Source organism: Microbacterium sp. USHLN272, assembly GCF_037149655.1.
Classification (GTDB): Bacteria; Actinomycetota; Actinomycetes; order Actinomycetales; family Microbacteriaceae; genus Microbacterium; species Microbacterium galbinum.
In genome coordinates this window covers 1,811,804-2,035,037 of record NZ_JBBCRA010000001.1, presented here as the reverse complement: position 1 = coordinate 2,035,037, position 223,234 = coordinate 1,811,804, and the positions used below count along the sequence as shown (strand labels likewise).

Sequence of the window (223,234 nt, the reverse complement as noted above, 5' to 3'; positions counted from 1 at the left end):
CCTTACTGATAGGCGCTTCGACGCGATTGTGATTCGCGTTGGCGGCAATACATGTAACGGCGAATACGGAGGTCTATCACCGGGGGTCGGGATGGCCGCGACGCTTGCTGTCGGACTAACAGATTGCATGCTCCCTTTCCTTGGGGACAGCGAAGAGCCGTGCGGATGATTTCGGACTTCATCATCGGGGGAGTTCTCGTCGCCGTCGGGATCATCGCGATCCTCGTGCGGCGCTCTTTCGCGCGGCTCATCTACCGCGGCATCCGTCTCTTCTACGGAGAACCCTGGGCCGATGACATGCTTCGCGGACGACCGCCCGTGCGCATCGCGGTGGTGGGCGCGTTCATGATTGTGTGCGGTGGCGTGCTGTTGGTGACGGCGTTCGTGGGTTGATCTGAGGGCGCCGCATGAGACGTGATCTCGCGGGGGACGCTTCGACAGGCTCAGCGACCCAGTTCTTGTCAGCGACGCGGGTCCGCCCCTTCGTCTCGCTTCGCTCGCTCAGGAACCGGCGGCTCGGTCCCTGAGTGAGGAGCGAAGCGACGAGACGAAGGGTCTCAGCCGACCTGGGCGCGCAGGTCCCAGACCTCTTCGATCGGGGCGAAGCCCTCGGCGCCGTCGGGTCCGCGGAACAGTTCGACGAAGCGGCCGATGTCCTTCTGCCACTCCGCGTTCGCCGGGTCCTCGTCGAGCGCGGCGACGGCGGCATCCCAGTCGTCGCACTCGACCAGGTGGAACAGCCGCTGGCCCGAACGCCAGATCGTCCAGTCGTGGATGCCGACGCGCGCGAACGTCGCGGCGAGGGCGTCCGGGATCCGGGCGTGGTGCGTGCGGTAGTCGTCGATCGCGCCGTCGCGGATCTCGGAGTGCAGGGCGATGCGCATGGGCATCCTTTCGTCGGTCGTGCGGGTCAGTCGCGCGGGCGGAAGGAGATCGCGACGGGGGTCGCGGCATCCGCTGCTTCCACCACGATGGCATCTCCGTCGCGCGACGCCGAGACCGGCTCGTCGCCGATGCGCGCGCTCGTCTCGTCGAGCAGGCCGTCGGGATCGGGCAGGCGGATGCTTCCGCGCTGATCGGTCACGGCATGCACGGCGCCGTCGGTGCGGGTCCAGCGCACCCACGGCTCGTCGGATGGCTGCAGGCGCGGCTCGGGCCGGGCACCGAAGACGGCATGCCCGAACCGCTGGTTCCACTCGCCCAGCCCCTCGAGCGTCTGCCGCTGCGCGTCGGGGATGCGACCGGATGCCTCGAGTCCGATGTTCAGCAGCAGGTTGCCGCCGCGCGACACGACGTCGACGAGCAGGCGCACGGCCTCGTCGGCGGTGAGAAGGTGCTCGGGACCCTCGTTGCGGTTGTGCCCGAACGAGAGGCCGATGCCGCGGCAGTTCTCCCACGCCTCGCCGACCTCGACCGCGGTGCCGTGCACGTACTCGCTGGTGCGGAAGTCCCAGTGCGACTCGCCCCACCGGTCGTTGACGACGCCCTCAGGAACCGCGTCATAGAACTCCTGGAACGCATGCGCGAGGCTCTTGGGCCCGGGTTCGATCCCGGCCTGCGGCCAGCGGATGTCGCCCCAGAGGATGTCGGGGCGGTAGCGGTCGATGAGGTCGATGACGTGATCGTGCGCGTACTCGGCGTAGGCGAGGTCGTCGGGGGCCGGGGCGTCGTCGCGGTCGATGGGCGGCAGATCGGAGAAGTGCCAGTCGAGACCGCCGGAGTAGTAGACACCGAAACGCAGGCCGCGGGCGCGCGTGGCGTCGGCGAACTCGGCGATCAGGTCACGGCGGGGTCCCCGGGCGACGGTGTTGCGTCCATCGGTGGCCGGCGCGTCCCACAGGGTGACGCCGTCGTGGTGCTTGGTGGTCGGGATGAAGTACCCGGCGCCGGTCGCGGCGACGACCGCGAGCACCTCGTCGGCGTCGAACTCCTCGGCCTTCCACTGATCGAGGAAGTCGTCGTACGGGGCTCCACCGTGCACCTCCTGCTGGTGCCGGTGTGCGGGCGATCCCTCGATGCGGATCGTGTTCGCGTACCACTCGGCGTAGGGGTTATGGGCGTACCACTCCTCGCGCGGTACGGCTCCGAGCTCACCCGTCGGCTCGGCCCAGGCGGGTACCGAGTACGGCCCCCAGTGCACGAAGATCCCCAGCGCCGAACCGCGGAACCACTCCGGCAGCGGGCGCTCGAACGCGCGGTACTCCGCGGGGCGAACAGGATCGGTCTTGAACATGGCCATCATCGGCACCTTTCGTCACACCCTTGTGAACTGCTTCGACTATCACCTATCCTATAGGAAATCTGGAACTCAACGAGGAGCTTCAATGACACTGGCAGACTTCCGACGCCCGACCACCCGCATCCCCGGCGGTGAATGGTTCAGCGGCGCGGGCTTCGGCATCTTCGTGCACTGGGACCAGGCATCCCAGCAGGGCATCGAGATCTCCTGGCCGCTCGTCGGCCGCTCGATCATCCCGGGTGTGGATGCCGTGGACGACGCAGTGACCGTCGCCGGATACCAGGCCACCGCGCCCACGTTCGACCCGCAGAACTGGGATGCCGCCGACCTCGCGCGCCGCGCGAAGGCGGCCGGCGCCACCTACATCGTCTTCACCGCGCGCCACCATGCCGGATACAACATGTTCTTCACGGAGCAGTCGGACTTCGGGGTCGAGCACGGCCCGTTCGGTCGCGACATCACCCGCGAGTTCGTCGACGCCGTGCGCGCCGAGGGCCTCAAGGTCGGCATCTACTACAGCCTCCCGGACTGGAACCACCCCGACTACCCGGCGTTCCGCGACGAAGACCTGCCCTACAAGCTCGAGCACTGGCCCGCCGCCGGCATGCCCGAGTTCGCCGACACCCCGGATGCCACCGATCGTCACCGTCGCTCCAGCCCCGAGGAGTGGTCGCGCTACCTCGAGTACGTGCGGGCGCAGCTGACCGAGCTGCTCACGAACTACGGCACGATCGACCTGCTCTGGTTCGACGGCGACTGGGAGCGCTCGGCGGCGGAGTGGACCGCTCCGGGTCTGCGTCGCCTGATCAAGGAACTGCAGCCCGACGTCGTGATCAACGACCGCCTGCCCGGGCAGGGCGACTACCGCACGCCCGAGCAGGGGTTCCCGCTCACGGTGCCCACCGGACCGTGGGAGCTGTGCCTCACGATCGGCGACCACTGGGCCTGGCGCACGCACCCCGACAACGAGAAGTCGGCGCGGTCGCTGCTGGTGACCCTCATCGACGTGGTCGAGCGCGGTGGCAACCTGCTGCTCAACGTCGGCCCCGGCCCCGACGGCACCCTGCCCGAGGTCGAGAACGAGCGCCTGCAGGAGTTCGCCGACTGGATGCACGCGCACGCCGAATCCGTGATCGGTGTGGAGCCCACGCAGGGCATCGACTTCCACGGTCCGACGACCGCCCGCGAAGGGCGCCTATATCTGCACCTGACCGCGATCCCGGTCGACGAGATCATCGTGCGCGGTCTGCCGGTGCGGCGCATCACGCGGGTGCACCGGCTCGCCGATGGCCTCGAGCTGCAGCACGACGCCAGCTTCGAGGTGCACGAGGCATCCACCGCCGGCGACGACTCCGGCGAGCTGCGCATCGTCGCGCCGGCATCCCCCAGCGGTGCCCTCATCGACGTCATCGCCATCGACTTCTCCACCGAGTGATCCCCGAGTGATCCGAGCAGTACCGCAGTAACCCGAGCAACACCCCCTCAACAACACACGCATCAGTTGCAGCATCCAATGAAGGAGGCAGTCAGTATGAATGCAGTCTCGAACCGGCGCGCGAAGCGCCTCATCCTCACCGGCGTCGCCGGCCTCAGCGCCCTCGCTCTCGCGGGGTGCGCGAGCGGCGGCGGGGGAGGCGGCGGCGAGGCGGGCGGCCCGCTCGTGCTCTACACCTGGGCCGCGAGCGAGGGCGACCAGGCCCAGTGGGCCGACTTCATCTCCGGGGCGCAGGCCGAGGATCCCGACCTCGACATCTCGGTCGAGGGACCGAGCTTCTCCGACTACTGGACCAAGGTGAAGACCCGCCTCTCGGGTGCCAACCCGCCCTGCCTGCTCACGACCCAGGCCGCCCGTGCACAGGAGCTCGGCGACCTGCTCATGCCCCTCGACGACCTGATCGAGAAGAGCGGCTTCGACATCGAGAACATCGACGAGTCGATGCTCAGCGGCATGACGGTCGACGGCACGATCCGTGCGATCCCCTACGACGCCGAGCCCATCGTGCTCTTCTACAACGTCGAGGCGTTCCAGGCCGCCGGCCTCGAGCTGCCGGGGGCGACCTACACGCGCGACCAGTTCGTGTCGGATGCCAAGGCCCTCACCGACGGCGACAAGAAGGGCCTCGCGCTCGCGCCCGGCATCTTCATCCCGAACGCGTGGTCGCTGGCCGACGGCGTGCCCGCGGTCACCGAGGACGGCGAGCTCGACCTCACCAACCCCGAGTTCGTCGAGCAGATCCAGAGCTTCTTCGACCTCGTCGCGGTCGAGGGCGTCGCGAAGGCCCCCGAGGCCGCCGACGGCTCGGAGGTCTCGCAGCAGGCCTTCACCAGCGGCGAGGTGCCGATGCTCATCGAGGGTCCGTGGATGTACGGCAGCTTCGCGGATGCCGCGGACTTCACCCTCGGCGTCTCGATCGTTCCGTCGACCAGCGGTGAGGCCGCGGCGATGACCGCCGGCTCCGGCTTCGGCATCGCGGCGAACTGCGACCGCCCCGACGAGGCGTTCGCGGCCATCGAGGCGCTCACCTCGCTGTCGGTGCAGGAGAAGCAGGCCGAGGCCCGCGGCATCGTTCCCGCCCGCATCGAGGCGCTCCCGGCCTGGGCCGAGGGCAAGACCGAGGGCTCGTCGGAGGTCGTCGAGGCTCTGCTCTCGAACGCGACCCCGCAGCGCACCACCCCGACCTGGAACCAGGTCGAGACCCTGATGACGCAGTACGGCGTGCAGGGCTACCGGGCTGAGCTGACGGCGGAGGAGATCATGGACACGATCACGAACTCGGTCGCGGGCTGAGCGGATGGCGATCATGAGCGACCGGAGCGAGGCCACGGCCTCCTCCGCGATGCCCGGCGTGGCGGGGGTGCCCATCGGCGCCCCCGCCCCGCCGGGGCCGCGGCTGCCGCGTCGGCGTGGGAACGGGTGGGTGGCGGTCGCGTTCCTCGCCCCCGGGATGATCGGGTTCGTCCTTTTCATCCTCACCCCGCTGTTCGGGTCGGCCTTCATCAGCCTCTTCGACTGGAAGCTGTTCGGAAACCCGGATTTCATCGGCCTCGAGAACTACGTCAAGCTGTTCCGCGACCCGACCTTCTACACGGTGCTCGGCAACACGGTCATCTTCGCCGTGGTCTACACGGCGCTGAACCTGTTCGTCGCTCTCACGATCTCGCTCTGGCTCAACACCCGCATGAAGGCCGCGGGCGCGTGGCGGGTGATCTTCTTCCTCCCGGTCATCACCCCGATGGTCGCGAACGCCCTCGTCTGGCGCCTGCTGCTCTCGCAGGACGGTCTCGTGAACTCGATGCTCGCCACCGTCGGCATCGACGGACCCAACTGGCTCTCCGACTCGGCCTGGGCACTGCCCTCGGTGATCGCGATGTCGGTGTGGCAGTCGTTCGGCTACAACGTCATCGTGCTGTCGGCGGGACTCAGCGCCATCCCGAAAGAGCTGCTCGAGGCATCCCGCATCGACGGCACCAGCGCCTGGCAGCGACTGCGGTACATCATCCTCCCGCTGCTCTCGCCCTCGCTCTTCTTCTGCTCGACCATGACGATGATCGGCGCCTTCCAGGTGTTCGTCCAACCGCTCTTCCTCACGCAGGGCGGCCCGGGCGAGAGCACCAACACGTTCGTGCTGTACCTCTACCGCAACGGCTTCGTCTTCGACCGGCTCGGCTACGCCTCCGCCCTCGCGTGGATCCTCTTCGTCGTGGTGATGCTCATCACGGCCCTGCAGTTCGTCGGCCAGCGCAAGTGGGTGAACTATGAGTGATCGTGACCTCTCGGCGACCGCGCTGCTGATCCTGCCGCGCCGTCGGCACCAGCGCCGATCGACCCTCAAGGAGTGGCTGAACACCGCCGCGATCGCGCTCGTCGCGCTGATCTTCGCGTTCCCCTTCATCTGGATGTTCCTCACGGCCCTCAAGCCCGAGAACGAGGTCTTCACGGCGACGCCGCAGATCTTCGGGTCCGAGATCCGCTGGGCGAACTTCGTCGAGGCGTGGACGGTCGTGCCCTTCGGGCGCTTCATCCTCAACGGGCTCATCGTCGCGATCGCCGGTGCCGCGCTCTCGGTCGTCGTCGCCGTGCTCTCGGCCTATGCCTTCTCGCGGCTGCGCTTCAAATTCCGCGACAAGCTCTTCCTGCTGTTCGTGCTCACGCTTGTGCTGCCGCAGGAGGTGCTCGTCGTGCCGCTGTTCATCATGATCAACAGCTGGGGCTGGAACGACACCTACGGCGCGCTCATCATCCCGTTCGCCTTCACCGCGTTCGGCACGTTCCTCATGCGCCAGTTCTTCCTCACGATCCCGATCGAGTACGAGGAGGCCGCGCTCATCGACGGCGCCTCGCGCCTGCGCACGCTCTGGTCGGTGCTGCTGCCGCAGCTGGTCGCACCGCTGAGCGTGCTCGCGGTCTTCTCGTTCATCGGCTACTGGAACTCGTACCTGTGGCCGCTGATCATCATCAACACACAGGACATGGCGACCGTGCCGCTCGGGCTGGGGATGTTCACCGGCCAGTTCGGCACGCAATGGTCGCTACTCATGGCGGCGTCGACGCTCGCCGTCATCCCCTCGTTGATCCTCGTGCTGCTGCTGCAACGGCAGCTCATCAAGGGGGTCACCCTGGGCGGACTCGGAGGACGATGATGAACGCATCGCAGAACACCGGCTCGAGCATCCTCGACGCCACCACCACCACGGCCGTCGCAGATGTGACGGCGGGCAGCCGGATCGTGCACGTCGAGGCGCAGCTCGTCGACCTGCCGGTCGAGACCGTGCGCACCGACGCCATGCAGACCTTCGTCAAGCAGGAGACGATCTTCGTGCGGATCCGCACGGCCGACGGCACCGAGGGCGTGGGCTACAGCTACACGATCGGCACGGGCGGCGGGGCGGTGCTGAGCCTGCTGCGCGAGACGCTGCTGCCCGCACTGATCGGGCTGGAGGCCGAGAGGCCCGAGGCGGTGTGGCTCGCGCTGTTCGGCATCACCCGCGCCACCACCGTCGGGCCGATCACCGCGCTGGCGCTCGCCGCGGTCGACACGGCGGTGTGGGATGCGAAGACCCGCCGCGCCGGCCTGCCGCTGTGGGTCGCCGGCGGGGGAGCCTCGCCGTCGATCCCGATGTACGACACCGAGGGCGGATGGCTGCACCTCTCCGTCGACGAGCTCGTCGCGCACGCGGTCGCCTCGAAAGAGCGCGGCATGGGCGGGGTGAAGATCAAGGTCGGCAAGCCCCGCGGTCACCAGGACCTCGAGCGTCTGAGGGCCGTGCGCGACGCCGTCGGCGACGACCTCGACATCATGGTCGACGCCAACCAGTCGTTCACGGTGTCGGAGGCGGTGCGCCGTGCGCGCCTGTTCGAGCAGGTCGACGTGTTCTGGTTCGAGGAGCCGCTGCCCGCGGAAGACATCGAGGGCCATCGCCAGCTCGCCCGGTCGACCTCGGTGCCGGTCGCGGTCGGCGAGAGCATGTACTCGATCGGCCACTTCCGCGAGCACCTGCAGCGCGGGGGCGCCTCGATCGTGCAGCCCGATGTCGCGCGGGTCGGCGGCATCACGCCCTGGCTCAAGATCGCGCACCTGGCGGAATCGTTCAACGCCCCCGTCGCCCCGCACTTCCTCATGGAGCTGCACGTGTCGCTCGTGTGCGCAATCCCGAACGCCCTCTACCTCGAGCACATCCCGCAGCTGCGCGCCGTCACCACCGACGAGCTGCGCATCGAGGGCGGTCGCGGCTGGGCGCCGACCACGGCGGGCCTCGGCATCGCGTGGGACGACGAGGCGCTCGGGCGGTTGATCGTCTCGTGACCCGTCCCGTTCCCGTGCGCATCGGTCGCGGCGGACTCTCGGCCCCGCCGATCGGGTACGGCGCGGCCGCGCTCGGCAACCTCTACAGCGCGCTCGCCGACGATGCCTGGCCCGAGGTGGTGCCCGCGGCGTGGGCCGGCGGCATCCGCTACTTCGACGTCGCCCCGCACTACGGTCTCGGTCTGGCCGAACGGCGGTTGGGCGAGAGCCTGCGGGCGCTGCCGCGCGAGGAGTTCATCGTCTCGACCAAGGTCGGACGGCTGCTCGTGCCGCAGGATGCCGCGGGCCGCACCGACATCGACAACCTGTTCGCCGTGCCCGCCGATCATCGGCGCGTGCGCGACTACTCGCGCGACGGGGTGCTGCGCTCGATCGACGACTCGCTCACGCGCCTCGTCCTCGACCGGATCGACCTGGTGCTGGTGCACGACCCCGACGACTTCGAGGCCGAGGCGCTCGACGGCGCCTTCCCCGCGCTCAGCGAGCTGCGCGACCAGGGCGTGATCCGCTCGTTCGGGGCGGGCATGAACCAGAGCGCTATGCTCGCCCGGTTCGTGCGCGAGACGGATGCCGACGTGATGATGGTCGCCGGGCGTTGGACGCTGCTCGACCAGTCCGCCGGCGACGACCTGCTGCCCCTCGCCGCCGAGCGCGATGTCTCGGTGCTCGCCGCGGCCGTCTTCAACTCCGGCATCCTCGCGACCGATACCCCCGGGCAGGGGAGCCTGTTCGATTACGGTCCCGCCGACCGCGCGGTCGTCGAGCGCGCGCAGGAGATCGCGCGCATCGCGCATCGGCACGGCCGCACGCTGCCCGAGCTGGCGGTGCAGTTCCCGCTGCGGCATCCGGCCGTCGCGGCCGTCGTGCTGGGCGGGGCCAGCGCCGCCCAACTCGCGCAGAACAGCGCGCTCGCCGACCGACCGGTGCCGGAGGAAGTCTGGCGCGAACTGCAGGAGCAGGGCCTGCTGGGAACGGATGCCTCCGCGCGGCAGCCGCGGGCGCGAGAAGGGCAACCCGTACGATGAGACTCATGTTCAGCGACGACGAAGCCCGTGGACCACGGGCTCTGCCCGCCCGCCGTGCCCTCGTCGACGACGTCTACGACGCCGTGCTCGGGCTGCTCATGGACCGGGTGATCGAACCCGGTGCCCGCGTGAACATCGACGCGGTCGCCCGCGACCTCGACGTCTCGCCGACCCCGGTGCGCGAGGCACTCACCCGCCTCGAGTCCGAGGGGCTCGTGATCAAGCGCGCGCTCAAGGGCTACGTCGCCACCCCGCTGCTCGATGCCGACGGCCTGCGCGACCTCTACGACATGCGCGAACTCCTCGAGCCCGAAGCGGCACGCCGCGCGACGACGCACATCGACGCCGAGACCGAGGCCGAGCTCGCCGCCTCGGTGGCGCAGATGCGCACGGCATCCGCCCCCGACGACGACGAGCACTTCGAGAACTACCGCCGCTTCATCGACGAGGACCTGCACTTCCACCACCTCATCGCCGAGCACGCGCAGAGCCCGCTGCTCTCGGAGGCGATCGTGCGGCTGCGCTCGCACATGCACCTCTACCGGCTCAACTTCCGCCACGACTTCGAAGACGACACGGTCAGCGAGCACGAGAAGATCCTCTCCGCGCTGCGCGATCGCGATGCGGATGCCGCGGCAGCCGCCATGCTCACCCACATCACCAACTCCTACGCCCGCCTCGGACCGGTGCTCGCGGCGCGCTCGGAGTAGCTCCGGGGCGGGACGCTTCGACAGGCTCAGCGACCCGGTCGTGGTGGGTCCCTGAGGTCGCGACCGTGGGTCCCTGAGCCTGTCGAAGGGCCCCGCCTCAGGGCCGCGGCCTAACGGTTCCCTAACGCCAGGTAGAATAGAACCAGACACCCGCCCGCCTGCGCCGTTTTCCCCCGGCCGACGAGCCCTGAGGAGCCGCGTATATGCTGACGCTCCTCGCCGTGTTCCTCCTCGGGTCTCTCCTGATGCCCGTTCTGGTGCGCTGGCTGGGGTCTCAGGCATTCGCGATCGCCGCTCTCATTCCCGCGGCGGCATTCGTCCATGCGCTGGTGATGACGCCGCAGGTGATCGACGGCGACTCCCCGTTCGTCTCGGTGTCGTGGATCCCGCAGCTCGGGCTGAACCTGTCGATGAACATGGACGTGCTCGGCTGGGTGCTCACGCTCATCGTCACGGGTGTCGGTTCGCTCGTTCTCCTCTACTGCCGCTGGTACTTCCACGACGACTCGGCCGGGATCGGCCAGTTCGCCGGCGTTCTGCTGGGCTTCGCCGGCGCGATGTACGGCCTCGTGCTCACCGACGACCTGGTCATGCTCGTCATGTTCTGGGAGGTGACGAGCATCCTCTCGTACCTCCTCATCGGTCACTACCGCCGTCGCGCGGCCAGCCGTCGTGCCGCGCTGCAGGCGCTGCTGGTCACCACGCTCGGCGGACTCGTGATGTTCGTCGGCGTCGTGCTGCTGGTGGTGGATGCCGGAACGTCGAGCATCCGCGAGATCCTCGCCGAGGTGCCGACCGGTCCGATGATCGATGCCGCGATCGTCATGCTCCTGATCGGCGCGATCAGCAAGTCGGCGATCTTCCCGTTCCACTTCTGGCTGCCCGGTGCGATGGCCGCTCCCACTCCGGTGAGCGCCTACCTGCACGCCGCCGCGATGGTGAAGGCGGGTATCTACCTCATCGCGCGCTTCGCGCCGATCTTCGCGCTGAGCCCCACCTGGCGTCCGATCGTGATCAGCCTCGGCATCCTGACGATGCTGATCGGCGGGTTCCAGGCGCTGCGCGAGACCGACCTCAAGCGCATCCTCGCCTTCGGCACCGTCAGCCAGCTCGGTTTCTTCGCCGTGGTCGTCGGCTACGGCACGCAGGCCGCGGCGCTGGCGGGGCTCGCGCTGGTCATCGGCCACGCGCTGTTCAAGTCGGCGCTCTTCCTCATCGTGGGTGTGATCGACCGCCAGCTCTCGACGCGTGACATCAACGAGCTCTCGGGCGTGGGCCGGCAGGCCCCGGTCATGACGACGGCGGCGTTCATCTCGATCGCCTCCATGGCCGGCGTCGCCCCGACCCTCGGTTTCGTGGCGAAGGAGTCGACGCTCACCGCCCTGCTCGATGATGCGATCGGCGGATCCGCGTGGGGACTCGTCGCCCTGATCGGCGTGATCCTCGGATCCATGCTCACTGCGGCATATGGCGTGCGCTTCCTCTGGGGAGCCTTCTGGACCAAGCGCGACGCGCAGGGCGATCGGATGCCGGACACCCCCTGGCCCGACCCGCCCGTCGGCTTCCTGTCGGCGCCGATCATCCTCGCGGGTGTCACGCTCGCCGCCGGCATCGGCGCTCCCGCGCTCGACGTCGCGCTGCAGGGGTACGCGGTCACGGCGACCCCCGGCCTCGACGCCGAGGGGCTGGCCGTCGAAGGCCCGGGGCACCTCGCCCTCTGGCACGGCTTCGAGCCGGCGCTCGGCATCTCGATCCTGTCGATCGTGCTGGGCTTCGGGATCTTCCTGCTCTCCCGCCGCACGGGCTGGGACCGCAAGGCCCGCCTGCTGCCGTTCACCGCGGCCGATGTCTACTACTTCGTCATGCGCGGTGTCGACCGGCTGTCGGTGCTCAGCACGACCCTCACCCAGCGCGGTTCGCTGCCCGTGTACGTCGGCACGATCTTCGTGGTGTTCGTCGCCGCCGAGGTCACGGCGCTCGTCGCGACCGACATCGACCGCTTCCAGTTGTCGGCCTGGCACACGCCGGTGCAGATCGTCGTGGCGCCGATCATGGCGGCCGCCGGTCTCTTCGCGGTGCGGGCGCAGAAGCGCTACACCGGAGTCGTGCTCGTGTCGGTCACGGGCCTCGGCATGGTGGTGCTGTTCGCGACCAGCGGCGCCCCCGACCTCGCGCTCACGCAGATCCTCGTCGAGACCGTCACGATGGTCACCTTCGCCCTCGTGCTGCGCCGCCTGCCCTCGAAGATGGGCGAGCACAACGCCTCGGTCGGGCGCATCCCACGGGCGCTGCTCGCGGTGGGCGTCGGTCTCACGATGGCGCTCGTCGCCGTGGTCGCCACGCAGTCGCGCATCCACGAGCCCATCTCCACCTCGTTCGCGCAGCTCGCCTACGAGATCGGCCACGGCAAGAACGTCGTCAACGTCGCCCTGGTCGACCTGCGTGGATGGGACACGATGGGTGAGCTGTCGGTGCTCGTGCTCGCCGCGACCGGTGTGGCCTCGCTCGTCTTCGTCACCCATCGCGCCGACATGCTCGCCGCCACCCTCAAGCTGCCGCGGTCGAAGCGCCGCCGCACGCAGAGCCGCCCGCTGGTCGAGACGACCGAGGGCATCCGTTTCCAGACCACCGAGAACGAGAGCAGCCCCCGTGCCTGGCTCGTCGGCGGAACGAAGATGAAGCCCGAGAACCGGTCGATCCTGCTCGAGGTGATCGTCCGGGTGCTGTTCCACACCATCATCGTGGTGTCGATCTTCCTGCTCTTCTCCGGTCACAACCTCCCCGGCGGCGGTTTCGCCGGCGGTCTCGTCGCGGGCATGGCGCTCGTCATGCGCTACATCGCGGGTGGCCGCTGGGAGCTCGGTGCAGCCGCACCCACCGACGCGGGACGCCTGCTCGGCGCGGGCCTCATCCTCGCGGTCGGCAGCGCGCTGATCCCCCTGTTCTTCGGTCAGGCGCCGCTCACCAGCACGTTCTGGGAGTGGGAGATCCCCGGCTTCGGCCACATGGAGTTCGTCACCTCGACGATCTTCGACGTGGGCGTCTACCTCGTCGTCATCGGCCTCGTGCTCGACGTGCTGCGCAGCCTCGGGGCCGAGGTCGACCGTCAGACCCAGGCGCTGCGCGATGCGCCGATGGTCTCGCGTGAGAGGCGGGGTGCCCACTGATGGACGTCTCGCTCACCCTCATCGTGATCATGGCCGTGCTCTTCGCCTGCGGCGTGTACGCGATGCTCGAGCGCAGCCTGACCCGCGTGCTCATCGGATTCCTGCTGCTCGGCAACGCGACGAACCTGCTGCTGATGATCGTCATGGGCGTGCCCGGACGCGCGCCGTTCTACGGTGTCGACGGCGAGATCAGCGATCCGCTCCCGCAGGCGCTCACCCTCACCGCCATCGTCATCACGTTCGCGGTGTCGGCGTTCCTGCTCGCGCTCATCTACCGCTCCTGGCAGCTGGGCCAGGCCGACACGGTCGAGGACGACGAGGCCGACATCGCGCTGCGCGAGCGCACCGACGCCGACGAAGATCTCATGGACGACGAGTCCGAGTCCGACGACGACGAGGCCACCACCGACTTCGTCGGCGTGCAGACCGCGCCGATCACGGTGCTCCACATGCGCGACCACTCGTCGATCCAAGACGACGCGCCCGTCGATCGTGCCTACGGCTCGTACGGGACGAATGCCTCCGCGGGCGTCCTCGATGCCGAATCGGCGCCTCCCGACGACGACGAAGAGGAGACCGAGTCCGTCGACGAAGCGGATGCCGAGGGATCCTCCTTCCGGACGGATGCCGACACCCACGCCGCCGATGCCGACGAAACGGATGCCGCGGACGCGGCCCGAGACACGGCTTTCGATCCGGCATCCGACGACAACGCCCCCGAGCACACCGATGAGGAGGATCGCCGATGAGCGTTCTGGTCCCCCTCCTCGTCGGGCTCCCGCTGCTGGGCGCCGCGATCACGCTCGTCTTCGGTCGCAACGCGCGCCTGCAGGTGTTCGTCACCGTCGTCACGCTCGCCGCCGTCTCGGTGATCGCCGCCGTGCTGCTGGTCGCCGTCGACGCCGGTGACACCCCGATCGCGGTGTCGGTGGGCGGATGGCCGGTGCCGTTCGGCATCGTGCTCTACGTCGATCGGCTCGCCGCCCTCCTCGTGCTGATCTCGAGCATCGTGCTGCTCGCCGTGCTCCTCTTCTCGATCGGCCAGGGTGCCGCCGACGGCACCGACGAGACCCCGATCTCGATCTTCAACCCCTCGTACCTGATCCTCGCGGCGGGCATCTTCAACGCCTTCATCGCGGGCGACCTGTTCAATCTGTACGTCGGGTTCGAGATCCTGCTCGTGGCCTCGTACGTGCTGATCACGCTGGGCAGCACCGAGTCGCGCATCCGCACCGGCGCCGTGTACATCGTCGTGTCGCTGGTGTCGTCGATCCTGTTCCTCGCGTCGATCGCGATGATCTACGGAGCCGTCGGCACGGTCAACATGGCGCAGATCGCCGAGCGCATGGCCGAGCTGCCGCAGGAGACGCAGCTCGTGCTGCACCTCATGCTCGTCGTGGCGTTCGGCATCAAGGCCGCCATCTTCCCGGTGTCGTTCTGGCTGCCCGACTCCTACCCGACCGCGCCCGCCCCGGTCACCGCCGTCTTCGCCGGATTGCTGACCAAGGTCGGCGTCTACGCGCTCATCCGCACCGAGACGCAGCTGTTCGCCTCGAACAGCATCGACACGCTGCTGTTGATCATCGCCCTGGCGACCATGGTCGTCGGCGTGCTCGGCGCCGTCGCGCAAGCCGAGCTCAAACGAATCCTGTCGTTCACGCTCGTCAGCCATGTCGGGTACATGATCTTCGGTCTCGCGATCGCGACGCCCGCGGCCATCGGCGCCACGGTGTATTACATCGTGCACCACATCGTCGTGCAGACGACCCTGTTCCTCGCCGTGGGGCTGATCGAACGAAGAGCCGGCAGCACCTCGATCCTGCGGGTCAAGGGGCTGCTGAAGATCGCGCCGGTCATCGCGGTGCTCTACTTCATCCCCGCGATCAACCTCGGCGGGTTGCCACCCTTCTCCGGGTTCATCGGAAAGTTCGCGCTCTTCGAGGCCGCGGCATCCGTCGGCACCCCCCTCATGATCGTGCTGATCATGGGCGGCATCCTCACCTCGCTCCTCACCCTGTACGCGCTCATGCGCGCCTGGAACCTCGCGTTCTGGCGTGAGGAGGAGGACTCGACCGAGACCGAGGGACGCATCTCGTACCTCGGCAACGCGCCCGCCGCCGATGAGCAGCAGGAGCGTCGCCGCATCCCCAAGATCATGACGCTCGCGACCGCCGGCATGGTCGGGGTCACCGTCGCGCTCACCGTCTTCGCGGGCCCGCTCTACGAGCTCTGCGACCGCATCGGCGAGACGCTGCTGCAGCCCGTCAACCTCGTGCAGCTCGAAGAGGAGGTGGGCGGATGAGTCCCGAGGGCAAGCGCCACTTCTGGCGCGACCTGCGCGCCCAGCTGCCGTTCCTCGCCTGGCTGGTCGTGCTGTGGATGCTGCTGTGGGGGCAGTTCACGCTGCTGGCGTTCGTCTCCGGACTCGTCGTCGCGGTGTTCGTGACCCGGGTGTTCCGCCTGCCGACGGTCGAGCTGTCGGGGCGGGTCAACGTCTTCTACGCCGCGCTGTTCGTGGTGCAGTTCCTCTGGGCGCTGCTGCGCGGTGCCGTCACCGTCGCCATCCAGGTCTTCGACTTCCGCAAGCAGCCGGGCACCGCCATCATCGCGGTGCCGCTGCGCTACGCCGACGACCTCGTCATGACGCACGTCGCTGTCGTGTCATCGCTCGTGCCGGGCTCGCTCGTGGTGGAGGCCGACCGTGATCGCCGCGTTCTCTACATGCACGTGATCGGCGTGGATGGGATGGACGACGTCGAGAAGCAGCGCCGCATCGTGCTGCGCTGGGAGCGGCGGGTGGTGCGTGCGCTCGGCGATCCCGCGCAGTATCGTGCGCTCAAGGCCGATGAGCGGGCACGCGTGACCGCCGCCGGATCTTCGACGAAGGGCGGTGCCCGGTGAACATCCTGCTGCTCGTGATCATGGTGGTGTTCGGCATCGCCGCGATCCTCACCGTCATCCGCATCTTCCGCGGGCCCACGATCCTCGACCGCGCGGTCGCCTCCGACGTGCTGCTCACCGAGGTCATGTGCGTGCTCGGTGCCGAGATGGCGATCAACGGCCATACGCGCAGCATCCCGGTGCTGCTCATCATCGCGGCGATCGGCGTCTTCGGATCGATCTCGGTCGCCCGCTTCGTCGCACGAAGGGACAACACGACGCCATGAACATGTTCGGTCTCGTCATCCCCGACGCCGTGATCGACGTCACGGTGCTCGTGCTCATCCTGCTCGGCGCGCTGCTCTGCCTCTCGGCCGCGGTCGGACTGCTGCACTTCCGCGATGTGCCGTCACGACTGCACGCCGCCACCAAGCCGCAGGTGCTCGGACTCGTGTTCATCTGCCTCGCGGTCGCCCTCGCGCAGCGCAGCGTCGGCGGCATCCTGCTGGGGCTGCTGCTGGTCGCCCCGATCGTGCTCATGCAGTTCGCGACCGCCCCGCTCTCGGCGCACATGGTCGGACGCCAGGCGTACCGCAACGGCTCCGCCGATCAGCGCCACCTCGTCGTCGACGAGCTCGCCGACGCCAAGCAGACCCCGCCCGCCGCGGGGTAGTGCGCGGGCGCGTCGGTTCACAACTCCGGATAATCAGGCACTATCCACCTGAATCTGTTGTCCTGAGCGCCATCCCATCAGTTTCTCCGGAGTCATGAACAAGCTGGGAGGGCGCCACTACTCCTCCACGGCGCGCCAGTGTGCCGGACTTGTTCCGATGGCCGCGATACGTGAGTAGCGCAGGCCCCCCGCCGCACACACTGCTGTGGTGCGAAACAGCAAGAAAGCCGTCAGAGATCGAGTCGTAGAGGTGTATGCGCCCTGCGTGTTCACGCGATCGGATCTGCTCGCTCGCGGGCTGAGCGGGCGCTCGATCACGCGGGCCGTCGAGGCGGGAGCGCTGCTACGGCTGCGACGAGATCGCTATGCGTATCCGGACATCGCGGCCGAGGTCGCAGAGGCCGTGCGCATCGGTGGACGACTGTCCTGCCTGTCGCTTCTCGTGGCGATCGGAATCTTCGTGCATCGGGCCTCGGGCCTGCACGTGCAACTCGCACCCGACGCGTCGCGCGTGCGACCGCCTGGCTCAGCACGCACTCGGCTGCATTGGAGCGCACCGTCGTCCGTGCCGGCGCCCCTGCATGCGGCGGCATTCGAGGATGTCGTCCGACATGCGATCAGATGCCAGACGCCTCGTGGTGCACTGGCGACGCTCGACAGCCTGCTCCACCACAGGCTTCTGACTCGGAGACAACTCGCCACAATCTTCGACGGGTTGCCGCAGCGCTACGCCCGCCTTCTTTCCCTCGTCGATGCGACCGCAGAGTCGGGGCCGGAGACCTTCATGCGCCTCATCCTGAAGGCGATGGGCGCGGAGTACGAGACGCAGGTGCGCATAGAAGGAGTCGGGCGCGTGGACTTCGTCATCGAGGGGTGGTTGATCATCGAGTGCGACAGCAGGGAGTTTCACGAAGGATGGCTCGCGCAGGTCGAGGATCGGAGACGTGACCTGGCTGCTGCCGCACGCGGCTACGTCACGATTCGACCGCTTGCAACGGACGTCATGGAGCGACCGGACATCGTGCGAGGTGCCGTGATCGACGTGATGGCTGCTCTTGGCATGCGTGGCGGACGCGGCCGGCGTTCATAATTCCGGATACTCAGGGGCTCAGCACACACTTGCGCTCGTAAAGGGGGCGAGAGCGCGCAGAATTCCGGAGTTGTCGACGTCCGAGACCGGTGGCCGGTGAGTGGGAGGAGTGCGCTCGTCCGAGCGTTCGCTCTGGACGCTCTGTTCATAACTCCGGAGAAAGCGCCGTCGATGTGGCTACCGCGAGCCTGTGGCCGGTGCGTGCGACCTTTCTCCGGAGTTATGCGCGCTGCGCGACGCCCCTCACAACTCGGCGGCGAAGCCCTCGATCAGGCGGGCGGCGGGCTCGGAGTCGCTGATCAGCGTGCCGTGCCCGTGGTCGGGGATCACCTCGAGCCGGGCGCCGGGAATCGCATCGAGGATCGCACGGCACCAGCTCATCGGCGCGAGCGGGTCGTCTTCACCGCGCAGCACGAGCACCGGCACCGTGATGCGCACGAACGCCTTCTCGGGCTGGTGAGCGATCGTGGCCCTGATCTTGCGGATCAGGTGCGGCCCGCCGCGCAGGTACTCGCGGGCGCCGCGCCAGATCACCAGCGGTCGCTCGCCCATCAGGTCGCGCATCAGGTACGAGCCCTGCGCGGCGAGGTTGCGCTTGGTCTTGTCGACGGTGGGCCCGGCGAGTACGACGCCCGAGACGAGGAGCGGATGCCGTGCCGCGAGCTCCGCCGCGATCTGGCTGCCCATCGAGTGCCCGATCACCACGACGGGTCCCTCGCCCGTGTGCCGGAGGTATGCCGCGACGAGGTCGGCGTGGCGCTCCATCGTGAGGGTGCGGGTGGGTTCGGGGGCCTCGCCGAACCCCGGCAGGTCGAGCGCGATGAGCCGACCCGGGAGCCGCTGCGCGATGTCGAGGTAGACGCTGCGCCCCATGCCGATGCCGTGCAGCAGAAGGAACGTCGGCTCGCCCTCGCCGAAGGTCTCGGCGATCAGGGTCGACCCGGCGTGCTCGAACTCGAGGAGCGTGACGGGGGTCCCGGCGGGGGCGAGATAGCTGGTGGGCACCGTTCCACGTTAGTAGAGACGGCCTCCCGCCCCGCGCCGGGGACTCAGCGCCCCCGCACCGGGGACTCAGCCGATGAGGCTGGGCTGCAGGTCGCGCAGCGTGCGCCGATGCGTCATGCGTGTCACGCCGATCATCGCGAACAGCAGCGCACCGACCAACCAGATGCCGAGCACGATCAGGTCGCCGCCCGCTCGGGCGAGATCACCCCCGTACATCAGCTGCCGCATCGCATCGACGACGTAGCCGAGCGGCAGCACGTGGTGCAGGGCCGCGAGCGGGGCGGGCAGCGTCTGCCAGGGGAACGTACCGCCGGCGGTGACGAGTTGCAGCACCATGAGCACGAGCCCGAGGAACTGCCCCACCGAGCCCAACCACACGTTGAGCGCGAGGATGATCGCCGCGAACGTCGCCGAGGCGAACACCAGCACCCCGAGGGTTCCGAGCGGATGGTTGAACGTGAACCCGAGGGTGAGCGCGAGGATGCCCATGAGCCCCACCATCTGCACCGCACCGAGCGCCGCGGGCGTCAGCCACCCGGCGAGCGTGATGCGGATCGGAGAGTGCAGCGCGGTGATCGCGCGCCGCGAGATCGGCTTCACGATGAGGAACAGCGCGTAGATGCCGATCCAGGCCGAGAGGGCGGCGAAGAACGGGGCGAGCCCGGCGCCGTAGTCCTCGGCAGAGGCGACCTTGTCGCTCGACACCTTCACCGGGTCGGCGATCGTGTCGGCCTGCAGGCTGCGCAGCTCGGGGGTGGATGCCGGGATCTGGTCGACACCGGATGCCAAGCCGTCGCGCAGTTCGGCCGCTCCGCTGGCGAGGGTGCTCAGTCCGTCGCGCAGCTGCGCCGCGCCGTCGTTCGCGGATGCCGCGCCCTCCGCGACCGTGCCCGCACCGGTGGCGAGGCTCGAGGCGCCGGTCGAGAGCGTCGCCGCTCCGGACGCGACCTGTGCCGCGCCATCCGCGAGCTGATCGATCTTGCCGACATCCGCCTGCACGGTCGCGTTGCCGTCCTGCAGCCGGGTCGCGAGCGGGTCGAGCTTCGCGAGCACCTGGTCGATCTCCTCGGGCGTGAGGCCCTGATCGGTGAGGATCGTCGTGATGTCGGTGCGCGCCTGCGGCAGGGCATCCGTCGCCTGCTGCACGACCGAGCCCGCCCGGTCGGCGATGTCGGCGAGCTGGCGGTTGCCGTCGCTCACCTGTGCGGCGCCGTCGGCGAGGGACTGCGCCCCGGTCGCCAGGGTCTGGGCGCCGGAGGCGAGCTGCGCCGTGCCGTCGGCCAGCTGGGCCGTGCCGTCGGCGAGGGTCGCGCTGCCCGTGGCGGCGGTGTTCGCGCCGTCGGTCAGCTGCGTGGCGCCGTCGGTCGCGGTCACGAGGCTGTCGCGGATGTCGCTGAGCCCGGTGAGCAGCCGCTCGGCCGCCTCGCTGCCGACCATCTCGGCCACCGAGCTGCGGATCTTCTCGACCGCCTGCGTGCCCATCGACGATGCGAGGTAGTTGTTCGCGTCGTTGGTCTCGAGGTCGATGCGGGCCTGGTGCGGGTCGTCGCCCGCGGCCGAGGTCAGCGCCGTCGAGAAGTCGGAGGGGATGGTCACGGTGAAGTCGACGGTGCCGTGGCGCAGGGCATCCGCCGCTTCGTCGGCCGTCATCCGCTGCCAGTCGAAGGCGTTGCCGTCGATGAGGTTGTCGGCGACGTCCTCGCCGTAGTTGACGGTGTCGCCGACGGCGGCGTCGGATGCCGTGGACGGTGCGCCTGCATCGTCGACGACGAGTGCCACCGGCACCTCGGGGAACTTGGCGTACGGGTCCTGGTTCGCCCAGAGGTAGAGGCCGCCGTAGAGGATCGGCACGCACACGAGCGCGATGAGCGCGATGATACCCATCTTGCTCGCCGTCAGCCGCCGCAGCTCGGCGGCGATCATCGCGGGAACCTTCATGAGGCGGCTCCGTTCGTGTCGTCTTCGTCTTCGTCGTCGGGGTCGGGGTCGGGATCTGTGGTGCGGCCCTTCGTCTCGTCGCTGCGCTCCTCGCTCAGGGACCGGGTTTCTTCGGGTTCGGGTTCCTGAGCGCCCGTCGTCTCGTCGCTGCGCTCCTCGCTCAGGGGCCGGGCTTCTTCGGGTTCGGGTTCGGCATCCGCTTCCGCTTCGGCATCCGCTTCCGGCTCGAGCACGAGTGGCTCGACCGGGCCGGAGGCGTTGACCGCGCCGAGCTCCTGCATCCGCTCCAGCGCCACGGCGGCCGAACCGCCGAGGATCACGAGCATCGCGAACCCGCGCTCGGCGAACTCGGCGGCGATGCGCCACCAGCCGTCGGGCGAGCCGCCGTGCCGGTCGGGCGACACGAGCACGACGGCATCCGTCCCGTCGCGCAGCACCGCGAGCTCGCACAGGATGCGCACGCGCGCCGAGGGGTCGATGTTGCCGATCGGCACCGAGGCGAGCTCGGCGTACCCGAGCTGCGACAGCCAGCGCTTGGCGTGCAGCGGCGTCGCGCCGAGCCCGGCGAACATCAGTTCCTCGCCGACGACGCCCGCGAGCGAGATGTCGGGGTGCGGGTCGCTGACGTCGGGGGCGTCGACGAGGGCGACCCGGCGGCGCAGCTCCTTGGCGCTCTCGGAGTCGTCGATCGTGACGCGACCGGTCTCGGGGCGCATGCGTCCGCTCGCGATCAGGCCGAGGACGGTCGGGCGCTGCTCGGTCTCGGCGAGGGCGTACCGCACCTCGCCGGTGTGGAACTCGAGAGTCGTGGGCGGGAGGGCTTGACCGTTCTTGCCCTTGCTCACATCGTGCAGGGTGATCCTCATGCGGGGGCCTCCGTCGGGCCGGTGACGATGTCGGGGTGGGCGGCGAGCAGCTCATCGGCTTCGCGCCACGAGAGCCCGGCGATGCTGAGTACCGCGCGCACGGCGAGGTTCGCGGCACCCGTGCTCGCGGCATCCGTGCGGGAGATGACCGTGCGCGCGATCTCCTCGATGAGGCGGGCGAGGGTGGGGGCGGCGAGGTCGCTGCGGAAGCTGCCGTCGTCCTGACCGCGGCGCACCAGGGCGGCGACCGTGCGGCGCAGCGGGGCGAGCGCGTCGGCCGTGTGCTGCACGTGCGCCTCGTCGAGCGCGAGGGCGGCCGCGACCTGCACGTGCGCGGCCTCGTGCCAGAGGCGTGCCGTGAGGCGGGCGAGAGCGAGGCGGGCGTCGGCGTCGGTCACGGATTCGGCGATGGCGTTGAAGCGCTGGGCGCCGGTCGAGATGAGTTCGCGGATGAGGGCTTCGCGGTCGTCGAAGTGGCCGTAGAGGGTGCGGCGCGAGAGGCCGGCGCTGCGGGCGATCACGTCGACCGAGGCGTAGGGGTCGACGGAGAGCGCGGAACGGGCGGCCTCGAGGATGCCGGCGCGGTTCTCGACGGCGTCGCGGCGGGGTGCGCGGGTGGTCATGGATTCGAGTGTACTTAATGTGCACAGTTGTGTGCAAGATAACTCGACGGACTCACAGCATCCGCTCGGAGTCACACACCCCGCGCGATGGCACGAAGAAGGGGCGGATGCCGCAGCATCCGCCCCTGATCGAAACCCGTGAGGGTCAGTCGGTGCCGGAGTCGAAGGCCGCGCCCTCGGAAGCCGTGTCGACCGCGTCGGCGAGGTTCTCGTCGACCTCTTCGACCGCACCCGTGATCTCGCCCGACTCGCCCGCGGTCACGCGACCGACGAGTTCGCCCGTGGCGCCGCCGACGAGGCCGAGGCCCGCGTACTGCTCGAGGCGCGCACGCGAGTCGGCGATGTCGAGGTTGCGCATGGTGAGCTGGCCGATGCGGTCGACCGGGCCGAAGGCCGCATCGCCGACGCGCTCCATCGACAGCTTCTCGGGGCCGTACGACAGGTTCGGCGAGACGGTGTCGAGGATGGTCCAGTCGTCACCGCGGCGCAGACGGATCGTCACCGATCCGGAGATCGTGAGGCCGACCCAGCGCTGGATCGACTCGCGCAGCATGAGCGACTGCGGCTCGAGCCAGCGACCCTCGTACATGAGGCGACCGAGGCGGCGGCCCTGCTCGTGGTACGTCGCGAGGGTGTCTTCGTTCAGGATGCCGTTGACCAGGCGCTCGTAGGCGATGAACAGCAGGGCCATTCCGGGGGCCTCGTAGATGCCGCGCGACTTCGCCTCGATGATGCGGTTCTCGATCTGGTCGCTCATGCCGAGGCCGTGGCGTCCGCCGATCGTGTTCGCCTCGCGCACGAGCGCGACCGGGTCGGAGAACTCGACGCCGTTGAGGGCGACCGGGCGGCCGGCCTCGAACGTCACGGTGACGTCTTCGCTGTCGATCGCGACCGACGGGTCCCAGAACTTCACGCCCATGATCGGGTCGACGGTCTCGAGCGAGACGTTCAGGTGCTCGAGGGTCTTGGCCTCGTGCGTCGCGCCCCAGATGTTGGCGTCGGTCGAGTAGGCCTTCTCGGCCGAGTCGCGGTACGGGAAGTCGCGGGCGACGAGCCAGTCGCTCATCTCCTTGCGCCCGCCGAGCTCGGTCACGAAGTCGGCGTCGAGCCACGGCTTGTAGACGCGCAGACGCGGGTTGGCGAGCAGGCCGTAGCGGTAGAACCGCTCGATGTCGTTGCCCTTGTAGGTGGAGCCGTCGCCCCAGATGTCGACGCCGTCCTCCTTCATGGCGCGCACCAGCATCGTGCCGGTCACCGCGCGCCCGAGGGGAGTGGTGTTGAAGTAGGTCTTGCCGCCCGAGCGGATGTGGAACGCACCGCACGAGAGCGCCACGAAGCCCTCTTCGACCAGCGCGGTCTTGGCGTCGACCAGGCGCGAGGCCTCGGCGCCGTACTCGAGCGCACGGCCCGGGATCGAGTCGATGTCGTCTTCGTCGTACTGGCCGAGGTCGCCGGTGTACGTGTAGGGCACGGCGCCCTTCTCGCGCATCCACGCGACGGCGACGGAGGTGTCGAGTCCTCCGGAGAAGGCGATGCCGACGCGCTCGCCGACGGGCAGGGACTGGAGGACCTTGGACATACCCTCCAGTCTACGGCGGGCGGCGTGTCGCTCCCGAATGCGTGACGGCATCCGGGTGCGGTCCATTCCGGTCTGCTGCCGCCGCCCGGCTGCGGCTCCGGCTGCCGGCTCCGGCGCACGCAGCGGAGGAGATCGCACGCAACGGAGGAGCGAATCCTGGATTCCGTCCTGCGGAGCGAGAGATCTCCTCCGTAGGGGAGAGAGGTCTTCTCCGCACGGGAGAGGCGGATGCCGTCGGCGCGCTGTCGTGCCAGAGTGGGCCACGGAGGTGCTCATGGGCGCAGCAGTGCTGTGGGGCGTGGTCGCGGCGGCGCCGCTGTTCATCGGTGCCGTGCTCGCGATGCTGCGGAAATGGCCGCCGCGCTGGCTGGGCATCGTGCTCGGCTTCGGTGCGGGCGCGCTCATGGCGTCGATCGCCTTCGAGCTCTGGGAGGAGGGCCTCGATCGCGGGGGTCCGTTCCCCCTGGTCATCGGCGTCGCCCTCGGCGCGATCAGTTACTACGTCGCCGCACGCATCCTCGACGCGCGCGCCGCGAAGAAGAAGGGTGACGCGGGCGGCGGACAACTCGCCGTCGGTGCACTGCTCGACGGCATCCCCGAGCAGCTCGTGCTCGGCATCGGCCTCGCGTCCGGCGAACCGGTGAGCATCGCGCTCGTCGTCGCCATCCTCGTCTCCAACCTGCCCGAATCGATCGGCTCGGCCGCCGACCTGCTCGACGGCGGCATGAAGCGCTCGCGCGTGCTGCTGCTGTGGGCCGGCGTCGCCGTGATCTGCGCCGCCGCGACCGTCGCGGGCTTCGGCCTCGCGAGTGTCACCGGCGACGCGTTCCGCACCGCGGCCAGCGGTTTCGCGGCCGGGGCGCTGCTCGTGATGCTCGTCGATTCGATGGTGCCCGAGGCCCAGTCCAAGGCCAAGGAGTCGACCGGTCTCGCGACCGTTCTGGGCTTCGCGCTCGCCGCGGGTCTCGCGCTCGCGAGCTGAGCGCCTCGGCGGGCGCGAGGGGTCACGACACGCCGCGCCGCAGCATCCGGTCGCGGCGTGTCGTGACCCCTCACCGGGGGTGGGACGCTTCGACAGGCTCAGCGACCCAGTGAGGGGGCAGCCGCCCCCCGGGCCTCAGAATCCGGGGTACTCCTGGATCTTCTTCTCGAACTCGTCGCGGTCGTCGTCACTGAGCACGGCGCTCGCGATCACGAACAGCTGCAGTCCCTCGACCGGCTCGCCGGTGCGCGCGTTCTGCGCCTCGCGCTCGGTTCTGAATCCGCCGTCCGCGTCGTTCGACAGGTCGTAGATCGTCGCATAGAAGCGCAGCGGATCGGGGTAGTTCTCGGTGTACGACTCCCACGTGTGCTGGGTGCGCGGGTCGTCGCTGCCGTAGAGCTTCTCGATCATCGTCGGGTCGATGCCCGATCCGGTCGGGTCGTTGAAGGCGTACAGACCGTACATCCCGTGCTCCTGCACGACCTGATCGATCACGGCCATGACCTCCTGTTTGCGCGCGTAGTCCTGGATCGGTTCGTTGGTCGCCCAGCCCGCCGAACCGTACTCGTAGAGCATTGACTCCCCGCCGTAGCCGTTGCGCTCGGGCCGCAGGTCTTCGTCGGCGAACTGCGTCCAGGTGTAGCCGAACTCGTCGCTGAGGCGCTGGCGCACGTCGGCGAAGAGGCTGTCGGCCTCGGCGCGCACCTCCTCGAGCGACTGCTGGTTCAGCACGTCCTGGTTGTCGGTGCCCTTGATGCCGGGGTAGGCCTCGGCGTGCTTCTGCTCGTCGGACTTCGATCCGTCGTAGTTGCCGCTGGCCGACGATTGCAGGGCGCTGAGCCCGCCGACGGTGGCGACGTTGAACAGCACCGCGATGATGAGGGCGATCGCGCCGAGCATCCGCCCCCGTTTCGTGGCGATCGCCGCGATGATGACCGCGACGAGCACGAGCTGCAGGGCGAGCATCGTGACGCCGTAGAGCAGGTCGGTGCCGCCGGCGAGCATCGTACCCAGCAGCACGATGGCGAACAGGATGCTGGCGAGCAGGGCGATCCATCCGATTGCGTTCGCCGACCGGCGCTCGTCGTCGCCGTCGGCCACCGACACGAACGTCGGGAACGCCGGTGCCTCCTGCGGTCCGGCGCCGCGGCGCGCACCCCGGTAGCCGCCGGGCGGCGGAACGGGTGGCGCACCTTCGGCGCCCGCAAGGTAGCGGGCGCGCTGGCTCTCGTGATCCATCACCATGGCCTGTCCGTTCCCGAGCCGGGCTCGTCGCCGCCCTGCTGCTGGTCGCGCTCCTGCGTGCCCTGGTCGAGCTTGTCCTTGAGGTCGTCGAGCTTCTGCTCGTCGGGCTGCTGCGGCTGCTGCTGTTCCTCTTCGCCCTCCTGCGGGTCAGGCTGCTGCTCCTGCTCCTGCTGCTGCTTCTCCTTCAGCCGCTCCTCGGAGTCGTCGAGGCTCTCGCCCATATCGCGATCCGGATCGGACGACTGGTTCTCGGCCTCTTCGCTGTTGCACTCCTCGGGCGTCTCGACGACGATCGTCAGCGCCTCGGCGTACAGCTGGGCCGCACCGGCGCCGTCGCCGCCCTCGCGGGCCGCATCGCCCATCCGCTCGATCACGAGCGAGAGGTTGACGCGCACGGCGCAGACCTCCAGGCCCGTCGCCAGGTCGAGGGCCTCTTCGAGCTTCGTGCGTGCCTCGGGCAGTTCGTCGGCGCCCGCGAGCGCGGTGCCGACGTTGAAGGGGGCCTTGTACGGCTCGAACCAGTTGAGGAACTCCTGGCCCTCGGCCGCCGCCTCGGAGCCCGCGTAGTCGTCGACGACGTAGGCGCTGATCGCCTGGTGCGCGAACGCGTACATGCTGAGGATCTTGCCCACGAAGAACAGCGACACCAGCACGAGGGGCAGCGAACCGATCGCGATCCATCGACGGATGCTGCGGCGCCGACGGTTCGAGGCGAGCAGTTGCGCGGCCGCGGCCTGCGGGTCACTCATCGGGCTCCCCCTTTCTGCGGGAAGGGCGCTTCGACAGGCTCAGCGACCCAGTTTCCGGGCCGGCGGAGTCGATCTTCGGGGTGCGGAGGCCGCGCAAGCGGGCGATCAGCATGGCCGCGCGCGCCAGTTCGATCCCGAGCAGCACGATGAGCACGAGCGCCGCGATCCAGTACAGCTCGGTCACGTTGCCGACCTCGCCCGATTCGGCGTAGTTCGTGGTGGTCGTCGGTGCCTCGGGCAGCTGCGGCTCGGTGTCGGCCGTGCGGTGCTCGTACTCGACGCCGAGTTCGGCGGCCAGCGCCTGCAGGTTCTGCTCGTCGACGACCGACAGCGCATCGGAGCCCTGGTACTGGATGTACCCGGCATCCGTTCCGTCGACGCCGCCGCTGGTGATGCGCATAGGCCCGCCCTCGGCGGTGCCGTACCCGAACACCGCGCCGGCGTCGGTGTAGGGCGCGCTCGCGGCGAACGACTCGGGGTCCGACGACACGGTCTGCTCGCCGTCGCCGAAGTAGAACACCATGCGCGAGCGGTCGGGCGACGACTCGGCCGCCGACGCGAGCGTCTGCTCGAGCAGGGTCGCGGCGATGCCGATCGAGCTTCCGCGCGACTGGCTCGTGACCTCGGGGCGCAGCACGTCGAGAGACCCGACCAGTGCCGTGGTGTCGGTGGTCAACGGCATCCGCAGTTCGGCGGCGGCGTCGAAGGTGAGCAGCGCGAAGCGCGCGCCCGGGTACTCGGCGATGATCGTGCGCACGTCGGCGCGCACGCCGTCGAGGCGCGGCTCTCCGTCGGCCCAGTCCTCGGCGACGATGCTCGCGGTCGTGTCGACCACCAGCACGATGTCGGTGTCGGTCGCCAGGGTCTGCGTGGCGCCGCCGGGGATGCCGGGGCGCAGCAGCATCACGAAGCAGGCGAGCACCGCGGCCAACCGCAGCGCCCAGAGCAGACGGTGGTTGCGCGTCTGGGCGGTCGAGCGCCCCGCGTCCTTCGGCGCACGCACGAGCACCCACACCACGAGCGCGGCGATCGGGGTGAACAGCAGCAGGAGCAGGAAGACGTTGATGGCGGGTTGGAAGATCACAGTCGCACCCTCCACAGCAGCACCACGAACGACAGCAGCGCGATCGAGACGACCACGATCCACAGATCGGGGGCGTCGGTCCACACCACCTGCGCCTCGCCGCGGAGCTCGGTCGCATCCTGCTCGCGCACCTGCTCGACGATGTCACCGACCGTGGTCGTGTCGCGCAGTCCGTAGGCCTGACCGCCCGTCGCTTCGGCCGCCGCGGCGAGTTCGGCGCTCACATCCGCGTCCTTGCCCTCGACGGGGTTCAGCGCGAACACGCGCACGCCGTTCGACGCGGCGTAGTTCGCGGCCTCTTCGAGCGTCACGATCGACGCGCCGTTGATCTCGTTGTCGGTCGCGAAGATCACCGAGCGCGAACGCTCGTCGTCGGGGTGGTCGAAGCCCATCGCGCAGGCGGCGAGCCCGTCGCCGATCAGCGAGGCGCCGTTGCCGTTGAGCGTGCCGACCCAGTGCTCGGGGATCTGATCGACGTAGTCGAAGCTCTCGCGCATGCTCTCGAGGTGCGTGCGGATGAAGTCGTAGTCGTCGGTGAGCGGGAAGATCTGCACCGGCGAGCTGTTGAAGATCGTCAGCCCGATGCGCTCGCCCTCGAAGCCGTCGAGCAGCTCTTCGAACACCGTCAGCACCTCGACGTCGACCTCCGACATCGATCCCGAGACGTCGAGGCAGAGCATGATGTCGCGGCTCGTGTTGACGGGCTGGATCGTCTGGGAGGACATCGGCCGGGCGGCCACGACACCGGCCGTGATGACCGTGAGCGCGCCCAGGAGCAGGATGCCGCTCAGGGCGATGATCCGTCGGGAGAGCGCTTCGCGGAACGCGGGCAGCGCGCGCAGACGCTCCGCGCGGGCGATGCGTGCGCGGTCGGTTCCCGTGGACTGCCCGCGGCTGCGCAGTCCGAGCGCGAGACCGATGCCGAGGGCGGCGATCACGACCGCGGCCGCGACGATGATGAGCCAGCCGTTCGCTAGTGCCATGAGCGCACCACCGTCCGCGCCGCCTCGGCGCCGGCGAGAGGATCGATCGGCGGGCCCTGGCGGAAGATGCTCGGATAGTAGTGCCGGCGCATCGCGTCGATCAGGGCGGGGTGCACTCCACGGGAGACGAGGTCGTCGAGGGCGAGCACCGGGGCCTCGAGGCCGCTGTACTCGTTGACGAAGGTGCGCACCACGCGGCTCAGCTCGAGGTTGGCGTTGCGGGGCGAGAGTCGCTTCTCGCGGTAGTCGGTCTCGATCTGCTGCACGCGGTCGAGGTACTCCACGCGCAACTGGCTGAGCACGTCGCCGGTGAGCAGCTGCGGCTGCTCGATGCCGAGACGGTCGGCGGGGCGGCGCTGCTTCGTGAGGGCGATCACGAGCCACGCGCCCACGATCAGCAGGGCGAGGATGCCGAACGCGAGCAGCACCCAGCCCCAGCCGTACTGCGCCGGCGGGTAGAGCTCATCAGACCCGGGCATTCGACCTCCCGCCGGATCGGCTGAGCGCCCCGTGGAGCAGGCGCAGCAGCTGGGGGACGGCCGACTCCTGACCCTCGAGCACGGCGTGGCCGATCTCGAGGCGCTTCAGGGTCTCGGCGAGGTGCGCCTCCTCGGCCTTCGCCTGCGCGGTGAGCTGGCGCACGATCGCCGCATCGCCCTGCACGAAGTCCGGCACGTCCCAGCTGCTGTCGACGTCGCTGCGGATGCGCCCGGTCGCGTGATCGAGCACCGGATCCGCGTCGCGGAGGGTGAGCCACAGCACGTCGTGCTGCACGCGCAGCCGGCGCAGCATCCGCTCGGTCTCGCTCGTGATGGGCGCCTCGTCGGTGATGACGGCGACGATCATGCGCCGCGACACCGTGCGGGTGACGTACGAGAGCAGGCCGTCGCGGTCGTTGGGAACCGTGCTCTCGTCGGTCGCCCGGCTGATCGTGCGCAGTGCGTGCTCGAGCGCGCCCTCGCTGCGACCGGGGGGCAGGCGACGCGCGCGCGAGGCATCGCCGTACACCGTGGTGAAGTCGTCGCCGTGGCGCAGGGTCAGGATGCCGAGAGCACCGGCGGCCATGATCGCGAGGTCCTTCTTGGGCCGTTCGTCGGCCGCGAGGGCCGTCATCGAGCGCCCGGTGTCGACGACGAACAGCACCGTCTGCATGCGCATCGCCCGCGATCGCTTGACCAGGGGCGTGCCCAGGCGGGCGGTCGCGCGCCAGTCGATGTCGCGCACCTGGTCGCCGTACTCGTACTTGCGCAGGTCTTCGAAGTCCAGGCTCCGCCCGCGCAGCAGCGACGCGTGCGCACCGTCGAGCGCGTGCATCGACTTGCGCGACGAGTGCAGGAAGAGCTTGCTCTTCACCTGCGTGATCAGACTGGGCATGGGCTTCTGTTCCGGTGCGGGGCGACGGTTCCTGGCTCGGCGACCGGGGTCAGGGAGTGGGGACGGCGGCGAAGATCTGGTCGATGATCTCCTCGCTGCGGATGCCCTCGGCGTCGGCCTCGAACGTCAGCAGCACGCGGTGGCGCAGCACGAGGTGGCGCAGCTCGCGGATGTCTTCGGGCAGCACGTGCGAGCGGCCCTTGAGCAGGGCGAGGGCGCGCGACGCCTGCAGGAAAGCGATGCTCGCACGGGGGCTCGCGCCGTACTTGATGAACCGGGCGCGGTCGTCGCCGATGTACGGTGCGGGGTTACGCGTGACGTACGCGATCGACACGATGTAGTTGCGGATCGCGGGGTCGACGTAGATGCGGCTCGCGACGTCCTGCAGCATGTGGACGTCGTCGAGCGAGATCGCGCTCGAGACGTGCCGGTCGGGATCGAGCACGCCGGAGTCGATGCGGCCGAGGATCTCGAACTCCTCGGCGGGGCTCGGGTACTCGACGATCTCCTTGAGCAGGAAGCGGTCCATCTGCGCCTCGGGCAGCTCGTAGGTGCCCTCCTGCTCGATCGGGTTCTGCGTCGCGATCACGAGGAAGGGCTTCGGCAGGTGGTGCACCTCGCCGCCGATCGTGGTCTGGTGCTCCTGCATCGCCTCGAGCATGGCGCTCTGGGTCTTGGCGCTCGATCGGTTGATCTCGTCGAGCAGCACGAAGTTGGCGTGCACGGGGCCGAGCACGGTGCGGAACGAGCCGGTCGCCGCATCGTAGATCTGGTTGCCCGTGATGTCGCTCGGCAGCAGGTCGGGCGTGCACTGGATGCGCTTGAACTGCGCCTTGACCGTGTCGGCGAGGGTGCTCGCGGCGGTCGTCTTGGCGAGGCCGGGCACGCTCTCGAGCAGGATGTGGCCGCCGGCGATGAGTGAGATGAGCAGGCTCATGCGCAGGCGCTCCTGGCCCACCATCTTCGCGGAGTAGGCGTCCGAGACGACCTTCAGCACGTCGCTCGCCCGCGAGATCTCCGCGTCGGACGGGGCCGTCCTGGGGGCGGCATCCGCTCTCGGAGCCGGGGCGGATGCCGGGGCCTGTGCAGCTGCGGCGGGAGCGGATGCCGGGAACGTCGGGGGCGTCGCCGTGGCGGGAGGCGGCGGAGGCGTCGGCGCGTCACGCAGTTCGCTGCGCAGTGCCGGCGCCGGTGCGGGAGGCGCGGGCGGGGGCGGAGGGGCCGAATTCGTCGACGGGTCCGGCGCGTAGGGCTCGTTCATCTGCAGTCTCCTCGATCACGCGGGGAAACATCGCGTCCTTCCCCCGCACCAGGGTAACCGCATCCACCGACGCGCCGGCTCGGAGCCGATGGGGAGGAGTCCCCATCGGCCGAGCGACCGTCGGATCAGGGAACGCGGATGCCGCGGCGACGACCCACCCAGACCACACCGGCGCCGACGGCGACGATGCCGATCGCGATCCCGATGATGTAGACGACGACCGAGCCCCATCCGCCGGGACCGTGCGGGTCGAGGAACGGATAGGGGTACCACCACGGGTTCGCGGTGATCGGGCCCGTGATGAAGTTCGCGCGCACCATCGTGTAGACGGTCCACACCAGCGGGAAGATCACGGCGACGAGGGCCGCGCTCCACGGCAGTGCGCGCCGACGGGGCGCGAAGAGCACATCGAGGAGCATGACGAGCGGCACGATCACGTGCAGCGTCTCGTTGGTCCACACCTCCGAGACGCCGTCGAGGTTGATGTACCGGAGGAGCAGGTTGTACACCACGCCCGTGACGATCATGTAGGTGCTGGTGCAGACGAGCAGCGTGGCCAACCAGCGGGGTTCGGGGGTGTCGTCGCGTCGCGTGCGGATCATCCAGATCGCGGCGATCGTCAGGGAGACCACTGCGCCGATGTTCGACAGGACGGTGAAGAAGCTGAAGAAGTTCGCCACGACGGTCGGCACGTGCGAACCCCACTCGGTGGTCGACGAATGCGCGTTCGTGATCGACACCGTGATCTGCCGCACGAGCGCCGCCGCGCCGAGAAGGGCTACGGCGATCCGCAGGTAGGGCCACCAAGTCGTCATCATGCCTCCGCCGCCAATGTATCGGGAGAAGCCCGATGACATCAGTGTGGACTCGGCGCCCGCACGGGCGCCACGGTCGGCTCGGGCCCGTACCGTCGCGGAGCGGCCTGATTCAGTCGAACGGCGCGACCTAGTGACGCTTTCGCGCGCCGCGGAGGCGCCCGATCCCGACGACGATGAGCGAGATGACGACGATCGCGGCCGCGATGGCGGCGACGTACAGGCCCACCGAGGCCCAGCTCGAGGTGTTCGGGTTGAGGAACGGGTACGGGTACCAGTAGGGCGTGGCGGTGAACGGGTCGGTGATGAACGGCCCGCGAACCAGTGTGTAGCCGCCCCACGCGAGCGGGAAGACCACGGCGAGGAGCGCGGTGCCCCAACCGAGTGAGCGGCGGCGCGGTGCGAAGAGAACGTCGAGCAGCATCACGATCGGGAGCACGACGTGCAGCGTCTCGCTCGTCCACGCCTCGGTCGCGCTGTGCGAGGGGATGTTGCGCAGCAGCAGGTTGTAGACGATGCCGGTCGTGATCATGTAGGTGCTCGCGTAGGCGAGCAGCACGGCGAGCCAGCGGGGTTCCGTGTCGTCGCTGCGGCGGGTGCGCAGCATCCACCCGGCGGCGATCAGCAGGACGATGGCCGCGATGAGACCGGAGAGCGTGGTGAAGAAACTGAAGAAGTTCGTGACTGCGGTGGGGATGTCGCGTCCCCATTCGGTCGTCGCCGCCTGGGCGGTCGCGATCTCGCGTGTGAGCTGCCGCGCGAGTGCCGCGAGCGCGAGCAGGGCGGCGACGATCCGCACGTAGGGCCACACAGTTTTCATCGTTCCTCCGACGTTCCGTGCTCGACACTCTGGCGGTCGAACCGTCGGACACCGTAGCCGTGAAACGGGCGAACTTCGGCATCTCAGGGCGGTTTCCCACTCTGCCGGCGGGCTTGTCGGAATATCGCTAAGTGGGGCGCCGGATTCGGGCGAATTCGCTATGGCGATCGGTATATCGATACGCCTGAGTCAGCCCCGCCGCCCCCACCTCAACCGCGTCACGAGCACACCCAGCAGGCAGAGCGCGCCGCCGAGGAACATCAGCGGGGTCGGCACCTCGCCGAGGATCGCCCACGACATCAGGATCGCGACCGCGGGCACGACGTAGGTCGTGGCGGAGGTCTGCCCCGCGGTGCTGCGCTGCAGCACGTAGGCCCAGGTCGTGAAGGCGATCGCCGTGGGGAAGATGCCGAGGTAGACGACCCAGAGGGTCGAGCCGAGGGGAGCGCTCTGCAGCGCGCCGATCAGGCTGCCCGTCCACGGCAGCAGTGCGACGGTGCCCGCCATCGCGCCGAGCCAGGTGAGCGTGGTCGCATCGGACCCGGCGCTCAGCAGATGCTTCTGCAGCAGCGTGCACCCCGCGTACATGACCGCGGCGAGCAGCGCGAGCAGCAGCCCCGTGAGATCGGGGCCCTCTCCGTCGGCCGCCTGCGAGTTCATGCCGATCAGCACGACGCCGAGGAACGCGATCGGCGCGCCGATGATCAGCGGCTTCGGGAACCCCTCGCGCAGGAAGAGCCCGCTGAACACCACGACCATCAGCGGTGCGAGGTTCACCACCATCGCCGCCGTGCCCGCGTCAAGCGTGCGCTCGGCGGCGTTGAGCGCCAGGTTGTAGACGCAGAACCACCCGACGCCCCACACCGCGACCAGCCACCAGTGCCGCCGCGCGGGCAGACGGATGCCGTGGCGCACCGCGATGACCGCGAGGACGAGACTGCCGACCGCCATGCGCAGCAGTGCGAGCGCACCCGGGTCGAAGTGCGGACCCGCACCGCGGATGCCGATGAACGCCGACGCCCAGAGCACGACCGTCACGAGGGCGGCGATCAGCACGAGCGGTCCCTGCCGGGGCTTCGTGCCCGGCAGGTCGCCGGTGAGGGGAACGGTCTTCGACATCCTCCGATGGTGTCAGGGGCCTCCGACATCCGCGATGCGCGGGAGCGACAGCATCCGCACGTTTCCCGCCAGGACCTCGCCGAAGGCGATGTCGGCCCCTTCGATAGGATGGGGGAGCCCGACAAGGGCCAGCTCATCAGCCGGTGCAAACCCGGCGAAAGCAAGGGGGACACCCATGCCAGGAATCGTTATCGTCGGCGTGCAGTGGGGCGACGAAGGAAAGGGCAAGGCCACCGATCTGCTCGGTGACCGCACCGACTGGGTCGTGAAGTTCAACGGCGGCAACAACGCCGGGCACACCGTCGTGGTGGGCAACGAGAAGTACGCCCTGCACCTGCTGCCCTCCGGCATCCTCTCCCCCGGCGTCACGCCGGTCATCGGCAACGGCGTCGTCGTCGACCTCGAGGTGCTCTTCCACGAGCTCGAGGCGCTCGGCGCCCGCGGCATCGACGTGTCGCGTCTGAAGGTGAGCGCCAACGCGCACATCATCACCCAGTACCACCGCACGCTCGACAAGGTCACCGAGCGCTTCCTCGGCAAGCGCATGATCGGCACCACCGGCCGCGGCATCGGACCGGCCTACGCCGACAAGATCAACCGCGTCGGCATCCGCGTGCAAGACCTGTTCGACGAGAACATCCTGCGCCAGAAGGTCGAGGGTGCGCTCGATCAGAAGAACCACCTGCTGGTGAAGATCTTCAACCGCCGCGCCATCACGGTCGACGAGATCGTCGAAGACCTGCTCTCGTACGCCGAGCGGCTGCGCCCGCTGGTCGCTGACACCGGCTACCTGCTGGCCGAGGCGCTCGACCGCGGCGAGGTCGTCGTGTTCGAGGGCGGCCAGGCCACCATGCTCGACGTCGACCACGGCACCTACCCGTTCGTGACGTCGTCGTCGGCGACCGCGGGTGGCGCGGCCACCGGTTCGGGCGTCGGTCCCGGAGCACTCGACCGCATCGTCGGCATCGTCAAGGCGTACACGACCCGCGTCGGATCGGGTCCGTTCCCGACCGAGCTCTTCGACGAGCAGGGCGAATGGCTGCGCTCGCGCGGCTTCGAGTTCGGCACCACCACCGGCCGTCCGCGCCGCGTCGGCTGGTACGACGCCCCGATCACCCGCTACGCCACGCGCGTCAACGGCATCACCGACCTCGTGCTCACCAAGCTCGACATCCTCACCGGACTCGAGCAGATCCCCGTGTGCGTCGCCTACGACGTCGACGGGGAGCGCTTCGACGAGGTGCCGGTCAACCAGACCGACTTCCACCACGCGACGCCGATCCTCGAGTACTTCCCCGGCTGGAGCGAAGACATCTCGGTCGCCCGCACCTTCGACGACCTGCCCAAGAACGCGCAGGACTACGTGCTCGCGCTCGAGAAGATGAGCAACACGCGCATCTCGGTGATCGGCGTGGGCCCGGAGCGCGACCAGGTGGTCGTGCGCCACGACCTCGTCGACTGACCCCGTGACCCGTTTCTGGCTCGGGGGCTACGGCCCCGAGATGGACGGCTCCGCCGAGGGGATCGGATTCCTCGCCGGAGACGACGGCCGCGAAGCCACGACGCTGGGCTACCGCGACCTCGCGGCGACGGCATCCTCACCGTCGTGGCTGGCGCAGCATCCGTCGCTCGACGTCGTCTACGCGGCGCTCGAGCACGAGGGCGCGGTGCAGGCCTTCGTGCGCTCGGGCGAGGGATCGCTCGCGCCGCTCGGCGGCCCGGTGCCGACAGGAGAGGCCGTGTGCCACCTGGCCGTCTCGCGCGACGGGGCCACGCTGATCGCCAGTTGCTACGGCGACGGTCGGGTCGTGCGATTCGGCCTCGCGACCGACGGGCGCATCGTGCCGGCGAAGGCGGATGCCGCGGCGGCGCTGCGCGCGGCACTGTTCGGCGAGGACGAAGACCCCGACGCGGTGCGCGAGGAACCGGGCGTGGGTGCGGCGGCATCCGATCCCTACGGTCTGCCCGACCGCGCCTCGCACGCACACTCGGCGGCGTTCCTGCCCGATGGGCGCATCGTCACGACCGACCTCGGCTTCGACCTCGTGCGCTTCTGGCGGCTGTCGGGAACCGGGCTGCGCCTCGACCACGAGGTGATCCTGCCGCTCGGCGTCGGTCCGCGTCACATGGTGGTGCACCCGAGCGGGCATCTGCACATCGTCACGGAGTACTCGTGCGAGGTGTTCACCCTCGCCGAGGCCCCGAGCGGGGCGTGGGCCGTCGTGTCGTCGACCCTGTCGAGTCCCATCGCCGAGGTCGGCGTCGACTTCCCCGCCGAGCTCGCCCGCACCCGCGACGGCGCCTTCCTGTACACGGCTCTGCGCGGCAGCAACACGATCGCGGCGCTGCGCGTGCTCGGCGGAGGTGAGCGCCTCGAATCCATCGCGCTCGCCGACTCCGGCGTCGACTGGCCGCGCCATCACCTGGTGTTCGAGGGCAAGCTCGTGGTCGCCGGGCAGCGGTCCGACTCGATCAGCCTGATCGACCTCGACGAACGCACGGGCGCGCCCCTCGGCATCCGCCACCAGGCTCCCGCCGCGACGCCGACGCACATCCTGCCGGTGCGCTGACCCGGGCGCCGGGGCTTCGGTCCGGCTCGGCGTGTGAACCCAACTCAGGAAGAACGCTCGGATTTCGCCGGATTCGGCTTGTTTCGGGCGGTTCTGGTTCGGTCCTTCCTGAGTTGGGTACGCCCTCGGCCGGAGAAGCGGTGCACAACTCCGGAGAATCGGTCCCGATCTGGCGGGTTTCGCACCCCCAGCGCCGGCGCGGCCCGGTTTCTCGGGAGTTGTGAACCCCACGCGGCGCATACCGTACCCGGCGCGTCGGGGAACAACCACCCCGTGACACGACGTTGCTGTTCAGCGAGACTGTTGCGCGGAGAGGTGCGAAGCGATGACTGCAGACAAGACGAACGAGTACGACCTGATCGTGCTGGGCGGAGGACCGGTCGGCGAGAACGTCGCGGACCGCGCGGTGCAGGGAGGTCTCACGGCGATCATCGTCGAGAGCGAGCTGGTCGGCGGGGAATGCTCGTACTGGGCGTGCATGCCGTCGAAGGCGCTGCTGCGCTCGGCCCAGGCGCTGCGCGCGGCCAAGCACGTCGCCGGCGCGAAAGAGGCGGTGACCGGTGCTCTCGACGTGCGTGCGGTCTTCGCGCGTCGCGACTCCTTCACGAGCAACTGGTCGGACGACGGCCAGGTGAAGTGGCTGGAGTCGGCGCACATCGATCTGGCCCGCGGGCACGGGCGCCTGACGGGCGAGCGCGAGGTCACGGTGACCGATGCCGACGGTGGCACGCGCGTACTCCACGCCCGCCACGCGGTCGCGATCAGCACGGGTTCGGATGCCGTCGTGCCGCCGATCCTCGGCCTGCGCGAGGCTTCTCCGTGGACGAGCCGCGAGGCCACGAGCGCCGAGGAGCTTCCGGATTCGCTGGCCGTCATCGGCGGCGGTGTGGTCGCGGTCGAGATGGCGACGGCCTACGCCGCGCTCGGATCGACGGTCACCCTCATCGCACGCAGCGACCTGCTGGGCGGCATGGAGCCGTTCGCGGGCGAGCGCGTCGCGGCGGGGCTGCGCGAGCTCGGCGTCGACGTGCGACTGAACACGGGCACGTCGGCCGTGCGCCGCGATGACGCCGGTGTCACGATCACCCTCGACGACGGCAGCGAGATCACCGCGAGCGAGGTGCTCGTGGCGACGGGGCGTTCGCCGCGCAGCGGCGACATCGGCCTCGAGACGGCGGGCCTCGAGCCCGGCACGTGGATCGAGGTCGACGACACCCTGCGGGTGCCCGGTTCGGACTGGCTGTACGCGGTGGGCGACGTCAACGGCCGGGTGCTGCTCACGCACCAGGGCAAGTACCAGGCGCGCGCGGCGGGCGACGTGATCGCCGCCCGGGCGAAGGACGAGCCGGTGGATGCCGACGACTGGGGTCGCCACGCCGCCACCGCCGACCACGCCGCGGTTCCGCAGGTGACCTTCTCGATCCCCGAGGTGGGATCGGTCGGACTCACCGAGAAGGCCGCGCGCGAGGCGGGCCACGAGGTGAAGGTCGTCGACTACGACCTGGGCTGGGTGGCCGGGGCGAGCCTCTACGAGGACGGGTTCGAGGGGCAGGCCCGGCTCGTCGTCGACACCGAGCGCGACGTCGTGCTCGGTGCGACGTTCGTCGGCCCGGAGGTCGCCGAACTGGTGCAGGCCGCGACGATCGCGGTCGTCGGCGAGGTGCCGATCAAGCGCCTGTGGCACGCCGTGCCCTCGTATCCGACGGTGAGCGAGGTCTGGCTGCGCCTGCTCGAGGGCTACGGGCGGGCCTCGGCGTGAGCCGCCGGGCCGGGGCGTCGACGGAGGCGCTGCGGCATCCGATCCGAATCGGCCGACGCTCCGAACAGGGAGTGACGGCGGATGCTTCGCTGCGCGCTTTATTTCTCACATTGACGGCCGCGCGCACAACCCCCGCCGCAATGTCGGCGACCTCTTATACGCTCTAACCCACATCCCAGGAGGCAGAACCATGAAGGCTGTACTCGCAGGAACCGTGATCGCCGAGGCCGACGAAGCCGACCTCTTCCGCATCGAGGGCAACTGGTACTTCCCGCCGGCGTCGATCACGCCGGGCGCGCTCGTCGAGAGCCCGACGCCGTACACGTGCCCCTGGAAGGGTGCGGCGCAGTACTTCTCCGTCGAGGTCGACGGAGAGCTGCACAAAGACCTCGCATGGTCGTACCCGACGCCGTACCCGACCGCTTTCGAGCGCGTCGGCGGCGACTTCTCGGGCTACGTCGCGTTCGACCCGAGCGTCGAGGTCTCGGCCTGACCGGCGACGGCATCCGCTCGTCGTCGTAGAACCCGCCGCACACATGCCCGCCATCGTCGCGCCCTGCATCGATCCCCCGACGGGAGACCACCCATGATCGAATTCCGCAACGTCACCAAGCAGTTCCCCGACGGCACCGTGGCCGTGAACGACTTCAGCCTGGTGCTGCCGTCGCGCAAGACGACGGTGTTCGTGGGCTCGTCGGGCTGCGGCAAGACGACGCTGCTGCGCATGATCAACCGCATGGTCGAGCCGACCTCGGGCGACGTCGAGATCGACGGCGAGAGCGTGCTCGGCGGCGACCCGGTGCAGCTGCGCCGTCGCATCGGCTACGTCATGCAGAACTCGGGACTGATGCCGCACTTCACGGTGATCGACAACGTCTCGACCGTGCTGCGTCTGAACGGCGTGAAGAAGTCCGACGCGTACGCGCGCTCCCGTGAGCTGCTCGACACGGTCGGTCTCGACCAGAAGCTCGCCGAGCGCTACCCCAGCCAGCTCTCGGGCGGTCAGCAGCAGCGCGTGGGTGTGGCCCGCGGTCTCGCCGCCGACCCGAACATCCTGCTCATGGACGAACCGTTCGGCGCCGTCGACCCGATCGTGCGCGCCGATCTGCAGCAGGAGACCCTGCGGCTGCAGCACGAGCTCGACAAGACGGTCGTGTTCGTCACGCACGACATCGACGAGGCGTTCCTGCTCGGCGACCAGGTCGTCATCCTCGACAAGGGCGCGCGGGTCGTGCAGGTGGGCTCGCCGAGCGAGATCATCGAGAACCCGGCCGACGACTTCGTCGCCTCGTTCATCGGCGCGGACCGCGGGCGCCGCGCGCTGCACCTCAAGCAGACGCCGCAGGGCACCGTGGTCGTCGACTCCGAGGGACGCACCCAGGGGGCGCTCGTCGCCGAGACCGAGCACGTCGACGGTCCGCTGGCGGGGCCGGATGCCGCTGCCCTCGGCGCCGTGCAGGGTGGCCAGCCGTGAACTGGGTCGTCAACAACTTCGGGCTGATCCTCGAGCTCACCGCGGTGCACCTGCGGCAGAGCATCGTGCCGATCGTGCTCGGGTTCGTCCTCTCGCTGCCCCTCGGCTGGGTGGCCTGGCGGTACCGACTCGTACGCGGCCCGATCATCGTTCTGACGGGTCTGCTGTACACGATCCCCTCGCTCGCGCTGCTGATCCTGCTGCCCGCCACGCTCGGCTACTCGGCGATCAGCGAGACGAACCTCGTGATCGCCCTGACGATCTATGCGATCGCGATCCTCGTGCGCGCCGTGTCTGACGGCCTCGACTCGGTCGACGACGACGTGCGGCAGGCGGCGACGGCCACCGGGTTCGCGCCCTTCCGCCGTTTCTGGGCGGTCGAGTTCCCGCTCGCCGGCCCCGTGATCCTCGCCGGACTCCGGGTGACCGCGGTCAGCACGATCTCGCTCGCCACCGTCGGCATCCTGATCGGCGTCACGAACCTCGGCTACCTCTTCACGAACGGCCTCGAACGGCGCATCATCGCCGAGGTCTTCGCCGGGGTGATCGCGGTCGTCGTCATCGCACTCGTGATCGACCTGATCCTGCTGCTGGTCGGCCGCGCGCTCATGCCGTGGACCCGGGCGGCCTCGAAGGCCACCGCGAGCCGCGCGATCGCCGTGGGGGCTCCCGCATGAACCTCTTCGTCGAAGCCTTCGCCTGGATCTTCGCCCCCGCCCAGTGGACCGGCACCTACGCGCTGCCCAAACTCCTGGGCGAGCACCTCGCCCTCACCGCGATCTCGGTACTGATCGCCGCGGCGATCGCGATCCCGATCGGGTGGCTGATCGGGCACACGGGCCGCGGCCGCGAGGTGGCGGTCGCCGTCTCGGGTGCCGCCCGCGCCATCCCCTCGTTCGGACTCATGGTGCTGCTGGTGCTCCTGCTCGGAGTGCTCCGCATCCCCGAGGCCGCGATCATCACCTTCGTGCTCCTCGCGATCCCCTCGCTGCTCGCCGGTGCGTACACCGGCCTCGAAGCGATCGATCGGCGCACGCTCGACGCCGCCAAGGCGATGGGTATGACCGGCTGGCAGGTGTTCTGGAAGGTCGAAGTGCCTCTCGGTCTGCCGCTGCTGGTCGGCGGCATCCGCTCGGCGCTCCTGCAGGTCATCGCGACCGTCACGATCGCCGCCTATGTGAACCTCGGCGGTCTCGGTTGGCCGATCATCCAGGGCATCCCGCTGCGCCGGTTCGACCAGGTGCTCGCGGGCGCGATCATCGTCGCGGTGCTCGCCCTGATCGTCGATCTGCTTCTCGCCACCGCCCAGCGCGCCGCCGTTCCCGCCGGGCTCCGTGGCGGCGGGCCGCGCGCCGACGGCAAGCGATCGAGTCGGAACGCGGCTTCCCGCTCCGGCTCGGCCACGGCATCCGCCACCGCCTCCGAACCGGCACCCGCCACCGCCTGAGCATCCGCCCGGCGTCATCCACCTGAATCCACAGCACTCGAAGTCCCAGCAGTTTCCAGAGAAGAGGAAATCCATGTTCACAGCACGAGGCAAGCGCTCCGTCCTCGCCGTCGGCCTTGTCGCCGCGGCCGCGCTCACCCTGTCGGCCTGCGGCGGAAGCAACCCGCTCGACGAGCCGTCCGACAGCGCCGGTTCTGGCAGTGGCGACACGATCGTCGTCGGCTCGCAGGCGTACTACTCGAACGAGATCATCGCCGAGATCTACGCCCAGGCCCTCTCGAACGCCGGTTTCGACGTCGAGACGCAGCTCAACATCGGTCAGCGCGACGCGTACATGCCCGAGGTCGAGTCCGGCGCGATCAACGTCTTCCCCGAGTACACGGGCAGCCTGCTCGAGTACCTGTCGATGGACGGGGTCGACGTCACCAGCCCCGACGACGTCTACGCCGCCCTGCAGGACGCCCTGCCCGACAGCCTGACGGCTCTCGACTTCGCCGAGGCATCCGACCAGGACACGTACACGGTGCTCAAGAGCTTCGCCGACGAGTACGGCATCACCTCGATCGCCGACCTGTCGAAGGCTCCGTCGCCCGTCACCATCGGTGCGGCTCCCGAGTTCGAGCAGCGCCCGTACAGCCCGTCCGCGGCCAAGGAGGTCTACGGCGTCGACCTGCAGTTCTCGGCCACCGGCCCGAGCACGCTCGAGTCGCTGCTCGCCGGCGAGATTCAGGTCGCCGACATCTACACCGCCGACCCGGCCTTCGAGACCGAAGACATCGTGGCCCTCGAGGACCCCGAGAACCTGATCATCTCGTCGAACGTCGTGCCGATCGTGTCGAGCGACATCGCCGACGAGGTCTCCGACGTGCTCAACGAGGTCAGCGCCAAGCTCACCGCCGAGGAGCTCGTGTCGCTGAACGTGCTCAGCACGGTCGACCAGCAGTCGTCGAAGGACATCGCCAAGAAGTGGCTCGAGGACCAGGGTCTGATCTGACCTCCTGACCGCATCACGAGAAGTGCCCGGGCCCGATGGGTCCGGGCACTTCTGCGTGTGCCCGGCGCGCGTGGTGGGTTTCGACGCGACTCCGAGAGGGGGATGCGCGAGGGGCGTGCGAGAGACGGGCTCCGACGGAGGATCCGCTCCCGCTACACCCGGGCGTCCTGCCTCGGCACCCAGACCTGCTTGATGATGATGAGGATGGATGCCGCCACCGGCACCGCCACGAGAGCCCCGAGCAGACCGAGCAGCGTGCCCCCCGCGAGGGCGCCGATCACCACGAGCGAGCCGGGGATCGCGATCGCCTTGTTCATGACGCGCGGAGTGATGACGTACGCCTCGATCTGCATGTAGACGAGGTAGATCGCCGCGAAGATCAGCGCACCGAGCGGGTCGGTGAAGAGCGCGAGGCCCGTGCCGATGATCCAGAACATCACCGATCCGACGAGGGGGATCAGCGTGATGCAGAACGCGACGGTCGCCATGAGCGGCGGGAACGGCAGTCCGAGGAACGTGTAGAGCAGCAGCGCGAGGATCGCATTGAAGAACGCGAGCACGACCATGCCCATCACGTACCCACCCACCGAATCGGTGATCTGGTCGGTGATGTCGCCGGCGCGGTCGCGGTCGCGGGCGGGGATCAGGCGCAGCATGCTCTGCTTCATGCCGGGCAGAGTCGCGACGAAGTAAAGGGTGAGCACGAGCACCACGATCACACCCGAGATCCCGGAGGCGATGGATGCCCCGACCTGCAGTGCGCCGCCGCCGATGCTGGCGATGTTGCCGGGGTCGGTGAGGAACTTCTGCACGTCGGCTACGAGGCCTTGGAACTGGTCGCCGAACTGGTCGTCGAGTGTGGCGTAGAGATCGCTGCGCTGGAAGTCGGCGATCATCCCGGGGACCGATCGCACGAAGCTCGCGATCTGCTCGATCACGATCGGCAGCACCACCCAGAGGATCAGCGCCACGACGACGATCAGCGACAGGATCACGATCACGACCGAGATCGCCCGGGAGAGCCCGCGGCGCTCGAGGAAGCGCACCGACGGGTCGAGCCCGAGGGCGGCGAAGAGGGCGAGAGCGATGTAGATGAGCACGGTCGACAGGCTCGTGACCGCGAGCCCGAGCACGAGGGCGCCGAGACCGCCGAGAGTCACCAGGAAGCCGAAGACGAAGGGGCGGTCGATGCGGGTCCAGAACGAGCGGCTCGGCGTCATCGGCTCGATCACGACGGCCCGCTGCGGGTGCGACGTCGTCGAGTCCGGCGCCGATGCCGCAGACGGAGCCGACGCCGACGCCGCAGACGGAGCGGCCGCAGAGTCCGCGGCCGGCGAGTGCTCGTCCGCCGACGCGGCGTCGTCGGAGGGCCCGGATGCCGGCGGCTTCTCGTTGCTCATGTGCTCACGATAGCGGTGCCCGGCATCCGATCACCGGCGTTCGCTCGCGCTCTAGAGTGGAGGCATGACCGCGCCACAGGATCCGAAGGCCGAACTGCTGCGCCTGCGTGCCAGCATCGACAACATCGACGCCGCGCTGATCTTCATGCTCGCCGAGCGCTTCCGGGCGACTCAGCAGGTCGGTCACCTCAAGGCCGAGTACGACATGCCCGCCTCCGACCCCGGCCGCGAGGAGCAGCAGGTCGCCCGCCTGCGCGCGCTCGCCGAGGAGGCGCACCTCGACCCCGAGTTCGCCGAGAAGTGGTTCAACTTCGTGGTGGCCGAGGTCATCCGTCACCACACCGCGGCGGCCGAGTCACGCTGACCGAGCCAGCCGGCCCGACCGCCCGCCAGGCCGTCGCCCAGGCCGTCGCCCAACCCGTCGGTCAGACCGTGATCGTCCGACCCGTCTCGAGGCCCTCCACCGCGAGGGTGTAGGCGCGACCGATCTCGTCGTCGCCGACCGGGCGGTGACCGGCGAACAGCCGGTGATAGCCGGGGGAGTTCTCGAGCACGTCGGGCGAGACCGCGTTGATGCGGATGCCGCGGGGCGCCTCGGCGGCCGCCGTGATCACGAACGACTCGAGCGCGCCGTTGGCCATCGCGGCCGCGGCGCCGGTGGCGATCGGGTCGCGCGACAGCACGCCGCTGGTGAGCGTGACCGATCCGCCGTCGCGCAGGTGCGTGATCGCCTGACGCACGACCTCGATCTGCGGGAGCGTCTTGCCGAGGAACGCCGCCGTGTAGTCGTCGCGGTCGAGTTCGGTGAGGTGCTTGAACGGCACGGAGCCCGCCGCCACGACCACGGCGTCGATGTCGGTCACCTCGACGAACAGGGCGGCGATCGACGCGGCATCCGCCAGATCGACGCGCACCTCGCCGGTGCGCGACGCGCGGATCACCTCGTGCCCGCGGGATTCGAGCGTGTCCGAGACGACGCGGCCGATGCTTCCGGATGCTCCGATGACGACGATCTTCATGACCCCAGTCTTTCACCGCAGACGGACGAAGGGCCCGGCGTTCCCCGTCCGCCGGACCCTTCCGAGGCCATCACGGAGCCGAGCCGCGGTGATCTCTGAGCAGTCGGTGCCGGTCGTCGCCCTCCCGCACTCCCCAGTGCACGGATGAACCCCCCTCGACCGCGTCCTCCCGACTCCGGTGCTCGGAGCCTCCCGCGTTCGACACCTTCCGAAGAACAGGAGCGCCTCGCGCCCCTCGTGATACATCGCGTCGAGAAAAACTCGAAAAACCTCAGAACCCTGCGCCGTGGCACTGGAACGGCGCCCGATGCCCGGTCTCCTGCGCGGCGACGGCGAGGGCGGGCGCGGGGTCCATGCCGTCGGCGAGGTGCCCGTGCACCGCGGCGAGCAACTCGCACGCGACGTCGTCGGGCACGGTGACGGGGGCGGCGATCACGCAGCGGGTGCCGGCGTGCAGCCACACCCGTGTCATGCCGAGCGCCTCCTCGCCCCAGCGCACCGCCGAACGGCCCAGCTCGCACGCCGAGAGGATGACCGTCTCGGGCGCCGTGGGGATCAGGTCGACGTCGTAACCGAACAGCGTGCCGTCGGCGAGCTCGAAGCCCGAGAACAGGGGGTTGTCGGCGGAGTGCCGCCCGTGCGCGGCGATGTGCAGCAGATCGGATGCCCCGGCCAGCTCGGTCACGGCCGACACCGTCGCCTCGCCGCCGAGGAGCGTGGGGGTCGCGGCATCCGTCGTCGCCCAGGCCGCGCGTGCCCGCTGCACCTCTTCCCCGGCGCGGGGCACGCGCGGACCGGTGGCGAAGCCGATGCGTTCCGGGCGACGACCCGTCGCGCGGCGGGTGCGCACCTCGGCCCAGCGCGACGCCGAGGTCGCGACCGTGAAGGGCACGCCGTGCATGCCGGGCAGCATCGCCCACGGCACACCGGCGAGCACACCGGGCAGGGTGATGACGACGCGCTGCGCATCCGCCGGGTTCACCGCGGCGCGCACGGGGGTGAGGAGCTCGTCGTCGAGGGTCTGCAGGCGCACGGCCAGCGAGCGCTCGATCAGCGCGGACAGGGGGCCGCCCCGGGTGAGGGCGGCGACGTCGAGGTCGGCACGGAGCCCGTCCATCGCGGCGCGCACGCGCGGCCACGACAGTTCGACGACCGATGCTCCGGATGCCGTCGTCGCCACGCACAGCAGTTCATCGCCCGTGTAGAGGTACGCGAGCAGCGCCGTGCCGGGGTCGAGGTGCGCGCGGGCGCCGGCGAGATCGAGGCGCCCGCGGGTCTCCCCGGCGCCGGTCGCCGCCCACTGCCGCTCGCGCACCCGGTCGCGCAGCACGCGCACGCGGGCGTCGGTCGTCCAGTCGGCACCGGCGAGGTCGGCGCGCAGCATCCGCAGCTCGGCGAGATCGGATGCCTGTGCGTCGTCGACCGGCGGACGCACCGGCGCGACCTGGTGGCTGAGGTGGCGGGCGCGCTCCGCCCACTCGAACAGCACGGCGGGGTCGCGCGTCCTCGCCGCCGCCCGGAGCCCCGCGAACATCAGATCCGTGCCGTGCATCGCGACGGACGCCTGCAGGTCGAGCGCGCCGAACGACTGCTGCCACGAGGTGAGAAGGTCGAGTCCCTCGGTCGCCGCGCGCAGAGCCGCCGTGTGGCGACCGCTCGCCGCCGCCCGGGCGGCGCGCACCTCGTGCGCCCTCAGCCGCAGCGGGGTGGGGGCGCTCGCATCGACGCGCGGCATCCGTCCGCTGCCGTCGCGGCGCGCGTCGAGGCGCAGGGCGGTCGCCTCGGTGCGGAAGCCGCCGTGCGCGAGAGCGGATGCCGTGCGCTCGATGTCGTCGTCGATGCGCGCACTGCGGCCCGAGGGGCGGGTGCGCAGCCGCGACTCGAGGCGCACGGCGTCGGCGCGCGCCGCCCAGCCCGCACTACCGAGGGCGGCGAAGCGGCGGGCCGCGGTGCGTGCCATGCGCTCGGCCGCCACCGGATCGTGCCGCATCAGGGAACGCGACAGGTGGAACTCCGCCTCGCCCCGGGCCTGCGGCATCCGCTGCGCCCCGAACTGTCCGGCCACCCGGGCGAGCAGGGTCTCGGCCTCGGTCGTCAGCCCGGCATCGCGCAGCACCTCGGCGCGGTCGAGGTCGCTGATCGCCGTCGCGAGGTCGCTGGTCGCCGCGAACACCGGACGCGATGCGGTCATGAGCGACAGCGCGGTCACGAGGTCGCCACCGAGCAGCGCCGCGTAGCCGAGGTTGTGGCGGGCCTCGGCGAGGGGCTCCTCGTCGCCGTTCGCCTCGTAGACCGCGACGGCCCGGTGCAGGTCATCGGTCGATGCCGCGAGTTCGTGCCGCTGCATCCGCACCATCGAACGGTTCATGAGGCAGTTCGCGAGCTCGGTGCTCTCGTCGCCGGTCGCCCCGAGTGCGTCGATCGCGCGGCTGAGCATGACCTCGGCCTCGGCGAGGGTGCCGCCGTGCATGAGCAGCGTGCCGAGCTGCCCGCTCAGCAGCGCGACGGTCGCGTCGCTGAGCCCCGCGCGATCGAGCGCCTCGCGGCACAGCTGCTCGGCCTCGGACGGATGCCCGGTCTGCGCCTGCACGTACGCCCGGGTGCCGTCGATCCGTGCCCGCAGGTCGGCGTCGTCGGTGCGGGCCGCGGCGTCGTCGAGGGCGCGACGGGCCGCCGCGAACCGTCGGGCGTTGGCCGCTTCGACCCCGCGCCGGTGCAGTTCGCTCGCGGACAGGGGCATCCCCCCAGAATGCCGGGTCGCGGCACCCGGGGGGAAGTCCTGTCGCCGGCTGGCTGGGACCCGTCGACAGTCTCAGGGCCCCAGCCGATGCTCCAGGGGGCGGCCTAGTCGACCGGCGAGGGGAGGTCGGCGACCACCGAGGTCACGGCGGCGTCGACGGCATCCGCGTCGACATCCGCCACCGAGACCTCGCCCAGGAGCGCGGCGATCCGGCCCGCGACGTACGGTGCCGCGAACGACGTGCCGCTCCACACCGCGAAGCCGCCGCGGTAGTCGTCGGGATCGATCGTCTCGCGCCGCAGCCCGTCGATGTCGGCCCGCGTCATCGCCTGCTGACCGCCCACGAACGCCGGCGACGTGCTGACGACCGCGGCCCCCGGGGCGTACAGCCGCACCCACGGTCCGACGTTCGAGAACAGCGCCACCGACCGGGCCGAGGGGTTGAGCGCCCCGACCGAGACGAGCGGCGCCCAGCGATCGCGGGCGATGCCGTTGTCGGCCCCCGGCCACGCCCACAGCGACGCGGGGAACGATGGGCGGTCGATCGCATCGTTGCCGGCCGAGCACACCACCACGCAGCCGAGCTCCCGCGCCTTGGCGAGCAGCGCGTAGAGGGTGCGGCTGTAGAGACCGTCCTCCGGGGTCTCGTGGTAGTACCCGAGCGACAGGTTGAGCACGTCGATCGGATGCCCGGTCTTCGGGTCCTCGCGATACCTCCGCAGCAGCTCGATCACCTGCGCGAGCGTCGTCAGCAGGTCGCTCTCGTCGACCACTCCGAGCGCCCCGGCGACGCGCACCGAGAGGATGTCGGCATCCGGAGCGGTCTGGCGCACGATGCCCGCGATGAACGTGCCGTGCCCGGCGACCGCGTCGATCTCACCGTCGAGCTGCCCGTACAGGTCGGGGTAGCGCTCGGGATCCGCGTCGTCGGTCAGGCCGATCGGCACCCCGTCGAGTTCGACGTGCCGGGTGACGATGTCATCGGGCAGCCAGTCGTGCACCCCGCAGCCGGTGTCGAGCACCGCCACCACGGGGCGCCGGCCCGTCGTCGGGTCGGGTCCGCGCCGGGGCGCAGGGCCCAGCCAGCTCACCGGCTGCCGCGCGCCGCGACCCGGCTCGAGGTAGTCGTCGCTGCCTCCCGCGCCGGCCCCGCGCACGGGATTCGTGCGGCTGAACGGGTTGGTACGGCTGAAGGGATTCGTGCGGCTGAACGGATTGAGGCCGACCGGATCGATCGACAGCACGTGCTCGAGGCTCGTGCGCGGCATGGTCGAGCGCGACATGCGGCGGGCGCGCTGCAGCACGCGCCAGGCATCCGGAGCGACCGGGGATTCGCCGCCGGTCGGCTCTTCTGGGGTGGTCAGGCGCGCGCGGAGGAAGCCGGGAACGCCGGGCAGCAGCTCGCCGGCGTTCTCACGATCGGATGCCTCGATCTCGAGCGTCCATCCGAAGGAGTCGGCCGCATCGCGCAACGTGCGCAGCTCGCGGTCGTACTCCTCCCCGTTCTCGAGGTCCTGCGTGATCAGCAGGCGCGTGGGCAGGTACGCGGTGGGGAACGCGCGGATGCCGTCGACCGGCTCCACGCTCGGATCCAGCGCCGTGCCGCGCCTGATCGATCCCTCCGCCCGGTCCTGCCAACTCCACCCTCTCGGCTGCTCCATGCGTCATCCCTTCCTGCGCGGGTCCTTCCCCGCGTTCCATCCCCGGTGCCCGTCGGGTCGGCGGGCACCGCCACAGCTCACAGCGGTTACAGCGATCTACAGCGGTACAGCGATTACGGCGATACAGCGGCCGCGGCGTCACGGCGGTCAGAGTTCGAAGCGCGGCGTCGCGAGAGTGCGCGCCTCACCGCCGACCGTGGTGGTCAGGCGCACCGTGGTCATGCCCGCGGGGACCTCGTCGAACACGAACCGTCCGGTCTCGGCGGGTGCGGTCGTGCGGATCGTCTCGTCCGCCGAGCCCTCCTCGCCCTGCGCGAGCACGATCTCGGCGGCCGCCGTGTCGACCCAGCCGTCGACGCGGCGCAGGCCGCCCGCGCTCGCCGTGACGTGCAGCAGGATGCTCGTCGTGCCGTCGCTGAACTGCAACGTCAGGGCATCCGTGTCTCCGCGCACCGCGCCGAGCTGATCCTCGATGAGCGTCAGCAGCGCGTACTCCTGGCTCAGCCCGTCCGCGGCGACGGCCGCGATCATCCGATCGACGAGGGTGTCGGGCACGGGGTCGGCATCGCGCCACATCGCCCGCAGCCCGGCGAACAGGGCGTCGTCGTGGGTGCTCATGCGATCCCCTCCGCCCGCGGGGCGGTGTCGAGAAGCGAGCGCAGTTTCGCCAGACACCGCTGCCGGGTCGGGCCGATGCTCCCCACCGGCATCGCGAGATCCTGGGCGAGGCGGGCGTAGTCCGGGCGGTCCTCGAACGCGACCACCCGCAGCAGGCGCTGGCACCGTTCGGCCAGTCGACGCACGGCGTTCCAGAGTTGCCGCCGCTCATCCGCGATCGCCGCCCGCTCCTCGGCCGAGTCCTGCACCGGCAGAAGGGCGTCGAGGTCGTCGGCATCCGCCGTGTCGACGCGTCCGTGGGCCTTGCCCACGCGCCAGGCCTCGCGGCGGGCGGTCGTCGTGAGCCAGGCCGAGACAGCCTGCGCATCGGAGATCGCCGCGTGACCGCGCACCAAACGCATCCATGTGGTCTGCACCACGTCTTCGGCGAGCGTGCGCTCGAGTCCATACGCCCGGACGACATGCCACAGCACGGGCGTCATCAAGCGGACGAGCCCGTCCATCGCGCGACCGTCGCCCTCGCGCCATGCGTCGAACAGGTTCGCCGCATGCTGCCAGCGAGGGGGACCGTCGTCCGACGCAGGATCGAGCGCGGTGCCGGGAGCACCGTCGATCATGAAAGACATTGTGAGCACACCTACCAGGAGCACGGCAAGAGGTTTCTGATACATGACGTGATTGGTCGGAGTCCAGGAATCCGGAGAGCGGATGCCGTCATGCCGGGCCGATACGGTGGACGGGTGACCCTTCTCGCCGTCATCCTGTTCCTCAACGCCGCCTTCAACGCGATCGCGTGGCCGCAGTTCCTCCGCCGGGTCGCGAAGGACCCCCGTGCCAAGGACGCGAACGGCAAGGCAACGAAGTTCCTGATCGTGCACATCGTGCTGATCTCGATCGCGCTGACCCTCGCCCTGCTCTCACTGCTCGCCGGCATCGCCGCGCTCACGGGCGCGCTGTAAGTCGGGCGCCGAAGAATTCGGGCATCCGTTCGTCGAGACCCATCGATCGCGCCGAGACCCATCGTCCGCGACGTCGATAGGGGTGGGTCTCGACGGTTCCGGTGAATTTCGAGGCGCCGGCGGATGCCGAGGGCTCAGGCCTCGTAGCGGCGGGCGTGCTCGGCCCACCGCGCCTCGACCGGCAGGGCGCGCAGTGCGCGGTTGCCGATCGCCAGCGCGACCGCGACCGCGCAGAGCGCCGCGCACACCAGGATCGTGTTCTGGCGGCCGATCCAGGCGAGCCCGAATCCGGCGATCAGCGGTCCGAGCGGCATCGCCCCCATGCCCAGCACCCCGGCGGCGCTGTTCGCGCGCCCGAGCAGGCGGCTCGGGGTCGCGACCATGAAGTAGCCCATCATCCCGGCGTTGAGGGCGGGCACGAGCAGCACCGCCGCGCCGAGCACGGCGATGATCGCCCACGGTTCGACCATCCATGACAGCGCGACGGTGGCGACCGCGACCACCGAGAGGGCGGTGATGGTCAGGATGCCGGCGCCGATGCGAGGAACCAGCAGCGGGGCGATCACGGCTCCGACCAGCATCACGGCCCCGACGCCGGCGCTCAGGGCGCCGATCAGCAGTTCGGAGTGCCCGGCCTGCTGCAGCGCGTAGATGGTCGTGGTGATCGCGGCGTTGAAACCGAGGTTCACGATCGTGGTGATGGCGAGAACTCCGCCGAGATCCGGGCGGGAGAACAACCAGCGGAACGCCTCGCCCATTTCACGGACTCCGCTGCGAAAACCCGGACCGCCCGCGGCATCCGCGGCGTGTCCGAGTGCGACGTGCCGAGCATCCGTCCGTTCGTCTCCGTTTTCGCGCGTCGTGCGCGAGCCGCCCCGCAGGAGCATCCACGCGGTGCCCGCGGCGATCAGATGGCAGAGCGTCATGACGAGGCCGACCAGCCACCCTCCGACGCCGAGCAGCACACCGCCGAGCGGTCCGCCCGCGAGCTGCAGCGCGGCATCCCGCCCCTGGTTGGCGGCCTGCGCGCGACCCATGGCGTCGTCGGGGACGATCGCTTTCAGCGCGCTCTCGCCGGCCACGTCGAAGAGTCCGCTGCGTGCCGCGAGCAGCAGGTTGATCGCGCACAGTGCGGTGAAGGTGAGCGCCTCGCTCGCCGCGAGCAGGGTGAACGCCGTGGCGAGCGCGATACCGAGCAGTGAGCCGACGAGCATCAGCACGACGCGGCGGTGGCGATCGGCGAGCACCCCGCCGACCAGGGTCGTGAGCAGGCGGGCGACGAGTCCGGCCCCGGCGATGATGCCGGCCTGTGCGGGGTCGTCGGTGACGATGAGGGCGAGAAGCGGGATCGCGAAGCCCGACAGTGCGGCGGCGAGACCCTTGCTCGTGTCGCTCACCAGCCACGTGAGATAGCGGGTGTTCCGCCATAGGCGGTGCGGGGCGGTCATGGTGGTCATGGCTCGATGGTAGATCCGCAAGAACAATTGCGCAACTACTATTGCGCAAATTCGGGTGCGGATAGACTCGGCGCATGGCTGACGACGAGACCGCGGCGGATGCCGAGTGGATGACCTCGGCGATGCTCAAGGCGTTCGCGAACCCGCTGCGCCGCCGCATCCTGCGCCTGTTCTCGCGCCATGAGCACCTGCGCGCCGCCGACATCGCCGCCGAGCTCGAGGTGCCGGCCAACAGCGTCAGCTTCCACCTGCGGGCATTGGCGGATGCCGGGCTCATCGTCGAAGCGCCCGAGCACGCACGCGACCGCCGCGACCGCGTGTGGACGAGTCGCAAGGGGGCGCTCAACGTCGGCGGCCCCGAGAACCCCGTCGTCGACGAGGCTCTCGGAACCGCCGTGATCTCGGCCATCGCCGAAGAGCATCAGGACCTGTTCCGCCGCGTGATCGCTTGGACGCCCGAGTACGTCGCCGGGCGCACGGCCGAGGTGCACGCGACCTTCTCGCAGCGCACGATCCGTCTCACCGAGGCCGAGTTCGAGACGGCGATGCTCCGTGTGAACGACGTGCTCGACGAGGCGCAGAAGGCGCACGACGACGCCGACCCCGCCGGCCGCCACTGGCAGATCGACGTGATCGGCGCCGACGACACGATCTGACCGAAGTTGTGCGGGGTGGGACCCTTCGACAGGCTCAGGGACCCAGTGCGTGTGCGGGGCTACTGGGTTGCTGAGCCTGTCGAAGCATCCCCCATGCGGGAGGCCCGGCGCTACGGCTTCGCGCGGCGGAAGGCGAGGAACGAGATCGCCGTGAGCACCGCGACCGCGACCAGGCCCCAGAGCGCGAGACCCAGGGCGCCGAGGTCGAGGATGCCGGTCCACACCTGCTCCCACAGCTCGAGGCGCGTGGCGAGGAAGGCCAGGCCGATCAGCACGAGCGACAGCCCCACGCTCACGATCGTGAGCACCGTCGGTCCCCAGCTCTTGTAGATCGTCGCGCCGGTGAAGCCGAGCACGAAGAGGAACAGCGCCAGCGTGAAGTACACGGTGAACGCGCCGAGCGGTCCCGCCTCCCACAGCCAGGGCAGGTAGAACACGTAGCCGTTGACGCCGTAGCCGTTGGTCAGGGTCTCGATCGCCCCGCCGAGCAGGAAGATGATGCCGAGGAACGCGCTGCCGAGGATCGCGGTGATGATCGTGCCCGTGAAGAACTCCCGACGCGTGACGCTCATCGCCTGCGAGAACGGGAACGTGAGGGTCATTGCCGAGAGGCCGATCGCGAAGAAGTACCAGAGCGGCGCCTGCCCGCCCCCGCCGTACTTGGGGGTGTCGACCGGGATCATCGCGTAGATGAGCACCGAGATCACGACGGCGGATCCGAGGATGATCAGCGGCACCCAGACGAAGGTCTGCCGGTTGATGAGCTGCAGGCGGACGACGTTGAGCGTGCGTCGCATCAGAGTGCCCCTTCCTTCACGGCCGAGGGGTTCTCGGCCTTCTGGGTGAGTCGGACGATCAACTGCTGGAGAGAGACGGGCGCGAGGTCGAGCCCGAGTCCGGAGACCTCGGCGCGCTCGGCGGGAGAGAGTGCGCCGAGCACGGTGACGGATGCCACGCGCCCGAGCGACTCGCGGTGGAGGACTTCCCGGTCGCCGACCCAGGAGTCGACGGCGGTGGCGTCGCCGACGACGGTCACGGCACGGTCGCGCACGGCATCCGTGTCGTCGTTGAGGAGGATGCGCCCCTGGTCGATCACGATGACCTTCTCGATGAGGTTCGACACCTCGTCGATCAGGTGCGACGACAGGATGATGGTGCGCGGGTGTTCGGCGTAGTCCTCGATGAGGCGGTCGTAGAAGATCTGCCGGGCGACGGCGTCGAGCCCCAGGTAGGGCTCGTCGAAGAACGTCAGCTCGGCGCGCGAGGCGAGCCCGATGATGACTCCGACCGCCGAGAGCTGGCCGCGCGAGAGCTTTTTGATCGTCTGCTTCATGGGCAGCTGGAACTCGGCGATGAGTTCGTCGGCGAGGGCCTGGTCCCAGTTCGGGAAGAACAGGCGGGCGGCCGTGAAGGCGTGCCGCGGGTACGCGTCGTCGGGGTACTTCTGGCTCTCGCGCACGAAGCAGATGCGACTGAGCACGCGGGAGTTCTCGTACGGGTGCTCGCCGAACACCCGCACCGAGCCCGAGGTCTCGAAGTTCTGGGCGGTGAGGATCGACATGAGCGTCGTCTTGCCGGCGCCGTTGCGACCGAGGAGGCCGTAGATGTGGCCGCCCTCGAGCGTGAGCGACACGTCGTCGAGCGCCCGGGTGTCCTTGTAGCGCTTGGTGAGGTTCTGCACCTCGATGACGGTGGTCATGCGGTGGTCTTCCCTTCTCGTGCGGTGGGGGTTCGTGCCGCGCGCTCGGCGAGCAGCGCGGCGAGGTCGTCGGCGTCGAGACCCAGGGTGCGGGCCTCGGTGATCAGCGGGTCGATGTACCGGTCGGCGAAGGCGGCGCGGCGCTCGCCGAGGAGGCGCTCGCGGGCGCCGTCGGCGACGAACATGCCGATCCCTCGGCGCTTGTAGATGACGCCCTTGTCGGTGAGCATCGCGACTCCTTTCGCTGCGGTGGCGGGGTTGATGCGGTAGAACGCGGCGAGCTCATTGGTCGAGGGCGCCTGGGCCTCCTCGGCCAGCGAACCGTCGACGATCGAGTCCTCGATCTGCTCGGCGATCTGGAGGAAGAGGGGCTTGCCTTCTTCGATCACGCGTCCTCCACGGGTTAGGGGGTTACTTACATGACTAACTAACCCCTTAACCGGGAGTGTTGTCAACCCCTCGGTCGCGTAGATTCGTAAGGACCCCCGACGAACCCCACGCGAAGGACACCCCATGGCACGGCTTCAGGACGGGTGGGGCGACGAGCGCCTCACCGCACGCGACAAGGGAATCCCCGAGCGAGCGATCGGGCTGACCGTCGACGAGTTCCTCGCGACCGGGCCCCGGCTGTCGGAGTTCTGGACGCCGATCATCGCGCTCGACGACGCCGCGATGCGCCACAACCTCTCGGTGATGGCCGACTGGACCTCCGCCCGGGGCCTGCAGCTCATGCCCCACGGCAAGACGACCATGGCCCCCGCGCTCTGGCAGCGTCAGCTCGACATCGGATGCCCCGGCATCACCCTCGCGACCATGGGCCAGGTGCGCACCGCCCGCACTTTCGGCCTCGACAGCGTCATGCTCGCGAACGCCGTCGTCGACGCGCGCTCGCTGCGGTGGCTCGCGGGCGAGCTCGCCGACCCCGACTTCCGCTTCGTGAGCTGGGCCGACTCCCTCGAGACCGTCGACGCGATGGAGCGCACCCTGCGTGAGACGGGTGTGCCGCGCCGGGTCGACGTCTGCGTCGAACTGGGAGCCGAGGGCGGGCGCACCGGCGCCCGGAGCGTCGAGGCGGCGATCGAGATCGGGCGTCGGATCGCGGCATCCGATGTGCTCCGTCTCGCCGGCGTCGGCGGCTACGAGGGTGCCCTCGGGCACGACCGATCGGATGCCGCGCTCGCCGCCGTTCGCGCCTACCTGGCCGACCAGCTCGTCGTGCACGAGGCCCTCGGCGACCTCTACGACGAGGGCGATGTCTTCGTCACAGCGGGCGGCAGTGCGTATTTCGACCTGGTCGCCGAGGTCTACGCGCCCGCGATCGCCCGCGACTCCCGCACGCGGTTCACGCTGCGTTCGGGCGCGTACATCGTGCACGACGACGGCTTCTACCGCGGCATCTCGCCTCTCGACGAGACGTTCCCCGGCACGGAGGCGGGCGGGGCGTTCCGCCCGGCGATGCGCGGCTACGCGCGGGTCGTCTCGCACCCCGAGTCCGCGCTCGCCCTGCTCGACGGCGGCAAGCGCGACTTCCCCTTCGACGAGGGGCTGCCCGTCGTGCACGGGGTCGCCGGAGATCTCGGCGAGGCGCTCGCGCCGCTCGCCGGGGCATCCGTCACCGCGATGAACGACCAGCACACGTTCCTGCGCGGCGCGGACGTCGCGATCGGCGACGTCGTCGCCCTCGGCCTCTCGCACCCGTGCACCGCGTTCGACAAGTGGCACTTCCTGCCCGTCGTCGAGTCGGCCGAGTCGGATCGCGTCGTGGAGCTCGTGCGCACGTTCTTCTGAGGGCTCTCTCGTGGGGGCCCTTCGACAAGCTCAGGGACCCAGCTCCTGAACCCTGGGTCGCTGAGCCTGTCGAAGCGTCCCGGACCCCGGCTCCTGAGCGAGGAGCCCTTCGTCTCGCTTCGCTCGCTCAGGAACCGCGCAGTCACGAGACGAAGGGCCCCGCGTACAGTGAACAGGTGCCGGAGTTCCCTTACAGCCGCCTGCGTCGCTGGCCCGATGTCGAGGCCGAGAACCTGCAGGCGCACGACGCGACCGACCTGCTCCTCACCGAGCGTGCGCTCGCGCTCGCCGCGGAGCGCGGTGTCGCGGGCCCGGACATCGCGGTCATCGGCGACGAGTACGGGGCGATCACGCTCGCCTTGACGGATGCCGGGCTGCGCGGCATCCGCGTGCACCAGGACCTGGCGACCGGTCGCCGTGCGCTCGACCGCAACGCCGCCGACCTCGGGATCGACGGCTTCGTCGCGCACGAACTCGACAGGTCGCTGCTCGACGGCGCGCGACTCGTGCTGCTGCAGTTGCCGAAGGCGCTCGCCGAGCTCGAGGAGATCGCGGATGCCGTGGCCCGCTGGGCCGCCCCCGATGCGGTGCTCGTCGCCGGCGGGCGCGTGAAGCACATGACCATCGCGCAGAACGAGGTGCTCGGGCGCAGCTTCGGCACCGTGCAGGCGCAGCGCGCCGAGCGGAAGTCGCGACTCATCATCGCGTCGGAGCCGAAGGAAGTGCCGGTCGCGCCGCCTTTCCTGGTGACGGCCACGCATGACGGGTTGACGCTCGTCGCGCACGGCGGGGCGTTCGCCGGGGCGAAGCTCGACATCGGGACGCGGGTGCTGCTCGATGTGCTGCGGGGTGGGGCCCTTCGTCTCGCTTCGCTCGCTCAGGAACCGGAGGTTTCTCGGTCCCTGAGCGAGGAGCGCAGCGCCGAGACGAAGGGCGCTGAGGAACCGACGAAGGGCGCTCAGGTCCTCGACCTGGGCTGCGGCACCGGAGCCCTCGCCGTCTCGTACGCCCTGGCGCACCCGGATGCCCGCGTGATCGCGACCGACCGCTCGGCCGCAGCCGTCGCCTCCGCCCGTGCGACCGTCGTCGCGAACGGCGTCGCCGACCGGGTCACGGTGACCCACGACGATGCGGCCTCCGAGGTGCCGACGGCATCCGTCGACGTCGTGCTGCTCAACCCGCCGTTCCACCTCGGGGCGAGCGTGCACACGGGTGCGGCGACGCGTCTGTTCGAGGCATCCGCTCGTGTGCTCCGACCCGGCGGAGAGCTCTTCACGGTGTTCAACTCGTCACTCGGATACCGGGCCGAGCTGACCCGCCTGGTCGGCCCGACCGAGCAGCTGCGCCGCACGCCGAAGTTCACGGTGACGCGCAGCATCCGTCGCCCGCGCTGAGGGGTCAAAACACGCCGCGATCGGATGCCGCCGCGCGGCGTGTCTCGACCCCTCAGGGGGCACGAGAAACGCTTGCGGCACGCCCGCTCGAGATTCGCTAGATGCCCGAGCAATTCCCCGGTCAGCACGCGATTCTATGAGTATGCCGATAGACCGGATTTGCCCCTGACCGGCCATTTCGTTACGTTGGTCTGTGGGCCTGACGGCCCGAAGACCAGTCCGCGACCACGTCCTTCTTTCGATGTGCTGTGCTGCGAAGAGGCGTGGACGTACGGTCGTTGCTCTATCGCGGTGGATCCGAAATCCGCCGTCCGTGCCGCCACAGCAGACATGTCGAACGGCCTCGAGAGCATCACCCGGGCGTAACCGAAGCAGGCTCAGCCACCCGAAGGCGAGTCGCAGGGGAAACGTGTCCGAAACCGTTCTAGAAGCGCGCAATCTTTTCAAGGTGTTCGGGAAGAATCCGAACCAGGCCGTCCGCCGGCTGAAGGCGGGCGAGAGCCGAACGCAGGTCGCCGAGGCGGGAACCGCCGCCGTCATCGACGCCAGCTTCACCGTCAACCGCGGTGAGATCTTCGTCATCATGGGGCTCTCCGGCTCCGGCAAGTCCACCATCATCCGCATGCTCAACGGGCTGCACCCCGCCACCGACGGATCCGTCACGGTGAACGGCGATCCGATCACCGGCATCCCGGCGTCGCGTCTGCGCGAGATCCGCCGCGACCGCGTGTCGATGGTCTTCCAGCACTTCGCCCTGCTGCCGCACCGCACGGTCGCCGCGAACGTCGCCTACCCGCTCGAGCTCAAGGGCGTCGCCAAGGCCGAGCGCCTCGCGAAGGCCGAGGAGATCCTGTCGCTCGTGGGCCTCGAGGGCCAGGGCGAGAAGCTGCCCTCCGAGCTCTCGGGCGGCATGCAGCAGCGCGTCGGCATCGCCCGCGCGCTCGCCGCCGACAGCGACATCCTGCTGATGGACGAGGCGTTCAGCGCCCTCGACCCGCTCATCCGCCGCGAGATGCAGGAGCAGCTGCTCGAACTGCAGCAGAAGCTGCACAAGACGATCGTGTTCATCACGCACGACCTCAACGAGGCGATGTTCCTCGGCGACCGGATCGCGGTCATGCGCGACGGCCGCATCGTGCAGATCGGTACGCCGGAAGACATCCTCACCGACCCGGCCAACGACTACGTCGAGCAGTTCGTACAGGACGTCGACCGTGCCCGCGTGCTCACCGCCGGCAATGTGATGGAGCGTCCGCGCCCCGTCGTCGCCGAGGGAGCCGGCCCGCGCACCGCGCTGCGCCAGATGCGCGACGCCTACATGTCGGCGACCTACGTCGTCGGCCGCGACCGCCAGCTCGTCGGCATCGTGACCGACCGGGATGCCGTCAAGCTCGTGCGCAAGGGCACCTCGACCCTGCACGACATCATCAAGCCCGTGCCGCAGAGCGTGAGCGAGGACGAGGTCCTCATGAATCTGTTCGTGCCCGCGGTCGAGTCGCCGCTGCCCCTCGCGGTGACGGATGCCGCCGGCCGACTCGCCGGTGTCATCCCGCGCGTGACCCTGCTCGCGGCCCTCGGCCCCGGCCCCGGTGCGACGGGCGAGCTCACGCTTCCCCTGCTGCCGATGCCGCAGGCCGAGATCGACGCCGTGCTCGACGACGGTTGGACGGCGGACCCTTCGACAGGCTCAGGGACCCAGGTCTACGGGGACGCCCCCACGAGTGAGGAGGTGCGCTGATGGACTTCCGCATTCCCCTCGGTACGTGGGTCGCTGCCGGTGTCGACTGGATCAAGGACAACCTCGACGGTTTCCTCGGTGCGATCTCGTTCGTCGTCTCGTTCCTCGTCGACGGTCTGACGCGCGCGCTGCTCAGCCCGCACTTCATCGTCATCATCGTGATCGCCGCGCTCATCGCGTGGCTGGTGCGTTCGTGGCAGCTCGCGATCGGCACGGTCGTGTCGTTCGGTCTGATCGTCGCGATGAACCTCTGGGTGCCCGCGATGCAGACGCTCGCGCTGGTGCTCGTCGCCGCCGTGATCGCCGTCGTCATCGCGATCCCGCTCGGCATCTGGTCGGCCCGCAACGCCACCGTGCGTGCGATCCTCAAGCCGGTGCTCGACTTCATGCAGACGATGCCCGCCTTCGTCTACCTGATCCCCGCGATCGTGTTCTTCAGCATCGGCGTCGTGCCGGGCCTCGTCGCGACCGTGATCTTCGCACTGCCTCCGGGTGTGCGACTGACCGAGCTCGGCATCCGCGGTGTCGACTCCGAGACCGTCGAGGCCGGGCAGGCCTTCGGCGCCAAGCCGGGGCAGATCCTGCGCGGCATCCAGCTGCCGCTCGCGATGCCGACCATCCTCGCCGGCGTCAACCAGGTCATCATGCTCGCCCTGTCGATGGCGGTCATCGCCGGTATGGCGGGCGCCGACGGCCTCGGAAAGCTCGTCGTCGAAGCGATCTCGACCATCAACATCGCCAAGGGCGTCGAGGCCGGCCTGGGCGTCGTGCTCATCGCCGTCTTCCTCGACCGCGTGACCGCGGCGCTGGGCACGCTGGGGGAGAACCCGTCGTCGCTGCTCGGCATGCTCGCGCGTCGCAAGGCGAAGCAGCGGGGTGCCACGGCATCCGCTTCGTCGTCCGGTTCGACGGACGCGACGGATGCCGCCGACGAGGCCGAGCGCCACGTGGCCTCCCCGCACCGCGCCCCGGTGACCACCGCCTGACGTCTTCCCTTCCGAAGCACCACTGCAGTACCCGCAACACAGCACACATCCATACGTGACGAGAGAGATACACATGAAGAAGAAGCTCCTGACCATCGCGGCGATCGGCGCCGCAGCATCCCTGACCCTCGCCGGTTGCAGCGGCGACGGCATGGGCGGCACCGGAGGCGGCTCCGACAGCGGCAACGCCGGCTCGGGCGACAAGGGCACGATCACGCTCGGATTCCTGCCGTCGTGGACCGACGGTCTGAGCACCGCGTACCTGCTGCAGGACCAGCTCGAGAAGATCGGCTACACGGTTGAGATGAAGACGCTCACCGAGGCCGGCCCGCTGTACACCGGCCTCGCGCAGGGCGACGTCGACATCTACCCGTCGGCCTGGCCCGAGCTCACCCACAAGTCCTACATGGACACCTACGGCGACGACATCGAAGACCTCGGCGCGTACTACGACAACGCCAAGCTCACGATCGCGGTTCCGGAGTACTCCGAGCTGAACTCGATCGAGGACCTCGTCGGCAAGGGCGCAGAGCTCGACGGCAAGATCTACGGCATCGAGCCGGGTGCCGGTCTCACCGCGCAGACCCAGTCGATGCTGCCCGAGTACGGCCTCGACAGCGAGTACGAGCTCGTCACCTCGTCGACCGCCGCGATGCTCACCGAGCTGAAGTCGGCGACCGACAAGCAGGAGGACATCGTCGTGACGCTGTGGCGTCCGTTCTGGGCCAACGACGCCTTCCCCGTCAAGGACCTCGAAGACCCGAAGGGTGCCATGGGCGACCCCGAGGCCCTGCACTTCCTGGGAACGAAGGGCTTCGCCGAGGAGTTCCCCGAGGCCGCGGAGCTGATCGAGCAGATCAAGCTCGACGACGCCCAGTACGGTTCGCTCGAGGACCTCGTCGTGAACGAGTACGGCGAGGGCAAGGAAGCCGAAGCGGTCGACGCGTGGCTCGAGGAGCACGGCGCGGACTTCGACTGGGTCGTCAGCTGATCTGACGCTCTGTCTCGCCCCGCGCTGCAACGCGATGGGCGGATTTCTCGCCGATGGGCGGAGGATTCTTCTCGAATCCTCCGCCCATCGGTGTTTTCTCCGCCGGAACGATGATGCCTCGGGTCACCGCACCTTGCGGCGGTAGGCGAGCATCGCGAAGGCGTACGCGACGATCAGGATGCCGACGCACCAGGCGAGGGCGACCCAGATCTCGGACCCCACGGGCTCGCCGGCGAACAGCGCCTGGATCGTGTTCACGATCGACGTGACCGGCTGGTTCTCGGCGAACCAGCGCACGGGCCCGGGCATCGTGTCGGTCGGCACGAAGGCCGAGCTGATGAACGGCAGGAAGATCAGCGGGTACGAGAACGCGCTCGCCCCGTCGACCGTCTTGGCGCTGAGCCCGGCGATGATCGCCAGCCAGGTGAGCGCCAGGGTGAACAGCAGCAGGATGCCGATGACCGCGAACCATGCCCCGACGCCGGCCCCGGTGCGGAAACCCATCAGGAACCCGACGCCGAAGATGATCGCCAGGGTGATGCCGTTCGCGACGAGCGAGGTGAGCACGTGCGCCCACAGCACGCTCGATCGGGCGATCGGCATGGAATGGAAGCGCTCGAAGATGCCGCTCTGCAGGTCGGTGAACAGACGGAACGCCGTGTAGGCGATGCCCGACGCGATCGCGATGAGCAGGATGCCGGGGAGCAGATAGTTCACGTAATTCTCCTGGCCGGTGCTCTGACGCAGAGCCCCGCCGAAGACGTACACGAACAGGAGCATCAGGGCGATCGGGGTGACCGCCGTGGTGATGATGGTGTCGGCGCTGCGGAAGATGTGCCGCATCGACCGGCCGGTGAGGGTCGCCGTGTCGGCGACGAAGTGCGTGCTCATGAGCGGTCCTCCTTCGTGGATGCTTCGGGGTGGGACGCTTCGACAGGCTCAGCGACCCAGTCCTTGTGTGTCGGAGGGCCGACCAGCGAGAGGAAGATCTCCTCGAGCGTCGGCTGCTTCTCGACGTACTCGACCTTCGCGGGAGGCAGCAGTGCCTTCAGCTCGGCGAGCGTGCCGTTCGCGATGATGCGGCCCTCGTGCAGGATCGCGATGCGATCGGCGAGATGCTCGGCCTCGTCGAGGTACTGGGTGGTGAGCAGCACGGTGGTGCCGGTGTGCGCGAGGTCCTTCACGACCTGCCACACCTCGAGCCGGGCCTCGGGGTCGAGACCCGTGGTGGGCTCGTCGAGGTAGATGACTGCGGGGTCGCCGATGAGGCTCATCGCGATGTCGAGCCGGCGGCGCATGCCGCCGGAGTAGGTGCCGACCTTCCGGCCACCGGCATCCGTCAACCGGAAGCGGGCGAGCAGATCGTCGGCGATCCGTCCCGCGCCGGGCAGATGTCGCAGCTTCGCGACGAGCACGAGGTTCTCGCGCCCCGTGAGGATCTCGTCGACGGCGGCGAACTGGCCGGTCAGGCTGATCGTCTCGCGCACCTTCAGCGGGTCGCTCGCGACGTCGTGTCCGCGCACGGTCGCCGTGCCGGCATCCGCCGTCAGCAGCGTCGAGAGGATGCGCACCATGGTGGTCTTGCCGGCGCCGTTCGAGCCGAGCAGGGCGAAGATGCTGCCCGCCTCGACCTCGAAGTCGACGCCCTTCAGCACGTGGAGGTCCTTATAGGACTTCTCGATGCCGGTGACGGTGATCGCTGCGGTCATGACTCCTTCTCCTCGTCCCTCGCTTCGTCGACGGCCTTCACCAGGCGCGCCCGCTCCTTGTCGATCCACTGCTCTCCGCCGTAGGACTCGGCGTAGGTCTCGGCGAACTCGACGGGGTCGTCGCCCACGATCGCCGAGATCGGGGTGCCGTCGATCGCGGCGCGCTCCCACAGGTCGGCGAGGCCCAGGAAGATCTGCACCAGGGTGTCGCCGTCGGTGATGCCGCCGTAGTACATCGAGTAGCGGTGCTGGGCGTTCGCCACCGAGCGGTAGGGCTCGGGGAGGGCGTCGATCCGCTTCTTGGCGTCGCGGTACTGCCTCTTCTGCTCGAGCGATCCGGTGAGCGCTTCGATCCACTTCGCAGCCATGTCAGTTCTCCTCGTTCGTGGTGTGGGTGTTCTTCGTGTCGTTCGGGACGTCCGTGTCGGGCGCGATCGCGGGGTTAAGGCCGTCGATCCGTCGGGCGAGCAGGTTCCAGGTCTTCCAGAACTCCGCCAGCTCGTGGGTGCCCTGCGCGTTGAGCGTGTACACCTTGCGCGGCGGCCCCTTCTCGCTGGGCACCTTCTCGACGTCGACGAGCCCGCGCTGCTCGATCCGCACCAGCAGTGCATACACGGTGCCCTCGGCGGTGTCGGTGAAGCCGTGCTCGCGCAGGCGTGCGGTGATGTCGTATCCGTAAGCCGGCTGCTCGGCGAGGAGCGCCAGCACGATGCCCTCCAGGGTGCCCTTGAGCATCTCGGTCATCTGCTTGCCCATCGGGTTCGCCTCCCTCTCATCGTCGGTACTCAGTGATGCTGGGTACCGGTACAAAGTAACACTAGGTACCGGTACTTAGCAACACCGAATACCGAACGCATCGTCAGACACCGGAGCCGGCACCGGCGCCGTCGCCAACGACACGTTCGCCGCGGCCATCGACCCATACGGCGAGCCCGTCGCCGGTAGCGATTCGGCGGTCCCGCTAGCCCATCGTCGAAAGGCCCCGGGTGGGGGTCAGCGGGGCAGGATCGCCGAGATCTGCCCGCGAACGCCCTCGACGATCTGCGTGACGTCGACCTCGGCATCGCTGGACGCCATGGTGAGGAACATGATCGACGAGACCACCCGCGCCAGGGCCGAGGCCTCGGCGGCGGGGATGCTTGCGAGGCGGGAGAGGGTCTCGGCGAGAGCCTGCTCGGTCTCCCCGACGATGGCGAGTGCCGCGGCGTGATGCGGTTCGGTCGGGTCGCCGAAGACCATCTCGCGCAGGTAGGTGCGCCCGTTCTCGACCTGCACCCGATTGCACTCGATGATGGGCGTCGCCAGCGCCATCATGCCGTCGAGGGGCGTGCGGGCATCGGCGGATGCCGCGCGGCCGCGCTCGAGCGCGTCGGCGTAGTGCGAGTTCTGCACGAGCAACAGGAGCTCGCCCTTGGTCTTGGCGTACAGGAACAGGGTGCCGGTGCCGATGTCCGCCGCATCGGCGATCTGCTGCGTCGTCACCTCGTCGACGCCGCGCTCGGAGAAGAGCTCGGCGGCCGCGGCCACGATGCGCTCGAGCTTCTGCTGCTTGTTCCGTTCGCGTCTTCCGACGGGTGCGCTCTCTGCGGGCACGAGACTCCCCTCGGAATAGATTCTGACCAGGCTCAGTTATGAGTTTAGTCGCGATCGTGCGGGCCACGAGCGACAGGAATCATTGTTCCACGAGCCGAAAGAAGTCCTGATGACCTCCCTCACCCACGCCGTCGTCCTCGTCACCGGAGCGAACGGAGGCATCGGAACGCATCTCGTCGAGCAGGCACTCGCCCGGGGCGCCGCGAAGGTCTATGCGACCGCCCGCCAGCCCCGCGAGTGGGCGGACCCGCGCGTCGTTCCGCTCACTCTCGACGTCACGGACCCGGCGTCGATCGCGGCCGTCGTCGCCGCGGCATCCGACGTCACCGTGCTCGTGAACAACGCCGGTGCCTCGACGCCCACCCCCGGCATCCTCACCCACACCGACGAGGAGATCCGCCACAACGTCGAGACGAACTTCCTCGGACCGCTGTTCCTCGCTCGGGCCTTCGCCCCGCTGCTCTCGGCCCACGGCGGGGAGACCGCCATCATCGATATCCACTCGGCCCTGTCGTGGTACGCCGTCGCCGGCATCTACTCGGCGACGAAGGCGGCCCTCTGGTCGGCCACCAACTCGCTGCGGCTCGAGCTGCAGCCCGCCGGGGTGCAGGTCGTCGGCGTGCACGTCGGCTACGTCGACACCGCGATGGCGGCGCACGCCACCAGCCCGAAGCTCGACCCCGCCGACCTCGTCACCCAGATCTTCGACACGCTCGAGGCCGGCGGGTACGAGGTTCTCGCCGACCAGACCTCGGTGCAGGCCAAGGCCGGACTCTCGGCTCCGCTCGAGGTGGTCTACCCGCAGCTCGCGCAGGGCTGAGCCTTCCGCGGCAAAGAGGGCGCCACCGAGCGGTGGCGCCCTCTTTCGCGTGCCGAAGGCCGTCAGGCGGCGAGGAACCTCGCGGCCACCGGGGCGAACTTCTCCCAGTACTGGAAGATGCCGCCGTGCCCGGAGTTCGGATAGATGATCAGCTCCGACCCCGCGATGCGCCGGTGCAGATCCTCGGAGAGGATCGACGGCACCATGCGGTCGTTGTCGCCGTTGGCGATGAGCGTCGGTTGCGTGATCACCGACAGGTCCGACGGGGCGGAGCGGCCGAAGCGCTGGATCGCTGTGAGCTGCGTGCTGAACGCCTTGTTTCCGATGGGCGCATCCCGGTCGATCGCGCGTTCCTTGAGACGCTCGACGAACGCCTTGCCCGCCCGCTTGCCGACCGCGTCGCGGTTGAAGAAGAGGAACTCCTTGGGGTCGGATCTGGTGAGGACCGACCGGAAGATGTCCCAGTACGTCACACCCACGACCTTGGCCATGTCTTTTCCGCCCCGCGGTCCCGTGCCGGTGAGCACGAGCTTGCGCACGAGTTCGGGATGCGCGACGACCAGGTCCTGGGCGATCATTCCGCCCATCGAGAACCCGAAGACGTCGATGGTGTCGTAGCCGAGCCGGCGGATGAACGCATACGCATCGTCTGCGGCTTCCTCGAGCGTGGGCGGCACGGTGCCGCCTGACGCGCCGACGCCCTGCTGGTCGAACGTGATGACGTGCCGAGTCTTGGCGATGGCGTCGACGATGCGCGGATCCCAGTTGTCGAGGGTCGCGGCGAGATGCGCGAAGAAGACGACCGGTACATCTTCCGTGGGGCCCAGCTCGCGGTACGCGAACTTCTTGCCGCCGACCGTGATCGATCTGGTCGGAGCCTGCGCGTAGGAGGTGATGGGTGGGGTGTCTTCACTCATGATCGAGTTCCTCTTCGTCCGTTCTGGATGGTGCGAGGGCGGGTCAGGCGACCGCACCCGCACCCGTGACGACGACCTTGCCGCGCAGGCCGCCGCGCGTGAGCGCGGCCAGGGCCTGCGGGGTCTCGTCGAATGGGAACGTCGCGCCCACGACGGGGCGGATGCTGCCGCTGTCGACGAGCGCGGCGATCTCTCGCAGCTGCGAGCCGTCGGCCCTCATCCACAGGAACTCGTAGCCGACGCCGAGCTTCTTCGCCCGCGCCCGGATCTTGCGGCTCAGCGCCGCGATCGCGAGGCGGAGGAGGGGGTTGAGTCCCGCCGCGCGAGCGAAGGCGGGGTCGGGAGGCCCCGCGATCCCGATCGCCTTTCCGCCGGGGCGCAGGACGCGCAGCGACTTCTCGAGGTTCTCACCGCCGAGGCTGTCGAGTACGAGGTCGTAACCCGAGAGTTCTTTCTCGAAGTCCTGGGTACGGTAGTCGATCACCACGTCGGCCCCGAGTCCGCGCACGAAGTCCGCGTTCTTCACGGATGCCGTGGTGGCCACGTGCGCGCCGAGATGCTTCGCGAGCTGGATCGCGATCGAGCCGACTCCGCCGGCGCCGGCGTGGATGAGCACCTTCTGACCGGCCTGCACGTTCGCCCTCTCGACGAGTGCCTGCCATGCCGTCAGCGCCACGAGCGGCAGTGATGCGGCCTCGACGATGCTGATCGACGTGGGTGCGGGGGCGAGGTCGGCCTGGTCGATCGCGATGCGCTCGGCGAACGTTCCGATCCGCTGGTCGCGGGGACGGGCGAACACGCGGTCGCCCACGGCGAATCCCGTGACCTCCGACCCGACGCGCAGCACGGTGCCGGCGACGTCGTGACCGAGGACGAGGGGCAGCGGGGAGGGCAGGATCGCCTTGAACTCGCCCGCGCGGATCTTCTCGTCCAACTGGTTGACGCCGGCCGCCTCGACGCGCACGAGCACGTCGCGCACGCCGAGTTCGGGCTCGGGCGCTGCGACTTCGTGCAGCGGCTGTGAGTAGGTGTCGAACGCGAACGCGCGCATGTAGCGTCTCCCAAGGTCGAGTTAACTCAATTATGAGTCAACTCAGTTTTCTTGTCAACGCAGAGGCATCCGAGATCGCTCGGATGCCGCGAGTCAGACGGCCGTGAAGTGCAGGAGCAGCGCGTTACCGGGGTTCAGCACCGGCAGGGGGAGGCCCTGCGCGAGCACCGCGCCCGTGACGGTGAGGTCGGATGCCGCGAGCCACGCCGGGTCGGCGACCTGGTGGCGGTGCGCTCCGCCGATCTCGTCGCGCACCCGCACGCGGTACGTCGCCGCGGGGTCGAGACCCGGGATCGGTACGCGCGGAGACTGCGCGGTCGCGCTGGTCTCGGTGCGCACCCACGCGAACACGGCCTCCTCGCGGTCGGCGCTCACGACGCCGTGCAGCAGGCTGCCGGGGTCGACGTCGTCGCCGCGCACCGTGACGCCCGAGTGCAGCAGTCCCCGCAGCTCGCGGTACAGGGCGGTCCAGGCGGCGATCGCGGCGCGGTCGTCGTCGGATGCCGTCGTGAGATCCCACTCGAGGCCGGCGTGGCCGAACAGGGCGGTCGCGGCGCGGAACGCGAACGACGCGTGCCGACCGGTGGTGTGGGAGACCGTCGGGCCGACGTGCGCGCCGATCAGCTCGGGCGGCAGCAGCGTCTGCGTGCCGCGCTGGATGCTCTGGCGCTCGATCGGGTCGTTGCAGTCCGACGCCCAGACACGGTCGGTGCGGGCGAGGGTGCCGAGGTCGGTGCGGCCTCCGCCCGAGGCGCACGATTCGATCTCGAGACGCGGATGCCGGCGACGGATCTCGTCGAGCACGCGGTACACCCCGAGCGTGTGGGCGTGCACGCGGCGGCGGCCGCGCGCGTCGAGCGAGGCGTGCAGGTCGCGATTGTGGTCCCACTTGACGAAGTCCACGCGGGCGCGCGTGATCACGTCATCGAGCCGCTCGACGATGTAGTCGACGACGTCGTCGCGCGAGAAGTCGAGCACGAACTGGTGGCGCGAGGCGAGCAGCGGGTTCTCGCCGAGCAGCCAGTCCGGATGCTGTCGCGCCAGGTCGGAGTCGGGGTTCACCATCTCGGGCTCGAACCACAGGCCGAACTCGAGGCCGAGGTCGTGCACGCGCGCCGAGAGCGGTGCGAGCCCCTCGGGCCACACGTCGTCGTCGATGAACCAGTCGCCGAGGCCCGCATGGTCGTCGCGGCGTCCGCGGAACCAGCCGTCGTCGAGCACGAACCGCTCCACGCCCAGCTCGGCGGCGGTCGTCGCGAGCGCGGTGAGGGTGTCGAGGTCGTGGTCGAAGTACACGGCCTCCCACGTGTTGAGCAGCAGCGGCCGCGGCGTCTTCGGGTGGCTCGGGCGCGACCGGATCGACGCGTGGAACCGGGCGGTCACGCCGTCGATCCCCTCGTCGCTCCAGGTCGAGAGCAGCTCGGGCGAGCCGTACGTCTCGCCGGGCTGCAGACGCACCTCGCCCGCATCGACGAGTTCGCCGCCGCCGAGCACCGAGCGGTGGGCTCCGGCGCCCTCGGGCAGACGCTCGACCAGCATCTCCTGGTTGCCGCCCCACGCGAGATGGGCGGCCCAGACCTCGCCCGAGCGGAAGCGGAAGCCCGCGGTGCCGGTCAGTGTCAGGAACGAGGAGTCGTGGCCGGGGCGTCCGCGACGCGACGATCGCAGCCAGGTGCCGTCGTGGATCGCCGCGCGCTGCGACACCTTCTCGTTCGTCCAGCGGCCCGTGAAATCGACGACCTCGGCGGCGCGGGCGGGCAGCGGCAGCAGCGAGCGCACGGCGGCGACGTCGACCGGATGCTCGGCGCCGATGTTCTCGAGGACCACGGAGGAGTGCAGCACACCGGCCTCGTCGAGCGCGAACGTGAACGTCGCCTCGACGGTGGCGCGGGCATCCACCAGCACGAAGCTCGCGCTCGCGGCATCCGTCTGCACCGTCCGCGTCCGCGCGAACCCGTCGATCACGGCATCCGCCGCGGTCGCCTCGATCGCCGGGGTGCCCGACCATCCGTGCGCGCGGCCGGGCGCGATCGAGAACGAGCGGGCCACGTCGAGGGAGCTGTTCATCACGGCCGGGGTGGCGGTCGCGAGGAGGCCGGGGATGTCGGCATCCGTCAGCGGCGCACCCCAGTGCGCGATGGTCGGGGCGCCGAACGGGTCGGTCGTGACGACGAGGCTCACGCCTCCGTTACGCAGGTGCGTGGCTTCCGGAACGGCGCTGTCCGGAACGGGGTTACTTGACGACATGAATTAATCATAGCCAGACCGGAGCGAGGAGTTGTCGGCAAGGATGGGAACATGACCACTGCACTCGACGAACTCCTGGCCGCCGTCATCGAGAGCGGCCACCTCGACGAACCGGTCGCCGAGGACGGCATCGTGCACGGCCGCGCCCACCTCGAGGCCGCCGGCACCGACGTCACCGTCAACATCGACCCCGAGATCGAAGACGGCGATGCGGATGCCGAGGCCGACGTCGAGGAGCTGGTCGCGGGAGTCGAGCGCATCCTGTCGATCACCGAGAAGCGCTGGCGCGCGATCGTCGACGAGGCGGCGTCCGACATCGAGGAGGCCGTCGGCGAGTCCGAGGTCAGCGAGCGCATCGACCTGCGCGACGACATGGAGGCCGCGTCGGTCGTCGTCTTCGCGGATGCCGTGCTCGTGTCGTTCGACGCCCCGCGGCAGTTCCCCGACTCGCGCATCCTCGTGCAGCTCGACGAGGAACTCGAGGTCGACGGCGTCGAGGTCGCCGAAGACGACGGCGTCGAGACGATCTCCTTCGCCTCGGGCGACGCGCTGCTCGACCACATCAGCCGCGACGACGCCTGAGGTTCTTGCCGCGGGACGCTTCGACAGGCTCAGCGACCCGGTTTCTTCCGGATCACGGGGTCCCTGAGCCTGTCGAAGGGCCACCCCGCGCGACCGCTCAGCTGTAGATGCGCGCCGCGCCGACCTGCGCCTCGAGCAGCGGCAGCGTGCGTGAGCGCTCCGGCTTCGGGCGGATGCCGAGCACCGTCGCGATCTCGAGCGCGAGGGCGGCGTGCCCGGCCGCGTTCGGGTGGAACGGGTCGCCCATCAGGCCCCACGGGATGCCGCCGGCGCCGAGCTCGATGAGCCGGGCGTACTGATCCACGAGGATGACGTCTTCGCCCGCGGCGACCTGCCGCACGGCATCCGCGAATTCGGCGACACGGGCGCGCTCCGGAGCGTTGGCGACGTCGATCGGCGGCGGGGTCTGCAGCACCGCGATCGCGCCGAGCGCCCGCACCCGTGCGACGAACTCGCGCAGCGAGGCGGCGTACTCCTCGGGTGAGATGACCGGCTGCGGTCCACCGGTCGAGAGGTCGTTCGTGCCGATCATCAGCGTCACGACATCGGGCCGCCACGACGACACCCGGCGCTCGAAGTCTCCGAGGATGTCGACGATCCGATGCCCGCTGATCGCCGAGTTCACGACGATGTCGCGCACCCGCTCGAGCTCACCGCGAACGAGTTCGTGCAGGTGCTCGGCGTAGCTGCGGCCGCCCTGCGTGAAGACGAGGCCGTGGGTGATCGAGTCTCCGGTGATCACCCAGGTCAGCGGGTCGCCGCCCGCGAGCAGGTCGGTGAGGCGGGCGAGATCGGATGCAGCGGTGGGGGCGGTGGTGTCGGACACGCCTCCGACCCTATCCACAGCATCCGACGTCGTGCATGCGGCCACGCAACGGGAGGAGATCTCACGCTCCGCAGGATCGAAAGAGCGGATGCCTCCTGCGGAAGCCGAGTTCTCCTCCCGGGGCGCGCGGCGCCGCGCTCAGAGCCAGCGCTTGTACTTGAAGATCCCGAAGAGGCCGATCGCGAACGCCGCCATCGCGCCGAGGGCGAGCGGGTAGCCGAACGCCCAGTGCAGCTCGGGCATGATCTCGAAGTTCATGCCGTAGACGGTGCCGACGAGCGTGGGGGCGAAGATGATCGCCGCCCACGAGGAGATCTTCTTGATCTCGTCGTTCTGCGCGATGCTCGTGTCGGTCTGACGACGGGCGACGAGAGCGGAGTGCACGCGCAGCGCGTTCTCGAGGATCGCGCGGAACGAGTCGACCCGCTCGTTCACGCGGATCGTGTGGTCGAGCACGTCGCGCAGCGACCGCTGCAGCTCCTCGTCGATGCGGTACTTGTCGGACCCTCGGCGCAGCCACTCGAGCATGCCGGTGAGCGGGTGCACCGCCCGCTGGAAGTTGATGACCTCGCGCGAGAGCTCGTAGATGCGCCGGGAGAGCGCGTCGTCGTCGCTGTCGCCGAAGAGCTGGTCCTCGATCTCGTCGATGTCGTTCTCGAGCCCCGCGACGATCGGCTCGTACTCGTCGACGACCTCGTCGAGGATCGCGTAGAGCACGGCTTCGGGTCCCATTGCGAGCAGCTCGGGGTGCGCCTCCATCCGCCGCCGCACGGCCGCGAGGTTCGGCGACTCGGCGTGGCGGATCGTCACCACGAAGTCGGGGCCGACGAACAGGTGCAGCTCGCCGAACTCGACGGACTCCTGCTCGTCGCGGTAGCGCGCCGGCCGCAGCACCGCGAAGAGCGTGTCGCCGTAGCGCTCGACCTTGGAGCGCTGGTGGCCCGAGAGCGCGTCTTCGACGGCGAGCGGATGCAGATCGAACTCGCGCGCGACCGAGGCGACCTCTTCGGGGCTCGGTCGGTAGAGACCGATCCACGCGATGCCACCGACGGAGTCGAGGATGCGGTAGGTCTCGTCGAGGTTCTGGGGGGTCTCCACGCGACGTCCGTGGACGTACACGCCGTTGTCGATCAGGGCCATAGGAGTGCTTCTTCTCTCGCAGGCGCGCACCGACCGGGGTCGGGCGCGCGGAATCGTCAGGATGCGGAGGACGCCACCCGGGACTGCGGAGATCGACGTGCGAACGCGGAGCGGATGCTCAACGCGCGAGCGCAGGGAGTCGCGACGCAGCGAGGGCGGCGTCGTTACTATCGTCGGACATCGCCATCACCGCCTTTCGGGACTCATCGGGTCACTCGACCCAAGGGGAGAGCATACTCCTCGGTTCTGGCAGGTTTCTGCGTGCTGGGACCCTTCGACAGGCTCAGGGAGCCAGTTCAGCGCAGGGGCGCTGCGGGTCTCGGAACCGGGTTGCTGAGCCTGTCGAAGCATCCCGCCCGCGCGCTCGGGAGGAGTTCTCGCGCAACGGAGGAGCGTGTGCGGCATCCGCTCCTGTGCTGCGGGAGAACTCCTGCGTTGTGCGCGGGGGAGGGGCGACGTCTCGGGCGGAGAACTCGGCGTTGGGCGGAGGAATCGGGTGGATGCTTCCGCCCAACGCGATGATCTCCGCCCGGAGCGGGGCCCTTCGACAGGCTCAGGGACCCAGTTCAGCGAAGGGCCAGCCGGGCTACAAGGGCCAGCCGGCCTACAGGGTGACGACCTCGCCGCCGCGCAGAGCGGAGGCCTGGGCGGCCTTCACGATCTCGACGGTGCGGATGCCGACACCGGCGTCGGGTTGCGGCTGACGCCCGGCGCGCACGGCCGCGACGAACTCCTCGAGCAGCAGGGCGTCGAGGTCGGCGCCGATCGGGTCCCAGGTCTCGCCCGCCGCGTCGTGCCCGGCCACGCCCTTCGCGAACGGGCTGACGGTGACGGTGCCGCGCTCGGCGACGACCTGCAGGGTGAGTCCGCCCCAGGTCGCCGAACTCATCGGCCAGCTCCACGAGCAGTCGATCGTGGCGATGACGCCGCTCGGGTACTGCAGGGTCACGAGCCCTCCGGTCTCGACGGCGAGGTCGCGCTGGCCGTGCAGGATGCCGTTCGACACGGCCCTCACCGACGCGGTGCGCTCACCCAGCAGGTCGTCGAGCAGATCGGCGCAGTGCACGACGTGGTCGACGAGAGCCCCGCCGCCGGCCAGCGACGGGTCGGTGAACCACGCGCGATCCTGCGGCAGCTTGCCGTTGTTGATGCCGGTGACACCGAGCACCCGGCCGAGGCGTCCGCTGCGCAGCTCGGCGATCGCGTCGCGCACGGCGGGCGCGAAGCGCACGGGGTAGGCGACCATGAGGATCACTCCGGCGTCGTCGCAGGCGGTGCGCATCGCGACGGCATCCTCGACCGTCGTCGCGAGCGGCTTCTCGCACAGCACGTGCACTCCTTCGGCGGCGGCGCGCTCGACCAGCGCCCGGTGCCGGGAGTTCTCGGCCGCGACGACGACGGCATCCGGCTTCCAGGCGAACGCCTCGTCGTAGGTCTCGACGTACGCGACGCCGAGCTCGGCGGCCAGTGCGGCCCCGCGCGGCGCGTCATCCGGCGCCGATGCCCCGTCGGGGTCGGTCGCGATCAGCTCGATGTCGGGCATCGCCGACAGGGCGTGCACGTAGCTGAGGGCGTGCGTATGCGCGAACGACAGCACGGCGATCCGCAGGGGCGTGGTCATCGGACGACCTCCTCGGTCGGCGAGGGAACAGGGGAGACGGGCGTCCCGGCGGCGATCGACGCGATCGCCGCCTCGGCGACGGCGACCGCGCGGATGCCGTCGGCCGGTGTCACCCGCGCCTCCCGCCCCTCGCGCAGCGCTGCCACGAAATCGGCGATCTCGGCGTAGTACGGGCTGTCCTGCGGCGACATCGGCGGCAGGTAGTCGGTGGCACCGGGGAGGGCTGCGGCATCCGTGCGCAGCGTGCGGTCCTCGGCGCTGTCGTATCGCAGGCGTCCTTCGGAGCCCGCGACCTCGACGCTCGTACGGAACGGGATGCCCGGGGCGACCCAACTGCCGTGGATGTGGCTGATGACCCCGTTCGCGTGCGTCAGCACGATGTGCGAGGTGACGGGAGCGGGCACGCGGTCGTCGATCGTCGGCGGGTTCTGCACCGCGAACACCTGCGACACGTCTCCCGCGAACCACAGGGCCTGGTCGATGTCGTGGATCATGAGGTCGCGGATCAACCCGCCTCCCGCGCTCTCGGAGAAGAACCACGGCGACTGCGGCGCGGCACCGGCCCGGCTGAACCGCTGCACGGCGAGAGTTCCGATGCGGCCCGCGTCGACGGCGGCCTTGATCTGCGCGTACTCGCCCATGTAACGCACGACGTGCGCGGGGAAGAGGCGCACACCCGCGGCGGCCGCGGCATCCGTCACCCGTGCGGCGTCGATCGACGTCGCCGCCAGCGGCTTCTCGCAGACGACGTCGCGGCCGGCGGCGATGGCGCGCAGCGCGAAGTCGGCGTGCGTGCTGCTGGGAGTCACGATGTCGACGAGGTCGACCAGGTCGATCAGCGCGTCGACATCGGCGACGAGCTCGAACCCGTACTCCTCGGCGATCTCCTCGGCACCCGCCAGCGAGGTCACGTAGCCCTGTGCGCCCAGCGCCCTCCAGGCGTCGGCGTGCACGCGCGAGATGCCGCCGGCTCCGATGAGTCCGACCTTCAGGGTGCTCACTTCGTCTCCTCGGGGGTGGGCGATGCCGTGTCGTGCGGCAGCGGGGTGATGGGCGGGACCGGCATGTCGTCGATGCCGTAGATGTCGGCGGCGTGCCGCTGGAAGGCGTGCACGACGGCGCCGTGCGCCGCGGCCTCACCGCCGAGGCGCGCTTCGGCGAGGGGCACCTGGAACGGCAGTCCGAGATGCCGGGGGAGCGCCTGGCGCAGTGGATCGAGCAGCTGCTCGTGCGCCGCCGACAGACCGCCGCCGATCACGATCATGGCGGGGTCGACGGTCATCGTGAGGGTCGCGATGCCGTGCGCGAGTTCCTCGATGAAGTCGTCCAGCTCGTCCTGCGCGGCACGGTCCCCGGCCCGCGCGGCGGCGAACACCTCCGCGGCCGTCGGGGCGGTGCGCCACGAGATCTGCCCGGTCTCGGTGTTGAGGCCGCGGAAGGCGAGACGGCCGATGTCGCCGGCGGCGTTGTGGATGCCGCGCCGCGGGCGCCCGCCGAGGATGAGTCCCATCGAGATGCGGTTACCCACCGAGAGGTAGATGACGTCGTCGACGAGCTGTGCCACCCCGAGGTGGTGCTCGGCGACCGCGGCGAGTCGCACGCCGTTGTCGACCGAGACGGGGCAGCCGAACGCCTGACGCAGCTGCGCACCGATGTCGGCGCCCGACCACTCGGGGATCACGACCGAGAGCACCACGCGGCCGGCGTCGTCGACCAGACCGGGGAGCGAGACGCCGATGGCCCGCACGCGGGACGAGGCGACGGATGCTCCGCCCAGTGTCTGCCGCACGTCGTCGATCACGGCCGCGAGCTTGGCGGCGCCGTCGGGGTGCGCTTCGACCCCGGGGAAGCTGCGCTGGGCGATCACGCGGCCGGCGAGGTCGGAGAGGAGCACGCGCACGCTCGCGACGCCGATGTCGACTCCGACGACGGTGCCCGCCTCGGCGTGGAACGAGTAGTGCCGCGCGGGGCGGCCGGCTCCGCCGACGCTCGCGACGGGGGCGTCGACGATCAGCCCCGAATCGCTCAGCACCGACACGGCGTTCTCGACCGAGGTGCGCGAGATCTCGAGCGACCGGGAGAGGTCGTTGACCGTCGAGGGCCCGCCATCGCGGAGCTGCAGCGCGGATCGCGCGACGATCGACAGCTGGCCTGACACGCCCATGTGCGGTCCTCTCTTCATCGACGTGGTCGGTGTGCGAACAAGTTAGCACACCGGATTCTCAGATCAGGCTCGGACGTTCTCGAGCCGGAAACACGGCGGAAACAACCGTCTGAGAACTTGTCCTTGACGAATTATCCCATCCCGATGTCATAATGAACCGTACTCAGCACGGTTCAAGCAAAGGAGCACCATGCGCGTCAGCAAGATCACCGGCGTCGTCGCGGGAGTCGCGACCGCCACCCTGTTGGCCGGATGTTCGGCCGGCGGAGGAAGCACCGCTGAAGGAGACCAGAGCATCACGGTCTGGCTCTACCCGGTCATCGCCGACGAGGCGGTGCACAAGGACTTCTGGGACTCGACGATCGAGGCCTTCGAGGCCGAGAACGACGGCATCGACGTGAACTACGAGATCTTCCCGTGGGCCAACCGCGACGAGTCCCTGCAGACGGCGATCGCCGCGGGCAAGGGTCCGGACGTCGTCTACCTCATCCCCGACCAGCTGTCGGCGTACCAGTCGTCGATCGCCCCGCTCAACGACCTGCTCAGCGAGCAGCGGCAGGACGACCTGCTCCCCAACGTCAAGGAGTCCGTCACGATCGACGGCGACATCCTCGGGGCGCCGATCCTGACCAGCGCCCAGCCGCTCATCTGCAACGCCGCCGCCTTCGAGGCCGCGGGCGTGACCGAGTACCCCGAGACCTGGGACGACATCATCGACATCGCGCCGGAGTTCACGGCGGCCGACATGTACGTGCTGAACTACCCGGCGTCGGCGGAGAACACCCTCAACCTCACCTTCTACCCGCTGCTCTGGCAGGCCGGGGGGCAGGTCTACGACGACGGCGAGGTCGGCTTCGACAGCAAGGCCGGCGAAGAGGCGCTCACCTTCATCACCGATCTGGCCGAGGCGGGGGCCCTCGACCCCGAGGCGCTCACCACCAACGTGCCGCTCGAGCAGACCGCGATCGCTCAGGGCAAGGTCGCCTGCACCTGGAACAACGGCGTGACCGAGGTCGCTCCGTTCTGGGGCGAGGAGAACGTCAAGGTGCTCGCTCCGCTCACCGATGAGAAGTCGGTGGCCTACGGCACGGTCGGTTCGCTCTCTGTGCTCAAGGGATCGAAGGCGCAGGATGCCGCGGCGAAGTTCGCCGAGTACGCCACCAGCGCCGAGGTCGTCGAGCCCTACCTCACCGCCGCCGGGTACTTCTCGGCGCTCAGCACCACCGAGCCGCTCTACGCCGACGACCCGCTCCTCGGCGAGGTCGAGAAGTACGTGCCCGACACGACGGTGGGCGACCTGAACGAGAGCTCGCGTGCGCTCATGGGCGTGCTCGCCCCCGAGATCCAGGCGGCGCTGCTGGGTCAGAAGTCCCCGGCCGACGCGCTGAAGGATGCCGCGACCGCCGCGGCCCCGCTCATCAAGTAGTGACCACGGGGGTGCGCCGCGGCATCCGCTGCGCACCCCCGTCCCTTCCCGACCCGACGTGAGGTTCTCATGACGACGGCAACCATGCCGAAGAAGCCGCAGGGCACGGTGACCCGCCTGCTCGCCCGGCGCGAGGCGCGGGTGGCGTTCCTCTTCGTGCTCCCCGCCTTCCTGCTCTTCATCGCGTTCCGCTTCGGCCCCAGTATCGCCGGCGTCGCGCTGAGCTTCTTCGACTACGACATCTCCGGTGAGATCGCGTGGCGGGGTCTCGACCACTTCCAGCGACTCGTCGCCGATCCGCTCTTCTGGCGGGCGATGGGCACGACGCTCGTCTACACCGTCTTCGCCGTGCCGATCTCCCTGGCGCTCTCGACGATCATGGCGCTGGGGGTGCGACGCGCGTTCCGCGGCGCGCGGTTCTTCCGGTCGATCTTCTTCCTCCCCGTCATCACCTCGCTCGTGCTCGCGGGCAGCATCTTCGTCTGGATCTTCTCGAGCAACGGGCCCTGGTCGCAGCTCATGGCTCCGCTCGGGCTCGGCGGCTCGTGGCTCGGCAGCACCGTGCTCGTCATCCCCGCGATCGTCGTCGTGGGCGTCTGGTCGCGGTTCGGCTACGGGATGATGATCATCATCGCGGCCCTGCAGGACGTCCCTCGCGAGCTCGAGGAGGCGGCGCTGGTCGACGGGGCAGGGGCGTGGAAACGCTTCCGCTACATCGTGCTGCCGTACCTGCGCCCCACGTTCTTCTTCCTCGCGGTGATCGAGACTACCGCCGCCTTCCAGGTCTTCGACGTCATCTACGTGATGACCCAGGGTGGGCCGGCGAACGCCAGCTACTCGCTCGTCTACCTGCTCTACGACCAGGGCTTCCGGTACTTCGACTACGGCTACGCGGCCGCGGTCGGTGTCGCCCTCTTCGTCATGACCCTCGTGGTCGCCCTCATCCAGCGCCTCGTGATCGGAAAGCAGAAATGACCGCCCTGATCCAGCCGCCCACGCAGACGCCGGTCTCGGCGCCGCCGCAGAAGCCGGCCGCCCCGCGCCGCCACCGCTCGTTCCGCGCCCTCGAACCCACCCGCATGGGCGTGGTCGTGCGGTGGATCTGGCTGAGCCTCGCCGGCATCCTGAGCTTCTTCCCCTTCTACGCGATGATCGTGCTGAGCCTCAAGCCCGGCATGGTGGTCGACCTTCCCGGATCGCTGATCCCCTGGACCGACATCTCCTTCGAGTCCTACGAGCAGGTGCTGGGCGGGCAGAACATCCTCGGCTGGCTGTTCAACACGCTCGTCTACTCGCTCGTCTCGGTCGTCGCCGTGCTGTTCCTGTCGGCGCTCGCCGGGTACGCGTTCGCCAAGAAGCGCTTCCGCGGCAAGGAGGTGATGTTCTGGTCGTTCCTCGCGATGGTGATGGTGCCGTTCCACGTCACCCTCATCCCGACGTTCATCCTGATGGCGAACCTCGGCGGCATCGACACCTACTGGGGCCTCATCCTGCCGACGCTCGCGAACGCGCAGGCCGTTTTCCTCATGCGCCAGTTCATCCAGGGGCTGCCCGACGAACTGTTCGAGGCCGCGCGGATCGACGGTGCGGGCGAGTTCCGCATCTTCCTGCGCATCGTCCTGCCGCTGTGCAAGCCGATCCTCGCGACCCTCGGCATCTTCGTGTTCCTGTGGCACTGGAACGATTTCCTGTGGCCGCTCATCATCGCCAAGTCGAACTCGATGTTCACCCTCACCGTCGGCATCTCGTCGCTGCAGCAGCAGAACGTCCCGTTGAGCACGATGCTCGCGGGGTCGGTCGTCGCGCTGCTGCCCATCTTCCTCGCGTACCTGATCGCTCAGCGCTACGTGCAGGAGGGCGTCACGGGCACCGGCATCAAGGGCTAGAGACACCAGCTGAGAAGAAGGGAAAGCACCACATGCCTCAGCGCCACTTCACCTCCGAGGCCGATCTCGAGGAGGCCCTCGCGACACCGAGCGACGCGCTCGTCGACGACCTCGCGAGCGGTTCGGGCGACCTCGTCATCCTCGGGGCCGGCGGAAAGATGGGCCCGACCCTCGCGATGCTGGCCCGTCGCGGAATGGATGCCGCGGGCCGTGAGGCCGATGCGGTCTACGCCGTCTCGCGGTTCGGCGACGCCGAGATCCGCGCGCGCCTCGAGAGGGCCGGTGTGCGCGTCGTGCCGTTCGATCTCATCGAGAACGACGACTTCTCGTCGCTGCCGGATGCCCCGAACGTGGTGTTCATGGTGGGGGCGAAGTTCGGGGCCGCGACCAACGCCTCGTGGGCGTGGGAGGTCAACGCGGCGCTGCCCGACCGGGTCGCCCGTCGCTACCGCGACAGCGCGATCTCGGTGCTGTCGACCGGGAACGTCTACCCCTTCGTGCCGGCGTCGTCGGGCGGAGCATCGGAAGAGCTCGCTCCCGCACCGATCGGCGAGTACGCGCAGTCGTGCCTCGGACGCGAGCGGGTTTTCGAGTTCGGTGCGCAGGAGCGCGGGACGAAGGTCGCGATCATCCGCCTCAACTACGCCGTCGATCTGCGCTACGGCGTGCTCGCCGACATCGGCAGCGCGGTGAACGCGGGTGAGCCGGTGTCGGTCGCCACCGCCAACGTCAACGTGATCTGGCAGGGGTACGCGAACGAGGTGGTGCTGCGCAGTCTGAACCACGCCTCCACCGACCCGTTCACGATCAACCTCACCGGCCCCGAGCTGCTGAGCGTCGAGTCGATCGCCCGCCGCTTCGGAGCGCTGTTCGACCGCGAGGTCGACCTCGTCGACGAGCCCCAGCCGACCGCGCTGCTCAGCGATGCGCGTCGGTGCATGGCGCTGTTCGGCTACCCGTCGGTGTCGGCCGAGACGCTCATCGCGATGCAGGCCGACTGGATCGCGGGCGGCCTGCCCATGATCGCCAAGCCCACCAAGTGGGCCGTGCGGGACGGGAAGTTCTGATGGCGACCTCCGCCGCGCGTACCGCGACCGTGCCGTCGCTGCGTCCCGAAGCCGCGGCCACTCTGGCCCGCGGCGCGGTGATCCCCGCGCATCCGCTCGCACTGACCGCCGATCGCACACTCGACGAGCGTCGCCAGCGCGCCCTGTCGCGCTACTACCTCGACGCCGGGGCCCGGGGCCTCGCCGTCGGCGTGCACACCACGCAGTTCGAGATCCGCGACCCCGAGCACGCCCTCTTCGAGCCGGTGCTCGCGCTCGCGGCCGAAGAGATGGATGCCCGCTCCGATCCCGCTCTCGTGCGCATCGCGGGTGTGGCCGGCGACACCGCGCAGGCGGTCGCCGAAGCCGAGCTCGCACGCTCGCTCGGCTACGACGCGGTGCTCATCAGCCCACGCGTCGCGGGTGCCGACGAACGCGCGCTGCTCGACCGCGCCCGCGCCGTCGGCGAGGTGCTTCCGCTCGTGGGCTTCTACCTGCAGACCGCGATCGGCGGACCGGTTCTCGACCGCGACTTCTGGCGCGAGTTCGCGGCGATCCCCGCGGTCGTGGCCGTGAAGGCGGCGCCCTTCGACCGCTACCGCACCCTCGAACTGGTGCGCGGGGTCGCGGCATCCGGCCGTGCCGACGAGATCGCGCTGTACACCGGCAACGACGATGCGATCGTCGCCGACCTGCTCGCGGAGTTCCACGTCGAGTCGCCCGACGGGCCGCGCACGCTGCGCTTCGTCGGCGGACTGCTGGGCCAGTGGGCCGTCGGCACGCGCGCCGCGGTCGCGCTGCTCGAGAAGGCGCACCGCGCGATGGCGGGGGACGCCGCGGCCTATCGCGAGCTGAGCCTCCTCGCCTCCGACATGGTCGACGTCAACCAGGCGGTGTTCGACCCGGGCAACGACTTCCACGGCGTGATCGCGGGAGTGCACGAGATGCTGCGACAGCAGGGTCTGCTCGAGGGCACCTGGTGCCTCGACCCCGCCGAGGGCCTCTCCCCCGGGCAGGCCGAGGAGATCGCCCGGGTACGCCGGGCCTACCCCGCGCTGAACGACGACGCGTTCATCGCCGCGCACCGCGAGGACTGGTTGCGATGAGCGCCCTCCCCGTCGTGGTCGCGGTGGTGCCCGAGGCGCTGTACGCGGAGTTCATCTCGCCCGACGATGCCGATCGCCTCGAGGGGGTCGCCGGGCGGCTGGGGGGATCGTTCGTGCGGGTGGATCGGCTGACGGATGCGCCGCTCGACGAGGTGCGCGTCGTGATCACGAGCTGGGGCATCGATCCGTTCGACGCCGCAGTGCTCGACCGGATGCCGCGACTCGAGCTCGTCGCGCACACGGGTGCCTCGATCAAGGCGTTCGCGACCGCGGAGCTGTTCGACCGGGGCGTCGTCGTCACGCAGGCGGGGGCGGGCATGGCGCGATCGGTCGCGGAGGTGTCGCTCGCCTTCACGCTCGCGCTGCTGCATCGCGTGCCCGAGATGCACAACGGGCTGCGCGGCGGCGGCTGGGACGCGGGCGTCCCGGCGCAGCACGAGATCCTCGACGCCCCGATCGCGGTGATCGGGGCATCGCGCACGGGTCGCGCCTACCTCGAACTCATCCGGCTGCTGGGCGCGCGTCCGCTGCTCGTCGACCCGACGCTCGATCGGGCCGCGGCATCCGCTCTGGGTGCCGAACTCGTCGCACTCGACGACGCCATCGAGCGCGCGCGGATCGTCGCCGTGCACGCGCCGACGCTGCCCGAGACGCACCATCTCATCGGAGGCCGGGAACTGGCTCTGATGCCCGACGGCGCCGGTCTCGTGAACACCGCGCGCTCCTGGCTCGTCGATGAGGAGGCGCTCGTCGACGAAGTGCGAGCGGGGCGCCTCAGCGCCGCGATCGACGTGTTCGACGAGGAGCCCCTCGGAGCGGAGCATCCGCTGCGCACGCTGACCGGCGCGCTGCTCACGCCGCACCGGGCGGCCGGCACGACCGAGGGTCGGCTGCGCCAGGGGCGCATCGTGGCCGACGAGCTCGATCGCTTCACTTCGGGCCGACCGCTCGCCCATGCCGTCGATCGCGCGCACTTGGCGTCGATGGCATGAAGCCGAAGACCTCTGGGGGCTCTGGGGACTGAACCGGATGTTGCGTGACGACCGCGAGGCCGCACGCCCGACCGCGGCCACGCTGCCGCAAGGAGGTACGACATGACGATCACGCACGACACCGACAGCACCACCTCGACCGCCGCGCTGCGCAGCAGACGCATGCTGCTCGCCGGGTTCGGCGCCGCCGCCCTCGGCGGTGTGGCGGCGGTCGCGGTGCAGACACCCGCGCAGGCCGCCGGCCCGGCGGCGCCGATGAGCTCTTCGGGCTCGAAGGACGTCGGCAACGCCGGTCTCGCGACCGACCTGCCCTCGCTCAAGGGCAAGGCGGGCGACCTCGTACGCACGAGCGGTTACGCGGTGCCGGGTGACGGTGGCCACGGCCTCTACCGCTTCGTGAAGAAGGACGCCCCGGCCGTGAACGGCGGCACCGTCATCGCCGCGCGGAAGGAAGGCGCGTGGGTGCTCGTGCATCACGGCGTCGTCGACTTCCGCGCGTTCGGGATCATGGACGCGAGCGTGAACGCCGATGATGCGCTCGATGCGATGGTGAACGATCCGAGCATCCACCGCGTCGAGGCGCACAGCGACCTCAACTTCGTGCGTCGGCACATCTTCCGCCGCTCGGGCATCGCCTTCGACTTCGGCAACCACCTGATGACGACCGTCGGCATCGAGAACGCCGGCAAGGACGACCCGTTCGCCGCCGTGATGTTCTTCCAGGGCGAGGTGACGGGTGCGGCGCAGGAGGCGCGCCTGAACGAGGTCGTGCCCGACCTCGGCGACGTCTTCCCGGTCGCCGATTCGTCGTTCTTCACGGTCGGCGACTGGTACGCGGCCGAGGTGAACGCGCTCGCCGGCCGCTGGGAGCGCGAGCTGCAGAGACTGGTGCAGGTGACGCAGATCGTCGACGGCACGCACATCCGCATCAACTACAAGAACGGCTGGCCGCTCGCCGCCGACCGCACGATGACCTGGCGTCACGTGCTGCCCGTGCAGGACGTGACGGTCTCGAACCTGAAGTTCCTCGGCACCGGGACCGACGAGTACACCGGGTCGCACCCCCTCGCCTTCGAGTACGCGGTGCGCTGCGACGTCGACCACATCGACGGAACCGGCACCTTCTGGCCGCTGATCCAGCGTCGCTGGAACACCTACTACTCGACCGTGAGCTGCACGCTCAAGAACCCCACCTCGGTGACCTGGGGCGGTGCCGGGTACCTGACGCAGCAGATCTACTGCCTCTACGGCTACGTCGCGAACTGCCATACGGCCAACGCGCGCCACCTCAACGACTTCACCGCGAGCGCCTACTGCCTCGTCGAGAACTGCCACGGCGACGGTGACGACCAGGGGCCGTTCGTCACCCACGGCCAGTACGAGCACGACCTCACCTACACCGGCAACTCGGGGCTCATGACCTTCGCGAACTCCGGCGCGGCGTGGGGCTCGGCGGCCAAGCGCATCACGGTGCGCAAGCACGTGTGCTCGTGGTTCGTCGCCCGCGTGCGCATCACCGACCTCACGCTCGAAGACGTGCAGGTCATCGGCAAGCCGTCGCTCGCGGGCTCCGGCATGCTGTGGATCAACGCCGACGGTGCGCAGCTGCGCGGGTGCACGGCATCCGACACGCTCATCATCACCCAGCAGTCGGATGCCTCGTCGCGGCCGAACCTCATCGAGGGCTCGCACGTCACCTTCGTCGCGGCCGGCGGCGAGCTGACGAGTGCGGCCGTCACCACCCCGGTCACCTTCGTCGACACGGTGCTCAGCGGGGTGGGCGGACTGAAGATCACGGGCCCGGGTGCCGTGACGTTCCGGGGGTCGACGCTCGTGGGAGCGGACGACGCCGCACCGATCGTGTCGCAGTCGGAGCGTTTGCGGTTCGAGGGCTCGACCCTGCGCAACGCCCGTGTGGCGGCGGCGCGGGGTGAGCGCCAGACCATCGAGGTCGCGGGGTCGGACGTCGTGAACGTCGGTGGCACGGGCCTGGCGCGCACCGGAGCGGGCGAGCTGCACGTGGCGCTGTCCGACAGCACGTTCCGCGCCGAGGGGGCGGCGACGCACGTGTCGATCACCACCGGCGCCACGCACTACCGCGCGGTCGGCAACCGCTTCGAGGGCGGCGCGATCGAACTCGGCGACGGGGCTTTCGGGTCGTCCTCGACGCTCGTGCACACCGCCAACGTCGAGTCCGGCGTGACGCGCACGGACTTCCCCGCCGCGGGCGACCGCGTCGTCGACACCGCGAACGTCACGGTCTGAGGTGCTCATGCGTGGGGGGCGCTTCGACAGGCTCAGCGACCCAGTTTCTTGCGACGGGGTCCCTGAGCTTGTCGAAGGGCCCCGCCGCGCGCAGACCTGGGTCCCTGAGCTTGTCGAAGGGCCCCGCCGCGCGCAGACCTGGGTCCCTGAGCTTGTCGAAGGGCCCCGCCGCGCGGCATCCGCGTCAATAGCGGGCCGAGAAGCCGCCGTCGGTGTGCAGGAGCTGGCCGGAGATCCAACGGCCCTCGGGCGAGAGCAGGAAGGCGGTGATGCCGGCGATGTCTCGCGGCGTGCCGGCACGGCCGAGCGGATGCATCGGGGTCAGCGCATCGCGGATCTCGTCGTCCATCCATCCGGTGTCGATCGGCCCCGGGTTGACGACGTTCGCCGAGATGCCCTGCGGGCCCAGCTCGCGGGCGGCCGAGATCACGATGCGGTCGAGTGCGCCCTTGGATGCTCCGTAGGGGAGGTTGCCGGTGGTGTGGTCGCTGGTGAAGGCCACGACCGCACCGCCGTCGGGCCCGACCTGACGCGCGAAGGCGGCGATGAGCAGCAGACTCGCGCGCGCATTGACCGCGACGTGCCGGTCGAAGCTCTCCGCGGTCGTGTCGAGGATGCCCGACTCCACGTCGTGGGCATGGCTCAGGACCAGGGCCGAGAGCTCGCCGTGGTCGCGACGCACACGGTCGATCAGGGCTTCGGGCGCGGCCGGGTCGGAGAGGTCGGCGGGGTGGTCGCCGCTGTCGAGGTCGCTGGTCACGACGGTCCAGCCGTCGGCGCGCAGACGGGGCACGATTCCCGCGGCGATGCTGTTCGACCGTGCGGCTCCGGTGACGAGTGCGAGAGGCATTCCGGAAGGGTATCGAAGTCGCCGGATCCCCTACACCCCGACGAGCTCGGCGCTGCGCTGCCAGAGGGCCTCGGCGAGGGCGGGGTCGTCGACCTGCGGGTTGGTCTTCGACGACAGCGTGCGCTCGTCGTAGTACGCCCCCGAGAACCACGTCTCATCGGGAGTTCCCTCGATGAACCAGCGCAGGATCGCGCCGCCCTCCTCTGTGCTCGTGAGCAGCAGCCTGCCGAGGAAACTCCGGTAGACGAGCCGCATCAGGCTCGACGAGTCCGAGGCGAAGTTCGTCTGCACGGTGCCGGGGTGGAAGGCCACCGAGCTCAAGCCGTCGGGGTGGAACTTCGTGTGCAGGCTCTTCGTGAAGAGCACGTTCGCGAGCTTCGCGTCGCCGTAGGCCTTGTTGGCGCTGAATTTCTTCGAGTTGTCGAGGTCCTCGACGTCGATGTGCCCGAAGAGCCGGTGCCCGACGCTCGACGTGTTGATCACCGCCGCCTTCGACGCCAGCAGCGTCGGCATCAGCAGGTTCGTCAGCAGGAACGGCGCGAGGTGGTTGACCTGGATGGTCTTCTCGAAACCGTCGACCGTGGGCGTGCGGTCACCGAAGATGCCGCCGGCGTTGTTCGCCAGCACGTGGATGCCGTCGGCGCCCACGGCATCCGTCAGCTTCGCGGCCAGCTCGCGCACGTCGTCGAGGCGGGCGAAGTCGGCGAAGAAGTACTCGGCGCCGGTGTCGTCGGCCACGGCCTTCGTCTTCTCGGGCGAGCGCCCCACGAGGATCAGTCGGTGATCGGTCGCGGCGAGCTGGCGGGCCGCGGCCGCGCCGATGCCGTCGGATGCTCCGGTGAGGACGATCGTTCTGGCGGTCATGCGTCTGCTCCTGTCGTCGGGGTGATGCGTTCGACCGCTCGGGTGATGTGCCCGGCGACGACGGCGCGCACGCGGTCGGGGTCGCCGCTCGCGAGCGCGTCGACGATCTCCTGGTGGCTGCGCACGTGCTCCTCCTGCTCGTCGACGTCGAGGGCGGCGTTCGCGGCGCGGATGAACCCGACGATGCGTCCGCGCAGCTGCGCGCTGACCTCGTCGAGGAAGCGGTGCTCCGCCAGATCCGCGAGCGTCTCGTGGAACAGCCGGTCCTGCCGCAGCACCTCGTCGACGTCGCCGGGGGCGGCGGCGCCCATCGCGGTGACGATCGTCTCGAGGCGCGCCGCGGCATCCGCGTTCCACCGCTCCTGCACCCGGATCGCCATGAACTGCTCGAGCACGATTCGCAGGCTCGAGATGTCGTCGAGATCGGATGCTGTCAACTCCGCGACCCGTGCACCCCGGCGGGGTTCGCGCACGATGAGCCGCTCCTCGGCGAGCCGCGTGAGGGCTTCGCGCACCGGGATGTGGCTGACGCCGAGGCGATCGGCGAGCTTGCGCTCGACCAGGCGCTCGCCGGGGGCGAGCTCGCCGGAGTGGATCGCGGCGCGCAGCTCGTCGGCGACCTGCTCGGCGATGTTCTGGTCTGACACGGTGCGCATCGGGGGAGTCCTTCCGAACGGGCGGCGATCGGCGGAGCTCGGGGTTCCGAGGTCGCACGCTCGCACCGATGCTATGGCATCGGTCGATGAGACGGCCGAACGACGGGAGCACCCACGATGAACACCGCTCTGGGCGACAGCATCCGCATTCCGCGCAGCGCGCTGCGGGTCGGGTTGGCGCGCCGAGACATCACGCCGCCCACCGGCATCCGCGCCAAGAACTGGGGGCCCGCCGACTGGGAGCGCTCCGAGGGCGCGCATCGGCCGTTCGAGCTGACGGCCCTCGCGATGATCGGCGACGACGACCGTCCGCGTGTTCTGCTCGCGGTCGACGGCACCTGGTGGCGACGGGTCGCCGACGAGCAGGGGGTGCGCGGGGCGATCCTGGCGGGCCTCGGGCTCGCTCCCGACCAGCTCATGCTCTCGCTCTCGCACACGCACGCGGGCGCCGTGCTCTGCGCCGCCGACGCGCATCTGCCCGGCGGTGAGCTCATCCCCGGGTACCTCGATGCGCTCGCCGCCGCGGGCATCGCGGCCGGACGCGAGGCGCTGAGCACCGCCGAGGCCGGCCTGATCGAATGGACGACCGGACGCTGCACCCTCGCCGCCGACCGCGAACTCGATCTCGACGGGCGTGCGCTCGTGGGTTTCCACCCGGATGCCGTCGCCGACGACACCGTCGTGATCGGTCGGGTGAGCGTCGCAGGTCGCGTGCGCGCCACGCTCGTGAACTACGCCTGCCACCCGACGACGCTCGCGTGGCAGAGTCGTGCGGTGTCGCCCGACTACGTGGGCGCGATGCGCGAGGTCGTGGAGGCGGCGACCGGTGCCCCGTGCCTGTTCGTGCAGGGCGCGTCGGGCGAACTCGCCCCGCGCGAGCAGTACACGGGAGACGTGACGGTGGCCGATCGACACGGCCGCTCGCTCGGGCACGCCGTGCTCGCGGCGGTGGACGCGCTGCCGGTTCCCGGCGAGGAACTCACGCTCGATCGCATCGTCGAGTCGGGTGCGCCGCTGGCGGTGTGGGCGGGGCGCAAACGGGTCCCCGAGCGAGGAGCGGAGCGACGAGACGAAGGGCGCTCGGCCGGCGTCACGGCATCCGTCTCCCTCCCCCTGCGCGACCTGCCGACGCTCGACGATCTGGCGCGCGAGTGGGCCGACATCGATCCGCGCTCCCGCGAGGAGCGCCTCGGGCGCGCGCGCAATCTGCGCGAGGGGTACATCGACGGTCCGACCGTCGCGCACCCCGTGTGGGCATGGCGTCTCGGCGATGCGGTGATCATCGGACACCCGGGCGAGGCGTACTCGCGGTTGCAGACGACCCTGCGCGCGAGGTTCCCCGAGAACCCGATCGTCGTGATGAATCTCACGAACGGACCCGGCTTCGTGTACCTCCCCACGCGCGACGCCTACGACCGCGGCGCCTACCAGGCCTGGCAGACCCCGCTCGCCCCCGGCGCTCTCGAGCTTCTCGAGAAGCACGCCACCGACCTCGTCGCCGCGCTTCTGGCGACCACGACCCCAGGAGAGAAATGACCCGTCTCGTCGCCATCGTCACCGGAGGCTCCGCCGGCATCGGCTGGGAGATCGGCCAGCGTCTCGCGGCCGACGGCTACCTCGTCGTCGCCGCCGATCGCGTGCCCGGACTCACCGCCGGTGAGAACCCCGCCGGCATCCTCTGGCGCGAGCTCGACGTCACCGATCACGACGGCGTCGATCGCGTGTTCGGCGACATCGAAGCCGAGCTCGGGCCCATCGAAGTGCTCGTGAACAACGCCGGGATCCAGCGGCATCGCGGGATCGAAGACCTCACGTGGAGCGAATGGCAGGCGGTCGTCGACGTGAACCTGCACGGCGTCTTCTCGGCGCTGCAGGCGGCCGGACGCCGGATGCTCGAGCGCGGGGATGGCCGCATCGTGAACATCTCGTCGATCTCGTCGCGCGGCTCGGCCGGACGCGCGCCGTACGCCACGACCAAGGCCGCCGTGATCGGTCTCACCGCGACCGCCGGTGCCGAGTGGGCCGCGCGCGGCGTGCGGGTCAACGCGGTCGCCCCGGGTTACGTCGACACCGGGGTGTTCCGTCAGGGCGTCGAGGCGGGCACGCTCAGCCTCGACACGATCCTGTCGCGCATCCCGGCCCGGCGGTTGGCCGAGGCGAGCGAGATCGCGGCGGCCGTGAGCTTCCTCGTGTCCGACGAATCGCGTTACATGAACGGGCAGACGCTGTACGTCGACGGCGGATTCCTCGTCGACTACGGTGTGCCGCTCGCGAAGAAGCCCGCATGACCGGCATCGCGCGCATCGACACGGCGACGGCGGTGCTGCCCCTTCCGGCGCCCCTGCACCTCGGGGCGATGACGGTGACCCGGCGCGAGTACAGCGCGGTGCGCGCATCCGACGCCGATGGTTTCTCGGGCATCGCCTACTGCCTGTCGCGCGAGGCGCCGATGGCCGAGATCGTCGAGCGGCTCGTCTCGGGGCACGCGATCGGAGCGGATGCCGACGATCCGGCCGCGACATGGGACCGGATGCTGCGCGGCAGCGCGATCGTCGGGCGCGTGGGTCTGGTGCGCCGAGCGATCGGACTGGTCGACATCGCGCTGTGGGATGTCGCCGCGCGACGGGCGGAGATGCCCCTGTGGCGGATGCTCGGCACGGGGGACGCCCCGCGCGACGCGATGCTCGTGGCCGCCTACCCCTCGGCGGCGCGTGCGCCCCGAGAGGTCGCCGACGAGGTGCTCGCCCAGGCGGACGGGTGGTCGCAGGTGAAGATCTCGCGTATGCCTGATCCGGCATACATGCGCGAACTGCTGGCCCTGCTCGGCGATGATCTGCCGCCGGGGACCGGTCTCGTCGTCGATGTCGGCTTCGGCTGGCGCGATGCCGACGAGGCGCTGGCCGAGATCGCGCAGTGGGGAGACCCGCGCCTCGCCTGGCTCGAGGACCCGCTGCTCCCGGAGGACGCCGCGGGGTGCGCGCGCATCCGCCGCGAGAGCGGGCTGCGCGTGTCCGTCGGCGACGAGGTGACCGACCCCGCCGTGCTGCGCGCACTGGTCGAGGCCGAGGCCGTCGACGTGCTGCGCCTCGACGTGGTGGCGATCGGAGGAGTGACGCCGGCCCGCGAACTCATCGCCTGGGCGTCGGATCGTGGTGTTCCGGTGTCGGGTCACGTGTATCCCGAGGTCACGGCGCATCTCGGCGTCGGCGTCGAGACCTTCGCGCGCGGCACGAACCCTTACGACCCGGCGCCGTCGTTCATCGTCGGAGGGCCGGTGTTCGACGGCACGGTCAGGCCGACGGATGCCGCGGGCCTCGGGTTCACCCTCGATCCGGGGGTCTTCGATCTCGGCGCGTTCTCGGGAGGAGAGGGTGATGACTGATGCGATGCGCAGTGTCGTGGTGACCGGGAGCGGAAAGGGCATCGGCCGCGCGATCGCGGAGCGGCTGACGGCCGACGGCTGGGTCGTGGTCGGGCTCGAGCGCTCGCCCGGCTCGGGGACGATCGAGGCGGGTGTCGTGGCCGAAGTGGTGCTCGGCGACGCGGCGGATCGTGCCGTGCACGAGCGGGCGGCCTCGGTCGCCCGAGGTCTCGCGCCGCTGGCGGGGTGGGTGAACAACGCGGGGATCACGAAGCGCACACCGCTGCACGCGCTCGACGAGGAGGTCGTGCGCGAGATCCTCGACATCAACGGCTTCGGATACCTCTGGGGGTGCTCCGCCGCGGTCTCGGCCTTCGTGGATCAGGGCATCGCCGGGGCGATCGTGAACATCGGCTCGATCCATGGGCGGGCGTCGTTCGTCGACCACGCCGCCTACGAGTTCACGAAGGGCGGCATCGATGCGCTCAGCCGCAGTGTGGCGGTGACCTACGGAGCACTCGGCATCCGTGCGAACACGGTCGCACCGGGCGGGGTGCGCACTCCGCACCTCGAGGCGCAGATCGCGGCATCCGTCGACCCGATAGCCGCCGAGCGCGCACTGTCCGAGGGGCCGCCCATGGGGCGCATCGCGCGAGCCGAGGAGGTCGCAGCGGTCACCGCGTTCCTGCTGTCGGACGCGGCGCCGTACCTCTCGGGGCAGTCGATCGCGGTCGACGGAGCGTGGACGGCATCCTTCGGCGACGTCGCCGTCGACCCCGCGCTGCGCGAGCGCTTCGACGGCTGAGCCGAAGGGCTACGCCTTGAGCATCGAGGCGCGCGAGATCAGCCCGTCGACGACGTCGAAGGTGGCGATGGTCTCGGTCGCGACACCCGCGTTGACGACCTGCTCCTGTGCGACGACCCACCGGTCGCCGAAGAGCACGGTCTGCTCGATCACGCACGACAGCTCGGGGTTCTGCAGCCGCGGCTCGTAGAAGGCGCGGATCGCGGCGGTGCCGACGATCGGCTCCGGAGCGACGCCGGTGATGACGGCATCCGAGGCGTATGTCGCGACGAAAGCCTCGAGGTCGTGCGCGTTGAACGCGTCGAGCTGGTCCTGCACGGTCTGCTCCGCGGACCGGGAGTGAATGCTGTCAGTCAATGCGAACACCCCCGTTGACGTCGTACGTGGCGCCGGTGATGAAACCCGCCCGCGGCGAGGCGAGTGAGGCGATGATCCAGGCGACGTCGGCCGGCTGTCCGAACGCCCCGAGCGGGATCGATGCCTCGAGCTTCGCGCGTCCCTCGCCCTGCAGCTGATCGGTGATCGCACTGGCCACGGGCCCCGGGGTGACGGCGTTGACGCGAATCCCCTCCGGCGCCAGGTGGCGGGCGAAGCTGCGGGTCAACGCCAGGATCGCGCCCTTGCTCGCGGCGTAGTGCAGCCCGGTCTGCAGGGCGCCCACCTGTCCGGCGATCGACGACAGGTTGATGACGCTGCGATCGCCCGCGGCGGCGCGCAGCAGCGGTAGCGACCCGCGCGTCAACAGGAACGTGCCGCGCACGTTCGTCTCGAGCACGCCGTCCCACTCCTCGATGTCGATCTCGTCGTAGGGCGTGTAGGGGCACACGCCGCCGTTGTTCACGAGCACGTGCAGTTCGCCCCAGGCATCCGTGATCTCCGCGACCAATGCATCGATCGAGGCGGGGTCGCGCAGGTCGAGTCGCGAGACCCGCACATCGGACGCCCTGGCCGCGCGGCAGTCCTCGGCGACACGAGCGGCCTCGGCCTCGCGCCCGGTGTAGGTGAGCCAGACGTCGAGCCCCTCGCGGGCGAGTTCGAGGGCGGCGGCCGTCCCGATGCCGGAGCTGGCCCCGGTGATGAGTGCGCGGCGAGTGTCCATCCCTAAACGCTATAGCAAAACGTCCGCCCGGCGAAAGCGCTCAGCGCTCGAACACGACCTCGCCGCCGACGACGGTCGTCGTCACGTACTGCTCCGCGATGCGCTCGGGCTCGATCTCGTACAGGTCGTCGCTGAGGGCGATGAAGTCGGCCAGCATCCCGACCTTGAGCGTGCCGGTCGCGTGCTCCTGGCCGACCGCGTACGCCGACCCGTACGTGTAGGCGCGAACGGCCTCGTCGACCGTCACGCGCTCACGCTCGCCCAGCACCTCGCCGCCGCTCGTGCGCCGCAGCACCATGTCGCGGATCGACACGAGAGGGTTGGCGTCGGAGATGGGTGAATCGGTCGAACCATTGATCACGATGCCGGCATCCGCCAGCGACTTCACACGGTAGATGTCGTCGCGCCGGTCGGCGGCCACCGCCGCGGCCATGCCGTCGCCGAAGTCCGACACGAACACGCCCTGCGGCACGGGGATGACACCCAGCCGCGCAGCGCGGGCGATGTCGTCGTCGCTCGCGAGGGCGAAGTGCTCGATGCGGTGCCGCACGTCGGGGCGCGGAGCGATGCTCTGCGCGTGCTCGATCGCGTCGAGCACGTGCGTGATCGCCCGGTCGCCGATCGCGTGGGTCGCGACCGTCCACCCGGCCCGGTGCGCCCCGACGATGTAGTCGCGCAGCGCCCCGGGCTCGTGCAGCAGCACGCCGAAGTTGTCGGCCTCGCCGTGGAAGCAGGCGTGCATGGCGGCCGAGCGTCCGATGAACGACCCGTCGGCGACGATCTTCACCGGTCCGACGCGCAGCATGTCGTCGCCGAGACCGGTGCGGATGCCGAGGTCGAGGCCGAGCACGTCCTTGTCGGGGAGGTCGGTGAAGGGGTGCAGCACCGTGATGTACGGCATGAGGGTGGTGCGCACCCGCAGCTGCCGCTGCTCGACCGCCGACTGGTAGGCGTGGTAGTCGAGCGGACTGTTGCCCACCATCCGGATCTCGCCGATCCCCGGCTCGGTGACCGAGGTGAGGCCGTAGCTCAGGGCCTGATCGCTCGCGAGCCCCAGGTTGCGCTGCACCTCGTCGAGACTCATCGGCCGCACGAGCGCGAAGATCGGGGCCATCGCCGACTCCTGCAGCAGTCCCTGCGGCCGGCCGTCGGCGTCACGGGGGATGCCGCCGCCCGCGATGTCGGGGAACCCCTCGCGTCCGGTGTACCCCGCGAGCTCGAAGGCCTTCGTGTTCGCGACCATCATGTGCCCCGAGACGTGCTCGAGGATCACGGGCCGCCCGCCCGCGACCCGGTCGAGTCCCTCGGCCGTCGGATGCGCCTCGAGGAAGTTCTGGTCGTAGCCGGAACCCCGCACCCAGGCATCCGGCGCCAGCCCCTCGGCGTGCACGCGCACCGCCTCGTACAGCTCGTCGAGCGAGTTCACCGCGCCGGGGCGCAGGTTCAGCGACGCGAGACGGAAGCCCGTGAGCGAGAGGTGGTGGTGCGCGTCGTGGAACCCGGGCAGCACGGGCTGACCGCCGAGGTCGACGACCCGGTCCGCTTCGACGCCGTGCAGGTCGTCGTCGAAGCCGACGATGCGGCCGCCCAGCACGCCGATGCTGTGCGCCGCGGGGCGGTCGGCATCGAGCGTGCGGATGCGGGCGTGGGTGAAGATGGTGTCGACGCGCATGGTCTCTCTCGGTTCTCGGGGGTCGCTCGGGTGGTCGCTCGGCCGGCGGGACGGATGCCGGTCGGGCCGGGGCTGCCGTCAGGCCACGGATGCCGTGGCCGTGGCCGCGGTCTCGGCCTCGACCGATCGGGCGATGCGTCGCTGGAGTCCCCAGACACCGGCGATCGTGATGAGGATCATCACCGCGTAGAACACGGCCACACCCCACACGCTGCCGCCGGTCGAGTTGAGGATCCACTGGGCCACCAGCGGGGTCGATCCGCCGAAGACGGTCGCGCACAGCTGGTAGGCCAGCGAGACGCCGGAGTAGCGGATGCGGGCCGGGAACGCCGAGGCGAGCAGCGTCGCGAGCAGTGCGTAGTAGGCGGTGCTGCCGATGATCGTGGCGTAGAGGGTGACCGTGATCCACAGGGGGGAGGCGGCCTGGATGGCGAGGAAGTACGGCACCGTGAGCACGACGCTGAGGATGAGGCCCGCGAGCATCACCCGGGCGATGCCGAACCTCTCGGCGATCTTGGCGGCGATCGGCTGCCAGATGAACTGCAGGATCGCCATGCCGAGCAGGATGTTGAGCATGAGCTGCCGCTCGATGCCCAGGGATCCGGTGGTCCAGGCGAGCAGGAACGTGTTCGAGAAGTAGGCGTTCGAGATGCCCATGACCGACGCGAGCACGCCGAGCCCGATCAACAGCGGCGCGGTGCGGATCGCGACGAGCACCGGGGCGCTCACGACCTCCTTCGACTGCTTCGCCGCCTCGAAGTCGGGCGACTCCTCGACCTTCACGCGGATGACGAGGCCCACGATCACGAGGATCGCCGACACGAGGAACGGGATGCGCCAGCCCCAGGTGATGAACTGCTCGTCGGGCAGCAGGCCCACGATGAGGAACATCACGGTCGCGAGGATGGATCCGGCGGGCGAGCCCTGCTGCACCCAGGCTCCGGCGAGGCCCTTCTTCTTGGCCGTGGCGTTCTCGGTCGACAGCAGCACGGCGCCGCCCCACTCACCGCCGACCGCGAAGCCCTGCAGGCCGCGCAGCACGACGAGCAGGATCGGCGCGAGGATGCCGATTTGGGCGTAGGTGGGCAGGAGGCCGATCAGCGTGGTGGCGGTGCCCATCAGGATGAGCGTGAGCACGAGCACGTTCTTGCGCCCGAACTTGTCGCCGAAGTGGCCGAAGACGAGTCCGCCGACCGGGCGCATCAGGAAGCCGACCCAGAAGGTGGCGAACGAGGCGAGCAGCGCGGCGCCGGGTGCGACGTCGGGGTAGAAGACGCGGCCGAAGACGAGGGCGGCGGCCGTGCCGAAGATGTAGAAGTCGTACCACTCGATCGCGGTGCCGACGAAGGCACCCACCATCGAGCGTCGTTGCCGGGCAGAACTGATATCAGTGCGGGAAGCAGCCATCGGGAGGGCTCTCTGTCTCGGGGAAGGAGGGGGAAGTTCGGGTTCTGCCCATCCTGCGGTGATCATCCCATGCTCGTCCAATGAAGAAAACGGGGTGAGGTATACGGTTTACGTATGTACGGCGAACGCGAACTCGAGGCATTCGTCGCGGTGCTCGACACCGGGTCGGTCAGTCTCGCGGCAGAACGCCTGATCAGGACGCAACCGACGGTATCGCGGCAGATCGCCTCGCTCGAGCGCCAGGTGGGAGCATCCCTGTTCCGACGGATGCCGCAGGGCATGGTCGCGACCTACGCCGGCGACCGTCTCGAGCCGATGGCGCGCGACCTCGTGCGCCGGGGCCGGAGAGCGCGCGAGGTGATGAGCGGCATCGTGCTCAAGGAGCGCTCGTTCGTCGCCGCAGCCCCCGAGATGACGAGCGTGCTCGTGCTCGCGCCGTTCATCGCGGGCGGCGGACCCATCTCCGACGTCGTGGTCGCGACGCCGGTCGAGACCTACGACCGGTTGCGCTCTGGGGCCGATCTCGCGGTGACGACGAGTCCGCCGGACTCGCGGCTCAGCAGCATCCGTATCATGAACCTGCCCCTTTACTGCCAGCTGCCGGCGTCGCATCCGCTCGCTGCCGGGGACCGCCTGGAACTGGAGGATCTGCTGGCCGGCCCCTTCCTCACCTCCGGCACCGGATCGGCCGCGTGGACGCAGATCCAGAGGGCGGCCGAGAGCGAGGCGTGGTCGGTCGAGATGGCGAGTTTCGGAGCGGATGCCCCGATCATCCAGGCCCGGTCGGCCGCCGGCCACGGGCCCTGCGTGGTCGTCGAGCCGCCGCGCTTCGGGTTGGTGTCGAAGCCGCTGCACCACCGCGGCATCCCGATGCAGTGCGCGCTGTACGCGAGTTGGGAGCGCACGCACTACGCGCGCGACGACATCCGCGGGGTGGCCGAGCAGCTCAGCGCCTTCGCCGCCGACCACGTGCTGAGCCTGTACGACGCGGAGGACTAAGTGCTAGATGCTATAGCATCGCATTCATGACAACGCCGTTCATCCTCGTCAGCGACTGCGACCTCCCCGGAACCGTCATCGAAGACACGCTCCGATCCGCCGGACTCCACGCCGAACGGGCAGCGTCCCCGGCATCCGACGACCTCGCAACTCTGGGCGCGGATGCCACAGGGCTCGTCGTGCAGTGGGCCCCGATCACGGCCGAAGTACTCGATCGGATGCCGAACCTGCGCATCATCAGTCGCGTCGGCATCGGGTACGACATGATCGACGTCGAAGCGGCCACCGCTCGCGGCATCGCGATCGCGAACACCCCGAGCTACTGCATCGAGGAGGTCGCCGCGCACACCATCGCGATGATCATGACCCAGGCGCGCGGCCTGCCGGCCTACGACCGCGCGGTGCGCGCCGGCACCTGGAAGGCGGTGGACGCCCGGCCCCTCGCCGTGCGTCCGTCGACGACCACGGTGTCGGTGCTCGGCTTCGGCCGCATCGGATCGATCGTGGCCCGCGGGTGCCGGGCGCTCGGTTTCCGGGTGCTCGTCGCCGACCCGTACGCGTCCGCCGACGGCATCCGCTCCGCGGGGTGCGAGCCCGTCGAGATCCCGGATGCCGTGGCGCAGGCCGACATCCTCACCCTGCACGTGCCGCTCACCGAGGCGACCCGGCACCTGATCGACGCCGAGTCGATCGCGACGATGAAGCCCGGAGCCGTGGTCGTGAACACGTGTCGCGGACCGCTCGTCGACGAGCGAGCGCTGGCAGATGCGCTGCGCTCCGGGCACTTGGGCGCGGCCGCGCTCGACGTCTTCGACGGTGAGCCGCTGGCCGACGGCTCCCCGTTGCGCGACCTCGACCAGGTGCTGCTCAGCCCGCACGCGGCGTGGTTCTCGCCCGAGGCGCTCGCCGACCTGCCCGTGCACGCCGCCGAGAACGTGATCCGCTTCCTGGCCGGGGAATCGGTGTCGATCGTGAACCCGGCGTACGCCGACTGAGCCTCGGCCCAGTTCCTCACGCTGAGGGGTCAAAACACGCCGCAGGCGGATGCCGCGGCGCGGCGTGTCTTGACCCCTCACGCGACTTCGGGTCGCTGAGCCCGTCGACGCGTGCCGACGTGCACGTTCGGGAGGCGATCTCCGCGTTGGGCGGAGGAATCCGCTGTCTTTCTCCTCCGTTGCGTGAGTTCTCCTCCCGAACGGGTGCCGAGCGGATGCCGCGCACAACAACGAGGTCGCTGGGTCAAGGGCCCTTCGAATGGCTCAGGAACCCAGCTTCTGACTGAGTCGCTGAGCCAGCTTCTGACTGGGGCGCTGAGCCCGTCGAAGCGTCCCGCCCCGAGAAACCCGGTCCCAAGAGACCCGTCAGCCGGCGAACGCCGCCACGGGCACACCGCTCACGCCGGGCTGGACGGCGAAGAGTGAGCCCGCCTCGGTGCCGTGGTCTGCTCCGAGCCCCTGCGCCGAGGTCGTGATGAAGAGCGTGCCGAGGTCGTCTCCGCCGAACGTGCACGCGCTCACCTGGGGGACGGGCAACTCGATCCGAGCGATCAGAGAACCGTCGGGCGCGTAGCCGTGCACCGCCGAACCACCCCAGAGCGCGACCCACACCGACCCGTCGGCGGCGACGGTCAACCCGTCGGGCGACCCCTGCTCCTCGGGGATGGTCACGAACCCTCGCCGCCCGCGCAGTTCACCCTCGACCACATCGAACACGTCGACCCGCTGCGTGACCGTGTCGACGTAGTAGGCACGGGATCCGCCGGGGGGGAAGGCCACGCCGTTCGAGACGGTCACCTTCGACAGCAGCGTGGTGGAGGCGAGGTCGCCGCCGATCCTCAGCATCCGCCCCACGGCTCCGGCACCGCCGAGAGCCATCGACCCGGCGAGCAGCCGCCCGAGCGGGTCGACCGTGCCGTCGTTGAAGCGCGCATCGCCGAGGTCGAAGGTCGCGGCGACGCGCGCCGGTCCGTCGGGCGAATCCGAGAGGTGCAGCGAGCGCGCACCGAGGGCGACGAATCCGCCGCCGACGCGCGGGCGCACGAACGCCGCATACGTGTCATCGAGGTGCAGGCGATGGATGCCGTCGTCGCGCAGCGTCACGAGGTCAGCGGCGTCGCCGTCGACCCAGCGGATGCCGCCCCACGATGTCGACCAGACCGGCGCCTCGGCGTGCACGCAGATCGGGCCGGTGAGGTTCTCGGCCTTCACGACTGCTCGTCGGTGCGCCGCAGCGGCATCCGCTCGGGCTCGGGGGTGGAAGCCGTCTCCGGGGTCGACGCCGCACTCGGCGCCGAGGCGGGTGCGGCGGGAGCCGCGATCTCGCGCGCGACCTGCTTCTCGAGCACCTGCACGGCGTCGTCGGACAGCAGGATGAGACCGTCGAGCTCTTCGCGCACGCGCTTGTAGGCGACGTTGCGCTCGGCCTGCGTGGCCGACTCGTCGACCGCGACCTTGAGCAGCTGCTGCGCGCGATCGAGGCGCTTTCGCTCGGCGTCGGTGAAAGTCGAATCGCGCAGGCGCCGGGCATCCTTCTCGGCGATCTCGAACGCGACGGCGTACGCCCCCACCGCGTCGAGGTACTCCGACACCTGCTGCTCGGTGACCTTGGCCTCGGCCGACGCCGGACGCAGTGCGTCGGCGGTGCGCTTCGCGCGCAGGAACGCGGCCGTGAGGGGCTGGCGCCCATCGCTCATGGCGGGGAAGGCGATGAGCTTCGCGACGTCGAGCTCGTAGTCGAGCCAGCGCGCGGTGATCTCGTCGTGCTCGGCGAGCAGGCGCGCGAGCAGATCGTTCGGAACGGGGGATGCCGTGGTGTCGACGATCGTCGCACCGCGGTTCTTCGTCGGGTGGGTCAGCGCCCGCGCCTCGATCTGCGCGGTCTTGAGCTGCGCCTTCATGCGGAGCGTCTCGATCCGACGCTCGTGGCGGTTCTTGGCCGACCGTTCCCAGGCCTTCGCTGCGGCACCCGCCATGCCCATGATCGGGAAGACGAGCCACCAGTAGTGCTCTGCCCACCACATGATCTGATCCATGATGTGCCTAGCCTACTGGCGCGTGCCGACACCCGAGAGTGCCGTCTTCGAGAGGATGGGGGCATGGCAGCGCACCGCATCGGGATCGTCGGCATCGAGAACACTCACGCCGACGGCATCGTGCGCGCGCTCAACGTCGACGGGGTCGGCGATGCCCGGGTGACCGCCCTCGTCGCCGGCGATTCCAAGCGCACGGCCGCGCTGGCCGAGCTCGGCGGCATCGAGCGCATCGTGACGGCATCCACCGACCTGATCGGCGAGGTCGACGCCCTGATCGTGGCCACTCGCGACGGGGCGACGCATCGCTCGCTCGCCGTGCCCTTCCTCGACGCGGGCGTGCCGGTGTGGGTCGACAAGCCGCTCGCGCTCTCGGTCGCCGATGCCGACGCGATCCTCGCCGCCGCCGGGTCGACGCCCGTCACGTCGTCGTCGACGCTGCGCTGGCTGCCCGACACGGATGCCGTCGCCGCCGCGCTCCCGTCGATCGGGGAGGTGCAGAGTCTCGCGATCACCGGACCGGCCGATCCCGACGGACCCTATGGCGGCCTCTTCTTCTACGGCATCCATCTCGCCGATCTCGCCCAGCGCCTGGTTCCCGGGGCGCCCGAAGAGGTCGAGGTGGAGCACTCCCCGGGGCACGTGCGCGCCCGATACGCCGTCGGCGGGGTGGGGGTGACGCTCGATTTCGTGCGCCCGGAGGGTGAGGTGTCGGTGCCGTTTCGCGTGACGGCCGTCGGCAGCGGCGGGACGGAGAGCCGTGAGATCGTCGTCGGGTCCGACTACGTGCGTCCCGGCGTTGAGGCCTTCGTGCGCATGCTCGACACCGGCGAGCTCCCGGTACCGCCCGAGCAGATGACCGCGACGGTCGCCGTGCTGGCCGCGGTCGTGGCCGAGAGGTCGTGAGGCGCCCTCTTCGATGACGGCAGGCGCAGGAAATCGGTTTCCCGGTGGCATTCGAACCTAGAATGTGCGCATGGTGGCGCGGGGAAGGTACGCGAAGGGTGTGGCGAAGCGGGAGGAGATCCTGCAGGTCGCGCTCGACGTGGTGGCGGAGGTCGGTTATCGCAAGGCGTCGAATCGAGAGATCGCCGCGCGGGTCGGTCTGACCCAGCCCGGGCTCATGCACTACTTCGGCTCGCGCGAAGAGCTCTACATGGAGGTTCTGCGCGCCCGCGACGAGCGCGACCTCGGCGAGTTCATGGACCCCGACCCCACGTTCGCCGGGTTCCTGTCGATCATCGAGCACAACGTCTCGGTCCCCGGTCTCGTGAGGCTCTTCGTCGAGTTCTCGGCGGAGGCCACGATGGTGGGCCACCCCGCGCACGAGTACTTCGTCGAACGCTACGCGTGGGCGCGCGGCGTGCTCACGGGCGTGATCGACCGCGCCCAGAAGTCCGGGGAGCTCGGGGCGACGCTCGACCCGAAGATCGCGGTCGACATCGTGCTCGCCGCCGCCGACGGGCTCCAGGTGCAATGGCTCCTCGACCCCGAGGTCGACATGGTCGAGCGTCTCTCGCGGCTGTGGGACGGCATCCGCCTGGCCTCTCGCCGCGACTGACGCGCTGCTCTCGCTCGGGATCAGCCGCGAGTGAGGTCCTGCGCGAGCATCACGATGATGCCGCTCGGGCCGCGCACGTAGGCGAGGCGATAGATGTCCTGGTAGTTCGCGACCCCGCGCAGCGGGTGGCAGCCGTGACGGGCGGCGATCTCGAGGGATGCGTCGATGTCGTCGACCGAGAAGGCGACCCGGTGCATCCCGATCTCGTTCGGGAGGGTCGGCTCGGTCTCGATCGCATCGGGATGGATGTACTCGAACAGCTCGAGACGGCCGTGACCGTCGGGCGTCTGCAGCATCGCGATGCGCGCGTGGTTGCCGTCGAGCCCCACCGCAGTGTCGGCCCAGTCGCCGCTGACGGTGTCGCGGCCGACGACCTCCAGGCCGAGTTCGGTGAAGAACGCGATGGTGGCGTCGATGTCGCGCACCGCGATGCCGACGTTCTCGAGTGCGATGGGCATGCTCGGAATGCTAGCCCCGCGCGCCGGAGTTGTCAGTGCCCGAGCTTCTCGGCGCAGGCGACGCAGTACTCGGCGAACGGACGCACCTCGAGCCGGGCGGCCGGGATCGGTCGGCCGCAGTTCAGGCACACGCCGTAGGTGCCGGCATCCATGCGTGCGAGCGCATCGTCGACCTGCTGGAGTTCGGATGCCGCGGCCTCCGCGAGCCCGGTCAGCCGCGACCACTCCGACGACAGCGTGACTCCCTCGGGGTCGTGCTCGTCGTCGTCGTTCGAGCCCTCGCGGTCGTGGGTGAGTTCGGTGAGGATCGCCGCGGTCGCCCGGACACGGGCATCCGCCTGCGCACGCATGGCCGTGAGCAGCGCGCGCAACCGACCGTCGTCCTCCTCCATGCGGCCACCCTACTGCGGGGTGCGCGGGGCGGGGCGTGAGGGGTCAAGACACGCCCTGCGACCGTGCCTGCGTGGGGCGTGTCTTGACCCCTCACGAATGGAGCGCGGAACCACAGGATGCTGAGGAGTCAAGACACGCCGCGCTAGCAGGTCGGCGTGCGGCGTGTCTTGACTCCTCGCGGGGAAGGGAGGGGACGGGAAGGGAAGGGGTCAGCCCTGCCGCCGCTTGCGCTCGGCGCGCGTCTTCGGCTCGGGCGTCTCGACCGTCGGGATGCTGTCGGTGTGCACGGCGGGGTGGTCTCGCTCGAGCGCGGCACCCTCCATGTCGACGTTGGGCAGCAGGCGGTCGAGCCAGCGCGGCAGCCACCAGGCCGACTTCCCGAGCAGGTGCATGAGCGCGGGCATGAGCAGCATCCGCACGACGAACGCGTCGAGCAGCACACCGAACGCGAGGCCGAAGCCGATCGAGCGGATAATCGTCGACTCCGAGAAGATGAACCCGCCGAACACCGACACCATGATGAGGGCGGCGGCGATCACGACCGAGCGGCCGGCGCGGAAGCCCTGCGCCACGGCATCCCGGGCCGACGCCCCGTGCACGTACGCCTCGCGCATGCCGGAGGCGAGGAAGAGTTGGTAGTCCATCGCGAGGCCGAACAGGATGCCGACGAGGATCACCGGCAGGAAGCTGAGGATCGGTCCGGTGCTGTGCAGCCCGATGATCTCGGCACCCCAGCCGAACTGGAACACCGCCACGATCAGGCCGTACGTCGCGAAGAGCGACAGCACGAAGCCTCCGGTGGCGATGACCGGCACGAGCAGCGAGCGGAACACGACGATCATGATCAGCAGCGAGAGCCCGACGACGACCACGAGGTACAGCGGCAGGACTCCGGCGAGTGCCTCGGAGATGTCGATGTTGACGGCCGCCTGACCGGCGACGCCGAGCGTGATGCCGCCGTCGAGTTCGGGCAGCGAACGGATACTCTGCACGAGCTGTTCCGTCGACGCGCTGTTGGGGCCTTCGGCCGGCAGCACCTGGAAGGCGAGGAGTGTGTTGTCGTCGGAGGTCGCGACGGGCGCGACGGCGACCACGTCGTCCTGATCGGCGAGCTTCTGCGCGACCTCGACCTGGGTGGCGAGCAGGTCGTCGTCGCTGACCGCCTCGTCGAGGGTGGCGGTGACGAGCAGCGGCCCGTTGGCGCCTTCGCCGAACTGCTCGTTCACGGCGTGGAAGGCGCGGTAGCTGGTGGAGTCGCTGGGCTCGCTGCCGCCGTCGGGCAGGCCGAGGCGCATCGACATCGAGGGGATCGCGATGATGAGCAGGCCCACGATGCTGACGAGCACGGTGACGATGGCGCGCAGCGTGGACATGCGCTTCACGGGCTTGCCGGTGGCGTGCGGCTTGCCGACGGTCGCGCGGGCCTTCTTGCCGAGCAGACGGTCGCCGATGAGGCCGAGGATCGCGGGGGCGAGGGTGATCGCGACGAGCACGGCGACGGCGACGCACACGGCGCCGACGGTGCCCATGAGGCCGAGGAACGGCACACCCGTGACGTTGAGGGCGAGCAGCGCGACGATCACGGTCGCGCCGGCGAAGACGACCGCGGTGCCCGAGGTTCCGGTGGCGAGCCCGATCGATTCGCGCACGGGGGATCCGGCGAGCAGCTGCTTGCGGTGGCGGTTGACGATGAAGAGCGAGTAGTCGATGCCGACCGCGAGCCCGAGCATCACACCCAGCACGGGGGTGACGGATGCCATGTCGACGACGCCCGAGAAGGCCAGCGACGAGGTCACGCCGACGCCCACGCCGACGATCGCGGTGATGATGGGGAGTGCGGCGCCGATCAGCGAGCCGAGCATGACGATGAGCACGACCGCCGCGAAGGCGAGTCCGATCGCCTCGCCGATGCCGAAGATCTCGGGAACGCCCTGGGCGATGTCGGTGCCGAAGTCGACCGTGGTGCCCTCGACGGCGGTGTCGTCGAAGTGCGAGATCGTTCCCTGCTTGACCTCTTCGGAGAGTTCGAGGCGTGGGTCGACGAACGAGACGTTGACGATGGCGGTCGAGCCGTCGTCCGAGACGACGCCGATGCCGTCCGTGAGGTCGAGGAGAGTGGTGCCGAGGTCGAGCTGCTCGGCGTTGGCGTCGAGGTCGTCACGGTTCTGGTCGATCGTCTGCTGCTGGGCGTCGAGGGCGGCGAGCTGAGAGGTGAGCGCGGCCTTCTGCCCCTCGAGCACGGTGATCTGCTGTGCCGGGGCTCCGGCCGCCTGGGCCTGGGCGATGCCGGCGTCGATCTGCGCGATGCCGTCTTCGAGCTGGGTGCGTCCGCTGTCGAGCTGGGCCTGACCGGCATCCAGCTGCGTGCGGCCGTCGGCGATCTGCGCGGCGCCGTCGGTGAGCTCCTGCTCCTGGTCGGCCTGCTGCTGCTGGGCGTCGAAGGGGTCGATGACCCGGGCGACGCCGTCGAGGTCTTCGGCGCTCGCCGCGAGCGCCGAGATCTCCTTCTTCTGCTCGTCGGTGAAGGGCTCGCCGTTCTCGGTCTGGTAGACCACGGTGCCCGTGCCTCCGGCGGTGTCGGGCAGCTTGTCGGCGAGCTCGTCGATGACCTCGCCCGAGGCGGTGCCGGGGATGTCGAAGCTGTTGCTGAGCGTGCCGCCGAGCGCAAGGAACGCGCCGACCCCGAGGCCGAGGACCACGACCCACGAGATGACCACCGTCCACGCCTTGCGCGCAGCGAAAGAACCCAGACGGAAAAGCAGTGAAGCCAAGACGATCTCCTTCAGACTCGTTGAGCATACGGCACGTCTCGTCTAGAGATCTGTGGCTATCCTGAATGGATGGTGAACGAGCATCGAAGCGGACCCGTGCGCAGCACCGCCGCGCGCGAGGCGATCCTCGACGCCACGGCCCGGCTGTTCCACAATCAGGGCTACGACCGGCTGACGATCGAGGGCATCGCGAAAGAGGCCGGGGTCGGCAAGCAGACCATCTACCGGTGGTGGCCGTCGCGCGGAGCCCTGATCGGGGAGTGCCTCGCCGAGGGGCGGCTCATCCCCGTCGACTTCGTCGTGCCGTACACGGGCGACCTCTCCGCCGACGTCGAGGCGTGGTTGCGCAGCGTGCTCGCGATCCTCGACGAACCCCAGGGTGGCGCTTTGCTGCGCTCGCTGGTCGCGGCGGCGACCGAGGACGCCGGAGTCGGCCAGCACCTCGGTGAGAGTCTGGGCGTGGAGGAGCATCTCGGCTCGCGGCTGCGCGCCGGCATCCGCGACGGCCAGCTGGCCGAGGATGCCCCCGTCGCGCAGATCGGCCGCGCGATCCTCGGCGCCATCATCGTCGAGTCGCTGGGGCGCGAGAAGCGCGACTCCGAGGGCGTCGTGCGGTTGGCGCGGTTCCTGTTCGCGCGCTGAGCGCCCTTCGTCTCGCTGCGCTCGCTCAGGGACCGGGCTCTCCCCCCTCGGTCGCTGAGCCAAGACGCTGGGTCGCTGAGCTTGTCGAAGCGTCCCCTCCGCAGAACGGGAGGACATCTCGCGTATCGCAGGGGCATCCGCGGTATTCGATCCTGCAGAAGGCGAGATCTCCTGCGTTGCGGTGCGCGGGGTCGGGCCCTTCGACAGGCTCAGGGACCCAGTTTCAACGCTGGGTCGCTGAGCCGACCGCCCTGGGTCGCTGAGCTTGTCGAAGCGTCGCAGGCCCGGGAAGCGGATGCCTCAGAAACCGGGGAGCAGGGTGAACAGCGTCGCGCCGCCACCACCGAGGATCAGCGCGATGATGACCGTCCACGCGATCACCCGGATGCGCCGGTTGCGGCGCTCGCCGAGGTCGCCGTAGTCCTCGCTGAGCTCGGGCCGGACGCTCTCGCGCCGGGCCGGCTCGTTCGGCTCGCGCCGGCTGAGGTCGCTCATCAGGAAACCTGTTCGGTGACGGTCGGACCGAAGTACGACGGCAGCGTGGCGGCCGAGCGCTCGCGCAGCTCGGCGACGGGGATCGTGAAGACGTCCTGCACCTCGAGCTGCGGCTCGCTGTCGGTCACGCCGATGCGCATGACCGGGTAGCCGCGTCCCTCGCAGAGGCCGCGGAACTTCACGTCGTCCTCGCGCGGCACGGTCACGATGACGCGACCGGTCGACTCGGAGAACAGGGCGGATGCCGCATCCACACCGTCGCGGTCGATGATCTCGGTGAGCCACACGCGGGCGCCGACGCCGAAGCGCATGACGCCCTCGGCGAGGGCCTGGCCGAGGCCGCCCTCGGAGACGTCGTGCGCCGACGAGATCAGCCACTCGTCGCGCGCGGCGGCGAGCAGGCCCGCGAGGCGCTTCTCGCCCGCGAGGTCGACCTTCGGGGGCAGGCCGCCGAGGTGCTGGTGCACGACCTCGGCCCACGCCGAACCCGAGAGCTCGGTCGAGGTGGTGCCGAGCAGGTAGATGTTCTGGCCCTCGTCCTGCCATCCCGAGGGGATGCGACGCGAGACGTCGTCGATGATGCCGAGCACGCCCACGAGCGGGGTGGGGTGGATCGGCACGTCGCCGGTCTGGTTGTAGAACGAGACGTTGCCGCCGGTGACCGGGGTGCCCAGTTCGAAGCATCCGTCGGCGAGGCCGTCGACCGTCTGGCCGAACTGCCACATGACCTCGGGGTTCTCGGGAGAACCGAAGTTGAGGCAGTCGGTGATCGCGGTGGGCACGGCGCCGGTGACGGCGACGTTGCGGTACGCCTCGGCCAGGGCCAGCTGCGCACCCGAGTAGGGGTCGAGCTGGCAGTAGCGGCCGTTGGCGTCGGTCGAGATCGAGAAGCCGAGACCCGACTCCTCGTCGACGCGGATCATGCCGGCGTCGTCGGGGAAGCTCAGGGCCGTGTTGCCGAGCACGTAGTAGTCGTACTGGTTGGTGATCCAGCTCGTGTCGGCCAGGTTCGGCGAGCCCACCAGCGCGAGGAACTGCTCGCGCAGGGTGTCGGCGTCGTTCGCGCGGGGCAGCAGCTCGGCGGCATCCGCCTGTAGTGCGTCGATCCACGTCGGGTAGGCGACCGGGCGGTCGTAGACCGGGCCGTCGACCGCGACCGTCGAGGGGTCGACGTCGACGATGCGCTCGCCCTGCCAGTCGATGACGAGGCGTCCGTCGCCGGTGACCTCGCCGAGCACGGAGGTCTCGACCTCCCACTTGTTCACCACGGCGAGGAAGGCGTCGAGCTTCTCGGGCGCGACGATCGCCATCATGCGCTCCTGCGACTCCGACATGAGGATCTCTTCGGCGGTCAGCGAGGGGTCGCGCAGCAGCACGTTGTCGAGCGACACCTTCATGCCGCTGTTGCCGTTGGCGGCGAGCTCGCTGGTCGCGCACGAGATGCCCGCGGCGCCGAGGTCCTGGATCGCCTCGACGAGCTCGTCGCGGTAGAGCTCGAGGCAGCACTCGATGAGCACCTTCTCGGCGAAGGGGTCGCCGACCTGCACCGCGGGGCGCTTGGTCGGGCCGCCGTCGGCGAACGTGTCGGAGGCGAGGATGCTCGCGCCGCCGATGCCGTCGCCACCCGTGCGGGCGCCGAACAGCACGACCTTGTTGCCGACGCCGGTCGCGTTGGCGAGCTTGAGGTCCTCGTGGCGCAGCACGCCCACCGCGAGCGCGTTGACGAGCGGGTTGGCCTGGTAGACCGAGTCGAAGACCGTCTCGCCGCCGATGTTCGGCAGGCCGAGGCAGTTGCCGTAGAAGCTGATGCCGCTGGTCACGCCGTGCACGACGCGGGCGGTGTCGGGGTGGTCGATCGCACCGAAGCGCAGGGCGTCCATGACCGCGACCGGGCGGGCGCCCATCGAGATGATGTCGCGCACGATGCCGCCGACGCCGGTCGCCGCGCCCTGGAAGGGCTCGATGAAGCTCGGGTGGTTGTGGCTCTCGGCCTTGAAGGTGACGGCCCAGCCCTCGCCGACGTCGATGACGCCCGCGTTCTGGCCCATGCCCACCATGAGGCGTTCCTTCATCTCGTCGGAGACCTTCTGGCCGAAGCGGCGCAGGTAGTTCTTGCTGCTCTTGTACGAGCAGTGCTCCGACCACATGACCGAGTACATCGCCAGCTCGCCCGAGGTGGGGCGGCGTCCGAGGATCTCGCGGATCTTCGCGTACTCGTCGGGCTTGAGTCCGAGCGCCGCGTAGGGCTGCTCCTTCTCGGGCGTCGCGATCGCGTTCGAGACGGAGTCGGGGACGTGCTTGCGGGCAGGTGCAGGGGCGGTGGTCACGCACACTCCAAGAGGAAGGGGCCGGCGGGGCAGTGCCAGTCTACCGGGGTGCGGTCGGGTGGCCGGCCGGGTGTCGTGGGGGTGGTGGATCGGTGGTTCGGGTGCGTGGATCGGTGGTTCGGGTGCGCCGATCGGTGGTTCGGGGTGCACCGATCGGTGCGAAATGCCGGTTCTGGGACCGCATTCCCGACGTTTCGCACCGATCCGTGCAGTCGTGCGCGCTTCAGGGGGCGGATGCCGCGGCCAGGCGGGCCGAGAGAGCGGCGGATGCCTCGGCGAACTCCGCGGGTCCCTCGATCGTGAAGGGGGCGTCGAAGCGGGCGACCGCGGCGACCAGACCGGTCCACGACCAGGACCCGAGCGTGAGGCGGCAGCGTCCGTCGGGGAGCTGCTCGAGATCGCCGTCGTCGAGGTGCGGAGTGATCTCGCGGGCGGGCAGGTCGATCACGACGGTGCCGACGCAGGGCCAGCGGTCGGCGGCATCCGATCCCTTCGACCGTGCCGCGAGGAAGGTGCGGGCGTCGATGCCGCCGGGCAGCGCGCGCGGAGTGAACGCCGGGCCGGTCGGGATGCGGGGGTGCAGGCGGTCGAGGCGGAAGACGCGCCAGTCGTCGCGGTCGAGATCCCACGCGATCAGGTACCAGCGGCCCTGGCGCGACACGACATCATGCGGCTCGACGCGGCGGCGCGCGGCATCCGCCTCTGTCGCTCCGTAGTCGAAGCGCAGCACGTGCCGGTCGCGCACTGCGGCCGTCACCGCTTCGAGGGTGGCGGGGTCGACGCGGTCGGCAGCCGTCGATCCCTGGAAGCGGATGCCGTCGATCCGATGCCGCAAGCGCGAGGGCATGACCTGGCGTACCGTCGCGAGCGCCCGCTCGGCTCCCTCGTCGATGTCGATGCCGCTCGCCGGGATGCTCTGCAGGGCGACCGCGACGGCGACGGCCTGCTCGTCGTCGAAGAGGAGGGGTGGGAGCTCCGACCCGGCGGCGAGTCGGTACCCGCCGTCGGGTCCCTTGATCGCGCCGATCCGGTAACCGAGATCGCGGAGCCGGTCGACGTCGCGGCGCACCGTGCGCGGGCTCACCTCGAGACGCTCGGCGAGCACGGCGCCGGGCCAATCGCGCTGCGTCTGCAGAAGAGAGAGCAGTGCGAGCATCCGTGACGAGCTTCCGGCCATGTCTCTTATTGTGCTCCGAGAAGCGGACCGAAACTGACCTCTTCTGTCGAGAGAGTGGGCGCACGGGCATCCGCTCGGCTCATCTCTCACAGGAGGAATCATGACCGTCACCACCACGACCCACCTCAACTTCGCCGGCACCGCACGCGCGGCGCTCGACTTCTACGCCGAGGTCTTCGGCGGCACCGTCACGGCGGCGACCTACGGGGACTTCGGCATGCCGGCCGACGTGCCGGGTGCCGACGAGGTCGTTTTCGGGCAGATCGCCGGGGGCGCGATCGCACTGATGGCCTACGACATCCCCGGAGCGACGGACGCTCCGGCCGGGGTCACCCGTCGAGAGAACGGTGTGACGATCACCGACCGTCCGTTCTTCCAGTCGCTGCGGGCCTCGTCGCTCGACGAGCTCACCGGGTACTGGGAGGCGCTCGCCGTGGGCGCGACCGTCGTCGAGCCGCTCGCCGCGTCGGCCTGGTCGGCCGGATTCGGCATGCTCACCGACCGGTTCGGGGTGACCTGGGTGCTCGACGTGGCGTGAGGCCGGTCGGCGCTGTACCCAACTCAGGAAGAACTGGTCGAATCGGGCCGGAATGGGGGTTCTGGGGACGATTCGGCCGACTTTTCCTGAGTTGGGTACGGGGTGCGGGCGAGTCGGCGTGCGTCACTCGGGCCGCTGCAGGCGCTGCGCCCGCAACGCGAAGTCGAGGTGCTGCTGCGCGATCGAGCGGATGCCGACGAGCAGCAGTCCGATGAACAGCGACGCCGCTCCGAACCAGAAGATGACGGTGCCGAGCTGTGTCTGGAAGATCGCCCAGTCGACGTCGCGATCCGCGTTGATCGTGCCGAGGAACGCGCCGATCGGCAGAAACAGTGCGGCGACGACGAACAGCGTCGGCGCGAGCGCGGGCAGGGCGATCCGGTTCGGACGCACGTGGGGTGCGGGGGAGTTCGTCATGCCGCCGAGTCTAGGAGTTACCACCGCACCGATCGGTGCGAGATGTCGGTTATCCGGCGGCAGAACCGACATCCCGCACCGATCGATGCGCGTGCCGGGGCGGGTCAGTCGCGGCGGGTGCGATCGATCAGGCGCCAGGTGGCGGGGAGGAGTCCGGCCATCGCGACGATCTTGATCGCGTCGCCGATGAGGAACGGCACGACGCCGAGGCCGATCGCGGTGGGGATGTCGACCCCGGCGAAGGCCGCGAGCCAGGGCACGCCGCACGCGTAGATCGCGAGCGAGCCGAGGCCGGCGAGGCCGAGCGTCGAGAGCACGGAGCGGTCGGCTCGGCGGCGTGCCAGAGTGCCGACCAGCAGGGCGGCGACCACGTAGCCGACGATGTATCCGAACGACGAGAACGCCCAGCCCGCATTGCCGCCGGCGAACAGCGGCACGCCGATCACGCCGAGAGCCAGATAGAGGAGCGCGCTCGCGCTTCCGCGCAGGGGTCCGAGCGAGGCGCCCGTCAGCAACACGGCGAAGGTCGCGAGCGACAGCGGCACCGGCGTGAACGGAAGCGGAATGGCGATGTATCCGGCGACCGTGATGAACGCGGTGCCGACGAGCGTGAGTGCGATATCCCGCACCCGTGCGCCGGGAACGAGGTCGGCGAGCACCAGAGCGGAGCGCGGGGAGACGGCGGATGCTGACATGGGAAGTTCCTCCTGAACACTGTTCACCTGAACACTGTTCGGTACAGTAGCACCATGAACGCGGCATCCGCAGATCAGCCCGCCCCGAGGCGCAGCAAGCCCGACGTCGTCGACGCGGCCATGAGCGTTCTCGCCGAGAACAGCATCGCCGGGCTCTCGATGCGCCGCATCGCCGACGAGCTCGACGTGCAGGTGAGTGCGCTGTACTGGCACTTCCCGAACAAGCAGGCGCTTCTGGCCGCGGTCAGCGCCCGCATGGTCGCCGGCGAATCGGACGCCGAATCGGATGCCCCCGACCTCACCGCCACGGCCACCGCGCTGCGCGACCGTCTCCTCGCCCACCGCGACGGCGCCGAGGTCGTGTCGAGTTCGCTCGCCCTCGGGCTGCTCGACCTTCCCGCTCGGCAGCGGCTCGTCGACGCGGCGCTCGCCGCGGGGCTCACGGATGCCGCGGCCGAGGTCGCCGCCGACACCCTGGTGCACTACGTGATCGGGTTCACGTTCCACGAGCAGCAGCGGGTGCACGCGGCTGTCATCGGGGCCGCGGATGCCTCCGTCGACCTCTCACCCGCGCGACTCGCCTCCCCGGGCGCCAGCCCGGACGACGACTTCGCCGCCGGCCTCGCGCTCATCGTCTCCGGCATCCGCTCGGCCGCCGTCGCGGGGCGCTGATCTCTCGCGGGGCGGGACGCTTCGACAGGCTCAGCGACCCGGGTTCCTCGGCCGCACCTGCAACTGGGTTCCTGAGCTTGTCGAAGGGCCTCGTCCAAGACGCCGAGGGGTCAGAACACGCCGTGCCGCGGCATCCGTCTACGGCGTGTCTTGACCCCTCACCGCCCGCCGACCGCACGCGAGAGCGCCCGCCCCCGGAATCCCGGGGACGGGCGCTCGCGTGTGTCAGCCGATCAGACCTCGATCAGACCTCGAGCTTGCGGCGCCGAGCGGCGACGAACATGCCTCCGCCGACGAGCAGCACGAGGGCCAGCAGGCCGAGTGCCGTGGGCAGTTCGCCCCCGGTCTGGCTGAGCTCGCCCGAGCCGTCGGGGTCGCCGGGGGTGACGGCTCCGCCGCCGCCGGTGCCGCCGTCGGTGCCCCCGCCGTTGTCGGGGTCTTCGCCTCCGCCGGGAACCTCGGCTGCGGCGACCGCGACGGTCGCCTCCGACGTGACCGATCCGCTGCGGAAGCCCTCGAGGGTGCCCGTGACCGTGACCGTGATGCGGGCGCCGAGAGCGGATGCCGGGATCACGAAGCTCGGTCCGGCATCGACGGCGCGAGCGGCCATCAGCCCGGCGGGCTCGTCGACCGGCTCTTCCTCGTCCTCCGCGGGAACCTCGACCGGAACACCGTCGATCGCCCACTCGTAGGTGAGCTCGGTGCCCTCGGGCCAGCCCGCGGAGGTCGCGGTCAGCGTCTCGCCGACGACGGCCTCACCCGTGATGGTGGGCAGCTCGGTCGGGGCGACGATCTCGACGACCGAGGTGTCGACCGCGCACGTCTCGGTGCAGCTTCCACCGAGAGTGAGGGGCTTCACGGCCAGCGCGAACGAGCCGCCGGCGGATTCCTCGCTGATCGTCGCGTCGATGGTCAGCGACGCGCTCGTGCCGACCGCCGTGCCGACCGGGATCGGCCAGCTGAGTGTTGTGCCGTCGAGCGTGGCGCCCTCGGGCACGACCAGGTCGGCGTTCGCGAGCAGAGCGCTCACGTCGACCGACACGACCGACGAGGCCAGCGGCACGCGACCGGTGTTGAGCGCCGTGACGGTGTACGACACGGTCTCGCCCGGGTAGAGCGCGACCTCGGGGCTGCCGCCGCTGAGTGCGACCGAGTACTTGTCGGGCCAGGCGGGCTTGCCGGGCTCGAGGATCCAGTCGGTCCAGAAGGCGGTGAGGTCGAAGCCCGAGAGCTCCTCGGCCAGGGCCTTCAGGTCGGCGCCGGCGAGGCTCTTGCCCGCGTTGTCGACCTGCCACTGCTTGATCAGGGTGAAGTACGGCTCATCGCCGATCGCGACCCGCAGCGCCGCCCAGAACTGCGCGCTGCGCGTGTAGGTCTGGTAGCCGTAGAGGTTGGCCGAGTCGGTCTGACCGCCGGGTGCGATGTTCCAGTTGGCGCTGGTCGGAGCGGTGTTGTTCCACGAGTTGAAGTACGTCTGCTCCGAGAGGGTCGCGCCGGCGGCCGGTCCCTCCGAGGAGTTGTAGTACGTCGGACCCCAGGTCGCCATGCCCTCGCCCATCCAGATGTCGGTCCACGTCGACGGGGCGACGTTGTTGCCGTACCACTGGTGCACGAGTTCGTGGATGAGCGTGTTGCCGTTGACCGAGTTCACGCTCGGGAAGAACGAGCGGTCCTGCGTCTCGAGTGCGTAGTTGATCGCGCTCGGAACGGTCTTCACGATCACGCCGGTGCTGTTGCCCGGGTAGGGACCGTAGATGCGCTCGAGGTTCTGGGTGATGGTCTGCAGCTGCGTGATGCGGTTGCGCACCGTGGTCTTGTTCGCGTCGCTGAGGCCGAAGTCGATGAACGACCACGACGGGATCGTGCGACCGTCGAGCAGCGTGATGCTGCCCTCGACGACCTCGTAGCGGCCGATGCCGATGACGACGAGCTCCGACGCCATCTGCTTCTGCTGGCGCCAGGTCCACGTGGTGCGCTCGCCCGACTGGCTGACGACCTTCGACTGCAGCTCGCCGTTGCTCGCGACAGCGCCCGGGGCGCTCACGCCCGCGGTGTTGGTGAGGGTCGACGGGGCATCCACCGTGATCGTGTAGGTGGCCTTGTCGCCGGGGGTGTTGTTGTGCGGGAAGCCGGTCATCATGCCGATGGGCTGGCCCAGCAGCATCGCGCCGTCGTTCGTGCCACTCCAGCCTTCCTGGCTGTCGTCGGCGTCGGTGTGGAACACCGGAACGCCGCTGTAGTTCACGGTGACGGTGAACTCGCCGGTGACGGGGGTCGCCGGGGTCACGATGAGCTTGTACTTGATGGCTGCCGCGTCGATGTCGCGGGACCAGGTGGCGGGCTGACCGTTCACGAACACGCTGTCGACGGTCAGACCCTCGAAGTCGAGCGAGAACGAGCGCAGCGGCGCGAGGGCGCGGGCCGTCATGGTGGTGGATGCCGAGTCGAACTTGCCCGTGACGACGGCGGTGCTGCCCGTGCCGGCGACGCCGGTCGGGCTCCACGCGATGTCGATGTCGTAGTCGAGGGCGTCGTATCCGCCGTTGCCGACGTTGGGGAACATGGCGTCGCCCGAGGTGCGGGCTCCGTCGATCGGGTCGTCGGCGGCGGATGCCGGAACGGCGGTGGCGAGGAGGGAGCCGGCGAACAGCGCGGTGACCATGGTGGTCGCGAGCAGCCGCCGACGTCGGAGAGGAGTCAGTCGGGTCATGAGTGCTTTCGGGTAGGCAGGAACGAAAGGCGACCGGTCACGTCGTCGTGGTGCAGGGGTGGCTTGTGGCCGGGGTCGCGAATGCGGGTTGATCGCAACCTAGGGAAGTCCTATGTCGGCAATATATCGCCATTGTGTCGGGCAGATTGCAGGAATTTTTCCTGTCCCGTTACCTGCCGTCGAGGGATCCGGCAAGGGGGTTCTGCGGGGCGGTGCCGTCGCGTAGACAGGGGGCAGATCGAAGGAGAGATAGGCATGGCTGCCGGCGACATAGTGACGTTTCACCGCAACGGAATCTGGTTCAACCGCATCGAAGGAGAGGCGGGGGTGATCGGATCGGGATATCTCACCGAAGCGGATGCCGTCGTCGCGGGCCGCGGCTCGGCCGCTGCGCGCCAGGTCGAGCACCTCATCCACGACGAGGAGCCTCCCGCCGACGCCGATGACCCGTACGCGCGGCATCCGCGCGATCGTGTCGGGGTGTCGATGCAGGGCTGAGCCTCGGCATCCGAATCTTCCGGTCGCGTCCGCGCGCCCGGGCAAGGATCGAGAGCGCACCGTCACCACCCCTGGGCGGTGCGCTCTCGTGTGTGCGGGTGAGTTCTCGAGCCGGGTGGAGCCGCTAGGGGAGGAGTTCTCGCGTTCCGCAGGACTGAATCAGGGTTTGGCTCCTGCGGAACGCGAGATCTCCTCCCGACCGGTGCGGGCGCGCACCGAACGCGCGCAGGCGGATGCCGCGGGATGAAGATCCGCGTCAGGGCTTCTGCACCCCGGCATCCGTGCCGTGCTCGGCTTCGAACGCGCGAGTGTCACGGCGGACATTGCGCAGCGTGAAGACGCCCACGAGCACGAAGAGCAGCATCGCGATGGCACCGAGCCACCGCAGGTCACCGACGCCGTCGAGCGACAGCACCACGATCCACAGCGTGAGGAGAACCGCCGCGATGACGGTCTGGACGAGTGCCAGAACTCTTCGTCGCTGCAGGGCGAGACGCTGTTGGATCAGTGACGGTTGCGGGGCGGCATCCTCGGGCATCGGACGAGGCTAGTCGGTCTCGACACCTGGCACCACCCCTGCCGCCGGAGTGCACTGATCGGTCAGAAATGTCGGTTCTCCGGGTCGAGAACCGACATTTCCGACCGATCGGTGCACTCCGGCGCGCGGCGAGAGGCCTACTGCACCGACCAGCCGCCGTCCGAGGCGAGGATCGCGCCGTTGATGTTCACGCCGTCGTCCGACAGCAGGAAGGTGATCGAGGCGGCGAGCTGCTCGGCGGTCGCGACGGTCGGGATCGCCTGCTGGAACGGGGAGAGGCGGGCCGAGCCGTACTCCGACATGTGCGGGGGCATCGGGATGCCGGTGGCCACCCCGCCGGGAGCGACGCTGTTCACGCGAATGCCCTTCGGGCCGTACATGAACGCCGCGGACTTCGTGACGCCGATGATGCCGTGCTTGCTGGCGGTGTAGGCGTTGCCCGAGGCGTTGCCGCGCAGACCCGCCTCGCTCGAGACGTTGAGGATCGACCCGCGGCCGGCCTTCTCCATGATCGGCAGCACCGCGCGCATGAGCTTGAAGGGCGCGGTGAGGTTGATCGCGATGACGCGATCCCACACGGCATCCGGAGTCTCGCCTGCGGGCGAGAAGTCGTCGTTGATGCCGGCGACGTTCGCGAGTCCGTCGATCGTGTCGCCCGCGGCGGCGATGACGGCGTCGATCGCGTCCTGCTTGGTGAGGTCGCCGGCGACGGTGACGATGTCGGCATCCGGGTTGTCGGCCTTGAGGGCGTCGAGCTTCTCGGCGGCGATGTCGCTGGCGATCACGCGTCCACCTTCGCGGGCGATGCGTTCGGCGGTCGCCCTCCCGATGCCGGATGCCGCGCCCGTGACGATCACGGTCTTGCCGGTGAACCGGGCGCCGGCCTCGACGACCGGCTCGGCCTCCTCGACCGGCAGGACGCCGCCGTTGGCCGCGCGCACGAGGTCGTCGACGACCGACTGCGGCATGGCGCCCTGGCTCATCGCGACGAGCTGCTGCAGCGGCAGGCCGAGCACGGGGGTGAGGAGCGACGGGTCGGCGCCGGTCTGCTCGAAGAGTCCGCGGATGAGCGGGCCGCCGGTCGGGTCGTCGAGCCATTCGCCGATGGTGGAGTGGGCGGTGAGGGCCATGTCGTGCTCCTTGTTCGGGTTTCTGCGAGTTTCGCAACGGTGCGTCTACTTATGGATCAGTGTACGCCCGAGTAGCCTCTGATGGTGCCCCGTCCTCGCAGTGAGAAAGCGCGCCGGTCCGTTCTGGACGCGATGCGCGCCGCGGTGTCGACGGGCGCCTACGAATCGGTGACGATCGAGGGGCTCGCCGAGGCCGCCGAGGTCTCGAAGCAGACCATCTACCGCTGGTGGCCGTCGAAGGCTGCGATCCTCGGTGAGGCGCTGCTCGAGGGGGCGGTGCCCGGCGCCGCGGTCTCGGTGCCGTTCACTTCTGATCTGGGGGCGGATCTGCGGGCCTGGTTCTCGGCCATGAGCCTGTCGCTGGGTGACGCCGAGGGCGTCGCGATCGCGCGGGCGCTGATCGTGGTGACCGCATCGGATGCCGCGCTCGGGCTCGCGTTGAACGAACGGCTGGCCGCGCCGATCCGCCAGTGGGTGCGCGAGCGGTTGGCGCTCGCGGTCGCCGACGGCGAGGTGCGATCGGATGCCGACGCCGAAGTCATCGCTGATCAGTTCGTCGCGATGTCGAGCTACGCCGCGTTGCTGGGCCGACCGCTCAGCGACGAGCGCGTCGAGGCGACGGTGCGGGTGCTGCTGCGGGGGATCGGTGACCCGGGGCGGGGTGCTTCGACAGGCTCAGCAACCCAGTAGTCGGAAGTGGGTCCCTGAGCCTGTCGAAGGGCCACACCCCGAGAGGCTGGGTCCCTGAGCCTGTCGAAGGGCCCACCCCGCAACGCCTGCAGGGAGATGTCACACCTGCAGGGAGCATCCGCCCGTTTCTCCCTGCAGATGTGATCCGTCCCTGCAGATGAGCGGGCAGACGACCCTGCAGGCGAGCGGGCCGACGAGCGGATGCCGAACACCCCTTGATCCCGCACTTGCATTTTGCAAGTATCAACGCATGAGCCTCTTCATCACCTGTCCCGTGGCTGACGTCGAACGAGCCACCGCCTTCTACACCGCCCTCGGGTGGACTCTCAACGCCGAGATGTCGGACCACAACGTGTCGTGCTTCCAGATCGCGCCCGAGCAGTACGTGATGCTCGGCAGCCGCGAGATGTACGCGAGCGTCGGTGGCACCGAAGCCCTGATCGGCGGCCCCGACACCCCGTCGAAGGTCACGGTCTCGTTCGACCTCGACAGCCGCGAGGCGGTCGACGAACTCGTCGCGCGCGCCGAAGCCGCGGGCGGTCGCGTCGGCGACATCGACGACTACCCCTTCATGTATCAGCGCCAGTTCGACGACCCCGACGGCTACCACTACTCGCCGTTCTGGATGAAGCCGGCGAGCGACCAGACCGCGTGAGCGACCTCTCCGCCGCCCTAGACATCGTCGGTGCGCGCTGGGCGCTGCTCATCGTGGAGCAGTTGCTCGCCGGTCCGCAACGCTACGGCGATCTGCAGCGCGAGCTCGGGGCGCCGACGAACATGCTCGCGACCCGGTTGCGCGAGTTGGAAGAAGCCGGCGTGCTGAGGCGATTGCCGCTGACGCACAACACCCGCGCGTACGCGCTGACCGAGCGCGGGGAAGCGCTGGGGGAGGCGATCGATGCGCTGGGCGCGTGGGGCCGAGCGGGGAGGGATGCTTCGACAGGCTCAGCAACCCAGTAACGAGGCAACCCAGTAACGAGGGAACCAAGTAACGAGGCAACCCAGGAGCGAGGGACGGGGTCCCTGAGCCTGTCGAAGGGCACCCAAACGCCTCACCCCATTAACTATTCGTTCACTCCCGCGCCGCCTGCCGGCATCCGCGGTCCCTAGGTTCGGAGTCGGCGCGGCGAGACCCCTGCTCGTGCGCGCTCCGAAAGGACCCCCCGCATGAGAACCCTCTCTCGTCGTGCCCGTCGGCGTGCCCTCGCGACCGTGAGCGTGGCCGCCCTCACCTCCCTCGCCCTGCTGCCCTCGATCGCGGTCGCCGAGGCCGATCCCGATCCCGCGCTGCTCGGTGAGCCGACCCCGTTCCTGATCGAGAGCCTCAGTGCGCCAGGCAAGGTGATCGAGATCGGCAACCCGAACGCGCAGACCACCGTGCCCGACAGCACGCGTGCCGCCGCGGCGGTGTTCCCGTTAGCCAAGACCCCCGCCGAGCTCAGCGCCCAGGCGGTGCTCGCCTACCCGGTCGAGGGCGCGAGTAACACCTTCGTGCTCGCGAACGACGACGGTCAGGTGCTCGCCCGTCGCGCGAACGACGACCCGAACTTCCGCTACCTCACGCTCCCCGGCGTGACGCTCGACGAGGCCGCGGCGAACTCCCTCGCGCAGTGGACCGTGAGCGACGCCGGCAACGGATACAGCTACCTGCGCGGCGTCCAGGCGTACGGCAACGGCGCGATCGCCGGCCTCGACATGTACAACTGGGCGACGGCGGCGGGCAGCGAGGTGCAGACCTACGACGCCGGCGGCGCGAACGTGCAGAAGTGGCGGATGCATCCGCTCACCGCCACCGTCGAGACCCACCGGCAGCGCGTCGACACGGGCACGACGCCCGCGTTCCCGACGGCGCTGACCGGAAAGTACTCGTGGGGCCTGACCGCTCCGCTCGCGAACATCGCGTGGAACGCGCCGGCATCCGACGTCTGGAACACCGACGGCACGGTGACCGTCGAGGGCACCGGCACCGGATACTTCGGCGAGACCGTCCCGGTGACGGCGGAATACCTCGTCGGCTCGCTGGGCGGCGCGGCCGACGCGACGATGTCGGGCTACGTGGGCCAGACGCTCAAGGAGCTGCAGATGCACGCGCCGACCCACGTCGAGCGCACGGTCTCGGGCTCGACGACCACGGTGCGCGCGAAGGTCACGTGGGACTGGGCGTCCGTGGGCGCCGATGCGACGGCATCCGCCGGCACGATCGAGGTCCCCGCCACCGCGGCGACCGGCTTCGACGCCCGCCTCGTCATCACGATCGCGCCCGCCGAGAGCGTGAACATCCTGCGCGGCGCCGGCATCCACTACGACTACACGCACATGAACGGCACGAACTTCCGCCTGACCGACGGCAACCGCACGGTCACCGGGTTCGACGACTGGCGCAGCGGCGGGGCCGCGAACCGGGTCAACCCGAACACGGTGAGCTTCTACTTCGACCAGCCGCGCCAGCTCACGGGCGCCGGGGTCTTCGACCTCAACGGCTTGAAGAACGTCGGCGGGGTGACGGTGCAGTACCGCGATCTCATCGGCGGCTGGATCGACATGCCCACGGATACCGTCGCCTGGCCGTACGTGAACCAGACGCCCGACCTGAGCCTCGAGTTCGAGAGCACCCCCGTGCTCGCCACCGGCCTGCGCGTGATCATCACGAACAAGGCGAGCAGCAACTGGATGAGCCTGTCCGAGATCGAGGCCTACGGCCCCGAGCTCGCCGGCTGACCCCCTCTCCCTTCTTTCCCCTTCTCCCTGAGGAAGACCATGACCTCCCCCACTTCGCGCCGCCCCTGGCGCGCCCTGTCCGCCGCGGTCGTCACCGCCGGTCTTCTCGCCGCGCCCGTCGTTCCGGCGGCTGCGGCCGATTCGACCGATTCGATCGGGGATGCGCTGGCGCAGGCATCCGCTGTCATCGCCGATGAGATGCGCTCGAGTTTCGTGCTGCCGGTGCTGCCCGATACGCAGTTCTATTCGCGGTACAGCGCCTCGCAGTTCTACCCGAAGTACGACACGAACCCGTTCGAGGTGCAGACCGACTGGATCGTCGAGCGCCAGGATGACCTCAACGTGCCGTTCGTCGTGCACGTCGGCGACGTCGTCGACCAGCAGTGGGTGACGGGCGAGTGGGATGCCGCGGCCACGGCCATGCAGAAGCTGACCGATGGGGGCGTGCCGTACTCGGTCGTTCCCGGCAACCACGACGTCGCCGACATGAACGCGCGGTCGTCGGAGGCGAACTCGTGGCAGTACCTGCAGCGGTTCGACGCGGGGCGCATGGCCGCGCAGGGCGGCGAGACGTTCGTCGACAGCTTCCAGAACGGGCTCTCGACCGCCTACATCTTCGAGGCCGAGGGGCACGAGTGGATGTCGCTCGCGCTCGCGTGGAACGCCTCGGCCGACACGTTCGCGTGGGCGCAGCGCGTGATCGACGCGAACCCGGGCATTCCGGTGATCCTGTCGTCGCACGCGGTGATCAACATCGCGCTCGACCAGACGTCGCCGGCGGACTGGTGGTGGGGCGAGGAGCTGTGGAACCAGCTGATCCGCTCGAACGACGAGATCATCATGACGGTCAACGGGCACTTCCACGGCACCACGATGCGCGAGCGCACGAACGACTTCGGTCACCCGGTGTACCAGGTGCTCACGGATTACCAGATGGCTGCCGACGGCGGCAACGGATACATGACGCTCTTCGAGTTCGACCTGACGAACGACCGCATCGACGTCGAGTCGGTGTCGCCGTGGGTGACGGTGAAGGACAAGGAGTCGCTGACCGCGAACGACACTCCGGTGCTGGATGGGAAGTGGCAGTCGTTCTCTCTTCCTCTGGATTTCGAATCGCGGTTCGGATATTCGGTGACGCCCGGTTCGGAGACGAAGGGCGACCTGTCGGAGCGGGCCAAGGAGATCGTCCTGGAGGGCTGGGACGGCACCGGCGTCGGCGAGCAGTGGGCCGCGGCCGGCCGGGCGGATGACTACGTCGCCGTCGACGGCACGGTGGCGCACTGGCGGTTCGGTTCGGTGGCGGAGGGTGTCGTGGATTCGTCCACTGAGATCCCGGATGTGGCCGGCGACAGCCCGATGTATCGCAGCGCTATCGAGAACACGGACGCTCCCGAGAAGCTCGAAGACGTGCAGGTATCCCACTCGAACGTGCCGTTCTACTCGTCGGATCGCGGAGCCGTGTGCTTCGCCGACGTGCACCGCAACGCGAGTGGTCCCGACAACATGTCGTACATCTCGACCGAGTACGGGGCGCCGGCGACGTTCGCGGATCTCTCCTCGTCTTCCGGATACACGGTCGAGGCGTTCCTGCAGCTCGACGAGGAATGGACCGAGGCCGCCAACCGCTGGAGCGCCGCGCTGACGCGTGGGGGCGCGCGTCAGTGGATCGGGATCAAAGACTCGTCCGACCCGGGAGCCGGCGCCGCATGGCTCGGCATCTCGAGCCTGCGCGAATACCAGTTCTCGGCGGGCGACACTGACACTCATAACTCGTACACGCTGTGGTCGGGCGAGATCATGCAGGGGTCGTGGCACCACGTCGCGATCGTGAACGACCCTCGCGCGGATACCGCGATCATGTACGTCGATGGCGTGCCGGTGCTGCGCAACGCGTCGAACGTGGGCGGCATGATGGCCGCGGACTTCATGCCGTGGATCATCGGCGCCTCGACGTGGAACACCGAGGTCGAGCACGGCTGGCACGGGTGTGTGGGCGAGGTGCGCGTGGTGGATCACGCGCTGAGTTCGCGTGAGTTCCTGTATCAGCGGGCGGATCTTGGTTCTGTTTTCTCCGTTTCCGGTGACTTCGATGCGGTGCTGCCGTCGGATGCTGTCGTGTCGTCGTTCTCCGGGCGCGGGTTTGCCGGGTCTTCGGTGAGTGTGGTTGTCGACGGTGTGTCGCTCGGTTCTTCGGCCGTTGCGGCTGACGGGTCGTGGACCGTTGCGCTGTCGTCGCCCATCTCGGGGTCTGGCGCGCACGCGGTGTCGTTCGTTCCGTCGATCGGGACGCGGAGTGCTGCGGCTGTCTCTGTGTCCGTGGTGATAGGTGAGGGTGCGTCGCCGTGGACGCCGGTGGAGTCGGATCTGACGGACGCGCTGGAAGGCGTGATCTCGGTCGACCCGTCGCGCTTCGCGCCGGGGTCTACGGTTTCGGTTTCGCTGCCTGCTGGGTTCGACGGGGCGACTGTTTACGGGTATCTGTTCTCTTCGCCGGTGTCGGCTGGGTCGGGGGTCGTGGCTGATGGTGCGGTCTCGTTGACCGTGCCGGAGACGGTGCCGTTCGGTGAGCACCGGTTCGCGCTGTATGCCGCGGATGGGGCGGTCATCGGGTGGGACTCGGTGACGGTGGTGGATCCTGCTGGTGGTTCGGATGGTGGGTCTGGTTCGGGCGGTGGATCTGTCGGTGGCGGAGCGGATGCCGGGGCGGGGGCGGATGCTGCGGATGGCTCGCTTGCGACGACCGGGATCGACGGGTCGTGGATGCTGCTGTGGATCGCGCTCGGCGCTGCGGCAGCCGCTGCGGGGCTGACGTTGGTGCTGAGGCGTCGTGGGTCAAGCGTCGTGGAGCGAATCGCGCACAACTGAGGGGGAGTTGCCGTTCTCTCCGGCCGCATGTGTCGCGGTCGGGGAGGGCGGCTAATCACAATGCGAGCTCAATCAGTCGCCCTCCGCTGCTGGAGAGCGATCGGCTGCGTCGCGTGACACGGGAGCGTGGCCGTATCCATTCCTCACTCGAAAAACTGAATGCTCTGATAGGAGGCTTGAATAAGCTCACGAGCTGTTCTCACCGACGATTCGTCTCTGGGGTTCACCGATATCTCTGTGTCGCCGACTCCATGGTGTCCGATACCCTTCACATTTCGTACATGTGGGGATGCGGGAAAAGCGTCGGCATCGAGCGGCACCCATACATTCAAGCGATTCTTCTGGCTCAGCACCTTGAATGAAGCAAACACGCGTTTTCGCCCGTCTGGACCGATCAGTGCACTGCGGCTATATGTTGACGTGTCCCTCTGCTCCGTCTCCTTGCCATGAGCGTCGGCAAGACTCGCCGAGAACGCTTGCAGCTCACGCAATATCGCCACGAGAGCGTCGGAGGCTTGGCGCACTCCGCGTTGATAAGAAGTCTCCACTTCGCCGTCATCACCGGCGTCCTGGGCGAGGCTGGCAGACGTCGCGTCGTTCACGCTTCTCGCCAGAGTCATGATGCGGTCGATGTCCGGGAGTCGAAGGTCGGCTGTCATGACCCGACTCAAGTAGTTGCGCAATCGCGGACCATCATTTTCCTCTGACGTTTGCGAAGCGAGAAGCTTGTATAGCTCGAGGTCTCCCAGTCGCCGCAATTCCTCGCGGTCAGGTGCGAAATCTCCACGGATCTCGAAAGCAATATCGTCGAATGTCTGCGGCCACGAAAGTTGAAGACCGAGAACTCTGAGCATCAATGTTGCATCCAACCCTTCGGCCCAGGACATATGGCGGGCCAGGAGATACGTATTCAATAGTCGTTTGAATTGCCGAGGATTGGATCGCAGCCCGTATCTGTATATCTCGAACAGTGTGTTCTCGCCTACCCCCGGAAACCAATCGGACATATCGGCCCATGAAGGGATGAGGTCCTCAACTCTCGCACCGTCCGTGACCATGCGAGGTATGTGAAAAGGAACCTGTATCACCTTTTCGATGTATCGCTCAGCCTCAGTTTCGTCCATCTCCGCCGACGCGTACTGTCGGCGAATGGCAGACGTGAGGTACCCATAGTCGAGTGCGAGAACGAAAACCAGCCCTGGAACGTCCGTGAGTATATGGATCGCCTCGATGATGTTGATGACCTTATCGGGTGCACATCGATCAAGGTCATCGATCAGCACCACGATCCTTTGGTCCTCGGCGATCGAGCTGGCCAGTGAGGTCAAGCTTTCGAACGGCAGAAAATACTCGTCGCTCGCGTCGCGGCCTTTCGTCGGCGTGGTGTTTGCAGAGACGGTCACACCGAAGAACGAGACCTGCAGGCTCGAGACGACCGACGCGAGTCGATCGTGAATCCCGCGCCATCTGCTCCCACCTTCAGAGCTGGCACGCTCATCCAAGCGCCGGCGCACGTTCACGAGCAACGGAAGCAAGAGGTCGGAAGATGCCTCGTACCTCCAGGCATCGAACTGAACTACGACCGGGGGGTTCTCGCCTTCGGAGAGGTTCTTCGCGAGCCCCTCCAGCAGCGAAGACTTACCACTGCCCCAGGGGCCGTAAAGGCCGATGGTGTACCGCGGTGGATGTCCTCCGAGGACAGCTGCCGATATTCCGGCGACGTACTTCTCGAATCCGAGGCGCGGGTCCGCTGTCGGCGTATCGACGAGAATCGGGATGCGTGTGGGGGCGGTGTTCACCCATCGACAATATTCCACGCGATTGCCGAGAGCGGATCTCGCGGCGCATCATGATTAGTCGATCAGCAGGTGACTCGGCGACCCTTTCCAGGTCACCACGAGCTCATCCCTTGCGCGGCTCACAGCTACGTAGAGCAGTGACCGGAACCGCTTGTCCAGGTCCGGCTTCTCCTCATCAGGGACGCCCTTGTACGCCACTGACGGTGGGAACGACCCGTCGGACACGTCGAAGAGGACCACACGCGAGAACTCCATGCCTTTCGCCGCGTGCATCGTCATCGCCACAGGTTGACCACCGGTAATACGGGGTGCGTTGAGGAGTGCGACTGCCACGCCGCGCTGCCCGAGCGCCTGCTGGATCTTGTTCGACGCGGTGTTGGAGGCTGAAAGGATCGCGATCGTCTCGGGCTTCACACCGTCGTCGATCCAGCGCTTCACGTCTTCGGCGATCGCATCGAACTGACCGGCGTCGGACTTCGTCGATCGCGTGGCGGGCCTCGGGCCACTGCGCGATGAACGGTAGCCGTCGGTCGTCACGCCCTTAGCCTCGGAGTCCTCGTACTCGACTCCGGCGAGGATCCCCATCGCGTAACGCAGATTCTCGAGAGTCGTCCGGTAGTTGAGGGTGAGGCGTCGAGAACGGCCTCGAACAGCGATGCCGTATCGCTTGAGGACGATCGTCTGGCCGTAGATGCGTTGATGTGTGTCATCCGCGATGAACAGATCATCGGGACCCTCCGCGACGAGAGCGCGGAGCAGCTGCCATTTCGACGGCACGAGGTCCTGAGCCTCGTCGACCAGGACATGATCCGCGACGTTTCGTTCTGAGTCCCGGAGCCACTCTGCCGAGACCGCAGCGACCTCGGCGAAGGACAACGCGCCAGCGATCCGGTGATTCTTCCGAGCCTGTTCGATGACGCCCCACACCGCGGTCCGACGACTTCGGTCGAGTGCGACACGGCGCCCAGGGCGGCGCACGGTGAGATAGTCATCGAGATCGTGGACGCCGTGAGGAAGCACCACCTGCGTGTACTCCCCCTCGAAGAATGCTTCTGAACGCAGCGAGACGGGGAGGGCGTCGCCCACTTCGTGAAGAGCCGACTTCCAGTCCATCTCCGCCGCGATCGCGGTGCTGTCTCGCGTGGATCCGATGACCTGGAGAGCGACGTCGCCGTACGAGTTCCCGCCGGCGAGGGCGCGGATATCGGAAGCGATCTGGTCCACTCCTCGAACGAGGATGCCGGGTGCGCCGAGCTTCGATGCGAATCGGATGTCGGGGTCCAGACGTTCGAGGTCTCGACGCAGGTTCTCCGCCAGCGCGCGGGTGAAGGTTGTGAGGACAATGCGGGCGTCCGGATTCCGGCGCGCCAATTGCCGTGCTCGGTGCAGCAGGACGACGGTCTTCCCGGTGCCGGCTCCACCGGTGAGGCGGAAGGAACCCTTCCGCGACTTCTCCACGTGCTCGCGTTGCTCGGGGTGGAGGAAGACCCGCCATGCTCCGAAATCGCCACCCTCGATGACGCGACGCAGCTCCTCGGTGTCGTCGATGAACGTGAACTGCATCTGCGCTGCCGGATGCCGAAGCGCCTCGAGGAGTCTCGTGTCGTCGTCTGCGGTCGGGTCTGTAACGATCGGCTCGTCAAGTCGGAGCTCCGACTTGATCAGGTGCAGTGCTGTGCCGGCGCCCATCGCGACGAGCACGTCCGCCTGCCAAGCGTTGTCCAGCCCACTCGCGAAGTCGAGGAGCTCCTCTTCGTCCGACATGCGGAAGGCTGCTTCCGCTGTCTCCGGGTCGAATCCGAACTCGCCGGTCAGGTCGGTGACGAAGAAGCCGAGTTCTGACAGGAGAGGGGAGGCGGTGGGAACTGCGGCGACCGCCGGCGACACCGCGGCCGGCAACTCGGCGACATCGTCGAACGCCTCGACCTCTTGGCGGAAGACGGCGAGGCCGTTCACCGGGTTCATACTCAGACAAGTGGTGCGCGCTCGCTTTATCGCCTCGTCGTGATGCCACGTACCGGCGTAGACGTACGTCGGCTCGCCGCCCATGGGCTCGAGCTTGAACAGGACCGCCCTCCAGTGGATGTCCACCCTGCCCGTGCGGACTCGGCTGTCTACCGGCTGCTGCATCGGCTCGATGTGGAGGCCGGGGACCGTGTCGTCGTCGCTGAGCTTGTCGAGGAAGGTGTAGATCTTCGCCTTGACGGCTTGGTCATGCTTCGGGTCCTTGCTGGCACCCCAGACGATCGTGGGCATGGTCAGTTCCCTCCTGCGTCAGGCAGTGCGCAAATGACCGCATCTGGTTTCGTTCCGACAGGTCCAACCGGGTGATCACGGTCTGCGGTCGCTCCACTCTCCGTCATCGTATCGATCCGATCGGAGCCGAAGAATCTGTCGAGTCGTCGTATGTTCGACAGCTCGACTTCATGCGCGCGGATGAATCCTCCTCCATAATGTTCGCCAGGGGGTGGCATTCGAAGCGGAATGTCTGAGGTCCTCCGTAACGTCACTCGGCTGAGCACTCGCCTCGGCGCGGACGAGAGTTCCGATGACAGGAGGAGAGGTTCGACATGAGCTGGCCGGAGCTGATGGATCCCGCGTTGCAGGATCATATTTCGGAGCGACAGTCCAAGGCGCTGCGCGTCTACGAGGAAGATCATGATCTGTTGGTCGAGCATGTCCGGCAGGAAGACAGCTTCAAGTCCGGCGGATACGGGACGAGGCAGATCCCCGAGCTGTTGCAGAACGCGGTGGACGCGCTCGCCGCGGGTGGCTCGCCCGGGATGGTCGAGTTCCGCCTGGCCGACGGAGCGCTGTATTGCGCCAATGAGGGAGCGGGTTTCGACGCCGATGGGTTGACGGCCGTCACATACGCCTTCCTGAGCTCGAAGCGCGGCGATGAGATCGGCCGTTTCGGGCTGGGCTTCAAGTCGGTGCTGGGGGTCAGCGATCATCCGCAGATCTTCAGCCGCGCGGTCAGCTTCGGATTCAACGCTCCCGAGACCGCGGAGCTGTTCGCCGGCATCCCGTCCGCCGGCGGGCGCTACCCGCTGTTGCGCGTCCCCAGCATGATCGACGTCGCGGCGGCGCGTCGTGAGGATCAGAATCTCGCGGAGATGATGGGGTGGGCGACCACCATCGTCAAGCTGCCGTTAAGCCGCGAGGGTGCGCGGCTGCGTGCCGAGCTCGAAGAGTTCAAGCCTGAGTCGCTGCTGTTCTTCAAAGGCCTCAATCAACTGCGGATCACATTGCAGAGCCGCCCGGGGACTGCGGCTCTGTCTCGCGACTTCCTGCGCGAGGGCCAGGAGAACGACGGCGAAGTGGTCATCGTCGATCGCGACGGAACACGCACCCGATGGCTCTTCGCCGAGCGGACCTACACGCCGACCATCGACGTCTCGTCGACGCTCCCGGAGACGGCGTTGCGTCAGTCGATGACGATCTCATATGCCGTGCAACGAGGTGTGCGTGCGACCACGGGTCGTCTCTGGGCATGGTTCCCACTTCGGGACGAGACGACGGCGAGCGGCATCTTCAACGCTCCCTGGCAGGTGAACGACGACCGCACATCCCTCGTTCCCAACTCCAGACTGAATGCCGCGATGCTCGAGGTGGGAGCGCAGCTGTTCCTGGACGTGGTGGCTCGAGCCGTGACGGTCGACGACCCGGCGGCTCATCTCGACCTCTTCCCCGCTCGAGGGCGTGAGATCAGAAGCGCTGCCGACGCATATCTATCCGCCGCAGTTCCGATTCTCGCGAGGTCGCGGCCGCTCATCCCTGACGCCTCCGGCAATCTCAAAGTATCGACCTACTTCCGAGGCGTGCCCGATCTGGAGAAGAGCCCGATCGGTTTCGAAGCTGCCCACCTGTGGCAAGTGCGTGCACCCCGCGAGACGATGCCGCATGCCAAGTGCTTCTCGACGCCGGCGCGACGAGCTCGACTGAGATCGCTGCTCGGTGGAGCGGAAGGTGAGAGAAGCCCTCAGGAAGCAGGCGTAGCTGGTTGGCTCGCGGAGCTCGCAGATGAGCAGGACCCCCGGGGTTCCTTGGCGGCACTCAGGATTCTCGCCGATCTGCGTCGCGGTGCGCCCGCGACCTATGAAGCCGCCGTCGCCGCGAAAGTGATTCCGTTGGAAAGCGGAGGATGGGCCCGCGCAGACCAGAAACAGACCGTGCTGCTTCCGGTATCGGGCGCAGCCGTGCCGGATGGCGTCGAGCTCGTGCGTGCCGACCTGGCAGAACTGGCGGCCCAAGAGTTGCAGGCATTCGGGTTCCGGGGCATCTCCGTCGACGAGGCCGCCGCTGCTCTTGCAGCCTCTGCGACGGATCGCTGGGGCGAGGACGACTGGGCCCGCCTCTGGAGAGGTATGGATGAAGCCACGCCTCGCGTGGCGTTGGACGCAGTCGAGAGTATGTGTCAGCGAGGGATCACGATCCTGATGCGCACGCGGGCCGGCACCTGGCGCGCGGCGCGCGACCTGATCGCAGACGGTTCGATTGCTCGAAACATACCCCGCCGTCAGATCGACGCCTCGATCGCTCCGAACATCGCGGTCCGCGCTGCCGCGGGCGCGGTCACCGCGCCGGAGCGTGACCGGCCCATCTGGCAGGACGGCCTCCGGAACGAGTACGTCTCGACGATCGAAGCCCTTGCTCGGCGTTACCTGGCAGCGAACAAAGCGACAGCCAAAAGGATCGATGTTCCTGAGCTTCCTGGAGTCGGTCCGCTCGATCTGCTCCTCGATGACCTCACGGAGCAGGACCGAATCACATGGACTCAGGCCGTGCTCACTCGGATGGGTGCGTCGGAGTTCATCCTGGTGGTTCCGCTTGAAGGGCGTCGGGCCGAGATCCGGATGCCCACCATGGAATGGTGGGCCGTTCGCCGATACGGATTGGTCCAGACTTCCGCCGGAGCCCGCAGAATCGATGAGGCACTGTCCGGTTCGCTGCGACGGTTCGCTCCGTTCCTGCCTGTCGCGGGCATCGATGTCGTTGCGGGGCTCCCACTGCCGAAGACCGTCGAATCGATCCCTGGAACGATGCTTGCCGCCTTCCTGGGCGCGGACGACTATCCCGCGACGAAACCGCAGGAGTTCTCGGAGCTGATCGTCGAATGCTCGCGCAGGTCTGACCTGGCGATCCCCGATCGTATTCCGGCGATCACCAACGGGCGGATCGTGCTCACGCCGCGCGAACAGGTGGCGGTCGTGGTCGGCCAAGGAGCCATCGCGGATCTGGACGAGTCGGGCGTCGCGTACATCCCCGTGGATGAGGGCGAAGAGAGTCTCACGACCAGATGGGGACTGCTGTCGGCAGAGGACGCTCTCCACCAGTCGATCGAGATCAACGGTGCGGCGGATGCGGTTCCCCTGCGAGACATTCACCCGAGCCTTCAGAACCATGTCGCAATGTCGCTCGCAAAAGTGACGGTGACGCTCGCGGAAAGCGTTCAGCGAGTACTCCAGAGCGCAAGGGGAGTGAAGAAGAAGCGGCTCCGCGCCACGCGCCAGGAGAACGCCGTGATCGTCGATGCAGGCCTTGACGCGGAGAGCGCGCTGGCCGCGGTGTCGGAGGTGCTCGAACTCGGCCTGACACCGGACGATGTTCGAAGCGTGCTTCGCGCTGACGAGGAGCTACGCCACAGCGAGCTGATCGCGTCAGCACGTTCTGCGCGAAACGACGAGCGACGTCTGCTGATCCTCGTGGATGCAGATGACCTCCGATCAGCCCTCCCGGCAGGTCTGCTCGATGCAGTGGAGGCGAACACCGGGACTCTCGACGACCGTAACGTCGCCGAGCTCTTCCTGCGGGTGTACGGCCAAGACTCGGTGCGTGAACTCCGTGACGTGCTGCGGCGTCGAGGCGTCGCTGTTCCCGATCGTTGGGATGGCTCGCCCGCGGCACAGGCGGCGGTGAAGAATCTCGGATTCGACACATCGTTTGCAGGAACACGCGAGAAGAGACCATCGGCCGTGAGCCACATCCAGGGCCAGCTCACCCTCAACCCACTGCACCCGTACCAGCGCGCAGTGGCCGACAAGATCGGCGAGCTCGTCACCGCCGAAGATCCCGCGGGAAAGCGAGGCCTTCTGTATCTGCCGACCGGTGCGGGGAAGACCCGAGTGACGGTGGAGGCTCTCGTCCACCTGATGAAATCGGGTGAGATACCGTCACCGGTCTTGTGGATCGCTCAGAGCGAAGAACTGTGCGAGCAGGCGATCCACTCCTTCACAGAGGTCTGGCGCGCATTCGGAGATGAGCGTGCTCTCGACGTCAGCCGCTTCTGGGGCGGATACGAGCTGGACGAATCCGACGAGGAGCTTCATGTGGTCGTCGCGATCGACGCCACCTTGGTCAAACGACTCGGTGAGCCGCAGTATGAGTGGCTGACGACTCCCGGAATCGTCGTCATCGATGAGGCGCACACCGCACTCTCCAAGTCATACACGGAGATCCTCCGGCACCTCGGGCTGACTGCGGCGCGGACCGATCGGCCGCTGCTCGGATTGACCGCGACACCATTCCGGGGTCGCAATGATGAGATCAACCGTCTGTTCGCACAGCGTTTCGGGGAGAACCGGCTCGAATCGCTCGATCCGGAAGATCCGATCGCTCAACTGAGGTCGTGGAAGGTGCTCGCGGAGGTGGATTACGAACTCCTCGACGGCGTCGAGGTCGCTGTCGGCGACCAGGATGCGGAGTTCCGGCGGATGAAGGAGGTCACGCCGGGAATGCTCGCGGCCATCGGTCAAGACATGCAGCGGACGTTGACCGTCGTCGAGCACATCAAGAAACAGAACAGTGACTGGCCGATCCTCGTCTTCGCCGCCTCCGTGGCGTCTGCGCACACCATCGCCGCGCTTCTCCGATTGAAAGACGTCAGAGCGGATTCGGTGGACGGAGGGATGCGCAGACAACAACGGCGGCGCGTGGTGGAGCAGTTCAAATCCGGAGAGACTCAGGTGCTCGTGAACTGCGACCTTCTCACACAGGGCTTCGATGCGCCGAAGGTCCGCGCGCTCTACATCGCGCGCCCGACATTCAGTCCCAATCGGTACCTGCAGATGGTCGGACGTGGTCTTCGCGGACCGGAGAACGGCGGTACCGAGCGATGCATGATCGTGAATGTCAAGGACACCTTCGAGCAGTTCGGTGAGGAACTGGCCTACAACGAATTCGACTACCTCTGGAGCAAGGCATGACCGATATCGAGATGACCGCTCTGACGAGTACCGCTCAACCGATCACGGATCCTCGCGAAGGGAGGGCAGCAGTCGTCGCGGAAGTGCGGCGCCGGTGGCTGGGGCCTCTCGACGGTGAACACGAGGTCTTGCAGCGCAGTCCGGTCTACGCGTACCTCGTGGGCACGCTCTACCCCGTCGAGCAGGGGGCAGGAGTTCCTGCCGAACTGGATGAAGTCGAGGATGCCACTGCAGCGGTGGCCGACGAGGAAGAGATCGAATGGGATTCCACGGCCGATGACGGCGATGGCAGTGACGCCGAGATCGAGGACCTCGGCGTCAACCTGACCGGTGCGTTCGGATGGGCGCCGGCCTCCCTGGGCATGTCCTTCGTGCATGGGGGGTCTGCACTGACGGTCGAGCTCTCGGCGGGGGTGTACGAGAAGGACGGCGATGAGCAGTGGACCCGACACCCGATCGGTGGTCGCGAGTTCATCGAAGTGGGCGCAAGCGGCGAAAAGGCGGTGCTCGATGGGCGAGGGATGCTCTCATGGCGGTCGCGGAATCACGGAGGGCGATGGCTGACCACGGTGGCGCTGTCGAATGGTGCGGAGGTCGCCGCGGGAGAGGCCAAGCGATTCCCCGAGATGTGCCTCTTCCAGGTGGAGCTGTCCTGCTCCGACGAGACCGGCCTGCTTCCCTATCCGCAGACGAGTGTTCACGTTTCCCCGGACGATCGTGAACTCGCCTTCCGGTACCGGGACAAGCCGTCATTCGCCATCGGGCACGGAGTCGCCGTCGAATGCGTACCGGCAACTGCTCCGATCACAGTCAGGACATCGGTCATTCCCCAGACCGAGGTGAGCGCGATACGCGCGAAGCGAGGGGCTGGCGACGCGGTGAGCATGCGATGGTTGTCCGACGAGACTGTCACAACCTCCGACCTCGTCGAGGGCCTGTCGTCTGTCGCTCGGGAGTATGCGCAGTGGATCTCGGAGCAGGAAACCGAGGCTTCGCACCTGGGCGGGTCAGATGGAGCGATCGCGGGGGCGATCGTCGAGCGTCAACATCGAGCGCTCGCACGTATCGAGGAAGGCATCCGAGTTCTCGGTGAGGATGCGCAGGTGCTGCAGGCTTTCCGAATGGCGAACACCGCGATGCGGTGGCAGATGCTGCGGCAACGCAAGGTCGTCGGCAAGGAGACTCGCTACGGGCGGAGGCTTTTCGCGGACAAGGGCCCGGACGAACCGACCTGGCGCCCGTTCCAGCTGGGATTCATCCTCAGTGCGCTGGCGTCGACCGTGGACGATGCGCATGAAGATCGTGACCTTGTGGATCTGATCTGGTTCCCCACCGGCGGAGGTAAGACGGAGGCGTACCTGGGCCTCGCCGCGATCGAGATGATCCGACGAAGGCTGGCCCGCGGGCACAAGGGTGGTGGGATGGCCGTGCTCACGCGCTACACGATGCGACTGCTCACGGCACAGCAGTTCCAACGTGCGGCAACCCTCATCTGTGCGCTGGAACTGATGCGTGCGGACGACGAGCGGCTCGATGAAGCCCCCGACTTCTCGATCGGTCTGTGGTTGGGTAACTCCACCACCCCCGGTAACTACAAGCAGGCTGAGAAGCAGTTGCGAGACGCCAAGCAGCAGAGCCGGCCGGACAATCCGTTCCAACTTCTCGAATGCCCGTGGTGTGCGGAGTCGATCATGCCGCCGCGCAAAACGTCGAAGGATCGTCGCTACGGGGTGAAAGCGAGTGCGTACGGGTTCGAGTTCTTCTGTCCGGACGACGATTGCCCGTTCTCCGACACGCTTCCGGTGCAGGTGGTCGATGAGGGAATCTATGCGAATCCTCCGACGATGCTGGTGGCCACGGTCGACAAGCTCGCCCGTCTGGCATGGATCTCGGATGGATCTCGAATGTTCGGGATCGACAGCGTCTGCGACCCGCCCTCGCTCGTGATCCAGGATGAACTCCATCTCCTGTCCGGGCCGCTGGGTACCATCGTCGGCGCGTATGAGGCTGCCATCGGTGCTCTGCTCCGATGGAGCGGCACGGGGCCCAAGACGGTCGCTTCGACGGCGACCACCCGCGCGTCGGCGGAGCAGGTTCGGGGCCTGATGGCGAAGACGGTCGAGGCGTTTCCCCCGGCGGGACTGCAGGCTGAGGACAATCACTTCTCCGAACCCGACCCCGACGCCGCAGGAAGGCTCTATCTGGGGATCATGCCGCAGGCTCACACGCCCTCATGGTCTATCGGTCAGATCGCGACCGAGCTCCTCGATGCCCCGGTCGCCGCCGGGTTGGAGGGCGAGGCGAAGGACCGTTACTGGACGCTTGCGGTCTACCACAACAGCCTCCGCGAGCTCGGGCGCACGGTCACCATCCTTCGGGACGACGTTCAGAGCAACCTTGCGCGTCGGTCCGGCGGCGAGGTGCCGACCCGTGCTCTCGGTCCCGATGGGGTGGAGGAACTCAACGGCAATGTCCCCTCCGATGAGCTCATACGCCTTCTGCAGCGGCTCGAACGAGGACCGGAGAGCGCCGACGTGATCGACGCGCTGGCGACGACGAACATCATGTCGGTCGGCATCGACGTCCAGCGGCTCGGAGTGATGCTCGTGAACGGCCACACGAAGACGACATCGGAGTACATCCAGGCGACCTCTCGGGTCGGACGAGGGACGACACCGGGTCTCGTCGTCACGATGTTCCGCTCGGGGAAGCCGCGAGACCGCTCGGTGTTCGAGTCGTTCGGCGCTTATCACAGCGCCTACTACCGATTCGTCGAGCCGTCCAGCGTGACTCCCTGGTCCCTGCAGGCAAGACGTCGGGCTCTACGCGCAGCACTGGTCATCCTCGTGAGACATGGCGTAGGTAGGAACGGCAACGCCGATGCGGCATACTTCGATCCTGATTCGGCGGGCGTCAAGAAGGCGGTCTCGTTGTTGAAGGAGCACATTGCACGCGCCGACCGACGCGAGGCGGGACAGGTCGGTCACGAGATCGATGAGGCAGTCCTCGACTGGGTGGCAGCCCGCGAGCGGGTTTCGCGAGCCGGCAAGTCTCTCGTCTATCAGTCGAAGGATCCGGACGAGCGCCTGCTGCGGCAGTTCACCGAGCCCGGAGCAGGCTGGCCTGTGATGAACTCGATGAGGAACGTGGACAGAGTCGTCAAGGTGCGCGCGAAAGGAGAACGGAATGGTTGAGTCGACGCCGAAGACGATCCGAGCGTCCGAGACGGTGGCCCCATACGGTCCGGGGGCGATCGTGGACATCCTCGGACAGTCGTTCATGGTCCCGACTGGGGACAGATGGCCCTCGCAGAAGGTGCGCGAACGAGTGGAGTCGTCTCGGCTCGCAGAGGCGCTGCATGTCCAGGAACTGTGGGCGGCTCCGACGACCCACGAACCGGAGAAGAGCTCGGTGCCGGGACTGGAGTTCGTGAGGTTCCCCGGATGGCTTTTCTGCCAGGTGTGCCGTCGGTTGATGAAATGGAGTCCCAAGCTCGAGACCGGCCGGGCGCCGCACTGTTCTGAGACGGGGTGCGACGGGCGGCTCGTCCCGATGAGGTTCGTGCTCGTCTGTACGGAGAACAGCCACCTGGGTGACGTTCCCTGGGGTGACTGGGCGCATCGTGGGTCCGAGGGCGAGTGCCGATCATCCGAGAGGTTGCGCTTCCGCACGCTCGAAGGAGCCGGTGATGGACTGAGCAGTCTGCAGGTCTCGTGCGACGTCTGCGGAGCGGAACGGTCGCTGGGCGAGCTCCGTCGCGATGCGCTTGCCAAAGACGGATTCACCTGCAGAGGCACACAGCCGTGGGAGAGCGAGTGGACCGTCTGCGGAAAGCCGTTGGATGCACAGCAGCGAGGCGCGACCAGCCTCCACTTCAGCGATTCCGTGAGTGCTATCGACATTCCACCCGTTCCCAGTCGTGGTTCCGACACAGAAGACGCGATCCGCGGTCACGGATTGTTCGACAGCCTCGGAGCCGCTGTTCCCGCTCTGCGCGAGGGCATGATCGCGCAGATGGCGAAGGATCTCGGGGTGTCGGAAGTCGAGATCGAGGCGGCGATGGATGATGGTGGGCCCGGCGAACGTCGCGAGATCATGAGCACCCTCCAGGGCGAGGAGTTCGAGGCGTTCGTACGTGCGGTGTCCGGGACCGCGCCGATGCAGGACTTCGTGACCAGGCCGATCAAGCTGTATTCGAGGGGTGAGGATGCCGGTGATGGCGTCGCCGCGAGGATCCAGGACGTGGTGTTGGTCGACAGGCTCCGCGACGTCCGAGCGGTGCGTGGGTTCCGCAGATACTCCCCGGAGGCGACCGCCGTTGCGGCAGTGCCGACACAGTCCTTCGAGAAGAGTTGGCTGCCCGCTGCCGAAGGGTACGGCGAGGGCATCTTCATTCGTTTCGATGCCGCTGCTGTGGAGAAGTGGGCATCGCAGCCCGCCGTCAGAGCGCTTGAGGCGACCCTCCTGCAACATCAGAATCGTTCCGTGCTCGGGCTTCGCCTGCACGTCGTGTCCGCCGAATACATCCTCCTCCATTCCTTCGCGCATCTGTTGATGCGGGAGTTGGCCTTCAGCAGCGGGTATACGGCGTCATCCTTGAAGGAACGGATCTACTGCGAGGCCGCCGGCGATTACGGGATCTTCATCTACACCACCACGGCGGACGTCGAGGGGACGCTCGGAGGGCTCGTCCGCCAAGGAGAGCCGGATCTGCTGGTACCTGCGATCGTGACGGCGCTCGAGCAGGCCGCATGGTGCCCGAACGATCCTGTGTGCGCCGAGTCGGAGCCCCAGAGCATCGACGGGCTCAACCTCGCAGCATGCCACGCGTGCAGTCTCGCTCCGGAGACCTCCTGCGAGTCGTCGAATCTACTGCTCGACAGGACTTTCGTGGTCGGAGGGGAGAAGGTCGTCGGGTTCTTCAGCCCCGTTCTCGACGCCTTGCTCGGTCAGCGCATCAGCTGATCGAGATCGGACGTCGGCGATGATCCGGGCGGCGACAGCGTCGATGTCCGCCCGGATCTCATGCTCCCAGAAGCGCAGTACAAGCCAGCCGCGTCGTGTGAGGAAGTCGGTCGTCTGAGCATCGCGGGCGCGGTTGGTCGCGATCTTCTCCGACCAGAACGTGGCGTTCGATTTCGGAGCTTGATGATGCTCTGGGCATCCGTGCCAGAAGCAGCCGTCGATCAGTACGGACACTTTGGCTCTGCGGAAGAGCAGATCGACCGTCCGGCGCAGATCTCGTTCGGGGCGGGCGTTGACGCGGTATCGAAGTCCTGCGGCATGAACCAGACGTCTCACCTGCATCTCAGGCCCGGTATCGCGGCCACGGTTCGCCCGCATGGTCGCTCGTGCGGCAGGGCTGCTAGCCCATGAAGATGCGGATCCTTCGGATGCCGGCGACGCTCCCATCCGTCCATCCTGCAACGTCGTAGGATCGGATCGACCCGTTTTCGCTGCGGGTCTCGAACGCCCGGGAGGCATAGTTGGGGAACTCCATCTCTGTCCTCGACCTGTTCGCGGGTGCAGGGGGCCTCACCCAGGGCATGCATGAGGCTTCGGCTCGTTTCAACGTGGTGCGCGCGGTGGAGAAGGACCGAGATGCGGCGGCCACGTTCGCGCTCAACCACGGCGAAGGCATCACATACCAGGGCGGCATCGAAGATTGGCTGCGAGAGGATTCCGTCACCTCCGTCGATGTGGTCGTCGGCGGACCGCCCTGCCAGGGCTTCTCCACCCTGGGTAAGCAGAACGCCGAGGATGAACGCAACACGTTGTGGCGTGAGTACGCCGAGACGATCATCCGCGCCGAACCGAAGTACTTCGTTCTCGAGAACGTCGCAGTTTTTGCGAAGTCTCCCCAGTTCCGAGATCTCACCGCAGCGACGGAGAAGGACGGAATCCTCAGGGACTATTCGTTCGAATGGAGCGTGCTCAACGCAGCCGACTTCGGGGCGCCGCAGGCGCGCAAGCGGGCGATTCTGATCGGCAGACATCGTGACATGCCCGAGATCGGTCTACCCGTCGCCACCCACCGTCCAGACGAACACGTCAGTGTGGGCACCGTGTTCGCTGGCATCCCTCACGCGGTGGACCCGGCTCTTGTGGAGCGGCGGGTCGAGATTGACGGTCGGGCCCATCGAGGGTGGTGGTCATCCCGAGAGCTTCACGTCGGGCGCGACTACGCCGAAATCTCGTTGCGCAGGTTCGCCGAGATCCCCCCAGGGGGGAACAGGTTCAACCTCCCGGACGAGCTTCTCGCCCCGTGCTGGCGTAAGCACAAGTCGGGGTCCGGCGATGTGATGGGCCGGCTCCACCTCGACCGTCCGTCTGTCACGATCAGAACCGAGTTCTTCAAGCCGGAGAAGGGGCGATATCTGCATCCGTCTGCGCATCGGGCGATCACGCATTATGAGGCAGCCGTGCTTCAGGGGTTCCCGATCGACTATCGTTTCGCTGGCTCTCGGACCGCCATCGCTCGTCAGATCGGCAACGCTGTGCCTATTCCGCTGGGAAGAGCGATCGGGAGGCTGATCGCAGACTCTATCGTCTGACCGACCGCTTGGCGCCTGGCGCCTACTCGTCCTCGCCGTCCGGATTTCTGCGTCGACGTAACTTTCTCTCCGCGAAGCTCGCGAAAGCACCCGCCGCATCCTTCGCCCGATCCATAGCATCCGCTCCGAGTCGCATCGAAGCGTTGACGACCTCTGTCCCGGTCCGCAGCGCGGCCTCGACGCCGTCGCTGCCGGCCTCGACGATGTCATCGCGGGTGTCGCCGACCGCCGTTGTCCACCGCCGGGCATCCACCGATGAATCTCCGCTTTCGATACCGAGGCGGCCGTGGAAGTCGCCGACGCTGCCGACCACGCGGTTATGCGAACGCACTACCGACGGAGACTCGATCGGATTGAAAAGCACCTTGGCGTTTGCGGTCGAAGCAGCCGCGTCGATCCTCTCGATCATGCGAAGTGTCGAACGGGAGATGAGTTCGATGCGGTTGGCGCGCGCCGTCTGCAACGCGACCCGGTGCTTGTCGAGCTCGTCGGGCGAGGTGTCGAGCACGCGGTCGAGTTCGAGGATCGCGAGCGCATCGTGCAGCTGGAAGCAGCGTGCGATGACTGCGAGCCACTCCTGCACCTTCTCTTCGGCATCCCGCGTCGAATCGACAAGTTCACTGATGCGCGACTTCTTCTCGATCTTCTCGGCGAGCGCGTCGAGCTGACGGAGCGCGTAGGCCTGCGTCCGGGTGATCGTCATCGACGTGCCCTGCACCTTCGACCACGTCACATCGGAGACCCGCCCCACCTGCTTGCGGATCACCATCGCCTCTTCGATCACCAGATCGACGCCGATCATGTCGGCGAGCACGGCATCCTTCTGCGCACGCAGAACGTCTTCGACCTTCTCGTCGATGACGGCGAGATAGTCGGTGATCTCATCCATCGTCTTCTGCATCGCGAGCTGCGCCATGATGCCCGCAGCTCCCGCGAGCATCGCGGGGTTGGTGAGGATCGACCCCGGCGTCTTCAGGAACTGAAGGTTCTTCGCGAACTGTCCGTTCGACGCCCGGAGCGTCGCGTGCCAGTTCCCGCTCGTCGAGTTGGTCACCTTGGGGAGGAGCTGGGCAGCCGCATACGACTCTTCGGTCAGCTTCATCCAGCGTCCAGAGTTGGCCGCGACCTCGGACCCGGTCTTCAGCGCGGCCGCGCCACCGCCGAACGCGCTGCTCAGCCGTGGGAGGTCGAGTTCACGCGAGGGCAGGTGGTGCGAACTGAGGAAATACTCGATGGCCAACGGGGGACCGATCAGTGCAATTCCGTCTCCGTCACTGATCAGTTCGATCTCCGAGAGGTCGGCGTCGTCCATCGAGAGTCCTTTGCTCATGCGCCTGAGCGCGTTCTTGTCGATTCTGGTGCATGGAACCGACATGCGCATTCATCGAGCAGGACCTTTCGTGCCGGCGCGATGCGCGATCGATACAGTGACCTCATGTCGTTGATTCCCCCACCGTCCACCGGCTTCGCGACGATCGATTTCGAGACCACCGGCTTCTACGCCGAAGGCGCGGATCGAGCGATCGAGATCTCGGTCGTGCACTCCGACCCCGATGGCACCATCACGGGCCAATGGGAGACGCTGATCAACCCCGGGCGAGATCTGGGACGGCAGGACATCCATGGCATCTCCGCGCGTGAGATCCTGCGGGCTCCGCTGTTCGGCGGGATCACGGGCGACCTAGTTGATCTGCTGTCGCAGCGCGCGATCGTTGCCCACAATGCATCCTTCGACATGCGATTCCTCGAAGCCGAGCTGAGCCGCGCGGCGTACTGGGCGGGGGTGCCCTTCGTCAGCCTGTGCACAATGCGTCTTGCTCGCACGCACCTCGGCGGCAGTAGCACGCTCGCCGACTGTTGCGCCGCCTTCGACATCGATCTGAGCGGAGCGCACCGTGCGGCCGTCGACGCTCGGGCAACCGCGGAGCTGCTCGCGGCGTTCGTCGCCAGTACCGGCCAGTCGAGCTGGCAGGAGATGTTGGGGCGGGCTGAACGTCTCGCGCCGCACGCAGGTGAGCGCGTCGAGTGGTTCGCGAGATCCTCCGTGGCGGGCTACTCCCCGAGCTTCCTCGAGCGGATGATCGACCGGGTCCCTGACGTCAGCGATACCGACGAACAGGCTGAGTACATCGCCCTCGTCGAGCGCTGCCTGCTCGACCGGTATCTCTCCGAGCACGAGAAGGACGCACTGGTCGCGTTCGCCGACCGCGCGGGCATCTCGCGTTCGACAGTCGAGTCGCTGCATCGTGACTACCTCGCCGCGCTCGTGAAGGTCGCATGGTCCGACGGCATCGTCACCGCGGAGGAGCGTGAAGATCTGATCGCTGTCGCGCAGCTTCTGGAGGTGCCCGTCGAGATCGTTCTGGACGCCGTCGCTCAGCCGGTCGAGGTCGACGTGGTCGCCGAACCGGCGAGCTTCGCCCTCAGCCCGGGGGACATCGTCGTGCTCACGGGAGAGATGACCCGCGCGCGCTCAGAGTGGGAACAGCGGCTTCGTGAGCACGGCATCATTCCGAAGCCCGCAGTGACCAAGGCAGCGCGGCTCGTGATCGCGGCCGACCCCGACTCGCTGTCGGGCAAGGCGCGAAAGGCTCGTGACTACGGCATCCCGATCGTCGGTGAGGCGTGGCTCGCCGAGCGGTACGCCTGATCAAGACTGCTGGAATCTACCCGGGTAGATTCCAGGGTGCGCCCGCATTTCGCTAGTGGTGGGTGGGCCGACGAGCTGGCCCACCCATCCGAACGCACTACTTCCGACGATCTGTCTCCGTCGACCAGCGAGCCCGATTCTGTCGGTACCTCTTCATCATGACGAGGTACCAGATCACCACGGGCGCGGCGCCCACGATGCCGAACAGGGCCATCCACGACGGATTCACAACAGACAGCACAACGCCCGTGATGAGGGTGACGAAGACGCCGCACGTCGCGAAGAGGTGACTCGCCGGACGAGCGATGGTCTCAAGCCACGGATCTCTCATGTGCACGGCCCTCCCGTATAAGTGTCAGGGGATTGGATTGGGCGCCGGCGACGATACGTACCTCGAAAGGCGATGTCTGTGCGCGTTTACCCGCACATCGCCACTGCTCGCTCCACCTGCCCCCGCAAATCCCCCGCCGAGTACCCCGGCCACCCGTGCAACACCCCCACCCACTCCCCAGGCAGCCCCGAAGCACCCCACACAGCCCCACCCAACGCCCCGGCGATCGCGGCAACGGTATCCGTATCCGCTCCACCCCGCACGCCCCGCTCCAACGCATCCACCAGCGACGACGCCCCAGCAACAGCAGCCAACGCCCCCTGGAACGCCCGCACCACCCATCCGTTCTGCGCCATGAAGTCCCGCGGATGCGCCCCGGGCACCAGCGCCTCATCGATCAAGGCACCCCAGCGCGCAGCATCCGCCGCTGGCAGCAACGACAGCTGACCCCGCACGTCGAGCTCGCCGGTGAGGACCGCGTGCCGGATCGCCGCTGACCAGAGGATGCAGGCCGAGGCGCTGTCCTGCTCCCAGTGCGTGAGCTTCGAGATCGCTTCGGCGGCGGCCGCGAGTTCCGTGGCGGGCCGGTCGAGATACCCGAGCGCGAGCGGACCCGTGCGCATGAGCGCCCCGTTGCCTCCGCTGCGTCCGGCGCGGTCGTGCTCGGCGCGGGATGCCGCGAGCACATCGGCCTCGGTGAACGGTTGCGGGATGCGCCCGAGCACCGCGCGGGTCTGCGCGCCGACGTCTTTCGCGGTCTGCGCCCATCCGATCCAGCGTCCGACGATCTCCTCGCGCGACGCGGCATCCTCCAGTCGATCACCGCGCGCGAGCACGTCGAGGATCGGCACGGCCATGCTCGTGTCATCGGTCCACTCGCCGACGCCGTGCCCGAACTGCCCGACGCCGAACACGGGCATCACCGCATCGTCGAGCGCCGGACCGAACTCGTACTGCGACCCGAGCGCATCACCGGCGGCCGAGGCGAGCACGGCACCGACCGCGCGGTCGAGCTGAGGGGCGGTGAGGGGCATAGGTGTCCTCCTGGTCAATTAGTGGGCGGATAGGCGTCGAGTCGTATCTGCAACAAACTGTGGGGGTGGGGCCGCCAGATCAGCCATTCGGCCGGTCGCGCGAAGCAAGCCGTACGAGACTTCCGCGCAACCACCGCCTTTCGCACCCCGCTGTGGCTTCGTGTCTCGATCTCGTCGGCCGGTCCGCATGCACAGGCGCGCGGTGGACGGCGGTGAAACAGCGAATGCGACATCACCGATAGCATCGCGCTTATGGCGATCCTTCCTGACTCTACGGCTGAGGTGCAAGGGCGAAATCGTGAACTCAGCGCGCTTACAGCTTCAGCCTCCCCGGCGACTCGAAAACTATTTATCGGTGTGATCGAGGCGTTGAGCAGGTTGCAACTCGATGGCGCATCGCCAGAAGCGAACGCAAGGTACGAGAGACTCGAGGCTGAACTACAGCGGGCGAGCGAGCGAACCTACCATGAAGCACGTCAAGCTATGGAGGATCTGCTCCGCACTACCAATCGCATGCGATCGACGGACCTAGCAACGAGCGCGTCAACGGCGCGAGGACCCTCGTACTCCAGGTTCGCATGGCTGCTCGGCGTCGCGGGCAGCGACGATCCTGACGCAGCAGGGACCTTCGATGAGTTCGCCCAAGGAGCGGCTCATTGGTATGCCGAATCACTGATTCATCTGATCGCCAATCCAACTGATTCGCACCTGCTTGGAATCCATCCTTGGACCACGCATGCCCGAATGGAGCCTGAGGGCATCCGCTTCCGTTGGGTCTGCCATCTCGTTGCTACCGGAATCGACGCCTGGGCCACTGAGCAAGGTGGCTCGATCGCCGAGATGTTCGGCCAGGGGCAAATCGTCCGTTTTTCGGAAGAGATCGGGCGCGCTTTGCCACTTCCCGGCAAAAAGGTGCTTGTGTCCCTGCATCCAGCCGTGCTCACAGCCATGACAGCGCCACGCGCTACTCCAGCGTCATTTTCGAATCTTGTCGAGGGTTCTGGACCAGAGCTTCGGCCACTAATTGATCTCGATGGCGAAATCCACGTGGGAAACGCATCAGCGCTGGTTTTCGGCTTGGATGTTGTGTTGATTTCGGCGATCAAGGAAATTCATGGATCAGATGCTCAGGGAGATGCCTTCGAGTACTTGTGTAACCACATCGCGCAAGAACTTCTTCCTCCGGATATTCATACATTTCGTGACTCATTCGTATCTGACTCGATGACATCGCCCGATGGAGATGAAGTTGATCTGCATCTTCGGGCGAAGGGGATAGACGTGATTATCGAAGCCAAGTCGTACCTTCCCGCAAAGGACGCGGCAAGCGCTGCGGCGAGCTATGATCAGTTGCTCGGGGCCAACAAACAAATACGGAAGCGAGTGTCACGGCTACAATCTGGCTGCTGGATTCGTAGACGTCGGCCAGAACAAGGCGATCATGTATCGGGATTGGTTGCCGTTCTGCACGGATATAGCGCGCAAGTGTGGCGCCCTCAGGCGATGGTCGAGAGCGGTGTTCCGGCTTTTATCGCCATGCCGTTGCAGGCGTTCACGATATTCTTGGGGTGCCTCCGCTCTGCGGATGACTTGAAGTCATTCATGCGACTTCGCAATGACATGGGCGCTGCAGGTATCTCAGGCGGGGATGAGCTTGAGTTCTTGCTCGGCTGGATGTCAGGTTGGACGCCTGAATCATTCCCACGCGTGGATGGTGCGATTATTCAGGTGCGCCCATACTTCATCGAAACGCACAACCAGATCTCCGCGTCCTGGGAAGACGTTGAATCGTGGAGACAACTGCTGTTTGAAGTTAGCAAACCGGTTCACGCCTAGCGTTCACGCAAACAGGGGGCCCTGTAGGCAGAGCGAACGTATCGGAGGTGCGGTGCTACTTGTTCGCTAACCTGGCCCCACCGACACACACGATCCCAACCGGAGGGGACCCGCATGTCATCCGAAGCCACCACCACGTTCCACTCGAACGCCGACGCCGCGCCCACTGCTGCAGCTGTGCAGAAGACCCTCGCCGACACCAAGGCGAAGGTGCTTGGGCAGAGTCCCGATGGCACGCAGATCGACTTCCAGACCCGCAAGACGATGCTCAACTGGGAGCTCATCGGGCGCGCGACGGTCGTGCCCGCGGCATCCGGATCCGACGTGCACCTGTGGCTGAACGTGCACCACAACCGCCCGCCGGCGCTCATGGACGGCGTCAAGAACAAGAAGGCCGTCGAGAAGCTCGCCGGTCAGATCCAGGCGAACCTCGGCTGACGGCATCCGCCGTGTCGTTCGTGCGAGTCGCCGACGGTCTCGCGATCGTCGACGAGATCCTGCGCATCCGCCGGGGTGAGCGTCGCGGACCCGACGGACGCCCCGACGTCGAGGTCGACTGGCGCGCGCTCAGCCCGTGGGTCATCGAGAACGATCGGGTGAGGATCTTTCCGCTGGCGCGCTCCGAGCGCGACGACCCCGACGAACGGATGCCGGCGCTTCGACGCGAGCTCGAGATGGCGTTCGTCCACTTCTACGGAGGAGACGGGTTCCATGCGGAATCGCCGCTCGATCCCGACGACGGATACGGCCGCGTGCTGAGTCGGGAGAAGCTCGTGTCGTTCCCGCGTGCGGTGTGGCGGGTGCAGGACTACGCGTTCACGCTCGTTCATGCCGTCGATCCGCACGCTTCCGACGCGACGACGCTCGCACTCCACATCTTCCCCGCCGAGTGGCGCTGGCCGGTGCTCGGCAACGCCGACACGAAGCGCGCGGCCTCCCATCGACGCCGCATCGAGAAGCAGGTGCGCGACGCGAACGCGAGTTGGACCTGGCCGGAGGATGCCGGTGAGTGACCGGCATCCGTGCTGCGATCCGTACCGCGACGGCGACCGCACCGACCCGAACGACGAGCAGCGCGCCGGTCGCGTGCGGATCGTCGAGACGTCCGAGCCCGGCTGGTCGATGACCTACCGTATCGAGTGCACGACCTGCGCGCGCCGCTTCACCGTGAAGCAGATCGACGGCCCGGCGCTGCGGTGGGCGTGGGTGCCGCAGGGCGAGAAACGCCGACGCGTGCACTGATCGTTGCGCAAGCGTGCACTGATCGGTGCCATATGTCGGTCATGGGCGCTCAGAGCCGGCAATTTGCACCGATCCGTGCACAAGAGATCCGTGCACGCGCACCGATCCGTGCACAAGAGGCCGCATCCCCCGCACCTACGCCCGACGCACCCGCAGCACGAACGCCACCGCCGCCAGGGCGATCACCACGAGCCCGTATCCGAAGCACACCGCCTCGAGCCCGATGACGCCCACGAGCAGCCCCGCTGCCACGGCCGGCACCCCGAACGCGAGATACGCCAGCACGTAGATCACGGCGAACGTGTCGGCGCGCTCGGTCGCGGGGATCTTCGGCGCCAGCGACGCGACCACTCCCGAGAATGCGGTACCGAAGCCCATGCCCGTGACTCCCGCGGCGACGAGATAGAAGGGGAGCGACTGCACCGAGAGCGCCGCGAGCGACAGCGCGGTTCCGACGGCCAGAGCCGCCGTGCCGAACAGGACGGTCGTGCGCGCCGGCATCCGTCGCATCGCGAACGCCGTCACCGCACCGACACCCGCGAGCAGCACGACGCCCAGCCCCTGCCACACGTGCGCCTCGCCGCCGAGCTCGCCGCGCACGATGTTCGCACCGAGCGAGAGGAACAGCCCGCCGGTCGCCCAGCCCGCGATGATCGCGGGTGCACCGCGCCAGAAATCCGAACGGATGCCGGCGGGCACCGACAACCGGAAACTCAGCGACGCCCAGACTCCGGGCCGACGCGGCGCGGTCTCGGGGATCGCGAAGAACAGCGCGGCGAGCAGCACGTACGCGGTGGTCAGCGGCGCGAAGACGTCGAGCAGTGCCTCGCCGGTCACATCGAGCAGCACCGCCGACACGAGTGCACCGGACGCGAGACCGATGCCCGGGCTCAGCGAGTTCCAGAGGGCCGCGGCCTTCGGGCGTCCGGTCGGGGCGAAGTCGAGCACGGTCGCGGAGAGCGCCGAGATGAGGAGGCCGCTCGCCGCGCCCTGCAGGATGCGGGCGAGGAACAGGGTGGCGACGGCATCCGCATGCCAGAACAGCACCATGCTGGCGGCGAGCAGCAGGAATCCGCCGACCGCCACCGGCCGCCGGCCGATGTGGTCGGAGAGCGAACCGGCCGTGAGGAGCGTGAGCAGCAGTGCCACCGCGTACACGGCGAACACCGCGCTGATGACGATCGCGTCGAACCCGATCTGCTGCGCGAGCACCGGGTAGAACGGCGACGGCGCGCTCGCGCCCATCATCATCACGATCTGCGCGGAGACCGCGAGGGGGAAGCCGAGGCGGGAGCGGATGCCGTCGCGACCGGGTCCCTGAGCCGCACTGGGTCCCGGAGCCGCACCGGGTGCCTGAGCCGCACCGGGTCCCTGAGCCTGTCGAAGGGCCCCACCGTGTTGCGGCGGCACGGTGATCGACTCGGTACTGGTCATGCGGCGCTCCTCAACCGTTCGAGTTTTATCGAACCATCCGACCGTACTCGCCATCCGATGATTGTTCAACTATTCTCGAACCATGCCTGGCGATCTTCCGCACCCGGAGCGCTCCGAGATCCAGCTGACCGACGTGCTCTTCGCGCTCAGCGACCCCGAGCGCCTCGCGATCACGCGCCAGCTCGCCGACGGTCCGCTCGACATGGCCGCCTGCCACGCCACCGACCCGAACCTGCCGAAGTCGACCAAGTCGCACTTCATGAAGGTGCTGCGCGAGGCCGGCGTCATCCGCAACGAGCCCGACGGCCGGCGTCGACGCCTGACCCTGCGCCGTGACGACCTCGACGCCCTGTTCCCCGGCCTGCTGGACTCGGTGCTCGCCAGCTGAGCCTCTACTCCTCCGGCACCCACCGCAGCAGGTCTCCGGGCTGACACTCGAGCGCCGCGCAGAGCGCGTCGAGCGTCGTGAACCGCACGGCCTTCGCGCGTCCGTTCTTCAGTACGGCGAGGTTCGTGGGCGTGATGCCGATGCGCTCGGCGAGTTCGCCGACGCCCATCTTGCGCCGCGCCATCATGACGTCGATGTCGACGACGACGGGCATCAGATCACCTCGTCGTCGAGCTCGGAGCGCAGCGCCGTAGCCTCGGCATCCCGCGCGATCGCCTGACGGAGCAGCGCCTTCATCACCACGACCAGCAGCGCCATGCCGGCGAGCACCACGCCGATCCCGCCGATCAGGGCGATGATCCCCGGCGCTGCGTCGCCCGGGGCGAGCAGTGCCGCGAGGATCCAGGCGAGCACAGCGGCTGCGAGGATCGCCCCGATGATGACGTCGACGTATCGGAACGACGAGGGCTGGAAGATCGACCCACGGCGCACCTTCGTCAGCAGCATCCACACGCATACGCCGAAGACCTGCAGCGTTGCCACCCCCAGTACGGCGATGATCACGAGCGCGATGCGCCCCCACGGCTCGGCGCCCTCGAGGTCGCTCCAGACGAGCGGAACGCCGACCGTCTGCACGATCAGCGAACCGATCAGTGCGAGCGCGATCACGACCCGGAGCGCGGCGATCGTCGCAGTGCCCATGTCTCCACCTTTCGTCGAGGAACAATAGCAATCTATCGTTAATCGTTCGATACGTCGCGATTCTCGCCAAATCGTTGCGATTGATCCACTTCGCGGCGAGGCTCGAAGCATGGCCATCACTGCGACTCGGATCGACGATTACTTCACCCGCTACGCCGCAACGCTGACGAACTTCGACGCCGGCGCGTGGGCCAAGCTGTGGGCCGAGCCGGGGGTGGTCGTCGACGACGCGGCGTCGATGGTGGCCGAGTCCCGTGAGGCGCTCGTGCAGGGGCTCTCGATGTCGTTCCCCCTGCACAAGCGGCTCGGTTTCGCCGCGGCGGGGCACGAGGTGCTCGACATCACCCTCGTGACGGACAAGCTCGCGCTGGTGCACGTTCGTTTCGCGTTCCGTGACGTCGAGGGTGCTCGCCTCAGCGAGATCACCAGCTACTACCTGCTGCGCGACAACGGTTTCGGGCTGCAGACGGCGGTGTGCATCGAGACGGATGCCGCCGAGAAGACGCGCGAACTCGCCACCGCTCGAGGGGTCGAACTGCCGGGGTGAGCGCGGGCTCGCCGTTCACAACTCCGGAGAATCGCACGCCGGACGGGCGTGGTTGCGCAGTTCCGGCCGAATCCGCTGCAGATTCCGGAGTCATGAACCCCGCGCCTACGACGCCACGCGACCCGGGGCCGCGGCCTCCGCGTCGATCTCGGCCCACAGGGCGTCGAGCGACAGTCCGAGAACCCCCGCGATCGCGGCGATCGTCGAGAACGCAGGTGTCGCGACGCGGCCCGACTCGATCTTGCGCAGCGTCTCGGGCGAGACCCCGGCGTCGAGCGCTACGCCCAGCATCGACCGCTCGCCCCGCGCAGCGCGCAGCAGGGCACCGAGGCGCTCGCCGCGTTCGACCTCGGCGGGGGTGAGGGGCATCCGGACCATCATGATGCCAATACTAATCCCGGGATAGGATTGCCGGGATAGTTATTGGTCGCCACCGGAAAGCACCCTATGATCGAAATCCTCACGCCCGACGAACTCGACCGCGCCCGCGCGACCGGCGCCCTCGTCGGCGACATCCTGCACGCGCTGAAAGCCCGGGCGACCGTCGGCACCAACCTGCTCGACATCGACCGCTGGGCGAAGCAGATGATCGAGGATGCCGGCGCCGAATCCTGCTACGTCGACTACGCCCCCTCGTTCGGTGACGGACCCTTCGGCCACTACATCTGCACCGCCGTGAACGACGCCGTGCTGCACGGCATGCCGCACGACTACACGCTCGCCGACGGCGACCTGCTCACCCTCGACCTCGCCGTCTCACTGCGCGGGATCGCGGCCGACGCGGCGATCAGCTTCATCGTCGGCGCCGCGCGCGATCCCGAGGACGAGCGCCTGATCGAGACGACCGAGCGCGCGCTCGCCGCCGGCATCGCCGCCGCCCGCCCCGGCGCCCGCATCGGCGACATCTCGCGCGCGATCGGCACGGTGCTGAAAGCCGAGGGGTACCCCATCAACATGGAGTTCGGCGGTCACGGCATCGGCTCGACGATGCACCAGGACCCGCACGTCGCCAACAACGGACGCCCCGGCCGCGGCTACGTGCTGCGCCCCGGCCTGCTGCTCGCGCTCGAGCCCTGGATCATGGCCGACACCGACAAGCTGGTGACGGATGCCGACGGCTGGACCCTCCGCAGCGCGACGGGTGCCCGCACCGCCCACACCGAGCACACGGTCGCGATCACGGAGAACGGCGCGGAGATCCTGACGCTGCCGACGCGGTAGGTGCCCTTCGTCTCGTCGCTGCGCTCCTCGCTCAGGAACCGAGCCGTTCCGGTTCCTGAGCGAGCGGAGCGAGACGAAGTGCCCCGAAACGCACGCCCCTACGTCCGCCGCACTAGCTGCCGTGCGCGTCGCGCCGACCGCCCGGCCAGGTCGCGCAGCCCCGTGCCCGACCCCTCGCGCTGCAGCTCGACGCCGCCGCTCGAGCCGGTCGTGAGAAGCACGGCGCTGCCGGCCAGCAGCGGTGACGATCCCGCGCGCATCAGCGCACCGGCATCCGACGTCACGGGCACGTCGAACGTCCACCCGGCCCGCCGCACCTTCGCCATCAGGCGCAGGGTCGAGGAGGGGCCGTGGTCGGCGAACACCCTCAGCGGATCGATCGCGACCGAGATGCCGGAGCGCGCACGGGGTCGCTCGCTCGCGATGCGACGTTCGTCGCCCGGCTCGTCGCCGAGGAGGAACAGTTCGATCCGGTCGTTGGTGCGCTCGCGCCCGGCGATGAGCGCCTCGGGCGGCAGGTCGGTGAGCGATTCGAGCGGTAGCGACGACAGGCGGTCGGTCTCGGTGTCGAAGACGAGCGCCTCGCGCCCGTCGCGCAGGATGCTGACGTCGATCGACAGGTGCAATCCACCGCCGCGCGACCAGTTCGCCGAGGTCACCGCGGCCACGCACGACAGCTCGGTCTCGAACTCCGCGAAGCGCACGAGGTCGTCGCGCAGCCCGGCACGCAACAGCGCCGCGCGGATGCGGTGGGGGAACGACAGCCCGGCGTCGACGCCGGGGCCGAAGCGCCTCTCGACGATGGGGGTCACCACGTCGATCAGCCGGTTCCGGTACTCGGCGGGGTAGCGCAGCATCTGTCTGCCGCTCAGGCGCTTGAGGATCTTGCCGCGGAACCAGTGCCGCAGCAGTCGGTCGCGCAGGGTGCCCGGCTCGGTGTTCGCCTCGACGACGTCGAGCACGTTCTCGAGGTGCGGAAAGTAGGTCTCGGGATCGATGCGCGAAGCGCTCGCGCTGCCCGGATGCTTGACCCACGCGTAGCAGGGCACGCTCGCGAGGATCGAGATCTTCGACGCCGCGAAGTACGCCTGCATCACGTAGAGGTGGTCCTCGAGGCGCACGCGGCCGTCGGGGAAGCGGATGCTGTGGGCGCGCAGGAACTCCGTGCGGAACAGTTTGTGCGGTGTGAGCATCTCGAGCAGCGGGTGCTCGCCGAGCACGGCATCCGGAATATCGCGACGGAAGATGCGGCTCGGCAGGGCGCGTCCGATGCCCACCTCCTTGCCGACGACGACGTCGGAGCCGTTCGCATCGGCGTAGTCGCAGAGGGCCTGGAGGGCGGTGTCGAAGAGGTAGTCGTCCTGATCGACGAACTGCACGTAGGTGCCCTGCGCAGCCGCGACGCCTTCGTTGCGCGGCGTGCCCGGCCAGCCGGAATGCGGCAGATTCAGCACGCGAACATGCGGACGATCCTGGGCGACCCGGTCGAGGCGCCGCTTCGTCGCCTCGTCGGATCCGTCGTCGCAGAGCAGGATCTCGAACTGATCCGGACGCAGGCTCTGCCGGTCGAGCGAGGCGATGAGGTCGCGGAACCCGTCGCCCGGGTTGAAGACGGGCACGATCACGCTGACCCGGATGGACGGCTTCTGGATTCCGATATACGACGACATTGACGCCAGTAGAACAGTCGTCGCTGTGACGCGCACCGGGATTGCATTTCCCCCGGGCGTGTGGTGGGCACGATCGGGGCGGTCTCAGGGGGCGGGAGGTCCGTCCGCCTCGGGCGGCGCGTCGGGCGAGGCATCCGCCTTCTTCTTGTTCTGCGCGTCGATCGCCACCCCGATCGCGATGCCGAGCGACAGTCCGAGGCCCATACCGAGGCCGAGGTTGTCGAAGAACAGCAGGCCGGCCACCATGCCGAACGGGATGCCGAGGGCGATGCCCATGACGAGGCCGTTCTGGGTCTCCTTCGCGGACTTCTCTGACTTCTCTCCGGGATCTGTCATGCCTACGACGGTACGGAGGTCGGAGGGACGGCGCATCCCCCGCGTGGGGGACCCGGATTCCCACCCCGCATCCAGGTGAACGATATATCGTTGAGTATCGTTCACCACCCCATCTGGAGGTCACCATGAACAACGCATTCCCCTTCGGCGGAACCGGCAGCAACAGCAGCAACGCCGACAACCCGCTCGGCAACATCTTCGGTACCGGCGGCCTCGGCGGCCCCAACGGTCCGGCCGGCGCGCTCTTCGACGCCTTCGACCAACTGCGCAAGTCGTTCGACCAGCAGCGTCCGTCCGGCGGCAGCCGCATGGCCCGCGGTGATGTCCGCGCGGCGGTGCTCTCGCTGCTCGCCGAGCGCCCGATGCACGGCTACCAGATCATCAACGAGATCTCCGAGCGCAGCGGCGGCTCGTGGAAGCCGAGCGCCGGCTCCGTGTACCCGACGCTCCAGCTGCTCGCCGACGAGGGCCTGATCGAGGCCGAGGAGCAGAACGGTCGCAAGACCTACTCGCTCACCGAGGCCGGTCGCGCCGTCGCCACCGAGGCGACCGAGACGAAGGCTCCGTGGGAGTCGACCTCGAAGGACGGCCACCGCAATGACCCGCGTTTCCACGCGCTGCCCAAGGCCGGTGTCGACCTCGCCGCCGCCGCCGCTCAGGTCGGCCGCAGCGGATCGCCCGAGCAGGTGCAGGCCGCGATCGACGTGCTCGACGACGCCCGCCGTAAGCTGTACAGCATCCTCGCGCAGGACTGATCCGGCCGGGATGACGCGCTTCTGCCCGCCCGGTCTCCGGGCGGGCGTTCCCGACGGCGGAGGAAGAACACGATGACGGATGCCCCGGCGCAGAGCGCCCACCGCGCTCGCTACCGTCGCATCATCTCCTTCGCCGCTCGGGAGTTCGTGAAGATCTGGTGGTTCGAGCTCGTGCTGCCGCGCTTCGGCATGAGCGGCATCTCGGAGCGCACGCGCGCACCGCGCATGCAGAAGTTCGCCCGCCGGTTCCACGGCCTCGCGGTCGAGCTCGGCGGCCTCATGATCAAGGTCGGCCAGTTCATGTCGTCGCGTCTCGACGTGCTGCCGCCCGAGATCACCGCCGAGCTCGCCGGCCTGCAGGACGAGGTGCCGGCCGTGCCGTTCGCCGAGATCCGGGTGCTCGCCGAGGCCGAGCTCGGGATCCCGCTCGGGCGTGCGTTCGCGTGGGTCGACGAGACTCCGCTCGCCGCGGCATCCCTCGGTCAGGCCCACCGGGCGAAGCTGTCGGAACAGGATGCCGCCGACACCGGGCTCGACACGGTCGTGGTGAAGGTGCAGCGTCCGGGGATCGACGGCATCGTCGCGACCGACCTCGCCGCCCTGCGCCGGGTCGGGAAGTGGCTCACGCGGGTGCGCATCGTGTCGGACCGGGTGGATGCCCCCGCCCTCGTCGAGGAGTTCGCGGCCACGAGCCTCGAGGAGATCGACTACCTGCACGAAGCGGCATCCGCCGAGCGTTTCCGGGAGGCCTTCGCCGACGACCCGCGCGTCGACGCGCCGGAGATCGTGTGGGAGCGATCGACCCGCCGCGTGCTGACCCTGTCAGACGTCACGGCCATCAAGATCAACGACACCGACGCGCTGCGCGCCGCCGGCATCGACCCCGCGCAGGTCGCCGAGGTGTTCGCCGAGGTCATGTTCGACCAGGTGTTCACGCACGGCTTCGTGCACGCCGACCCACACCCCGGCAACATGTTCGTGACGCCGCGGGCGGCGGGAGCGGATGCCGGTGACCCGCCGTGGCACCTCACCTTCATCGACTTCGGCATGATGGCCGAGGTTCCGGCGAATCTGCGCGCCGGCCTGCGCACCCTCCTGATCGCGGTGACCGCGCGGGACAGCCGCGGACTCGTCGCCGCCGCGAAGGAGATCGGGGTGCTGCTGCCCTCGGCCGACACCGGCGAGCTCGAACGGGCGCTCACCGCCCTCTTCGCACGGTTCGGCGGCATGGGCTTCGCGGAGCTGTCGAAGGTCGACCCGCGCGAGTTCGCCGACTTCGCCGATGAGTTCGGCGACATGGTGCGCCGTCTGCCGCTGCAACTGCCCGAGCACCTGCTGCTGCTGATCCGCGCGGTGTCGCTCACCTCGGGCATGTGCAGTGCGCTCGACCCGACGTTCAACGTGTGGGATGCGGCCGAGCCCTACGCCAACCGGCTGCTGCGCGACGAGAGCGGCAACCTCGTGCAGGACATGGCGCAGCGCGCGATGAAGACCGCCGGCATCACGATGCGCCTGCCCGACCGCATCGACGCGATCATCACCCGTGTCGACGACGGCAACGTCACCTTCGACACCTCCCGGCTCGAACGCCGTCTCGACCGGCTCGAGGGCATCGCCCGCCGGATCGGCTCGGGCGTGCTCTTCGCCGCGATGCTCGTGGGCGGCGCACTGCTCGTCGAGCCGGTGCCCGGTCTCGGCTACACCCTGCTCTGGGCATCCGCTCTGCCCCTGTTGCACTCGGTGTTCTCGGGCTTCTTCCGCCGGTAGCCGCGGGGCCGCCCTGCGACGCTTCGACAGGCTCAGCGACCCAGGCCGGGGTGTCTCGCAACTGGGCCGGGTGGGGCCGACGGAACTGGGTCCCTGAGCTTGTCGAAGGGCCCCGCCGCGCCCGCGAGCGGAGGAGATTTCGCGTTCGGCAGGAGCATCCGCCGCTTTTGGTCCTGCGCAGCGCGAGTTCTCCTCCCGAGTGAATGGATGCTGCCGCCCTGCGACGCTTCGACAGGCTCAGCGACCCAGGTCGGGTGGGTCGACGGAACCAGGTCGGGTGGGCCCGACGGAACCAGGGCGGATGGGGTCGACGGAACCAGGCCGGGTGGGCCGACGGAACCAGGTCGGGTGGGGTCGACGGAACTGGGTCCCTGAGCTTGTCGAAGGGCCCCGCCCCGCGCAAGCCCCCGTCCCGGTGAACGCGCCGTGGGAGAATGGTTTCTCATGGAGACCCCCGAAGAGAAGCCTCCCCGCACCACCGCCACCAATATCGTCCCCAAGGCCACCGAGACGGGCCGCAAGATCGTCCGCGACATGTCGGCCGTTCCGCCGCGCGGACTGCACCCGGCGCTGATCCCCGGCGTCTCGGTCGAAGAGACCGGGCGCACCTATCGCACCGACCACCTCGTGTTCGGCGTCGCGCTCCTCGCGACCGTCGCGTTCATCGCCTGGGGCGTGTTCGCCGGCGACAACTTGTCGGGCACGGCGAGCAGTGTGCTCGCGTGGGTGGTCGAGTACTTCGGCTTCTTCTTCACGACGATCGCCACCGTGATCCTCGTGTTCATGCTGTTCGTCGGCTTCAGCCGGTACGGGCGCATCCCGCTCGGCCGCGACGACGAAGAGCCCGAGTTCTCGATGTTCTCGTGGATCTCGATGCTGTTCGCCGCCGGCATGGGCATCGGTCTGGTGTTCTGGGGTGCCGCCGAGCCGCTCACCTTCTTCGAGACGCCGCCGCCCGGCACCGTCGAGGCCAACACCCTCGAGGCGATGCACACCGCGCAGGCTCAGGTGCTCTACCACTGGGGTCCGCAGGCCTGGGCGTTCTACGCGCTCGTCGGCGGCGCGATCGCGTACGGTGCATTCCGCCGAGGCCGCACCCCGCTGATCTCGTCGATCTTCGCGCCGCTGCTCGGCGAGGGCCGCACGACCGGGCCCCTCGGCCGCACGATCGACATCTTCTCGATCATCGTCACGCTCTTCGGCACGGCCGCCTCGCTCGGACTCGGCGCCCTGCAGATCGGCCACGGCGTCGAGCTCGTCACCGGCATCGGAGAGGTCGGCAACGGCATCCTGATCGCGGTCATCGCCGTGCTCACCGCCTGCTTCATCGCCTCGGCCGTCTCTGGCGTCTCGAAGGGCATCCGCGCGCTCTCCAACACCAACGCCGTGATGGCATTGGTGCTCGCGTTCTTCGTGTTCTTCGTCGGGCCGTCGATGCTCATCCTCAACGTCATCCCCTCGGTGGCCGTGCAGTTCCTCGGAGACCTGCCCACCATGATCGCCCGCTCGGCGTCGCAGGGTGCAGAGGTCGAGACGTTCCTCTCGGGCTGGACGATCTTCTACTGGGCCTGGTGGATCTCGTGGTCGCCGTTCGTCGGCATGTTCATCGCGAAGATCTCGCGCGGCCGCACGCTGCGCCAGTTCGTGGCGGTCGTGATCGTCGTGCCGTCGGCGATCTCGCTCATCTGGTTCGCGATCTTCGGCACCACGGCGATCAGCCAGCAGATGGACGGCGCCGGGCTCGTGGTCGATCCGCCCGAAGAGGTGCTGTTCGGCGTGCTCGAGAACCTGCCGTTCCCGCTGATCACGAGCATCCTGCTGATCCTGTTGATCTCGATCTTCTTCATCACCGGCGCCGACTCGGCCTCGCTCGTGATGGGCACGCTGTCGCAGCAGGGTCGTCCGGAGCCCGCGCGCTGGGTCACGGTCACCTGGGGCGCCCTGGTCGGCGCGATCGCCGCGGTCGTGCTCGTGTCGGGTGACGAGGGGAGCGGGCTGCAATCGCTGCAGAACGTCACCATCATCGCCGCGCTGCCGTTCGCGGTGATCATGGCGTTCATGATGGTCGCGTTCATGATCGACCTGCGCCGCGACCCCATGATCCTGCGCGAGCGGTATGCCCGTGCGGCGGTGCGCCACAGCGTCATGGCCGGGCTCGAGGAGTACGGCGACGACTTCGCCCTCGTGCCCGTCGAGTACGACCACTCGGGTGACGACCTCGCCTGGATCGACGAGGAGACCGTCGACGAGACGCTCTCCGAGGTCTACGAGGCGGCGACCGAGGCGATCGACATCATCCCGCAGGGAGAGGTGGATGCCGCGGTGGATGCCGCCGTCGACCCCGAGCAGACGGATGCTCCGGAGCGGCCGCGCGTCGACTGATCGGTGTGCGCGGGGTGGCTCAGCCGAGGCGGGTCAGGCGCACGACGAGCAGGCCGACCGAGGTGATCAGCACGAAGTAGCTGAGCACGAGTCCGAGGATCGCGGCGAGCAGGAACCGCCCGCGGTCACGCAGGGCGCGGTGCCCGACAAACACCGCCGCTCCGGCGACGACGATCGAGACGAGATACCCGACGACGCCGCTCGTGAACGTGAGGAACACGATCAGCGCCACGATCCCCGCGGCCAGCGCGATGAGGTGACGGTACGGGTTCGGTTCGGCCTCGGTCATGCCCCCGAGCCTATCCAGGCGCGCTCCGCGTGGTGGGTGCTTCGACAGGCTCAGCAACCCAGTTTCTTGGCTCAGCAACCCAGTGGCACGGTCGGATCTGGGTCCCTGAGCCTGTCGAAGGGGCCCGCCACGAGTTACTCCGCGCCCTCCGCCGTGGCGGTGATGCGGGCGGCCATGCCGGCGAAGATCGCGCCGTGGAACGGCAGCACCGCGAGCCAGTACAGGCGTCCGCTCAGCCCGCGCGGGAAGAACACCGCCCGCTGCTCGTAGCGGGCACCCGTCCCCTCCGGCAGTGCGCGCAGTTCGAGCCAGGCCGAGCCCGGCACCTTCATCTCGGCGCGCAGCCGCAGCAGCCCTCCGCTGGCGGGTGAGGCATCCGTCGTCGTGCCCGGTGCCTCGACGGCCTCGACGCGCCAGAAATCGATCGCGTCGCCGACCCGGGCGTCGGTGCGGCTGCGGCGTCCGCGGCGCAGGCCGACCCCGCCGACGAGGCGGTCCATGAGACCGCGCACCGCCCACAGGAACGGCGACGAGTACCAGCCGTTCGATCCGCCGATGCCCAGGATCACGCGCCACAGCTGATCGACGGATGCCGTCGTCTCGAGCGCCCGTGCATCCGTGAACACCGTGCGCCCGGCCCAGTCGGGGTCGCTCGGCAGCGGGTCGCTCGGTGCGCCCGAGACCTCGGCATCCTGCCAGCTCGTCTCGATCGTGTCGTTGTTCGACCGGCCGATCGCGAGCGCGACGGCCCGGCGATACGGGGTCAGGCCGCCCGTCGGCCGCGGGATGAGGTCGTCGACGTCGCGGTTCTTCACGACGCACTCGTTCTGCAGCGAGGCGACGAGCGGGCGCGCGATCGAGCGCGGCACCGGCGTCACGAGGTTCACCCAGTGCGAGGCGAGACCCGGGGTGAGCACGGGGAGGGCGGCGATCGCGCGCTGGGGGAGTCCGGCCTCCACCGCGTAGCCGTTCATCATCTGCCCGTAGCGCAGCACGTCGGGTCCGCCGATGTCGACCGCCCGGTTCACGCCCTCGTCGACCCGTGCGGCGCCGAGCAGATAGTGCAGCACGTCGCGGATCGCGATCGGCTGGATGTGATTGCGCACCCACTTCGGGGCGGGCATGTACGGCAGCACCTCGGTGAGGTGACGGATCATCTCGAACGACGCCGAGCCCGACCCGATCACGACCCCGGCCTGCAGCACGAGCGTCGGCACCCCCGATTCGAGGAACACCTCGCCCACCCGCACGCGCGAACGCAGGTGCGGCGACAGCTTCACGTCGTCGGGATGCAGTCCGCCGAGGTACACGATGCGGCGGGCCCCGGCCTTCGCCGCGGCATCCGCCACCGTCTGGGCTGCGCGCTCGTCGGCCTCTTCGAAGTCCTTGCCGGCGCCCATCGAGTGGATCAGGTAGTAGACGACATCGACGTCGCGCATGGCCTCGGCCACGGCATCCGCATCGTCGGCCGAGCCCTCGACGATCTCGCAGTCCGGACCCCAGGGGAAGGATGCCGCGCGCGCCGCGTCGCGCGCCAGAACCCGCACCCGGTATCCGGCGTTGAGCAGGCGCGGGGTGAGGCGTCCGCCGATGTACCCGGTCGCCCCGAGGACCAGGGCGACCGGGGCGCTGCCGTCGTCTCGGGGGATCGCGCGCAGGTCGTCTTCGCGTCCGGTGGGCTGGGTGAGCTCGGTCATGTCCCGAGCGTAGGTCGGATCACCGGAGATTTCACTAGGCTGGCGTTTCACTAGTCAAACTAGTAATCTTTCTTCCGAGGAAGGTGATTCGATGTCCCCGGCAGTGGAGAAGACCCGCACGATCGGCACCCGACGCGCCCTCCGCCGGACGCCCGGGATGATCCCCGCAGACGGCGTCGACCTCACCCCGCTGTCGGCCCGGCAGGCCGTCGGCCGCATGTCCGGCATCACCGCTCCCGTCGAGCGCCGATCCTTCTGGCGCGCCGCCGGGATCGTCGGCGGCGTCTCGCTCGTCGCCGCGGCATCTGCTCCGCTCATGGCCGGACTGCTGCTCTCCGGATGACCCGGCATCCCCGGATGCCCCACCAGACCATCGCGAACCACCGAGAAGAAAGGAGCCCCCCATGGGACTCGACGACAAGATCAAGAACGCCGCAGAGGACATCGCCGGTAAGGCGAAGGAGGCTGCGGGCAAGGTGACCGGCAACGAGAAGCTCGAGGCCGAGGGCAAGGCCGATCAGGCCAAGGCCGACGTGAAGAAGGCCGGCGAGAACGTCAAGGACGCCTTCAACAACTGAGCGAGCCGCAGGAACTTCGGGGAGACGGTGGGTGTACCGTCTCCCCGAACTCTGTCCCGGGGCATCCGTCCCGCGACGGGAAGAAAGTGAGAACGACATGTCCGATCCCGTGAAGAGCGAATCCCTCTGGCAGCGGCTGCTCCGCCGCTTCCGACCGGCGCCCACCGAACCGCGTCGGCTCACGGTCGACGACGTGACGGTGGTCGACCGCCCCATGCTCCGACGGGCGGTCGCCGGAACCGTGGTCGGCAACCTCATGGAGTGGTACGACATCGGCGTCTACGGCTACCTGGCGGTGATCATCGGACGGGCGTTCCTGCCGGATGCCTCGGCCGGGGCGCAGTCGCTGTTCTCGCTCGGCGTTTTCGCCGTGACCTTCGTCGCGCGCCCGCTCGGCGGCATCGTGCTCGGCCAGCTCGGTGACCGGATGGGGCGCCAGCGGGTGCTCGCCTTCACGCTCATCATGATGGCCGCCGCGACGTTCCTCATCGGCGTGCTGCCCGACTTCTCGGTCGTCGGGGTCTGGGCGCCCATCCTGCTGATCGTGCTCAAGCTCGCGCAGGGCTTCTCGACCGGCGGCGAGTACGCCGGCGCGACGACCTTCATCACCGAGTACGCGCCCGACAAGCGTCGCGGGTTCTACGCCTCGCTGCTCGACCTCGGCTCTTACATGGGCTTCGCGATCGGCGCGGCGTTCGTCTCGATCCTCCAGCTCACGCTGTCGGCCGACGTCATGCAGGGCTTCGCCTGGCGCATCCCGTTCCTGGTCGCGCTGCCGCTGGGTCTCATCGCCATCTACTTCCGACTCAAGATCGAAGACACCCCCGCTTTCCAGGAAGCGCAGGATGCCGCGGCCCACGCCGCCGACGAAGCGCAGGCCGCGGCGGATGCGCCCAAGGGTGTCATCGCGCTCATCCGCGCGTACTGGCGGGAGCTGCTCACGGCCTTCGTGCTCGTCGCCGCGGCGAACACCGTCGGCTACGCGCTCACCTCGTACATGCCCACCTACCTCACCGGAACCCTCGGCTACGACGAGGTGCACGGCACACTGCTGACACTTCCGGTGCTCGTGGCGATGGCCCTCTGCATCCCGCTCGCCGGTCGGCTCTCCGACCGCATCGGCCGCAAGAAGGTGCTGTTCATCGGCTCGACCTCGGCGATCGTGCTCGCGGTGCCCGCGTTCCTGTTCATGATGCACGGCGAGATCTGGTCGACCGTGCTGGGCCTCGTGCTGCTCGCGTTCCCGGTGACCTTCTACGTCGCCAATCTCGCTTCGTCGCTGCCGGCGCTCTTTCCCACGTCGTCGCGCTACGGCGGCATGGGCATCTCGTACAACCTGGCGGTGGCGCTGTTCGCCGGCACGGCGCCGGTCGTGATGGAAGCGCTCGTGCAGATGACGGGTTCGTCGCTCGCGCCCGCGTTCTACGTGATCGGCACGTCGATCGCCGGGTTCATCGCGGTGGTCGTGCTCAAGGAGTCGGCGCGCCGACCGCTGCCCGGCGCGATGCCGAGCGTGCAGACCGAGCAGGAAGCCATCGAGCTCGTCGAGGGTCAGGACGACAACCCCGACCTCGACCTCGACGAGCTGTTCCCCGAGCGGGTCGAGCAGGCGGCGGATGCCGCGGGTGACGTCGACGGCGCCGAGCCGGCCGAGCCCGAGAAGGTCTGAGGCGGGCAGGCGGGCGGATTACTCGCCCGCCGCTCCCTCTTCCTGCGACTCCTCGTGGTCGCGGATCACGTCGCGCAGTTCCTGATCGAGATCGGATGCCTCTTCGATCGCCGAGGTCATGCCGGCGAGGAAGCGGGTGACCACCGCGCGCTCTTTGTCGGACATCTCGTCGACGAGCGACAGCATCCGCCGGTGCATCGCACCGAGGGTGTGGCGCACCTCGTCGTCGCTGCTGACCGTGGGGACGACGATGCCTGCGCGTCGGTCGGTCGGGTGCGCCTCGCGGCGGACGTGCCCGCCCTTCTCGAGGCGGTCGATGAGGGTCGTGGTGGACGCCGTCGAGATGTCGAGCATGCGGGCGATGTCGATCGAGCGCACGATGCGTCCGGCGCGCTGCTCGCGCAGCAGGAAACGCAGCGCGACGAGGTCGGTCTCGTTCATGCGCATCGACGCGCGCGTGCGGGCGCGCATGGCCGTCTCGGCCGAGCGGTAGCGGCGCAGCAGGTTGAGCACGTCGACCGTGCTCGCGGAGTCGACTTCCGGGTACCAGTAACCCGAGCGGGTGAACTCCTCGGAACTCTCCATCACGCCACCCCTTCGTTCTCGGCGCTCACGCTCTGCGACTCGCGCTCGAGCATCTCGATCGTGCCGTCCTCGACCTCGGCGGGCACGATCTGCAGCACGCCACCGGTGATCGCGTCGTGCTCAGCGGCTGCGACCTGCTCCAGCCGCCACACCGGCACGGTGGGGAAGCGCTCGCGCAGGCGCTCGACCATGTCGGAATACAGGATGTATCCCGCTTCGTCGAGAGTGAATCGCTCAGCCATGGCATCCTTTCCGGCAGGCGGTATTCCATCTTCTCACCCGATGGACGCCCTGATCGCCATTGAAAACCGCTAGGCCACCTCGTTACGTGAGCGTCTTGTAGCATGGAGGGGTCAGGGGGTGACACTTGGTGAACGAAACGACGACGATCACATCCGATCTCGTGCACTGCGTCGACGAGTTCCGTCGGGTCGATGCGCAGTTCGCGCGACGCCTCGCTGCGGTGCGCGCTCCGAACGACACCGACCGCGTCGCCATGCGTTTCATCGCGGACGCGCCGGCCGACGCCCCGGTGACGCCCGGTGATCTCGCGGCCCACCTGAGCGTGAGCACGGCGGCCATCACGAGCGTGATCCGCCGTCTGCAGGAGCGCGGTCAGATCGTGGTCGCCCCGCACCCGGCCGATGCCCGGTCGAAGGTGCTGCGCCCCTCGTTGCGCGACATCAACTCGCCCGTCGACGACCTCACCCGCCGCATCGAGGCGATCGCCGAGGAGTTCACCCCGGAGCAGACCGACGTGGTCGCCCGCTTCCTGCGTCGGCTCACCGAGGAGATCGACGACCTTCCGTAGGTTCGCGTCGACCGTTATATCGGTCTATGTTTCGTTCTGCTTTGAAAGTAACTAGGTAACCTAGTAATGTAAATCTCACGCAGTCTGGACCACGAGGAGAGCAGCATGGGACACCTGACCTACGGAAACACCAACGCGCCGATCGACGTGGACGACGCTCTGCTCGTTCACCTCCGTGCCGTCACCGTCACGAAGCTCCGGCGCAACGAGTCGTTCGCCCTCACCGTTCCGACCTTCGACGGCACGGTCCAGACACTCTGGATCCACGCCTCCATCCCCCTCCGGTTCTCGTTCGACGGAGACCCGCAGCTGCATCGTCCGCTGCTCGCGAAGATGATGGAGGCCGCGAACTCCGCGAACGGTCTCGACCTCTCGCGTCCGGAGTACGTCTCGTCGCTCGAGCAGGCCCGCGAACTCCAGACCGTGAGCGCCTGACATGCCCCATCGAGATCGCAAGGCGTCGCGCGCGTCACTCGCGAAACCGCGCCGCCGGTTCACTATTGCTCTGCCTCCCCGCGGTCTCTGGGTCGAGGTCGAGCGCGGATTCCACGTCGGCAACGAGCGCGGGGTGTTCCTCGGCTCGGTGAAGGCCGCCGACCCCGAACCCGGTTACCACGCCTTCGGGCCGACCTCCGAGCACATCGGGTGGTTCGACCAGCTCGAAGCGGCGAAGGTCGCCGTGATCGCGGCCACCGGAGTGGGCTCGCTGGCCCGCTGACGGCTGGGCGAGACGACGGGCCCGGACACGGAAGAGGGGGCCGCGGGTGAGAATCCGCGGCCCCCTCTCCGTTCACTCAGACCTGCGCGTTGCGGCGGCGGATCATCAGGCCCGCACCGGCGAGCAGGGCCAGGATGCCGAGCATCCACAGCAGCGAAGCCTCGCCACCCGTCGCGGGCAGCGTGCCGTCACCGGCATCCGTCCCGTCTCCGGGGGCGACGACCCCGCCGTCACCCGGCGTGCCGGGGGCACCCGTGCCGGGGTCGGTCGGATCGGCAGGCGGCACCACCGTGACCGCGCTCTGAGCGACCGCCGTCGTGCCGTAGTCGTCGGTGACCGTGTAGACGAGCGCGTACGCGCCCGCCGACGGCCCGACCATACGCGCCGCGCCGGCCGCCTGCACCAGCTCGACCTCGATCCGGTCGGTCAGATCGACACCGTTCGCGTCCTTCGCCGAGACTCCGGCGAGCTCGTCGAACTCCTCGCCCTCGACGACGGTGCGGGTCGGCGGGACTCCACCGAACGTCGGCTCGACCGCGGTCACGGTCACCGTGCGCTCGACGACCGTCTCGTTGCCGGCCAGATCGGTCACCCGGTAGGTGAGCGTGTAGACACCGGGCTTGGTGGTGTCGACCGTGCCCTCGATCGTGATCGCCGAGGTCACGTCGCCGTCGATCTCGTCGGTCGCCGAGACTCCGGCGAGCGGCTCGAACGGCTGTCCCTGCGCCACCTCGGACTCGGCGGGAAGGCCCGCGAACTCCGGACCCTTCTCGTCGTTCGCCGTGCGGGTGAGCGTCACCTCGTCGATCACCTTGCGATCCATCGTCTGGTAGGTCGTGAGGGTGATCGCCTCGGGCGTCACGTCGACGTCGGTGTACTGCGGCTGGTTCGACTGGTCCTTGATGGCCGCCTCGGGAGACGACGCGTCGAGACCGTAGAACTTGCTGCCGCTCGAGGAGTTGCCGGTCACGTACAGCACCTGCCCCTCCTCGGCCGCGAGCGTCACACCCGACTTCTCCTGCGCCTCCAGGTCTCCGGCCGGCGTCGTGCCGTCCATGAGGTAGCTGCGCGTGTAGATGTGGTCGTGACCGGCGAGCACCAGGTCGATGCCCAATTCGCTGAACACCGGTGCGAGGGCCGCACGGCGCTCCTTCACGTCCTGCTCCACGGAGTGGAACGCGGCCGAGTACAGCGAATGGTGCATGACGACGACGATCCAGTTGGCGTCGGCACCCTGCTCCTCGACGACCTCGCGCAGGAAGGCCGCGTGGTCCTCCTCGTTCGTGCTGCGCGCGTTGGTGTTGATGTTGAGGTAGAGCACGCCGTTGTAGGTGTACCAGTAGTCGCCTCCGGCTCGCCCGTCGATGCCCTCGTACCCGTGGGTCTCGGAGCGGTTCGGGGTGAAGAAGTGCGAGTTGAACTGGTCGGACTGGTTGTCGTGGTTTCCGATCGTCGCCTGGAAGGGCACCTGCTTGAGCAGCTCGGGGGCGATCAGCGAGGCGTATTCGTCTTCGGAACGGTGCGTCTCGATCTGGTCACCACCGCTCACGATCATCGAGGCATCCTTCTCGAACTGGTCGATCTGACCGAGCGATGCGGCCCAGCGGTCGCGGTCGTTCTGCCAGCTGCCCGACGCACCGATCTGCGCGTCCGTCAGGTAGACGAAGCTGTACGTCTCGTCGAACGTGCCGGTCCACAGCTCGTACGAGCGCGACCATCCCATCTCGTCGTTGCCGACCCGGTACAGGTACGAGGTCTCCTCGGCCAGTCCGTCGATGACGACCTGGTTCGAGTAGCGCCCGTCGCGGGCCTGCGCAGTGGTGGCGTCGAGCGTGCGCGCCTCGGCGACCGGGAACCCGGCGCCGGTGCGTGCGGATGCCGGTGCCACCTGCACCTGCGCCGCGATCTGACGGTCGGTGTAGAACGTCAGATTGCGCTGCGTCTCGTCGGATCCCACGTGCAGGAGCACGTCGGAGATCGCGGCGGGAGCGCCCTGGGCGGCGATGGTGAGCGAGGTCAGCTGCATGAACACGTCGGAGCTCGTCGCGTTGGTGTTGTGCACCTGCACCGCGATCGTGTTCGTGCCCGCCTGCAGAGCGGATGCCGGAACCGTGAACGCACCCGTGAGCGGCGCCGACCCGTTGTCGCCGGCGTAGACCATGTTGCTCGGGCCGTTACCGATGCGCGCATCCGCGAAGCCGCCGACGAGCTGCCCGTTGACGTACACGCGTGCCGCGTCGTCGTAGGCCAGTTCACCGTTCAGCTGAGTGATCTGCGCGAGGTCGGCCTCGTCGATCTCGAACGTCGTGCGGAAGAAGAACGCCTCCGTATTGGTGGTGCCCGTCTTGTACTGGGTGACGAGGGTGCTCGGCGTGTAGCCGCCCCCCAGGTCGCCGATCACGCCGTTCTTCGCGCCGAAGCTGCCGGTGCCGGTCTTCCACGACGTGTCGTCGTAGTCGGCGGCGGTCCAGCCGGTGTGGGTCGCCAGCCCCGCGGCGGGGTCGTCGGTCGTGTCGTGGAAGCGCCAGACGGTGTCGGCGTTCGTGACCGCGGTGCCGTCGATGTCGATCGGCGCCTGCACGGTCGGCTCGGTCGGCTCCTGCGCGTCGGGGCGCGTCGGCAGCGTCGGCTCACCCGGTTCGGTCGCATCGAGCGGGCGCAATGCGACGTCGAAGACGTGCATGATGCCCTTCGAGACGTCGTTCGGCAGGGTGACGCTCTTGACCGTCTTCTTCGTGTCGAGCGGAACGACCGCCGTCGCGAAGAGGGTCGGCTTGGCGGTGTCGGAGCCACCGGCGAGCGTGTTGCGCTTCGTGAGCGGCACCAGGCGGATGTTCCCGGGCTCGGCGCCCGTGTTCGTCCAGTCGGTGAGGCGCACGTCGACCTTCTTCGTCGAGCCGTCGGTGTAGGTCACCAGGGCGGTGCCGCGCGAGGGTCCGTTGGTCGCGAGACCGAGGAAGGAGATCCCGGATGCCGCGACGTCGCCGAAGTCGAGGACCTGGCCGTTCGGGATCCAGTGGTCGACCTCGCCGGCCACCGTGTCGGGCCACGTGAACTCGACACCGGTGTCACCGAGGGGGAGCTTCGCCCCACCGGTGACGCCCGCCGCCGCGAGGTCTTCACGCGAGAGGCCGATGCCACCGGCATCCAGTCCTCCCATGTTGACCGCACCGTCGGAGGTGATGCCGATCGAGTTGCGGTTGTCGCTGCCGTCACGGAAAGACGGGGGCAGGTCGCCCTCGCCGGTGCCCCACGTCGAGGCCGTCGCGCCCATCGTGAAGTCGAGGGTTCCGCCCGAGCGGGCGAAGTCGGCGGGCAGCCACGACGCGGTCTGCGCCTGGCCGTTCACCGACAGGCCCGTCGTGTAACGACGGTCGTCGCCGGCGCCGGGAGCGTCGATCGAGATGGTGCGGTCGGAGCCGATCGAGCTGATCTCGATGTGCTCGAACATCGGCGCCGAGACCAGCAGGTCGGCGGTGCCCCAGATCGCGGGCATCAGCCCGATGTTGGCCCACACGTACCAGGCGCTGAACGAGCCGAGGTCGTCGTTGCCGGCCAGGCCGTCGGGAGCCGTGGTGAACAGCTCGTCGGCCGCGCGGTACAGCGTCTCGGTCGTCTTGTGCGGAGCCTGCAGCCAGTTGTAGACCCACGGCAGGCCGAAGCTGGGCTGGTTGGCGATGTACGCGGCGTCGCTGAAGGCGCCCGCGTCGAGGTCGCGCAGGATGCGGTCGAGCTGCGCGGTGGCGTCGTCCTTGCCGCCGCGCAGGTCGATGAGGTCGGCCATGTTGTGCGACACGTTGAAGCCGTACTGGTACCCGGTCGACTGCTCGAACTGGGCGCCCTGCGTGGTGAGCGAGGTGTTCAGGAAGCCGTTGCGGTTGCGGGCGTCGATGTGCCCGGTGGCCGTGTTGAAGATGTTCTTCCAGTTCTGCGACCGGGTCGAGAACTGCTCGTACGCGGCCTCGTTCCCGAGGCGTTTCGCCATCTGCGCGATCGCGAAGTCGTTCGTCGTGTACTCGATCGTGCGCGAGGTCGCGGCGCCCTGCTTGTCTCCGTCGATCCATCCGTGGATGCCGTACATCACGGCATCCGATCGTCCGGTGTTCGTCATCGGCAGCGTCTGCGTCGCGAGCATGCTCTCGAGAGCCTTCGTGCGGTCGTAGTCCGTCGAGCCGAAGTCATCCGTCGCCGCGACGATGTTCTGCAGCGAGTCGCCGCTCATCTTCGTCTGGATCTGGTTGTAGGTCGGCCAGCTCGTCCACTTGCCCGACTGCGAGACCATGTCGACGATCGACTGGTTGATGTCGCTCGCGCGCTCCGGGTAGAGCAGGGCCACCAGCTGCGACTGGCCACGGTAGGTGTCCCAGCCCGAGAAGTTCACGTAGAAGTCGCGGCCCTCCTCGACGCTGTGGATCGTTCCGTCGTATCCGGTGTAGCGACCGTCGACGTCCTGGAACGTGTTCGGGTGCAGCAGCGAGTGGTACAGCGAGGTGTAGAAGGTGATGCGGTCGCGGTCGGTGCCGCCGGTCGCGTCGATCGATCCGAGTCCCTCTTCCCAGGTCGCGCGCGACTGAGCGCGGGTCTGGTCGAAGTCGAGGGCGTCGGTCTCTGCCTGCGCGTTCGCGCGGGCGCCGTCGACCGAGACGTAGCTCAGGCCGATCTTGGCCGTGACGTCCGCGCCGTCCGCGAAGGTCAGGTAGGCGCCGGCGCCGTGCTTGGTGGCGGCGGATGCCTCGGTGCCGCCGGCCTGCACGCCCGCCGGGGTCCACGTGCCGAACGACTCGACCGGCTGGTCGAAGGTTGCCGAGAAGTAGGCGGTGTACTGCGAGCCGCCGTTGCAGACGATGTTGGCCTTGACCGAGCCGGTGAGCTCACCGGTCGCGGGGTCGAAGGCGATGTCGGAGGCGTGCACCTGGTTGTTCGACCCGCCCGCTTCGAAGAGCAGCGTCGAGGTCGCGGCCGTCTCGTCGAACGAGTAGCGGCTGACCGCGGTGCGGGTCGTGCTGGTGAGCTCGGCCTGCACGTTCTCGAGGCCGACGGAGTAGTAACCGGGTTCGGCGGTCTCGTCGTCGTGCGAGAAGTCGAGGAAGTACCCGCCGATCGCGCTCGCCGGGTTGGTCGGCAGGGCGCCGTCGGTCAGGGCTCCCGTGAAGGGGATGACGGGGAAGTCGAAGCCACCGAAGTTCGACCGGCATCCCGTGCCCGAGAGGCGGGTCATGCCGAAGCCACGGATCTGGTCGGCGTCGTACTCGTAGCCGCCGAACTGCTGGCCGTTGCCGGTCTCGAACGTGGTGGGGCTGGACTGCACCATGCCGAACGGCACGGTCGCGCCCGGGAAGGTGTTGCCGTAGTGGTCGTTGCCGCGAGTGTTGTTGGCGTCGTTCATCTGGGTGCCGATGAACGGGTCGACCGCCTCGAACGGGGTGAGCGTCGAGACCTCTTCGGCGTAGGCAGCGGGCGTCACGAGGACGGACGAGGCCGCGAGGGCGGTGATGACTCCGGCGGCGAGGGCCGCGCGGCGTCTTCTCATGTGTCGGCCGGGGGATGCCGAACGCATGGGGGGCATGCGATTACCTCCATGTGGTGGGTGGATGCGCTGCCCGCATTCTGACAACGCTGTCAGGAACACTATGGAGGTTTGTGGACGCGATGTCCAACAACAGGTGAACGAAAGATGTCGGCGGGCGGGGCGGGGCCCTTCGACAGGCTCAGGGACCCAGCAGCTGGTAGCTGGGTCCCTGAGCCTCAGAGGCTGGGTTGCTGAGCCTGTCGAAGCAGCCCGACCCGCGGCATCCGCTTACTGGGCGGTGTAACCGCCGTCGACGAGGTGGTAGCTGCCGGTGACGAAGCTCGCCGCGTCGCTGGCGAGGAAGGCGATGAGGTTCGCGACCTCGTCGGCCTGGCCGAGGCGGCCGATCGGGTGCTTGCTCACGAGGTACGCCTTCGCCTCTTCGCCCATGGTCGCCAGCAGCGGGGTGTCGATGAAGCCGGGGCCGACCGAGTTCACGCGCACGCCCTGCGCCGAGTACTCGAGAGCGGCCGACTTCGTCATGCCGACGACCGCGTGCTTCGCGGCGACGTAGGCGGGGGAGTTGGCGAAGCCGACGCTGCCGAGGATCGACGCGACGTTGACGACCGAACCGCCGCCGTTGGCGAGGATCGCGGGCAGCTGCGCCTTCATGTTGCGGAAGACGGCGTTGAGGTTGATCGAGATGACCTTGTCCCACGCCTCGTCGGTGTACTCGGCGGTGGGGGCGGATGCTCCGCCGATACCCGCGTTGTTCACGCCGATGCGCAGCGGGGCGAGGGAGTTCGCGAGCTCGACCGAGGAGGCGATCCAGGCCGGGTCGGTCGCATCGCCGACGGATGCCTCGGCGACGCCGCCCGCGGCACGGATCTCTTCGACGACCGCGTTCGCGTGCTCGGCGTTCAGGTCGTTGACGACGACCGCGGCGCCGTTCTTCGCGAGGAGGAGGGCGGTGGCCTTGCCGATTCCGCTGCCTGCTCCCGTGACGATCGCCGAGCGGTCCGAAACGTCGTACTGAGCCATGGGTGGGCTTCTTCCCGGGCGGGCACTGCTTCCGGGAGATCTTCTCGGACGGTCCGTCCTTCTCTCCAGCCTACGCCCGTTCCGGGTGGGTGGATTCGCGTGAATGGAGTTTTCGGGTGGTGTTCGGCATCCGTTCGGGAGGAGTTCTCACGGATGGGAGGAGGAATCTCCCGCATCCGTCCTCCCGACGCGGAGATCTCCTCCCGAACGGGCGCGGGGTGGGCGCTCGCTCCGAGGGGTTAGGCGACCCGGCTTCGGCTCAGCGACCCGGCTTCGGCTCAGCAACCCGGCCTCGGTACTGGGTCCCTGAGCTTGTCGAAGGGCCCCGCGACGAGAGACCCCGTCAGCGGATGCGGGCGATCTGCAGCTGGATGCGTGCGGTGTCGGGGGTGTGCGCGAGGAGCGTGTCGGCGACGCGGCGCGCGGTGGCGACGCTGCTGTCGTCGGTCGAGGTGGCGATGCGCGTCGAGACGACCGAGGTGCCATCGGGTTCGGTCGAGACGAGGATGTCGGCCACCGGGCCGTCGGAGTCCTTCGCGGATGCCGCCGCGACGACCTCCGGCAGGCGGGCGAGCAGCGGCCGCGCCGTGAAGATGTTCGTGACGCCGGGAACGGTGCGCACGTGGCGGGCGAGGTCGACGGGTTCGTCGGGCGTGGTGGTGCTCATGACACATCCTTGATGTCGGTGTGGATGTCTTCGACGGAGATGTTGACGGCGACGACGTTCAGGTCCGTGTGCTTCGCGAGGGCGGCGTAGGCGACGTCGCGGAGCTCGTCGGTCAGGTGCTGGATCGACGTGCCGAAGCGCACGGATGCCGTCAGGTTGATCTCGACGGGAGCGCCGAGCGTCTCGGCGTCGCCGACGATCTCGGTGCGGCTGATGAAGACGCCGTCGATCGCGTCTCCGCTGTCACGCAGGAGCGCGCGCACGGCCCCCTCGGTGACCGTGATCTGCACACGCGGATCGGGGTGGCTGATGGGCAGGCTGCGGCCGGCGCGCAGTTCCTCCTGGATGGAGGTGAAGATGCGCTCGAACCAGGACTCGGGGGGTGCGGGCAGCTCGGCGGCATCCGCATCGATGAGGTCGCGCGACAGGCGACCCACGCGTTCGAGCGCCTCGAGCGCGTTGAGGCAGTCCGGGCAGCTCTCGATGTGCGGGTCGCGCGGCGTGCGGTCGCGGTCGAGGTAGTCCGAGAGCTGATCGATGGTCGTGCCGCAGTCGAGCGCGTCATCGTGATCGTGCGCGGTCATCGCCAGCCTCCCATCTGGATCGTGATGCTCGAACGGGCACGGGAGAGGAGTCCTCTGACCGTGCTGGGTGAGGTGTCCATTTCCTCTGCAATCTCGGTGTAGCTGAGCTCTGCGACCTGGCGCAGCAGCCAGCACCGTCGTTGATCTTCGGGCAGCGTATCGAGGGCCTTCGACAGGGCCGCGAGCTGGGCGTTGCGGATCGCGATCTGCTCGGGTTGGGTGCTCTCGGTATGAGGGGCATCGTAGCCGGTGAGCGTGGCATCCGTGGGGCGTCTGCGGATGAAGGCGAAGGCCTCGCGGCTGGCGATGCGCATGAGCCAGGATTTCACGGCATCCGGATCCCGCAGCGAGTCGAGCTGGCGCCAGGCCGTGACGAGGGCGTTCTGCACGACGTCGTCGGCCTCGCTCAGAGAGCCGACGATGCGCGACACGTACGCCCGCATCGAACCCGCATACCGCCGCACGATCTCGCGGAAGGCGGAGGAGTCGCCGTCGACGGAGCGATGCACCAGGACGCGATCCGAGACGACCGTCAGATCGCCGCTGCGCGGATCCGTCGAGCGGGCCATCGGACCTCCACCAGAACTTTCTGAAACTTTTTTGTGACGGATCGCGTGATCCGCGCCTCTTACTTGTGAGCGACGTTATCGCTCCCGATCCGGATCCCCCAGGGGTTGTGGTCGGCCGTCGAAAGAGATAGGACACGTCATGGCAACGCAGGATCAGAAGAACACGTCGACCAGCCCCGCCGAGAAGGAGCTGCCCGACACCACCGGCACCCCGACGCCGGCCGCCGTCGCTCCCCGCGTGGACCGTTCCGCCGGGTTCTCGACCTCGCGCATCCCCGCGGATGTCGACGCCGCCGGTACGACCACGATCGCCGAGGGCGTGGTGGCCAAGGTCGCCGGTATCGCCGCTCGTGAGGTTCCCGGTGTGTACGCACTGGGTGGCGGCGGAGCACGCGCATTCGGCGCGATCCGCGACGTGATCAACGCCACCGACCTCGCACAGGGCGTCAAGGTCGAGGTCGGAGAGACCCAGGCCGCGGCCGACCTGACCATCGTCGTCGAGTACCCCGCACCCATCCAGACCGTCGCCAACAACGTCCGCGCCGCCGTCGCCGGGGCGATCACCCGTCTCGTCGGCCTCGAGGTCGTCGAGGTCAACGTCGAGGTCAACGACGTGCACGTGCCCGGTGACGACAACACCCACGAGAACGAGGAGTCGCGCGTCTCATGAGCCCCACCACCACCGGCGCCCTGATCGGCGCACTTCTCGCCCTCGCCGCCCTGCTCTTCGGCTTCTGGGGATTCCTCCTCATGGCCGTGTTCGCAGGGGTCGGAGCGATCGTCGGACGCATCGCCTCCGGCAAGCTCGACGTCCGCGGTCTCGCCGACGTCATCACGGGGCGGCGAACCTCCTGATGCGCGTCGACCAGAACGTCATCGCCGGTGGCCGCCCCGCGGGGCAGGCCACCGGCGGGGAGTCCGTCCCGGGCCGCGTCGAGGTGAAGGAACGCGTCTATCGCACGGTCGCGGAACAGGCATCCGCATCGGTGATCGGCGTCTCCCGCAGTGACGTGAAGGCCGACGTCGTCGCGCGAGGTGCGGGGTTCGCCCTGCGCATCTCGTCACCGCTTCCCGTGCCCGATCTCGACGACACCGCCGCGATCGCCCAAGCCACCCCGGTGCTCGACCGGGCCCGCGAGCTGCAGGAGCGCCTGCAGCGGGAGCTGACCGGCCTCTTCGGCCACGAGGTCACCCGCGTCGCCCTCACCATCACCGGCGCCATCATTCCCGAAAGGAGACGAGTGCGATGAGCACCCCCGCACTTCGCCGCGTCGTCCGACGCGAGACCCATTCGCCGCGCACCGTCGCGATGTTCGTCGCGGTCGTCCTCCTCATCCTCGCCCTCGCCTACGTCGCCCTCGAGATCGTGTTGAGCCTCGCCGCTCAGCCCGCGCTCCTCGTCGGCCCGGCGGCGGCCGCGGGCTGGCTGGTCGGCCTGCCGACGCAGCCCGCCGGTCTCGTCATCGCCGGCAGCGTCGTGCTCGCGCTCATCGGACTGGTGTTCGTCATCCTGGCGATCACCCCGGGGCGACTGTCGAAGCACACCCTCGATGCGGGCGACCGCGCGGTCGTCGTCGACAACGGCGTGATCGCGAGCGCCCTCGCCCAGCATCTCTCCGAGGAGACCGGGATCGCGCGCGACGCCATCACCGTCGGCGTCGGCCACCGCAGCATCGACGTGACCGTGCGCCCCGGCGCCGGAGTGCCCCTCGAGCAGAGCGAGGTGCTCGCCCTCGCCGAGTCCGAGCTGCAGACGTATCGGCTGACCCGCAGCATCCGCACCCGCGTTCGCATCGAGCGCGCGATCGAGAAGGACGCCGACCTGTGAACGCCACCAACCGTGCGCTGAACCGCACCCTGCTGCTCCTCATCGGCCTGATCTTCCTGGCCCTCGGTGCCGTCGGCATCGCCCTCCTGAGCTGGCCGACCGCGGCCGACGTCTGGACGGATGCCGGCAAGAACGCCGAGACCTGGCTCGATCAGGCGGGCGCCGCGACCGCGATCGCCGGCGGGGCCGCCTCGTGGATCGGTGTCGGAGCCGTCGTCGCGATCGTCGTCGTGATCGCGCTGCTGATCCTCGCCCTCACGAGCGTCTCGGGCCGTCGGTCGAAGACGGCGCTGCGCTCCTCCGGCGCGCAGAACCCGCTCGGACGCGTCACCGTCACGGAGTCGTTCGTGTCGGATGCCGTCAAGAAGTCGCTCGCGGGCCGCGACGAGATCCTCTCGGCGAGCGTGACCGCCAACGACGTGCGCCACGAGCCGGTGCTGCACGTGGCGGTCACCCCGCGACAGAACACGGATCCGCGCGAGCTGGTCGATCACCTCGACCGGCTGCTCACAAACCTCGCCACACTCACCGGCCGCGAGACCGCCGCCTACGTGTCGATCCACACCAGCCTGCGCGCCCGTCTCGCCCACGATCAGAGGCGGTTGTCGTGACGGCATCCGCTCGCTGACCGGACTCACAGACTCGCCGTCGGTCGCGCATGGGCCGACGGGAGGGCGGCGGGGGCAGGACCCCGCCGCCAGAACCACCATCACGAAGGGAAACATCATGGGACTCGACGACAAGATCAAGAACGCCGCGGAGGACATCGCCGGTAAGGCGAAGGAGGCTGCGGGCAAGGTGACCGGCAACGAGAAGCTCGAGGCCGAGGGCAAGGCCGACCAGGCCAAGGCCGACGTGAAGAAGGCCGGCGAGAACGTCAAGGACGCCTTCAAGGGCTGACATGATTCCCAGCCGCGCGCTGGGTGAGACCTGCTGGGGACAGTGGGAGGGGGCGGGGCCATTCGACGGCCCCGCCCCTGTTTTCGTGTCTGCGGTTCCGGCGGTGAGCGCACCGAAGACTGTTGCAGATCGAGAATGCTAGCTAAGCTAGAGATCATGGAAAAGCACGAGGGGCTGCGGTGGGTCGGCCTGGTCTTCATCAGCATCGCGGTGTCGTTGATCATCGTCGACTCGACGATCGTGAACGTCGCGATCCCGGCCATCGTCGACGACCTCGGCATCACCTCCACCGAGGTGCAGTGGGTGCAGGAGTCCTACACCCTCGTCTTCGCCGCCCTGCTGCTGGTGTTCGGCAGTCTCGCCGACCGGTTCGGGCGACGGCGGATGCTGCTGATCGGCGTCGTCGTCTTCGCGGGGTCGTCGGTGCTGGCGTCGCTCGCCTCGGACGGCGGTGCGCTGATCCTCGCCCGCCTCGCGCAGGGGGTCGGTGGAGCGATGATCCTCCCGACCACGCTGTCGATCATCAACGCCACCTTCCGCGGCCGTGAGCGCGGGATCGCCTTCGCGGTGTGGGGGTCGACCATCGGAGGCATGGCCGCCGTCGGGCCGCTGCTCGGCGGATGGCTGACGACCGCGTTCTCGTGGCGGTGGGCCTTCGGCATCAACATCCCGCTCGGCGTACTGATCATCATCGGCGTCGCACTCACCGTCGCCGAGACGCGCAGCGATCGTGCCGAGCGCATCGACGGGGTGGGGGCCCTGCTCTCGGTCGTCACGATGGGCAGCCTCGTCTTCGGTCTGATCGAGGGGCGCACCTACGGTTGGTGGGGCGTCGAGCAGCGGCCCGAGATCGGCGACTGGACCTGGCCCTTCGACATCTCGCCCATCCCGTTCGCGTTCGCGCTCGCGCTGGTCGGGCTCGTCGCCTTCATCGCCTGGGGTGTGCATCGTGAGCGCGCCGGTCGCTCGACCCTCCTCGCCCTGCGGCTCTTCGCGATCACGTCGTTCCGCAACGGCAACATCGCCGCCGCGGTCGTCTCGCTCGGCGAGTTCGGGATCATCCTCGCCCTGCCGCTGTGGCTGCAGTTCGTGCTCGGCTTCGACGCACTGCAGACGGGTCTTCTGCTGCTCTCGCTCGCCGGCGGTTCGTTCCTCGCGAGCGGCATCGCGGGGGCGACGAGCGGTCGGATCGCGCCGGTATGGATCGTTCGCATCGGACTCCTCGCCGAGATCGTCGGTGTCGCCGGCGTCGGCCTCGCGATCGGTCCGGATGCCTCGTGGGTTCCGCTCATCCCTCTCCTGTTCGTCTACGGGGTGGGTGTCGGGCTCGCGACCGCCCAGCTCACCGGCGTCGTGCTGGCCGATGTGCCGGTGGCCGACAGCGGCGCCGCCTCCGGCACGCAGTCGACCTCGCGACAGCTCGGGGCGGCGCTCGGAGTGGCGATCCTCGGAACCGTGCTCTTCACCAGCACGGCCGGCATCCTCGCCGCTTCCCTCGACGACCAGGGAGTGCCGTCGGCTCAGCGCGATCAGGTGGTCTCGTCGGTGGTCGACAGTGCGGGCGCGGCGATCAGCGGACTGGCGGCGAACCCCGAAACGGCGGATGCCGCGGATGCCGCGCGCGAGGCCTTCTCGGACGGCACGCGCTATGCGGCGTGGACCGCCGCGGGCTTCCTCGCCCTCGGCCTCCTCGCGACGGTGTCGCTCGGGGGTGCGGCGGCGCGCCCGTCGGAGCGCGAGGAGAGCGGACGCGAGGCCGAGGACCCCCGATAGGTTCCCGTCCCCCGGTGCGACGTCCCCCGGTGCGACGGCGCGCCGCACCGGGAGCGACCTCGAGTCTCGATGCTGATTAGCGTCGTCGTATGCATCGACCGTTCATGAAGACGCCCGAGCAGCTCGAGTCCCTGGAAGGGCAGCAGTATCTCGTGCTGCGTCCGACGGGGGAGTTGGCGGATCGCTACAGCGCGGAACAGACCGACGCTCTGGCGCTGAGTCGACTCCCGCATCCGCACACCGGCCACGTGACGCTGCGGGGCTTCTACGAGCCGGAGCGCCGTGCAGAGCTGAGCGCACTCGTACACGCGTGGGCGATCGAGCAGGACCCGATCGAGATCACCGGCGAGGCCATCGACGCCTTTCCGGAACCCTGGCAGATCCTCATCCTCCGCCTGGCTCGCACCGACTCCCTCCTCTCCGCCTATGCGACTCTGACCGACAGGCTCGATGCGACGGATTTCCGGCGGCTCGGCGAACTGCCGCTCGACGAGTGGACGTTCCACATGTCCGTCGTCTACGGCGCGACGCTGTCGGGCCCGGAGTGGAAGGCGCTCGAGTCTGCGCGAGTCTCGGAGTTCGCACGCCCCGTGCGCGAGACGGCCACCCAGGTCGAGCTGGTCTCGTACTCGAACGGCGTGGAACTCACCGAGGTGATCCCGCTCGGGCGCTGAGAAGCGTTCGAGAGGTGGAGCAGCCCTCACCGGTTTAGTTCTGTTTAGTGCCTGGTCAACATCGGCAATGTCTTTTTCGCGCGATTATTCGCTCCTTCTGTGTGCGCAGAGCACACTCTTGACGCACGCTTACAAAACCGGTTTACTTGGGTCGAGCGATCCTCCGCGATCGCCCACCACAGCAGGTAGCCGACCCGAGGCGACCGAACGAAGGAGTTTCTCGCAATGAAGCGTTATGCAGGTGTTCTCGCCCTCGCCGCCCTCGCGCTGCCCCTCGCGGCATGCGGCTCGTCCGGCGGCGACGCAGCCCCCGACGGCGGGGAGCTGACCTCCGGCCCGATCTCGATCTGGTACTCGACGAACGAGCAGGAGATCGAGTGGGCCGAAGCCGTGGTCGAGGCGTGGAACGCCGACCACCCCGACGAGCAGGTCACCGCCGCGGCCATTCCGTCGGGCAAGTCGTCGGAAGACGCGATCGGTGCCGCCATCACCGCCGGCAACACCCCGTGCCTCGTCTACAACACGGCGCCGGCCGCGGTTCCCGCCTTCCAGAAGCAGGGCGGTCTGGTCAACATCTCGAAGACGTTCGACGACGGCGAGTCCTTCATCACCGAGCGCTCCGGCGATGCGGCCGACGGCTTCCGCTCTCCCGACGGCGACCTGTACCAGGTGCCGTGGAAGGCCAACCCCTTCATGCTCTACTACAACAAGGACGTCTTCGCCGCGGCCGGACTCGATCCCGAGAACCCCGAGCTCGCGACCTACGACGACGTGCTCGCCGCCGCCGCGGCCGTGAAGGAGAGCGGCGCCGCCGACTACTCGCTGTACCCGCCGGCATCCGGCGACTACACGAACTCGCTCTTCGACTTCTACCCGTTCTTCCTCGCGAACTCGGGAGGCACCCAGCTCGTGAGCGACGGCGCCGCCGCCTTCACGAGCGAGGAGGGCCTCGAGACGCTCGAGTTCTGGAAGACCATGTACGGCGAGGGCTACTCCTCGGCCGAGGCCTACAGCGGTGACGCCTGGGCCGGTCCCTTCGCCGACGGAGTGTCGGCCATGGGCATCGCCGGACCCTGGGGAGCCGGAGCGTTCGACGGCAAGGTCGAGTACGGCGTCGTGCCGCTGCCGACCGCCGCGGGCACGGCCGCCGCAGACACCTACACCTTCGGCGACTCGAAGAACGTCGGCCTCTACACGTCCTGCGAGAACAAGCAGACCGCGTGGGACTTCGTGAAGTTCTCGATGGATGCCGAGAACGACCTGGCCCTCCTCGAGACCACGGGGCAGTTCCCGACCCGCACCGATGTCGATGCGATCGCCGCCGACTACCTCGCGACGAACCCCGTGCTGGCGACCTTCGCCGCCTCGGTGCCCCTCACGGTCGACGTGCCGAACGTCGCGGACGCCACCGAGATGTGGCAGACGTTCCGTGACGCCTGGGGTCAGGCCGTGCAGGCGGGAGAGGGCGACCTCGAAGAGACCTTCTCGACCGCCGCGGACAAGATCGATGCCCTGATCGCCCAGGGCTGATCGATCTCGACCGGCTCCCCAGCCGGTCACCACCCCGGGGTGCGCGTGTCATGGCGCGCACCCCGGGACTCTTCGCTCCGCCGTCGTGCCGGAGCCCCGCCGCCGCACCCGCAACGGTGCCCGGCAACGCAGAAACCCGGCAAAGGAGCCCCGCCATGAAGCGCATCGCCGCGTTCATCGCCTTCACCCTCGCTCTCGTCCTCGGATCGTCCGCGCTCGCGGCTCCGGCATCCGCCGCCCCGGAGGACGACGTCGCGACCGTCATCGATCGCCTCGAGGAGTACTACCTCGGGCAGGGCGACGAGATCATCATCGCCAACGGCATCTACCTCGCCCGCACGTCGGAGGCGCTCGACTACGTCGCGTCGCAGAACGCCGACGGCTCGTGGTCCGACGTGAACTACGCCGATCGCACCAGCTCGGCGAACGGCAGCGTGTGGTCGGCGTACACCGCGCTCTATCGGATGCTCGCGATGACGCAGGCGTACAAGGACCCGAACGCCGAGGGCTTCGGCGACCCCCGCCTCGTCGACGCGGTCGGTCGGGCGCTGCTGCACTGGGATCGTGTGAACCCGGGCAACACCAACTGGTGGGAGACCGAGATCGGCGAGTCGATCGCGATGGGGCGCATCTCGATGTTCCTCGGCTCGGCACTGAGCCCCGAAGCGTTCGACGTCGCGTTGAAGCACAACACCGGCAAGCTCGATCCGGTCGGCGCGAACGGCGCATGGCGCACCTCGAACTACATCTTCGAGGCGCTGTCGACCCGCGACATCGCGAAGGTCAAGGAGGGGTTCGCGACCATCGTCGCCACGATCGCGGTCGATCACTCCGGCACCGTGCAGGAGGCCGTGCAACCCGACGCCAGCTTCTGGGCGCACGGCGCGCAGCTCTACAGCGAGGGCTACGGCATGGTGCTCTTCACCTACGCCGCACTGTGGTCGGATGTCGCCCGCGGCACCGGTCTCGCCTTCACGCGCGACCAGCTCGACTCGATCGCGTTCTACTTCATCAGCGGAACGCGCTGGCTGATCCGCGGCGAGATCGGCATGCTCTACCTCAACTACCGTCCGCCGAAGACGGTGAACGACATCACCAGCCATGCCTCCGAGTTCATCGAACCGCTGCAGCGGATGGCGCGCACCGACGCCCTGTACGCCACCGCGTACCAGGCGGTGCTCGATGGCGTGCTCGGCAAGACCGAGACGAACGGCGTCACCGGCAACAAGTACTTCTGGCGCTCCGAGTTCTCCTCGCACCTGCGCGACGGATACGGCATCTTCACGCGCCTCAACTCGTCGCGTATCTTCGGCGCCGAGCTGCGCACCTCGTACCGCGACGAACTCGGCAACCCCGTCTACTGGAACGCGATGGGCTCGACGGCGATCCAGGTGAACAACCGCGAGTACCTCGATCTCGGACCCGCCTTCGACTGGTGGCACTACCCCGGGGTGACCGCTCCGAACGTCAAGCGCACCGAGCGCGGCTTCGAGAACCGCGGCCGCAACGGCGACGGCGGAAGCTTCACCGGCGGCACCTCGAACGGCGAGTTCGGAGTGAGCGTGCTCACCCTCGACACCGCGGGGACCGCGGCGCAGAAGAGCTACTTCTCGTTCGACGAGGGCATGGTGGCGCTCGGCGCCGGCATCGCGTCGACCAGCGACGCGGCCGTGCACACGACCATCAACCAGGCAGCCGCGAAGCCGAACGCGAGCGTGGGCGGCCGGCCCGTGGCCGGCGGCACCGATCAGCAGGGCGTCGGGTCGGCCACGTGGGCGTACAACGACGAGGTCGGCTACGTGTTCGCCGCGGGTCAGGACGTGAAGGTCTCGAACAAGACGCAGTCCGGCAGCTGGGAGGGCGAGGAGGCGATCAGTCGAGATGCGTTCTCGCTGTACGTCGACCACGGCGCGAAGCCCGCGGCCGGAGCCTACGACTACACCGTCCTGCCCGCCGCCACTCCCGCGGAGGTCGAGGCGTACGCGGCGAAGCCCACGATCCGCACCCTGCGCAACGACACCGCGGTGCAGGCCGTGCGCAGCAGTGACGCGGGCATCACGATGGCCACCTTCTTCGCACCGGGATCTCTCGACCTCGGCGACGGCCGCACCCTGACGGTCGACCAGCCGTCGATCGTGCTGCTCGACGAGCGGAGCGATACCCCTGTCGTGAGCCTCTCGAACCCCGACCGTGCCGGCCTGTCGGTCGGTGTCACCCTGGCCGGGGGCGGGGCCGAGAAGAACGCGGTGTTCCGACTCGGTTCGGGCGAGAACCTCGGCAAGACGGTGACCGCGCCGCTCGTCGACGGGGCCCTCCCGGCATCGTCGCCGTTCACCGCCAGCAGCACCGCCGACGGCTCGTCCGTCGACGCCCTGGGCGACCGGGACGCCGCGTCGGTGTGGCGCTCGGCCGCCGGGGGGACGCAGTGGGCCGCGGCCGCGCTGCCCCGCGGATCGTGGGTGACGAAGGTCACGATCGACTGGGCGGATGCTCACGCCACCGACTACGTGGTGCAGACCTCGCCGAACGGCGTCGACTGGACCGACCGCGCGAACATCTCGGGCGGCGACGGCGGCGTCGACGAGGTGCCGATAAACCCCACCGCTGCCGAGCACGTCCGTGTGCTCCTCCTCGGCGGAGAGGGTGCGGGTTACGGCATCCGTGAGCTGACCGTGGCGTCGAGCGTGAATCTCGCTATCGACAGTGCCACGCGGGCGTCCGGCTACGCCGGATACAACCTCGTGTTCTCCCTCGCGGACGGCGACTCCGACACGCGCTGGCGGGGCAACAACGCCGACAGCGCCTGGGCGCAGATCGACCTCGGATCCTCGAAGCCGGTCTCCACGGTGCGTTTGTCGTGGGAGGCGGCGTTCGCCAAGACCTACAAGATCCAGCTCTCCGACGACGGAAGGTCGTGGCGCGACGCGTACACGACTCCGTCGGGTGGCAGCGACGGGGGGATCGACGTCATCACGCTCGACGGGCAGACCGCGCGCTACGTGCGCATGCAGACGCTCACCCGTGCGCTCAACTACGGACCCTCGCTGTGGGAGTTCGAGGTGTTCTCCGATCGCCTGGTCGTCGAGGCGCCGGTCGTGCCCGCCGCGAACGCGAACCTCGCCCTGGGTCGACCGACCACCGTCGACAGCGTGCATCAGAACAACGCCACGATCACCGGGCCCAAGGCCACCGACGGCTCGAAGTCGACCAAGTGGTCGTCGGCGCGCGCGGTCGCCGAGCACTGGCTCCAGGTCGATCTCGGGAGTGTGCGCTCGGTCTCGCGCGCCGTGGTGGCGTGGGAGGCCGGTACGTCGAACGACTACCGGATCGAGGGTTCGATCGACGGTGCGACGTGGATGCCGTTGGCCCGCGTCCAGACGGCGCAGCCCACGCTCACCCACACGCACGACTTCGCGCCCGCCGAGGTGCGGTACGTGCGCCTCGCGGGTCTCCCCTCGACGCAGTACGGACTCAACGTCTGGGAGTTCGAGCTCTACGGCGGATACACCTTCGAGTGCACGGGACCGGTGACCGCGCCACGCGACTCGACGGCGGTCGTCGCCGCCACCGTGTCGCCGGTGACCCCCGACGACGTCTTCACCGCGATCTCGATGGACGAGTCCGTCGTCACCGTCGCGGGAGACGCGCGGGTGTCGCCCGACGGGCGGGTCGAGGTCGACCTCCAGGCCCGCGAACCCGGACGCACGACGGTCGGCATCCGTCATCAGGGCGGCTCGGAGATCGCGTGGTGCGGGGTGACGGTCGACGCCGACACCTCGTGGCTGCAGGCGCAGATCGATGCGGCGAACGCCCTCGACAGCACCGCCTACACCCCCGAGAGCTGGGCGCCGCTGCTCCCGGCGCTCGAGGCGGCGAAGCAGATGCGCGGCACGCCCGGCGCTCCCCAGGAGGATGCGGATGCCGCGGCCGCTGCTCTCGAGGCGGCGCTCGCCGGCCTCGTGCGGCTCGACGCCGTGTCGAGCGCTCCGCGCGATGTCGTGGCGACGGCCTCACAGGATGTCGTGACCGTGCAGTGGTCGGCTCCCGAGCGTCTCGGCGGATCGCCCGTCACCGCCTACGAGGTCACGGTGGGCGATCACGTGGTGCAGGTGGAGGACGGTGCGCTGACGGCATCCGTCGCCGACCTCGCCCCCGGCGACTACGGCGTCACCGTGCGCGCGCAGAACGCCGGCGGGTGGTCGGAGCCCTCGGCGCCGGTGACCGTCACGGTCGATCCCGATGTCGTGGCACCCGTGGTGACGGTCGAGGGATCACCGAAGGTCGGCGGCCGCATCGACGTGACGGGCACCGGCTTCGAGCCGGGCGTCGAGTACGTCATCCAGCTGCGATCGACCCCCGCCGACCTCGGTGTCGTCATCGCGGACGACGACGGGGCGATCGCCCTCCGCGGCGTCGTCCCCGAGGACACCGATCCCGGCGAGCACACGATCGTGGTGATGCAGGCGGATGCCGACATCGCCTCGACCCCGGTGCTCATCCTCGCCGCCGACGAACCGGGGGTCCCCGGTGGACCGGGCACCCCCGGCACCCCCGGCGGCGGCACTCCCGGCGGCGGTACCCCCGGAGGAGGAGCCGACGGCCCCGGTGGCCTGCCGGCGACGGGCGGCGACCTGACGTGGTTGCCCTGGACGCTCGCCATCGCGTTGCTGTTGCTCGGATCGGGCGCCGTCGCTGTGCGGTTGCGGAGAGGCGCCACGACCGATTGAGTGCGAGTGCGAAGGGGGTCGTCCCACCCGGGGCGGCCCCTTCGTCGTGCCCTAGCGCGCGCGTGGCGGGTGCTTCGACAGGCTCAGCAACCCAGTGAGGGAGCCTGTCGAAGGATTCCGTACGGGCGTGAGGGTACCGGGTCCTTGAGCCTGTCGAAGGGTCCCGGACGAGGAGCCCTGGCGGGGGGACACGACGAAGGCCGCCTCCGGAGGGAGGCGGCCTTCGAGGTCCGGGGCTCAGAGGTGCGTGAGCTCGGCCACGCCGATCGACGAGTCGGCCATGCCGTAGAACACGAACGTGCGCTCGCCGATCTTCTCGACCGCGGTCGGGAAGACGACGTTCGCGAGCGTGCCCTGCGTCTCCTCGGCGGTCTCGGGCGCGAGCAGCGGCTCGGGCGAGCGCGCGAGGATCCGCCGCGGGTCGTCGGCGTCGAGCAGGATCGCCCCGGCGGAGTACACCGACCCGTGCGCCAGCTCGAAGCCCTTCGGGGTCGCGCCGGAGACGCCGTGGTGCAGCAGCAGCCACCCCTCCGGCACGCGCAGCGGCGAGGGGCCGGCGCCGATCTTCGCACTCTCGTACGCCATCTCGGGCGCGGCGATCATGGCCGAGCCGTGCACGCGGGTGAGGGCGGAGGCATCCGCTCGTGCCGCTTCGACGTCGACGTAACCGATCCAGATCGACGGACGATCGTCGTCGATCCCGGCCGGCGGGCGCGCACCCTCACCGGGGCGCAGCCAGTCGAGGTCCCACATCGGCCGATGCAGCAGGGCGATGCTCGGGCGGCCGTCCGGGCCGGGGACGAGCTCGGGGAAGAACACGATGTCCTTGTTGGCGAACAGGTTGAGATCGCTCGCGAGCTCGGGCTGGTACGCGAACTGGATCGGTCCGAGCCGTTCCCACGAGACGGTGTCGCGTGAGACCGCGAGGGCGGGCCGCGGGCCGAGCGGGCCGTAGGCGATGTAGGTCATCACGTGCAGGCCGAGGGGCTCGAGGAACGTGATGCGGGGGTCCTCGACCCCGCCGTTCTGGCGGCCGTGCTCCCACTGCTCGTCGGGGGCGAGCACGACGCCGAGGCGCTCGACACCGACCGGCACGCCGTCCTCGACGATCACCCTCGCGCGCGCGATGCGCGAGACGTTGCCCGCGGCCACGACGCGCGGGAAGAGGTAGAGCTCGCCGTCGGGGCCCCAGGCCGTGCCGGGGTTGAGCACCCCCTCGGCCTCGAGCGGGTCGTCATCGCTCGCCGTCATGATCGTGCCGAGACGGGTCAGTGCGTAGGGGATCCGCGTCGTGAGGTCGGCGGCGGGTGGGGAGGATGGAGTCATGGCGATGCCTTCGGGGTCTTTCGGTGTCGAGTGCTCAGCCCTTGATGGCCGAGCCGAGGTTCGCGGACGTGAAGTGCCGCTGGAACAGGAGGAAGAGCACGACCACCGGCACGGCGAGCACGCAGGCGCCGGCGAGCACGGCGCCCATCGGGTTCTCGAGGAACGAGCCGTTCGTCTGCGAGAAGTTCGCCAGGCTCACGGCCAGGGTCTGCTTCGTCGCGTCCTTCGTGACGAGGAACGGCCACAGGAACTCGTTCCAGGGTCCGATGAAGGTCACGAGCATCGCGGTGAGCACGGCGGGGCGCACGAGCGGGACGGCGATGAAGAGCAGGATGCGCACCTCGCTCGCGCCGTCAATGCGCGCGGCGTCGAACACGTCGCGGGGGATCTGCAGGAAGTACTGGCGGAAGATGAGCACGGCGACCGAGTTGATCGCGAAGGGCAGGATCATGCCGATGAAGTTGTCGGCGAGACCGAAGTAGCGCACGACCATGACGTACAGCGGGATCATGAGCAGCTGGAACGGGATCGCCTGCACGAGCAGCACGAGCGCGAAGACCATCCCTCGACCGCGGAACGAGAGAACCGCGAGCGCATAGCCGACGAGCAGACCGAACACGAGGGTGCAGCCGACCACGCCGGCGGTGAAGATCAGGGAGTTCAGCAGTGAGCCGAGCAGGTTCACCGACTGGTTGATCGCGACGAAGTTGTCGAAGGTGAGGTTCTGCGGAAGCGGCAGCAGACCGAACAGACTGGTGTCGCGCGTGCGCTGGAGGGCGCCGATGATCATGTAGTAGAACGGCACGAGCGCCGCGAGCGCCCCGATGAGCAGCAGCACGAAGCGCAGCACACCGAGCACCCGTCCGCTGCGCGCAGGGCGGGCGGCCTTGTCGGGAGCGATGCGGGTCGTCGACGTGGTCATCGGTTCTTGCCTTCCGTGATGCGGCGCGACACGAGCGAGACGATCATCACGGCGATGACGAGGATCATGCCGATCGCGGCGGCGATGTCGGGCTTCCCCTGTTGGATGCCCTGCTGGTACATGAGCAGTGCGGGGGTCATCGAGGCGTTGTTGGGCCCTCCGCCGGTGAGCAGGTACGGCTCGGTGAAGATCTGCCCGGTGGTGATGATCGACAGCAGCACGACGAGCGAGGTGACCGGGCGCACGGCGGGGAGCGTCACCGAGCGGAACCGTTGCCAGCGTCCGGCGCCGTCGAGCTGGGCTGCCTCGTGCAGCTCCTTGGGCACGTTCTGGAGTGCGGCGAGGTACAGCAGGATGTAGAACCCGAGGTTCTTCCAGGTGACGTACACGGCGATGAGCGGCATGATCAACGCCGGGTTGGCGAGCCACGACGGGTCGGGGGCGAGCGAGCCGAGCAGGGAGTTCACGACGCCGTTGCCGTTGAACAGGAAGATCCAGACGGCCAGCGTCGCGACGGATGCCGTCACGTAGGGCACGTAGTACGAGATGCGGAAGAAGCCCTTCCAGTGCACGACGGCGTCGAGCCCGGACGAGAGCAGCAGACCGAGCACGACGGTGAGGGGCACGTTGATGACGAGGAAGATCAGCAGGTTGCCGAACGCCTGCCGCACGATCGGGTCAGCCAGCACGGTCGCGAAGTTCTCGAAGCCGACGAACGGATGCTCGACCGCGACGCCCGGGGCGGTGAAGTAGAAGTCGTGCACCGACATCCAGATCCCGAATCCGAACGGGATGAGGAAGACGACGATGACGAAGAGGATGTACGGAGAGCTCAGCAGGAGTCCGAGGGGATTGTCGCCGAGCCATCGGTGCAGCGCGCCGCCGCGACGACGCGGCGGGTCGGCCTTCGATCTCTGCGCTGGTGCGGCACTGCCCATGGCGATTGTTCCTCACTGATACGACCGTTCCGTCGTCGCATCCGGCCGTGGTCCGGTGGTGCGCGACGGTGACAACTCCTTTAGTAAACCGGTTTTGCTGTGCGAGGTCAACCTGCCGGACTTCCGGTGGAAGACGGCGCTAAATCTCGCTAAACGGTCGGTTACACTACAACCATGAACGCGACTCCCCCCGACGGCGTCGGCGCCGATCGGCCCGCCTCGCCCGTGCTGCAACGCAAGATCACCATCGGCGACGTCGCGGCCAGGGCCGGCGTCTCGAAGAGCGCCGTGTCCTTCGTCTTCAACGGCCGCTCCGGCGTGGGTGAAGAGGCGCGCGAGCGCATCCTCGAAGCCGCTCGCGCTCTCGAATGGCGGCCGGATGCCCGGGCGCGCGCTCTCTCGCGCAGCCGGGCCCAGGCGCTGGGCCTCGTGATCCGTCGCGCCCCCGAGCTGCTGAGCACCGACCCGTTCTTCCCGCAGTTCGTCGCGGGGGTCGAGAGCTTCCTCTCGACCGTCGGCTACGCCCTCGTGCTGCAGGTCGTCGACGGCGAGGAGGCCGAACGCGAGGCCTACTCGCGCTTCGCCCACGAAGCCCGGGTCGACGGCGTCTTCCTCACCGACCTCCGCGTCGAGGACGAGCGTCCGGCCGAGCTCGCCGGGCTCGGGATGCCCTGCGTGCTGCTCGGTTCGGGGACCGGCGAGGGCACGGCCCCCATCGGGCTCGACGACGCCGCCGGCATCCGTCGTGCCGTCCGCCACCTGCACGCCCTGGGTCATGAGCGCATCGCGCACGTCTCGGGTTCCGATCGCTACGTGCACTCGCGCGTGCGTCGCGAGGCCTGGGCCTCCGAGCTCGCCCAGCTGGGGCTGCGCCCCGGCACCGTCGTCGAGGCCGACTTCACCGGTGCGGCCGGCGCGCGCGCGACGCACGAACTGCTCGACGACCCCGAACCGCCGACCGCCATAATCTACGCGAACGACATCATGGCGATCGCCGGCATCTCCGCCGCGATCGATCGGGGCGTCCGCGTGCCCCACGATCTCTCGATCATCGGCTTCGACGACATCCCGCTCGCGCCGTACATCATCCCGCCGCTGACGACCGTGCGACAGGACGTCTTCCAGTGGGGCAACGCCTGCGCGCGCGCCCTCGTCTCGATCGTCGAGGGGAACGAGCCGGGAGCGATCGAGCTGCCTCCGGTGGAGTTCATCGTGCGGGGCAGCACGGGGCCGGTGCGGGGGCAGGGCGAGGCGATCATCGAGGCGGCGGGATGACCGCGCCCGCTCCGCGCCTCGTGGCCTTCGATCTCGACGACACGCTGGCGCCGTCCAAGAGCGCGATCGACCCCCGGATGGGGGCGCTCCTGGTGGCGCTCGCCGAGCGCGTGACCGTCGCCATCATCTCCGGCGGGCGACTCGAGCAGTTCACGGCGCAGGTCGTCGACAGGCTGCCCGCCGCCGGCCCGGAGACGCTGGCGAACTTCCACCTGCTCCCGGCCTGCGGCACCCAGTACTACCGCATCCGTCCGCACGGGATCGAGACCGTGTACGCGCTCGACCTCGCTGCGGGGCGTCGCGCCGCAGCGACGGCCGTGTTCGAAGAAGAGGCGCGCCGGCTCGGCCTGTGGGAGGAGACGACCTGGGGCGATGTCATCGAGGACCGCGGCTCGCAGATCACCTTCTCGGCGCTGGGGCAGCAGGCTCCGCTCGATGCCAAGGCGGCCTGGGATCCGACGGGCGAGAAGCGCAACGCGCTCAGCGCCGCCGTCGCCGCTCGATTGCCGGATCTCGAGGTGCGCTCGGGAGGGTCGACGTCGATCGACGTCACCGAGCGGGGCATCGACAAGGCGTACGGAATGCGACGGCTGGTCGAGCAGACCGGCATCCCCCTCGATGACATGCTGTTCGTCGGCGACCGGCTCGATCCCGCCGGGAACGACTACCCCGTGCTCGCGATGGGCGTCGAATGCCATGCGGTCACCGGCTGGGAATCGACGGCGGAGTTCCTGGAGGGTCTCCTCCCGCGGTTGTGAGGCGGGGCCGACACCCGTTCGGGAGGAGATCACACGGATGGGAGGACGGATTCTGAGAATTCGTCCTCCCATCGCGGTGTTCTCCTCCCGAACCGAGGGCGGGAAGAGCGCCCGAGATCAGCCGGCGGCCGGCGCGATCTCGTTGGGCGTGACCTCGAGCTCGGTGCTAGCGAGCACCTCGCCGGTGGTGAGGTCGACGGCGTGCACGCTGTTCGCGGCGGGCTCGGTCACGTAGGCGATGTCACCGGCCACGACGATCGCGGGGTGGGCGTCCTGCCACTCGGCGGGGCCCTCCCACGCGTCGATCACGGGGTAGGTGTCGGTGATCTCGCCGGACTCGGGGTCGAGCACGTGGATCGCACCGTCGGATCCGAGGATGTACGCGAGCTCACCCGGGCCGCGGGCGACGTCGCGGAACGTGTACTCCGCGCCCTCGGGCAGGTCTACGACCTCGTACGTCAGCGCCTCGGTGTCGATGAGGGTGACGGCGCCGAGCAGGTAGCCCTCGGCGTCGGGGTCGTTCTTGTAGTCGCCGACGATGATCGGGCTGGATTCGCTCACGTAGGCGTTGCCCATCCGGCCGTAGGGCTGGTCGGGAGCGGAGAGCTTCGTGATCTCGCCGTCGGCGTAGACCAGGGCGCCGTCCTCGCAGCCGAACACGACGACCTCGTTCGCGGCCGTGCCCTCGCCGTGCACGCCGGGGCACTGGTCCGACGAGGCGATCTCCGCGCCGTCGGCGTCGCGCACGACGATGCCGTTGCGCCCGTCGGCGTTGCCGACGGTGGTGAGGAACGTGCCGTCCTCGAGCACGATCGAGACGCCGTGGTGCGCCTCGACGCCCGCGATCGTCTCGACCTCGGGGAGTCCGTCGTATGCCGCGAGATCGGCCGTGTCGAAGATGGTCGTGTCGCTCGTGCCGTCGGCGTAGAGGATCGTCTTGCCACCGTGGCGAACGACGTGACCGGGGGTGTCGGCCGCGAAGACCGTGTCGGTGAGGGCCGCGTCGTCGGAGGAGCCGGCGCCGGTGTCGAGCACCTGGAAGCCTTCGCTCATCGTGACCATGACGTGCCGGTCGTCGCCGGCCGGATTGAGGCGGGTGAACTCCTCGGAGTCGAAGTCCGCGACGGTCTCGAGGGTCTCGCCGTCCAGCACCAGGATGCCGCCGTCGTACGAGATCGCGACGCGGGCGCCGGCATCCCTCGTCGAGCTCTCGCTCGCCGGGGCATCCGCGGCGGGGGTGGTCGAGCAGGACGCGAGGGTCACGACCGCGCCGAGGGCGACGGCACCGACCAGCGCTCTGCGCAGGGGGAGTTTCTTCATGCAGGTGCTTCTTTCTCTGTGAGGGGTGGTCTCAGCGGGTGAGACCGGAAACGATGCGCTCGGTGTTGACGCGCATCATGGTCAGGTAGTCGGGGGCGCCGCCGTCGGCATCGGTGAGCGACTCGGTGACGAGCTCGATCACCTCGACGTCGATGTCGGCCTCATCGGCGAGAGCCCGTGCGAGACGATCGGGCGACGACGACTCGGCGAAGATCGCCGGGACACCGGTCTCCTCGACCGCGTCGACGAGGTCGGCGAGATCGGATGCCGAGGGCGCGGCGAGCGTCGTGCCCCCGGGGATCACGGCCCCGACGACGTCGAAGTCGAAGCGCTCCGCCAGGTAGCCGAAGACGTGGTGGTTGGTGACGAGGGCGCGACGGTCGGCGGGGATGCGCGCGAAGGCACCCGTCATCTCGGCATCCAGGTCGTCGAGCTCGGTGCGATAGTCGGCGACGCTCGACTGCAGCGCGTCGGGATCGATCCCCTCGATCTCGGCGAGCGCGGGTTCGAGCGCGTCGACGACCGCGAGCATCTGCGCCGGGTCGGTCCAGAAATGGGAGTCCGGCATGCCCGCGGCATCGCCCTCGCTGTAGTCGAGCACCTCGATCGCGTCGCCGGCGACGAAGGTGCGGGCGTCGGAGGCGGATGCCGCGTCGAGGTGCTGCTGCAGCCCCTCCTCGAGTCCGAGTCCGTTCGAGACGATCAGGTCGGCCTCGCGCAGGGTGGCCGCCTCCTGCGCCGAGATCTCGAAGGAGTGCGGGTCGGCGTTCGGCTTCATGAGCGTGACCACGCGCGCCTGATCACCGACGAGCTGCCCGACGACGTCGCCGAGGATGTTCGTCGAGACGACGACGAGGGGGCGCGCGTCGGTCGCGGGCGGCGCGCACGCCGTGAGGGTCGCGGCGAGCAGGCCGACGGCGGCGAGGGCGGTCGCGGCGCGGGAGCGGAGGCGGGGCGGTCGCATGTCAGCGTCCTGTCTCGGCGACGAAGGCCGGCTCGGTGGCGGTCTCGAACGTGCGGGCGATGCGGGCGGCATCGGCGTAATCGATCTCGTACAGCTGCCGCTCGACGGGGGCGCTGAGGTAAGCGCGGTGCTGGTCGGCGACGAGCACCGGAGCCGCGCCCGACGCGAGCGAGGCGGCGACGAGGGGCGCCGTCTCGGCGAGCAGCGAGCCGTCGGCGGCGCTGAGCACGAGCATCCGCCCGTCCTCGGCCAGCCCGAGAAGGTGGCCGTCCGCGTCGTCGACCGCGGTCACGTGCACGAGCGGGGCCGGTGCCGTGAGCAGCGTCCAGGCGCGGGCCCGGGTGTCGAGCAGGCGGATGTCGGTCGGGCTCGCGAGGCCGGCGACGGTCGGGCGGCCCTCGCGGTTGTCGAACGAGGTGACCGCGCCGGTGGGAGCATCCGCGGGGTACGGGATGCGCTCGACGACGAGCTCGCCGTCGTCGACGTGGGCGAGCAGGGCGCCGTCGGCGCAGCCGATCACGGCGCCGACGCGGGTCGTGATCGTGCCCGAGGGAGCGGCGCACGTCTCGTCGAGTCCGGTCGGTTCGCCGTCGGCGGTGTAGCCGGCGACGCGCGCCCCGACCCCGTCGACCGCTTCGGTGACGAGCGCGAACGACCCGACGGGAACCACGAGTCCGTCGTGCGGCTCGCGCTCGAGGCGGAACTGCTCGCGGATCTCGCCCTTCGAGAGACCCTCGGTGCTGAGCAGCACGGCCTCCCCCGAATCGGTGAACGAGATGCCGGTGCCGCCGGAGGTCGAGCTGTTCGTCGTGGCGACGGTCGCCGAGCCGTCGCCGTCGACCGTTCCGAGCAGGGCCGGGGAGGCGCGGTAGTAGTGGAAGTGGTCGACGTGGTCCCACGTCCACACGCCGCTGTCGACGATCTCGATGCCGTCGCCGACGTCGGCGAACAGGTAGCGGCCGTCGGTGGTCATCGCCCGCGGTGCGTCGATCGCGCCGATCTCGGTCACGGTCTCGTCGAGCAGGTCGAGGTGCGTGACCGTGCCGGCGGGGTCGATCGCCGTGAGTCCGAGCGGGGGTTCGGCGACCTCCTCGGCTCCGGCGATCGCGCCGTGACCGTCGCCGGTGGAGGGGGTGTCGGTCGCCGTCTCGGCGGACGTGTCGGCGGTGGGCGCTCCGGTGCAGGCGGCGAGGCCGAGCGTGAGGGCGCCCAGGAGGGCGAGGGAGGTCGAGAGGGAACGCACGGGGTCCTTTCGGGGGCGGGTGGGGCCGGTTCGGGCGGTCATGCCGCCACCGGTGCGGTCGTGGCGTGGGTCGTCGAGCGAATGCCGGTGACGGCTGCTCGGGCGACCCACGAGAGGCAGGTGAGGGCGATCGCCGCGGCGGCGACGGATGCTCCGGCGGCGGTCGCCGCGAACCATGAGGTGACCAGGCCGAGGAAGACGGCGACGATGCCGAATACGCAGGCGAGCAGCATCCGTGTGGGGATGCGGGTGGTCCAGTGGCCGGCGGCGACCGCGGGGGCGAGCAGCAAACCGACCACGAGCATCGAACCGACGGCCTGGTACGAGGCGACGACCGCGAGGGTGACGAGGCCCACGAGCGCGGCCTGTGCGAGCCGCGGGCGCAGGCCGAGCACGGTGGCGATGCGGGTGTCGAGCGCCAGCGCGACGAACGAGCGGTGGAATCCGCAGGTCACGGCGAGACCGATCGCGGCGGCCGCGGCCAGCAGCACGAGGTCGGCCGAGGTGATGGCGAGGATGTCGCCGAAGAGGATCGCGGTCGCGTCGGTGGCGAAGCTGCCCGAGTGGGAGATGATGATGACCCCGAGCGCCAGCATCGAGACGAAGAGCAGTCCGATGCTCGTGTCGTAGGAGAGTTTCGCTCGGCGCTGGAGCGCACCGATCCCGACACTCATGGCGACCGCGCTCAGTGCGCCGCCGACCAGCACGGGCAGGCCCAGCACCGTGGCCAGCGCGACGCCGGGGAGCATGCCGTGGGCCAGTGCCTCGCCGAGGAACGCCATGCCGCGGATCACGACCCACGTGCCGACGACGCCGCAGAGGATCGCCACGAGTGCGCCGCCGAGCATGCCGCGCTGCACGAACTCGAGCGCGAAGGGGGCGAGGAGAGGAAGGGTCACGTTGAGCGAGCCTAGGGCTTTTTGAGAATGATTATCAAACTCATATGATCGAGACATGACTTCGCCCCCTGTGCTCGCCGATCCGATCGCCGTCCTCGACGACGTGCACGTCGCCTTCGACGGCGTCGATGTGGTGTGCGGCGTCGATCTGCACATCGTGCCGGGGGAGTTCGCGGTGATCGCCGGGCCCAACGGCGCCGGCAAGTCGACGCTGCTCGAAGTGCTCGCCGGCACGCGCTCGCCGCGGCGCGGTCAGCGTTCGGTGCCCGGCGCCGTCGCCTTCGTTCCGCAGCGCGCGGCGATCCCGCCCCGGTTGCCCGTCACGGTGCGCGACGTCGTCGCCGTCGGCGTCTGGGGTCGGCTCGGCCCGTGGCGACGGATGGACGGCGAGGCGCGCACGGTCGTGACTCGGTCGCTGGAGCGACTGGACATCACCCGCCTCGCGCCGAGCCCGTTCGCCTCACTCTCGGGCGGGCAGCAGCAGCGGGCCCTGCTCGCTCAGGGTCTCGCGCGGCAGGCCGACCTGCTGCTCCTCGACGAGCCCACGACCGGGTTGGATGCCGAGAGCAGTCGGCGCATCCGTTCGGTATTGCGCGAAGAGGCCGATCGCGGGGTGGCGGTGGTGTGCGTCTCGCACGATTCGGCATTGCTGGATGCCGCGGATCGGGTCGTTCGGGTGGAAGAGGGGCGGGTCGTTCGGTAGCTCCGCCCCGCCTCCGTTCTCAGTTCTCAGTTCTCGGTCGGAGTCGGGGCCGACGGCTTCTGCGGCACCGGCTCCCACACGACGAGCAGGAACGCCGCGATCGGTCCGAAGAAGAGCGTGAGCAGGAACCACGTCCACGCCGAGCGGTTGCGCGTGCGGGCGTAGCCGCCCGCGAGCAGCGCGACGGAGGTCCACATCGCGGAGACCAGGGGGAACAGGGAGTTGTAGTCCATGCGCTCGACCCTAGGTCGAGGTTCCGGGCGGTGGCGGCGCCGGTCGGGCGCGCCCGCCGATCACCTGCAGGGAGTTCTGACACGTGCAGGGAGAAACGGGCGGATGTTCCCTGCATATGTGTTCTCTCCCTGCAGGTGGATCCGGAAGGAGCGGATCAGACAGGAACCTCTTGACACGCCCCCCGCCCGGGTCTAACGTACAACCAAATGGTTGCACAAAAAGAACTCACCGAAGCGGAGGTCGACCGTGTCTTCCACGCACTGGCCACGTCGACCCGGCGCGACATCCTGCGCCGGACGATCGAGAACGAGCAGTCGGTCTCGACCCTCGCCGCCGAATACGAGATGTCGTTCGCCGCGGTGCAGAAGCACGTCGCCGTGCTGGAGGCCGCGAATCTCATCGTCAAGCGCGCCGAGGGACGCGAGCGCCTCGTGCGCGCGAATCCCGAGATGATCGCCCGCGCCAAGGCGCTGCTCGCCCGCTACGAAGAGCTGTGGCGATCGCGCATCGCTCGCCTCGACGACCTGCTGGCCGCGCCCGCCCCGAGCACCGGCAGCACCACGAGCACCACGAAGAACACCGAACCGACCGAACACGAACAAGGAGACTGACAATGCCTGTCACCGATGTGATCACGGATGCCGAGAACCTCACCATGACGGTCGTCGCCGATCTGGCGGCCCCCGTCGAGCGGGTCTGGGATGCCTACAGCGACCCGCGCCAGCTCGAGCGCTTCTGGGGTCCTCCCGGATGGCCCGCCACCTTCACCCACTGGGACCACACCGTGGGCGGCAAGGCCAACTACACGATGAACGGACCGCGCGGCGAGAAGGCCTCCGGCACCTGGGAGTTCCTCAACATCGACGGCCCGAACGGCTTCGAGGTGCTCGACGCCTTCGCCGACGAGGACGGGACCCCGAACCCCGACCTGCCGTCGATGCGCATGACGTTCACGTTCACGCCGACCGCCGAGGGCACGCGCATGGTCAACACGAGCTACTTCGCCTCGGCCGAGGCGCTCGAGCAGGTCGTGGCGATGGGCGCCGTCGAGGGCACGACGCTCGCGATGAGCCAGCTCGACGCCGTGCTGCAGGACCTCCGCGACTACGCGCAGGGCAAAGGCACGAACGTCGAACTGCTCGACGACGTGCACGTGCGCATCACGCGCCTCGTCGAGGGTCCGCGCGAGCTCGTCTGGCGCGCGCACAACGAGCCCGAGCTCATGAAGCAGTGGCTGCTCGGACCCGACGGGTGGGAGATGACCGAGTGCGTCGTCGCTACCGAGGTCGGGCAGACGTACCGCAACTCGTGGGCACCGACCGGCGACACGGAGGGCGAGGCGTTCGGCTTCGAGGGCGAGGCGCTGCTGATCGACGCCCCGAAGCGGTCGGTGCAGACCGAGCGGATGATCGGGATGCCGGTCGAGACGCTCAACGACCTCAACCTCTACGAGGAGGACGGCGCGACCCTCATCACGCTGTACATCGAGTACCCCGACAAGGAGACGCGCGACATGATCCTCGCCACCGGCATGGCCGACGGCATGGAGACCTCGTACGCCCGTCTCGAGCGGGAGCTGCTCGCGGTCTGACCGTTCACAACTCCGGAGAAGCCGGCCGATTCCGCACGGATCGGCCGGTTTCTCTGCGATTCGGGAGCAGATCTCCGGAGTCGTGAACGGCCGGCCGAGCAGCCACCGTCCACCCGGGCGGGATAAAGTGGCGACACGATGAGGATCACGCGCCGCACTCTGCTTCTGGGCGCCGGGGCCGGAGCCCTTTCGGTGCTGCTCGCCTCGTGCACCCCGGAGCCCGAGCCCACGCCCACGCGCACCCCGACGCGTTCGCCCGAGCCGCAGCCCACGAACGGCGTGCCGCTTCCGGCCGCCAGCATCCGCTCGACGTGGACGAGTGACCAGTACGCGTTCGGTGCCGTCAGCTTCGTGCCCGCCGGCGTGGGGGCCGAGACCCGCAGCGCCCTCGCGCGCCCGGTCGACGACCGCCTGTTCTTCGCCGGCGAGGCCACCGATGAAGAGGCCCCGGCCACCATGCGCGGAGCGATCGCTTCGGGTGAGCGCGCCGCCGACGAATTGCGGGATGCCGCGGGCGACGGCGAGCGCATCGCCGTGATCGGTGCGGGGCTCGCCGGCGCCACGGCAGCCGCGCGGCTGAACGACGCGGGCTTCGAGGTCACCGTTCTCGAAGCGCGCGACCGCGTCGGCGGACGGGTGTACTCACGGGTCGACGACGTCTGGCCACTTCCTCCGCAGCTCGGCGCATGGCTGTTCGGCGAGGCGGATGCCGACCTCGTGCAGACGCTCGAGGCCGAGGACATCTCCGTCGTCGATCTCGCGGGCTCGCTCTGGCGCTCGCCCGACGGAGATACGGATGCCGTCGCCACCGAGTCCCTGACCGCGGCGATCGCCACCGCTCAGGCCGCCCCCGTCGACAGCTCGGTCGCGGATGCTCTCGTCGCGGCAGGCGTCGACACGGCCGACCCCACGATCCTCGCCCTGCTCGCGCTTCTCTCGACGGCCTCGGGCGCGGAGGCCGCGAAGCTGTCGAGCTGGTTCGCCCCGCCGCTCCCTCCGGCCGAGCCCCGCGCCGCCCGCGACAGCCTGCTGCCGTTCATCGAGCACACGCTCGACGGTGTGCAGGTCGGTCTCAACCAGCCGGTCACCCGCCTCGCCTACGACGACACCGGCGTGAGCGTGCGCATGGGCACCGGTGAGGCGCTGTCGTTCGACCGCGTCGTCGTGACGGTGCCGCTCGGAGTGCTGCAGGAGCAGGGCATCGAGTTCGACCCGCCGCTGCCGTTCGCCAACCGCGGCGCGATCTCGGCGCTCGCGATGGGGTCGATCGAGACCGTGTGGCTGCGCTGGGACGAGCCGTTCTGGAATGCCGAGGAGGCGGTGTGGCACACGGTCGGCGGCGATGTCGGCATCCGCACCTGGATCAACCTGCTCCCCGCGACCGGCGAGAACGTGCTGGTGGGGATCGTCGGCGGCGACGCTGCGGCGAGGTTCTCGGAACTCGGCAAGGACGAGTCGGTCGCCCTGGCGCTGGAGGCGCTCGGGCCCTACGCCGCCTGACGCGAGGCCGCGTCGCCTGACGCGGCGGCATGCGGTGGTCCGTCGTCTACTCGGCCTGATCCTCCCGCAGGCGACGGGGCAGCGGCATCCGACTGATGAGCACGAGCGCGGTCGCGACGGTCGCGAACGTCGCGAGGGCGATGCCGGACGACACCAGGAATTCGGCCGGTCCGCTGATCTGCCGCGGGTCGAGGAAGTAGTACGGGTACCAGCCGATGATCGGGCCGCGGATCATCGTGAACCCGCCCCACACGAGCGGGTAGATCAGCGTCGCCGGGATGACCCGCCACGGCACCGCGCGATGGCCGGGCGCGAGCGCCCAGGCGAGTGCGGCGCAGGCCGGCAGGTAGAAGTGCAGCACCTGATCGGACCAGGGCACGTCGATGCGGATGCCGCGCAGCCCCGCCTGCCAGACGAGGATGGCGAACACGATGCCGGCCGTGATCGTCCAGGTGAGCACGAGGGCGAGGGTGACGGTGAGCCAACGCGGATCGCGGGCCTTGCGGAGCGCGATGATGCCGGCGATCGTGAGCAGCACCACGAACGCGACGTTCGACTGGTTGGTGAGGTAGGCGAAGAAGTTCTGGCTGGCGATCGTGTGCGAGGCGAGCCCCCACGCGAGACGGTGGATGAGGGCGACCAGGCACAGCGCGGCGGCGCCGAGTCGGAGCAGGCCGAAGACGGTACGCGTCTTCACCGTTGCGTCACCCGCCGTCCACTCATCCGCCGAGTCTACTTTTGGTCGGCTCCGCGGGTCGTGGGAACGCGCCTCAGCGTCGCGTGCGGGTCGACCACAGAGCCAGTGCGACCAGCGCCGGCTGGAAGAACAGTCGCACGAAGCGCTTCATGTCGGTGTCGAGGCCGAAGCCGTCGCGCTGGTGCATCCACTGCGAGACGTTGCCGGGGAATACCGCGATGAAGAACAGTGCGGCGATCGTGCCGACCCGACGGCGTCGCTTGCGGGCCAGCAGCAGCGCCGAGCCGAGACCGACCTCGACGACGCCCGAGGCGAGCACGGTGACGTCGGGGTCGAGCGGCAGCGATTCGGGTACCTGGGCTTGGAACTCGCGGCGGGCGAACGTCAGGTGCGAGACGCCGGCGAAGACGAGGGAGGATCCGAGGAAGATGCGGCCTATCGTGCGCGCGGTTGTCGACATGAGGCGAGTGTACGCGCGTCAGATCAGACGGCGCAGGGCCGCTTCGAGCGAGATGCCCTGCGCCTCGGCGCGGTCGCGCAGGCGGGCGTGCTCGTCGCCGGTGAGGCTCAGGTGCAGCTCGATCGGGTCGGCCGAGGGCGTGTCGAAGTCGTCGAACAGCGACGAGGTCTCGGCCCAGAGCGGGGCATCCGAGGGGGCGGTCGTGACCGGAGCGGATGCCGCAGACGGGGCGTGCTGCGCGGATGCCGCGACCGGGGCGGAGGCCGCGACGGCGGCGCCGGCGCCGGAGGCGAGCGTGAACCCGGGGCCGCGGCGCGGTTCCTGCTTCGCCTGATAGGCCTTCGCCGCGGCGTTCGCCCGCTCGTCGGCGGCTTCGTTCAGCCGGTCGCCGGCATGCCCCTTGACCCAGGAGAACTCGACGTCGCGCCCGCGGATCGCCTCGTCGATGCCCTCGAGGATGTCGCGGTTGAGCACGGGGCCGCCGTCGGACTTGCGCCAGCCCTTGCGCTTCCAGCCCGGCATCCACTTCGTCACCGAGTCGATCACGTACCGGCTGTCGCAGCGGATGAGCAGCTTCTCGTCGGTGCCGGCCGTCGCGCGCAGCAGTTCGAGCACCGCCTGCAGTTCGCCCTGGTTGTTGGTGCCGTGAGGAGACCCGCCCGCGGCCCAGTTGTCGTCGTCGATGTACCAGGCCCAGCCGTTGGGGCCGGGGTTGCCCAGAGCGGAGCCGTCTGCGGCGGCGGTGATCGTCATCCCTCCACCGTAGCCCGGGCCGCCGACGTCGCCCGGCGGGTCGCGTCTCCCAAACGTGAGGGGTCAAGACGCGCCGTCGCGGATGCCGGTCGTGCGGCGTGTCTTGACCCCTCGCGTGGGGGTGTGCGGGCGCAGGGGCGTGAGGAGTCAGTACACGCCGTTGCGGGTGCCGACGGCGCGGTGTGTCTTGACCCCTCACGTGGGGGTGTGCGGGACAGGGGGCGTGAGGAGTCACAACACGCCGTTGCGGGTGCCGGCGGCGCGGCGTGTCTTGACCCCTCACGAGGAAAGAGGGCGGGTCAGCGCAGGGTGCGGCGCATCCGGATCTCGAGGCGACCGTCGGGGAGCAGGTCGCCGGGTTCGTCGAGGGGTGTGAAACCCGCGCGCTCGTAGGCGCGGTGCGCCGACGGGTTGTCGGGCATGACCGAGAGATCGAGGACGGATGCCCCGGCCTCCGTCGCCCAATCGACGATGCGATCGATCAGATCGGCGGCGAGTCCCGTGCCGCGCGCCGACGGAGCGACCCACATCGAGATCAGTTCGGTGCGGGAGGGGTCGTCGGCGACCGGCATGCCGGTGATCATCCCGACGACGTGCTCGCCGTCGATCGCGAGCAGGTCATGCGCCCCGGGAACCGACAGCCGCTCCCGCCACCGCGACTCGGGCGCCTCGATCCAGTCGGTGAGCTGCGAGCCGAAGGCGGCGGGCGACTCGCGCAGGGCTTCGAGGCGCGCGGCTCGCCACAGCATCCATTCGTCGGCCGTCACGCGGCGGACCTCGATGCCGGCGGATGCGGGGGAGGTCATGTCAGTCCTCGTCCGGTTCGCGATTCTCGGTCGACACCGCGGACGGTGCCGGGGGCGCGACGGGGAACACGATCGACCCGAGCTCGGCGCCGAGGCCGATCGACAGCGGGTCGACGGAGGGCGTCGTGGCGAGCGCGTCGACACCGTCACGTTCGAGCGGCTCGGACGGAAGCCCGGCCCACTGGTTCTCTTCTTCTTCCGGGCGGTGCTGGAACAGTCCCATTCGCCCATTGTCTCTCCGTCGCGGCCGGGCGGCGCCGATTCACACCGGATCCACGGGGCGCGCGGCCGGGGCCGAGTCGCGAGGGGTCGGGACATGCCGTGTCTCTGGCATCGCGAGCGGCGTGTGGCGACCCCTCGCGGCGAGAACGGGCCTCAGGCCGAGGCGGCGCGCACGGCATCGACGAGGTCGCGCCAGGGCCCGGCGACGGCGCCATCGGGGAGCTCGCGTTCGAGGTGCTCGGTGGGGGTACGCGCGCGGATGCTCCAGACGAAGCGGTCGGCGCCGGCGGAGCTCTCGGGGTCGGCGCTCCACGGGCAGCGTTCGATGAGTGCGATCCACGGTTCGGCGTCGGGAGAGTCGGATGCCGCGATCTCCACGCGCCATCGTCGGCTGATCCCCGCGATCCCGCCCGTGCGCACCACGGCGATGACCAACCCGGGGTCAGGTGACCGCCCGCCGTCGCCCGAGGATTCGGGCGCAGCCGACGGCTCGGCGTCAGTCGGCTGCGGGGGCTCGCTCATCCTCATAGACTCCCACGGTCGTCCAGGCGCGTCGAGCGGCTGTCGCGGTGGCCTCATCGACCTCGGATGCCGCAGCGACCGTCGCGTCGGCGAAGGCCGTGAACGTCGCCGTGCTCGACAGCCCTCCGGTGAGCGCGCGGTACCAGACGGTGCCGGCGGTCTCCCACGCGTTGCCGCCGAGGTCGGTGGCGAAGAGGGCGAAGGCGCGGTTGGGGATGCCGGAGTTGATGTGCACGCCGCCGTTGTCTTCGGTCGTGCGCACGAAGCCGCTCATGTGGTCGGGCTGGGGGTCCTTGCCGAGCTCGTCGTCGTCGTAGGCCGTTCCGGGCGCGATCATCGAGCGCAGCGCCACGCCTTCCACCGCCTCGGTGAAGATCTCGGCGCCGATGAGCCAGGTGGCGTCGGCGGCGCTCTGCCCCTGCGCGTACTGCTCGGTCAGCGCACCGAATACATCGGCGATCGATTCGTTGAGCGCACCGGGTTGCCCCTGGTACTCGAGGTTCGCGGTGTGCTGCACGACCCCGTGGGCGAGTTCGTGGCCGATCACCGTGAGCGATCCGGTGAACCCGCGGAACACCTCGCCGTCGCCGTCGCCGAACACCATGCGCTCGCCGTCCCAGAAGGCGTTGTCGTAGTCGACGCCGTAGTGCACCGTCGCGTCGAGAGGTGCGCCGGCATCGTCGAGCGAGTTGCGGCCGAACGCCGAGAGCAGCAGTTCGAACGTCGCCCCGAGCCCGTCGTAGGCCTCGTTGACCGGCGCATCGGCGACGGGCGGGTCGTCTTCGGAGCGCACGACCGCGCCCGGAAGGTCTTGCGTGTTCGCCGCGTCGCTGATCGTGCGGTTCGGGGCATCCGACAGCTGCGCGACCAGGTCGCCGTTCTCGTCGATCGAGAGGTCGATGCGGGCGCGGAACGGCGGCCGGCCCGCGGTGAGGGTCTGCCGCGCGGCGGCGGCCGCACGCGGGAACCGCCCCGATGCAGCCAGCCGGGCGAGCAGGTAGGACGGGACGACTCCGTGACGTTCGATCTCTGCGCTCATGCAGCGACCCTACGCCGGGTCTCCGACACTGCGGCAGGGTCTTGCGCCCGTCACGCCGGTTCGATGCTCATCATCGTCGTGCGCAGTACCCCGCCGTCGAGCGGCACCTCGTAGCGCACCGGCATGCCGGGGTGGGCGGGCGAGAACCAGTACGTCTCCACCGGCGCATCCGGGCCGTCGGACGTGTCGTAGCGCGTGCACTCGACGCGGCCGAGGGGGATGTCGATCGCCTCGGTCGTGACGGTGGTGTGGTCGGCGGGGAACGCCGCGTGGTGCTGCAGATCGGTCCAGGTGACCCGGCTCGTCACGACGTCGGCGGGGTTCTCGGCGAACCAGGCGCGGAGGGTGGCGCCCTCGGCATCCGTCTGCTCGAATCGGTTGAACCGCTCGTGCTGAGATCCGTCGGGCGACTCGACGAACAGGCGGATGGTCTTCCCGGCGCCGGTCGCCTCGCGGATCTCGTCGGCCGTGAACGGCGTCGGCAGCAGGCCGGGGCCGAGGACATGCGCATCAGTGGGCATGCAGACATTGTGCCCCCGACGGGTGGCTCGGGTCGAGGGCTGCTCCCGTCCGCAGGGCACGCCCGGGTTTCTCGCGTAAAATCGGCACAATGACCGATGCGCCCCGCGACGACCTCAGCGATTCCGGCGACCTCGGCCCCGGCATCGATCCCGACGATCTCGCCACGACCCTGCGCGTGCTGAGCGAGCTGCACGAGATCGACAACGAGCACCCCGACTTCGTGGCCGTGCGCCACGCGACCGCCGCGATGTTCAAGGCCGTCAAGCGCGTGCGCCGCAAGGAGATCCGCGACGCCATCGCCGAGGCCGACAAGGCCGTCGTCGCCCGCACGGCGACCGGTGCACCGGACCGCATCGATGACGAGACGCGCGGCAACGACCTCGCCACCAGCGTCGTCGACGCCCCCATCGCCGGCGAGCTGCTCAAGCCCCGCAACTGCTACATCTGCAAGCAGCCGTACACGCTGGTCGACGCGTTCTACCACCAGCTGTGCCCGGACTGCGCCCGCTTCAGCCACGGCAAGCGCAACGCCCGCACCGACCTCACCGGAAAGCGCGCGCTGCTCACGGGCGGCCGCGCGAAGATCGGCATGCACATCGCGCTCCGGCTGCTGCGCGACGGCGCCCACACCACGATCACCACGCGCTTCCCGCGCGATGCCGTGCGCCGGTTCACCGCGCTGCCGGACTCCGCCGACTGGCTGCACCGTCTGCGCGTGGTCGGCATCGACCTGCGCGACCCCGCCCAGGTGATCGGCCTCGCCGACTCCGTCGCGGCCCAGGGCCCGCTCGACATCCTCATCAACAACGCGGCGCAGACCGTCCGCCGCTCGCCGGGTTCGTACTCGCTGCTGGCGGATGCTGAACTCCACCCGCTTCCCGACGGCCCGCTCCCCGAGATGGAGACCTTCGGGCACACCGCCGACCCGCACCCGCAGGCGCTGCAGGCATCCGTCGATGCCCACCCGCTGCTGTCGGTCGCCGCCCTCGGCGGAACCGTCGCCGAGCAAGGCGGCCAGGCACTGACCGCCGAGGACCTCGCCCGCGTCGCGATGGCGCCCGGTTCGTCGTCGCTCGAGAAGCACGCCGACGGCACCGCGATCGACGCCGGCGGACTCGTGCCCGACGTCAACACCGTCAACAGCTGGGTGCAGTCGGTCGACCAGGTCGATCCGCTCGAGATGCTCGAGGTGCAGCTCGCCAACACGACCGCGCCGTTCCTGCTCATCAGCCGCCTGCGCGCGTCGATGGCGGCGTCGTCGGCGCACCGCAAATACGTGGTGAACGTGTCGGCGATGGAGGGGCAGTTCTCGCGCCGGTACAAGGGGCCGGGGCATCCGCACACCAACATGGCCAAGGCCGCGCTCAACATGCTCACGCGCACCAGCGCCGGCGAGATGCTCGAGAAGGACGGCATCCTGATGACCGCCGTCGACACCGGGTGGATCACCGACGAGCGCCCGCACTACACGAAGGTGCGACTCGCGGAGGAAGGCTTCCACGCCCCGCTCGACCTGGTCGACGGCGCGGCCCGCGTGTACGACCCGATCGTGCGCGGAGAGGCCGGTGACGACATCCACGGCGTCTTCCTGAAGGACTACGAGCCCAGCCCCTGGTGAGTCGCGGCTCGAGACCCATCTGAGCCGCGCGCCGACTGCGGAGATCCGTCGCCGAGCAGTGCAGGCGCTCTGGCGCAGCGGATGCCGCTGGACGGGCGGATGCCGTCGTCAGCGGCGTACCAGGTTGGCGGATGCCCAGGTTCCGAGGTCGTCGAGGATCGGTAGCAGTCCCTCACCGCCGGCTGTGAGTGCGTAGGAGACGGTGACCGGCGGGCCGGCGTCGACGGTGCGTGCGACGAGACCCGCGTCGGCGAGTTCGGCGAGGCGGTCGGAGAGCACGGTGTCGCTGATGCCCGCGACCGCGCGGCGCAGGGCGACGAACGTGGAGGGGCCGCCGCCGAGCGACGACACGATCATGCCGTTCCAGCGTTTTCCGAGCACGCTGAAGGCGAGTGTGACGGCGGCGTCGCACCGGTGCAGATCGTGCTCGATCTCGGCCATGCCCTCATTCTAGCGTGCTACGTTAACCGATGTCGCTAAGAAAAACCGAGCGACTACGAAAACGAGAGGTGTCATCCATGTCCCTGTTCCGCCTCGATGCGAGCATCCTCCCCGCGTCGTCCGCCAGCCGGTCGCTCGCCGACCTCGTCGAAGCCGAGTGGACCGCGTCGCACCCCGACTCCCCCGTCACCCGGCGCGACCTCGCCGCCGACCCCGTGCCCGCGACCGCGTGGGCGGATGCCGTCACCGGCGGCTTCGTCGACGAGGCCCAGCGCACCCCCGGACAGGTCGAGGCCCGCGCCCTCGCGACCTCGTTCGCCGACGAGCTGATCGGCGCCGACGCGCTGCTCTTCGCGGTGCCGCTGTACAACTACGGCGTCTCGCAGCACTTCAAGACCTGGTTCGACGTGGCCTACACCGACCCGCGCATCGACCCGACCGGCACCGCGCTGCGCGGCAAGCCCGCCACCCTCGTCACCGTGCTCGGCGGCAACTACGCGCCCGGCACCCCCAAGGAGGGCTGGGACCACTCGACCGGCTGGCTGCGTCGCGTGCTCGAAGACGTGTGGGGCCTCGACCTGCGCGTCGTGGAGCGTCCGTTCACGCTCGTCGGTGTGAATCCCGCGCTCGACGCTTTCGCCGACACCGCGCGCGAACTCAAGGAGAACGCCGAGACGGATGCCCGCACCTACGGGCGCGAGATCGCGGCACTGCGCGGCAACGTCGCCTGAACTGAGGCGGGGCGGGGCGGCCGCGCGCTCGTCTGCACGGAGATGCCACGTCTGCACGGAGCATCCGGTGGTTTCGTCGTGCGGGTGTGATCGATCCGTGCAGATGAGACGGCAGGAGGCTCGGTACCGGGGGCCCTGAGGTCGTCGAAGGGCCCGCCGTCGTGTGCACGTGCAGGGAGGATGCACACGTGCAGGGAGGACCGGGGGGATTCTCCCTGCACGTGTGCATCGCACCTGCAGGTGCGTGTTCAGCAGCCGGGGGCGGTGGGTTGTTCGGTGCAGGTGTGGGCGACGAGGGCGGTGTGGGCTTCGTAGATCCGGATCTGTTGGGTGGGTCCGGGGATGGTGAGGGTTCCGGTGAGGGGGATCCACCCGGTGCCGAGGTCGATCTCGGCGGTGTAGTGGATGGTGACGGTGGTGTCGTAGGTGCCGCGGTCGGTGTAGGTGTGGCTCGTGGCGGTGGGGGTGAACTGGGGCTGACCGAGGGCGTCCCAAGTGGCGCCGGGAGTGGTGGTGTGGGCGGTGGTGCCGTCACCATAGGCGAAGTCGTAGCCGACCGGGGTGAAGCGGGCGGTGAGGGGTGCGCCGAAGAGAGTGCCGGTGCGGGTGTGCACGGATGCGGTCGTGACGAAGTTCGTGGGGAGTCCGGCGATGCCGACGTTGGAGGGGTCGGCGGTCGGGGTCGCGGTCGCCGGGGTGAGGGTGACGAGGTCGCTGATGGAGATCGTGGGGGCGGCGGGGGCGGATGCCAGGGCCGGAGCCGAGGGCTCGGTGCGACGCCGGGGCTCGAGGCAGACGCGTGCGCGGCCGGCGTCGGCACGGCAGCGTTCCAGCTCACTCGGGCCGGTGTCGACCGGGGCGCCCGAGGTGCCGGGGGTTCCGGAGCTGGAGGGGGACCAGGAGGAAGACGGGGAGCCTGGGGACTGGGATTGCGTGCCGGTTACGGTGATCGATGAGCCGTCGTTTGATACCCCGCACCCGCCAGAGACGATCGACCCTTGCGAACATCCCGCACTTGCTGAAGCCATCAGGGGGAGTGAGATCGCGATGGTCAGAGACGCGATCAGCCTTCGCATACCGTCCCCGTGCCTACCTCATAATTTGAGATCAACAATGACGAGCTTGATCCGACAAACGTGACGACGATGCTGTAGATGTCGCTTCGTTCGGCTGGGGTGACATCTTCTCCGACAGCGTCGATCACGCGCGCCGACGTGATGTCTAGACATGCGATGCCAGTCACGGTTGCTTGCACGGCGTCGATGGTCGTCTCGTCTCCGACAAAGCTACGAACGACCGTGTCTCCTTCGATGTGCAAGCCAGACGCTTCGAGTGCACGGCTGTTCTCGAGTTCAGACTCGAGAATCGTGCCGGTGAGGTAATCGTGCGAGTCGGCGCTGGCATCGCCTCCATGCTCTGCATTGACGGCTTCAATGTACTCCCGGTACACCTCCTCCGCGGCCGCGAATGCCTCTTCCTCGCTGGCGAACGCCGGCGTCGGAGTGGGCGTGGGTTGCGGGGCGGGTGCGCAGCCGCTGAGGGCGGCGGCGACGACGGCGAGTGCGAGGGTGGCAGCGGGGTATCGAGTCGACATCACCGCCACAAAGTAGCCCGAATCTGAGCGCACCCGCGGGAGTTATCCACAGGCCGCCGTTGGGTATCACGGGGTGGGACCCTTCGACAGGCTCAGGGACCCAGTTCCGGCGGCGTGGGCCCTTCGTCTCGCTGCGCTCGCTCAGGGACCGAGCGGGGCAGGACCGTCCGACAGGCTCAGGGGCCGGCGGGCCGGGGCAGCCACACCGTCACGATGAGGCCGCCGTCGGGGCGCGGGGTGAGCACGAGACTCCCGTCGTGGGCCTGGGCGATCCGCTCGGCGATCGCGAGGCCGAGTCCGACGCCGACGTGGTCGTCGCCGCGGGCGCGCTCGGCACCGCGCTGGAACGGTTCGACGAGCACCTCCACGCGATCGGCCGAAACGACTGACCCGGTGTTCTCGACCACGACCGCGAGCCCCTCGGGGAGGTCATGGGTGCGCACGGCGACGCGTCCGTCGAAGTCGAGGTTGTGCACGATCGCGTTGTGCACGAGGTTCGTCACCAGCTGCTGCAGCAGCGCCGCCGATCCCGAGACGACCGCGGGAACCCCACCGACCTCGACCGTGACCCCGCGACGGTCGGCCAACGGCAGCAGGGCCTCGACCGCCTCTTCCGACACGAGCGACAGATCGACGGGCTCATGCGTGAACGACCGCCGGTCGGCACGGCTCAGCAGCAGCAGCGCCTCGGTCAGTGCGATCGCCCGGACGTTGACCTCGCCGAGCCGCGAGATCAGGGCGTCGACGTCGCGATCGGGATCGGTGCGGGCGACTTCGAGCAGCGTCTGCGAGATCGCCAGAGGGGTGCGCAGTTCGTGCGAGGCGTTCGCGGCGAATCGGCGCTCCTCCTCGACGTGGGCCTCGATCCGTTCGAGCATCGCGTCGAACACGTCGGCCAGGTCGCGGAACTCATCGGCCGGACCCTCCAACCGCACCCGATGCGACAGCGACCCCTGGGCGGCGAGCTGAGCGGCGGCGCCGATGCGTGACAGCGGCGCGAGCATCCGTCCGGCCAGCAGCCATCCGCCAGCGAGCCCCACCGCGATCAATCCGATCATCGCCCAGGTCGCGAACGGGGTGAACGCGCGGATCAGGTCGGAGCGATTCGGCACGAAGAATCCCGCATCGATGTTCTGATCCGGCACGTACCGCAGCAGCCACAACCACACGACCGCCAGCAGCACGAAACCCGCCAGCGCGACGACCCCGGCATAGCTGATCGCGAGTCGCAGACGTGCGCTCATCCCGCGATGTCTAAGCATCGGCATCCGCCCCGGCATCCGCCGCCGCACCCCCGCGATCCGCAGCCGCACCCCCGGCATCCGCCGCGGAACCCCCGGCATCCGTCGCGATCCGATACCCGACGCCCGGCACCGTCACGATCACCCAGGGTTCCCCGAGCCGCTTGCGCAGCGATGACACGGTGATGCGCACGGCGTTGGTGAAGGGGTCGGCGTTCTCGTCCCAGGCGCGCTCCAGCAACTCCTCGGCGCTCACGACCCCGCCCGCCGCGTCGACGAGCACCTCGAGCACCGCGAATTGCTTGCGGGTGAGGGCGACGTACCGCTCGTCGCGGAAGACCTCGCGGCGGAACGGGTCGAGCCGCAGCCCCGCGACCTCGAGCACCGGCGGCCGGGCGCGCTCGCGGCGCCGCCCCAGCGCACGCAGGCGCAGCACGAGTTCGCGCAGTTCGAAGGGCTTGGTGAGGTAGTCGTCGGCGCCGAGCTCGAACCCCGAGGCCTTGTCGTCGAGGCGGTCGGCGGCGGTGAGCATGATGATCGGGATGCCGCTGCCCGACGCGACGATCGCGCGGGCGATGTCGTCGCCCGACGGTCCGGGGATGTCGCGATCGAGCACCGCGATGTCGTAGGCGTTGATGTCGAGCAGCTCCAACGCGACGTGTCCGTCGCCCGCGATGTCGGCGGCGATCGCCTCGAGCCGCAGCCCGTCGCGGACGGCCTCGGCGAGGTAGGGCTCGTCCTCGACGATCAGCACACGCATGGCTGCGATCCTACGCACCCGCGCATATCGGGAGCATATGCAGAACCGCATACGCCACGGCAACAGCCCGGCGACTGCACTGGGGGTTATGAACAGCTCCACCTCCACCACCCGCCGAGCGCGGCGGATCGTCTGGTCGGCGATCGCACTGATCGTCGCCGTCATCGCCGCCTTCGCCGTGCAGCAGTCGCTCGCCGCAGCGGATGCCGTGCTCTCGCACAGCTTCACCGCCGGCCCCGGGCCCGACGCCTCCACCGACGACAGCGCCGCCGAGACCTCGACGGGTGCCGCCTCGATCCCGCCGGGAGGATCGGTGCTCGCCCCGAGCGACGCCGACGGTGTGATCCGTGACGGCGACCAGCCGACGGTCTTCGACACCGATCGTGTGGCCGTCGGCAACCTCGACCCGGCGCTGCTCGACGCGCTGCAGCGCGCGGCATCCGACGCCGACGTCCCCTTCCTCGTCAACAGCGGCTGGCGCTCGGCGGCCCTGCAGCAGCACATGCTCGACCAGGCCGTGATCAGCTACGGATCGGCCGAGGAGGCGGCGCGCTGGGTCGCGACGCCCGAGACCTCGCTGCACGTGTCGGGCGAGGCTGTCGACCTCGGCGGTCTTCCGACCCTCGACTGGCTCGCCCAGCACGGCGCCGGCTACGGCCTCTGCCAGATCTACGCGAACGAGTCGTGGCACTACGAACTCCGGCCGGATGCCGTCACTCAGGGCTGCCCCGAGATGTACGCCGACCCGACCGAAGACCCGCGGATGCAGCGATGAGCGCCGTCGTCGAGGGGGTCGCGCTCTCGCGGCTGCACGCACCGACGCTCACCACCCTGCCGACGGCGGTCGCAGCGAACGTCGCGCGGGTGCGCGCCTCGACGGGCGCCGCCGTCATGGCGGTCGTCAAGGCCGACGGCTACGGCCTCGGGGCCGTGCCGATCGCGCGCGCCGCGGTCACCGCCGGAGCGACCTGGCTGGGAGTGACGGATGCCGCCGACGCCGTCGAGCTGCGTGAGGCCGGGCTCACGCAGCCGATCCTCGCGTGGCTGAATCCCTCGGGCGTCGATGCGCGGCTCGCGCACGCGCATCGCGTCGACATCGCGGTGGGATCGGTCGAGGAGCTGCGACAGCTGGCCGCGGATGCCGCCGCTCCCGTGCGCGTGCACCTGCACCTCGACACCGGGATGGCCCGCGGCGGATGCCCGGTCGAGGACTGGGCCGAGCTGCTGCGGGTCGCACGGTCGGCCCGCGGACGGATCGAGGTCACAGGTGTCATGGGCCACCTGCCGCGGGCCGACGCCGGCGACCCGTGCGCGAACGCGGCGGCGGTGCGGCGATTGCGCCAGGGGAGGGATGCCGTGCTGCGCGCCGGCTTCGGGCCGCTGACCGTGCACCTCGCCGCGACCGCCGGGGCGCTCACCGACCCCGCCACCCACTTCGACCTCGTGCGGATCGGAGCAGGCCTCGTGGGGATCGATCTCTCCGAGTCCACGGCGCTCGCCGGGGCCGCGCGGTGGACGGCATCCGTCGTGCACAGCGCGCGTGTGCCGGCCGGAACTGCGGTCGGCTACGGCGGAGACCACGTCGCGGAGCGCGCGACGCACCTGAGCGTGATCGGCGTCGGATACGCCGATGGGGTGCCCCGCGAGCTGTCACCGGCGGCGGGCGTCGCGATCGACGGTGCGCGGCATCCGATCGTCGGACGGGTGTCGATGGATCAGATCGTCGTCGACACGGGAGACACCGCGGTTCCGCGCGGTGCGGAGGCGGTGCTGCTCGGGCCGGAGGGTGGTGCGGTGCCGTCGCTGCAGGACTGGGCGCGCTGGGCCGGAACGATCCCCCACACCATCCTCACGGGCATCGGCCCCCGCGTGCAGAGGAGCATCGCATGACCGTGAACGTGCTGGTGATCGGGGGAGGGCAGAACGCCGAGCACGACGTGTCGCTCGCCTCGGCGGCCGCGGTCGCGGCGGCCCTGCGTATGGGGGACCACACGGTGACCTGCGTCACGATCGACCGGGAGGGGATCTGGCGGGCCGACGGCATCCGGGCGGGAGCGTCGGCGGCGGAGTCGCTGGCTCTCGCGATGCCGCTGATCGCGCAGGCCGACGTCGTGTTCCCGGCGGTGCACGGGGCGCCGGGCGAGGACGGCGCGCTCGCAGCGCTCTGCGCGCTCGCCGGAGTACGCGTGGTCGGCTCGGGGGTAGGCGCCGGGGCGCTCGGGATGGACAAGTGGGCGACGAAGCTGGTGGCGGATGCCGTCGGCATCCGGACGGCGCGGGGACGCGTGATCTCGGCCGACGACATCGGCGACGTGGAGTTCGAGGGTGCCGTCGTCGTCAAGCCGGTCTCGGCCGGATCGAGTCACGGGGTCGCGCTCGTGCGCGAGGAGGCCGAACTGCTTCCCGCGCTGCGCGCGGCGGCGCGACTCGACCGGCGCATCCTCGTGGAGGAGGTCGTGCGCGGGCGCGAAATCGACGTCGCCGTGCTGTGTGAGGCGGGCGGCATCCGTTGGGCGGCACCGCCGCTCGAGATCCATGCCGAGGGGCTGTTCGACACGGCGACGAAGTACGACGGAACCGCGCGCTTCACGGTGCCGACGCAGCTCGCGTCCGACGAGTCGGCGGGCCTCAGGCGAGCCGCGCTGGCGATGTTCGACGCCCTCGGATGCGGGGGCCTGGCCCGCATGGACTTCTTCCTCACCGACGACGGGCCGGTGCTCAACGAGGTCAACACCATGCCCGGGCTCACCGCCGCCTCGCAGGCGCCGCGCATGTTCGCCGCCGCCGGGGTGGCGTATCCCGACCTGGTGGCGCGGCTCGTGAAGGGGGCTCGGGTGCCGCGCTGACTCGCTCCCTGCGGCCGACTAGAGCCGGTCGACCGCCGTGACCGTCACGACCGCTTCCCCGGCCTCATCGGACGCCGCGAGGTCGACCGTCGCCGAGATGCCCCAGTCGTGGTCGCCGGCCGGATCATCGAAGATCTGGCGCGCCGTCCACGTCGTCTCGCCGGGGGTCAGGATGAGCAGCGCGGAACTGCGCGCATCCGCCCCGGTGAGGATCTGGTCGTGCTCGGCGAAGTAGCCGTCGAGGGCGTCGTTCCAGGCATCCGCTCCGAAGGCGGGATCGAGTTCGGCGAGGGCGTCGACGTCTTCACGCGCGGCGAGCTGCACCCGGCGGAACAGCTCGTTGCGCACGAGGGTGCGGAACGCGCGCACGTTGCTCGTCAGGCGCTTCGGTGCGGGCGGCACGATCTCGTCGGGGGAATCGACGCGTCCGTTGTCGATCCCGGCCCGCAGTTCTTCCCACTCGTCGAGCAGGCTGGAGTCGACCTGGCGCACGAGTTCGCCCAGCCACTCGATCAGGTCGCGGAGGTCTTCGGTCTTGAGCTCTTCGGGAATGGTCTGGGATGCCGCTCGATAGGCATCCGACAGGTAGCGCAGCACCACGCCCTCCGAGCGCGCGATCTTGTAGAAGGCGACGTATTCCCCGAACGACATGGCGCGCTCGTACATGTCGCGCACGACCGACTTGGGGTGCAGTTCGAAGTCGCGGATCCACGGCTGCGCGGCGCTGAAGGTCTCGAACGCGGCGGTCAGCAGCTCGTCGAGCGGCTTCGGGTAGGTGACCTGCTCGAGCAGCTCCATGCGCTCGTCGTACTCGATGCCCTCGGACTTCATCGCCGCGACCGCCTCGCCGCGAGCCTGGAACTCCTGCTGGCTCAGCACGGCACGCGGATCGTCGAGTGTGGACTCGACGATCGAGATCATGTCGAGGGCGTAGCTGGGGGACTCCTCTCCGAGGAGCTCGAACGCCGCGAGGGCGAACGGAGACAGCGGCTGGTTGAGGGCGAAGTTCGGCTGCAGATCGACCGTGAGCCGGATCTCCCCGGCATCCGTCTGCTCCACCACTCCGGATTCGAGCAGGGTGCGGTAGATGCCGATCGCGCGCAGGGCGAGTTCGCGCTGGCGTGCGCGCGGCTCGTGATTGTCGTATACCAGCGCGCGCATATTGCCGAACACGTCGCCCCCGCGGCCGATGACGTTGAGCATCATCGCGCTGGTGATCTGCATGTGCGAGGTGAGCGTCTCGGGTGTCGCATCGATGAGCTTGCGGAACGAGGGCTCGCCCCACGACACGAATCCGTCGGGTGCCTTCTTGCGGATGATCTTGCGCTTCTTCTTCGGGTCGTCACCCGCCTTGCGGATGGCGGCGAGGTTCTCGCTCTCGTGCTCCGGCGCCTGCGCGACCACGGTGCCCGCGGTGTCGTAGCCCGCACGACCCGCACGGCCGGCGATCTGATGGAACTCGCGGGCGTTGAGCTGCCGCATCCTCGTGCCGTCGAACTTGGTCAGTGCGGTGAGCAGCACCGTGCGGATCGGCACGTTGATCCCGACGCCGAGCGTGTCGGTTCCGCAGATCACCCGCAGCAGACCGCGCTGCGCGAGCTGCTCGACGAGACGACGGTACTTGGGCAGCATCCCCGCGTGGTGCACGCCGATCCCCGCCCGCAGGAAGCGCGAGAGCGTCTTGCCGAACGCCGTCGTGAAGCGGAACGCGCCGATCAGATCCGCGATCGCGTCGCGCTGCTCGCGGGTGGCGACCTTCGTGCTCGACAGCGCCTGTGCCCGCTCCATCGCCGCGGCCTGCGAGAAGTGCACGATGTACACCGGCGCCTGGTTCGTGTTCAGCAGTTCCTCGATCGTCTCGTGGATCGGGGTCTGCTCGTAGAAGAAGTGCAGCGGCACCGGGCGCTCGACACCGGTCACCGTCGCCGTGTCGCGGCCCGTGCGCCGGGTCAGGTCGGACGCGAGCGCGGTCACGTCACCGAGCGTGGCCGACATCAGGATGAACTGCGCCTGCGGCAGCTCAAGCGGCGGCACCTGCCAGGCCCATCCGCGGTCGGGGTCGCCGTAGAAGTGGAACTCGTCCATCACGACCTGGCCGACCTCGGCATCCGTCCCCTGCCGCAGCGAGAGGTTCGCCAGGATCTCGGCGGTGCAGCAGATGATCGGAGCATCCGCGTTCACCGAGGAATCACCCGTGACCATGCCGACGTTCTCGGCGCCGAACACCTCGACCAGTGCGAAGAACTTTTCGCTCACCAGGGCTTTGATCGGCGCGGTGTAGTAACTGCGGCGTCCGTCGAGCAGGGCGGCGAAGTGCGCGCCGATCGCGACGAGCGACTTCCCGGTGCCGGTCGGGGTCGACAGGATCAGGTTGTTGCCCGACACGATCTCGATGATCGCCTCGTCCTGCGCGGGGTAGAGGGTCAGGCCGGTCGACTCGGCCCATTCGACGAACGCCGTGTAGACGGCATCCGCATCGGATCCGTCGGGAAGGGTGGCCGGGTCGAGGAGGGATGCCATGGTGCTTCGATCATCCCATCCGGCGCGGGCGGTCGATGCCTCAGACCGAGGTCGCGGCGCGCAGCGCGATGCGGATCATGTCGCCGAAGGTCTGCTCGCGCTCCTGCGCCGTGGTCTCCTCGCCCGTGACGATGTGGTCGGAGACCGTGCAGATCGCGAGCGCGCGGCGGCCGTGGAAGGCGGCGAGCGTGTAGAGGCCCGCGGCCTCCATCTCGACGCCGAGGATGCCGTGCTGCACGAAGGGCTCCGTGAGTTCAGGACGCGTGCTGTAGAACTGGTCGCTCGAGAACAGCTGGCCCACGTGCACGGCGGAATCGAGGTCTTCCGCTTCGCTCGCCTCGACCGCCGCGCGCAGCAGGGCGAAGTCGGCGACGGGGGCGTAGTCGAGCCCGTGGAAGCGCACCCGGTTGATGCCCGAGTCGGTGCTCGCGGCGTTCGCGATGATGATGTCGCGCACCTTGAGCTTCTCGGTCAGCGCACCGCACGAGCCCACGCGCACGATCGTCTGCACGTCGTACGAGTCGAACAGCTCGTTCGCGTAGATCGCCATCGAGGGCTGACCCATGCCCGAACCCTGCACCGAGACGCGATGGCCCTGCCAGGTACCGGTGAAACCGAGCATCCCGCGAGTCTCGGAGTAAAGCTCGGCGTCATCCAGGAAGGTCTCGGCGATCCACTTGGCCCGCAGCGGGTCGCCGGGGAAGAGGACGATGGGGGCGATCTGACCGGGCTCCGCCGCGATGTGGGTGCTCATCATTCCAATGTACTGATGCTCCTCGTGCACAGAACTGGCGGGTCGCGTCCTCGTTTGACATCATCGGAGCGCGACGCGGCGACGATGCCGGGTCGTGATGCGGCTCACGACGCCGCCGAAAGGGAGACCATGTCAGACCAGATCTTCACGTTCGCCGCTCTCGCGCTGTACTTCGCCGGGATGCTCCTCATCGGATGGTTCGCGTTCCGCCGCACCTCCGACCACGAGGACTACATGCTCGGCGGGCGCAACCTGCCGCCGTGGGTCGCGGCGCTCAGCGCCGGAGCGTCCGACATGTCGGGGTGGCTCGTGATGGGTCTGCCCGGTGCGATCTACGTCTCCGGCCTGATCGAGGCGTGGATCGCCATCGGCCTGACGATCGGCGCGTACCTGAACTGGCTGCTCGTCGCTCCGCGCCTCCGCGCGTACACCGAGGTCTCGCGCAACTCGATCACGGTTCCGAGTTTCTTCGAGAACCGGCTGCGCGATGGCACGCGCCTGCTGCGCATCATCTCCGGTGTCGTCATCCTCGTGTTCTTCACGCTCTACATCTCGTCGGGAATGGTCGCCGGAGGCGTGTTCTTCGAGAGCTCCTTCCAGGGCGACTACCTCGTCGGGATGCTCCTCGTCACCGGGGTCACCCTCGCGTACACGCTGTTCGGCGGTTTCCTCGGGGCATCCCTCACCGATGTCGTGCAGGGGCTGATGATGGTGATCGCGTTGATCGTGGTGCCCGTCGCGGCCATCGTGGCGATCGGCGGATTCGCGGAGACGGGCGACCTGATCGCCGAGGTCGCCCCCGATCACCTCTCGCTGCTGTCGGGCACGGCTCTCACGGGCGGCACCCTGCTGGCGATCGTCTCGGCCCTCGCCTGGGGCCTCGGCTACTTCGGTCAGCCGCACATCATCGTGCGGTTCATGGCGCTGCGCTCGCCGCAGGAAGCCAAGAGCGCCCGCCGTATCGGCATCTCGTGGATGGTGCTCTCCCTCGGCGGCGCCGTGTTCTCGGGCCTGGTCGGCATCGCGTTCATCGCCCAGCGCGGCATCGATCTCGCCAACCCCGAGACCGTCGTACTGCTCATGTCGCAGACGCTGCTGCATCCCTTCGTCGCCGGTCTCGTGCTCGCGGCCGTGCTCGCCGCCATCATGAGCACGGTCTCGAGCCAGCTGATCGTGAGTTCGTCGGCCCTGGTCGAAGACATCTACAAGGTGTTCCGCAAGACGCCGCCGTCGAGCAAGACGCTCGTGCTGCTGGGGCGGATCGGCGTGCTGGGTGTGACCGTCGTCGCGGCCGTGCTAGCGGTCACGCCGAACGACACGATCCTCGGCCTCGTCTCGTTCGCCTGGGCGGGCTTCGGTGCGGCGTTCGGCCCGATCATCCTGCTCAGCCTCTTCTGGCGACGGCTGACCAACTGGGGTGCGCTCGCCGGCATGATCGTCGGCGCGGCGACCGTGTTCCTGTGGAAGCCGCTGAACACGGGACTCTACGAGCTGCTCCCGGCCTTCGTCTTCGCGCTGATCGCCGCCGTGGTGGTGAGCCTGCTCACGTATCGCGCGAACGCCGAGATCGACGAGGAGTTCGCCGAAGCCGGCGCCATGGTGGCCGCGAAGTAGCTCAGCCCTCGGCCCGCCGCACCATCTCGCCGATCCAGATCGGGGCGAACGGAGAGGTGCAGCCGGGTGCCGTCGGGTAGTCGGCGAGCACCTGCAAGCGGTCGCCGATCGCGAGGGCGCGCTCGCGCAGATCCGGATGATGGATGCCGATCTGCGCGAGCGTCTCGTTCATCGACCATTGCGGCCGTGCCGGGGCATCCTTCATCTGCGCCTCGATCAGATCGAGCAGACGGTCGAGGTCGAGGCCGTCGGGGTCCTTGACGACCCGCACCGAAGTGAGCGACCAGGCCGCCGCAGCGACCGTCGGATCGGTGTCGTCGAACCATCGCAGGCGCATCTCCTCGGCGAGCGGGCTCTTCTTGGCGACGTAGTTCACGAACCAGTCGTTCACCTTCGGCGGATCGGTCTCGCGCAGCATGGCGTCGAGTTCATCGGCGCTGAAGTCCTTCGGGCGGCAGACGAGGAGGGCGAGCAGGCGGGCGGGCGTCTCGCCCGTCGCCCACAGCTCCTGCGCGAGCGGGTGGTCGATCTTGATGGTCTTCGCCAGCGCGCGCAGGCGGCTCAGGTTCATGCCGTGGTCGTCGCCGCGCTTCTCGTTGGCCGCGCGCATCTTCGGATCTTCGAGGGCGGCGAGTTCGGCGAGCGCCCGGTCGAGGGTGACGTCGCTCATGGGACCAGAGTAGGCCGCACGGTCGACATTCCGACGTCCGGATGCCGCCGCCGGATCACTCGTCGTCGATGAGCTCGCCGCGGATACGGCGGAGATCCTCCATGAGCGATCCGATGAGGATCCAGTGCTGGCTCGACGGCGGCCGGATCACGAGCGGCGCGGTGAGGGCCGGGATGGCGGAGGTCAGCGTCTCGGGTTCGGGCGCGACATCGGCGATCTGCACGGCGAGGCGCACGTCGTGCCCGGCTCGTCGAAGTTGCTCGGCGATGGCTATCACCGCGGGTTCCTCGCCGATCGAGTCGTCGTAGTGGTCGGCGTAGGCGCGGGTCATCCCGATCACCTGTGTGACGATCGGCGACAGCCGTTCGAGCAGCGCGCGCATCTCCCGCAGATCCGCACGGTGCGTGGATCTGCGCGGGTTGAGGGTGAGAGATTCCTCGCCCGCGGCGATCGCGGCATCCGCGGCATCCTTCATCGGGCGCAGCAGGCGGGCCTCGAGCATCAGCTCCTGCATCCGTGCCGGAGGTTGCGGGTTCGGGAGAGCGTCGGCCAGCCGGTCAAGGCTCGCCGCGAGCTCGGCACCGAGCAGGCCGAGGTGGTGACGCGCGGGGGCCACGAGCACGGGCGGCACGATCAGGGCGTTCACGACGATGCCGATCGCGACGCCGATGAGCGTCTCGATGATGCGGGCGAACGCGTACTCGGGGCTCGACGAGCCGAGGGCGAGCACGAGCATGGCCGAGATCGCGACTTGGTTGCCGGTGCCGGGGGAGGCGCGGAAGATCCAGGCCACGAGCATCGCGACGACGATCGCGAGCAGAACGATCCAGCTCGGGGACCCGAGGAGCAGACCCAGGCCCATCGCGATCACGACGCCCGCGATCACCCCGATGCTGCGCTCGAGGGCCTTCGAGAGCGACTGGTTGACGCTCGGCTGCACGACGAGGAGGGCGGCGATCGCGGCGAACACGGGCAGCTGCGAGGGGAAGACCCATCCGGCGATGAGCCATGCGGCGATGGTCGCCGCTGCGGATTTTACGACCTGCAGCAGCGGGGATCGCTGGCTGGCGCGGATCGCGGCGGGAATGCGCATGTCCCCACGGTAGTCCCGGAGCGCCGCTTCTCGGGGTGTGCGCGGGAACGGGTGGATGCTTCGACCAATTGCTGATATACCGGCGTAACCAGTTAGTGGTTCGATGTACCCATGGACCAGGGACAACGGCTGCGCGGCGAGACCGTCGCGGTCTGGGCCACGGTCGTCTGCTTCGTGCTCGGCACCTCCGCCGGCTTCCTGCTGCTGGGCCCCGAGCCTCGGATGCTGATCGGCTCCGGCTCCCTGGCGCTTCCCGCCGCCTCCGCCGCCGGTGTCATCGCCGGCGGCGCCTTCGTCGTGAGCACTCTCCGGCATCGCCGGAACGAGACCGCGCCCATGCCGCGCTGGCAGCGCATCATCACCGATATCTCGGCGATCGCCCTCACCGTCGCCTTCGCCGGTGTCGCGGGGATGGGCGTGCTCCTCGGCACCCAGGTGCTGGCGATCGGGCTGCAGGGCCTCGAGCTGACGCTCGTCGGCGGCGCCCTCGTCACCGGGTTCGCCGCGGCCGTGGGCGGACGCTTCGCCTTCGCCGCGGGCATCGGGCTGCGCACGGCCGACCTGTCGAGCATCCTGTTCGGCTATCTGGTGATCGGCACCCTCTTCGCGATGGTCACCGCCGCCGACCCCCGGTGGTGGGAGATCAACTTCTCGCAGCTCGGCATGGGTGACGACGCCTGGGCGTTCAACGGCACCCTGGTCGTCGCCGGTGCGCTGGTCGGCACGGTCGGCGCGTACATCGGCCGTGACCTGCACCGCATCCTCGGAGACCCGGCGCTCGGGCGCATCGCGGTCACCTCGGGACTGTGGATCGTGACCGGGTTCGCGCTCGCCGGGGTGGGCCTGCTGCCGCTGCACCGATTCCCCGAGGCGCACAACATCGTGGCGCCCATCACGCTCCTGTTCTTCGCGGCGTCGATGACCGTGACGGCGATCGTCGTGCCCGGGGCGCCGCGCGCACTGAGCATCACCACGATCGGGGTGGGGGCGCTGGTCACGGTCGCGTTCGTGCTGTTCGCGGTCTTCGGTCTCATCACGATGACCGCGCTCGAGGCGATGGCGGTCGGTCTCGGGCTGCTCTGGATGACGACCCTCGTGCGCGTGCTCGCGATCCTCTCGCCCGACGTGCCGCGTCCGTCGGCGCGCGCGCACCTGCTGCACGCCTGACCCGGGCGCCGAGCATCCGCCTTCGAACGGGTGCTGTCAACCCCGTCGTCTCGATCGGCGATGCCGTGCTGAATAGGACTCCGACTTACAAGGAGGAATCACCATGGCGCAGATCATCGAGACCATCGACGTGGACGTCCCCGTCACCACCGCCTACAACCAGTGGACGCAGTTCGAGAGCTTCCCGCAGTTCCTGTCGGAGGTCGAGTCGATCACGCAGATCGACGACACCCACAACCGCTGGAAGGTCAAGGTCGGCGGTGTCGAGCGCGAGTTCGACGCCGAGATCACCGAGCAGCACCCCGACGAGCGCGTCGCGTGGAACAGCATCGGCGGCGACACCGAGCACGCGGGTGTCGTGACCTTCCACAAGCTCTCCGACATCAAGACACGGGTCACCGTTCAGATCGACTGGGAGCCCGAGGGCTTCGTCGAGAAGGTCGGCTCTCTCGTGGGAGCCGGATCGCACGCCGTGAAGAAGGACCTCGAGAACTTCAAGGAGTTCATCGAGACGCGCGGCGCCGAGACCGGCGAGTGGCGGGGCGACGTCGACGCCTGACGTACGCGGGCTCGATCGCCGAACCACCCCTCTGCAGCCCAGCCACCCCCTTCTGCCCCGTGCAGGAGGGGGTGGCTCGCGCATAAGGGGGTGGGTCGGCCGAAGATAGGGAATCCGTCCGATGTCGGGAGGGGGCCTCAGAGCGTTGTCTAGGGATATCGACAACGAGGAGGCGTCATGTACGAGCAGACCTATTCGCACCAGGTGGTCACCGCATTCGAGCAGCAGCAGCGGGAGCGGGCGATCGAACGGCGCCGGTCGATCCGCGAGCACGCCGACCAGATCGTGCCGCGGCCGGTGGGAGTGATCGGGCGGATGCTGGGGCGTCGGGCGAGTGCACTTCCTGTGGTGCGAGGCCGGCGTCGGGCGCCCGCCCCGCAGGGCTCGACGACGGATGCAGCGCCCGCACGCAGCCGCGCCGCCGGTGTGCCGCGCGAGCCGGTCGCGGCCCGGTGAATCCGGCCGTCGCACTGCGCCGAGACCGGCCCGGCGTCGGCGATCGGGCGAGCCCGGCGGATGTCGGAGGGGAGTGGCACGATGAAGGCATGTCCTCCTTCGCGCTGAGCTCCGCGATGGTCGGGCGCGAAGCCGAGATCGGCCTCGTGCGCCGGCTCTTCGAGGGTGCGGCCGAGGGCGTCCCGGTCGGTGTGCTGATCGACGGCGAAGCCGGTATCGGCAAGTCGCGGCTGCTGCGCGAGTTCGCGACCGAGGTCTCGACGCGCGCCGACGTGCACGTGGGCTGGTGCCTCGATCTCGGCGCGGCCCGCACCGCCTACGGGCCCCTCACGGCGATCCTGCGCTCGATCGTGGGGCATCTGGGTGCCGAACGCGTGCGCGAGGCCGTCGGCGTCGGTGCCGAGGCGCTCGGCATGCTGCTGCCCGAACTCGTCGACGAGCCCGCCGACCGGGCGCGCACGAGCCCCGACCGCCTGCGCGACGCGATCGCCACGCTCATCGAGACCGCGGCCGAGGCGGCCCCGCAGGTGCTCGTGATCGAAGACCTGCACTGGGCCGACGAGTCGACGCTCGCGCTCCTCTCCTTCCTGCTGCGCACCCTCGCGCGGGGGCGGGTGCTCCTGCTGCTCAGCTGCCGCAGCGACGACGTGCGCCGGGGCGATGCCGTGAGCCGGTTCATCGTCGAGGCGACGCGGTCCCGCCTGATCGAACGGGTGACTCTGCCCCGGCTCGACGGCGACGCCGTGCGCGCCCTGGCCGAGCAGCTCACCGGTCGCTCGGTCTCCGACGGCGCTCTCGCCCGCATGCAGGAGCGGGCCGAGGGAGTGCCGTTCTTCGTCGAGGAGATCGCCGACTGCACGACGGGTCCGCTGCCCGACGGCCTGCGCGACGTGCTCCTCACCCGCTTCGATCGCCTCGGCGACGACGCGCAGCGGGTGGTGCAGGTCGCCTCGGGAGCCGAGCGCCCCCTCTCGCACCCGCTGCTGTCGACGCTGGCGGGGCTGCCCGAGGATCGGCTCGACGAGGCGATCCGTGAGGCGGCGCGCGGCGGCATCCTGGTGATCGATTCCGACCTCTACCGGTTCCGGCATGCGCTGCTGCGCGAGGCCGTGCACGACGACCTCCTGCCCGGTGAGCGGTCTCGGCTGCACCGCGCCTACGCCGAGGCGCTCGAGGCGCAGCGCGACGGAACCGACGGTGTCGACACCGCCTCGCTCGCACATCACTGGCATCTCGCGCAGGACGAACCGCGCGCGCTCCTCGCCTCGATCGACGCGATGCGCGACGCGAAGGGGCGCTTCGCGTTCGCGGCCGCCGCGCGCTTCGGCGAGCTCGCGCTCGAGATCTGGCCGAGCGTGCCCGACGCCGCGACCGTCGCTGGACTCTCGCACGTCGACCTGTTGCAGACGCTCGGATCCGTGCTCCGCAACGCCGGTGACGGCGAACGCGCACTCGCCGTGATCAGCGCCGCACTCGACGAGATCGACCCCGAGACCGTCGCACCGAGGCTCCATGCCCGTCTGCTGCGCGACAAGGCCCAGTACCTCGCCAACCTCGGCCGCCCCGGCGCGATCCCGCTCACCGAGCAGGCGCTCGACCTCGCGGCGCGGGTCGGCGACGATGCACTGCACGCTACCGTTCTCAATCAGCTCGCCAGCCGCTACATGGTCGCCGGGCGACTGCGTGATGCGCTCCGCGTCGCCGACGAGGCCGAGCAGATCGCGAGCCGTGCGGGCGACCGCGATCAGATGTCGATCGCGGCGAACGTGCACGGTGTCTCACTCGCACACCTGGGCGACATCACGGGCGGCATCCTGGAGTTCGACCGCGCGCGTGACCTCGCCCGCAGCTCCAACGCCGACCTGCGCTACCGCGTCAACTACTCCGATGCCCTCACCCTGCTCGGTCGCTACGGCGAGGCGGTGCTCATCGCCGAAGAAGGCCTCGCCCTCGCGCGATCGCTCGGTGTCGGACGCAGTTCGGGCTCGATCATGATGCAGAACATGTCGGTCGCGCTGTTCGAACGCGGCGAGATCGAGCGGGTCGACGAGATGATGTCGCGCGATCACCGGCAGGGAGCGCTGCGGGTCTTCCGCATGTACTCGAGCATGACGCGGGTTCGGGCCCTCGCCTGGCGCGGGCGGTCGACCGAGGCCGCCGACATGCTGCGCGAGTGGCGCCCGGCCTTCGTCGAGACCGGGCAGACCGAGCGGCAGATCTGGTACGACCTCATCACGATGACCGTCGCCGTGGCCGAGAGCGCGGGCGACCTGCGCGGTGCGCTCGCCGAGATCGTCGTGATGCTCGACGACGACGGCCCCGTACTGCTGCACCAGAGGCGGCTGCTGCTGCAGGCGGCGGCGATCATCGCCGAGCTGCGCGCCGAGGGCGACGACACCGCTGCGGTGTCGGAACGGGTGGCGGCTGCCTGGGCGGCGCAGCCCGCTCAGCTGCTCGCCGACTCGTGGTCGCCGATCGTCGAAGCGCTGCTCTCGCCGTCCGACCCCGCGTTGCAGCGAGCGATCGACGTGGCCGAGGGAGACGACGTGCCCGTCGTGTTCCGCGTGATCACCCGTCTCGAGCGAGCGCGACTGCTGCTGCGCACGGGCGACCGCACGGCGGCGGGGACGCTGCTGGCCGAAGCCGCGACAATCGCGCGGACGCTCGGCCACGCCCGCCTCACGACCACGGCCACGACCTTCGCGCACGCGGCGGGGCTCTCGCTCGATCCGGTGCGCGGTGACAGCGCGGCGACGGCATCCGCGTCCGATCCCGACGCGCTCACCGCCCGCGAACGGCAGGTGCTCGACCTCCTGGCCGAGGGGCTGAGCAACCGCCAGATCGGCGAGCAGCTCTTCATCAGCGTCAAGACGGTGAGCGTGCACGTCTCGGCCGTGCTGCGCAAGCTCGGCGTCAGCACCCGCACCGAGGCGGCCATCGCGGCGGGTGCGCGCCTGCCCGCCCAGGTGAACTCCCGACCGGGCGTGATACGGTGACCTTGCTCCTCCTTCCGGGGGATCGTTCATCACCGGCCCGCGAATCTCCACGAGACGTGTGTGGCCCTCTACACGGATCCGACTTCTGCGCCGATCGGTTCGGCACGGATTCCGAAAAACCTTCATCTCACGCCTCCTCGCCGGAGAGCGTCACCCTGTACCCATCGGATGCTCCGGTGCGGTGCTGCGGCCGTGTACAACAGCGGCCACATCAAAAAAGAAAGAAGAAAACACATGGCCACTGGCACTGTGAAATGGTTCAACGCGGAAAAGGGCTTCGGCTTCATCGCTCCCGATGACGGCACCGACGACCTGTTCGCCCACTACTCGGCGATCACCGGAAGCGGCTTCAAGGAGCTGCGCGAGAACCAGAAGGTCGAATTCGACGCTGAGCGCGGCCCCAAGGGCATGCAGGCTGCGAATATTCGCCCCCTCTGATCCCTCGTGATCGTATGAGGCCGGTCGGCTCCTTCGGGAGCCGGCCGGCTTCTTCGTTTCCGGGGTGAGGCCCTTCGTCTCGCTCCGCTCGCTCAGGAACCGGATCCGGCTTCGCTCGCTCAGGAACCGGCTCGGGGACCACTGGAATACGGGTAACGATGCGGCCACCCGAATTGAGGTTCGCCTTACTTCGGGTTACATTAGGTCAGCCTTACCAAACCGGCGCGAC

The 223,234-nt window shown here is 69.1% G+C and carries 211 protein-coding genes and 1 pseudogene (1 of these 212 only partly in view); 107 read left to right on the top strand and 105 right to left on the bottom strand.

Features of this window, described 5'->3' with window-relative positions; genetic code table 11:
- Together WFJ97_RS09760 and WFJ97_RS09755 are read left to right on the top strand one after the other, a co-directional pair.
- Positions 1-32, top strand: the end of a protein-coding gene (locus WFJ97_RS09760) for a hypothetical protein (RefSeq protein WP_336641345.1). Its footprint begins 199 nt before the window's first position; 32 of the gene's 231 nt are visible here — the last part of the coding sequence; its start codon lies beyond the left edge, outside the window; the stop codon is at positions 30-32.
- 133 nt (positions 33-165) lie between these two features.
- Positions 166-393, top strand: coding sequence for a hypothetical protein (locus WFJ97_RS09755; protein WP_336641344.1), 228 nt, complete (start codon positions 166-168; stop codon positions 391-393).
- Between the two features lie 164 nt (positions 394-557).
- Here WFJ97_RS09755 and WFJ97_RS09750 read toward each other — a convergent pair whose 3' ends face one another.
- Together WFJ97_RS09750 and WFJ97_RS09745 are read right to left on the bottom strand one after the other, a co-directional pair.
- Positions 558-884, bottom strand: a complete 327-nt coding sequence (locus WFJ97_RS09750) for an L-rhamnose mutarotase (RefSeq protein ID WP_336641343.1) — start codon at positions 882-884, stop codon at positions 558-560.
- A gap of 26 nt (positions 885-910) precedes the next feature.
- Positions 911-2,239: an alpha-L-fucosidase gene (locus WFJ97_RS09745; protein ID WP_336641342.1), complete on the bottom strand. Its 1,329-nt coding sequence runs from the start codon at positions 2,237-2,239 to the stop codon at positions 911-913.
- Positions 2,240-2,324: 85 nt separating this feature from the next.
- On the opposite strand from WFJ97_RS09745, the gene WFJ97_RS09740 reads away from it, so the two are divergent.
- The 14 genes and pseudogenes from WFJ97_RS09740 (at position 2,325) to WFJ97_RS09675 (ending at position 17,588) form a co-directional block, all read left to right on the top strand.
- Entirely contained in the window at positions 2,325-3,674 is a 1,350-nt protein-coding gene (locus WFJ97_RS09740) for an alpha-L-fucosidase (protein ID WP_336641341.1), read from the top strand.
- Between the two features lie 96 nt (positions 3,675-3,770).
- Positions 3,771-5,027, top strand: a complete 1,257-nt coding sequence (locus WFJ97_RS09735) for an ABC transporter substrate-binding protein (RefSeq protein WP_336641340.1) — start codon at positions 3,771-3,773, stop codon at positions 5,025-5,027.
- Between the two features lie 13 nt (positions 5,028-5,040).
- Positions 5,041-6,003 (top strand): carbohydrate ABC transporter permease, encoded by a 963-nt coding sequence (locus WFJ97_RS09730; protein WP_247623951.1) that lies wholly within the window; start codon positions 5,041-5,043, stop codon positions 6,001-6,003.
- Positions 5,996-6,880, top strand: a complete 885-nt coding sequence (locus tag WFJ97_RS09725) for a carbohydrate ABC transporter permease (RefSeq protein WP_247623950.1) — start codon at positions 5,996-5,998, stop codon at positions 6,878-6,880. Before WFJ97_RS09730 ends, WFJ97_RS09725 begins: the two co-directional genes overlap by 8 nt.
- Complete coding sequence (locus WFJ97_RS09720) at positions 6,880-8,043, top strand: mandelate racemase/muconate lactonizing enzyme family protein (RefSeq protein ID WP_336641339.1); 1,164 nt, start codon at positions 6,880-6,882, stop codon at positions 8,041-8,043. Before WFJ97_RS09725 ends, WFJ97_RS09720 begins: the two co-directional genes overlap by 1 nt.
- Positions 8,040-9,068, top strand: a complete 1,029-nt coding sequence (locus WFJ97_RS09715) for an aldo/keto reductase (protein ID WP_336641338.1) — start codon at positions 8,040-8,042, stop codon at positions 9,066-9,068. The genes WFJ97_RS09720 and WFJ97_RS09715 overlap by 4 nt, the downstream gene beginning before the upstream one ends.
- A gap of 5 nt (positions 9,069-9,073) precedes the next feature.
- The gene (locus WFJ97_RS09710; protein ID WP_247623947.1) at positions 9,074-9,778 is read left to right on the top strand and encodes a GntR family transcriptional regulator; all 705 of its coding nucleotides are present in this window, start codon (positions 9,074-9,076) and stop codon (positions 9,776-9,778) included.
- A gap of 203 nt (positions 9,779-9,981) precedes the next feature.
- Complete coding sequence (locus tag WFJ97_RS09705) at positions 9,982-12,945, top strand: Na+/H+ antiporter subunit A (protein ID WP_336641337.1); 2,964 nt, start codon at positions 9,982-9,984, stop codon at positions 12,943-12,945.
- Positions 12,945-13,440, top strand: a pseudogene (locus tag WFJ97_RS09700) (Na(+)/H(+) antiporter subunit C); the annotation flags it as partial. The gene WFJ97_RS09705 and the pseudogene WFJ97_RS09700, both read left to right, overlap by 1 nt.
- 250 nt (positions 13,441-13,690) lie before the next feature.
- The gene (locus WFJ97_RS09695) at positions 13,691-15,247 is read left to right on the top strand and encodes a Na+/H+ antiporter subunit D (protein ID WP_336641336.1); all 1,557 of its coding nucleotides are present in this window, start codon (positions 13,691-13,693) and stop codon (positions 15,245-15,247) included.
- On the top strand, positions 15,244-15,846 hold the full coding sequence (locus WFJ97_RS09690) for a Na+/H+ antiporter subunit E (RefSeq protein ID WP_336641335.1): 603 nt from the start codon (positions 15,244-15,246) through the stop codon (positions 15,844-15,846). Before WFJ97_RS09695 ends, WFJ97_RS09690 begins: the two co-directional genes overlap by 4 nt.
- Positions 15,843-16,112, top strand: coding sequence for a monovalent cation/H+ antiporter complex subunit F (locus WFJ97_RS09685; protein ID WP_247623942.1), 270 nt, complete (start codon positions 15,843-15,845; stop codon positions 16,110-16,112). The genes WFJ97_RS09690 and WFJ97_RS09685 overlap by 4 nt, the downstream gene beginning before the upstream one ends.
- Positions 16,109-16,498: a monovalent cation/H(+) antiporter subunit G gene (mnhG, locus tag WFJ97_RS09680; protein WP_336641334.1), complete on the top strand. Its 390-nt coding sequence runs from the start codon at positions 16,109-16,111 to the stop codon at positions 16,496-16,498. Before WFJ97_RS09685 ends, mnhG begins: the two co-directional genes overlap by 4 nt.
- 208 nt (positions 16,499-16,706) lie before the next feature.
- Positions 16,707-17,588 carry a type IV toxin-antitoxin system AbiEi family antitoxin domain-containing protein gene (locus WFJ97_RS09675; RefSeq protein ID WP_336641333.1) on the top strand — a complete coding sequence of 294 codons (882 nt, stop codon included), beginning with the start codon at positions 16,707-16,709 and terminating at the stop codon, positions 17,586-17,588.
- Between the two features lie 243 nt (positions 17,589-17,831).
- Here the strand turns inward: WFJ97_RS09675 and WFJ97_RS09670 are convergent, their stop codons facing one another.
- The 5 genes from WFJ97_RS09670 to argG form a co-directional block, all read right to left on the bottom strand.
- Positions 17,832-18,593 (bottom strand): alpha/beta fold hydrolase, encoded by a 762-nt coding sequence (locus WFJ97_RS09670; protein ID WP_247623939.1) that lies wholly within the window; start codon positions 18,591-18,593, stop codon positions 17,832-17,834.
- 66 nt (positions 18,594-18,659) lie between these two features.
- The gene (locus WFJ97_RS09665; RefSeq protein ID WP_336641332.1) at positions 18,660-20,531 is read right to left on the bottom strand and encodes a YhgE/Pip domain-containing protein; all 1,872 of its coding nucleotides are present in this window, start codon (positions 20,529-20,531) and stop codon (positions 18,660-18,662) included.
- On the bottom strand, positions 20,528-21,397 hold the full coding sequence (locus WFJ97_RS09660; RefSeq protein WP_336641331.1) for a hypothetical protein: 870 nt from the start codon (positions 21,395-21,397) through the stop codon (positions 20,528-20,530). The genes WFJ97_RS09665 and WFJ97_RS09660 overlap by 4 nt, the downstream gene beginning before the upstream one ends.
- Entirely contained in the window at positions 21,394-22,020 is a 627-nt protein-coding gene (locus tag WFJ97_RS09655; RefSeq protein WP_336641330.1) for a TetR/AcrR family transcriptional regulator, read from the bottom strand. Before WFJ97_RS09655 ends, WFJ97_RS09660 begins: the two co-directional genes overlap by 4 nt.
- Before the next feature lie 145 nt (positions 22,021-22,165).
- On the bottom strand, positions 22,166-23,599 hold the full coding sequence (gene argG / locus WFJ97_RS09650; protein WP_247633329.1) for an argininosuccinate synthase: 1,434 nt from the start codon (positions 23,597-23,599) through the stop codon (positions 22,166-22,168).
- A gap of 247 nt (positions 23,600-23,846) precedes the next feature.
- Between argG and WFJ97_RS09645 the strand changes: the two genes are divergently transcribed.
- Positions 23,847-24,581, top strand: a complete 735-nt coding sequence (locus WFJ97_RS09645; protein WP_336641329.1) for a ZIP family metal transporter — start codon at positions 23,847-23,849, stop codon at positions 24,579-24,581.
- Between the two features lie 135 nt (positions 24,582-24,716).
- On the opposite strand, the gene WFJ97_RS09640 is transcribed toward WFJ97_RS09645, so the two are convergent.
- The 10 genes from WFJ97_RS09640 to WFJ97_RS09595 all read right to left on the bottom strand — a co-directional run bounded on the left by WFJ97_RS09640 (position 24,717) and on the right by WFJ97_RS09595 (position 34,031).
- Entirely contained in the window at positions 24,717-25,820 is a 1,104-nt protein-coding gene (locus WFJ97_RS09640) for a DUF4064 domain-containing protein (protein WP_336641328.1), read from the bottom strand.
- Complete coding sequence (locus tag WFJ97_RS09635; protein ID WP_336641327.1) at positions 25,820-26,575, bottom strand: hypothetical protein; 756 nt, start codon at positions 26,573-26,575, stop codon at positions 25,820-25,822. The genes WFJ97_RS09640 and WFJ97_RS09635 overlap by 1 nt, the downstream gene beginning before the upstream one ends.
- Complete coding sequence (locus WFJ97_RS09630; RefSeq protein ID WP_336641326.1) at positions 26,568-27,659, bottom strand: vWA domain-containing protein; 1,092 nt, start codon at positions 27,657-27,659, stop codon at positions 26,568-26,570. Before WFJ97_RS09630 ends, WFJ97_RS09635 begins: the two co-directional genes overlap by 8 nt.
- The gene (locus WFJ97_RS09625; protein ID WP_247623930.1) at positions 27,656-28,642 is read right to left on the bottom strand and encodes a VWA domain-containing protein; all 987 of its coding nucleotides are present in this window, start codon (positions 28,640-28,642) and stop codon (positions 27,656-27,658) included. The genes WFJ97_RS09630 and WFJ97_RS09625 overlap by 4 nt, the downstream gene beginning before the upstream one ends.
- The gene (locus WFJ97_RS09620; RefSeq protein WP_247633323.1) at positions 28,633-29,121 is read right to left on the bottom strand and encodes a hypothetical protein; all 489 of its coding nucleotides are present in this window, start codon (positions 29,119-29,121) and stop codon (positions 28,633-28,635) included. The genes WFJ97_RS09625 and WFJ97_RS09620 overlap by 10 nt, the downstream gene beginning before the upstream one ends.
- Complete coding sequence (locus WFJ97_RS09615) at positions 29,108-30,016, bottom strand: DUF58 domain-containing protein (RefSeq protein WP_336641325.1); 909 nt, start codon at positions 30,014-30,016, stop codon at positions 29,108-29,110. The genes WFJ97_RS09620 and WFJ97_RS09615 overlap by 14 nt, the downstream gene beginning before the upstream one ends.
- Before the next feature lie 49 nt (positions 30,017-30,065).
- Positions 30,066-31,277 (bottom strand): AAA family ATPase, encoded by a 1,212-nt coding sequence (locus tag WFJ97_RS09610; protein WP_336641324.1) that lies wholly within the window; start codon positions 31,275-31,277, stop codon positions 30,066-30,068.
- A gap of 125 nt (positions 31,278-31,402) precedes the next feature.
- Entirely contained in the window at positions 31,403-32,095 is a 693-nt protein-coding gene (locus tag WFJ97_RS09605) for a Pr6Pr family membrane protein (protein WP_336641323.1), read from the bottom strand.
- Positions 32,096-32,222: 127 nt separating this feature from the next.
- Complete coding sequence (locus WFJ97_RS09600; protein ID WP_336641322.1) at positions 32,223-32,912, bottom strand: Pr6Pr family membrane protein; 690 nt, start codon at positions 32,910-32,912, stop codon at positions 32,223-32,225.
- 189 nt (positions 32,913-33,101) lie between these two features.
- Complete coding sequence (locus WFJ97_RS09595; protein WP_336641321.1) at positions 33,102-34,031, bottom strand: DMT family transporter; 930 nt, start codon at positions 34,029-34,031, stop codon at positions 33,102-33,104.
- Positions 34,032-34,206: 175 nt separating this feature from the next.
- On the opposite strand from WFJ97_RS09595, the gene WFJ97_RS09590 reads away from it, so the two are divergent.
- The 8 genes from WFJ97_RS09590 (at position 34,207) to WFJ97_RS09555 (ending at position 42,275) form a co-directional block, all read left to right on the top strand.
- Positions 34,207-35,493 (top strand): adenylosuccinate synthase, encoded by a 1,287-nt coding sequence (locus tag WFJ97_RS09590; protein ID WP_247623921.1) that lies wholly within the window; start codon positions 34,207-34,209, stop codon positions 35,491-35,493.
- 4 nt (positions 35,494-35,497) lie between these two features.
- Entirely contained in the window at positions 35,498-36,601 is a 1,104-nt protein-coding gene (locus WFJ97_RS09585) for a lactonase family protein (protein WP_336641320.1), read from the top strand.
- Positions 36,602-36,926: 325 nt separating this feature from the next.
- Positions 36,927-38,360, top strand: coding sequence for a dihydrolipoyl dehydrogenase family protein (locus tag WFJ97_RS09580; protein WP_336641319.1), 1,434 nt, complete (start codon positions 36,927-36,929; stop codon positions 38,358-38,360).
- 190 nt (positions 38,361-38,550) lie between these two features.
- On the top strand, positions 38,551-38,853 hold the full coding sequence (locus tag WFJ97_RS09575; protein WP_336641318.1) for a DUF427 domain-containing protein: 303 nt from the start codon (positions 38,551-38,553) through the stop codon (positions 38,851-38,853).
- 93 nt (positions 38,854-38,946) lie between these two features.
- Complete coding sequence (locus WFJ97_RS09570; RefSeq protein ID WP_247633313.1) at positions 38,947-39,834, top strand: ABC transporter ATP-binding protein; 888 nt, start codon at positions 38,947-38,949, stop codon at positions 39,832-39,834.
- Positions 39,831-40,511 carry an ABC transporter permease gene (locus tag WFJ97_RS09565; RefSeq protein ID WP_247633312.1) on the top strand — a complete coding sequence of 227 codons (681 nt, stop codon included), beginning with the start codon at positions 39,831-39,833 and terminating at the stop codon, positions 40,509-40,511. Before WFJ97_RS09570 ends, WFJ97_RS09565 begins: the two co-directional genes overlap by 4 nt.
- Entirely contained in the window at positions 40,508-41,281 is a 774-nt protein-coding gene (locus WFJ97_RS09560) for an ABC transporter permease (protein WP_336641317.1), read from the top strand. The genes WFJ97_RS09565 and WFJ97_RS09560 overlap by 4 nt, the downstream gene beginning before the upstream one ends.
- Before the next feature lie 73 nt (positions 41,282-41,354).
- Entirely contained in the window at positions 41,355-42,275 is a 921-nt protein-coding gene (locus WFJ97_RS09555) for an ABC transporter substrate-binding protein (protein ID WP_336641316.1), read from the top strand.
- Positions 42,276-42,427: 152 nt separating this feature from the next.
- Here the strand turns inward: WFJ97_RS09555 and WFJ97_RS09550 are convergent, their stop codons facing one another.
- Entirely contained in the window at positions 42,428-43,675 is a 1,248-nt protein-coding gene (locus WFJ97_RS09550; protein WP_336641315.1) for an AI-2E family transporter, read from the bottom strand.
- Positions 43,676-43,739: 64 nt separating this feature from the next.
- Between WFJ97_RS09550 and WFJ97_RS09545 the strand changes: the two genes are divergently transcribed.
- A complete protein-coding gene (locus WFJ97_RS09545; RefSeq protein WP_247623912.1) occupies positions 43,740-44,039 on the top strand; it encodes a chorismate mutase in 300 nt (99 codons plus the stop codon).
- A 61-nt stretch (positions 44,040-44,100) separates the two neighbouring features.
- Here WFJ97_RS09545 and WFJ97_RS09540 read toward each other — a convergent pair whose 3' ends face one another.
- The 5 genes from WFJ97_RS09540 to WFJ97_RS09520 form a co-directional block, all read right to left on the bottom strand.
- Positions 44,101-44,694, bottom strand: a complete 594-nt coding sequence (locus WFJ97_RS09540) for a short chain dehydrogenase (RefSeq protein ID WP_336641314.1) — start codon at positions 44,692-44,694, stop codon at positions 44,101-44,103.
- 271 nt (positions 44,695-44,965) lie between these two features.
- Positions 44,966-47,434 (bottom strand): CHAT domain-containing protein, encoded by a 2,469-nt coding sequence (locus WFJ97_RS09535; protein ID WP_336641313.1) that lies wholly within the window; start codon positions 47,432-47,434, stop codon positions 44,966-44,968.
- A 104-nt stretch (positions 47,435-47,538) separates the two neighbouring features.
- Entirely contained in the window at positions 47,539-49,095 is a 1,557-nt protein-coding gene (locus tag WFJ97_RS09530; RefSeq protein ID WP_247633307.1) for a S8 family peptidase, read from the bottom strand.
- Between the two features lie 147 nt (positions 49,096-49,242).
- Positions 49,243-49,713, bottom strand: a complete 471-nt coding sequence (locus WFJ97_RS09525) for a hypothetical protein (protein WP_336641312.1) — start codon at positions 49,711-49,713, stop codon at positions 49,243-49,245.
- Positions 49,710-50,330, bottom strand: coding sequence for an RNA polymerase sigma factor (locus WFJ97_RS09520; protein ID WP_336641311.1), 621 nt, complete (start codon positions 50,328-50,330; stop codon positions 49,710-49,712). The genes WFJ97_RS09525 and WFJ97_RS09520 overlap by 4 nt, the downstream gene beginning before the upstream one ends.
- 123 nt (positions 50,331-50,453) lie before the next feature.
- Here WFJ97_RS09520 and WFJ97_RS09515 point away from each other — a divergent pair, with 123 nt between their 5' ends.
- Positions 50,454-50,672, top strand: a complete 219-nt coding sequence (locus WFJ97_RS09515) for an SCO4848 family membrane protein (RefSeq protein WP_247623906.1) — start codon at positions 50,454-50,456, stop codon at positions 50,670-50,672.
- Positions 50,673-50,806: 134 nt separating this feature from the next.
- Here the strand turns inward: WFJ97_RS09515 and WFJ97_RS09510 are convergent, their stop codons facing one another.
- The gene (locus tag WFJ97_RS09510) at positions 50,807-52,129 is read right to left on the bottom strand and encodes an MFS transporter (protein WP_336641310.1); all 1,323 of its coding nucleotides are present in this window, start codon (positions 52,127-52,129) and stop codon (positions 50,807-50,809) included.
- 74 nt (positions 52,130-52,203) lie between these two features.
- On the opposite strand from WFJ97_RS09510, the gene WFJ97_RS09505 reads away from it, so the two are divergent.
- Complete coding sequence (locus tag WFJ97_RS09505) at positions 52,204-52,785, top strand: ArsR/SmtB family transcription factor (protein WP_336641309.1); 582 nt, start codon at positions 52,204-52,206, stop codon at positions 52,783-52,785.
- A gap of 110 nt (positions 52,786-52,895) precedes the next feature.
- Here WFJ97_RS09505 and WFJ97_RS09500 read toward each other — a convergent pair whose 3' ends face one another.
- From WFJ97_RS09500 to WFJ97_RS09490, 3 genes are read right to left on the bottom strand one after another with little or no spacing between them, the layout of a single operon-like run.
- Positions 52,896-53,582 carry a hypothetical protein gene (locus WFJ97_RS09500; protein ID WP_336641308.1) on the bottom strand — a complete coding sequence of 229 codons (687 nt, stop codon included), beginning with the start codon at positions 53,580-53,582 and terminating at the stop codon, positions 52,896-52,898.
- Positions 53,582-54,484: an ABC transporter ATP-binding protein gene (locus tag WFJ97_RS09495; protein ID WP_336641307.1), complete on the bottom strand. Its 903-nt coding sequence runs from the start codon at positions 54,482-54,484 to the stop codon at positions 53,582-53,584. Before WFJ97_RS09495 ends, WFJ97_RS09500 begins: the two co-directional genes overlap by 1 nt.
- On the bottom strand, positions 54,481-54,873 hold the full coding sequence (locus tag WFJ97_RS09490) for a GntR family transcriptional regulator (RefSeq protein WP_247633299.1): 393 nt from the start codon (positions 54,871-54,873) through the stop codon (positions 54,481-54,483). Before WFJ97_RS09490 ends, WFJ97_RS09495 begins: the two co-directional genes overlap by 4 nt.
- A gap of 124 nt (positions 54,874-54,997) precedes the next feature.
- Between WFJ97_RS09490 and WFJ97_RS09485 the strand changes: the two genes are divergently transcribed.
- The 5 genes from WFJ97_RS09485 to WFJ97_RS09465 all read left to right on the top strand — a co-directional run bounded on the left by WFJ97_RS09485 (position 54,998) and on the right by WFJ97_RS09465 (position 61,381).
- Positions 54,998-56,272, top strand: coding sequence for a hypothetical protein (locus WFJ97_RS09485; RefSeq protein ID WP_336641306.1), 1,275 nt, complete (start codon positions 54,998-55,000; stop codon positions 56,270-56,272).
- Positions 56,273-56,448: 176 nt separating this feature from the next.
- Positions 56,449-57,666: a class I SAM-dependent methyltransferase gene (locus WFJ97_RS09480; RefSeq protein ID WP_336641305.1), complete on the top strand. Its 1,218-nt coding sequence runs from the start codon at positions 56,449-56,451 to the stop codon at positions 57,664-57,666.
- 409 nt (positions 57,667-58,075) lie between these two features.
- On the top strand, positions 58,076-59,404 hold the full coding sequence (locus WFJ97_RS09475; RefSeq protein ID WP_336641304.1) for a quaternary amine ABC transporter ATP-binding protein: 1,329 nt from the start codon (positions 58,076-58,078) through the stop codon (positions 59,402-59,404).
- Positions 59,401-60,390: an ABC transporter permease gene (locus WFJ97_RS09470; RefSeq protein ID WP_247624741.1), complete on the top strand. Its 990-nt coding sequence runs from the start codon at positions 59,401-59,403 to the stop codon at positions 60,388-60,390. The genes WFJ97_RS09475 and WFJ97_RS09470 overlap by 4 nt, the downstream gene beginning before the upstream one ends.
- 73 nt (positions 60,391-60,463) lie before the next feature.
- Positions 60,464-61,381, top strand: coding sequence for a glycine betaine ABC transporter substrate-binding protein (locus WFJ97_RS09465; RefSeq protein ID WP_336641303.1), 918 nt, complete (start codon positions 60,464-60,466; stop codon positions 61,379-61,381).
- A gap of 123 nt (positions 61,382-61,504) precedes the next feature.
- Here the strand turns inward: WFJ97_RS09465 and WFJ97_RS09460 are convergent, their stop codons facing one another.
- The 5 genes from WFJ97_RS09460 to WFJ97_RS09440 form a co-directional block, all read right to left on the bottom strand.
- Positions 61,505-62,272, bottom strand: a complete 768-nt coding sequence (locus WFJ97_RS09460; protein ID WP_336641302.1) for an ABC transporter permease — start codon at positions 62,270-62,272, stop codon at positions 61,505-61,507.
- Positions 62,269-63,090, bottom strand: coding sequence for an ABC transporter ATP-binding protein (locus WFJ97_RS09455; RefSeq protein WP_336641301.1), 822 nt, complete (start codon positions 63,088-63,090; stop codon positions 62,269-62,271). Before WFJ97_RS09455 ends, WFJ97_RS09460 begins: the two co-directional genes overlap by 4 nt.
- Positions 63,087-63,458 carry a DUF1048 domain-containing protein gene (locus tag WFJ97_RS09450; protein ID WP_336641300.1) on the bottom strand — a complete coding sequence of 124 codons (372 nt, stop codon included), beginning with the start codon at positions 63,456-63,458 and terminating at the stop codon, positions 63,087-63,089. Before WFJ97_RS09450 ends, WFJ97_RS09455 begins: the two co-directional genes overlap by 4 nt.
- A gap of 1 nt (position 63,459) precedes the next feature.
- Complete coding sequence (locus tag WFJ97_RS09445; protein ID WP_336641299.1) at positions 63,460-63,846, bottom strand: PadR family transcriptional regulator; 387 nt, start codon at positions 63,844-63,846, stop codon at positions 63,460-63,462.
- A 237-nt stretch (positions 63,847-64,083) separates the two neighbouring features.
- Positions 64,084-64,683: a TetR/AcrR family transcriptional regulator gene (locus WFJ97_RS09440; protein ID WP_336641298.1), complete on the bottom strand. Its 600-nt coding sequence runs from the start codon at positions 64,681-64,683 to the stop codon at positions 64,084-64,086.
- 109 nt (positions 64,684-64,792) lie between these two features.
- Here WFJ97_RS09440 and WFJ97_RS09435 point away from each other — a divergent pair, with 109 nt between their 5' ends.
- Positions 64,793-65,503 (top strand): SDR family oxidoreductase, encoded by a 711-nt coding sequence (locus WFJ97_RS09435; RefSeq protein ID WP_247623886.1) that lies wholly within the window; start codon positions 64,793-64,795, stop codon positions 65,501-65,503.
- Between the two features lie 62 nt (positions 65,504-65,565).
- Here WFJ97_RS09435 and WFJ97_RS09430 read toward each other — a convergent pair whose 3' ends face one another.
- The 3 genes from WFJ97_RS09430 to WFJ97_RS09420 form a co-directional block, all read right to left on the bottom strand.
- Positions 65,566-66,420, bottom strand: a complete 855-nt coding sequence (locus WFJ97_RS09430; RefSeq protein WP_336641297.1) for an alpha/beta fold hydrolase — start codon at positions 66,418-66,420, stop codon at positions 65,566-65,568.
- A 43-nt stretch (positions 66,421-66,463) separates the two neighbouring features.
- Positions 66,464-67,471, bottom strand: a complete 1,008-nt coding sequence (locus WFJ97_RS09425) for an NADP-dependent oxidoreductase (RefSeq protein ID WP_336641296.1) — start codon at positions 67,469-67,471, stop codon at positions 66,464-66,466.
- Positions 67,472-67,564: 93 nt separating this feature from the next.
- Positions 67,565-69,718 carry an alpha-galactosidase gene (locus tag WFJ97_RS09420; protein ID WP_336641295.1) on the bottom strand — a complete coding sequence of 718 codons (2,154 nt, stop codon included), beginning with the start codon at positions 69,716-69,718 and terminating at the stop codon, positions 67,565-67,567.
- Between the two features lie 51 nt (positions 69,719-69,769).
- Here WFJ97_RS09420 and WFJ97_RS09415 point away from each other — a divergent pair, with 51 nt between their 5' ends.
- Positions 69,770-70,300, top strand: coding sequence for a cytochrome C5 (locus tag WFJ97_RS09415; RefSeq protein ID WP_336641294.1), 531 nt, complete (start codon positions 69,770-69,772; stop codon positions 70,298-70,300).
- Between the two features lie 97 nt (positions 70,301-70,397).
- On the opposite strand, the gene WFJ97_RS09410 is transcribed toward WFJ97_RS09415, so the two are convergent.
- The 5 genes from WFJ97_RS09410 to WFJ97_RS09390 all read right to left on the bottom strand — a co-directional run bounded on the left by WFJ97_RS09410 (position 70,398) and on the right by WFJ97_RS09390 (position 76,051).
- A complete protein-coding gene (locus tag WFJ97_RS09410) occupies positions 70,398-71,126 on the bottom strand; it encodes an SGNH/GDSL hydrolase family protein (protein WP_336641293.1) in 729 nt (242 codons plus the stop codon).
- Positions 71,127-71,264: 138 nt separating this feature from the next.
- A complete protein-coding gene (corA, locus tag WFJ97_RS09405) occupies positions 71,265-72,266 on the bottom strand; it encodes a magnesium/cobalt transporter CorA (RefSeq protein ID WP_336641292.1) in 1,002 nt (333 codons plus the stop codon).
- A gap of 604 nt (positions 72,267-72,870) precedes the next feature.
- The gene (locus WFJ97_RS09400; protein WP_336641291.1) at positions 72,871-73,887 is read right to left on the bottom strand and encodes a Gfo/Idh/MocA family protein; all 1,017 of its coding nucleotides are present in this window, start codon (positions 73,885-73,887) and stop codon (positions 72,871-72,873) included.
- On the bottom strand, positions 73,884-74,888 hold the full coding sequence (locus WFJ97_RS09395; RefSeq protein ID WP_336641290.1) for a Gfo/Idh/MocA family protein: 1,005 nt from the start codon (positions 74,886-74,888) through the stop codon (positions 73,884-73,886). Before WFJ97_RS09395 ends, WFJ97_RS09400 begins: the two co-directional genes overlap by 4 nt.
- Positions 74,885-76,051: an ROK family transcriptional regulator gene (locus WFJ97_RS09390; protein WP_247623877.1), complete on the bottom strand. Its 1,167-nt coding sequence runs from the start codon at positions 76,049-76,051 to the stop codon at positions 74,885-74,887. Before WFJ97_RS09390 ends, WFJ97_RS09395 begins: the two co-directional genes overlap by 4 nt.
- 190 nt (positions 76,052-76,241) lie before the next feature.
- Here WFJ97_RS09390 and WFJ97_RS09385 point away from each other — a divergent pair, with 190 nt between their 5' ends.
- The 7 genes from WFJ97_RS09385 (at position 76,242) to WFJ97_RS09355 (ending at position 84,772) form a co-directional block, all read left to right on the top strand.
- Positions 76,242-77,477 carry an ABC transporter substrate-binding protein gene (locus tag WFJ97_RS09385; protein ID WP_336641289.1) on the top strand — a complete coding sequence of 412 codons (1,236 nt, stop codon included), beginning with the start codon at positions 76,242-76,244 and terminating at the stop codon, positions 77,475-77,477.
- Positions 77,478-77,546: 69 nt separating this feature from the next.
- Positions 77,547-78,452 carry a carbohydrate ABC transporter permease gene (locus tag WFJ97_RS09380; protein WP_247633275.1) on the top strand — a complete coding sequence of 302 codons (906 nt, stop codon included), beginning with the start codon at positions 77,547-77,549 and terminating at the stop codon, positions 78,450-78,452.
- Complete coding sequence (locus WFJ97_RS09375; protein ID WP_336641288.1) at positions 78,449-79,363, top strand: carbohydrate ABC transporter permease; 915 nt, start codon at positions 78,449-78,451, stop codon at positions 79,361-79,363. The genes WFJ97_RS09380 and WFJ97_RS09375 overlap by 4 nt, the downstream gene beginning before the upstream one ends.
- Before the next feature lie 32 nt (positions 79,364-79,395).
- On the top strand, positions 79,396-80,430 hold the full coding sequence (locus WFJ97_RS09370) for an NAD-dependent epimerase/dehydratase family protein (RefSeq protein WP_247633273.1): 1,035 nt from the start codon (positions 79,396-79,398) through the stop codon (positions 80,428-80,430).
- Complete coding sequence (locus WFJ97_RS09365) at positions 80,430-81,515, top strand: dihydrodipicolinate synthase family protein (protein ID WP_336641287.1); 1,086 nt, start codon at positions 80,430-80,432, stop codon at positions 81,513-81,515. Before WFJ97_RS09370 ends, WFJ97_RS09365 begins: the two co-directional genes overlap by 1 nt.
- Positions 81,512-82,507 carry a hydroxyacid dehydrogenase gene (locus WFJ97_RS09360; RefSeq protein ID WP_336641286.1) on the top strand — a complete coding sequence of 332 codons (996 nt, stop codon included), beginning with the start codon at positions 81,512-81,514 and terminating at the stop codon, positions 82,505-82,507. The genes WFJ97_RS09365 and WFJ97_RS09360 overlap by 4 nt, the downstream gene beginning before the upstream one ends.
- A 102-nt stretch (positions 82,508-82,609) precedes the next feature.
- Complete coding sequence (locus WFJ97_RS09355) at positions 82,610-84,772, top strand: peptidase C14 (protein WP_336641285.1); 2,163 nt, start codon at positions 82,610-82,612, stop codon at positions 84,770-84,772.
- Positions 84,773-84,956: 184 nt separating this feature from the next.
- Here WFJ97_RS09355 and WFJ97_RS09350 read toward each other — a convergent pair whose 3' ends face one another.
- From WFJ97_RS09350 to WFJ97_RS09340, 3 genes are read right to left on the bottom strand one after another with little or no spacing between them, the layout of a single operon-like run.
- Positions 84,957-85,622 (bottom strand): SDR family oxidoreductase, encoded by a 666-nt coding sequence (locus WFJ97_RS09350; protein WP_247623869.1) that lies wholly within the window; start codon positions 85,620-85,622, stop codon positions 84,957-84,959.
- Positions 85,623-85,652: 30 nt separating this feature from the next.
- Positions 85,653-86,486, bottom strand: coding sequence for an SDR family NAD(P)-dependent oxidoreductase (locus WFJ97_RS09345; protein ID WP_336641284.1), 834 nt, complete (start codon positions 86,484-86,486; stop codon positions 85,653-85,655).
- Positions 86,483-87,142 (bottom strand): GntR family transcriptional regulator, encoded by a 660-nt coding sequence (locus WFJ97_RS09340; protein WP_336641283.1) that lies wholly within the window; start codon positions 87,140-87,142, stop codon positions 86,483-86,485. The genes WFJ97_RS09345 and WFJ97_RS09340 overlap by 4 nt, the downstream gene beginning before the upstream one ends.
- Positions 87,143-87,259: 117 nt before the next feature.
- On the opposite strand from WFJ97_RS09340, the gene WFJ97_RS09335 reads away from it, so the two are divergent.
- The 4 genes from WFJ97_RS09335 to WFJ97_RS09320 are packed head-to-tail and all read left to right on the top strand — an operon-like array spanning position 87,260 to position 91,308.
- Entirely contained in the window at positions 87,260-88,678 is a 1,419-nt protein-coding gene (locus tag WFJ97_RS09335) for a hypothetical protein (RefSeq protein ID WP_336641282.1), read from the top strand.
- Complete coding sequence (locus WFJ97_RS09330; protein ID WP_247623865.1) at positions 88,675-89,430, top strand: SDR family NAD(P)-dependent oxidoreductase; 756 nt, start codon at positions 88,675-88,677, stop codon at positions 89,428-89,430. Before WFJ97_RS09335 ends, WFJ97_RS09330 begins: the two co-directional genes overlap by 4 nt.
- Positions 89,427-90,524, top strand: a complete 1,098-nt coding sequence (locus WFJ97_RS09325; RefSeq protein WP_336641281.1) for a mandelate racemase/muconate lactonizing enzyme family protein — start codon at positions 89,427-89,429, stop codon at positions 90,522-90,524. The genes WFJ97_RS09330 and WFJ97_RS09325 overlap by 4 nt, the downstream gene beginning before the upstream one ends.
- Positions 90,517-91,308, top strand: coding sequence for an SDR family NAD(P)-dependent oxidoreductase (locus WFJ97_RS09320; RefSeq protein WP_336641280.1), 792 nt, complete (start codon positions 90,517-90,519; stop codon positions 91,306-91,308). Before WFJ97_RS09325 ends, WFJ97_RS09320 begins: the two co-directional genes overlap by 8 nt.
- A gap of 9 nt (positions 91,309-91,317) precedes the next feature.
- Here WFJ97_RS09320 and WFJ97_RS09315 read toward each other — a convergent pair whose 3' ends face one another.
- From WFJ97_RS09315 to WFJ97_RS09300, 4 genes are all read right to left on the bottom strand, one after another.
- A complete protein-coding gene (locus tag WFJ97_RS09315; protein WP_442928403.1) occupies positions 91,318-91,665 on the bottom strand; it encodes a nuclear transport factor 2 family protein in 348 nt (115 codons plus the stop codon).
- Positions 91,658-92,407, bottom strand: a complete 750-nt coding sequence (locus tag WFJ97_RS09310) for an SDR family NAD(P)-dependent oxidoreductase (RefSeq protein ID WP_336641278.1) — start codon at positions 92,405-92,407, stop codon at positions 91,658-91,660. The genes WFJ97_RS09315 and WFJ97_RS09310 overlap by 8 nt, the downstream gene beginning before the upstream one ends.
- Before the next feature lie 40 nt (positions 92,408-92,447).
- Positions 92,448-94,079, bottom strand: coding sequence for an amidohydrolase (locus tag WFJ97_RS09305; protein ID WP_336641277.1), 1,632 nt, complete (start codon positions 94,077-94,079; stop codon positions 92,448-92,450).
- A gap of 78 nt (positions 94,080-94,157) precedes the next feature.
- A complete protein-coding gene (locus tag WFJ97_RS09300) occupies positions 94,158-95,438 on the bottom strand; it encodes an MFS transporter (protein WP_247623854.1) in 1,281 nt (426 codons plus the stop codon).
- A 162-nt stretch (positions 95,439-95,600) separates the two neighbouring features.
- Here WFJ97_RS09300 and WFJ97_RS09295 point away from each other — a divergent pair, with 162 nt between their 5' ends.
- Together WFJ97_RS09295 and WFJ97_RS09290 are read left to right on the top strand one after the other, a co-directional pair.
- Positions 95,601-96,485, top strand: a complete 885-nt coding sequence (locus WFJ97_RS09295; RefSeq protein ID WP_336641276.1) for a LysR family transcriptional regulator — start codon at positions 95,601-95,603, stop codon at positions 96,483-96,485.
- Positions 96,486-96,511: 26 nt separating this feature from the next.
- Positions 96,512-97,480 carry a C-terminal binding protein gene (locus WFJ97_RS09290; RefSeq protein ID WP_336641275.1) on the top strand — a complete coding sequence of 323 codons (969 nt, stop codon included), beginning with the start codon at positions 96,512-96,514 and terminating at the stop codon, positions 97,478-97,480.
- Positions 97,481-97,846: 366 nt separating this feature from the next.
- Here the strand turns inward: WFJ97_RS09290 and WFJ97_RS09285 are convergent, their stop codons facing one another.
- Positions 97,847-98,692, bottom strand: a complete 846-nt coding sequence (locus WFJ97_RS09285) for an SMP-30/gluconolactonase/LRE family protein (RefSeq protein ID WP_336641274.1) — start codon at positions 98,690-98,692, stop codon at positions 97,847-97,849.
- Positions 98,689-99,516 carry a hypothetical protein gene (locus WFJ97_RS09280; RefSeq protein WP_336641273.1) on the bottom strand — a complete coding sequence of 276 codons (828 nt, stop codon included), beginning with the start codon at positions 99,514-99,516 and terminating at the stop codon, positions 98,689-98,691. Before WFJ97_RS09280 ends, WFJ97_RS09285 begins: the two co-directional genes overlap by 4 nt.
- A gap of 63 nt (positions 99,517-99,579) precedes the next feature.
- Here WFJ97_RS09280 and WFJ97_RS09275 point away from each other — a divergent pair, with 63 nt between their 5' ends.
- A complete protein-coding gene (locus tag WFJ97_RS09275; protein WP_336641272.1) occupies positions 99,580-100,419 on the top strand; it encodes a Gfo/Idh/MocA family protein in 840 nt (279 codons plus the stop codon).
- Positions 100,420-100,489: 70 nt separating this feature from the next.
- The gene (locus WFJ97_RS09270; protein ID WP_247623848.1) at positions 100,490-101,074 is read left to right on the top strand and encodes a TetR/AcrR family transcriptional regulator; all 585 of its coding nucleotides are present in this window, start codon (positions 100,490-100,492) and stop codon (positions 101,072-101,074) included.
- Positions 101,075-101,094: 20 nt separating this feature from the next.
- Here WFJ97_RS09270 and WFJ97_RS09265 read toward each other — a convergent pair whose 3' ends face one another.
- From WFJ97_RS09265 to WFJ97_RS09255, 3 genes are all read right to left on the bottom strand, one after another.
- Positions 101,095-101,532, bottom strand: a complete 438-nt coding sequence (locus WFJ97_RS09265) for a VOC family protein (RefSeq protein ID WP_336641271.1) — start codon at positions 101,530-101,532, stop codon at positions 101,095-101,097.
- Between the two features lie 32 nt (positions 101,533-101,564).
- On the bottom strand, positions 101,565-101,924 hold the full coding sequence (locus WFJ97_RS09260) for a TraR/DksA family transcriptional regulator (protein ID WP_247623846.1): 360 nt from the start codon (positions 101,922-101,924) through the stop codon (positions 101,565-101,567).
- A gap of 210 nt (positions 101,925-102,134) precedes the next feature.
- The gene (locus tag WFJ97_RS09255) at positions 102,135-104,696 is read right to left on the bottom strand and encodes an MMPL family transporter (RefSeq protein ID WP_336641270.1); all 2,562 of its coding nucleotides are present in this window, start codon (positions 104,694-104,696) and stop codon (positions 102,135-102,137) included.
- A gap of 69 nt (positions 104,697-104,765) precedes the next feature.
- Here WFJ97_RS09255 and WFJ97_RS09250 point away from each other — a divergent pair, with 69 nt between their 5' ends.
- On the top strand, positions 104,766-105,338 hold the full coding sequence (locus tag WFJ97_RS09250) for a TetR/AcrR family transcriptional regulator (RefSeq protein ID WP_247623844.1): 573 nt from the start codon (positions 104,766-104,768) through the stop codon (positions 105,336-105,338).
- A 300-nt stretch (positions 105,339-105,638) separates the two neighbouring features.
- On the opposite strand, the gene WFJ97_RS09245 is transcribed toward WFJ97_RS09250, so the two are convergent.
- The 3 genes from WFJ97_RS09245 to WFJ97_RS09235 all read right to left on the bottom strand — a co-directional run bounded on the left by WFJ97_RS09245 (position 105,639) and on the right by WFJ97_RS09235 (position 109,337).
- Positions 105,639-105,833 carry a hypothetical protein gene (locus tag WFJ97_RS09245; protein ID WP_247623843.1) on the bottom strand — a complete coding sequence of 65 codons (195 nt, stop codon included), beginning with the start codon at positions 105,831-105,833 and terminating at the stop codon, positions 105,639-105,641.
- On the bottom strand, positions 105,833-108,160 hold the full coding sequence (gene purL, locus WFJ97_RS09240) for a phosphoribosylformylglycinamidine synthase subunit PurL (RefSeq protein ID WP_336641269.1): 2,328 nt from the start codon (positions 108,158-108,160) through the stop codon (positions 105,833-105,835). The genes WFJ97_RS09245 and purL overlap by 1 nt, the downstream gene beginning before the upstream one ends.
- A gap of 223 nt (positions 108,161-108,383) precedes the next feature.
- Positions 108,384-109,337 (bottom strand): helix-turn-helix transcriptional regulator, encoded by a 954-nt coding sequence (locus WFJ97_RS09235; protein WP_336641268.1) that lies wholly within the window; start codon positions 109,335-109,337, stop codon positions 108,384-108,386.
- 100 nt (positions 109,338-109,437) lie between these two features.
- Here WFJ97_RS09235 and WFJ97_RS09230 point away from each other — a divergent pair, with 100 nt between their 5' ends.
- Entirely contained in the window at positions 109,438-109,875 is a 438-nt protein-coding gene (locus tag WFJ97_RS09230) for a VOC family protein (RefSeq protein WP_336641267.1), read from the top strand.
- Positions 109,876-109,998: 123 nt separating this feature from the next.
- Here the strand turns inward: WFJ97_RS09230 and WFJ97_RS09225 are convergent, their stop codons facing one another.
- Together WFJ97_RS09225 and WFJ97_RS09220 are read right to left on the bottom strand one after the other, a co-directional pair.
- Entirely contained in the window at positions 109,999-110,292 is a 294-nt protein-coding gene (locus WFJ97_RS09225) for a hypothetical protein (RefSeq protein WP_336641266.1), read from the bottom strand.
- A gap of 104 nt (positions 110,293-110,396) precedes the next feature.
- A complete protein-coding gene (locus WFJ97_RS09220) occupies positions 110,397-110,987 on the bottom strand; it encodes a biotin transporter BioY (protein WP_336641265.1) in 591 nt (196 codons plus the stop codon).
- Between the two features lie 54 nt (positions 110,988-111,041).
- Here WFJ97_RS09220 and WFJ97_RS09215 point away from each other — a divergent pair, with 54 nt between their 5' ends.
- Positions 111,042-111,659 (top strand): TetR family transcriptional regulator, encoded by a 618-nt coding sequence (locus WFJ97_RS09215; RefSeq protein WP_336641264.1) that lies wholly within the window; start codon positions 111,042-111,044, stop codon positions 111,657-111,659.
- A gap of 244 nt (positions 111,660-111,903) precedes the next feature.
- Here the strand turns inward: WFJ97_RS09215 and WFJ97_RS09210 are convergent, their stop codons facing one another.
- Complete coding sequence (locus WFJ97_RS09210; RefSeq protein ID WP_336641263.1) at positions 111,904-114,369, bottom strand: M1 family metallopeptidase; 2,466 nt, start codon at positions 114,367-114,369, stop codon at positions 111,904-111,906.
- Positions 114,370-114,624: 255 nt separating this feature from the next.
- Here WFJ97_RS09210 and WFJ97_RS09205 point away from each other — a divergent pair, with 255 nt between their 5' ends.
- Positions 114,625-114,867: a hypothetical protein gene (locus tag WFJ97_RS09205; RefSeq protein WP_247633243.1), complete on the top strand. Its 243-nt coding sequence runs from the start codon at positions 114,625-114,627 to the stop codon at positions 114,865-114,867.
- 256 nt (positions 114,868-115,123) lie between these two features.
- Here WFJ97_RS09205 and WFJ97_RS09200 read toward each other — a convergent pair whose 3' ends face one another.
- Both WFJ97_RS09200 and WFJ97_RS09195 read right to left on the bottom strand, forming a co-directional pair.
- Positions 115,124-115,405 carry a hypothetical protein gene (locus tag WFJ97_RS09200; protein WP_336641262.1) on the bottom strand — a complete coding sequence of 94 codons (282 nt, stop codon included), beginning with the start codon at positions 115,403-115,405 and terminating at the stop codon, positions 115,124-115,126.
- A 137-nt stretch (positions 115,406-115,542) separates the two neighbouring features.
- Positions 115,543-116,535: an SDR family NAD(P)-dependent oxidoreductase gene (locus WFJ97_RS09195; protein WP_336641261.1), complete on the bottom strand. Its 993-nt coding sequence runs from the start codon at positions 116,533-116,535 to the stop codon at positions 115,543-115,545.
- Between the two features lie 84 nt (positions 116,536-116,619).
- On the opposite strand from WFJ97_RS09195, the gene WFJ97_RS09190 reads away from it, so the two are divergent.
- From WFJ97_RS09190 to WFJ97_RS09170, 5 genes are all read left to right on the top strand, one after another.
- The gene (locus WFJ97_RS09190; RefSeq protein ID WP_336641260.1) at positions 116,620-117,225 is read left to right on the top strand and encodes a TetR/AcrR family transcriptional regulator; all 606 of its coding nucleotides are present in this window, start codon (positions 116,620-116,622) and stop codon (positions 117,223-117,225) included.
- Between the two features lie 250 nt (positions 117,226-117,475).
- Complete coding sequence (locus WFJ97_RS09185) at positions 117,476-117,880, top strand: VOC family protein (protein ID WP_336641259.1); 405 nt, start codon at positions 117,476-117,478, stop codon at positions 117,878-117,880.
- Positions 117,877-118,185, top strand: a complete 309-nt coding sequence (locus WFJ97_RS09180) for a winged helix-turn-helix transcriptional regulator (protein ID WP_336641258.1) — start codon at positions 117,877-117,879, stop codon at positions 118,183-118,185. The genes WFJ97_RS09185 and WFJ97_RS09180 overlap by 4 nt, the downstream gene beginning before the upstream one ends.
- Positions 118,186-118,392: 207 nt before the next feature.
- On the top strand, positions 118,393-119,943 hold the full coding sequence (locus tag WFJ97_RS09175; RefSeq protein ID WP_336641257.1) for an Ig-like domain-containing protein: 1,551 nt from the start codon (positions 118,393-118,395) through the stop codon (positions 119,941-119,943).
- A 39-nt stretch (positions 119,944-119,982) separates the two neighbouring features.
- Positions 119,983-122,811, top strand: coding sequence for a LamG-like jellyroll fold domain-containing protein (locus WFJ97_RS09170; protein WP_336641256.1), 2,829 nt, complete (start codon positions 119,983-119,985; stop codon positions 122,809-122,811).
- 143 nt (positions 122,812-122,954) lie between these two features.
- On the opposite strand, the gene WFJ97_RS09165 is transcribed toward WFJ97_RS09170, so the two are convergent.
- Both WFJ97_RS09165 and WFJ97_RS09160 read right to left on the bottom strand, forming a co-directional pair.
- Positions 122,955-124,610, bottom strand: coding sequence for a P-loop NTPase fold protein (locus WFJ97_RS09165; RefSeq protein WP_336641255.1), 1,656 nt, complete (start codon positions 124,608-124,610; stop codon positions 122,955-122,957).
- 54 nt (positions 124,611-124,664) lie between these two features.
- Entirely contained in the window at positions 124,665-126,866 is a 2,202-nt protein-coding gene (locus WFJ97_RS09160; RefSeq protein WP_336641254.1) for a UvrD-helicase domain-containing protein, read from the bottom strand.
- 314 nt (positions 126,867-127,180) lie between these two features.
- Here WFJ97_RS09160 and WFJ97_RS09155 point away from each other — a divergent pair, with 314 nt between their 5' ends.
- Genes WFJ97_RS09155 through WFJ97_RS09145 form a run of 3 tightly spaced genes read left to right on the top strand, consistent with a single transcriptional unit; the run spans position 127,181 to position 136,780 of the window.
- The gene (locus WFJ97_RS09155; RefSeq protein WP_336641253.1) at positions 127,181-131,815 is read left to right on the top strand and encodes a DEAD/DEAH box helicase family protein; all 4,635 of its coding nucleotides are present in this window, start codon (positions 127,181-127,183) and stop codon (positions 131,813-131,815) included.
- Positions 131,812-135,009, top strand: coding sequence for a helicase-related protein (locus WFJ97_RS09150; protein WP_336641252.1), 3,198 nt, complete (start codon positions 131,812-131,814; stop codon positions 135,007-135,009). Before WFJ97_RS09155 ends, WFJ97_RS09150 begins: the two co-directional genes overlap by 4 nt.
- Entirely contained in the window at positions 135,002-136,780 is a 1,779-nt protein-coding gene (locus WFJ97_RS09145) for a DUF1998 domain-containing protein (protein ID WP_336641251.1), read from the top strand. The genes WFJ97_RS09150 and WFJ97_RS09145 overlap by 8 nt, the downstream gene beginning before the upstream one ends.
- On the opposite strand, the gene WFJ97_RS09140 is transcribed toward WFJ97_RS09145, so the two are convergent.
- Positions 136,685-137,227: a very short patch repair endonuclease gene (locus tag WFJ97_RS09140; RefSeq protein ID WP_336641250.1), complete on the bottom strand. Its 543-nt coding sequence runs from the start codon at positions 137,225-137,227 to the stop codon at positions 136,685-136,687. The two genes, WFJ97_RS09145 and WFJ97_RS09140, sit on opposite strands and share 96 nt — an antisense overlap.
- A 74-nt stretch (positions 137,228-137,301) precedes the next feature.
- Between WFJ97_RS09140 and WFJ97_RS09135 the strand changes: the two genes are divergently transcribed.
- Complete coding sequence (locus WFJ97_RS09135) at positions 137,302-138,369, top strand: DNA cytosine methyltransferase (RefSeq protein ID WP_336641249.1); 1,068 nt, start codon at positions 137,302-137,304, stop codon at positions 138,367-138,369.
- Positions 138,370-138,391: 22 nt separating this feature from the next.
- On the opposite strand, the gene WFJ97_RS09130 is transcribed toward WFJ97_RS09135, so the two are convergent.
- Entirely contained in the window at positions 138,392-139,609 is a 1,218-nt protein-coding gene (locus WFJ97_RS09130; RefSeq protein WP_336641248.1) for a hypothetical protein, read from the bottom strand.
- On the opposite strand from WFJ97_RS09130, the gene WFJ97_RS09125 reads away from it, so the two are divergent.
- The gene (locus tag WFJ97_RS09125; RefSeq protein ID WP_336641247.1) at positions 139,580-141,019 is read left to right on the top strand and encodes an exonuclease domain-containing protein; all 1,440 of its coding nucleotides are present in this window, start codon (positions 139,580-139,582) and stop codon (positions 141,017-141,019) included. The two genes, WFJ97_RS09130 and WFJ97_RS09125, sit on opposite strands and share 30 nt — an antisense overlap.
- Positions 141,020-141,436: 417 nt before the next feature.
- On the opposite strand, the gene WFJ97_RS09120 is transcribed toward WFJ97_RS09125, so the two are convergent.
- Positions 141,437-142,384: an ADP-ribosylglycohydrolase family protein gene (locus tag WFJ97_RS09120; protein WP_336641246.1), complete on the bottom strand. Its 948-nt coding sequence runs from the start codon at positions 142,382-142,384 to the stop codon at positions 141,437-141,439.
- 252 nt (positions 142,385-142,636) lie between these two features.
- Here WFJ97_RS09120 and WFJ97_RS09115 point away from each other — a divergent pair, with 252 nt between their 5' ends.
- The 4 genes from WFJ97_RS09115 (at position 142,637) to WFJ97_RS09100 (ending at position 145,462) form a co-directional block, all read left to right on the top strand.
- Entirely contained in the window at positions 142,637-144,220 is a 1,584-nt protein-coding gene (locus WFJ97_RS09115) for a hypothetical protein (protein WP_336641245.1), read from the top strand.
- Positions 144,221-144,334: 114 nt separating this feature from the next.
- A complete protein-coding gene (locus WFJ97_RS09110; RefSeq protein WP_336641244.1) occupies positions 144,335-144,658 on the top strand; it encodes a hypothetical protein in 324 nt (107 codons plus the stop codon).
- An 11-nt stretch (positions 144,659-144,669) separates the two neighbouring features.
- A complete protein-coding gene (locus WFJ97_RS09105) occupies positions 144,670-145,233 on the top strand; it encodes a hypothetical protein (protein ID WP_336641243.1) in 564 nt (187 codons plus the stop codon).
- Positions 145,226-145,462 (top strand): hypothetical protein, encoded by a 237-nt coding sequence (locus WFJ97_RS09100; protein ID WP_336641242.1) that lies wholly within the window; start codon positions 145,226-145,228, stop codon positions 145,460-145,462. The genes WFJ97_RS09105 and WFJ97_RS09100 overlap by 8 nt, the downstream gene beginning before the upstream one ends.
- 135 nt (positions 145,463-145,597) lie before the next feature.
- Here WFJ97_RS09100 and WFJ97_RS09095 read toward each other — a convergent pair whose 3' ends face one another.
- Positions 145,598-146,896 carry an MFS transporter gene (locus tag WFJ97_RS09095; protein ID WP_336641241.1) on the bottom strand — a complete coding sequence of 433 codons (1,299 nt, stop codon included), beginning with the start codon at positions 146,894-146,896 and terminating at the stop codon, positions 145,598-145,600.
- An 82-nt stretch (positions 146,897-146,978) separates the two neighbouring features.
- Between WFJ97_RS09095 and WFJ97_RS09090 the strand changes: the two genes are divergently transcribed.
- Entirely contained in the window at positions 146,979-147,284 is a 306-nt protein-coding gene (locus tag WFJ97_RS09090; RefSeq protein WP_336641240.1) for an ArsR/SmtB family transcription factor, read from the top strand.
- 4 nt (positions 147,285-147,288) lie between these two features.
- Here WFJ97_RS09090 and WFJ97_RS09085 read toward each other — a convergent pair whose 3' ends face one another.
- Positions 147,289-147,498: a helix-turn-helix domain-containing protein gene (locus WFJ97_RS09085; RefSeq protein WP_247633218.1), complete on the bottom strand. Its 210-nt coding sequence runs from the start codon at positions 147,496-147,498 to the stop codon at positions 147,289-147,291.
- Positions 147,498-147,986, bottom strand: a complete 489-nt coding sequence (locus WFJ97_RS09080) for a DUF2975 domain-containing protein (RefSeq protein WP_336641239.1) — start codon at positions 147,984-147,986, stop codon at positions 147,498-147,500. Before WFJ97_RS09080 ends, WFJ97_RS09085 begins: the two co-directional genes overlap by 1 nt.
- Positions 147,987-148,095: 109 nt before the next feature.
- Here WFJ97_RS09080 and WFJ97_RS09075 point away from each other — a divergent pair, with 109 nt between their 5' ends.
- The gene (locus WFJ97_RS09075) at positions 148,096-148,533 is read left to right on the top strand and encodes a hypothetical protein (RefSeq protein ID WP_336641238.1); all 438 of its coding nucleotides are present in this window, start codon (positions 148,096-148,098) and stop codon (positions 148,531-148,533) included.
- Between the two features lie 105 nt (positions 148,534-148,638).
- On the opposite strand, the gene WFJ97_RS09070 is transcribed toward WFJ97_RS09075, so the two are convergent.
- Positions 148,639-148,911 carry a helix-turn-helix domain-containing protein gene (locus WFJ97_RS09070; RefSeq protein WP_336641869.1) on the bottom strand — a complete coding sequence of 91 codons (273 nt, stop codon included), beginning with the start codon at positions 148,909-148,911 and terminating at the stop codon, positions 148,639-148,641.
- 69 nt (positions 148,912-148,980) lie between these two features.
- On the opposite strand from WFJ97_RS09070, the gene map reads away from it, so the two are divergent.
- Positions 148,981-149,754 carry a type I methionyl aminopeptidase gene (map, locus tag WFJ97_RS09065; protein ID WP_336641237.1) on the top strand — a complete coding sequence of 258 codons (774 nt, stop codon included), beginning with the start codon at positions 148,981-148,983 and terminating at the stop codon, positions 149,752-149,754.
- 98 nt (positions 149,755-149,852) lie between these two features.
- Here map and WFJ97_RS09060 read toward each other — a convergent pair whose 3' ends face one another.
- Positions 149,853-151,424 (bottom strand): glycosyltransferase family 2 protein, encoded by a 1,572-nt coding sequence (locus tag WFJ97_RS09060; protein ID WP_336641236.1) that lies wholly within the window; start codon positions 151,422-151,424, stop codon positions 149,853-149,855.
- An 84-nt stretch (positions 151,425-151,508) separates the two neighbouring features.
- Positions 151,509-151,760, bottom strand: coding sequence for a hypothetical protein (locus WFJ97_RS09055; protein ID WP_336641235.1), 252 nt, complete (start codon positions 151,758-151,760; stop codon positions 151,509-151,511).
- 125 nt (positions 151,761-151,885) lie between these two features.
- On the opposite strand from WFJ97_RS09055, the gene WFJ97_RS09050 reads away from it, so the two are divergent.
- The 3 genes from WFJ97_RS09050 (at position 151,886) to WFJ97_RS09040 (ending at position 156,664) form a co-directional block, all read left to right on the top strand.
- The gene (locus WFJ97_RS09050; RefSeq protein ID WP_336641234.1) at positions 151,886-152,515 is read left to right on the top strand and encodes a PadR family transcriptional regulator; all 630 of its coding nucleotides are present in this window, start codon (positions 151,886-151,888) and stop codon (positions 152,513-152,515) included.
- 72 nt (positions 152,516-152,587) lie between these two features.
- The gene (locus WFJ97_RS09045) at positions 152,588-154,282 is read left to right on the top strand and encodes an ABC1 kinase family protein (RefSeq protein WP_336641233.1); all 1,695 of its coding nucleotides are present in this window, start codon (positions 152,588-152,590) and stop codon (positions 154,280-154,282) included.
- A 444-nt stretch (positions 154,283-154,726) separates the two neighbouring features.
- Positions 154,727-156,664: a BCCT family transporter gene (locus WFJ97_RS09040; RefSeq protein ID WP_336641232.1), complete on the top strand. Its 1,938-nt coding sequence runs from the start codon at positions 154,727-154,729 to the stop codon at positions 156,662-156,664.
- Positions 156,665-156,683: 19 nt separating this feature from the next.
- On the opposite strand, the gene WFJ97_RS09035 is transcribed toward WFJ97_RS09040, so the two are convergent.
- Both WFJ97_RS09035 and WFJ97_RS09030 read right to left on the bottom strand, forming a co-directional pair.
- Positions 156,684-156,953 carry a hypothetical protein gene (locus WFJ97_RS09035; RefSeq protein WP_336641231.1) on the bottom strand — a complete coding sequence of 90 codons (270 nt, stop codon included), beginning with the start codon at positions 156,951-156,953 and terminating at the stop codon, positions 156,684-156,686.
- A gap of 134 nt (positions 156,954-157,087) precedes the next feature.
- On the bottom strand, positions 157,088-158,650 hold the full coding sequence (locus WFJ97_RS09030) for an SDR family oxidoreductase (RefSeq protein ID WP_336641230.1): 1,563 nt from the start codon (positions 158,648-158,650) through the stop codon (positions 157,088-157,090).
- A gap of 91 nt (positions 158,651-158,741) precedes the next feature.
- Here WFJ97_RS09030 and WFJ97_RS09025 point away from each other — a divergent pair, with 91 nt between their 5' ends.
- The 3 genes from WFJ97_RS09025 to WFJ97_RS09015 all read left to right on the top strand — a co-directional run bounded on the left by WFJ97_RS09025 (position 158,742) and on the right by WFJ97_RS09015 (position 160,897).
- On the top strand, positions 158,742-158,993 hold the full coding sequence (locus WFJ97_RS09025) for a hypothetical protein (RefSeq protein WP_247623803.1): 252 nt from the start codon (positions 158,742-158,744) through the stop codon (positions 158,991-158,993).
- A gap of 61 nt (positions 158,994-159,054) precedes the next feature.
- Entirely contained in the window at positions 159,055-159,228 is a 174-nt protein-coding gene (locus WFJ97_RS09020; RefSeq protein ID WP_247623802.1) for a CsbD family protein, read from the top strand.
- 97 nt (positions 159,229-159,325) lie between these two features.
- Entirely contained in the window at positions 159,326-160,897 is a 1,572-nt protein-coding gene (locus WFJ97_RS09015) for an MFS transporter (protein ID WP_336641229.1), read from the top strand.
- A gap of 18 nt (positions 160,898-160,915) precedes the next feature.
- Here the strand turns inward: WFJ97_RS09015 and WFJ97_RS09010 are convergent, their stop codons facing one another.
- Entirely contained in the window at positions 160,916-161,482 is a 567-nt protein-coding gene (locus WFJ97_RS09010; protein WP_247623800.1) for a MarR family winged helix-turn-helix transcriptional regulator, read from the bottom strand.
- Positions 161,482-161,724, bottom strand: coding sequence for a hypothetical protein (locus WFJ97_RS09005; RefSeq protein ID WP_247623799.1), 243 nt, complete (start codon positions 161,722-161,724; stop codon positions 161,482-161,484). Before WFJ97_RS09005 ends, WFJ97_RS09010 begins: the two co-directional genes overlap by 1 nt.
- A 128-nt stretch (positions 161,725-161,852) precedes the next feature.
- Between WFJ97_RS09005 and WFJ97_RS09000 the strand changes: the two genes are divergently transcribed.
- From WFJ97_RS09000 to WFJ97_RS08990, 3 genes are all read left to right on the top strand, one after another.
- Positions 161,853-162,293, top strand: coding sequence for a MarR family winged helix-turn-helix transcriptional regulator (locus WFJ97_RS09000; protein WP_336641228.1), 441 nt, complete (start codon positions 161,853-161,855; stop codon positions 162,291-162,293).
- Between the two features lie 105 nt (positions 162,294-162,398).
- Positions 162,399-162,728, top strand: a complete 330-nt coding sequence (locus WFJ97_RS08995; RefSeq protein WP_336641227.1) for a DUF7882 family protein — start codon at positions 162,399-162,401, stop codon at positions 162,726-162,728.
- Between the two features lies 1 nt (position 162,729).
- A complete protein-coding gene (locus WFJ97_RS08990; RefSeq protein WP_336641226.1) occupies positions 162,730-163,011 on the top strand; it encodes a hypothetical protein in 282 nt (93 codons plus the stop codon).
- Between the two features lie 76 nt (positions 163,012-163,087).
- Here WFJ97_RS08990 and WFJ97_RS08985 read toward each other — a convergent pair whose 3' ends face one another.
- From WFJ97_RS08985 to WFJ97_RS08965, 5 genes are all read right to left on the bottom strand, one after another.
- Positions 163,088-168,577 carry a GH92 family glycosyl hydrolase gene (locus tag WFJ97_RS08985; RefSeq protein ID WP_336641225.1) on the bottom strand — a complete coding sequence of 1,830 codons (5,490 nt, stop codon included), beginning with the start codon at positions 168,575-168,577 and terminating at the stop codon, positions 163,088-163,090.
- Positions 168,578-168,808: 231 nt separating this feature from the next.
- Positions 168,809-169,561: an SDR family NAD(P)-dependent oxidoreductase gene (locus WFJ97_RS08980; RefSeq protein ID WP_247623794.1), complete on the bottom strand. Its 753-nt coding sequence runs from the start codon at positions 169,559-169,561 to the stop codon at positions 168,809-168,811.
- 343 nt (positions 169,562-169,904) lie between these two features.
- Positions 169,905-170,228 carry a hypothetical protein gene (locus WFJ97_RS08975; RefSeq protein ID WP_247623792.1) on the bottom strand — a complete coding sequence of 108 codons (324 nt, stop codon included), beginning with the start codon at positions 170,226-170,228 and terminating at the stop codon, positions 169,905-169,907.
- Positions 170,225-170,812 carry an Asp23/Gls24 family envelope stress response protein gene (locus tag WFJ97_RS08970; protein WP_336641224.1) on the bottom strand — a complete coding sequence of 196 codons (588 nt, stop codon included), beginning with the start codon at positions 170,810-170,812 and terminating at the stop codon, positions 170,225-170,227. Before WFJ97_RS08970 ends, WFJ97_RS08975 begins: the two co-directional genes overlap by 4 nt.
- A complete protein-coding gene (locus WFJ97_RS08965) occupies positions 170,809-171,381 on the bottom strand; it encodes an RNA polymerase sigma factor (RefSeq protein WP_336641223.1) in 573 nt (190 codons plus the stop codon). The genes WFJ97_RS08970 and WFJ97_RS08965 overlap by 4 nt, the downstream gene beginning before the upstream one ends.
- A 139-nt stretch (positions 171,382-171,520) precedes the next feature.
- Here WFJ97_RS08965 and WFJ97_RS08960 point away from each other — a divergent pair, with 139 nt between their 5' ends.
- The 10 genes from WFJ97_RS08960 to WFJ97_RS08915 all read left to right on the top strand — a co-directional run bounded on the left by WFJ97_RS08960 (position 171,521) and on the right by WFJ97_RS08915 (position 182,813).
- Entirely contained in the window at positions 171,521-172,051 is a 531-nt protein-coding gene (locus tag WFJ97_RS08960; RefSeq protein ID WP_247623789.1) for an Asp23/Gls24 family envelope stress response protein, read from the top strand.
- Positions 172,048-172,236 (top strand): DUF2273 domain-containing protein, encoded by a 189-nt coding sequence (locus tag WFJ97_RS08955; protein ID WP_336641222.1) that lies wholly within the window; start codon positions 172,048-172,050, stop codon positions 172,234-172,236. Before WFJ97_RS08960 ends, WFJ97_RS08955 begins: the two co-directional genes overlap by 4 nt.
- Positions 172,236-172,631, top strand: a complete 396-nt coding sequence (locus WFJ97_RS08950) for a hypothetical protein (protein WP_336641221.1) — start codon at positions 172,236-172,238, stop codon at positions 172,629-172,631. The genes WFJ97_RS08955 and WFJ97_RS08950 overlap by 1 nt, the downstream gene beginning before the upstream one ends.
- Positions 172,628-173,209, top strand: coding sequence for a DUF6286 domain-containing protein (locus WFJ97_RS08945; protein WP_336641220.1), 582 nt, complete (start codon positions 172,628-172,630; stop codon positions 173,207-173,209). Before WFJ97_RS08950 ends, WFJ97_RS08945 begins: the two co-directional genes overlap by 4 nt.
- Entirely contained in the window at positions 173,206-173,820 is a 615-nt protein-coding gene (locus WFJ97_RS08940; protein WP_247623785.1) for a hypothetical protein, read from the top strand. The genes WFJ97_RS08945 and WFJ97_RS08940 overlap by 4 nt, the downstream gene beginning before the upstream one ends.
- Positions 173,821-173,935: 115 nt before the next feature.
- Entirely contained in the window at positions 173,936-174,109 is a 174-nt protein-coding gene (locus WFJ97_RS08935; protein WP_247623784.1) for a CsbD family protein, read from the top strand.
- Positions 174,110-174,265: 156 nt separating this feature from the next.
- Positions 174,266-175,882, top strand: a complete 1,617-nt coding sequence (locus WFJ97_RS08930; RefSeq protein ID WP_336641219.1) for a DHA2 family efflux MFS transporter permease subunit — start codon at positions 174,266-174,268, stop codon at positions 175,880-175,882.
- An 89-nt stretch (positions 175,883-175,971) separates the two neighbouring features.
- Positions 175,972-176,556, top strand: a complete 585-nt coding sequence (locus WFJ97_RS08925) for a 2'-5' RNA ligase family protein (protein ID WP_336641218.1) — start codon at positions 175,972-175,974, stop codon at positions 176,554-176,556.
- Between the two features lie 225 nt (positions 176,557-176,781).
- On the top strand, positions 176,782-178,086 hold the full coding sequence (locus tag WFJ97_RS08920) for an ABC transporter substrate-binding protein (RefSeq protein WP_336641217.1): 1,305 nt from the start codon (positions 176,782-176,784) through the stop codon (positions 178,084-178,086).
- 155 nt (positions 178,087-178,241) lie between these two features.
- A complete protein-coding gene (locus WFJ97_RS08915; RefSeq protein WP_336641216.1) occupies positions 178,242-182,813 on the top strand; it encodes a galactose-binding domain-containing protein in 4,572 nt (1,523 codons plus the stop codon).
- 237 nt (positions 182,814-183,050) lie between these two features.
- Here WFJ97_RS08915 and WFJ97_RS08910 read toward each other — a convergent pair whose 3' ends face one another.
- Genes WFJ97_RS08910 through WFJ97_RS08900 form a run of 3 tightly spaced genes read right to left on the bottom strand, consistent with a single transcriptional unit; the run spans position 183,051 to position 185,999 of the window.
- Positions 183,051-184,139: a glycoside hydrolase family 130 protein gene (locus tag WFJ97_RS08910; protein WP_336641215.1), complete on the bottom strand. Its 1,089-nt coding sequence runs from the start codon at positions 184,137-184,139 to the stop codon at positions 183,051-183,053.
- A gap of 34 nt (positions 184,140-184,173) precedes the next feature.
- A complete protein-coding gene (locus WFJ97_RS08905) occupies positions 184,174-185,061 on the bottom strand; it encodes a carbohydrate ABC transporter permease (protein ID WP_336641214.1) in 888 nt (295 codons plus the stop codon).
- Entirely contained in the window at positions 185,058-185,999 is a 942-nt protein-coding gene (locus tag WFJ97_RS08900) for a carbohydrate ABC transporter permease (protein WP_247623778.1), read from the bottom strand. Before WFJ97_RS08900 ends, WFJ97_RS08905 begins: the two co-directional genes overlap by 4 nt.
- A 174-nt stretch (positions 186,000-186,173) precedes the next feature.
- On the opposite strand from WFJ97_RS08900, the gene WFJ97_RS08895 reads away from it, so the two are divergent.
- Together WFJ97_RS08895 and WFJ97_RS08890 are read left to right on the top strand one after the other, a co-directional pair.
- Positions 186,174-187,274 (top strand): LacI family DNA-binding transcriptional regulator, encoded by a 1,101-nt coding sequence (locus WFJ97_RS08895; protein WP_247623777.1) that lies wholly within the window; start codon positions 186,174-186,176, stop codon positions 187,272-187,274.
- On the top strand, positions 187,271-188,032 hold the full coding sequence (locus WFJ97_RS08890) for an HAD-IIB family hydrolase (protein ID WP_336641213.1): 762 nt from the start codon (positions 187,271-187,273) through the stop codon (positions 188,030-188,032). The genes WFJ97_RS08895 and WFJ97_RS08890 overlap by 4 nt, the downstream gene beginning before the upstream one ends.
- A 117-nt stretch (positions 188,033-188,149) precedes the next feature.
- Here the strand turns inward: WFJ97_RS08890 and aztD are convergent, their stop codons facing one another.
- The 4 genes from aztD to aztB are packed head-to-tail and all read right to left on the bottom strand — an operon-like array spanning position 188,150 to position 192,458.
- Positions 188,150-189,352 carry a zinc metallochaperone AztD gene (aztD, locus tag WFJ97_RS08885; protein ID WP_336641212.1) on the bottom strand — a complete coding sequence of 401 codons (1,203 nt, stop codon included), beginning with the start codon at positions 189,350-189,352 and terminating at the stop codon, positions 188,150-188,152.
- Positions 189,353-189,383: 31 nt separating this feature from the next.
- Entirely contained in the window at positions 189,384-190,316 is a 933-nt protein-coding gene (gene aztC / locus WFJ97_RS08880; RefSeq protein WP_336641211.1) for a zinc ABC transporter substrate-binding protein AztC, read from the bottom strand.
- A gap of 1 nt (position 190,317) precedes the next feature.
- On the bottom strand, positions 190,318-191,601 hold the full coding sequence (locus tag WFJ97_RS08875) for an ABC transporter (RefSeq protein ID WP_336641210.1): 1,284 nt from the start codon (positions 191,599-191,601) through the stop codon (positions 190,318-190,320).
- Positions 191,598-192,458 carry a zinc ABC transporter permease AztB gene (aztB, locus tag WFJ97_RS08870; protein ID WP_336641209.1) on the bottom strand — a complete coding sequence of 287 codons (861 nt, stop codon included), beginning with the start codon at positions 192,456-192,458 and terminating at the stop codon, positions 191,598-191,600. The genes WFJ97_RS08875 and aztB overlap by 4 nt, the downstream gene beginning before the upstream one ends.
- A gap of 55 nt (positions 192,459-192,513) precedes the next feature.
- Here aztB and aztA point away from each other — a divergent pair, with 55 nt between their 5' ends.
- Positions 192,514-193,161, top strand: a complete 648-nt coding sequence (gene aztA, locus WFJ97_RS08865) for a zinc ABC transporter ATP-binding protein AztA (RefSeq protein WP_336641208.1) — start codon at positions 192,514-192,516, stop codon at positions 193,159-193,161.
- Between the two features lie 26 nt (positions 193,162-193,187).
- Here aztA and WFJ97_RS08860 read toward each other — a convergent pair whose 3' ends face one another.
- A complete protein-coding gene (locus WFJ97_RS08860) occupies positions 193,188-193,394 on the bottom strand; it encodes a hypothetical protein (RefSeq protein ID WP_336641207.1) in 207 nt (68 codons plus the stop codon).
- Positions 193,395-193,601: 207 nt separating this feature from the next.
- On the opposite strand from WFJ97_RS08860, the gene WFJ97_RS08855 reads away from it, so the two are divergent.
- The 3 genes from WFJ97_RS08855 to WFJ97_RS08845 all read left to right on the top strand — a co-directional run bounded on the left by WFJ97_RS08855 (position 193,602) and on the right by WFJ97_RS08845 (position 196,486).
- The gene (locus WFJ97_RS08855; RefSeq protein WP_336641206.1) at positions 193,602-194,006 is read left to right on the top strand and encodes an ArsR/SmtB family transcription factor; all 405 of its coding nucleotides are present in this window, start codon (positions 193,602-193,604) and stop codon (positions 194,004-194,006) included.
- A gap of 2 nt (positions 194,007-194,008) precedes the next feature.
- Positions 194,009-194,986: an SRPBCC family protein gene (locus tag WFJ97_RS08850; RefSeq protein WP_336641205.1), complete on the top strand. Its 978-nt coding sequence runs from the start codon at positions 194,009-194,011 to the stop codon at positions 194,984-194,986.
- A 138-nt stretch (positions 194,987-195,124) separates the two neighbouring features.
- Positions 195,125-196,486: a flavin monoamine oxidase family protein gene (locus WFJ97_RS08845; protein WP_336641204.1), complete on the top strand. Its 1,362-nt coding sequence runs from the start codon at positions 195,125-195,127 to the stop codon at positions 196,484-196,486.
- 46 nt (positions 196,487-196,532) lie between these two features.
- Here the strand turns inward: WFJ97_RS08845 and WFJ97_RS08840 are convergent, their stop codons facing one another.
- The 8 genes from WFJ97_RS08840 to WFJ97_RS08805 all read right to left on the bottom strand — a co-directional run bounded on the left by WFJ97_RS08840 (position 196,533) and on the right by WFJ97_RS08805 (position 201,506).
- Complete coding sequence (locus WFJ97_RS08840; protein ID WP_336641203.1) at positions 196,533-197,183, bottom strand: Pr6Pr family membrane protein; 651 nt, start codon at positions 197,181-197,183, stop codon at positions 196,533-196,535.
- A 73-nt stretch (positions 197,184-197,256) separates the two neighbouring features.
- Entirely contained in the window at positions 197,257-197,643 is a 387-nt protein-coding gene (locus tag WFJ97_RS08835; RefSeq protein WP_247623757.1) for a DoxX family protein, read from the bottom strand.
- An 18-nt stretch (positions 197,644-197,661) separates the two neighbouring features.
- Positions 197,662-198,396: a ribonuclease H family protein gene (locus WFJ97_RS08830; RefSeq protein ID WP_336641202.1), complete on the bottom strand. Its 735-nt coding sequence runs from the start codon at positions 198,394-198,396 to the stop codon at positions 197,662-197,664.
- 299 nt (positions 198,397-198,695) lie between these two features.
- Positions 198,696-199,202, bottom strand: a complete 507-nt coding sequence (locus tag WFJ97_RS08825) for a GNAT family N-acetyltransferase (RefSeq protein WP_336641201.1) — start codon at positions 199,200-199,202, stop codon at positions 198,696-198,698.
- Position 199,203: 1 nt separating this feature from the next.
- On the bottom strand, positions 199,204-199,425 hold the full coding sequence (locus tag WFJ97_RS08820; RefSeq protein WP_336641200.1) for a hypothetical protein: 222 nt from the start codon (positions 199,423-199,425) through the stop codon (positions 199,204-199,206).
- A 152-nt stretch (positions 199,426-199,577) separates the two neighbouring features.
- Entirely contained in the window at positions 199,578-199,946 is a 369-nt protein-coding gene (locus tag WFJ97_RS08815) for a protealysin inhibitor emfourin (protein ID WP_336641199.1), read from the bottom strand.
- Complete coding sequence (locus WFJ97_RS08810) at positions 199,921-200,985, bottom strand: M4 family metallopeptidase (RefSeq protein ID WP_336641198.1); 1,065 nt, start codon at positions 200,983-200,985, stop codon at positions 199,921-199,923. Before WFJ97_RS08810 ends, WFJ97_RS08815 begins: the two co-directional genes overlap by 26 nt.
- Before the next feature lie 50 nt (positions 200,986-201,035).
- The gene (locus tag WFJ97_RS08805; protein WP_336641197.1) at positions 201,036-201,506 is read right to left on the bottom strand and encodes a hypothetical protein; all 471 of its coding nucleotides are present in this window, start codon (positions 201,504-201,506) and stop codon (positions 201,036-201,038) included.
- A gap of 89 nt (positions 201,507-201,595) precedes the next feature.
- Here WFJ97_RS08805 and WFJ97_RS08800 point away from each other — a divergent pair, with 89 nt between their 5' ends.
- Complete coding sequence (locus WFJ97_RS08800) at positions 201,596-203,125, top strand: SDR family NAD(P)-dependent oxidoreductase (RefSeq protein ID WP_247623750.1); 1,530 nt, start codon at positions 201,596-201,598, stop codon at positions 203,123-203,125.
- Between the two features lie 108 nt (positions 203,126-203,233).
- Here the strand turns inward: WFJ97_RS08800 and WFJ97_RS08795 are convergent, their stop codons facing one another.
- Positions 203,234-203,566 carry a winged helix-turn-helix transcriptional regulator gene (locus WFJ97_RS08795; RefSeq protein WP_336641196.1) on the bottom strand — a complete coding sequence of 111 codons (333 nt, stop codon included), beginning with the start codon at positions 203,564-203,566 and terminating at the stop codon, positions 203,234-203,236.
- 77 nt (positions 203,567-203,643) lie between these two features.
- Between WFJ97_RS08795 and WFJ97_RS08790 the strand changes: the two genes are divergently transcribed.
- Positions 203,644-204,297: an FMN-dependent NADH-azoreductase gene (locus WFJ97_RS08790; RefSeq protein WP_247957463.1), complete on the top strand. Its 654-nt coding sequence runs from the start codon at positions 203,644-203,646 to the stop codon at positions 204,295-204,297.
- A 248-nt stretch (positions 204,298-204,545) separates the two neighbouring features.
- Here the strand turns inward: WFJ97_RS08790 and WFJ97_RS08785 are convergent, their stop codons facing one another.
- The 4 genes from WFJ97_RS08785 to WFJ97_RS08770 all read right to left on the bottom strand — a co-directional run bounded on the left by WFJ97_RS08785 (position 204,546) and on the right by WFJ97_RS08770 (position 207,892).
- Positions 204,546-205,325, bottom strand: coding sequence for a hypothetical protein (locus tag WFJ97_RS08785; protein ID WP_336641195.1), 780 nt, complete (start codon positions 205,323-205,325; stop codon positions 204,546-204,548).
- Positions 205,326-205,360: 35 nt separating this feature from the next.
- Positions 205,361-205,891 carry a hypothetical protein gene (locus WFJ97_RS08780; protein WP_336641194.1) on the bottom strand — a complete coding sequence of 177 codons (531 nt, stop codon included), beginning with the start codon at positions 205,889-205,891 and terminating at the stop codon, positions 205,361-205,363.
- Between the two features lie 176 nt (positions 205,892-206,067).
- The gene (locus WFJ97_RS08775) at positions 206,068-207,135 is read right to left on the bottom strand and encodes a sensor histidine kinase (protein WP_336641193.1); all 1,068 of its coding nucleotides are present in this window, start codon (positions 207,133-207,135) and stop codon (positions 206,068-206,070) included.
- 10 nt (positions 207,136-207,145) lie between these two features.
- Entirely contained in the window at positions 207,146-207,892 is a 747-nt protein-coding gene (locus WFJ97_RS08770; RefSeq protein WP_336641192.1) for a response regulator transcription factor, read from the bottom strand.
- An 88-nt stretch (positions 207,893-207,980) separates the two neighbouring features.
- Between WFJ97_RS08770 and WFJ97_RS08765 the strand changes: the two genes are divergently transcribed.
- The 3 genes from WFJ97_RS08765 to WFJ97_RS08755 are packed head-to-tail and all read left to right on the top strand — an operon-like array spanning position 207,981 to position 210,738.
- On the top strand, positions 207,981-208,667 hold the full coding sequence (locus WFJ97_RS08765) for a M15 family metallopeptidase (RefSeq protein WP_336641191.1): 687 nt from the start codon (positions 207,981-207,983) through the stop codon (positions 208,665-208,667).
- Positions 208,664-209,782 carry an alanine racemase gene (gene alr, locus WFJ97_RS08760; protein ID WP_336641190.1) on the top strand — a complete coding sequence of 373 codons (1,119 nt, stop codon included), beginning with the start codon at positions 208,664-208,666 and terminating at the stop codon, positions 209,780-209,782. Before WFJ97_RS08765 ends, alr begins: the two co-directional genes overlap by 4 nt.
- The gene (locus tag WFJ97_RS08755; protein WP_336641189.1) at positions 209,779-210,738 is read left to right on the top strand and encodes a D-alanine--D-alanine ligase family protein; all 960 of its coding nucleotides are present in this window, start codon (positions 209,779-209,781) and stop codon (positions 210,736-210,738) included. Before alr ends, WFJ97_RS08755 begins: the two co-directional genes overlap by 4 nt.
- Before the next feature lie 18 nt (positions 210,739-210,756).
- Here WFJ97_RS08755 and WFJ97_RS08750 read toward each other — a convergent pair whose 3' ends face one another.
- Positions 210,757-213,258: a DEAD/DEAH box helicase gene (locus WFJ97_RS08750; RefSeq protein WP_336641188.1), complete on the bottom strand. Its 2,502-nt coding sequence runs from the start codon at positions 213,256-213,258 to the stop codon at positions 210,757-210,759.
- A gap of 40 nt (positions 213,259-213,298) precedes the next feature.
- A complete protein-coding gene (deoD, locus tag WFJ97_RS08745) occupies positions 213,299-214,012 on the bottom strand; it encodes a purine-nucleoside phosphorylase (RefSeq protein ID WP_336641187.1) in 714 nt (237 codons plus the stop codon).
- Between the two features lie 129 nt (positions 214,013-214,141).
- Here deoD and putP point away from each other — a divergent pair, with 129 nt between their 5' ends.
- Positions 214,142-215,626, top strand: coding sequence for a sodium/proline symporter PutP (gene putP / locus WFJ97_RS08740; RefSeq protein WP_336641186.1), 1,485 nt, complete (start codon positions 214,142-214,144; stop codon positions 215,624-215,626).
- A gap of 1 nt (position 215,627) precedes the next feature.
- On the opposite strand, the gene WFJ97_RS08735 is transcribed toward putP, so the two are convergent.
- Both WFJ97_RS08735 and WFJ97_RS08730 read right to left on the bottom strand, forming a co-directional pair.
- Positions 215,628-216,296 carry a DNA alkylation repair protein gene (locus WFJ97_RS08735; RefSeq protein WP_336641185.1) on the bottom strand — a complete coding sequence of 223 codons (669 nt, stop codon included), beginning with the start codon at positions 216,294-216,296 and terminating at the stop codon, positions 215,628-215,630.
- A 55-nt stretch (positions 216,297-216,351) separates the two neighbouring features.
- Positions 216,352-217,389 (bottom strand): FUSC family protein, encoded by a 1,038-nt coding sequence (locus WFJ97_RS08730; RefSeq protein WP_336641184.1) that lies wholly within the window; start codon positions 217,387-217,389, stop codon positions 216,352-216,354.
- 111 nt (positions 217,390-217,500) lie between these two features.
- Between WFJ97_RS08730 and WFJ97_RS08725 the strand changes: the two genes are divergently transcribed.
- From WFJ97_RS08725 to WFJ97_RS08705, 5 genes are all read left to right on the top strand, one after another.
- Positions 217,501-218,556, top strand: coding sequence for a DUF998 domain-containing protein (locus WFJ97_RS08725; protein ID WP_247957476.1), 1,056 nt, complete (start codon positions 217,501-217,503; stop codon positions 218,554-218,556).
- A 103-nt stretch (positions 218,557-218,659) separates the two neighbouring features.
- Complete coding sequence (locus tag WFJ97_RS08720) at positions 218,660-219,115, top strand: SRPBCC family protein (protein ID WP_247957477.1); 456 nt, start codon at positions 218,660-218,662, stop codon at positions 219,113-219,115.
- A gap of 177 nt (positions 219,116-219,292) precedes the next feature.
- Positions 219,293-219,571: a hypothetical protein gene (locus WFJ97_RS08715; RefSeq protein WP_336641183.1), complete on the top strand. Its 279-nt coding sequence runs from the start codon at positions 219,293-219,295 to the stop codon at positions 219,569-219,571.
- A gap of 89 nt (positions 219,572-219,660) precedes the next feature.
- The gene (locus WFJ97_RS08710; protein ID WP_336641182.1) at positions 219,661-222,567 is read left to right on the top strand and encodes a helix-turn-helix transcriptional regulator; all 2,907 of its coding nucleotides are present in this window, start codon (positions 219,661-219,663) and stop codon (positions 222,565-222,567) included.
- 234 nt (positions 222,568-222,801) lie between these two features.
- A complete protein-coding gene (locus WFJ97_RS08705; RefSeq protein WP_247623732.1) occupies positions 222,802-223,005 on the top strand; it encodes a cold-shock protein in 204 nt (67 codons plus the stop codon).
- Positions 223,006-223,234 lie beyond the last annotated feature (229 nt).

Excerpts from the sequence above, each read along its gene's own strand:
- WFJ97_RS09755 (WP_336641344.1), top strand. The coding sequence starts at position 166 with ATGATTTCGGACTTCATCATCGGGGGAGTTCTCGTCGCCGTCGGGATC.
- WFJ97_RS09750 (WP_336641343.1), bottom strand. The coding sequence starts at position 884 with ATGCGCATCGCCCTGCACTCCGAGATCCGCGACGGCGCGATCGACGAC.
- WFJ97_RS09745 (WP_336641342.1), bottom strand. The coding sequence starts at position 2,239 with ATGGCCATGTTCAAGACCGATCCTGTTCGCCCCGCGGAGTACCGCGCG.
- WFJ97_RS09740 (WP_336641341.1), top strand. The coding sequence starts at position 2,325 with ATGACACTGGCAGACTTCCGACGCCCGACCACCCGCATCCCCGGCGGT.
- WFJ97_RS09735 (WP_336641340.1), top strand. The coding sequence starts at position 3,771 with ATGAATGCAGTCTCGAACCGGCGCGCGAAGCGCCTCATCCTCACCGGC.
- WFJ97_RS09730 (WP_247623951.1), top strand. The coding sequence starts at position 5,041 with ATGAGCGACCGGAGCGAGGCCACGGCCTCCTCCGCGATGCCCGGCGTG.
- WFJ97_RS09725 (WP_247623950.1), top strand. The coding sequence starts at position 5,996 with ATGAGTGATCGTGACCTCTCGGCGACCGCGCTGCTGATCCTGCCGCGC.
- WFJ97_RS09720 (WP_336641339.1), top strand. The coding sequence starts at position 6,880 with ATGAACGCATCGCAGAACACCGGCTCGAGCATCCTCGACGCCACCACC.
- WFJ97_RS09710 (WP_247623947.1), top strand. The coding sequence starts at position 9,074 with ATGTTCAGCGACGACGAAGCCCGTGGACCACGGGCTCTGCCCGCCCGC.
- WFJ97_RS09705 (WP_336641337.1), top strand. The coding sequence starts at position 9,982 with ATGCTGACGCTCCTCGCCGTGTTCCTCCTCGGGTCTCTCCTGATGCCC.
- WFJ97_RS09695 (WP_336641336.1), top strand. The coding sequence starts at position 13,691 with ATGAGCGTTCTGGTCCCCCTCCTCGTCGGGCTCCCGCTGCTGGGCGCC.
- WFJ97_RS09690 (WP_336641335.1), top strand. The coding sequence starts at position 15,244 with ATGAGTCCCGAGGGCAAGCGCCACTTCTGGCGCGACCTGCGCGCCCAG.
- mnhG (WP_336641334.1), top strand. The coding sequence starts at position 16,109 with ATGAACATGTTCGGTCTCGTCATCCCCGACGCCGTGATCGACGTCACG.
- WFJ97_RS09665 (WP_336641332.1), bottom strand. The coding sequence starts at position 20,531 with ATGAAGGTTCCCGCGATGATCGCCGCCGAGCTGCGGCGGCTGACGGCG.
- WFJ97_RS09660 (WP_336641331.1), bottom strand. The coding sequence starts at position 21,397 with ATGAGGATCACCCTGCACGATGTGAGCAAGGGCAAGAACGGTCAAGCC.
- WFJ97_RS09655 (WP_336641330.1), bottom strand. The coding sequence starts at position 22,020 with ATGACCACCCGCGCACCCCGCCGCGACGCCGTCGAGAACCGCGCCGGC.
- argG (WP_247633329.1), bottom strand. The coding sequence starts at position 23,599 with ATGTCCAAGGTCCTCCAGTCCCTGCCCGTCGGCGAGCGCGTCGGCATC.
- WFJ97_RS09640 (WP_336641328.1), bottom strand. The coding sequence starts at position 25,820 with ATGGATCACGAGAGCCAGCGCGCCCGCTACCTTGCGGGCGCCGAAGGT.
- WFJ97_RS09635 (WP_336641327.1), bottom strand. The coding sequence starts at position 26,575 with ATGAGTGACCCGCAGGCCGCGGCCGCGCAACTGCTCGCCTCGAACCGT.
- WFJ97_RS09625 (WP_247623930.1), bottom strand. The coding sequence starts at position 28,642 with ATGGCACTAGCGAACGGCTGGCTCATCATCGTCGCGGCCGCGGTCGTG.
- WFJ97_RS09620 (WP_247633323.1), bottom strand. The coding sequence starts at position 29,121 with ATGCCCGGGTCTGATGAGCTCTACCCGCCGGCGCAGTACGGCTGGGGC.
- WFJ97_RS09615 (WP_336641325.1), bottom strand. The coding sequence starts at position 30,016 with ATGCCCAGTCTGATCACGCAGGTGAAGAGCAAGCTCTTCCTGCACTCG.
- WFJ97_RS09610 (WP_336641324.1), bottom strand. The coding sequence starts at position 31,277 with ATGAACGAGCCCTACGCGCCGGACCCGTCGACGAATTCGGCCCCTCCG.
- WFJ97_RS09605 (WP_336641323.1), bottom strand. The coding sequence starts at position 32,095 with ATGATGACGACTTGGTGGCCCTACCTGCGGATCGCCGTAGCCCTTCTC.
- WFJ97_RS09600 (WP_336641322.1), bottom strand. The coding sequence starts at position 32,912 with ATGAAAACTGTGTGGCCCTACGTGCGGATCGTCGCCGCCCTGCTCGCG.
- WFJ97_RS09595 (WP_336641321.1), bottom strand. The coding sequence starts at position 34,031 with ATGTCGAAGACCGTTCCCCTCACCGGCGACCTGCCGGGCACGAAGCCC.
- WFJ97_RS09590 (WP_247623921.1), top strand. The coding sequence starts at position 34,207 with ATGCCAGGAATCGTTATCGTCGGCGTGCAGTGGGGCGACGAAGGAAAG.
- WFJ97_RS09580 (WP_336641319.1), top strand. The coding sequence starts at position 36,927 with ATGACTGCAGACAAGACGAACGAGTACGACCTGATCGTGCTGGGCGGA.
- WFJ97_RS09575 (WP_336641318.1), top strand. The coding sequence starts at position 38,551 with ATGAAGGCTGTACTCGCAGGAACCGTGATCGCCGAGGCCGACGAAGCC.
- WFJ97_RS09570 (WP_247633313.1), top strand. The coding sequence starts at position 38,947 with ATGATCGAATTCCGCAACGTCACCAAGCAGTTCCCCGACGGCACCGTG.
- WFJ97_RS09560 (WP_336641317.1), top strand. The coding sequence starts at position 40,508 with ATGAACCTCTTCGTCGAAGCCTTCGCCTGGATCTTCGCCCCCGCCCAG.
- WFJ97_RS09555 (WP_336641316.1), top strand. The coding sequence starts at position 41,355 with ATGTTCACAGCACGAGGCAAGCGCTCCGTCCTCGCCGTCGGCCTTGTC.
- WFJ97_RS09550 (WP_336641315.1), bottom strand. The coding sequence starts at position 43,675 with ATGAGCAACGAGAAGCCGCCGGCATCCGGGCCCTCCGACGACGCCGCG.
- WFJ97_RS09545 (WP_247623912.1), top strand. The coding sequence starts at position 43,740 with ATGACCGCGCCACAGGATCCGAAGGCCGAACTGCTGCGCCTGCGTGCC.
- WFJ97_RS09540 (WP_336641314.1), bottom strand. The coding sequence starts at position 44,694 with ATGAAGATCGTCGTCATCGGAGCATCCGGAAGCATCGGCCGCGTCGTC.
- WFJ97_RS09535 (WP_336641313.1), bottom strand. The coding sequence starts at position 47,434 with ATGCCCCTGTCCGCGAGCGAACTGCACCGGCGCGGGGTCGAAGCGGCC.
- WFJ97_RS09530 (WP_247633307.1), bottom strand. The coding sequence starts at position 49,095 with ATGGAGCAGCCGAGAGGGTGGAGTTGGCAGGACCGGGCGGAGGGATCG.
- WFJ97_RS09525 (WP_336641312.1), bottom strand. The coding sequence starts at position 49,713 with ATGAGCACCCACGACGACGCCCTGTTCGCCGGGCTGCGGGCGATGTGG.
- WFJ97_RS09520 (WP_336641311.1), bottom strand. The coding sequence starts at position 50,330 with ATGATCGACGGTGCTCCCGGCACCGCGCTCGATCCTGCGTCGGACGAC.
- WFJ97_RS09510 (WP_336641310.1), bottom strand. The coding sequence starts at position 52,129 with ATGACCACCATGACCGCCCCGCACCGCCTATGGCGGAACACCCGCTAT.
- WFJ97_RS09505 (WP_336641309.1), top strand. The coding sequence starts at position 52,204 with ATGGCTGACGACGAGACCGCGGCGGATGCCGAGTGGATGACCTCGGCG.
- WFJ97_RS09500 (WP_336641308.1), bottom strand. The coding sequence starts at position 53,582 with ATGCGACGCACGCTCAACGTCGTCCGCCTGCAGCTCATCAACCGGCAG.
- WFJ97_RS09495 (WP_336641307.1), bottom strand. The coding sequence starts at position 54,484 with ATGACCACCGTCATCGAGGTGCAGAACCTCACCAAGCGCTACAAGGAC.
- WFJ97_RS09485 (WP_336641306.1), top strand. The coding sequence starts at position 54,998 with ATGGCACGGCTTCAGGACGGGTGGGGCGACGAGCGCCTCACCGCACGC.
- WFJ97_RS09465 (WP_336641303.1), top strand. The coding sequence starts at position 60,464 with ATGAAGAAGAAGCTCCTGACCATCGCGGCGATCGGCGCCGCAGCATCC.
- WFJ97_RS09460 (WP_336641302.1), bottom strand. The coding sequence starts at position 62,272 with ATGAGCACGCACTTCGTCGCCGACACGGCGACCCTCACCGGCCGGTCG.
- WFJ97_RS09455 (WP_336641301.1), bottom strand. The coding sequence starts at position 63,090 with ATGACCGCAGCGATCACCGTCACCGGCATCGAGAAGTCCTATAAGGAC.
- WFJ97_RS09450 (WP_336641300.1), bottom strand. The coding sequence starts at position 63,458 with ATGGCTGCGAAGTGGATCGAAGCGCTCACCGGATCGCTCGAGCAGAAG.
- WFJ97_RS09445 (WP_336641299.1), bottom strand. The coding sequence starts at position 63,846 with ATGGGCAAGCAGATGACCGAGATGCTCAAGGGCACCCTGGAGGGCATC.
- WFJ97_RS09435 (WP_247623886.1), top strand. The coding sequence starts at position 64,793 with ATGACCTCCCTCACCCACGCCGTCGTCCTCGTCACCGGAGCGAACGGA.
- WFJ97_RS09430 (WP_336641297.1), bottom strand. The coding sequence starts at position 66,420 with ATGAGTGAAGACACCCCACCCATCACCTCCTACGCGCAGGCTCCGACC.
- WFJ97_RS09425 (WP_336641296.1), bottom strand. The coding sequence starts at position 67,471 with ATGCGCGCGTTCGCGTTCGACACCTACTCACAGCCGCTGCACGAAGTC.
- WFJ97_RS09420 (WP_336641295.1), bottom strand. The coding sequence starts at position 69,718 with ATGTCGTCAAGTAACCCCGTTCCGGACAGCGCCGTTCCGGAAGCCACG.
- WFJ97_RS09415 (WP_336641294.1), top strand. The coding sequence starts at position 69,770 with ATGACCACTGCACTCGACGAACTCCTGGCCGCCGTCATCGAGAGCGGC.
- corA (WP_336641292.1), bottom strand. The coding sequence starts at position 72,266 with ATGGCCCTGATCGACAACGGCGTGTACGTCCACGGACGTCGCGTGGAG.
- WFJ97_RS09400 (WP_336641291.1), bottom strand. The coding sequence starts at position 73,887 with ATGACCACGCCCCTGCGGATCGCCGTGCTGTCGTTCGCGCATACGCAC.
- WFJ97_RS09390 (WP_247623877.1), bottom strand. The coding sequence starts at position 76,051 with ATGGGCGTGTCAGGCCAGCTGTCGATCGTCGCGCGATCCGCGCTGCAG.
- WFJ97_RS09385 (WP_336641289.1), top strand. The coding sequence starts at position 76,242 with ATGCGCGTCAGCAAGATCACCGGCGTCGTCGCGGGAGTCGCGACCGCC.
- WFJ97_RS09380 (WP_247633275.1), top strand. The coding sequence starts at position 77,547 with ATGACGACGGCAACCATGCCGAAGAAGCCGCAGGGCACGGTGACCCGC.
- WFJ97_RS09375 (WP_336641288.1), top strand. The coding sequence starts at position 78,449 with ATGACCGCCCTGATCCAGCCGCCCACGCAGACGCCGGTCTCGGCGCCG.
- WFJ97_RS09370 (WP_247633273.1), top strand. The coding sequence starts at position 79,396 with ATGCCTCAGCGCCACTTCACCTCCGAGGCCGATCTCGAGGAGGCCCTC.
- WFJ97_RS09365 (WP_336641287.1), top strand. The coding sequence starts at position 80,430 with ATGGCGACCTCCGCCGCGCGTACCGCGACCGTGCCGTCGCTGCGTCCC.
- WFJ97_RS09360 (WP_336641286.1), top strand. The coding sequence starts at position 81,512 with ATGAGCGCCCTCCCCGTCGTGGTCGCGGTGGTGCCCGAGGCGCTGTAC.
- WFJ97_RS09355 (WP_336641285.1), top strand. The coding sequence starts at position 82,610 with ATGACGATCACGCACGACACCGACAGCACCACCTCGACCGCCGCGCTG.
- WFJ97_RS09350 (WP_247623869.1), bottom strand. The coding sequence starts at position 85,622 with ATGCCTCTCGCACTCGTCACCGGAGCCGCACGGTCGAACAGCATCGCC.
- WFJ97_RS09345 (WP_336641284.1), bottom strand. The coding sequence starts at position 86,486 with ATGACCGCCAGAACGATCGTCCTCACCGGAGCATCCGACGGCATCGGC.
- WFJ97_RS09340 (WP_336641283.1), bottom strand. The coding sequence starts at position 87,142 with ATGCGCACCGTGTCAGACCAGAACATCGCCGAGCAGGTCGCCGACGAG.
- WFJ97_RS09335 (WP_336641282.1), top strand. The coding sequence starts at position 87,260 with ATGAACACCGCTCTGGGCGACAGCATCCGCATTCCGCGCAGCGCGCTG.
- WFJ97_RS09330 (WP_247623865.1), top strand. The coding sequence starts at position 88,675 with ATGACCCGTCTCGTCGCCATCGTCACCGGAGGCTCCGCCGGCATCGGC.
- WFJ97_RS09325 (WP_336641281.1), top strand. The coding sequence starts at position 89,427 with ATGACCGGCATCGCGCGCATCGACACGGCGACGGCGGTGCTGCCCCTT.
- WFJ97_RS09320 (WP_336641280.1), top strand. The coding sequence starts at position 90,517 with ATGACTGATGCGATGCGCAGTGTCGTGGTGACCGGGAGCGGAAAGGGC.
- WFJ97_RS09310 (WP_336641278.1), bottom strand. The coding sequence starts at position 92,407 with ATGGACACTCGCCGCGCACTCATCACCGGGGCCAGCTCCGGCATCGGG.
- WFJ97_RS09305 (WP_336641277.1), bottom strand. The coding sequence starts at position 94,079 with ATGCGCGTCGACACCATCTTCACCCACGCCCGCATCCGCACGCTCGAT.
- WFJ97_RS09300 (WP_247623854.1), bottom strand. The coding sequence starts at position 95,438 with ATGGTGGGTGCCTTCGTCGGCACCGCGATCGAGTGGTACGACTTCTAC.
- WFJ97_RS09295 (WP_336641276.1), top strand. The coding sequence starts at position 95,601 with ATGTACGGCGAACGCGAACTCGAGGCATTCGTCGCGGTGCTCGACACC.
- WFJ97_RS09290 (WP_336641275.1), top strand. The coding sequence starts at position 96,512 with ATGACAACGCCGTTCATCCTCGTCAGCGACTGCGACCTCCCCGGAACC.
- WFJ97_RS09280 (WP_336641273.1), bottom strand. The coding sequence starts at position 99,516 with ATGGATCAGATCATGTGGTGGGCAGAGCACTACTGGTGGCTCGTCTTC.
- WFJ97_RS09275 (WP_336641272.1), top strand. The coding sequence starts at position 99,580 with ATGGCAGCGCACCGCATCGGGATCGTCGGCATCGAGAACACTCACGCC.
- WFJ97_RS09270 (WP_247623848.1), top strand. The coding sequence starts at position 100,490 with ATGGTGGCGCGGGGAAGGTACGCGAAGGGTGTGGCGAAGCGGGAGGAG.
- WFJ97_RS09265 (WP_336641271.1), bottom strand. The coding sequence starts at position 101,532 with ATGCCCATCGCACTCGAGAACGTCGGCATCGCGGTGCGCGACATCGAC.
- WFJ97_RS09260 (WP_247623846.1), bottom strand. The coding sequence starts at position 101,924 with ATGGAGGAGGACGACGGTCGGTTGCGCGCGCTGCTCACGGCCATGCGT.
- WFJ97_RS09250 (WP_247623844.1), top strand. The coding sequence starts at position 104,766 with ATGGTGAACGAGCATCGAAGCGGACCCGTGCGCAGCACCGCCGCGCGC.
- WFJ97_RS09245 (WP_247623843.1), bottom strand. The coding sequence starts at position 105,833 with ATGAGCGACCTCAGCCGGCGCGAGCCGAACGAGCCGGCCCGGCGCGAG.
- WFJ97_RS09235 (WP_336641268.1), bottom strand. The coding sequence starts at position 109,337 with ATGGCCGGAAGCTCGTCACGGATGCTCGCACTGCTCTCTCTTCTGCAG.
- WFJ97_RS09230 (WP_336641267.1), top strand. The coding sequence starts at position 109,438 with ATGACCGTCACCACCACGACCCACCTCAACTTCGCCGGCACCGCACGC.
- WFJ97_RS09225 (WP_336641266.1), bottom strand. The coding sequence starts at position 110,292 with ATGACGAACTCCCCCGCACCCCACGTGCGTCCGAACCGGATCGCCCTG.
- WFJ97_RS09220 (WP_336641265.1), bottom strand. The coding sequence starts at position 110,987 with ATGTCAGCATCCGCCGTCTCCCCGCGCTCCGCTCTGGTGCTCGCCGAC.
- WFJ97_RS09215 (WP_336641264.1), top strand. The coding sequence starts at position 111,042 with ATGAACGCGGCATCCGCAGATCAGCCCGCCCCGAGGCGCAGCAAGCCC.
- WFJ97_RS09210 (WP_336641263.1), bottom strand. The coding sequence starts at position 114,369 with ATGACCCGACTGACTCCTCTCCGACGTCGGCGGCTGCTCGCGACCACC.
- WFJ97_RS09205 (WP_247633243.1), top strand. The coding sequence starts at position 114,625 with ATGGCTGCCGGCGACATAGTGACGTTTCACCGCAACGGAATCTGGTTC.
- WFJ97_RS09200 (WP_336641262.1), bottom strand. The coding sequence starts at position 115,405 with ATGCCCGAGGATGCCGCCCCGCAACCGTCACTGATCCAACAGCGTCTC.
- WFJ97_RS09195 (WP_336641261.1), bottom strand. The coding sequence starts at position 116,535 with ATGGCCCTCACCGCCCACTCCACCATCGGCGAATGGCTCGACGACCCG.
- WFJ97_RS09185 (WP_336641259.1), top strand. The coding sequence starts at position 117,476 with ATGAGCCTCTTCATCACCTGTCCCGTGGCTGACGTCGAACGAGCCACC.
- WFJ97_RS09175 (WP_336641257.1), top strand. The coding sequence starts at position 118,393 with ATGAGAACCCTCTCTCGTCGTGCCCGTCGGCGTGCCCTCGCGACCGTG.
- WFJ97_RS09170 (WP_336641256.1), top strand. The coding sequence starts at position 119,983 with ATGACCTCCCCCACTTCGCGCCGCCCCTGGCGCGCCCTGTCCGCCGCG.
- WFJ97_RS09160 (WP_336641254.1), bottom strand. The coding sequence starts at position 126,866 with ATGCCCACGATCGTCTGGGGTGCCAGCAAGGACCCGAAGCATGACCAA.
- WFJ97_RS09155 (WP_336641253.1), top strand. The coding sequence starts at position 127,181 with ATGAGCTGGCCGGAGCTGATGGATCCCGCGTTGCAGGATCATATTTCG.
- WFJ97_RS09150 (WP_336641252.1), top strand. The coding sequence starts at position 131,812 with ATGACCGATATCGAGATGACCGCTCTGACGAGTACCGCTCAACCGATC.
- WFJ97_RS09145 (WP_336641251.1), top strand. The coding sequence starts at position 135,002 with ATGGTTGAGTCGACGCCGAAGACGATCCGAGCGTCCGAGACGGTGGCC.
- WFJ97_RS09140 (WP_336641250.1), bottom strand. The coding sequence starts at position 137,227 with ATGGGAGCGTCGCCGGCATCCGAAGGATCCGCATCTTCATGGGCTAGC.
- WFJ97_RS09120 (WP_336641246.1), bottom strand. The coding sequence starts at position 142,384 with ATGCCCCTCACCGCCCCTCAGCTCGACCGCGCGGTCGGTGCCGTGCTC.
- WFJ97_RS09115 (WP_336641245.1), top strand. The coding sequence starts at position 142,637 with ATGGCGATCCTTCCTGACTCTACGGCTGAGGTGCAAGGGCGAAATCGT.
- WFJ97_RS09110 (WP_336641244.1), top strand. The coding sequence starts at position 144,335 with ATGTCATCCGAAGCCACCACCACGTTCCACTCGAACGCCGACGCCGCG.
- WFJ97_RS09095 (WP_336641241.1), bottom strand. The coding sequence starts at position 146,896 with ATGACCAGTACCGAGTCGATCACCGTGCCGCCGCAACACGGTGGGGCC.
- WFJ97_RS09090 (WP_336641240.1), top strand. The coding sequence starts at position 146,979 with ATGCCTGGCGATCTTCCGCACCCGGAGCGCTCCGAGATCCAGCTGACC.
- WFJ97_RS09085 (WP_247633218.1), bottom strand. The coding sequence starts at position 147,498 with ATGCCCGTCGTCGTCGACATCGACGTCATGATGGCGCGGCGCAAGATG.
- WFJ97_RS09080 (WP_336641239.1), bottom strand. The coding sequence starts at position 147,986 with ATGGGCACTGCGACGATCGCCGCGCTCCGGGTCGTGATCGCGCTCGCA.
- WFJ97_RS09075 (WP_336641238.1), top strand. The coding sequence starts at position 148,096 with ATGGCCATCACTGCGACTCGGATCGACGATTACTTCACCCGCTACGCC.
- WFJ97_RS09070 (WP_336641869.1), bottom strand. The coding sequence starts at position 148,911 with ATGGTCCGGATGCCCCTCACCCCCGCCGAGGTCGAACGCGGCGAGCGC.
- map (WP_336641237.1), top strand. The coding sequence starts at position 148,981 with ATGATCGAAATCCTCACGCCCGACGAACTCGACCGCGCCCGCGCGACC.
- WFJ97_RS09060 (WP_336641236.1), bottom strand. The coding sequence starts at position 151,424 with ATGTCGTCGTATATCGGAATCCAGAAGCCGTCCATCCGGGTCAGCGTG.
- WFJ97_RS09055 (WP_336641235.1), bottom strand. The coding sequence starts at position 151,760 with ATGACAGATCCCGGAGAGAAGTCAGAGAAGTCCGCGAAGGAGACCCAG.
- WFJ97_RS09050 (WP_336641234.1), top strand. The coding sequence starts at position 151,886 with ATGAACAACGCATTCCCCTTCGGCGGAACCGGCAGCAACAGCAGCAAC.
- WFJ97_RS09045 (WP_336641233.1), top strand. The coding sequence starts at position 152,588 with ATGACGGATGCCCCGGCGCAGAGCGCCCACCGCGCTCGCTACCGTCGC.
- WFJ97_RS09040 (WP_336641232.1), top strand. The coding sequence starts at position 154,727 with ATGGAGACCCCCGAAGAGAAGCCTCCCCGCACCACCGCCACCAATATC.
- WFJ97_RS09035 (WP_336641231.1), bottom strand. The coding sequence starts at position 156,953 with ATGACCGAGGCCGAACCGAACCCGTACCGTCACCTCATCGCGCTGGCC.
- WFJ97_RS09030 (WP_336641230.1), bottom strand. The coding sequence starts at position 158,650 with ATGACCGAGCTCACCCAGCCCACCGGACGCGAAGACGACCTGCGCGCG.
- WFJ97_RS09025 (WP_247623803.1), top strand. The coding sequence starts at position 158,742 with ATGTCCCCGGCAGTGGAGAAGACCCGCACGATCGGCACCCGACGCGCC.
- WFJ97_RS09020 (WP_247623802.1), top strand. The coding sequence starts at position 159,055 with ATGGGACTCGACGACAAGATCAAGAACGCCGCAGAGGACATCGCCGGT.
- WFJ97_RS09015 (WP_336641229.1), top strand. The coding sequence starts at position 159,326 with ATGTCCGATCCCGTGAAGAGCGAATCCCTCTGGCAGCGGCTGCTCCGC.
- WFJ97_RS09010 (WP_247623800.1), bottom strand. The coding sequence starts at position 161,482 with ATGGAGAGTTCCGAGGAGTTCACCCGCTCGGGTTACTGGTACCCGGAA.
- WFJ97_RS09005 (WP_247623799.1), bottom strand. The coding sequence starts at position 161,724 with ATGGCTGAGCGATTCACTCTCGACGAAGCGGGATACATCCTGTATTCC.
- WFJ97_RS08995 (WP_336641227.1), top strand. The coding sequence starts at position 162,399 with ATGGGACACCTGACCTACGGAAACACCAACGCGCCGATCGACGTGGAC.
- WFJ97_RS08990 (WP_336641226.1), top strand. The coding sequence starts at position 162,730 with ATGCCCCATCGAGATCGCAAGGCGTCGCGCGCGTCACTCGCGAAACCG.
- WFJ97_RS08985 (WP_336641225.1), bottom strand. The coding sequence starts at position 168,577 with ATGCCCCCCATGCGTTCGGCATCCCCCGGCCGACACATGAGAAGACGC.
- WFJ97_RS08980 (WP_247623794.1), bottom strand. The coding sequence starts at position 169,561 with ATGGCTCAGTACGACGTTTCGGACCGCTCGGCGATCGTCACGGGAGCA.
- WFJ97_RS08975 (WP_247623792.1), bottom strand. The coding sequence starts at position 170,228 with ATGAGCACCACCACGCCCGACGAACCCGTCGACCTCGCCCGCCACGTG.
- WFJ97_RS08970 (WP_336641224.1), bottom strand. The coding sequence starts at position 170,812 with ATGACCGCGCACGATCACGATGACGCGCTCGACTGCGGCACGACCATC.
- WFJ97_RS08965 (WP_336641223.1), bottom strand. The coding sequence starts at position 171,381 with ATGGCCCGCTCGACGGATCCGCGCAGCGGCGATCTGACGGTCGTCTCG.
- WFJ97_RS08960 (WP_247623789.1), top strand. The coding sequence starts at position 171,521 with ATGGCAACGCAGGATCAGAAGAACACGTCGACCAGCCCCGCCGAGAAG.
- WFJ97_RS08955 (WP_336641222.1), top strand. The coding sequence starts at position 172,048 with ATGAGCCCCACCACCACCGGCGCCCTGATCGGCGCACTTCTCGCCCTC.
- WFJ97_RS08950 (WP_336641221.1), top strand. The coding sequence starts at position 172,236 with ATGCGCGTCGACCAGAACGTCATCGCCGGTGGCCGCCCCGCGGGGCAG.
- WFJ97_RS08945 (WP_336641220.1), top strand. The coding sequence starts at position 172,628 with ATGAGCACCCCCGCACTTCGCCGCGTCGTCCGACGCGAGACCCATTCG.
- WFJ97_RS08935 (WP_247623784.1), top strand. The coding sequence starts at position 173,936 with ATGGGACTCGACGACAAGATCAAGAACGCCGCGGAGGACATCGCCGGT.
- WFJ97_RS08930 (WP_336641219.1), top strand. The coding sequence starts at position 174,266 with ATGGAAAAGCACGAGGGGCTGCGGTGGGTCGGCCTGGTCTTCATCAGC.
- WFJ97_RS08925 (WP_336641218.1), top strand. The coding sequence starts at position 175,972 with ATGCATCGACCGTTCATGAAGACGCCCGAGCAGCTCGAGTCCCTGGAA.
- WFJ97_RS08920 (WP_336641217.1), top strand. The coding sequence starts at position 176,782 with ATGAAGCGTTATGCAGGTGTTCTCGCCCTCGCCGCCCTCGCGCTGCCC.
- WFJ97_RS08915 (WP_336641216.1), top strand. The coding sequence starts at position 178,242 with ATGAAGCGCATCGCCGCGTTCATCGCCTTCACCCTCGCTCTCGTCCTC.
- WFJ97_RS08910 (WP_336641215.1), bottom strand. The coding sequence starts at position 184,139 with ATGACTCCATCCTCCCCACCCGCCGCCGACCTCACGACGCGGATCCCC.
- WFJ97_RS08905 (WP_336641214.1), bottom strand. The coding sequence starts at position 185,061 with ATGACCACGTCGACGACCCGCATCGCTCCCGACAAGGCCGCCCGCCCT.
- WFJ97_RS08900 (WP_247623778.1), bottom strand. The coding sequence starts at position 185,999 with ATGGGCAGTGCCGCACCAGCGCAGAGATCGAAGGCCGACCCGCCGCGT.
- WFJ97_RS08895 (WP_247623777.1), top strand. The coding sequence starts at position 186,174 with ATGAACGCGACTCCCCCCGACGGCGTCGGCGCCGATCGGCCCGCCTCG.
- WFJ97_RS08890 (WP_336641213.1), top strand. The coding sequence starts at position 187,271 with ATGACCGCGCCCGCTCCGCGCCTCGTGGCCTTCGATCTCGACGACACG.
- aztD (WP_336641212.1), bottom strand. The coding sequence starts at position 189,352 with ATGAAGAAACTCCCCCTGCGCAGAGCGCTGGTCGGTGCCGTCGCCCTC.
- aztC (WP_336641211.1), bottom strand. The coding sequence starts at position 190,316 with ATGCGACCGCCCCGCCTCCGCTCCCGCGCCGCGACCGCCCTCGCCGCC.
- WFJ97_RS08875 (WP_336641210.1), bottom strand. The coding sequence starts at position 191,601 with ATGACCGCCCGAACCGGCCCCACCCGCCCCCGAAAGGACCCCGTGCGT.
- aztA (WP_336641208.1), top strand. The coding sequence starts at position 192,514 with ATGACTTCGCCCCCTGTGCTCGCCGATCCGATCGCCGTCCTCGACGAC.
- WFJ97_RS08860 (WP_336641207.1), bottom strand. The coding sequence starts at position 193,394 with ATGGACTACAACTCCCTGTTCCCCCTGGTCTCCGCGATGTGGACCTCC.
- WFJ97_RS08855 (WP_336641206.1), top strand. The coding sequence starts at position 193,602 with ATGGTTGCACAAAAAGAACTCACCGAAGCGGAGGTCGACCGTGTCTTC.
- WFJ97_RS08850 (WP_336641205.1), top strand. The coding sequence starts at position 194,009 with ATGCCTGTCACCGATGTGATCACGGATGCCGAGAACCTCACCATGACG.
- WFJ97_RS08845 (WP_336641204.1), top strand. The coding sequence starts at position 195,125 with ATGAGGATCACGCGCCGCACTCTGCTTCTGGGCGCCGGGGCCGGAGCC.
- WFJ97_RS08835 (WP_247623757.1), bottom strand. The coding sequence starts at position 197,643 with ATGTCGACAACCGCGCGCACGATAGGCCGCATCTTCCTCGGATCCTCC.
- WFJ97_RS08830 (WP_336641202.1), bottom strand. The coding sequence starts at position 198,396 with ATGACGATCACCGCCGCCGCAGACGGCTCCGCTCTGGGCAACCCCGGC.
- WFJ97_RS08825 (WP_336641201.1), bottom strand. The coding sequence starts at position 199,202 with ATGACCTCCCCCGCATCCGCCGGCATCGAGGTCCGCCGCGTGACGGCC.
- WFJ97_RS08820 (WP_336641200.1), bottom strand. The coding sequence starts at position 199,425 with ATGGGACTGTTCCAGCACCGCCCGGAAGAAGAAGAGAACCAGTGGGCC.
- WFJ97_RS08815 (WP_336641199.1), bottom strand. The coding sequence starts at position 199,946 with ATGAGCGAGCCCCCGCAGCCGACTGACGCCGAGCCGTCGGCTGCGCCC.
- WFJ97_RS08810 (WP_336641198.1), bottom strand. The coding sequence starts at position 200,985 with ATGAGCGCAGAGATCGAACGTCACGGAGTCGTCCCGTCCTACCTGCTC.
- WFJ97_RS08805 (WP_336641197.1), bottom strand. The coding sequence starts at position 201,506 with ATGCCCACTGATGCGCATGTCCTCGGCCCCGGCCTGCTGCCGACGCCG.
- WFJ97_RS08800 (WP_247623750.1), top strand. The coding sequence starts at position 201,596 with ATGACCGATGCGCCCCGCGACGACCTCAGCGATTCCGGCGACCTCGGC.
- WFJ97_RS08795 (WP_336641196.1), bottom strand. The coding sequence starts at position 203,566 with ATGGCCGAGATCGAGCACGATCTGCACCGGTGCGACGCCGCCGTCACA.
- WFJ97_RS08790 (WP_247957463.1), top strand. The coding sequence starts at position 203,644 with ATGTCCCTGTTCCGCCTCGATGCGAGCATCCTCCCCGCGTCGTCCGCC.
- WFJ97_RS08785 (WP_336641195.1), bottom strand. The coding sequence starts at position 205,325 with ATGGCTTCAGCAAGTGCGGGATGTTCGCAAGGGTCGATCGTCTCTGGC.
- WFJ97_RS08780 (WP_336641194.1), bottom strand. The coding sequence starts at position 205,891 with ATGTCGACTCGATACCCCGCTGCCACCCTCGCACTCGCCGTCGTCGCC.
- WFJ97_RS08775 (WP_336641193.1), bottom strand. The coding sequence starts at position 207,135 with ATGAGCGCACGTCTGCGACTCGCGATCAGCTATGCCGGGGTCGTCGCG.
- WFJ97_RS08770 (WP_336641192.1), bottom strand. The coding sequence starts at position 207,892 with ATGCGTGTGCTGATCGTCGAGGACGAGCCCTACCTCGCCGAGGCCGTC.
- WFJ97_RS08765 (WP_336641191.1), top strand. The coding sequence starts at position 207,981 with ATGAACAGCTCCACCTCCACCACCCGCCGAGCGCGGCGGATCGTCTGG.
- alr (WP_336641190.1), top strand. The coding sequence starts at position 208,664 with ATGAGCGCCGTCGTCGAGGGGGTCGCGCTCTCGCGGCTGCACGCACCG.
- WFJ97_RS08755 (WP_336641189.1), top strand. The coding sequence starts at position 209,779 with ATGACCGTGAACGTGCTGGTGATCGGGGGAGGGCAGAACGCCGAGCAC.
- WFJ97_RS08750 (WP_336641188.1), bottom strand. The coding sequence starts at position 213,258 with ATGGCATCCCTCCTCGACCCGGCCACCCTTCCCGACGGATCCGATGCG.
- deoD (WP_336641187.1), bottom strand. The coding sequence starts at position 214,012 with ATGAGCACCCACATCGCGGCGGAGCCCGGTCAGATCGCCCCCATCGTC.
- putP (WP_336641186.1), top strand. The coding sequence starts at position 214,142 with ATGTCAGACCAGATCTTCACGTTCGCCGCTCTCGCGCTGTACTTCGCC.
- WFJ97_RS08735 (WP_336641185.1), bottom strand. The coding sequence starts at position 216,296 with ATGAGCGACGTCACCCTCGACCGGGCGCTCGCCGAACTCGCCGCCCTC.
- WFJ97_RS08730 (WP_336641184.1), bottom strand. The coding sequence starts at position 217,389 with ATGCGCATTCCCGCCGCGATCCGCGCCAGCCAGCGATCCCCGCTGCTG.
- WFJ97_RS08725 (WP_247957476.1), top strand. The coding sequence starts at position 217,501 with ATGGACCAGGGACAACGGCTGCGCGGCGAGACCGTCGCGGTCTGGGCC.
- WFJ97_RS08720 (WP_247957477.1), top strand. The coding sequence starts at position 218,660 with ATGGCGCAGATCATCGAGACCATCGACGTGGACGTCCCCGTCACCACC.
- WFJ97_RS08715 (WP_336641183.1), top strand. The coding sequence starts at position 219,293 with ATGTACGAGCAGACCTATTCGCACCAGGTGGTCACCGCATTCGAGCAG.
- WFJ97_RS08710 (WP_336641182.1), top strand. The coding sequence starts at position 219,661 with ATGTCCTCCTTCGCGCTGAGCTCCGCGATGGTCGGGCGCGAAGCCGAG.
- WFJ97_RS08705 (WP_247623732.1), top strand. The coding sequence starts at position 222,802 with ATGGCCACTGGCACTGTGAAATGGTTCAACGCGGAAAAGGGCTTCGGC.